The organism is Oceanibacterium hippocampi (assembly GCF_900172325.1).
GTDB classification, from domain to species: domain Bacteria; phylum Pseudomonadota; class Alphaproteobacteria; order Sneathiellales; family Sneathiellaceae; genus Oceanibacterium; species Oceanibacterium hippocampi.
In genome coordinates this window covers 1-230,120 of the sequence record NZ_FWFR01000004.1, presented here as the reverse complement: position 1 = coordinate 230,120, position 230,120 = coordinate 1, and the positions used below count along the sequence as shown (strand labels likewise).

General features: G+C 65.7%; 199 protein-coding genes (1 of these 199 running past the window's edge). 78 read left to right on the top strand and 121 right to left on the bottom strand.

Going from position 1 to position 230,120, the window contains the following annotated elements:
* The 14 genes from guaD to OCH7691_RS19825 all read right to left on the bottom strand — a co-directional run.
* Window positions 1-104, bottom strand: partial view of a guanine deaminase gene (gene guaD / locus OCH7691_RS19890; protein WP_085885349.1) — the 5' portion only. The gene continues 1,207 nt to the left of window position 1, outside the view; only the first 104 of its 1,311 coding nucleotides appear in the window; the start codon lies at window positions 102-104; the stop codon falls past the left edge of the window.
* 89 nt (window positions 105-193) lie between these two features.
* Window positions 194-1,276 (bottom strand): BMP family ABC transporter substrate-binding protein, encoded by a 1,083-nt coding sequence (locus OCH7691_RS19885; RefSeq protein ID WP_085885348.1) that lies wholly within the window; start codon window positions 1,274-1,276, stop codon window positions 194-196.
* Window positions 1,277-1,338: 62 nt separating this feature from the next.
* Window positions 1,339-2,259 (bottom strand): ABC transporter permease, encoded by a 921-nt coding sequence (locus OCH7691_RS19880; protein WP_085885347.1) that lies wholly within the window; start codon window positions 2,257-2,259, stop codon window positions 1,339-1,341.
* A 10-nt stretch (window positions 2,260-2,269) separates the two neighbouring features.
* Window positions 2,270-3,349, bottom strand: coding sequence for an ABC transporter permease (locus tag OCH7691_RS19875; RefSeq protein ID WP_085885346.1), 1,080 nt, complete (start codon window positions 3,347-3,349; stop codon window positions 2,270-2,272).
* Window positions 3,342-4,886, bottom strand: coding sequence for an ABC transporter ATP-binding protein (locus tag OCH7691_RS19870; protein WP_217808163.1), 1,545 nt, complete (start codon window positions 4,884-4,886; stop codon window positions 3,342-3,344). Before OCH7691_RS19870 ends, OCH7691_RS19875 begins: the two co-directional genes overlap by 8 nt.
* 51 nt (window positions 4,887-4,937) lie before the next feature.
* A complete protein-coding gene (xdhC, locus tag OCH7691_RS19865) occupies window positions 4,938-5,987 on the bottom strand; it encodes a xanthine dehydrogenase accessory protein XdhC (protein WP_085885345.1) in 1,050 nt (349 codons plus the stop codon).
* The gene (gene xdhB, locus OCH7691_RS19860; protein ID WP_085885344.1) at window positions 5,984-8,341 is read right to left on the bottom strand and encodes a xanthine dehydrogenase molybdopterin binding subunit; all 2,358 of its coding nucleotides are present in this window, start codon (window positions 8,339-8,341) and stop codon (window positions 5,984-5,986) included. Before xdhB ends, xdhC begins: the two co-directional genes overlap by 4 nt.
* Window positions 8,338-9,801 carry a xanthine dehydrogenase small subunit gene (xdhA, locus tag OCH7691_RS19855; protein WP_085885343.1) on the bottom strand — a complete coding sequence of 488 codons (1,464 nt, stop codon included), beginning with the start codon at window positions 9,799-9,801 and terminating at the stop codon, window positions 8,338-8,340. Before xdhA ends, xdhB begins: the two co-directional genes overlap by 4 nt.
* Window positions 9,802-9,810: 9 nt before the next feature.
* On the bottom strand, window positions 9,811-10,164 hold the full coding sequence (uraH, locus tag OCH7691_RS19850; protein WP_085885342.1) for a hydroxyisourate hydrolase: 354 nt from the start codon (window positions 10,162-10,164) through the stop codon (window positions 9,811-9,813).
* 164 nt (window positions 10,165-10,328) lie between these two features.
* Entirely contained in the window at window positions 10,329-11,483 is a 1,155-nt protein-coding gene (gene nagA, locus OCH7691_RS19845) for an N-acetylglucosamine-6-phosphate deacetylase (RefSeq protein WP_370853128.1), read from the bottom strand.
* 46 nt (window positions 11,484-11,529) lie between these two features.
* On the bottom strand, window positions 11,530-12,432 hold the full coding sequence (locus OCH7691_RS19840) for a polysaccharide deacetylase family protein (RefSeq protein ID WP_085885340.1): 903 nt from the start codon (window positions 12,430-12,432) through the stop codon (window positions 11,530-11,532).
* Between the two features lie 166 nt (window positions 12,433-12,598).
* Window positions 12,599-13,516, bottom strand: coding sequence for a sigma-70 family RNA polymerase sigma factor (locus OCH7691_RS19835; RefSeq protein ID WP_085885339.1), 918 nt, complete (start codon window positions 13,514-13,516; stop codon window positions 12,599-12,601).
* 4 nt (window positions 13,517-13,520) lie between these two features.
* Complete coding sequence (locus tag OCH7691_RS19830; RefSeq protein ID WP_370853129.1) at window positions 13,521-13,976, bottom strand: carboxymuconolactone decarboxylase family protein; 456 nt, start codon at window positions 13,974-13,976, stop codon at window positions 13,521-13,523.
* A gap of 90 nt (window positions 13,977-14,066) precedes the next feature.
* Window positions 14,067-14,561, bottom strand: a complete 495-nt coding sequence (locus tag OCH7691_RS19825; RefSeq protein WP_085885337.1) for a GNAT family N-acetyltransferase — start codon at window positions 14,559-14,561, stop codon at window positions 14,067-14,069.
* 295 nt (window positions 14,562-14,856) lie between these two features.
* Here OCH7691_RS19825 and OCH7691_RS19820 point away from each other — a divergent pair, with 295 nt between their 5' ends.
* The 3 genes from OCH7691_RS19820 (at window position 14,857) to OCH7691_RS19810 (ending at window position 16,961) form a co-directional block, all read left to right on the top strand.
* Window positions 14,857-15,246 carry a YciI family protein gene (locus OCH7691_RS19820; RefSeq protein ID WP_085885336.1) on the top strand — a complete coding sequence of 130 codons (390 nt, stop codon included), beginning with the start codon at window positions 14,857-14,859 and terminating at the stop codon, window positions 15,244-15,246.
* Window positions 15,243-16,484 (top strand): RNA polymerase sigma factor, encoded by a 1,242-nt coding sequence (locus OCH7691_RS19815; RefSeq protein ID WP_085885335.1) that lies wholly within the window; start codon window positions 15,243-15,245, stop codon window positions 16,482-16,484. Before OCH7691_RS19820 ends, OCH7691_RS19815 begins: the two co-directional genes overlap by 4 nt.
* Window positions 16,485-16,574: 90 nt before the next feature.
* A complete protein-coding gene (locus tag OCH7691_RS19810) occupies window positions 16,575-16,961 on the top strand; it encodes a VOC family protein (protein WP_085885334.1) in 387 nt (128 codons plus the stop codon).
* Window positions 16,962-17,007: 46 nt separating this feature from the next.
* Here the strand turns inward: OCH7691_RS19810 and OCH7691_RS19805 are convergent, their stop codons facing one another.
* The 3 genes from OCH7691_RS19805 to OCH7691_RS19795 form a co-directional block, all read right to left on the bottom strand.
* Window positions 17,008-17,634 carry a trimeric intracellular cation channel family protein gene (locus OCH7691_RS19805; protein ID WP_085885333.1) on the bottom strand — a complete coding sequence of 209 codons (627 nt, stop codon included), beginning with the start codon at window positions 17,632-17,634 and terminating at the stop codon, window positions 17,008-17,010.
* Window positions 17,631-19,265: a GMC family oxidoreductase gene (locus OCH7691_RS19800; RefSeq protein ID WP_085885332.1), complete on the bottom strand. Its 1,635-nt coding sequence runs from the start codon at window positions 19,263-19,265 to the stop codon at window positions 17,631-17,633. The genes OCH7691_RS19805 and OCH7691_RS19800 overlap by 4 nt, the downstream gene beginning before the upstream one ends.
* Window positions 19,266-19,379: 114 nt before the next feature.
* Window positions 19,380-20,495, bottom strand: a complete 1,116-nt coding sequence (locus tag OCH7691_RS19795) for a ferritin-like domain-containing protein (RefSeq protein WP_085885331.1) — start codon at window positions 20,493-20,495, stop codon at window positions 19,380-19,382.
* Between the two features lie 242 nt (window positions 20,496-20,737).
* On the opposite strand from OCH7691_RS19795, the gene OCH7691_RS19790 reads away from it, so the two are divergent.
* From OCH7691_RS19790 to OCH7691_RS19765, 6 genes are all read left to right on the top strand, one after another.
* Complete coding sequence (locus OCH7691_RS19790; RefSeq protein ID WP_085885452.1) at window positions 20,738-22,192, top strand: amidase; 1,455 nt, start codon at window positions 20,738-20,740, stop codon at window positions 22,190-22,192.
* Window positions 22,193-22,202: 10 nt separating this feature from the next.
* Window positions 22,203-23,012 carry an SDR family NAD(P)-dependent oxidoreductase gene (locus tag OCH7691_RS19785; RefSeq protein ID WP_217808162.1) on the top strand — a complete coding sequence of 270 codons (810 nt, stop codon included), beginning with the start codon at window positions 22,203-22,205 and terminating at the stop codon, window positions 23,010-23,012.
* Between the two features lie 165 nt (window positions 23,013-23,177).
* Window positions 23,178-23,687 (top strand): TRAP transporter small permease subunit, encoded by a 510-nt coding sequence (locus tag OCH7691_RS19780; RefSeq protein WP_085885329.1) that lies wholly within the window; start codon window positions 23,178-23,180, stop codon window positions 23,685-23,687.
* Complete coding sequence (locus OCH7691_RS19775; RefSeq protein WP_085885328.1) at window positions 23,684-25,006, top strand: TRAP transporter large permease; 1,323 nt, start codon at window positions 23,684-23,686, stop codon at window positions 25,004-25,006. Before OCH7691_RS19780 ends, OCH7691_RS19775 begins: the two co-directional genes overlap by 4 nt.
* Window positions 25,007-25,124: 118 nt before the next feature.
* Window positions 25,125-26,177, top strand: a complete 1,053-nt coding sequence (locus OCH7691_RS19770) for a TRAP transporter substrate-binding protein (RefSeq protein WP_085885327.1) — start codon at window positions 25,125-25,127, stop codon at window positions 26,175-26,177.
* 100 nt (window positions 26,178-26,277) lie between these two features.
* Window positions 26,278-27,645 carry a glutamine synthetase family protein gene (locus OCH7691_RS19765; protein WP_085885326.1) on the top strand — a complete coding sequence of 456 codons (1,368 nt, stop codon included), beginning with the start codon at window positions 26,278-26,280 and terminating at the stop codon, window positions 27,643-27,645.
* 30 nt (window positions 27,646-27,675) lie between these two features.
* On the opposite strand, the gene OCH7691_RS19760 is transcribed toward OCH7691_RS19765, so the two are convergent.
* Both OCH7691_RS19760 and OCH7691_RS19755 read right to left on the bottom strand, forming a co-directional pair.
* Entirely contained in the window at window positions 27,676-28,158 is a 483-nt protein-coding gene (locus tag OCH7691_RS19760) for a hypothetical protein (RefSeq protein WP_085885325.1), read from the bottom strand.
* 4 nt (window positions 28,159-28,162) lie between these two features.
* Entirely contained in the window at window positions 28,163-28,534 is a 372-nt protein-coding gene (locus OCH7691_RS19755) for a DUF6152 family protein (protein WP_085885324.1), read from the bottom strand.
* Between the two features lie 247 nt (window positions 28,535-28,781).
* Between OCH7691_RS19755 and OCH7691_RS19750 the strand changes: the two genes are divergently transcribed.
* The 5 genes from OCH7691_RS19750 (at window position 28,782) to asnB (ending at window position 35,453) form a co-directional block, all read left to right on the top strand.
* Window positions 28,782-30,053: an imelysin family protein gene (locus OCH7691_RS19750; RefSeq protein ID WP_085885451.1), complete on the top strand. Its 1,272-nt coding sequence runs from the start codon at window positions 28,782-28,784 to the stop codon at window positions 30,051-30,053.
* 35 nt (window positions 30,054-30,088) lie between these two features.
* Window positions 30,089-31,600 carry a di-heme oxidoreductase family protein gene (locus tag OCH7691_RS19745; protein ID WP_085885323.1) on the top strand — a complete coding sequence of 504 codons (1,512 nt, stop codon included), beginning with the start codon at window positions 30,089-30,091 and terminating at the stop codon, window positions 31,598-31,600.
* A gap of 13 nt (window positions 31,601-31,613) precedes the next feature.
* Window positions 31,614-32,735, top strand: a complete 1,122-nt coding sequence (locus OCH7691_RS19740; protein ID WP_085885322.1) for an imelysin family protein — start codon at window positions 31,614-31,616, stop codon at window positions 32,733-32,735.
* Window positions 32,716-33,849 carry a DUF1513 domain-containing protein gene (locus OCH7691_RS19735; RefSeq protein WP_085885321.1) on the top strand — a complete coding sequence of 378 codons (1,134 nt, stop codon included), beginning with the start codon at window positions 32,716-32,718 and terminating at the stop codon, window positions 33,847-33,849. The genes OCH7691_RS19740 and OCH7691_RS19735 overlap by 20 nt, the downstream gene beginning before the upstream one ends.
* 104 nt (window positions 33,850-33,953) lie before the next feature.
* Window positions 33,954-35,453, top strand: a complete 1,500-nt coding sequence (gene asnB, locus OCH7691_RS19730) for an asparagine synthase (glutamine-hydrolyzing) (RefSeq protein WP_085885320.1) — start codon at window positions 33,954-33,956, stop codon at window positions 35,451-35,453.
* Window positions 35,454-35,474: 21 nt separating this feature from the next.
* On the opposite strand, the gene OCH7691_RS19725 is transcribed toward asnB, so the two are convergent.
* From OCH7691_RS19725 to OCH7691_RS19685, 9 genes are all read right to left on the bottom strand, one after another.
* A complete protein-coding gene (locus OCH7691_RS19725; RefSeq protein WP_085885319.1) occupies window positions 35,475-36,719 on the bottom strand; it encodes a Gfo/Idh/MocA family protein in 1,245 nt (414 codons plus the stop codon).
* Window positions 36,716-37,762 carry a LacI family DNA-binding transcriptional regulator gene (locus tag OCH7691_RS19720; RefSeq protein WP_085885318.1) on the bottom strand — a complete coding sequence of 349 codons (1,047 nt, stop codon included), beginning with the start codon at window positions 37,760-37,762 and terminating at the stop codon, window positions 36,716-36,718. Before OCH7691_RS19720 ends, OCH7691_RS19725 begins: the two co-directional genes overlap by 4 nt.
* A complete protein-coding gene (locus tag OCH7691_RS19715; protein ID WP_085885317.1) occupies window positions 37,759-38,751 on the bottom strand; it encodes an ABC transporter permease in 993 nt (330 codons plus the stop codon). The genes OCH7691_RS19720 and OCH7691_RS19715 overlap by 4 nt, the downstream gene beginning before the upstream one ends.
* Window positions 38,748-39,737, bottom strand: coding sequence for an ABC transporter permease (locus tag OCH7691_RS19710; RefSeq protein WP_085885316.1), 990 nt, complete (start codon window positions 39,735-39,737; stop codon window positions 38,748-38,750). The genes OCH7691_RS19715 and OCH7691_RS19710 overlap by 4 nt, the downstream gene beginning before the upstream one ends.
* The gene (locus OCH7691_RS19705) at window positions 39,737-41,257 is read right to left on the bottom strand and encodes a sugar ABC transporter ATP-binding protein (protein WP_085885315.1); all 1,521 of its coding nucleotides are present in this window, start codon (window positions 41,255-41,257) and stop codon (window positions 39,737-39,739) included. Before OCH7691_RS19705 ends, OCH7691_RS19710 begins: the two co-directional genes overlap by 1 nt.
* 73 nt (window positions 41,258-41,330) lie before the next feature.
* Complete coding sequence (locus OCH7691_RS19700) at window positions 41,331-42,356, bottom strand: ABC transporter substrate-binding protein (protein WP_085885314.1); 1,026 nt, start codon at window positions 42,354-42,356, stop codon at window positions 41,331-41,333.
* Window positions 42,357-42,434: 78 nt separating this feature from the next.
* Window positions 42,435-43,361 carry a DMT family transporter gene (locus tag OCH7691_RS19695; protein WP_217808161.1) on the bottom strand — a complete coding sequence of 309 codons (927 nt, stop codon included), beginning with the start codon at window positions 43,359-43,361 and terminating at the stop codon, window positions 42,435-42,437.
* A 7-nt stretch (window positions 43,362-43,368) separates the two neighbouring features.
* On the bottom strand, window positions 43,369-44,361 hold the full coding sequence (locus OCH7691_RS19690; protein ID WP_085885313.1) for an ROK family protein: 993 nt from the start codon (window positions 44,359-44,361) through the stop codon (window positions 43,369-43,371).
* Entirely contained in the window at window positions 44,358-45,359 is a 1,002-nt protein-coding gene (locus tag OCH7691_RS19685) for an SIS domain-containing protein (protein ID WP_085885312.1), read from the bottom strand. The genes OCH7691_RS19690 and OCH7691_RS19685 overlap by 4 nt, the downstream gene beginning before the upstream one ends.
* Window positions 45,360-45,494: 135 nt before the next feature.
* On the opposite strand from OCH7691_RS19685, the gene OCH7691_RS19680 reads away from it, so the two are divergent.
* Window positions 45,495-46,715 carry an ROK family transcriptional regulator gene (locus tag OCH7691_RS19680; RefSeq protein WP_085885311.1) on the top strand — a complete coding sequence of 407 codons (1,221 nt, stop codon included), beginning with the start codon at window positions 45,495-45,497 and terminating at the stop codon, window positions 46,713-46,715.
* Between the two features lie 23 nt (window positions 46,716-46,738).
* Here the strand turns inward: OCH7691_RS19680 and OCH7691_RS19675 are convergent, their stop codons facing one another.
* The 5 genes from OCH7691_RS19675 to OCH7691_RS19655 form a co-directional block, all read right to left on the bottom strand.
* On the bottom strand, window positions 46,739-47,509 hold the full coding sequence (locus OCH7691_RS19675) for an ABC transporter ATP-binding protein (RefSeq protein ID WP_085885310.1): 771 nt from the start codon (window positions 47,507-47,509) through the stop codon (window positions 46,739-46,741).
* A complete protein-coding gene (locus OCH7691_RS19670) occupies window positions 47,506-48,261 on the bottom strand; it encodes an ABC transporter ATP-binding protein (RefSeq protein WP_085885309.1) in 756 nt (251 codons plus the stop codon). Before OCH7691_RS19670 ends, OCH7691_RS19675 begins: the two co-directional genes overlap by 4 nt.
* Window positions 48,262-48,270: 9 nt before the next feature.
* Window positions 48,271-49,416 carry a branched-chain amino acid ABC transporter permease gene (locus OCH7691_RS19665; RefSeq protein ID WP_085885449.1) on the bottom strand — a complete coding sequence of 382 codons (1,146 nt, stop codon included), beginning with the start codon at window positions 49,414-49,416 and terminating at the stop codon, window positions 48,271-48,273.
* Window positions 49,417-49,458: 42 nt separating this feature from the next.
* A complete protein-coding gene (locus OCH7691_RS19660) occupies window positions 49,459-50,487 on the bottom strand; it encodes a branched-chain amino acid ABC transporter permease (RefSeq protein WP_085885308.1) in 1,029 nt (342 codons plus the stop codon).
* 100 nt (window positions 50,488-50,587) lie between these two features.
* Window positions 50,588-51,931, bottom strand: a complete 1,344-nt coding sequence (locus tag OCH7691_RS19655; protein WP_085885307.1) for a substrate-binding protein — start codon at window positions 51,929-51,931, stop codon at window positions 50,588-50,590.
* 233 nt (window positions 51,932-52,164) lie between these two features.
* Here OCH7691_RS19655 and OCH7691_RS19650 point away from each other — a divergent pair, with 233 nt between their 5' ends.
* The 8 genes from OCH7691_RS19650 (at window position 52,165) to OCH7691_RS19615 (ending at window position 59,704) form a co-directional block, all read left to right on the top strand.
* Window positions 52,165-53,607, top strand: a complete 1,443-nt coding sequence (locus OCH7691_RS19650) for an XRE family transcriptional regulator (RefSeq protein WP_085885306.1) — start codon at window positions 52,165-52,167, stop codon at window positions 53,605-53,607.
* A 106-nt stretch (window positions 53,608-53,713) separates the two neighbouring features.
* The gene (locus OCH7691_RS19645) at window positions 53,714-54,079 is read left to right on the top strand and encodes a response regulator transcription factor (protein ID WP_085885305.1); all 366 of its coding nucleotides are present in this window, start codon (window positions 53,714-53,716) and stop codon (window positions 54,077-54,079) included.
* Window positions 54,076-54,333 (top strand): hypothetical protein, encoded by a 258-nt coding sequence (locus tag OCH7691_RS19640; protein WP_085885304.1) that lies wholly within the window; start codon window positions 54,076-54,078, stop codon window positions 54,331-54,333. The genes OCH7691_RS19645 and OCH7691_RS19640 overlap by 4 nt, the downstream gene beginning before the upstream one ends.
* Entirely contained in the window at window positions 54,330-57,023 is a 2,694-nt protein-coding gene (locus OCH7691_RS19635) for a sensor histidine kinase (protein WP_085885303.1), read from the top strand. Before OCH7691_RS19640 ends, OCH7691_RS19635 begins: the two co-directional genes overlap by 4 nt.
* Window positions 57,020-57,451, top strand: a complete 432-nt coding sequence (locus OCH7691_RS19630; protein ID WP_085885302.1) for a DUF1810 domain-containing protein — start codon at window positions 57,020-57,022, stop codon at window positions 57,449-57,451. Before OCH7691_RS19635 ends, OCH7691_RS19630 begins: the two co-directional genes overlap by 4 nt.
* Window positions 57,452-57,692: 241 nt before the next feature.
* Complete coding sequence (locus OCH7691_RS19625) at window positions 57,693-58,127, top strand: histidine kinase dimerization/phospho-acceptor domain-containing protein (RefSeq protein ID WP_085885301.1); 435 nt, start codon at window positions 57,693-57,695, stop codon at window positions 58,125-58,127.
* A 79-nt stretch (window positions 58,128-58,206) separates the two neighbouring features.
* Window positions 58,207-58,773, top strand: coding sequence for a GNAT family N-acetyltransferase (locus tag OCH7691_RS19620; protein ID WP_176245172.1), 567 nt, complete (start codon window positions 58,207-58,209; stop codon window positions 58,771-58,773).
* A gap of 169 nt (window positions 58,774-58,942) precedes the next feature.
* The gene (locus OCH7691_RS19615; RefSeq protein WP_085885299.1) at window positions 58,943-59,704 is read left to right on the top strand and encodes a methyltransferase family protein; all 762 of its coding nucleotides are present in this window, start codon (window positions 58,943-58,945) and stop codon (window positions 59,702-59,704) included.
* 95 nt (window positions 59,705-59,799) lie between these two features.
* Here the strand turns inward: OCH7691_RS19615 and OCH7691_RS19610 are convergent, their stop codons facing one another.
* Both OCH7691_RS19610 and OCH7691_RS19605 read right to left on the bottom strand, forming a co-directional pair.
* Complete coding sequence (locus OCH7691_RS19610) at window positions 59,800-60,207, bottom strand: DUF2852 domain-containing protein (protein WP_085885298.1); 408 nt, start codon at window positions 60,205-60,207, stop codon at window positions 59,800-59,802.
* Window positions 60,208-60,337: 130 nt separating this feature from the next.
* The gene (locus OCH7691_RS19605) at window positions 60,338-60,988 is read right to left on the bottom strand and encodes a TetR/AcrR family transcriptional regulator (protein ID WP_085885297.1); all 651 of its coding nucleotides are present in this window, start codon (window positions 60,986-60,988) and stop codon (window positions 60,338-60,340) included.
* Window positions 60,989-61,167: 179 nt separating this feature from the next.
* Between OCH7691_RS19605 and OCH7691_RS19600 the strand changes: the two genes are divergently transcribed.
* Window positions 61,168-62,250 (top strand): zinc-binding metallopeptidase family protein, encoded by a 1,083-nt coding sequence (locus OCH7691_RS19600; RefSeq protein ID WP_085885296.1) that lies wholly within the window; start codon window positions 61,168-61,170, stop codon window positions 62,248-62,250.
* A gap of 34 nt (window positions 62,251-62,284) precedes the next feature.
* Here OCH7691_RS19600 and OCH7691_RS19595 read toward each other — a convergent pair whose 3' ends face one another.
* From OCH7691_RS19595 to OCH7691_RS19580, 4 genes are all read right to left on the bottom strand, one after another.
* On the bottom strand, window positions 62,285-62,581 hold the full coding sequence (locus OCH7691_RS19595; protein WP_085885295.1) for an FYDLN acid domain-containing protein: 297 nt from the start codon (window positions 62,579-62,581) through the stop codon (window positions 62,285-62,287).
* A 150-nt stretch (window positions 62,582-62,731) separates the two neighbouring features.
* Window positions 62,732-63,271, bottom strand: a complete 540-nt coding sequence (locus OCH7691_RS19590; protein WP_085885294.1) for a superoxide dismutase family protein — start codon at window positions 63,269-63,271, stop codon at window positions 62,732-62,734.
* Window positions 63,272-63,352: 81 nt separating this feature from the next.
* The gene (gene cydB / locus OCH7691_RS19585; RefSeq protein ID WP_085885448.1) at window positions 63,353-64,357 is read right to left on the bottom strand and encodes a cytochrome d ubiquinol oxidase subunit II; all 1,005 of its coding nucleotides are present in this window, start codon (window positions 64,355-64,357) and stop codon (window positions 63,353-63,355) included.
* Between the two features lie 2 nt (window positions 64,358-64,359).
* The gene (locus tag OCH7691_RS19580) at window positions 64,360-65,694 is read right to left on the bottom strand and encodes a cytochrome ubiquinol oxidase subunit I (protein ID WP_085885293.1); all 1,335 of its coding nucleotides are present in this window, start codon (window positions 65,692-65,694) and stop codon (window positions 64,360-64,362) included.
* 239 nt (window positions 65,695-65,933) lie between these two features.
* On the opposite strand from OCH7691_RS19580, the gene OCH7691_RS19575 reads away from it, so the two are divergent.
* From OCH7691_RS19575 to OCH7691_RS19565, 3 genes are all read left to right on the top strand, one after another.
* A complete protein-coding gene (locus tag OCH7691_RS19575; RefSeq protein ID WP_085885292.1) occupies window positions 65,934-67,049 on the top strand; it encodes a DUF481 domain-containing protein in 1,116 nt (371 codons plus the stop codon).
* Between the two features lie 137 nt (window positions 67,050-67,186).
* Window positions 67,187-67,951, top strand: coding sequence for an SDR family oxidoreductase (locus OCH7691_RS19570; RefSeq protein WP_085885291.1), 765 nt, complete (start codon window positions 67,187-67,189; stop codon window positions 67,949-67,951).
* A gap of 94 nt (window positions 67,952-68,045) precedes the next feature.
* Complete coding sequence (locus tag OCH7691_RS19565) at window positions 68,046-68,855, top strand: DODA-type extradiol aromatic ring-opening family dioxygenase (RefSeq protein ID WP_085885447.1); 810 nt, start codon at window positions 68,046-68,048, stop codon at window positions 68,853-68,855.
* A gap of 16 nt (window positions 68,856-68,871) precedes the next feature.
* On the opposite strand, the gene corA is transcribed toward OCH7691_RS19565, so the two are convergent.
* On the bottom strand, window positions 68,872-70,011 hold the full coding sequence (corA, locus tag OCH7691_RS19560) for a magnesium/cobalt transporter CorA (RefSeq protein ID WP_085885290.1): 1,140 nt from the start codon (window positions 70,009-70,011) through the stop codon (window positions 68,872-68,874).
* Window positions 70,012-70,336: 325 nt separating this feature from the next.
* Here corA and OCH7691_RS19555 point away from each other — a divergent pair, with 325 nt between their 5' ends.
* Both OCH7691_RS19555 and OCH7691_RS19550 read left to right on the top strand, forming a co-directional pair.
* Window positions 70,337-71,773, top strand: a complete 1,437-nt coding sequence (locus OCH7691_RS19555) for an NAD-dependent succinate-semialdehyde dehydrogenase (RefSeq protein WP_085885446.1) — start codon at window positions 70,337-70,339, stop codon at window positions 71,771-71,773.
* Window positions 71,774-72,024: 251 nt separating this feature from the next.
* Window positions 72,025-73,221 (top strand): NnrS family protein, encoded by a 1,197-nt coding sequence (locus OCH7691_RS19550; RefSeq protein WP_085885289.1) that lies wholly within the window; start codon window positions 72,025-72,027, stop codon window positions 73,219-73,221.
* Here the strand turns inward: OCH7691_RS19550 and OCH7691_RS19545 are convergent.
* Genes OCH7691_RS19545 through OCH7691_RS19535 form a run of 3 tightly spaced genes read right to left on the bottom strand, consistent with a single transcriptional unit; the run spans window position 73,218 to window position 76,423 of the window.
* Window positions 73,218-74,210 carry a PhnD/SsuA/transferrin family substrate-binding protein gene (locus OCH7691_RS19545; RefSeq protein WP_085885288.1) on the bottom strand — a complete coding sequence of 331 codons (993 nt, stop codon included), beginning with the start codon at window positions 74,208-74,210 and terminating at the stop codon, window positions 73,218-73,220. The genes OCH7691_RS19550 and OCH7691_RS19545 overlap by 4 nt on opposite strands.
* A 1-nt stretch (window position 74,211) precedes the next feature.
* On the bottom strand, window positions 74,212-75,459 hold the full coding sequence (locus tag OCH7691_RS19540; RefSeq protein WP_217808160.1) for a Gfo/Idh/MocA family protein: 1,248 nt from the start codon (window positions 75,457-75,459) through the stop codon (window positions 74,212-74,214).
* A complete protein-coding gene (locus OCH7691_RS19535; RefSeq protein WP_085885287.1) occupies window positions 75,443-76,423 on the bottom strand; it encodes a PDR/VanB family oxidoreductase in 981 nt (326 codons plus the stop codon). Before OCH7691_RS19535 ends, OCH7691_RS19540 begins: the two co-directional genes overlap by 17 nt.
* Before the next feature lie 100 nt (window positions 76,424-76,523).
* Between OCH7691_RS19535 and OCH7691_RS19530 the strand changes: the two genes are divergently transcribed.
* On the top strand, window positions 76,524-77,828 hold the full coding sequence (locus OCH7691_RS19530; RefSeq protein ID WP_085885286.1) for a Rieske 2Fe-2S domain-containing protein: 1,305 nt from the start codon (window positions 76,524-76,526) through the stop codon (window positions 77,826-77,828).
* Window positions 77,829-77,834: 6 nt separating this feature from the next.
* Here OCH7691_RS19530 and OCH7691_RS19525 read toward each other — a convergent pair whose 3' ends face one another.
* From OCH7691_RS19525 to OCH7691_RS19485, 9 genes are all read right to left on the bottom strand, one after another.
* A complete protein-coding gene (locus OCH7691_RS19525; RefSeq protein ID WP_085885285.1) occupies window positions 77,835-78,404 on the bottom strand; it encodes a MarR family winged helix-turn-helix transcriptional regulator in 570 nt (189 codons plus the stop codon).
* Between the two features lie 125 nt (window positions 78,405-78,529).
* Window positions 78,530-79,318, bottom strand: a complete 789-nt coding sequence (locus OCH7691_RS19520) for an SDR family NAD(P)-dependent oxidoreductase (protein ID WP_085885284.1) — start codon at window positions 79,316-79,318, stop codon at window positions 78,530-78,532.
* On the bottom strand, window positions 79,315-80,592 hold the full coding sequence (locus OCH7691_RS19515) for an alpha/beta fold hydrolase (protein ID WP_217808159.1): 1,278 nt from the start codon (window positions 80,590-80,592) through the stop codon (window positions 79,315-79,317). Before OCH7691_RS19515 ends, OCH7691_RS19520 begins: the two co-directional genes overlap by 4 nt.
* 53 nt (window positions 80,593-80,645) lie before the next feature.
* Complete coding sequence (locus tag OCH7691_RS19510) at window positions 80,646-81,989, bottom strand: TRAP transporter large permease (protein ID WP_085885282.1); 1,344 nt, start codon at window positions 81,987-81,989, stop codon at window positions 80,646-80,648.
* Window positions 81,989-82,558 carry a TRAP transporter small permease gene (locus OCH7691_RS19505; RefSeq protein WP_085885281.1) on the bottom strand — a complete coding sequence of 190 codons (570 nt, stop codon included), beginning with the start codon at window positions 82,556-82,558 and terminating at the stop codon, window positions 81,989-81,991. The genes OCH7691_RS19510 and OCH7691_RS19505 overlap by 1 nt, the downstream gene beginning before the upstream one ends.
* Entirely contained in the window at window positions 82,546-83,628 is a 1,083-nt protein-coding gene (locus tag OCH7691_RS19500; RefSeq protein ID WP_085885280.1) for a C4-dicarboxylate TRAP transporter substrate-binding protein, read from the bottom strand. The genes OCH7691_RS19505 and OCH7691_RS19500 overlap by 13 nt, the downstream gene beginning before the upstream one ends.
* A 222-nt stretch (window positions 83,629-83,850) precedes the next feature.
* A complete protein-coding gene (locus tag OCH7691_RS19495; RefSeq protein ID WP_217808158.1) occupies window positions 83,851-85,020 on the bottom strand; it encodes an acyl-CoA dehydrogenase family protein in 1,170 nt (389 codons plus the stop codon).
* A gap of 76 nt (window positions 85,021-85,096) precedes the next feature.
* A complete protein-coding gene (locus OCH7691_RS19490) occupies window positions 85,097-86,323 on the bottom strand; it encodes a CaiB/BaiF CoA transferase family protein (RefSeq protein WP_085885443.1) in 1,227 nt (408 codons plus the stop codon).
* 14 nt (window positions 86,324-86,337) lie between these two features.
* The gene (locus OCH7691_RS19485; protein ID WP_085885279.1) at window positions 86,338-87,111 is read right to left on the bottom strand and encodes an enoyl-CoA hydratase/isomerase family protein; all 774 of its coding nucleotides are present in this window, start codon (window positions 87,109-87,111) and stop codon (window positions 86,338-86,340) included.
* A gap of 183 nt (window positions 87,112-87,294) precedes the next feature.
* Between OCH7691_RS19485 and OCH7691_RS19480 the strand changes: the two genes are divergently transcribed.
* Window positions 87,295-88,806: an AMP-binding protein gene (locus OCH7691_RS19480; protein WP_085885278.1), complete on the top strand. Its 1,512-nt coding sequence runs from the start codon at window positions 87,295-87,297 to the stop codon at window positions 88,804-88,806.
* A gap of 26 nt (window positions 88,807-88,832) precedes the next feature.
* Here OCH7691_RS19480 and OCH7691_RS19475 read toward each other — a convergent pair whose 3' ends face one another.
* Window positions 88,833-90,452 (bottom strand): caspase family protein, encoded by a 1,620-nt coding sequence (locus tag OCH7691_RS19475; RefSeq protein ID WP_217808157.1) that lies wholly within the window; start codon window positions 90,450-90,452, stop codon window positions 88,833-88,835.
* A gap of 270 nt (window positions 90,453-90,722) precedes the next feature.
* On the opposite strand from OCH7691_RS19475, the gene OCH7691_RS19470 reads away from it, so the two are divergent.
* Both OCH7691_RS19470 and OCH7691_RS19465 read left to right on the top strand, forming a co-directional pair.
* Window positions 90,723-91,787, top strand: coding sequence for an OmpA family protein (locus OCH7691_RS19470; RefSeq protein WP_085885276.1), 1,065 nt, complete (start codon window positions 90,723-90,725; stop codon window positions 91,785-91,787).
* Window positions 91,788-91,874: 87 nt separating this feature from the next.
* Window positions 91,875-93,422: a caspase family protein gene (locus OCH7691_RS19465; protein ID WP_085885275.1), complete on the top strand. Its 1,548-nt coding sequence runs from the start codon at window positions 91,875-91,877 to the stop codon at window positions 93,420-93,422.
* A 28-nt stretch (window positions 93,423-93,450) separates the two neighbouring features.
* On the opposite strand, the gene OCH7691_RS19460 is transcribed toward OCH7691_RS19465, so the two are convergent.
* Both OCH7691_RS19460 and OCH7691_RS19455 read right to left on the bottom strand, forming a co-directional pair.
* Window positions 93,451-95,484: a CHASE2 domain-containing protein gene (locus tag OCH7691_RS19460; RefSeq protein WP_085885274.1), complete on the bottom strand. Its 2,034-nt coding sequence runs from the start codon at window positions 95,482-95,484 to the stop codon at window positions 93,451-93,453.
* A gap of 9 nt (window positions 95,485-95,493) precedes the next feature.
* Window positions 95,494-96,207 carry a hypothetical protein gene (locus tag OCH7691_RS19455; RefSeq protein WP_139839809.1) on the bottom strand — a complete coding sequence of 238 codons (714 nt, stop codon included), beginning with the start codon at window positions 96,205-96,207 and terminating at the stop codon, window positions 95,494-95,496.
* Between the two features lie 458 nt (window positions 96,208-96,665).
* Between OCH7691_RS19455 and OCH7691_RS19450 the strand changes: the two genes are divergently transcribed.
* Genes OCH7691_RS19450 through OCH7691_RS19440 form a run of 3 tightly spaced genes read left to right on the top strand, consistent with a single transcriptional unit; the run spans window position 96,666 to window position 101,611 of the window.
* Window positions 96,666-98,822 (top strand): sensor histidine kinase, encoded by a 2,157-nt coding sequence (locus OCH7691_RS19450; protein WP_217808156.1) that lies wholly within the window; start codon window positions 96,666-96,668, stop codon window positions 98,820-98,822.
* 9 nt (window positions 98,823-98,831) lie between these two features.
* On the top strand, window positions 98,832-99,278 hold the full coding sequence (locus OCH7691_RS19445; RefSeq protein ID WP_085885272.1) for a response regulator: 447 nt from the start codon (window positions 98,832-98,834) through the stop codon (window positions 99,276-99,278).
* Entirely contained in the window at window positions 99,275-101,611 is a 2,337-nt protein-coding gene (locus tag OCH7691_RS19440; RefSeq protein ID WP_085885271.1) for a PAS domain-containing hybrid sensor histidine kinase/response regulator, read from the top strand. The genes OCH7691_RS19445 and OCH7691_RS19440 overlap by 4 nt, the downstream gene beginning before the upstream one ends.
* Before the next feature lie 48 nt (window positions 101,612-101,659).
* Here OCH7691_RS19440 and OCH7691_RS19435 read toward each other — a convergent pair whose 3' ends face one another.
* From OCH7691_RS19435 to OCH7691_RS19400, 8 genes are all read right to left on the bottom strand, one after another.
* Window positions 101,660-105,181: a YhaN family protein gene (locus tag OCH7691_RS19435; RefSeq protein WP_085885270.1), complete on the bottom strand. Its 3,522-nt coding sequence runs from the start codon at window positions 105,179-105,181 to the stop codon at window positions 101,660-101,662.
* On the bottom strand, window positions 105,182-106,450 hold the full coding sequence (locus OCH7691_RS19430) for a metallophosphoesterase family protein (RefSeq protein ID WP_085885269.1): 1,269 nt from the start codon (window positions 106,448-106,450) through the stop codon (window positions 105,182-105,184).
* Between the two features lie 447 nt (window positions 106,451-106,897).
* The gene (locus OCH7691_RS19425; RefSeq protein WP_085885268.1) at window positions 106,898-108,535 is read right to left on the bottom strand and encodes a class I adenylate-forming enzyme family protein; all 1,638 of its coding nucleotides are present in this window, start codon (window positions 108,533-108,535) and stop codon (window positions 106,898-106,900) included.
* 35 nt (window positions 108,536-108,570) lie between these two features.
* A complete protein-coding gene (locus tag OCH7691_RS19420; protein WP_085885267.1) occupies window positions 108,571-109,371 on the bottom strand; it encodes an enoyl-CoA hydratase/isomerase family protein in 801 nt (266 codons plus the stop codon).
* Window positions 109,372-109,408: 37 nt separating this feature from the next.
* Entirely contained in the window at window positions 109,409-110,212 is an 804-nt protein-coding gene (locus tag OCH7691_RS19415; RefSeq protein WP_217808155.1) for an ABC transporter permease, read from the bottom strand.
* An 8-nt stretch (window positions 110,213-110,220) separates the two neighbouring features.
* Window positions 110,221-111,045: an ABC transporter permease gene (locus OCH7691_RS19410; RefSeq protein ID WP_085885266.1), complete on the bottom strand. Its 825-nt coding sequence runs from the start codon at window positions 111,043-111,045 to the stop codon at window positions 110,221-110,223.
* Between the two features lie 101 nt (window positions 111,046-111,146).
* Window positions 111,147-112,211: an ABC transporter substrate-binding protein gene (locus OCH7691_RS19405; RefSeq protein ID WP_085885265.1), complete on the bottom strand. Its 1,065-nt coding sequence runs from the start codon at window positions 112,209-112,211 to the stop codon at window positions 111,147-111,149.
* A gap of 26 nt (window positions 112,212-112,237) precedes the next feature.
* Complete coding sequence (locus OCH7691_RS19400) at window positions 112,238-113,326, bottom strand: ABC transporter ATP-binding protein (protein WP_085885264.1); 1,089 nt, start codon at window positions 113,324-113,326, stop codon at window positions 112,238-112,240.
* Window positions 113,327-113,461: 135 nt separating this feature from the next.
* On the opposite strand from OCH7691_RS19400, the gene OCH7691_RS19395 reads away from it, so the two are divergent.
* Complete coding sequence (locus tag OCH7691_RS19395) at window positions 113,462-114,211, top strand: TetR/AcrR family transcriptional regulator (protein WP_139839808.1); 750 nt, start codon at window positions 113,462-113,464, stop codon at window positions 114,209-114,211.
* Window positions 114,212-114,236: 25 nt separating this feature from the next.
* Here OCH7691_RS19395 and OCH7691_RS19390 read toward each other — a convergent pair whose 3' ends face one another.
* From OCH7691_RS19390 to OCH7691_RS19345, 10 genes are all read right to left on the bottom strand, one after another.
* Window positions 114,237-114,632, bottom strand: coding sequence for a PPC domain-containing DNA-binding protein (locus OCH7691_RS19390; RefSeq protein WP_085885262.1), 396 nt, complete (start codon window positions 114,630-114,632; stop codon window positions 114,237-114,239).
* On the bottom strand, window positions 114,625-115,179 hold the full coding sequence (locus OCH7691_RS19385) for a PPC domain-containing DNA-binding protein (RefSeq protein ID WP_085885261.1): 555 nt from the start codon (window positions 115,177-115,179) through the stop codon (window positions 114,625-114,627). The genes OCH7691_RS19390 and OCH7691_RS19385 overlap by 8 nt, the downstream gene beginning before the upstream one ends.
* Window positions 115,176-116,783: an acyl-CoA synthetase gene (locus OCH7691_RS19380; protein ID WP_085885260.1), complete on the bottom strand. Its 1,608-nt coding sequence runs from the start codon at window positions 116,781-116,783 to the stop codon at window positions 115,176-115,178. Before OCH7691_RS19380 ends, OCH7691_RS19385 begins: the two co-directional genes overlap by 4 nt.
* Complete coding sequence (locus OCH7691_RS19375; protein ID WP_085885259.1) at window positions 116,780-117,946, bottom strand: acetyl-CoA acetyltransferase; 1,167 nt, start codon at window positions 117,944-117,946, stop codon at window positions 116,780-116,782. Before OCH7691_RS19375 ends, OCH7691_RS19380 begins: the two co-directional genes overlap by 4 nt.
* Before the next feature lie 97 nt (window positions 117,947-118,043).
* Complete coding sequence (locus OCH7691_RS19370) at window positions 118,044-119,192, bottom strand: alanine racemase (RefSeq protein WP_085885258.1); 1,149 nt, start codon at window positions 119,190-119,192, stop codon at window positions 118,044-118,046.
* Window positions 119,189-120,928: a hydantoinase B/oxoprolinase family protein gene (locus OCH7691_RS19365; protein WP_085885257.1), complete on the bottom strand. Its 1,740-nt coding sequence runs from the start codon at window positions 120,926-120,928 to the stop codon at window positions 119,189-119,191. Before OCH7691_RS19365 ends, OCH7691_RS19370 begins: the two co-directional genes overlap by 4 nt.
* Window positions 120,925-123,000, bottom strand: coding sequence for a hydantoinase/oxoprolinase family protein (locus OCH7691_RS19360; RefSeq protein WP_085885256.1), 2,076 nt, complete (start codon window positions 122,998-123,000; stop codon window positions 120,925-120,927). The genes OCH7691_RS19365 and OCH7691_RS19360 overlap by 4 nt, the downstream gene beginning before the upstream one ends.
* 82 nt (window positions 123,001-123,082) lie before the next feature.
* The gene (locus OCH7691_RS19355; protein ID WP_085885255.1) at window positions 123,083-124,366 is read right to left on the bottom strand and encodes a TRAP transporter large permease; all 1,284 of its coding nucleotides are present in this window, start codon (window positions 124,364-124,366) and stop codon (window positions 123,083-123,085) included.
* On the bottom strand, window positions 124,363-124,992 hold the full coding sequence (locus OCH7691_RS19350; RefSeq protein ID WP_085885254.1) for a TRAP transporter small permease subunit: 630 nt from the start codon (window positions 124,990-124,992) through the stop codon (window positions 124,363-124,365). The genes OCH7691_RS19355 and OCH7691_RS19350 overlap by 4 nt, the downstream gene beginning before the upstream one ends.
* A 2-nt stretch (window positions 124,993-124,994) precedes the next feature.
* Window positions 124,995-126,050, bottom strand: a complete 1,056-nt coding sequence (locus OCH7691_RS19345) for a TRAP transporter substrate-binding protein (RefSeq protein WP_085885253.1) — start codon at window positions 126,048-126,050, stop codon at window positions 124,995-124,997.
* 116 nt (window positions 126,051-126,166) lie between these two features.
* On the opposite strand from OCH7691_RS19345, the gene OCH7691_RS19340 reads away from it, so the two are divergent.
* Window positions 126,167-127,060 carry a LysR family transcriptional regulator gene (locus OCH7691_RS19340; protein WP_085885252.1) on the top strand — a complete coding sequence of 298 codons (894 nt, stop codon included), beginning with the start codon at window positions 126,167-126,169 and terminating at the stop codon, window positions 127,058-127,060.
* A gap of 188 nt (window positions 127,061-127,248) precedes the next feature.
* Window positions 127,249-127,992, top strand: a complete 744-nt coding sequence (locus OCH7691_RS19335; RefSeq protein ID WP_085885251.1) for a GntR family transcriptional regulator — start codon at window positions 127,249-127,251, stop codon at window positions 127,990-127,992.
* Between the two features lie 15 nt (window positions 127,993-128,007).
* Here the strand turns inward: OCH7691_RS19335 and OCH7691_RS19330 are convergent, their stop codons facing one another.
* Window positions 128,008-128,898, bottom strand: a complete 891-nt coding sequence (locus tag OCH7691_RS19330; protein ID WP_085885250.1) for an SMP-30/gluconolactonase/LRE family protein — start codon at window positions 128,896-128,898, stop codon at window positions 128,008-128,010.
* A gap of 205 nt (window positions 128,899-129,103) precedes the next feature.
* Here OCH7691_RS19330 and OCH7691_RS19325 point away from each other — a divergent pair, with 205 nt between their 5' ends.
* The gene (locus OCH7691_RS19325; RefSeq protein ID WP_217808154.1) at window positions 129,104-130,081 is read left to right on the top strand and encodes a TAXI family TRAP transporter solute-binding subunit; all 978 of its coding nucleotides are present in this window, start codon (window positions 129,104-129,106) and stop codon (window positions 130,079-130,081) included.
* 67 nt (window positions 130,082-130,148) lie between these two features.
* Entirely contained in the window at window positions 130,149-132,071 is a 1,923-nt protein-coding gene (locus OCH7691_RS19320) for a TRAP transporter permease (protein ID WP_085885248.1), read from the top strand.
* Between the two features lie 25 nt (window positions 132,072-132,096).
* Here the strand turns inward: OCH7691_RS19320 and OCH7691_RS19315 are convergent, their stop codons facing one another.
* The 4 genes from OCH7691_RS19315 to OCH7691_RS19300 all read right to left on the bottom strand — a co-directional run bounded on the left by OCH7691_RS19315 (window position 132,097) and on the right by OCH7691_RS19300 (window position 135,933).
* On the bottom strand, window positions 132,097-132,993 hold the full coding sequence (locus tag OCH7691_RS19315; RefSeq protein WP_085885247.1) for an amidohydrolase family protein: 897 nt from the start codon (window positions 132,991-132,993) through the stop codon (window positions 132,097-132,099).
* A 68-nt stretch (window positions 132,994-133,061) separates the two neighbouring features.
* Window positions 133,062-134,105, bottom strand: coding sequence for a TRAP transporter substrate-binding protein (locus tag OCH7691_RS19310; protein ID WP_085885246.1), 1,044 nt, complete (start codon window positions 134,103-134,105; stop codon window positions 133,062-133,064).
* Between the two features lie 18 nt (window positions 134,106-134,123).
* The gene (locus tag OCH7691_RS19305) at window positions 134,124-134,636 is read right to left on the bottom strand and encodes a TRAP transporter small permease (RefSeq protein ID WP_085885245.1); all 513 of its coding nucleotides are present in this window, start codon (window positions 134,634-134,636) and stop codon (window positions 134,124-134,126) included.
* A 10-nt stretch (window positions 134,637-134,646) separates the two neighbouring features.
* Window positions 134,647-135,933, bottom strand: coding sequence for a TRAP transporter large permease (locus OCH7691_RS19300; RefSeq protein WP_085885244.1), 1,287 nt, complete (start codon window positions 135,931-135,933; stop codon window positions 134,647-134,649).
* A 484-nt stretch (window positions 135,934-136,417) separates the two neighbouring features.
* Here OCH7691_RS19300 and OCH7691_RS19295 point away from each other — a divergent pair, with 484 nt between their 5' ends.
* The 8 genes from OCH7691_RS19295 (at window position 136,418) to OCH7691_RS19260 (ending at window position 147,432) form a co-directional block, all read left to right on the top strand.
* Entirely contained in the window at window positions 136,418-137,590 is a 1,173-nt protein-coding gene (locus OCH7691_RS19295; RefSeq protein WP_085885243.1) for an efflux RND transporter periplasmic adaptor subunit, read from the top strand.
* 31 nt (window positions 137,591-137,621) lie between these two features.
* A complete protein-coding gene (locus OCH7691_RS19290) occupies window positions 137,622-140,738 on the top strand; it encodes an efflux RND transporter permease subunit (protein ID WP_085885242.1) in 3,117 nt (1,038 codons plus the stop codon).
* Between the two features lie 75 nt (window positions 140,739-140,813).
* Window positions 140,814-141,368 carry a cyclin-dependent kinase inhibitor 3 family protein gene (locus OCH7691_RS19285; protein ID WP_085885241.1) on the top strand — a complete coding sequence of 185 codons (555 nt, stop codon included), beginning with the start codon at window positions 140,814-140,816 and terminating at the stop codon, window positions 141,366-141,368.
* Between the two features lie 15 nt (window positions 141,369-141,383).
* Window positions 141,384-142,397 (top strand): hypothetical protein, encoded by a 1,014-nt coding sequence (locus OCH7691_RS19280; protein WP_085885240.1) that lies wholly within the window; start codon window positions 141,384-141,386, stop codon window positions 142,395-142,397.
* 292 nt (window positions 142,398-142,689) lie between these two features.
* The gene (locus OCH7691_RS19275) at window positions 142,690-144,282 is read left to right on the top strand and encodes an ABC transporter substrate-binding protein (protein ID WP_176245169.1); all 1,593 of its coding nucleotides are present in this window, start codon (window positions 142,690-142,692) and stop codon (window positions 144,280-144,282) included.
* 47 nt (window positions 144,283-144,329) lie between these two features.
* Window positions 144,330-145,274 carry an ABC transporter permease gene (locus OCH7691_RS19270; RefSeq protein ID WP_085885238.1) on the top strand — a complete coding sequence of 315 codons (945 nt, stop codon included), beginning with the start codon at window positions 144,330-144,332 and terminating at the stop codon, window positions 145,272-145,274.
* Window positions 145,271-146,143: an ABC transporter permease gene (locus tag OCH7691_RS19265; RefSeq protein WP_085885237.1), complete on the top strand. Its 873-nt coding sequence runs from the start codon at window positions 145,271-145,273 to the stop codon at window positions 146,141-146,143. Before OCH7691_RS19270 ends, OCH7691_RS19265 begins: the two co-directional genes overlap by 4 nt.
* A gap of 26 nt (window positions 146,144-146,169) precedes the next feature.
* A complete protein-coding gene (locus OCH7691_RS19260) occupies window positions 146,170-147,432 on the top strand; it encodes a metal-dependent hydrolase family protein (protein WP_085885236.1) in 1,263 nt (420 codons plus the stop codon).
* A 17-nt stretch (window positions 147,433-147,449) separates the two neighbouring features.
* On the opposite strand, the gene OCH7691_RS19255 is transcribed toward OCH7691_RS19260, so the two are convergent.
* Entirely contained in the window at window positions 147,450-147,932 is a 483-nt protein-coding gene (locus OCH7691_RS19255; protein WP_085885235.1) for an Lrp/AsnC family transcriptional regulator, read from the bottom strand.
* A 144-nt stretch (window positions 147,933-148,076) separates the two neighbouring features.
* Between OCH7691_RS19255 and OCH7691_RS19250 the strand changes: the two genes are divergently transcribed.
* Genes OCH7691_RS19250 through OCH7691_RS19235 form a run of 4 tightly spaced genes read left to right on the top strand, consistent with a single transcriptional unit; the run spans window position 148,077 to window position 153,244 of the window.
* Window positions 148,077-149,108 (top strand): threonine ammonia-lyase, encoded by a 1,032-nt coding sequence (locus OCH7691_RS19250; protein ID WP_085885234.1) that lies wholly within the window; start codon window positions 148,077-148,079, stop codon window positions 149,106-149,108.
* 32 nt (window positions 149,109-149,140) lie between these two features.
* Window positions 149,141-150,304: an acetylornithine deacetylase gene (gene argE / locus OCH7691_RS19245; protein WP_085885233.1), complete on the top strand. Its 1,164-nt coding sequence runs from the start codon at window positions 149,141-149,143 to the stop codon at window positions 150,302-150,304.
* 19 nt (window positions 150,305-150,323) lie between these two features.
* Window positions 150,324-152,234: an ABC transporter ATP-binding protein gene (locus OCH7691_RS19240; RefSeq protein ID WP_085885232.1), complete on the top strand. Its 1,911-nt coding sequence runs from the start codon at window positions 150,324-150,326 to the stop codon at window positions 152,232-152,234.
* Window positions 152,231-153,244, top strand: coding sequence for a CobW family GTP-binding protein (locus tag OCH7691_RS19235; RefSeq protein ID WP_085885231.1), 1,014 nt, complete (start codon window positions 152,231-152,233; stop codon window positions 153,242-153,244). The genes OCH7691_RS19240 and OCH7691_RS19235 overlap by 4 nt, the downstream gene beginning before the upstream one ends.
* A gap of 19 nt (window positions 153,245-153,263) precedes the next feature.
* Here OCH7691_RS19235 and OCH7691_RS19230 read toward each other — a convergent pair whose 3' ends face one another.
* Entirely contained in the window at window positions 153,264-154,049 is a 786-nt protein-coding gene (locus tag OCH7691_RS19230; protein WP_176245168.1) for an AraC family transcriptional regulator, read from the bottom strand.
* Between the two features lie 165 nt (window positions 154,050-154,214).
* Between OCH7691_RS19230 and OCH7691_RS19225 the strand changes: the two genes are divergently transcribed.
* The 3 genes from OCH7691_RS19225 (at window position 154,215) to OCH7691_RS19215 (ending at window position 157,237) form a co-directional block, all read left to right on the top strand.
* Window positions 154,215-155,270, top strand: a complete 1,056-nt coding sequence (locus tag OCH7691_RS19225) for a TRAP transporter substrate-binding protein (protein WP_176245167.1) — start codon at window positions 154,215-154,217, stop codon at window positions 155,268-155,270.
* Window positions 155,271-155,411: 141 nt separating this feature from the next.
* Window positions 155,412-155,951 (top strand): TRAP transporter small permease, encoded by a 540-nt coding sequence (locus OCH7691_RS19220; RefSeq protein ID WP_085885228.1) that lies wholly within the window; start codon window positions 155,412-155,414, stop codon window positions 155,949-155,951.
* Window positions 155,948-157,237: a TRAP transporter large permease gene (locus OCH7691_RS19215; protein WP_085885227.1), complete on the top strand. Its 1,290-nt coding sequence runs from the start codon at window positions 155,948-155,950 to the stop codon at window positions 157,235-157,237. The genes OCH7691_RS19220 and OCH7691_RS19215 overlap by 4 nt, the downstream gene beginning before the upstream one ends.
* A 158-nt stretch (window positions 157,238-157,395) precedes the next feature.
* Here the strand turns inward: OCH7691_RS19215 and OCH7691_RS19210 are convergent, their stop codons facing one another.
* The 12 genes from OCH7691_RS19210 to OCH7691_RS19155 all read right to left on the bottom strand — a co-directional run bounded on the left by OCH7691_RS19210 (window position 157,396) and on the right by OCH7691_RS19155 (window position 171,197).
* Window positions 157,396-158,097 carry a glutathione S-transferase N-terminal domain-containing protein gene (locus tag OCH7691_RS19210; protein WP_085885226.1) on the bottom strand — a complete coding sequence of 234 codons (702 nt, stop codon included), beginning with the start codon at window positions 158,095-158,097 and terminating at the stop codon, window positions 157,396-157,398.
* 11 nt (window positions 158,098-158,108) lie between these two features.
* Window positions 158,109-159,143 carry a glutathione S-transferase N-terminal domain-containing protein gene (locus OCH7691_RS19205; RefSeq protein ID WP_085885225.1) on the bottom strand — a complete coding sequence of 345 codons (1,035 nt, stop codon included), beginning with the start codon at window positions 159,141-159,143 and terminating at the stop codon, window positions 158,109-158,111.
* Window positions 159,144-159,194: 51 nt separating this feature from the next.
* Window positions 159,195-160,748, bottom strand: coding sequence for an AMP-binding protein (locus OCH7691_RS19200; RefSeq protein ID WP_085885224.1), 1,554 nt, complete (start codon window positions 160,746-160,748; stop codon window positions 159,195-159,197).
* Window positions 160,749-160,976: 228 nt separating this feature from the next.
* Window positions 160,977-162,125, bottom strand: a complete 1,149-nt coding sequence (locus OCH7691_RS19195; protein ID WP_085885223.1) for a CaiB/BaiF CoA transferase family protein — start codon at window positions 162,123-162,125, stop codon at window positions 160,977-160,979.
* Between the two features lie 43 nt (window positions 162,126-162,168).
* Entirely contained in the window at window positions 162,169-163,011 is an 843-nt protein-coding gene (locus OCH7691_RS19190) for a p-hydroxycinnamoyl CoA hydratase/lyase (RefSeq protein ID WP_085885222.1), read from the bottom strand.
* A 58-nt stretch (window positions 163,012-163,069) separates the two neighbouring features.
* Window positions 163,070-163,825, bottom strand: a complete 756-nt coding sequence (locus OCH7691_RS19185) for an ABC transporter permease (protein WP_217808152.1) — start codon at window positions 163,823-163,825, stop codon at window positions 163,070-163,072.
* Window positions 163,807-164,559: an ABC transporter permease gene (locus tag OCH7691_RS19180; RefSeq protein WP_085885220.1), complete on the bottom strand. Its 753-nt coding sequence runs from the start codon at window positions 164,557-164,559 to the stop codon at window positions 163,807-163,809. The genes OCH7691_RS19185 and OCH7691_RS19180 overlap by 19 nt, the downstream gene beginning before the upstream one ends.
* Window positions 164,556-165,443, bottom strand: a complete 888-nt coding sequence (locus OCH7691_RS19175; RefSeq protein WP_085885219.1) for an ABC transporter ATP-binding protein — start codon at window positions 165,441-165,443, stop codon at window positions 164,556-164,558. The genes OCH7691_RS19180 and OCH7691_RS19175 overlap by 4 nt, the downstream gene beginning before the upstream one ends.
* Before the next feature lie 21 nt (window positions 165,444-165,464).
* On the bottom strand, window positions 165,465-166,493 hold the full coding sequence (locus OCH7691_RS19170; protein ID WP_085885218.1) for an ABC transporter substrate-binding protein: 1,029 nt from the start codon (window positions 166,491-166,493) through the stop codon (window positions 165,465-165,467).
* 312 nt (window positions 166,494-166,805) lie between these two features.
* Window positions 166,806-168,311: an aldehyde dehydrogenase family protein gene (locus OCH7691_RS19165; protein ID WP_085885217.1), complete on the bottom strand. Its 1,506-nt coding sequence runs from the start codon at window positions 168,309-168,311 to the stop codon at window positions 166,806-166,808.
* A 49-nt stretch (window positions 168,312-168,360) separates the two neighbouring features.
* On the bottom strand, window positions 168,361-170,151 hold the full coding sequence (locus OCH7691_RS19160; RefSeq protein WP_085885216.1) for an acyl-CoA dehydrogenase: 1,791 nt from the start codon (window positions 170,149-170,151) through the stop codon (window positions 168,361-168,363).
* A 50-nt stretch (window positions 170,152-170,201) separates the two neighbouring features.
* On the bottom strand, window positions 170,202-171,197 hold the full coding sequence (locus OCH7691_RS19155) for an isopenicillin N synthase family dioxygenase (RefSeq protein WP_085885215.1): 996 nt from the start codon (window positions 171,195-171,197) through the stop codon (window positions 170,202-170,204).
* A 197-nt stretch (window positions 171,198-171,394) separates the two neighbouring features.
* On the opposite strand from OCH7691_RS19155, the gene OCH7691_RS19150 reads away from it, so the two are divergent.
* Window positions 171,395-172,081, top strand: a complete 687-nt coding sequence (locus tag OCH7691_RS19150) for a GntR family transcriptional regulator (RefSeq protein WP_085885214.1) — start codon at window positions 171,395-171,397, stop codon at window positions 172,079-172,081.
* A 38-nt stretch (window positions 172,082-172,119) separates the two neighbouring features.
* Here the strand turns inward: OCH7691_RS19150 and OCH7691_RS19145 are convergent, their stop codons facing one another.
* From OCH7691_RS19145 to OCH7691_RS19120, 7 genes are all read right to left on the bottom strand, one after another.
* Window positions 172,120-173,361 (bottom strand): Zn-dependent hydrolase, encoded by a 1,242-nt coding sequence (locus tag OCH7691_RS19145; protein WP_085885213.1) that lies wholly within the window; start codon window positions 173,359-173,361, stop codon window positions 172,120-172,122.
* Window positions 173,358-174,239, bottom strand: coding sequence for an alpha/beta fold hydrolase (locus tag OCH7691_RS19140; RefSeq protein ID WP_085885212.1), 882 nt, complete (start codon window positions 174,237-174,239; stop codon window positions 173,358-173,360). The genes OCH7691_RS19145 and OCH7691_RS19140 overlap by 4 nt, the downstream gene beginning before the upstream one ends.
* 28 nt (window positions 174,240-174,267) lie before the next feature.
* On the bottom strand, window positions 174,268-175,401 hold the full coding sequence (locus OCH7691_RS19135) for a pyridoxal phosphate-dependent aminotransferase (protein WP_085885211.1): 1,134 nt from the start codon (window positions 175,399-175,401) through the stop codon (window positions 174,268-174,270).
* Window positions 175,402-175,417: 16 nt separating this feature from the next.
* Window positions 175,418-176,200, bottom strand: a complete 783-nt coding sequence (locus tag OCH7691_RS19130) for an SDR family oxidoreductase (RefSeq protein ID WP_085885210.1) — start codon at window positions 176,198-176,200, stop codon at window positions 175,418-175,420.
* Between the two features lie 217 nt (window positions 176,201-176,417).
* Complete coding sequence (locus OCH7691_RS23830; protein WP_139839804.1) at window positions 176,418-176,525, bottom strand: DUF2474 family protein; 108 nt, start codon at window positions 176,523-176,525, stop codon at window positions 176,418-176,420.
* Window positions 176,522-177,526 carry a cytochrome d ubiquinol oxidase subunit II gene (gene cydB / locus OCH7691_RS19125; protein ID WP_085885209.1) on the bottom strand — a complete coding sequence of 335 codons (1,005 nt, stop codon included), beginning with the start codon at window positions 177,524-177,526 and terminating at the stop codon, window positions 176,522-176,524. Before cydB (OCH7691_RS19125) ends, OCH7691_RS23830 begins: the two co-directional genes overlap by 4 nt.
* A 13-nt stretch (window positions 177,527-177,539) precedes the next feature.
* Window positions 177,540-178,949: a cytochrome ubiquinol oxidase subunit I gene (locus OCH7691_RS19120; RefSeq protein WP_085885440.1), complete on the bottom strand. Its 1,410-nt coding sequence runs from the start codon at window positions 178,947-178,949 to the stop codon at window positions 177,540-177,542.
* 461 nt (window positions 178,950-179,410) lie between these two features.
* Between OCH7691_RS19120 and OCH7691_RS19115 the strand changes: the two genes are divergently transcribed.
* The 4 genes from OCH7691_RS19115 (at window position 179,411) to betA (ending at window position 185,612) form a co-directional block, all read left to right on the top strand.
* On the top strand, window positions 179,411-180,622 hold the full coding sequence (locus OCH7691_RS19115) for a hypothetical protein (protein WP_139839803.1): 1,212 nt from the start codon (window positions 179,411-179,413) through the stop codon (window positions 180,620-180,622).
* 36 nt (window positions 180,623-180,658) lie between these two features.
* Window positions 180,659-181,474: a mechanosensitive ion channel family protein gene (locus tag OCH7691_RS19110; protein ID WP_085885207.1), complete on the top strand. Its 816-nt coding sequence runs from the start codon at window positions 180,659-180,661 to the stop codon at window positions 181,472-181,474.
* 334 nt (window positions 181,475-181,808) lie between these two features.
* On the top strand, window positions 181,809-183,875 hold the full coding sequence (gene betT, locus OCH7691_RS19105) for a choline BCCT transporter BetT (protein ID WP_085885206.1): 2,067 nt from the start codon (window positions 181,809-181,811) through the stop codon (window positions 183,873-183,875).
* Window positions 183,876-183,911: 36 nt separating this feature from the next.
* Window positions 183,912-185,612, top strand: a complete 1,701-nt coding sequence (gene betA, locus OCH7691_RS19100; protein WP_085885205.1) for a choline dehydrogenase — start codon at window positions 183,912-183,914, stop codon at window positions 185,610-185,612.
* Window positions 185,613-185,754: 142 nt separating this feature from the next.
* Here the strand turns inward: betA and OCH7691_RS19095 are convergent, their stop codons facing one another.
* Window positions 185,755-186,768 carry a zinc-binding alcohol dehydrogenase family protein gene (locus tag OCH7691_RS19095; protein WP_085885204.1) on the bottom strand — a complete coding sequence of 338 codons (1,014 nt, stop codon included), beginning with the start codon at window positions 186,766-186,768 and terminating at the stop codon, window positions 185,755-185,757.
* 104 nt (window positions 186,769-186,872) lie between these two features.
* Between OCH7691_RS19095 and OCH7691_RS19090 the strand changes: the two genes are divergently transcribed.
* Window positions 186,873-187,253, top strand: coding sequence for a winged helix-turn-helix transcriptional regulator (locus OCH7691_RS19090; protein ID WP_085885203.1), 381 nt, complete (start codon window positions 186,873-186,875; stop codon window positions 187,251-187,253).
* Between the two features lie 184 nt (window positions 187,254-187,437).
* Entirely contained in the window at window positions 187,438-188,784 is a 1,347-nt protein-coding gene (locus OCH7691_RS19085) for a dihydrolipoyl dehydrogenase family protein (protein ID WP_085885202.1), read from the top strand.
* 16 nt (window positions 188,785-188,800) lie between these two features.
* On the opposite strand, the gene OCH7691_RS19080 is transcribed toward OCH7691_RS19085, so the two are convergent.
* Together OCH7691_RS19080 and OCH7691_RS19075 are read right to left on the bottom strand one after the other, a co-directional pair.
* Window positions 188,801-189,406 carry a GAF domain-containing protein gene (locus tag OCH7691_RS19080; protein WP_085885201.1) on the bottom strand — a complete coding sequence of 202 codons (606 nt, stop codon included), beginning with the start codon at window positions 189,404-189,406 and terminating at the stop codon, window positions 188,801-188,803.
* A 69-nt stretch (window positions 189,407-189,475) separates the two neighbouring features.
* Window positions 189,476-190,483, bottom strand: a complete 1,008-nt coding sequence (locus OCH7691_RS19075; RefSeq protein ID WP_085885200.1) for a TRAP transporter substrate-binding protein — start codon at window positions 190,481-190,483, stop codon at window positions 189,476-189,478.
* Window positions 190,484-190,571: 88 nt separating this feature from the next.
* Here OCH7691_RS19075 and OCH7691_RS19070 point away from each other — a divergent pair, with 88 nt between their 5' ends.
* The gene (locus tag OCH7691_RS19070) at window positions 190,572-192,611 is read left to right on the top strand and encodes a TRAP transporter large permease subunit (RefSeq protein WP_085885199.1); all 2,040 of its coding nucleotides are present in this window, start codon (window positions 190,572-190,574) and stop codon (window positions 192,609-192,611) included.
* Between the two features lie 30 nt (window positions 192,612-192,641).
* Here OCH7691_RS19070 and OCH7691_RS19065 read toward each other — a convergent pair whose 3' ends face one another.
* The gene (locus OCH7691_RS19065) at window positions 192,642-193,445 is read right to left on the bottom strand and encodes an enoyl-CoA hydratase-related protein (RefSeq protein WP_217808151.1); all 804 of its coding nucleotides are present in this window, start codon (window positions 193,443-193,445) and stop codon (window positions 192,642-192,644) included.
* Between the two features lie 235 nt (window positions 193,446-193,680).
* On the opposite strand from OCH7691_RS19065, the gene OCH7691_RS19060 reads away from it, so the two are divergent.
* The 7 genes from OCH7691_RS19060 (at window position 193,681) to OCH7691_RS19030 (ending at window position 200,968) form a co-directional block, all read left to right on the top strand.
* On the top strand, window positions 193,681-194,571 hold the full coding sequence (locus OCH7691_RS19060) for a polysaccharide deacetylase family protein (protein WP_085885198.1): 891 nt from the start codon (window positions 193,681-193,683) through the stop codon (window positions 194,569-194,571).
* Entirely contained in the window at window positions 194,564-195,961 is a 1,398-nt protein-coding gene (locus OCH7691_RS19055) for an MmgE/PrpD family protein (protein WP_085885197.1), read from the top strand. The genes OCH7691_RS19060 and OCH7691_RS19055 overlap by 8 nt, the downstream gene beginning before the upstream one ends.
* Window positions 195,962-196,026: 65 nt before the next feature.
* The gene (locus OCH7691_RS19050; protein ID WP_217808150.1) at window positions 196,027-196,872 is read left to right on the top strand and encodes an HpcH/HpaI aldolase/citrate lyase family protein; all 846 of its coding nucleotides are present in this window, start codon (window positions 196,027-196,029) and stop codon (window positions 196,870-196,872) included.
* An 8-nt stretch (window positions 196,873-196,880) separates the two neighbouring features.
* Window positions 196,881-197,399, top strand: coding sequence for a MaoC family dehydratase (locus tag OCH7691_RS19045; RefSeq protein WP_085885196.1), 519 nt, complete (start codon window positions 196,881-196,883; stop codon window positions 197,397-197,399).
* Window positions 197,400-197,423: 24 nt separating this feature from the next.
* On the top strand, window positions 197,424-198,596 hold the full coding sequence (locus OCH7691_RS19040; protein ID WP_085885437.1) for an acyl-CoA dehydrogenase family protein: 1,173 nt from the start codon (window positions 197,424-197,426) through the stop codon (window positions 198,594-198,596).
* Window positions 198,596-199,831, top strand: coding sequence for a CaiB/BaiF CoA transferase family protein (locus tag OCH7691_RS19035; protein ID WP_085885195.1), 1,236 nt, complete (start codon window positions 198,596-198,598; stop codon window positions 199,829-199,831). Before OCH7691_RS19040 ends, OCH7691_RS19035 begins: the two co-directional genes overlap by 1 nt.
* 12 nt (window positions 199,832-199,843) lie before the next feature.
* Complete coding sequence (locus OCH7691_RS19030; RefSeq protein ID WP_085885194.1) at window positions 199,844-200,968, top strand: CaiB/BaiF CoA transferase family protein; 1,125 nt, start codon at window positions 199,844-199,846, stop codon at window positions 200,966-200,968.
* Window positions 200,969-200,981: 13 nt separating this feature from the next.
* Here OCH7691_RS19030 and OCH7691_RS19025 read toward each other — a convergent pair whose 3' ends face one another.
* Both OCH7691_RS19025 and OCH7691_RS19020 read right to left on the bottom strand, forming a co-directional pair.
* On the bottom strand, window positions 200,982-201,755 hold the full coding sequence (locus tag OCH7691_RS19025; protein WP_085885193.1) for a GntR family transcriptional regulator: 774 nt from the start codon (window positions 201,753-201,755) through the stop codon (window positions 200,982-200,984).
* Window positions 201,756-201,797: 42 nt separating this feature from the next.
* The gene (locus OCH7691_RS19020; RefSeq protein ID WP_085885192.1) at window positions 201,798-203,036 is read right to left on the bottom strand and encodes an acetyl-CoA hydrolase/transferase family protein; all 1,239 of its coding nucleotides are present in this window, start codon (window positions 203,034-203,036) and stop codon (window positions 201,798-201,800) included.
* Window positions 203,037-203,145: 109 nt separating this feature from the next.
* Here OCH7691_RS19020 and OCH7691_RS19015 point away from each other — a divergent pair, with 109 nt between their 5' ends.
* The 3 genes from OCH7691_RS19015 to OCH7691_RS19005 are packed head-to-tail and all read left to right on the top strand — an operon-like array spanning window position 203,146 to window position 207,298.
* Window positions 203,146-204,507, top strand: coding sequence for an MmgE/PrpD family protein (locus OCH7691_RS19015; RefSeq protein WP_176245166.1), 1,362 nt, complete (start codon window positions 203,146-203,148; stop codon window positions 204,505-204,507).
* A 38-nt stretch (window positions 204,508-204,545) separates the two neighbouring features.
* Window positions 204,546-205,943, top strand: coding sequence for a phenylacetate--CoA ligase family protein (locus tag OCH7691_RS19010; RefSeq protein WP_085885191.1), 1,398 nt, complete (start codon window positions 204,546-204,548; stop codon window positions 205,941-205,943).
* A complete protein-coding gene (locus OCH7691_RS19005) occupies window positions 205,940-207,298 on the top strand; it encodes an amidase (protein ID WP_085885190.1) in 1,359 nt (452 codons plus the stop codon). Before OCH7691_RS19010 ends, OCH7691_RS19005 begins: the two co-directional genes overlap by 4 nt.
* Window positions 207,299-207,383: 85 nt before the next feature.
* On the opposite strand, the gene OCH7691_RS19000 is transcribed toward OCH7691_RS19005, so the two are convergent.
* The 7 genes from OCH7691_RS19000 to OCH7691_RS18970 all read right to left on the bottom strand — a co-directional run bounded on the left by OCH7691_RS19000 (window position 207,384) and on the right by OCH7691_RS18970 (window position 214,113).
* A complete protein-coding gene (locus tag OCH7691_RS19000) occupies window positions 207,384-208,424 on the bottom strand; it encodes a TRAP transporter substrate-binding protein (protein ID WP_085885189.1) in 1,041 nt (346 codons plus the stop codon).
* 43 nt (window positions 208,425-208,467) lie between these two features.
* Window positions 208,468-209,757 carry a TRAP transporter large permease gene (locus OCH7691_RS18995; protein WP_085885188.1) on the bottom strand — a complete coding sequence of 430 codons (1,290 nt, stop codon included), beginning with the start codon at window positions 209,755-209,757 and terminating at the stop codon, window positions 208,468-208,470.
* A complete protein-coding gene (locus tag OCH7691_RS18990) occupies window positions 209,757-210,350 on the bottom strand; it encodes a TRAP transporter small permease subunit (protein WP_085885187.1) in 594 nt (197 codons plus the stop codon). Before OCH7691_RS18990 ends, OCH7691_RS18995 begins: the two co-directional genes overlap by 1 nt.
* A 128-nt stretch (window positions 210,351-210,478) precedes the next feature.
* Window positions 210,479-211,249, bottom strand: coding sequence for a maleate cis-trans isomerase family protein (locus OCH7691_RS18985; RefSeq protein WP_085885186.1), 771 nt, complete (start codon window positions 211,247-211,249; stop codon window positions 210,479-210,481).
* A gap of 76 nt (window positions 211,250-211,325) precedes the next feature.
* On the bottom strand, window positions 211,326-212,600 hold the full coding sequence (locus OCH7691_RS18980) for a TRAP transporter large permease (protein ID WP_085885185.1): 1,275 nt from the start codon (window positions 212,598-212,600) through the stop codon (window positions 211,326-211,328).
* Window positions 212,597-213,034 carry a TRAP transporter small permease gene (locus OCH7691_RS18975; protein WP_245826621.1) on the bottom strand — a complete coding sequence of 146 codons (438 nt, stop codon included), beginning with the start codon at window positions 213,032-213,034 and terminating at the stop codon, window positions 212,597-212,599. Before OCH7691_RS18975 ends, OCH7691_RS18980 begins: the two co-directional genes overlap by 4 nt.
* An 83-nt stretch (window positions 213,035-213,117) precedes the next feature.
* Window positions 213,118-214,113: a TRAP transporter substrate-binding protein gene (locus OCH7691_RS18970; protein ID WP_085885183.1), complete on the bottom strand. Its 996-nt coding sequence runs from the start codon at window positions 214,111-214,113 to the stop codon at window positions 213,118-213,120.
* 312 nt (window positions 214,114-214,425) lie between these two features.
* On the opposite strand from OCH7691_RS18970, the gene OCH7691_RS18965 reads away from it, so the two are divergent.
* Window positions 214,426-215,124 carry a haloacid dehalogenase type II gene (locus OCH7691_RS18965; RefSeq protein ID WP_085885182.1) on the top strand — a complete coding sequence of 233 codons (699 nt, stop codon included), beginning with the start codon at window positions 214,426-214,428 and terminating at the stop codon, window positions 215,122-215,124.
* A gap of 51 nt (window positions 215,125-215,175) precedes the next feature.
* On the opposite strand, the gene OCH7691_RS18960 is transcribed toward OCH7691_RS18965, so the two are convergent.
* From OCH7691_RS18960 to OCH7691_RS18945, 4 genes are all read right to left on the bottom strand, one after another.
* Window positions 215,176-215,925 carry an amino acid ABC transporter ATP-binding protein gene (locus OCH7691_RS18960; protein WP_217808149.1) on the bottom strand — a complete coding sequence of 250 codons (750 nt, stop codon included), beginning with the start codon at window positions 215,923-215,925 and terminating at the stop codon, window positions 215,176-215,178.
* Window positions 215,925-216,593 (bottom strand): amino acid ABC transporter permease, encoded by a 669-nt coding sequence (locus OCH7691_RS18955; protein ID WP_085885180.1) that lies wholly within the window; start codon window positions 216,591-216,593, stop codon window positions 215,925-215,927. Before OCH7691_RS18955 ends, OCH7691_RS18960 begins: the two co-directional genes overlap by 1 nt.
* Window positions 216,594-216,682: 89 nt before the next feature.
* Entirely contained in the window at window positions 216,683-217,480 is a 798-nt protein-coding gene (locus OCH7691_RS18950; protein ID WP_085885179.1) for a transporter substrate-binding domain-containing protein, read from the bottom strand.
* A gap of 39 nt (window positions 217,481-217,519) precedes the next feature.
* Window positions 217,520-219,247 (bottom strand): thiamine pyrophosphate-binding protein, encoded by a 1,728-nt coding sequence (locus OCH7691_RS18945; protein WP_176245165.1) that lies wholly within the window; start codon window positions 219,245-219,247, stop codon window positions 217,520-217,522.
* Window positions 219,248-219,382: 135 nt separating this feature from the next.
* Here OCH7691_RS18945 and OCH7691_RS18940 point away from each other — a divergent pair, with 135 nt between their 5' ends.
* From OCH7691_RS18940 to OCH7691_RS18930, 3 genes are all read left to right on the top strand, one after another.
* On the top strand, window positions 219,383-220,153 hold the full coding sequence (locus OCH7691_RS18940) for an IclR family transcriptional regulator (RefSeq protein WP_085885177.1): 771 nt from the start codon (window positions 219,383-219,385) through the stop codon (window positions 220,151-220,153).
* 171 nt (window positions 220,154-220,324) lie between these two features.
* The gene (locus tag OCH7691_RS18935; RefSeq protein ID WP_085885176.1) at window positions 220,325-220,948 is read left to right on the top strand and encodes a sulfotransferase family protein; all 624 of its coding nucleotides are present in this window, start codon (window positions 220,325-220,327) and stop codon (window positions 220,946-220,948) included.
* Window positions 220,949-221,050: 102 nt separating this feature from the next.
* Window positions 221,051-222,826 (top strand): adenylate/guanylate cyclase domain-containing protein, encoded by a 1,776-nt coding sequence (locus tag OCH7691_RS18930; protein WP_085885175.1) that lies wholly within the window; start codon window positions 221,051-221,053, stop codon window positions 222,824-222,826.
* Window positions 222,827-222,941: 115 nt separating this feature from the next.
* Here the strand turns inward: OCH7691_RS18930 and OCH7691_RS18925 are convergent, their stop codons facing one another.
* The 5 genes from OCH7691_RS18925 to OCH7691_RS18905 all read right to left on the bottom strand — a co-directional run bounded on the left by OCH7691_RS18925 (window position 222,942) and on the right by OCH7691_RS18905 (window position 230,035).
* Window positions 222,942-224,033 (bottom strand): endonuclease/exonuclease/phosphatase family protein, encoded by a 1,092-nt coding sequence (locus OCH7691_RS18925; RefSeq protein ID WP_085885174.1) that lies wholly within the window; start codon window positions 224,031-224,033, stop codon window positions 222,942-222,944.
* 516 nt (window positions 224,034-224,549) lie between these two features.
* The gene (locus OCH7691_RS18920; RefSeq protein WP_085885173.1) at window positions 224,550-225,545 is read right to left on the bottom strand and encodes an asparaginase; all 996 of its coding nucleotides are present in this window, start codon (window positions 225,543-225,545) and stop codon (window positions 224,550-224,552) included.
* Window positions 225,546-225,605: 60 nt separating this feature from the next.
* Window positions 225,606-226,538 (bottom strand): polysaccharide deacetylase family protein, encoded by a 933-nt coding sequence (locus OCH7691_RS18915; RefSeq protein ID WP_085885172.1) that lies wholly within the window; start codon window positions 226,536-226,538, stop codon window positions 225,606-225,608.
* Window positions 226,539-226,557: 19 nt separating this feature from the next.
* Window positions 226,558-228,654 carry an ABC transporter permease gene (locus OCH7691_RS18910; protein ID WP_176245164.1) on the bottom strand — a complete coding sequence of 699 codons (2,097 nt, stop codon included), beginning with the start codon at window positions 228,652-228,654 and terminating at the stop codon, window positions 226,558-226,560.
* The gene (locus tag OCH7691_RS18905; RefSeq protein WP_281251944.1) at window positions 228,638-230,035 is read right to left on the bottom strand and encodes a sugar ABC transporter ATP-binding protein; all 1,398 of its coding nucleotides are present in this window, start codon (window positions 230,033-230,035) and stop codon (window positions 228,638-228,640) included. The genes OCH7691_RS18910 and OCH7691_RS18905 overlap by 17 nt, the downstream gene beginning before the upstream one ends.
* Window positions 230,036-230,120: the final 85 nt, after the last annotated feature.

The following is a 230,120-nucleotide window of genomic DNA, read 5'->3' as shown; positions in this document are numbered from 1 at the left end:
ACGGCGCCGTGGCTCTCGTGAACGATTGATTCCGCCGGGGCTACCCGGAACGGGTCGTCGCGGAACGACAGGGTCTGGCCCTTGAGGATGCGCGCATCCGGCATCGCGACCTTCCGTGCGTTCGGACCTGGAGGGACCGGGAACGACGGGTGCCGGCAAATCCGATGCCGGCACCCACCGAGATCCGGGAAGCTTACTTGGGCAGGCTGCCCTCGACGCCCTCGACATAGAAGTTCATGCCGAGCAGATCGCCGTCGGGCGCGGTTTCGCCGGCCTTCAGCCAGACGCTGCCGTCCTGCTTGTTGATCGGGCCGGTAAAGGGATGGAGCGTGCCGGCCTTGATCGCGTCATGCGCCTTCTCGGCCATCTCACGGACATCGGCCGGGATCTTGTCGGAATAATCCGACAGCAGGACCATGCCGCTGTCAAAACCACCCCAAGTGTCGGTCGACTCCCACGTGCCGTCCATCACCGCCTTGACGCGCGAAATGTAATAGGGCGACCAGGCATCGACGATCGAGGTGAGCTGGGCATTCGGGCCGAAACGGTGCATGTCCGAGGCTTGGCCGAAGGCGAAGATGCCCGCCTCCTCGGCAATCTTCATCGCCGCCGGCGAATCGGTATGCTGCATCAGGATGTCCGCGCCCTGGTCGATGAGCGCCTTGGCGGCGTCGGCTTCCTTGCCCGGATCGAACCAGGTGGAAACCCAGACGACCTTGAACTTGATGTCCGGATTGACGCTCTTGGCCGCCAGATAGGCGGCGTTGATGCCGCGGACAACTTCCGGAATCGGGAACGAGGCGATGTAGCCGATGGTGTTCGTCTTGGTCATCTTGCCGGCGATCAGGCCGATGACATGGCGACCCTCGTAGAAGCGCGAGGAATAGGTCGAGACATTGGCATCGCGCTTGAAGCCGGTCGCATGCTCGAACTTCACTTTCGGGAAGCGCTTGGCGACCTTGATCGTCGGGTTCATGAAGCCGAACGAGGTGGTGAAGATGATGTCAGATCCACCTTGCGCGAGGCGCTGTATGACGCGCTCGGCGTCCGGGCCCTCGGAGACATTCTCGACATAGGTCGTCTCGACCTTGTCGCCGAATTCCTTCTCGATCGCGAGACGGCCCTGGTTGTGTTCGTAGGACCAGCCGTGATCGCCGATCGGCCCGACGAAGATGAAGCCGACCTTGACCTTATCGGCCGCGCCGGCTGTCCCGGCCGCGGCCAGCAGGCCGACGGCCGCGACCATCGCGACCAGGGCATTCGAAAGACGTCGCATGAATTACCTCCTGTTATCCGACATTTCTGATCCTTCTCCCGTCGCGGCGCGCCCGGCGCCGTTCAGGACGATGCGTAGAACGGCTTGCCGAGACAGGCCGGCGCATTGAGGCTGACGCGCGCCTTGTCCCGGGAAATGATGACCAGCACGACCACCGTCGTGACATAGGGCAGCATCGAAAGATACTGCGCATCGATGCCGACGCCAAATCCCTGGGCATGAAGCTGCAGGACCGTGACGCCGCCGAACAGGTAGGCCCCGGCGAAAGCCCTGCCCGGCTTCCAGGTCGCGAAGACGACGATGGCAAGCGCGATCCAGCCGCGCCCGGCGGTCATGTCCTCGACCCAGAGCGGCGTCTGGACGAGCGACAGGTAGGCCCCGCCGAGGCCCGCGCAGGCACCGCCGAACAGCAGCGCGAGAAAGCGCACCTTGACCACCGGATAGCCGATCGCATGGGCGGAACTGTGGCTTTCGCCGACGGCGCGGAGAATCAGTCCGGCCCGGGTCCGGTTGAGGAACCAGGCGACGCCGACGACCAGCGCGACCGAGAGATAGACCAGGATATCGTGGCTGAACAGCAGCGGCCCGACGATCGGCAGGTCGGAGATAACCGGGATATGGAGCCTCGCCAGCGGCGCCGTCGACTGGCCGGAATAACCCTGCCCCCAGAGTGCGGAGACGCCGAGCCCGAAGATCGTGAGCGCGAGGCCAGTCGCCACCTGGTTCGACATCAGGAACTGGGTCAGCACGGCGAAGATCGCCGCCGTCGCTGCCCCGGCGGTCGCCGCCGCGACCAGCCCGAGGAGATGCGAGCCGCTTTCGATGGTCATCGCGAACCCGGCGATGGCGCCGACGATCATCATGCCCTCGACACCGAGATTGAGAACGCCGGATTTCTCCACGACGAGTTCGCCGATGGCCGCGAACAGCAGCGGCGTCGCGGCGACGATGATGCCCTGCAGGATCAGGATTGTGAGGTCCATGGCCGCCCCCTCAGCTCTTTGCCGCGACCGCGGACGGGCGCCGCGACTTGATCTGGTAATGCACCAGCACGTCGATCCCGAGCAGGAAGAACAGCAGCATCCCCTGGAAGACCCCGGTCACCGCGCTCGGCAGGCCGAGCTCGATCTGCGCCGCTTCGCCGCCGATATAGGTGACCGCCATGACCAGTCCGGCAGCGACGATGCCGATCGGGTTGAGACGCCCGAGAAAGGCGACGATGATCGCCGTGAAGCCGTAACCGACGGGCAGCATGGGAACCAGCTGGCCGACAGAACCCGCCGCCTCGAACAGGCCCGCCATGCCGGCAAGACCGCCCGAGATCATCAGGCAGAGCCAGACGATCCGGGATTCGAGGAAGCCGGAAAAACGAGCGGCGAGCGGCGCCTCGCCCATGACCCGGACCTGGAAGCCGATGACATGGCGGGCCATGACGATCCAGGCGGTGATCGCGACCAGGATCGCCACCACGAAGCCGATATTGGCGCGGGTCCCGGCGATCAGGATCGGCAAGGTCGCGGAATCGTGGAACATCCGGCTTTCCGGGAAATTCAGTCCCTCCGGGTCGCGCAGCGGGCCATGCACGAGAACGCTCAGCAGCAGGATCGCCACGTAGGTGAGCATCAGGCTGACGAGGATCTCGTTGGCATTGTAGCGGGTTCGCAGGAAGGCGGGGATCGCCGCCCAGGCCATGCCGCCGAGGACGCCGGCGATCGTCATCATCGGCAGCAGCCAGATGCCGGGGACATTGTAGAAGATCAGCGCGACCACGCCGCCGGTCAGAGCGCCGACGGTGAACTGGCCCTCGGCGCCGATATTCCAGACCCCGGCGCGGAAGCCGAAGGAGAGCCCGACCGCGATCAGGATCAGCGGCGAGGCCTTCACCATCAGTTCGGTGATGCTGAACAGGTCCGAGAGCGGGGAAATGAAGAAGACGTGGAGCGCCTCGACCGGATCCTTGCCCATGAGGGCGAACATGATCCCGCCAGCGAGGATGGTCAGCAGGACCGCCAGCACCGGCGTCGCGTAGCGCATCGCGCGCGACGGCTCCTTGCGCAGTTCGAGCCTAAGCATGGGCGGCCTCCGAGGCCGGCACGGCATCCGAATGCACGCCGCCCATCAGCAGGCCGATCTCCTCGATCGAGACCTCGCCGACCGGGCGTGGCGTCGAAAGCCGGCCGTTGGCAATGACCGCGAAGCGGGTCGAGATCGCCATCAGCTCGTCGAGATCCTGCGAGATCACCAGGATCGCCGTTCCCTTCTTCATCAGGTCGTGCAGGGCCTGGTGGATGTCGGCGGCGGCGCCGGCATCGACGCCCCATGTCGGCTGCGCCGCGATCAGCACGCCGGGCGCCTGCAGCACCTCGCGGCCGACGATGAATTTCTGCAGGTTGCCGCCGGACAGGCTGGCCGCGCTGTGCTCGATACCCGAGGTCTTGACCTTGAACGCGGCAACGACCTGGGTCGCGAAGGCCTGGGCCGAGCCGTTCTTCAGGAAGCCGTTGATCGAGAGGCCCATCCGCGTGCGCGCCGATACCAGGGTATTCTCCCAGAGCGACATGTCGGGAACGGCGCCATGGCCAAGCCGTTCCTCCGGCACAAAGCACATGCCCTGCGCGCGCCGCACGGTCGGGCCGTCGCAGCCGACCGGGGTGCCGTCGACGACGATGGTCGCGGCCTGCTCGCTGCGGCTTTCGCCGATCAGGGCCGCCATCAGCTCTTCCTGGCCGTTCCCCGCGACCCCGGCGATGCCGAGAATCTCGCCGGCGCGGACCTCGAAGCCGATGTCCTTGAGATCGACGCCGAACGGATCGTCGCTCGCCCGCGTCAGGCCGTTCACGGCGAGGCGGACCTCGCCCGGCACGGTATCGCGCGCCGGTGGTGCTGCAAGCTCGCTGCCGATCATCATCTCGGCCAGGCTCTTCGCGGTCTCGTTGCGCGGATCGCAGGTGGCGACCACCCGGCCGCCGCGCAGCACGGTCGCGGATTCGCAGAGCGCCCGGATTTCCTCGAGCTTGTGCGAGATATAGAGGATCGAGCAGCCCTCCCGCGCGAGCGCCCGCAAGGTGTCGAACAGCAGCTCGGTTTCCTGCGGGGTCAGGACCGAGGTCGGCTCGTCCATGATCAGGAGCCGCGGATTCTGCAGCAGGCAGCGCACGATCTCGACCCGCTGGCGCTCGCCCACCGAGAGCGCGCCGACATAGCGCGTCGGATCGAGCGGCAATCCGTAAGCCTTCGAGATGTCGATGATCTTCTGGTTGAGATCGCCGGAGGCGGCCTCCCGCTCCATGCCGAGGGCGACATTCTCGGCGACCGTCAAAGCCTCGAACAGCGAGAAATGCTGGAACACCATGCCGACGCCATGACTCCGGGCCTCCGACGGCCGGGCCGGCGCGTAATGGGCGCCACCCAGCATCATGTCGCCCTCGTCGGGTCGCATGACGCCGTAGATCATCTTCACCAGCGTCGACTTGCCGGCCCCGTTCTCGCCCAGCAGCGCATGGATCTCGCCATGGCCGACCGAGAAGGTGACGGCGTCGTTCGCCAGGACTCCCGGAAACCGCTTGCTGATTCCCCGAAGCTCGAGCAGAGCGACCGCGTTGTTCTCCAAAACTCAAACCCCCTGTTATCGCGTCCCGATTCTGCTCCGGGATCTTCGATATTACAGACTATTTTTCCGTGCCGTGCATGTGCTATCGCGCGCCGCGGCGATCTGCAGGATCTGGGCGACGAAACCGACGGCGATCACCGCCGGCTCCTTTCCGGCGATGCCGGCAATTCCGATCGGACAGGTCATCCGGGCGATCGTCGCGTCGGCGATGCCGAGTTCGGAAAGCCGGCGAACGAAACGCGTCTTCTTGGTCGCCGAGCCGATCAGTCCGAGATAGCCGAACACGCCCCGCGCCAGCACCGCGTGACAGATCGAGAGATCGAGCGGATGGGAATAGGTCATCACCGCGTGAAATGCGCCGGCCGGCGCACCGGCCGCGACCGTCTCGGGCTGCGCCGCAACGAGCCGCGTCACATCCTCGGGCACGTCGTCCGGAAATCGCTCGGCGGCGGTATCGACCCAGATGATCCGGAACGGCAATCCCCGCATGACCGCAACGATGGCGCGCCCGACATGGCCGGCGCCGTAGAGATATAGCGGGATCGCGCCCGGAGCGAGCGGCTCGACGAACCAGTCGGGCCGGCCCTTGCCTCCGGGGACGAGCGCGGCCTCGCGCCGCCGGGCGCCTGACAGCATGTCCTTGACCGCGCGGCTGAGCGACAGCGGCCAGTCGCGCCCGATCTGCTTCCGGTCGCGCAGGATGATCGGCGGGGTGCCGCCGTCGAGCGGGCGAACGATCAGCCCGCCGTCCAGGTCGTCTTGGCCCGAAGCGTCGTCCAGCGCCAGTGCGTCGGTGCCCGCGTAGCGTTCGAACAGCAGCCGGACCGAACCGCCGCAGCATTGCCCGAGGCGTGGTCCGAGCGGGTAGGTCCGGACGGCGCGCGGCCAGGCGCCCTCGCCCGCCGCGCCGATCTTGCGCGCCTCGGCGATTGCATCGAATTCGAGCGCGCCACCGCCGACCGTGCCGTCGAGCCCCGTCGCCGTCACTGTCATCCCGGCGCCCGGCCCGCGCGGGGCCGAGCCCTCGGCCCGGATCACGGTCACGCGGACCGCCCAGCCGCCCGCGGCTGCCTTCGCGATTTCCTGGAAGAGCCGGCTCAACGAGCCGCCCGTTTCAGGCGCTCGGCCGTCATCAGCAGACGTTCCGGCGTCGCCGGTGCATCGAGCGCCGGATAGGCCCCGCCCTCGGTCTCGAGCGCGTTCGAAAGCGCCATCAGGACGGAAATGCCGAGCATCAGCGGCGGTTCGCCGACCGCCTTGGAACGATAGATCGTGTCTTCCCGGTTGTCGCCCCCGTCCCAGATGGCCATGCGCATGTCGGGCGCCCGGTCACCGCACGTCGGGATCTTGTAGGTCGACGGCGCATGCGTGCGCAGCCTGCCGGCGTCGTCCCAGAACAGTTCCTCCATGGTCAGCCAGCCGGCGCCCTGGACGAAGCCGCCTTCGATCTGGCCGAGATCGATGACTGGATTCAGCGAGCGGCCGACATCGTGCAGGATATCGACACGGAGGATCCGGTTCTCGCCGGTCAGCGTATCGACCGCCACTTCCGAGACCGCCGCGCCATAGGCGAAATAGAGGAAAGGCCGGCCGCGCGCCGCGACCCGATCCCAGTGGATCTTGGGCGTCGCGTAGAAGCCGGTCGCCGACAGCGACACCCGCGCCAGCCAGGCCTCGTGGATCAGGCTGTCGAAGGCGATCTCCTCGCCGCCGACCCGGACCCGGCCGGGCAGGAAAGCGACCTCGTCCGGGGTCGTCTGCCAGCGTTCGGCGGCAAAGGCGACAAGGCGCTCGCGGATCGTCCGGCAGGCGTTGCGTGCCGCCATCCCGTTCATGTCCGAGCCCGACGATGCCGCCGTCGCCGAGGTGTTCGGCACCTTCGCGGTATCGGTCGCGGTGATCCGGACGCGGCCGATATCGACCTGGAATTCCTCGGCAACCACTTGGGCGACCTTGGTGAACAGGCCCTGTCCCATCTCGGTGCCGCCGTGATTGAGACGGATCGAGCCGTCATTGTAGATATGGACCAGCGCGCCGGCCTGGTTGAGATGGGACGTGGTGAAGGAAATGCCGAATTTCACCGGCATCAGCGCGATGCCGCGCCTGATGATCGGGTTCGCGCGATTCCACTCGCGGATCTCGGCTCGGCGCGCCTCGTAGTCGGCGCTGTCGACAAGCGCGTCCACGATCGGCTGGATCACGCAATCCTCGACCGTCATGTGATAGGGCGTGACGGTGCGATCGGACCGGGCGCCCGCCGGTGCGTAGAAGTTGGCGCGACGAACGGCCAGCGGATCGCGGCCAAGGCTGTGTGCGATCTCGTCGATCACCCGCTCGATCCCGACCATTCCCTGCGGCCCGCCGAACCCCCGGAAGGCGGTGTTCGAGACGGTGTGCGTCTTGCAGCGGTATGAGGTGATGCGGGCGTTCGGCAGATAATAGCAATTGTCGGCATGGAACATGGCCCGGTCGGCGATCGCACCGGACAGGTCGTGCGACATGCCGCAGCGCACTGCCTGATCGAAGGCGATGCCGAGAATTCGTCCCTCGTCGTCGAAGCCGACCCGGTAGTCGATCCGGAAATCGTGCCGCTTGCCGGTGATCGTCATGTCGACGTCACGGTCGTAGCGGACCTTGGCCGGACGCCCGGTCATGCGGGCGACAAGCGCCGCCGCCGCCGCCGGCAGGTTGCCCTGGCTCTCCTTGCCGCCGAAACCGCCGCCCATGCGCCGGACCTCGGCCGTGACATCGTGATTGGCAAGGTCGAGCACGCGGGCCACCACATGCTGGATCTCGGTCGGATGCTGGCTCGAACACTGGACGAACATCTCGTGATCCTCGCCCGGCCGCGCCAGCGCCACCTGCCCTTCCAGATAGAAATGCTCCTGCCCGCCGACGCGGACCCGGCCCGACAACCGGCGCGGTGCCTTCTCGATCGCCGCCTCGGCATCGCCCCGGGCCATGGTATAGGGCGGCTCCAGCAGCGCGTTCGCCTCCATCGCCTGATCGACGGTGATCAGCGCCGGCAGTTCCTCGTATTCGATGACGGCGAGCGACGCCGCGGCCCGCGCCGTCGCGATATCGGCGGCGGCGACGGCGAACAGCGACTGCCCGGCATACTCGACCAGCCCGGTGCCGGGACCCGACCCGACCGCAAACATCGGATCGTCACCGGCGACGGGGCTGACATCGTTGACGCCCGGAATATCGTCGGCCGTGACCACGAGCACCACACCCGGCGCGGCGCGCACCGCCGAGAGATCGGCGCGGAGAATGCGCGCATGGGCCTTCTCGCTCTGCGCGATATGCACCGCAAGGCAGTTGGCCGGAACCGGAATGTCGTCGACATAGACGGCCTCGCCCGTCACATGCTTGTGGCCGCTGTCGTGGCGGAGCGCGGTCGAGACGCCGCCCTCGATCCTCTCCGCGTTTCCCGGCTTGGCGATCGGTTTCATGCGACGGCCGCTCCCCGTCCGACGAGTCGTGTCTCGGCGAGCGGCGCGTGGCTCTCGTGCCAGCAGCGGCGCAGCATGTTCTTCGCCGCCAGCAGCCGGTATCCGGCGGTCGCCCGCATGTCGCTGATCGGGCTGAAATCCCGGTCGTATGCAGCGACCGCAGCCTCGATGGTGGCCTCGTTCCAGGCCGCGCCCTCCAGCGCCGCCTCGACCGCGCGGGCCCGCTTGGGGACCGCCGCGACGCCGCCATAGGCGATCCGGGCCGAGGTCACCCGGCCGTCGACAATGGCGATATTGAAGCAGCCGCATACCGCCGAGATGTCCTGGTCGAAGCGCTTCGAGAGCTTGTAGCAGCGCAGCCGCTCGCCCGCCCCGTCCAGCGGCACACGGATCCGTTCGACGAACTCGCCCGGTGCCCGGTCCTGCTTGCCGTAATCGATGAAGAAGGACTCGAGTGGTATCTCGCGGCGCGCCGCGCCCTTCCGCAGGACCAGCGTCGCCCCCAGCGCGATCAGCGCCGGCGGGCTGTCGCCGATCGGCGAACCGTTGGCGATATTGCCGCCGATCGTGCCCGCTTCCCGTACCTGGCGGGCGCCGAGGCGGCGTATCAGTTCGCCGAAATCGGGAAAGTGCTCGGCGAGAACCGCGTGGGCGTCCGCGTAGGTGACGCCGGCGCCGATCTCGAGGCGGCCGTCACGGACGGAAATGTCCTTCAGTTCCCGGACCCGGCCGAGATAGAGCACGGTCTCCAGCCGGCGATGCAGCTTGGTGACCCAGAGCCCCACGTCGGTCGCCCCGGCGACGATCACCGCCTCCGGATGCTCGCCATAGAGCCGCGCCAGTTCGTCGGCGCTGGCCGGGGCGAAGAAGCGGCCCTCGGGCGCCTCGGTGGCCAGTGTCTGGTCATCCGCCATCGCTTCAAGCGCGGCCTTCTCGGCCGCCGCCCGCTCCGCCTCGCCGGCCGGCGCGGGGCGCCCCCGCATCTCGAGCGCCGCGTCGATGATCGGGCCGTAGCCGGTGCAGCGGCAGAGATTGCCGGCAAGCAGGTCGTTGACCGCGGCCCGGTCGGCGACCCCGCCCTGGCGGTAGGCCGTATAAAGTGACATCACGAAGCCCGGCGTGCAGAAGCCGCATTGCGAGCCGTGTCGCTCGACCAGCGCGGCCTGCGCAGGATGCAGCGCGCCATCGGCGGCACGGACGCCTTCGACCGTGGTCACCGACTTGCCGTCGAGGGCGCCGATGAACAGGATGCAGGCATTCAGCGCGCGGTATTGCACGGCGCCGTCGACCAGCTCGCCAACGGTGACGGTGCAGGCTCCGCAATCGCCCTCGGCGCAGCCTTCCTTGGTGCCGACGAGTCCTTCGTGCTCGCGCAGATATTGCAACAGTGTCAGTGTCGGCGGCGCCGCCTCGAGCTCCCGCGCCTCGCCGTTCAGATGGAACCGGATATGACGGCGCATGGGTCCCTCTTAGCTGCCGCGATAGGTCGAATAGCCGAACGGCGAGAGCAGCAGCGGCACATGGTAATGCGCCGCCGGGTCCGCGATCCCGAAGCGGATCGGCACGATGTCGAGGAACTTGGGTGTCGGAAGGTCAACCCCGAGGCCGTCGAAATAGGCGCCGGCATGGAACAGGAGCTCGTAATCCCCGACGCGGAATGAGTCGTCCGAGAGCAAGGGAGCGTCGCAGCGCCCGTCAGCGTTGGTGACAGCCGCGCCGAGCGCGTGCCGCAGAGCGCCGTCGAGTCCGAACAGCTCGATCCGCAGGCCGGCCGCGGGCATGCCGCGCGCGGTATCGAGGACATGCGTCGTGAGGCGACCCATTTGCCGCTCAACCCCCTCGTAAAGTGTCCGAACCTCCCCAGGAACGGTGGTTTCGACCCCGTTCTTATCGTCATGATATTCGAGAAAACCATCCCGACTATATCAATGAATTTGACAATGCCTCAATTTTTGGGCGGTGGGCGCGGACGCCCGCGCATGGCGCTTCAGGGAACTGCGGGCGCCCGTCCGCCGATTCTCACGGCCCGCACGACAAGCCCTTCGTCGAGGGCGATGAAATCGGCCCGCACGCCGGCAACGAGCCGTCCCCGGTCGCCGAGGCCAAGCAATCGGGCCGGATAGAGCGAGGCCATGCGGAGCGCCTCGTCCCGCGGCCGGTCGAGTTGCTCGACCGCGAAACGGACGGCCGCCGCCATGTCGAGGTCGGAGCCCGCGAGCGTCCCGTTATCGAGACGGAGCGCCCCCTCGATCCGTCTGACCTCGCGCCCGCCGAGGCGGAAGCGGTCGGCGGCCGTGCCGACCGTCGCCATCGCATCGGTAACCAGTGTGGCGCGCCCCGGGCCGAGCGCGCGGAGCGCGGTCCGCAGGGTTGCCGGATGGACGTGATGGCCGTCGGCGATCAGGCCACAGACGATATCGGGGCAATCGATCGCGGCGCCGGGCAGGCCCGGTTGCCGGTGACCGAAGGGCGACATGGCGTTGAACAGATGGGTGACGGCGCGGGCCCCGGCGCCGAACGCTGTCATCGCCTGTTCCGCCGAAGCGTCGCTGTGACCCAGGCTCACGACGACGCCGGCGGCGGCAAGCGCCGCAATGTCGTCGGGCGAGACGATTTCCGGCGCCACGGTGACCACGACCCGCCCGAGACCGGCGCGGCCATAGAGCGCACGGTCGGCGGCATCCATCGGCCGCAACGCCGCTGTCGGATGGGCGCCGGCGCGGCGCGGATTCAGATGCGGGCCCTCGAAATGGATGCCGGCGATCCCCGGCAGCCCTTCGGCGAGCGCCGCGCCGACCGCGTCGGCGGCATCTTTCGTCGTTTCCGGGTCGGTGCTGATCAGGGTCGGGAGAAGGCTGGTCGTGCCGAAGGCCGCATGGGCGGCGGCGATCCGTCGGAGCGTGTCGACGGTCGGCGCGTCGTTGAACAGAACGCCGCCGCCGCCATTGACCTGCCAGTCGATGAACCCCGGGGCGATCAGCCGGGTTCCGAGATCGATCCGTTCGGCCGCCGACGGAATGCCGAACAGCGGGACGACCCCCTCGACCCGGCCGTCGACCACCAGAAGGGCCGCGTCGCGCAGGAAACGTTCGCCGTCGAAGATCTCCGCGGCTGGATAGGCGACAAGGCTCGACGTCATCACATGTACCGGTCGCGGCCCCGGCCGCAGCGTTTCGGATCGAGAGGCGCTATTTCCGCACTGTGCCGAGCACCCGGTCAAGGGTCCCGCCGTAGCGGTCCCAGAGAATGCGGTCGAGCGGACGCCGCCCCTCGCCGGGCAGCCGGCGAACGAACTCGCCGCTCCAGCGCGTCACCTGCCAGGGGGAATCGCCCGGCCGGTTGAAGGCGCGGCCCGCCATCACGCCCCACCAGGCGGCGCGATAGCCGCAATCGGCGACGATGCGCAGCCCCTCCTCGGTGCCCTTGTAGCAGGGGAAGGCGAGATGCAGGACGGTCTTGTCCAGCTTCTCCTCGAGGATCGCCCGGGCTCTGGCGAATTCATCCCGGACCGAGGTCTCGGGCAGTTCGACCAGTTCGATCCAGTCGTCAGAGACACCGAGCAGGGTCGCCTGCTCCGGCCAGTCGGGGACCGGCGCATGGCGAAGGCCGTGCGACTGGAAGTCGATGACGCCGTCCCGGTGCATCTCGCGCATCTGCACCCAGTCTAGCGGCGGCACGATGCCCGCATGGCCGTTGATGATCGCCGCCTGCTCGCCCGGTTCCTTGTGCAGGCCGGCGCAGACGAAGGCGACACCGACCATGCCGCGCTGCTTCAGCGCCGGGTAGACAACCTCGTAAAGGTTGCGGGCGCCGTCGTCGAAGGTGAGCACGACGGATCGCGCGGGCGCCGGTTCCTCGCCCATCATGTGGCTGAGCAGACCGTCGGCGGACATCGTCCGGTAGCCGTTCGCGGCGAGAAAGTCGAGATCGGCCACAAAGGCCTCCCGCTCGACGGTGTGATAGCAGAAGACCGGGACATTGTTGCCGATGTCCTGCGGCTTCCGCATGAACAGGAAACCGGGCGCGCCACCACGCAATGCGGCGCCTACCTCGGGCCAGTTCTTTTCCCACATGCTCAGTCTGAGTGCCATGACCGATGCCTCTCACACGACGCCACGGACCGTTCGCGGGCAGCGCGAACCCTGCACCCACCACAACGTACGATAGTATGCGTCCGCCTCGCCCGATTATCCAGCGATCACTGCCGGGAACATTATCCGGGCAAAGATTAAGAATGGCTCACAGGGCCTCGGGCCGTCAGGCGCGCGCGCCGGGCATGTCGATATGGGCCAGCTTGTCCGGATTGCGGATCACGTAGATCGCGACGATTCTCCCCTCCTCTATAACCAGCGCGGTTGCCTGGAGGGTTTCGCCATGTTCCATCGTGACGAGGCCCGGCAACCCGTCGACCGGGCCGAGATGAAGCAGGCGCGACGGCGTTCTGCCCTGCTTGCGCGCGATCCCCTGCTTGAATCGCAGCACCCGATCACGCCCGCGGATCGGGTTCAGGGCCGCCGGCTTGCGGCCGCCGCCATCGTGAACCATGACCGCATGTTCGGCGAGCAGGCTTTCCAGCGATGCGATATCGCCATCCCGGCTGGCCCGGAAATAGGCTTCCGCGATCGCACGACCTTCCGCCGCAGGGACCGGGAAGCGCGGCCGGGATTCGCGCACATGGCGGCGTGCCCGCAGGGCGAGCTGGCGGCAGGCCGCCTCGTCCCGGCCGATCGACCGGGCGACCTCGGTAAAGCTCATGTCGAAGATGTCGTGCAGCAGGAAGGCCGCGCGTTCAAGCGGCGACAGCCGCTCCAGGGCCAGCATCAGAGCATAGCCGAACTCGACGCTGGCATCGGGCCCATCGGCGTCGTCGGCGGAGTCGATCAGCGGCTCGGGCAACCACGCCCCGACATATTGCTCGCGCCGGACCCGGGCCGATCCCAGGTGATCCAGGCAGAGCCGGGTCACGACGCTCGAAAGATAGCCCTTCTCGTTCCGGACCGCCTCGCGGTCGGCGTGATGCCAGCGCAGGTAGGCATCCTGCAGGACGTCCTCCGCATCGGCCAGCGATCCGAGCATGCGATAGGCCACGTGCCGCAGATAGCCGCGATGCCGTTCGAACGCGGCAAGCGCGGGGGAATCGGGTCGCAGCGCCTCGCCCTGTGCCGCCTCGCCCATCCGCTCAGGCCGCCCGCTGGTCGACCGGATGGATCACGCGGAAGCCGACGCAGATCCGGTTCCAGACATTGATCGCGCCGATCAGGAAGCCGAGGTCAACCTGCTCCTTCGGCGAGAAACGGCGGGCCAGTTCGGCATAGTCCTCGTCGCTCGGCGCCCCGTCCGCCACACGGGTGAGCGCCTCCGTCCAGGCGAGTGCGGCCCGTTCCCGCGCCGAGTAAAGCGGCGATTCCCGCCAGGCCGACAGCAGGTAGAGACGTTCCTCGGTCTCCCCGGCGGCGCGGGCGTCACGGGTATGCATGTGCACGCAGAAGGCACAGCCGTTGATCTGCGAGGCCCGCGTCTTGACCAGTTCCATCAGGCTGTGTTCGAGGCCGCATCCCCGGACATAGCCTTCAAGGGCAAGCATTGCCTCGACCGCCTTCGGATTCTCCTCGCGATAATTCAAACGCGATTCCAACGTCATCTCTCATCTCCATGCGACTGTGACATCAAGACGGAACGGCACTGATCTGGCGTGACATCGCGGAGGCATCTTTTTCGCGGCCGGTCATTCCAGGTCTGCGAACGCGGGTGCGTAGTCGACCTGTCCGGTCGTCGCCGGCAGCGATCCGTTCAGCGCCAGCGCCATCAGCCACGACCCCGCATGCTGCGAGGTGAAGCCCGCCGCGGTCTCGGGCCGGAAACCGAAGCGCTGGTAATATTCCGGTTCGCCGAGCACGAAGATGCCGGCCCATCCGGCGGCGGCGGCGCGCGCGATGCCGGCACGGATCAGTTGGCCGCCGATACCGGAACGCTGGCATTCCGGCAGGACCGCAACGGGGGCGAGGCCAAGCGCCCTGAAGGGCGCCGTCATCGGCGAGAACAGGACATGGCCGACAATGCGGCCGGCCCGGTCGAACGCGACCAACGCGATCTCGACATCGCCGTCGGCGCGCAACCGCTCGACCAGGTCCGCTTCCGCCGGCCGCCCGAATGCCTGGGTCACCACCGACCGGACCGCTGCCCGGTCGGCCGTCGCTTCGTCGCGAATGTCTACTCGCATACCTGTCCGCCCTTGCGGTCGTGAATGATGTACCGTCTGCCACCTCGCCCACGGTTCGACGCGTTCGCACGTCCGAATCGACAGGTTACCGCATTGTAGTGCGCCGGAGATCGTTCTGACAGCGGCCACGCGCAACGCGCGCATGACGGCGACAAGTCCAACCGATCGAACAGGCTTGCGTCGCGAAAATTCCCTGAAATGGCTTGCCGGGCGGTATTCTCTTGTCGGGATGTCGGATGACGACGACCTGCCGCGTCCTCTGTCATGACGGCAACCAAGCGGGGGAGACACGTCGATGCTCTATTCCATTCTGATTTACGCCGCCGAGGCGGAACTAGACCAGCTCGACCAGAAGGCCGAAGAAGCGATCCTGGCCCGCCACGGTGTCCTGCAGAGTCACATGCGGGCTTCGGGCGGGCTCGGCCCCTTTGCCCGGCTGATGTCGACAAGCGCGGCCGTGACGATCAAGCCGGGAGAAGGCAAGCCCCTGGTGATCGACGGGCCTTTCGCCGAGACGAAGGAACAGCTGCTCGGGCTCTACCTGATCGAATGCGACAACCTCGACGAGGCCGTGGCGGCGGCCAGCCTGCTGCCCACAGACATCGGCTCCATCGAGATCCGGCCGATCCGCTATTTCGGTACCGGCGACCTCGCCGGCGCCAAGGCCGCCGAACAGAGCGGATGACGGGAAGACTCTGCCGTGAAGACCGTTTCGCCGCCGTTCTCGGCTCGGCCCGGCCCAGGGTCGTCGGCGCGCTGACCCGCTATTTCCGCGATCTCGACCGCGCCGAAGACGCGTTCCAGACGGCCTCGCTCCGCGCGTTGGGGTCCTGGCCGGAACGTGGCCTGCCCGACGATCCGGTCGCCTGGCTGATCCTCGCCGGGCGCAATGCGGGGATCGACGCGATACGCCGCAACCGGCGCACGGTTCCACTCGACACCGACCAGATCAGCGACGGCCTGGACAGCGAGGAAGCCGCCCTGGAGCGCATCGAACTCGACGATTATCGCGACGACATTCTTCGCCTGCTGTTCATCTGCTGTCATCCGGCGATCCCGCAGTCCGACCAGATGGCGCTGGCGCTCAAGGTCGTTGCCGGGCTCTCCGTGCGCGAGATCGCACGCGCCTTCCTGGTCACCCGGAAGGCGATGGAACAACGGATCACCCGGGCCAAGCGGAAGGTCGCGGACGCGGGTATTCCCTTCGCCACGCCCTCGCTCGCCGAACGGGCGGAGCGGCTCGGCACCGTGTCGGGCCATCTCTACCTGATGTTCAACGAAGGCTACGCCTCGGCCGGCGAGGGCGCGCATATCCGCGCGCCGCTCTGCGAGGAGGCGATCCGCCTGATCCGCCTGCTGCTCAGGCTCTTTCCCGCCCAGAGCGAGATCATGGGCCTGCTCGCGCTTTGCCTGTTCCAGCATTCCCGGGCCCGGGCCCGACTCGATCCGGACGGCAACATCATCCTGCTGGACGAACAGGACCGCGGCCTCTGGAACCGGACGCTGATCGACGAAGGCCGGGTCCTGCTGGAGAAGGCACTCCGCAAGCACCGCCCCGGCCCGTACCAGGTCCAGGCCGCCATCGCCGCCGTCCATTGCGCCGCGCCATGCGCCGCCGACACCGACTGGGCCGAGATCGACCGGCTTTACGGCGCCCTGGAGAGCCTTCAGCCGTCGCCGGTGGTGACCCTCAACCGGGCGGTCGCGCGGGCAAAGGTGGCGGGTCCGGAAGCCGCCCTCGCGCTTGTCGACGGTCTCGGCGACGCGCTCCAGGGCTATCTCTATTACCATGGGGTCCGGGGCGCGCTGCTTGCCGAGATCGGCGACCTGAAAGCGGCGCGGGAGGCGATCACCTGCGCCCTCGGACTCGCCGCGACCGCCGCCGAACGGCAGCATCTCGAGGCCCGTCTCGCCGCCCTCTGAGTTTTTTTCCCTGCCCTGTCGGTTCGCTCGGCGCTGGCGCGTCCTCTGTTCAACCGCATCAAGCGGCGAAACGCGACAGGAGGACGAGACATGAGCAGCGAACCGATGATGACGCACGGCGCACCGAGCTGGATCGAGCATCACGCGAAGGACGGCGCCGCCGCCCGCGCCTTCTACGAGAAGGTGCTCGGCTGGAAGATCGCCGAACTGCCGATGCAGGATGGCGCCACCTATTACGGGATCATGGTCGGCGAGCACCCGATCGGCGGCTTCTCGCCGATGCCGGCGGACCGGGGCAGCTGGGTCAGCTACATCACGGTCGACGACGTGGATGCCCGCTTCAAGAAGGCGGTCGCCGCGGGGGCGAAGCCACTGATGGAGCCGTTCTCCGTGCCCGGCGTCGGACGGATGGCACATTTCGCCGATCCGGCGGGCGCGGTCCTGGCACTGATCACCTACGAGTCCCAGTCCGCCTGACCGGGCATGCACCGGGGCCGCGATCGGCCCCGGTGTCGCCCGCTCCTCAGTATTCCCGACCCTCGCGCGGCCGGTAGCGGGGCAGCGACCAGTGCCAGATGATGCCGCCGGCGCGGACCGCGAAGCCACCGGCGAAGCCGATGGCGGCGGCCGGGACCGCCTCGAGGCCGAGTTCCCGGGCGCCCACGAACAGGCCGGCGGCAACCAGCGCCGCGGTCGCATAGACCTCGGTCTTCAGGATCAGCGGCAGTTCGCGGCTGACCACGTCGCGCAACAGGCCGCCGAAGGTCGCCGTCATCATGCCGAGCGCAATGGCCGGCAGTACCCCGGCCCCCGCCGAGCGCGCGATATGGGCGCCGAGCACGCCATAGGCGGCGAGCCCGATCGCGTCGGCCCAGAGCAGCACGATGTAGCGCCGGCCGATCAGGTGGGCGAGGAAGAAACTCGCCAGCGCGATGGCAACGCAGACCGCGAGGTAGCTCTGGTCGAGCAGCCAGAAGACCGGCCGGTCGATGATCAGGTCGCGGACCGTGCCGCCGCCGATCCCGGTCAGGGTGGCGAGCAACGCGAAGCCGATCACGTCCATTTTCTTGCGGCTGGCGACCAGGGCGCCCGAGGCGGCAAAGACCGCCACGCCGACGAGGTCGAGCAGGTGAACGAGAACCGGGTTCATGCCGCCCTGCGGCGCTTCGCATCCTCGCGGATCATGTCGGCGGCCTTCTCGGCGATCATGATGACTGGCGAATTCGTGTTGCCCGAGGTGATCGTCGGCATGACAGAAGCGTCGGCGATGCGCAGGCCCTCCAGTCCGCGGAAGCGGAGCCGGATGTCGACGACCGCCTGATCGTCCGGACCCATCCGCGCGGTGCCGACCGGATGGAAGATCGTCGTCGCGATGTCGCCGGCGGCATGCGCCAGTTCCTCGTCGCTCGCGATCTCCGGACCCGGCTTGATCTCGACGGGGCGGAATTCCTGCATCCTTCCGGTCGCCATCAGCGAACGGGCATGGCGGATCGACTGCGCCGCGACGAGCCGGTCCCGGTCGGTCGAGAGATAGTTCGGGCGGATGATCGGCTTGGCGCCTGGATCGCTGCCGGAAATCGTCACCTCGCCGCGGCTTTCCGGGCGCAGGTTGCAGACCGACACGGTGATCGCCGGAAAATCGTGCAGCGGTTCGCCGAAGCGGTCGAGCGACAGCGGTTGCACGTGATACTCGATGTTGGCGGTCTCGTATGACGGGTCCGAACGGGTGAAGATGCCGAGCTGGCTCGGCGCCATCGCCATGGGCCCGGACCGGTTCAGCAGGTATTCGAGGCCGATCCCGGCCTTGCCGAGCAGGGAATTCGCCCGCTCGTTCAGCGTCCGGGTTCCCGACACGCGGAAGATCGTGCGGATCTGGAGATGATCCTGGAGGTTCGCGCCGACCCCTGGTTGATCCAGTTCGACCGCAATGCCGTGCCGGCCGAGCAGCGCACCCGGCCCGACGCCGGACAGCTGAAGGAGTTGCGGCGTGCCGATCGCCCCCGCCGCCAGCACCACTTCGCCGCCGGCGCGCGCCCGCCAGCCGGCCTCGCCGACCCGGTAGTCGATGCCGCGCACGCGCCGCCCGTCGATCACCAGGCGTTCGGCGTGGGCCCCGGTCACGACGGTCAGGTTGGGACGCGACAGGGCCGGGCGGAGGAAGGCCTTGGCGGTGCTCCAGCGCACGCCGCCGCGCTGGTTAACCTGGAAATAGCCGACCCCCTCGTTGTCGCCGTCATTGAAATCGGCGACCCGGGGAATGCCGAGTTCGGCGGCCGCCTCGCAGATCGCGTCGAGGATCGGCCAGGACAGCCGCTGCTTCTCGACCCGCCATTCGCCGCCCTGGCCATGGCTGTCGTCGTCGCGTTCGTAATGGTCCTCGGAGCGCCGGAAGTAGGGCAGCACGTCGTCCCAGCCCCAGCCCGTATTGCCGAGCTGCCGCCACTGGTCGTAGTCGCGGGCCTGGCCGCGCATGTAGATCATGCCGTTGATCGAGGAGCAGCCGCCGAGCACCTTGCCGCGCGGATAATCGAGCGCGCGGCCGTTCAGGCCGGGCTCCGCCACCGTCCTGAAGCACCAGTCGGTGCGCGGATTGCCCATGCAGTAGAGATAGCCGACGGGAATATGGATCCACGGATAGGTATCGCGCCCGCCCGCTTCCAGCAGCAGCACACGAACCGCCGGATCGGCGCTCAGCCGGTTGGCAAGCACGCAGCCGGCCGAGCCCGCCCCGACGATCACGTAATCGAACTCGCCGCCATCCCGTCGTTCACCGGAGGGCATGTTTGCCTCGCCGCTCGCTGATTTCCATCCCGTTGACGGTCAGTCTTCTCCATCGTCGGGCGGAATTCAATCGGCGTTACGCCATGCGGCAGAGGACCGGCGGGGAGGCTGCCGTCAGGCGGCGGTCGGCTTCTGGCCGATCACCCGCCGGCGGGCGTTGATCTCGCGGAGCGTTTCGATGCCCTCGGCGGCAACCGCGTCGCCGACCATGAAGTCGCCCTCGCCCTGCAGCTCCTCCATGTCGACCCAGGCGGCATAGACATGGCGGGTCCGGTCGGTGATGATGCCGGCCTGCAGCAGGGTCTTGATGAGCACGCGAAAGATGTTGGTCTGCTGGGTCAGCGAATTGCGCCGCTCGGTTTCACCGTAGACTTCCCGGCAGGCGTCCCGGACCCATTCCCAGTCGAGCCCGAACGCCTCGTAGATATGGTGGCGCTGCCGGATGTTGGAGAGATTGAAGAGCAGGATCTCGAAGCAGCGCGCGGCCCATTCCTCGACCCGGCGATGTTCGTCGGCGCTCAGCTTGCCGATCGTCCGGTCGGCCCAGATCTTGCCGAACTTGTGATGAAACGCCTCGTCCGTCATGACCAGCTGGACGAGCCGCTTCAGAACCGGATCGCTGGTATGGCGGTGCAGGTTGGCGAAGGCGCCCATGGCCAGCCCCTCGACCAGCATCTGCATGCCGACAAGCTTCTTGTAGACCTCGGGCGCGAGCACGAGTTCCTCGAGCAGGTCGCCGAGGCATTCCCCGACCGGCAGCGGCGTCTTCCAGCGCAGGCCGATATAGCGGCTGAAGGCGCTAACGTGTCGGGCCTCTTCGCGCGCCTGATTGCCGGCATATTCCTGCGCGCCCGGGTCCTTCAGGATATGGCAGAGGCTGGCGCTGAGCGAGAGCGCACCCTGTTCGCCGTGCAGGATCGAGGACAGGCTCCAGCGCATGATCTCGTTGCCGAGCCGGATCTGCTGGCCCTCGTCAAGCCGGTCCGCGACGGCCGAATTCAACTCGACGATCTGCTCGACCGGCATGATGAGCTGACTGTTGACGTCGAACGGCATCGAGAAATCGATATAGGCGTTGTCGAGCGGATCCCAGAAATGATCGTGTGTCGCGGAGATGATGCCGTCGAAGGCATCGGTGCGGTCGCCGTAGCGATCGACCTCGATCATCGCGCGGAAATCGACGCGGTCGACGGTCTGGTAAACCTGATCGCTGGTAATGTGGTCCGCCATCGGGACAACCTCCCCTTGCCAAGAGCCCAGGGTACCGTATCAGGCGCGAAGCGTACTTGACGTTAACGTAAACGTCAATCTCGGCCAGAGTTCCGCGAGCCGCGAACGGGACGCCAATCGAACGTTGCCGGACCGGCGAGAGATGTTGCGCGCGCCGTGCCGGCGCTGACATGATGCGCCATTCGCGGACGCCGCCCGCGACGATGCCGGAGCGGACGCCGAGCCAGGGACGGAATCCGATCATGACCGAGTTGCATTATGCCCCCGCCCACGAACTGGTTGCCCGGATCAAGGCGAAGAAGATCGGCGCGCGCGAGTTGCTGGATCATTTCCTGAACCGTATCGAGACCCACAACCCGGCGCTCAATGCGGTCATCTGGAGCGATCCGGCCGCCGCCCGCGCACGCGCCGAAGCGGCCGACGCGGCGCTCGCCCGGGGCGAGGACTGGGGACCGCTGCACGGCCTGCCGATGACGGTGAAGGAATCCTACGACCTGGCCGGCAGCCCCACCACCTGGGGCGATCCGGCACTGAAGGACAACATCCGGGACACCGATTCGACGGTCGTCGAACGCCTGAAGAAGGCCGGCGCCATCGTCTTCGGCAAGACCAACGTGCCGCTCGACCTGGCCGACTGGCAATCCTTCAACGCGGTCTACGGCACCACCAACAACCCCTGGAACCACGCGCTGACGCCGGGCGGCTCGTCCGGTGGCTCGGCGGCGGCGCTGGCCGCCGGCCTGACCGGGCTCGAAGCCGGCAGCGATATCGGCGCCTCGATCCGCAACCCGGCCCATTATTGCGGCGTCTTCGGGCACAAGCCGACCTACGGCATCGTGCCGCCGCGTGGCCAGGCGCGCCCGGGCGTGCTGGCGGCGGCCGATATATCCGTGGTCGGCCCAATGGCGAGAAGCGCCGAGGACCTCTCGCTCGCCCTCGACGTCATGGCCGGGCCGGACGCGATCGCGGCGGCCGCCTGGAAGCTCGACCTGCCGGCGCCGCGCCATAAAGCGCTCCGCGATTTCCGCGTCGCCGTCATGCTCGACGACCCGGTCGCCGAGATCGACGGCCCCTATCGCGACCGCCTGCAGGCGGTCGTCGACGCGCTCGCCCGTGCCGGCGCGACGGTCAGCGATCGCGCCCGCCCCGGGATCGACAGCGGCCGGGCGATGGAACTTTACGTACTGATGCTCAGGGCCGCGACCTCCGGCCGGATGACGGATGAGCGGATCGCCCTGATGGGCGACGTCGCCGCACGCCTGGACCCGTCCGACGGCAGCTACCTGGCGCGCATGGCACGGGCCAGCATCATGCGCCATCGCGACTGGCTACGGCTCAACAACGAACGCGAAGGCATGCGCCTCGCCTGGGCACGCTTCTTCGAGGACTGGGACATCCTGCTCTGCCCGGCGGCGGCCTCGGCTGCCTGGCCGCACGACCAGTCGGGCGAGCGTCACGACCGGACGATCACCGTCAACGGCCGCGAGCAGCCGACCACCGACCAGCTTTTCTGGGCCGGTTATTCCGGCGTCGTCTATCTGCCGTCGACGGTTTCCCCGGCCGGCCTTACCGATGCCGGCCTGCCGGTCGGCCTGCAGGCGGTCGCGGCCCATGGCGAGGACCGCACCTCGATCGAATTCTGTCGGCTTCTCGCGGCGGAGATCGGGGGCTTCGTCCCGCCCCCGGGCTACGCGTGAGGGCCGGGCGGTGAGCGGCCGCCTGGATGGAAAGGTCGCGGTGGTCACCGGCGGCGGCGCCGGGATCGGCCGCGCGACGGTGCTTCGGCTGGCCGGCGACGGCGCGCGAGTGCTCGCCGTCGATCGCAATGTCGACGACCTCGCCGGCCTTGGCGAGGAAGCCCGGGCGGGCGGTCTCGCGGTCGAGACACTGGTCCGCGACGTGACCGACGACGACGCGCCAGCGGATATCGTCAAGACGGCGCGCCAGACCTTTTCCGGCTTCGACATCCTGGTCAACAACGCCGGAATCGGCGGCGCCCACACGGCGGAATCCACCAGCGACGAGGAATGGGACCATTTCCTCGACGTCAATCTGCGCAGCCTGTTCCGGCTGTCCCGCGAAGCGGTGCGGGCGATGAAGGCGACCGGCGGGCGCATCGTCAACACCGCCTCGATCTTCGGGCTTCGCGGCTTTCCGGGTACCGCCGCCTATTCGACCTCTAAGGCCGCCGTGATCGGCCTCACCCGGCAAATGGCCTCCGATTGCGGTATCCACGGGATCACCGTGAACGCCGTCGCACCCGGCATCATCACCACGGCGATGACGGCCGAGCATCTGGAACGGAGCGAATGGTTCCGCGACCAGATGGTGCGGGCCACGCCGGCCGGACGGGCCGGGACGCCGGACGATGTCGCGCGGGCCATCGCCTTCCTCGTCTCCGACGACGCGGCCTATATCTCGGGCCAGATCCTCGCCGTCGACGGTGGCTGGAGCGCCTCGCATTACCGGCCTTTCCCGCCGCGCGACGGCAGGCGACCCGGCGACGACAGGCTCTGACGCGGGCGCCTCCGAAAAGCAGATTGCCAGCCCGGTCGTCCCATGCGAGCCTTTGCGACTGCGGCAGGTGCTCCCGCAAACGGCCATCGAGGATGCGCCGTCGGTGGCGATCCGCCTCTGCCACGCCATCGCGAGCGGGACGCCAGACCGGGCCGATCAGGACAGATGCCGAAGCCGATCCGAGTGTTCGTGAAATATGTCGACGCCGTGAACCGGGTGGTCGGCCATTTCGCCATGTACCTGATCTTCCTGCTGATCGGCGTGCTGTTCTACTCGACGATCTCGAAGACCTTCTTCGATCCGTCGCTCTGGACCCTCGAGATGGCGCAATTCGGGATGGCCGCCTACTACCTGCTCGGCGGCGGCTACTCGATGCAGACCGATTCCCACGTCCGAATGGATTTGCTTTACGGCCGCTGGTCGAAACGCACCCAGGCGACGGTCGACGCGGTCACGATCCTGTTCCTGATCTTCTACATCGGGCTGCTGCTGTTCGGCGGGATCTCCAGCACCCAGTACGCGCTTCAGTATGGTGAGGAGAGCTATTCGGCGTGGGCGCCGAAGATGGCGCCGATCAAGATCGTCATGTGCATCGGGATCATGCTGATGCTGCTGCAGGTGCTCGCGACCTTTTTCCGCAACCTCGCCGAAGCGCTCGGGAAACCGATCGAATGAGCTACGAACTCATCGCGATCCTGATGTTCTCGACAATGATGCTGATGCTGCTGACCGGGCAGCGCGTGTTCGGCGCCATCGGCTTCGTGGCGGTCATCTTCGCCCTCTTCCTGTGGGGCGACGGCGGCGCCGAGATGGCCTTCTCGGCCTCGATGAAGCTGATGAAATGGTATCCGCTTCTGACCCTGCCGCTGTTCATCTACATGGGCTACATGCTGTCGGAATCGGGGATCGCCGACGATCTTTACCGGATGTTCCATGTCTGGATGGGATCGCTGCATGGCGGGCTCGCGATCGGCACCATCGGCCTGATGGTCGCGATTTCGGCGATGAACGGGCTGAGCGTCGCCGGCATGGCGATCGGGGCGACCATCGCCTTGCCGGAACTGCTGCGCCGCGGCTACGACAAGATCATGGTGACCGGCGTCATCCAGGCCGGCAGTTCGCTCGGCATCCTCGTGCCGCCGAGCGTCGTCCTCGTGCTCTACGGCATGATCGCCCGCCAGCCGATCGGCCAGCTCTGGCTCGCCGGGGTCTTTCCCGGACTGATGATGGCCGCGTTGTTCATCCTCTATATCGTCGTCCGCTGCCGGCTACAGCCCAAGCTCGGCCCGCCGCTCGCCAAGGAAGAGCGCCAGGTGAGCTGGGCGGTCAAGTTCCGCCTCCTGCAAGCCGGCATCCTGCCCCTGCTGATCTTCTTCTTCATGACCGGGCTGTTCCTGATGGGCATCACCAGCCTGGTCGAGAGCTCGGCCGTCGGCGCCGTATCGGCGACCCTCGCCGCCCTCCTGCGGCGGCGCCTGACGCGCAGGGTCATCCACGACACGGTCCGCAAGACGCTCGGCGTGTCCTGCATGTTCATGTGGATCATTCTCGCGGCGCTTGCCTTCGGCGCCGTCTTCGACGGTCTCGGCGCGGTCCGGGCGATCGAGAATTTCTTCGTCGGCCGGCTCGGACTCGGGCCGTGGGAAATCCTCATCATGATGCAGCTTTCCTACATCCTGATGGGCATGTTCCTCGACGATACCGCGATGCTGGTGATCGTCGCGCCGCTCTATGTGCCGCTGGTCGGCGCGCTCGGCTTCGACCTGGTCTGGTACGGCGTGCTCTACACGATCACCTGCCAGATCGCCTACATGACACCGCCGTTCGGCTACAACCTGTTCCTGATGCGGGCGATGGCGCCACCCGAGATATCGCTCGGCGACATCTATCGATCGATCATTCCCTTCGTCCTGGTGATGGTGTTCGGGCTTGGCCTGGTCACCGCCTTCCCGGAGATTGCCCTGTGGTTGCCCAACCTTCACTACGGCCGCTGAAGGTGCGGTTTCTTCGAGTATCCGGCCGGCGGGGTGGAGGCCCCGAAACACGACCCCACGAGCGGGAGGCAAGAGCGTAACGAGAACCCGGATAAACGCATGAAAACGGAGAGGTAGCATGACCAAGAGACGCGATTTTCTGAAGACGGCGGGCCTGGTGACGGCCGGCGCGGCGACCGCGGCGGCGTTCCCGGCGCCCTATGTGAAGGCACAGTCGCAGATCAAATGGCGGCTGCAGACCTATGCCGGCGCGGCGCTGGCCGAGCACGTGATCAAGCCCTCGATCGACGCCTTCAATAAGGTGGCGAACGGGCAGATGGTGATCGAACTCTATTACGCTGACCAGCTGGTGCCGACCGGTGAGCTCTTCCGCGCCATGCAGCGCGGCACCATCGACGCGGTGCAGAGCGACGACGATTCGATCGCCGCGCCGGTCGACGTCTCGGTCTTCGGCGGTTATTTCCCGTTCGGCACCCGGTACTCGCTGGACGTGCCGGTGCTGTTCAACCAGTACGGCCTGAAGGAGATCTGGGAAGAAGCCTATGGCGAGGTCGAGAACGTGACCTGGCTGAGCGCCGGCGCCTGGGATCCCTGCCACTTCAACACCGTCGAACCGATCCGCAGCCTGGAGGATTTGAAGGGCAAGCGGGTCTTCACCTTCCCGACCGCCGGCAAGTTCCTGAGCCGCTTCGGCGTCGTGCCGGTGACGCTGCCGTGGGAGGACATCGAGGTGGCGGTGCAGACCGGCGAGCTTGACGGCATCGCCTGGTCGGGTATCACCGAGGATTACACGGTCGGCTGGGCGGATGTGACCAACTATTTCCTCACCAACAATATCTCGGGTGCCTGGTGCGGCTCCTATTTCGCCAACTCGGAACGCTGGAACGAACTGCCCGACCACCTCAAGGAACTCTTCAGGCTCTGCATGGACAGCTCGCACTATTACCGCCAGCACTGGTACTGGGGCGGCGAGGCGCATCTCCGGACCCAGGGCACCAAGCTCGAGCTCACCTCGATCCCGGAAGAGGAATGGAAGACGGTCGAGGACGAGGCGCTGAAATTCTGGGACGAGATCGCCGCCCAGAGCCCGCGGAGCGCCAAGGTCGTCAAGATCCTGAAGGAATACAACGCGGTCATGAAGAAGGCGGGCCCGCCTTACCGTTACAGCTGACCCGCAACAGTCCGATGCCGGCGGGGGCATGGCCCCCGCCGGCCCAGTCCCGAGCGCGCGTATCGCCATCGGAATATCAATCAGTTCAAGGGGAAACCGGATGACTCCGGACCAGGTCAAGACCGCCGCCGATGCGCGCAAGATCGTCGAACAGCGCGGCCTCCAGAACGTCAAGGTCGGGCTTTTCGACGCCGACGGCGTGATGCGCGGCAAATACATGAGCCGCGACAAGTTCCTGAGTGCGCTCGACGGCGGCTTCGGCTTCTGCGACGTCGTGCTCGGCTGGGATTCGAACGACCAGCTTTACGACAACGTTACCTATACCGGCTGGCATACCGGCTATCCGGACGCGATGGCCCGGATCCTGCCGGGGACATGCCGCGAGATCCCCTTCGAGAACGGCATGCTGCTCTTTCTCGCCGAGTTCACCGGTCGCGCCGAGGAGATCTGCCCGCGCGGCGTTCTGCGCCGGGTCGTCGACAAGGCCGCCGCGATGGGCTTCTCGGTCAAGGCGGCCTGCGAGTTCGAATTCTTCCTGTTCGAGGAATCGCCGCACTCGGTGCGCGACAAGAACTACCAGGACCTGCGCACGATCACGCCCGGCTTCTTCGGCTACTCGATGCTGCGGAATTCGGTGCATGCCGATTTCTACGAGGACCTGCTGTCGATGTGCCGCGAGATGCGGATGGACATCGAGGGCCTGCATACCGAAACCGGCCCGGGCGTGCTCGAGGCGGCGATCGCCGTCGACGAGATCGTCGAGGCCGCCGACCGGGCGGCCCTGTTCAAGACCTATACCAAGATCCTTGCGCAGCGCCGCGACTGGATGGCGACCTTCATGGCGAAATGGTCGCCTGACTGGCCGGGGCAGAGCGGGCACATCCATCTCTCGCTCGGCAACAGGGACGGCACGTCGGCCTTCCACGACCCGTCCGCCGAGCACAACATCAGCCGCACGATGCGGCATTTCATCGGTGGCCAGCTCGTTCTCATGCCCGAGATCCTCGCCATGATCGCAAGCACGGTGAATTCCTATTCCAGGCTCATCCCCGGCTTCTGGGCGCCGACTTCGGCGAACTGGGGGATCGAGAACCGGACCACCGCGCTTCGGGCGATTCCGGGCGGGCCGAAGTCGCAGCGGGTCGAATACCGGGTCGCCGCCGCCGACATCAATCCCTATATCGCGCTCGCCGCCGCCCTCGGTTCCGGCCTCTGGGGCATCGAGAACGAGATCGAGCCCGACGCGCCGATCACCGGCAATGCCTACGACCGGACCTACCCGGTGAGGCGCCGCTTCCCGGCGACCCTTTTCGAGGCGGCCGGCCGGCTCCGGAAATCGAAGGCGGCGCGCGGGCTGTTCTCGGACGCCTTCGTGGAACATTTCGCGGGATCCCGGGAATGGGAGGAACGGGAGTTCCGGCGCGCCATCACCGACTGGGAACTGCAGCGCTATTTCGAGATCATCTGAGGCATCGCCCGCACCCCGATTCCACTCGTTTCAATCGCGAACGAAGGCGATCATCCGCCCGGCGACGAGCGCACCGCCCCAGCAGAGCAGCGAAAGCAATCCGGCGAGACGCAGCATGCCGGGTGCTGCGTCCGCGCCGGGGCGGCGGAGCGTCCGGCCGACTGACCGATGGAGTGCGAGCGCCGATCCGGCACCGGTCACGATCAGCGCGATCTTCGCCTGGAAGAGCCACAGCGCGGCATATTCCGGTGCCCTTGTCGAGAAGAGCAGGAAGCCGGCAATCACCGCGATCGTCAGACCGCCCGCCGCGACCGGCGCGAGAACGCGATAGAGCATGTCGCCCGGTACCGTTCGCCAGCATCCCATCAGCCGGAGGTCGAGCGGCGCGATCGCGCCGACGAGGAGCGCAATGCCCGCAACGTGAAGCGTGTTGACCGCCGCGTAGAGCCAGCGCGACTGACGGACCGCACCCGCGAACCCGGTTTCGGCAAGCCCCGCGAGAAGCGCTTCCACCGGGTCAGTCGCGGCCTGGATAGAGGATGAATTCCCGCCCGCCCAGGTAGATCCGTTCCGCCTTCATCCGCCTCTCGGCCGGATCGGCCGCGGGCTCCCCGATGATCCGAACCTCGACGCCCTCGGCGAGGTCGCCATCCTTCAGCCCCGCGCGTTCGTTCCGCCAGGGCTGGCCGACCTCGACCTCCCAAATCTCGCCTTCGGCATCGACCTGCAGCACGCCATGCGGCATGCCGAGGCTCGCCTTCACGATGACGCCGGTCAGGTCGATGTTGCCGCCGGTCGTCCAACTCCAGCCGTGATGGCCAAATCCGGTCCCGGGAAGGGTGACCAGGAAGACCAGGAACGCGGCGGCGGCGATAAGCGTCTGTTTCATGTCAGCCTCCGTTTCGTCGATAACGGGGATCGACGACAGGATACTCCGCCAACGGGGGTCGTTGGACAGTCACATTTCAGCGACATCCGACCGCGCCTTCGCGTGCGCATCTTCACGCAAGATTCCTGTTGCGAACGCTTCTCAGTCTCATTTATGGTCACGTCATGTTGCGACTTATTCGCAATAGCCGATGCGGGACGCCCGGCATCGCGGATAGGAAAGCCAAAAGACAATGGAGAACAAAGCGATGATACGCGCAATCCTGGCCGTCGCCGGTGGGGCCATGCTGCTGTCGACGGCAACCGCCGCCGCCGGTGTCGACAAGCGGGCCGTGCTCTCGCACTACGCCGACATTGCACAGGCGGGCTACGAGGATTCGCTGATCGCGGCACGCGGGCTGCAGGAACGGATCGACGCGCTTCTCGCCGCGCCGTCGGCGGCGACGCTCGACGCCGCGCGCAAGGCCTGGATCGCGGCACGCGTTCCCTACATGCAGACCGAGGCCTTCCGCTTCGGCAACGCGATCGTCGACGACTGGGAAGGCAAGGTGAATGCCTGGCCCCTCGACGAGGGACTGATCGACTATGTCGATACGTCCTATGGCAACAGCTCGGACGAGAATCCGGGCTATACCGCGAATGTCATCGCCGAAGTCTCCCTCAGGTTCGGCGCCGAGGTGATCGACGCCACCACCATCAGCCGCGAATTGCTCGCCGATGTCCTGCAGGAGCTGGGCGGCGTCGAAGCCAATGTCGCGACCGGCTATCACGCCATCGAATTCCTGCTCTGGGGCCAGGACCTGAACGGTACCGGCCCGGGCGCCGGCGACCGCCCCTGGACCGACTTCGCCAGCGGCGAGGCCTGCAGCAACGGGAACTGTGACCGCCGCGCCGCCTATCTGAAGACGGCGACGGCGCTTCTGATCGACGATCTGGACTGGATGACCGCGCAGTGGGCGGCGGGCGGCGCTGCCCGCAGGGAATTGACCGACGGCGACCACGACAACGGGCTCGCGGTCATCCTCACCGGTCTGGGCAGCCTGTCCTACGGCGAACTTGCCGGCGAGCGGATCAAGCTCGGCCTGATGCTGCACGACCCGGAGGAGGAACATGACTGCTTCTCCGACAATACCCACAACAGCCATTATTTCGACACCGTGGGCATCGCCAACGTCTATACGGGCAGCTACACCCGGATCGACGGACGCAGGCTCTTCGGACCGGCGATCCGCGATCTGGTGGCCGAAACCGCGCCGGCGCTGAACGACGAGATGCTGTCGAAGCTCGCGGCCACCGTTGCGGCGGCCGGCGCGATGAAGCAGCGCGCCGAGACGGTCGAGGCCTACGACCAGATGATTGGCGCGGACAACCCGGAAGGAAACGCGGCCGTCCAGGCGACCGTCGATGCCCTGACCGCGCAGACGAAGACGCTGGAGCGGATCGTGGCAACGCTCAAGCTCCGGCCCATCGCGTTCGAGGGTTCCGACAGCCTCGACAAGCCGGAAGCGGTCTTCCAGTAGGGAATGTTGCGGCCGAAAGGCGCCATGGTGTGCGAATGCGCGTAACCAACCGAACCCTGACGATCGTCCTGATCGCGGCGGCGGCGCTTGCCGCCGTCGGGGCCGGGGCCGGCAGCGCCGCCGACAAGCCGACGGCCGAACAGGCGCGGATCGCCGCGGTAACCCGGCCGACGACGGATTTCAGCAAGGCCGAGCCCTTCGAAGCCCGCCCGGGCGGTGCCGCCACCGTCTTCACGGAAATCAACCGCGATATCTTCTCGCAGTCCTCCGCGAACATGTCGTTCGAGCGCGAGCTCGACTTCAAGGTCGGCAACGGCATCTTCCGCAAGGTCTGGGTTTCCTCGCCCTCGTCGACCGTGTCGTCGGACGGTCTCGGCCCCTTCTACAATGCGCGCGCCTGCCAGCTCTGCCACGTGAAGGACGGTCGCGGCCGCACGCCCGCGGCGGACGAGGATGGCGTCTCGCTGTTTCTCCGGCTGTCGGTTCCTCCCGCGACCGAGGCCGAACGCGCGGCGCTCGCGAGCCACCAGCGGAACGTGATCCCCGAACCGACCTATGGCGGGCAACTGCAGAATTATTCCGTGCAGGGCCTGAAGGCGGAAGGCCGTATGACCCTCCGGTACGAGGAACGCCCGGTGACGCTCGCCGACGGCACGGTCGTTTCCCTGCGGAAGCCGGTTTACGGCGTCGCCGACCTCGCTTACGGTCCGATGCATCCCGACACCATGATCTCGCCCCGGATCGCACCGCCGATGATCGGCGCCGGCCTGCTGGAAGCAATTCCGGAAGCCGACCTCCTCGCCGCCAGCGATCCGGACGACCGGGACGGCGACGGCATCTCTGGCCGGCCAAACCTGGTCTGGAGCGACGAACACGGCGAGGTCAGGATCGGCCGCTTCGGCTGGAAGGCCGGCACGCCGACCGTGGCCCAGCAGTCGTCCGACGCCTTCCGGGGCGACATGGGGCTTTCGACGCCGCTCTATCGCGACCCGGCCGGCGACTGTTCCGCTCGCCAGGCCGACTGCCGGAGCGCGCCGCACGGCGAGGACCCGGTTGAGGGCAGCGAGGTCACGGCCTCGATGATGGATGCGCTCGTCTTCTACAGCCGCAATCTCGGCGTCCCGGCCCGCCGCGACGTCGACGATCCGGCCGTGCTCGCCGGCAAGCAACTGTTCTACGAGGCCGGCTGCATCGCCTGCCATCGCCCCAAATTCGTGACGCGGCGGGATTCCATCGGGCCTGAACAATCCTTCCAGCTCATCTGGCCCTACAGCGATCTTCTGCTGCATGACATGGGCGAGGGCCTTGCCGACAACCGCCCGGAAGGCGTCGCGAGCGGGCGCGAATGGAAAACCCCGCCGCTCTGGGGGCTCGGCCTGACCCGCACGGTCAATGACCGGGAGGAACTTCTGCATGACGGCCGCGCGCGTGGCCCGCTGGAGGCGATCCTCTGGCATGGTGGCGAGGCAGAAGCGTCGAAGGATCGGGTCGTCGCCATGACCCGCGAGGAGCGCGACGCCCTGCTCGCCTTCCTTGCCACGCTGTAGGGAGTTCGCCCCCATGCGCCGCCTCGCCCTGCTCGCCTCGCTCGCCGTCACCGCGCTGATCCTGCGAACGGGACCCGCCGTGATGGCAAGCGAGGCATCGCCGGTACCGGAGAGCGCCTACACGACGGTGACCGGAAACCTGATCGAGCATCACGTCCTGCCAGGCTACCGACGGCTCGCCGACACCGCGGCCGGCTTCGCCGATGACGCCATGGCCTACTGCGGCGGCAAGCCGGCCGCAATCGAGGCCGCCAGACGCTCCTTCGACGCGACCATGGATGCCTGGATGCGGGCGGAGCATCTCCGGTTCGGCCCGATCGAGTTGCTGATGCGCGGTTACCGCTTCCATTTCTGGCCGGAAGGGCGCGGCAAGCTGAAGGCGGCACTCGCCGAACTGCTTGAAGACGGCGACTTGGAGGCGCTTTCGGCGGAGAATTTCCCGAACGCGAGCATCGTCGTGCAGGGCCTGCCGGCAGCGGAACTGCTGCTGTTCGGTGACGAACCGGCAGACCCGGCCACCGATTTGGGAAAACGCGGCTGCGCCGTGCTGGTCGCGATTGCCGGCAACCTGCGCGACATGGCGGCGAACGTGCTCGCCGCCTGGCAGGATGGCGAGCAGGGCTTTGCCCGAACCATGACCCGGCCGGGCGAGGACAACCCCTATTACGAGACCGATCGGGACGCGATCCTGATGTTCTTCAAGAGCCTCGATCGGGCGCTACAGCTCATCGCCGACGTGAAGCTCAACCCGGTACTGGGTCCGACGATCGACAGGGCCCGCCCGGGCTACGCGGAATCGCAGCCGAGCGGCCGCGCAATGGCGAATATCGCGGCCGGGCTCGCGGCGGCGGAGGGCCTCTATCTGGGCGATGGCGGGGCCGGGTTCAGCAGCCTCGCCACCAGATACGGCAACGACGCAAAGCTCGATCCGCTGCTCCGCAAGGCTTTCGGGGTGACGCGGCAGACCGCCGCATCGATTGCCCTTCCGCTGGAACAGGCGGTCCTCGACCCGGTCGAGCGGGCGAAGCTTGAAACGCTTCTGGCGCAGGTCCGGGCACTCCGCCAGATCGTCCGGACCCGTCTCGCCCCGGCCATCGACATCGCGGCAGGCTTCAATGCACTCGACGGCGATTGACCGGCGCCGGCTGCTGGCCGGGCTCGCCGGCGCGGCGGCGCTGCCGATCCTGCCCCGCCCGCTCGCCGCGGCTTCGCGGGGACCGCTTTATCTGGGCGGCCGGCTCGACGACCAGGGGCAGTATCGGGTGAGCGGCTTCCGCGCCGACGGCGACACCGCGTTCGACCTGCAGCTCCCCGCCCGGGGCCACGCGCTCGCCAGTGCGCCGGGCGGCGCGGTCGCGGTGATCTTCGCCCGCCGCCCGGGAACCTTCGCGCTCGTGCTCGATCTCCATGCGGGCACGGTGTCGCACGAAATCGCCAGCCCCGACGGGCGGCATTTCTTCGGCCACGGCGTATTCGATCCGGACGGCAGACTGCTCTACGCGACAGAGAACGATCATGAGGCCGGTCGCGGAGTGCTCGGGATCTACGACCGCGAACAGGGCTATCGCCGGATCGGCGAAATACCGACATACGGTATCGGCCCGCATGAACTCCGCCTGCTCGCCGACGGCACCACCCTCGTCGTCGCCAACGGCGGCATCCTGACCGATCCGGCGCTGCCCCGGGTCAAGCTCAACCTGCCGACGATGACGCCGTCGCTGGTCTATCTCGACCGCCGCGACGGGCGAAAGCTCGGCGAGTTCCGGCTTCCCGCCGAGCTGCACCAGCTCTCGATCCGCCATATCGCGGTCGGCCGCGACGCCCGCGTCGGTATCGCCATGCAGTACCAGGGGCCGGCCGGCGACCCGGTGCCGCTGATCGCCACCCATCGGGGTTCGGCCGAGATCCGCCCGATAGAGGCACCGGCACGCCTGCTGAAGGGCATGAAGCATTATTGTGGCTCGGCCGCCTTCGACCGCACCGGCCGGATCCTCGCGATCTCGGCGCCGCGCGGCAATCTGCTGAGCTTCTGGGACGCGGAGGACGGCCGGCTGCTCTCCAGCGCCACGATCCCCGATGGCTGCGGCGTCACTGCGACCGCGCGCGCCGGGGAATTCCTCGCCAGCAGCGGACAGGGTGGCGTTGCGCGCATCGACGCATTGACCGGCACGGTCACGCCGATACGGGCCGTCGGCCTCGACACCGTTCTCGACACGGGCCACTGGGACAATCACCTGGCCACCGCCTGAGCGCCGCCCCTGTTCGCCTATCCGTCGCGACTGGACATGCCGCACCCCTGCCCGTCGATGCAGGCTGCCCCTGACAAGTTGCCGACTGCCGGGACGGAACGACCATGTGCGGCCTCGTATGCCTCTGGAACATCGATGACGCGGCGCTCGCACGCCGGATGATCGACCGGATCGCCCATCGTGGCCCGGACGAAACCGGCATCCATTCCCTGCCTGGCATCCCGGCGGTGATGGCCCACTGCCGGCTCTCGATCATCGGCACGGAGAATGGCAGCCAGCCGATCCCGGGCGAAGGCGCGCTGCTGGCCGTGAACGGCGAGATCTACAATCATCGCGCACTCCGCGCGGCACTCGGCCCTGCCCGCTTCGCGACCGACAGCGACAGCGAGGTCATCCTGCATCTCTTCGCCGACGGCGCGCCGACCTGGATCGCCGAGCCGGACGGCATGTTCGCCTTCGTCCTGGCGACCCCGGAACGGGTGGTCGCAGGCCGCGACCCGCTCGGTATCAAGCCGCTGTTCATGGCGCGGATCGGCGACGGTCTCGCCTTCGCCTCCGAGCTCAAGGCCTTCGACGGGCTCGGCCTCGACACCATCGCCGCGATCGAGCCCGGCACGCTGTTCGACAGCCGGCACGGCGTTCGCCGCTGGTTCCGGATGCCGCAGGGCGCCGCCGACCTGCGCGGCGACGAAGACCCGGAGCCGCTCTGGCGCGAGCTTCGGCTGGTCCTCGAGGCAGCGGTGCGGAAATGGCTGGTCGCCGACGTCGAGGTCGGATCGTTCCTCTCCGGCGGTCTCGATTCCTCGATCGTCGCCGCGATCGCCGCGCAATCGCTCGACCGGCCGCTCAAGACCTTCTCGGTCGGCATGGCGGACAGTCCCGACCTCGTCGCCGCACGCGCCGTCGCCCGTCATATCGGCGCCGAGCATCACGAGCTGGTCTTCACGGCCGAGGACCTGGCCGAAATCCTGCCGCATGTCATCTATCACCTGGAAAGCGCCGACACAGACCTGGTGCGAAGCGCGCTCCCGACCCATTTCGCGACCACGCTGGCGCGCCGCCACGTCAAGGCGGTGCTGACCGGCGAAGGCGCCGACGAACTGTTTGCCGGCTACAGCTACCACCATGCCTACCGAAACAGGCATCGCCAGCTTGCCGACGAGATCACCCGCTCGCTCGGCACCATGCACAACATCAACCTGCAGCGCGTCGACCGGATCACCATGGCCCAGGGACTGGAGGCGCGCACGCCCTTCCTCGACCGGGACCTGATCGCCTTCGCCCAGTCGATCCCGGCGAGCCTGAAAATGAAGGCCGACAGCGAGGCGGACGGCGGATCCACCGAGAAATGGATCCTTCGCAAGGCCTGCGAGGATTTGCTGCCGCCGGCCCTCCTGTGGCGCAAGAAGGCGCAGTTCGACGAAGGCAGCGGGACCGTCGAGGCGCTGCAGACCGCGCTCTCCGGCCTGCTCGGCACGGCCCCGCCGGTCGACCGCAATTCGGAGGGCCGGCTCTACGAAAGGATCCTGCGCGAGCGATTCGAGGAGCCGGACTTCATTCTCGCCAATGCCGGGGTCTGGACGGGCGGCCGGGTCGCCGTCTGAGCGACGCCGCGGCTGGCGCGATCAGCGACGCGGACGGGCCACCAGCGGCACGTAGTCGTCCAGTTCCGGCGCCGGGAAAGTCACTGTCTGGCCGATCTCGGCGGACCGGTAGAGCCCCATCAGCATCTCGACCACGGCAACGCCATCCTCGAAGTTCTCCAGCGGCCGCCTTGCGGTTCGGAAGCATTCGACCATGTGGCGATTCTCGTCGGTGTAGCCATAGACGCCCGCCTCGTCATCCAGCACCGGCATCAGGCCCTGCTCGGCATTCTGCTTCTCGACCAGGTCCTCGCCCTCGGCACCGGTAACCGCGCGCGACATGAAGATCTTGAGCCCGGTGTTCAGCGAGTTGAATTCCATCGCGTATTCCGGGCCGAGAAGTTCGAGCTGGATGCGCAATCCGGCGCCCACATAGGCCCAGCTCGTCGTCGCCTCGATGACCAGTTCGTTGCCCTCCTCGTCCTCGAGCAGGATGTTGCCGCGGGCGAAATCCTCCGAAGGGCGATTGCCGTAGTCGACCTCGTTGCCGAACCGCTGCCGGAGCTGGTCGGCATAGTGCGGCCGGGTCCATTTGAGGTTGGCCACCGTGCCGTTCACCGATTTCACACGCAGCGAGTTCCGCGGCGCATCCGGCGCGGTCAGCAGATGACGGGCGACCTCGACGCTGTGGCACATCATGTCGGACAGCACGCCGCCGCCCTGCCGGTCGCCCTGCCAGAACCAGGGCTCGTGCGGGCCGGAATGCTCCTCCGCCGCGCGCGCCAGATAGGGCCGGCCGGTGGTCGATGCGGCGCGCCGCCATATGATCTCCTTGCCGCGGATGACCGGCGTGCAGAAGACCTGGTTCTCCAGGTAGCCGTGATTGAGCCTGGCGTCCTCGGCAAGCCGGAGCATCTCGCGCGCCTCGCCGATGGTCCGGGCGAGCGGCTTCTCGCAGGCGACCGCGAAGACCTTCGAGCGGCCCGCCGTCACCTCGCCGTGGATGACCTGCATGACGCCGAGCCGGGTGTCGTTCGGCGAGAGGATCCAGATCGCGTCGACATCGTCGGCCTGAACCAGCTCTTCCAGGCTTTCATGGCTCCGGCAGGGTCCGAGGCCGAGCTCGCCGGCGAGCCGGCAGATGCGTTCCCGGTTCGCGGCGCTGCGGCTGTAGACACCGGTGACATCGACATTGCGCACGCCGATCATGGCCCGGAGATGGAACTCGGCGATGAAGCCCGTGCCGACGAAACCGACGCGCAGACGTTCTCTCGGAAAACCGGTCATGGATGATGTCCTCTACTGCTTCGTAATTGTGGTCTGTACGGGGCGGTCGAGCCGCGGATGCGGAGCGACGTCGGAATGACCATCGGCGCGGTCGGGCGCCCGCCGCCGCCAAGCATCCGCAGCAGGATTCCCATGGCGGCGCGGCCGATCTCCTGGCGCGGCTGGCAGACGGTGGTGAGTGGCGGAAAGAACGCCTTCGACAGATAAAGATCGTCGAAGCCGACGATCGAGACGTCGGCCGGCACGTCGAGACCGAGCCGGCGAAGCTCGTGAATCGCGCCGAACGCCATTTCATCGTTGGCGACGAAGATCGCGGAGGGTGGCTCGGGCAGTTCGAACAGCGCCCGGCAGGCGCGCTGCCCGGACTCGAGCTGATAGTCGCCTCGTTGCTCGTAGCCGGCCGGGATCTCCAGTTCCGCCTCCACCATCGCTTCCCGATAGCCCCGGTGGCGCAGAACGCTCATCATTTCCGGCTCCGGACCGGAAATATGGGCGACCCGCCGGTGGCCAAGTCCGATCAGATGGCGCACCGCCGTGCGGGCCGCCGCCGCGTTGTCGATCTGGACGTGGGGAAAAGGGCAATCCTCGATCAGTTCGAGGGCGACGACGACGGGCAGGGCGGCCGGCAATGTCTCGGCCTGCGCGCCCCGCGACGGCAGCTTGCCGGTCATCAGGATCATGCCATCCGCATGACCGTCGCGCAGCATGTCGAAATACTCCGCCTCCCGGTCCGGATCGTTCTCGGTATTGCCCATCAGGATCGAATAGCCGGCTTCACGCGCGGTCGCCTCGACACCCTTCAGGATGTCGAGATAGAACGGGTTGCCGACATCGCGGACGACCAGAAGCGCCGCCATCGATTTCCGCGTCCGCAGGTTCCGCGCCCGCACGTCGGGGCGGTAGTTGAGCGCCTGGGCGGCATCGCGGACCCGGCTCCGGGTCGCCTCGGCGACCAGGTCGTTGTCGGCGAGCGCGCGCGAGACGGTCGCGGCCGAGAGCCCGAGCTTGAGCGCGATATCCTTGATACGGGGTCGCCCGGTCATGCGCGCATCGCCCGCCCACGGCCGTAGAACAACAGCAGGACCAGCAACGTCATGCCGAAGACGATCTGCCGGCCGGACTCGTCGATGTTCACGGTCGTGAGGATGCTTTGCAGGATCACCAGCAGGATCGCGCCCGCCATCGTCCCGGTATAGCCGCCCTTGCCGCCCGACAGCGGCGTGCCGCCGAACACGACGGCGATGATCGAGGGCAGCATGTATTGCTCGCCGACGTTGGCGAAGGAGGATCCGGAATAGCCGAGCAGGCAGATACCGGCAACCGACGCGAACGCGCCCGACAGCATGAACAGCGCGATCCGCATGCGCCGAACCGGCACGCCGGCCATGTAGGCCGCCTGTTCGTTGGCCCCGATCGCGTAGATCCTGTGCCCGAACACCGTGCGCTTCAGCATGAAGGCCATCACGAGGCCGATCGCGACCCAGAGCCAGATGATCCCGGGCAGGCCGAACAGGAACGGCCGGGTCACGAACTCGCTCAGCGCCGGGGCCGCGAGACCGGACGGTATGCCCTGGCGGATCACGACCAGAAGGCCCTGCAGCACCCCCAGCATGCCGAGCGTCATGACCAGCGGCGGAATGCGCAGCAGGGTGACGCCGATCCCGTTCAGCAGGCCGAAGAAGGCGCCGGTCGCGAGGCAGGCGAGGATCGCCGGGACGATGCCGCCGTCCTGGCCGTTCATCAGGTTGCCCGCGACGATGGCGCTCAGCGAGACGACCCCGCCGACCGACAGGTCGATGCCCTCGCGCCCGCCGAGAATGACCAGGTTCTGACCCGCCGCGACGATCCCGAGCAGGGCCGCGACGATCAGCAGTCGGAGGATCTGTTGCGCGGATGCGAAACCCGGCGATATCGCCTCGCCGAGCACCAGCAGGCCGACGATCAGCAGCGTGGCGACGACAAGCGGTTGGGTCACGATCGCCAGCACCCGGCCACCCGGTCCCGCGCCGCCCTGCAGGTCGACGGCGCTCATGATCGCGCCCAGCGGGTGACCAGCACGCCGGCCATCAGCGCGACGATGATCGCCAGCCCCTGCACCAGGTTCTGCCATTCCGACGGCGTGCCGACGAAATAGACCAGCGAATTGATCAGGCCGATGATGACGGCCGCGAGCACCGAGCCGGTCACCGTGCCGACGCCCCCCGACAGCGCACAGCCGCCGAGGACGACGGCGGCGACGCTCGATAGCGTCATCTTCGCGCCGACCAGCGGATCGCCGCTTGCCGTGTCACCGGTCACGCAGAAGGCGGCAAGCGCGGCGAAGACCCCGCACAGCGCATAGCCCCTGATCCGGATCCGGGTGACCGGCAGGCCGCTCTGATAGGCCCGCACGGCATCGTCGCCGACGGCGAGAAGCTGGGTCGTGAGCCGGGTCCGGGCGAGGATCGCGAGCACGAGGGCCAGCGCCGCGACCGCCCAGAAGACGAACGGGATCTCCAGGATACGGCCGCCGTAGGTGCGCCAGACCGCGGCCGGCGCCGGGGTGCCCGCGACCGGCATGATCCAGAGCGCGAGCCCGGTGAACAGGATGCTGGTTGCAAAGGTCGCGACGATCGCCTGCAGGCGCAGCCAGGCGACGACCAGGCCGTTGACGATGCCGCAGGCGAGACCGACGGCAAGGCCGATCCCGAGCACGGCAAGGACCGTGAGGCCGCCACCGCCCATCTGCTGGAGCAGCGCGACGATCGCGACATTGACCAGCGAGACGATGGCGCCGACCGAGAGGTCGATATCGCCGGCGTAGACGACATAGGTCTGGGCGACGGCGAGCATCATCAGCGCCAGGTAGGTGCTGACGATCCCGGTCAGCGAACGAAAGCTCAGGCTGCGCGGCTCGAAGATCCCGTTCAGGGCGAGCAGCACGATCAGGATGCAGAGCGCCGGCAGGAACGGAAAACGGACGAGGAACTGTCTCAGTCCGGCCGGCCCGGCGGCCGCTGCGGTGGGAGCGCCCTTCATCAGGCCGCCTCGTAGGCGGCGCGGTAGAGATTGTGCCGGGTCCGCTCGGCGCCGGACAGCACCCGGGTCACCCGGCCGCCGTTGAAAACCAGGATGCGGTCGGCATTGGCAAGCAGTTCCGCGTCCTCCGACGAATAGAGCACGATCCCGATCCCCTCGTCGGCCAGGTCGCGGATCAGCGCGAACAGATCGGCCTTGGCCGACAGGTCGATGCCCTTGGTCGGATCGTCGAGCAGGATCACCGCCGGCCGGTCGATCAGCCAGCGGGCAATGACGACCTTCTGCTGGTTCCCGCCCGACAGCGAACTGACCGGGTGGCCGAAGCCCGCGAACTTGGTCTTCAACGCCTCCAGCGCCGGCGCCGCCTTGTCGCGGAGCCGCGCGGGATGTGCCAGCCCGAGGCGGTTCCGCAGGAAATGGATCGGCGTCACGTTCTCAAGGATCGGACGCTCGTGAATCACCCCGTCCCGGCTCCGGTCGCCGGAGATATAGGCGCAGCCCCGGGCAATCGTGGCGCGCGGCCCGGTCGGCTGCAACGCATCGCCGTTCAGGCGGATCTCGCCCGATGCGCCCGGCAGGGCGCCGAATATTGCCCGCAGTACGGCGGACTGGCCCTGACCGTGCAGACCGCCGAAGCCGAGGATCTCGCCCGGTGCGACGGCAAAGCCGATATCGCGGAAGCCCGGCCCGGAGAAGCCCCGGACCGCGAGCACGGCCTGCGCCGCTGACTGGCTCGCCCGCCCGTCCTCCCCGCCCGTGTCCGGTGGCGCGTCCGCCGACGCCGCCTCGTGGCGACCGACCATCAGGTTGATGACGGCGGTCGGATCGGTGTCCTCGATACGGGCAGTGCCGACCGTTTCGCCGTCGCGGATCACCGTCACCCGGTCGGCGATGGCGAAGATCTCGTCCATGCGGTGCGAGATGAAGATGATGCCCACCCCCGCCCGCTTCCGCTCGCGCAGGATCTCGAAGAAACGTTCGGCCTGCGCCCGGTCGAGCGCCGAGGTCGGTTCGTCGAAGATCAGGATCGCTGCCTCGCTCGCCAGCGTCTTCATGATCTCGACAAGCTGCGCCTGGTCGGGGCGCAGCCGTTCGACCGGAACGTCGGCGCCGAAGCCGGCGCCGGCCACGCCCGCGAACAGCGCGATATGGCGATCCGCGATCGCCGCCATCGCTGCGCGATCGACGAAGATGCCGCCCTTTCGCGGCAACCTGGGCAGCGAGATATTCTCCGCTACCGTGCGGTGCCGGGCCAGACTGAGTTCCTGGTAGAAGATCCCGATGCCAAGGGCCCCCGTCGCCTCCGGCCCTCTGACCGTGACCGCGCGACCGTCGATCAGCACCTCGCCCCGGTCGGGCCGGACGCTGCCGGCGACGATCTTGCAGAGTGTCGACTTGCCGGAGCCATTGGCGCCGATCAGCGCGTGCACCTCGCCCGCCTCGATCTCCAGGTCGCCCTGCCGCAGCGCCACAGTCGCGCCATAGGCCTTGCCGACCCCTCGCAGCTCGAGTTTCGCCATCGTTCCTTCCCGAAATCGAACGACGCATCCGGGGAGCGCGACCGCAGGCCGCGCCCCCGGGCCGCGAAGGACCTTACTTGAACAGCGCCTCGGCCTGCTCGATCGAGAGCGAACTCGTGTAGGAATAGTAGCCGGGCTCGCCGCCGAGCTTGTCGTGGATCGCCGCGACATTGTCGCCGTCGATGAAGGGAATCGGCAGATAAAGCGCGTTGCCGTAGACACCGTCCTTGGCCGGGGTCTTGAGTTCACGCCCTTCCAGCATGGGGACCGCGACGTTCAGCGCGCTCGCCATCACGCCCGGAGGATTGACCGAGGCGCCCGACTTGAAGCTGTTCTTGACCCAGAGATCGAGAAAATCCTTGCGGATCTCGCCGGTCGCCGCGATGTCGCCGGTCTTGCCGGCGTCGATGATCGAGCGCCAGGCGCCCGCCGCCATGCCGTCCTGCACCCAGACGCCGTTGATGTCCGGATAGGTGGCGAGCAGGTTCTGCATCGCCTGCTGGCCCTGCGCCTGGTCCCAGTTGGCGTTGACCTCGTTGACGATCTCGATGCCCGGATACTTGGCGAAGACCTCGCGATAGCCGGCGACGCGCATCTCGTTGGCCGGATGGCCGGCGAAGCCGTTGATCGCCACGACCTTGCCCTTGCCTCCGAGCGCCTCGGCCAGCCACTTCGCGCTCGCCTCGGCCCAGCCCTTCTGGTCGATGCCGACATAGAGCGCGTCGGGCGAGGAGACCTCGGCATCGGTCGAGATCACCAGGATTCCCGCATCCTTGGCCTGGGCGAAGACTGGATCGAAGGCGGTCGGGCTGTTCGGGTTGATGATGATCGCGTCGACGCCCTCGCTGATGAAGTTGCGGACATGGGCGATCTGGCCGGGAACGTCGACATTGGCGCTCTGGACCACGACCTCGACGTTGACGCCGCGATCCTTCCACTTGGCGGCGGCGGCTTCGGCCTCGGCAATCATCTGGGTACGCCACTCGCTACCGACCCAGCCGTTGGACAGGCCGATCTTGTAATCGGCGGCATTGGCGACAAGGGCCGAGCCGACGAGTGTCGCGGCGGCGGTCAGCGCCATTAATGACAATTTTTTCATGTGTTCCTCCCGTGCAGAATGTAATCGATTGTATTCAACATCGAAAAAATTTCCAATCCTCTCGTTTTCCCTGTTAATTCAATATCTTGACCGAATCTCGGCGAGAAATATGCCGCCGAGCACAAGGGCCAGCGCTGCAACGTGGAAGCCGGCCATCGTCTCGCCGAGGATGACGACCGCGAGCAGTGCGCCGAAAACCGGAACGAGGTTGATGAAGAGACCGGCGCGACCGGGGCCGATCAGCCCGATGCCGCGGATGAAGAAGACCTGGCCGATGGCCGAGGGGAAGATGGTGACGAAGGCGAGCAGGGCCCAGCCGGTCGGGCTCGGCCAGCGAGCGAGGCCGGACTGGATCTCGAGCGCGAGCAGCGGCGCGGAGGAAACGAAGCCGGCCGCCGCCATGACGAAGAACAGCACCATGGGATCGAGCCCGGACTTGCGCCGGAGCGAAAGCGTGTAGCCGGCATGGACGACGCAGGCGGCGAGCATCAGCAGGTCGCCGGTGTTGAAACGGAGCGAGAGCAGTGCGCCGAGATCCCCCCGGGTCGCGATCAGCACGACGCCGACGGTGGTGATCGCCATGCCGACCGCCTGCAGGAAGGAGATCGCCGTACCCTGGAGGAACCGCGCGCCGAGCAGGACCAGCACCGGAATCGCACCCTGCAGGATCAGGATGTTCATCGCGCTCGTATAATGCGCGGCATAATAGAAGAGCGCCGTGAAGAGCGTGAAGCCGCTGGTCCCCATCAGGCTGATGCGCAGCCAGTCGCGACGGATGACCGGCCATGCCGCGCGCAGCGGCCGCCGCAGCCAGATCGCGAAGCAGAGGATGATCACGCCCCAGCGCACGCAGGTCAGCGTCATCGGCGAGACCTCGCCGACCGCCAGGCGGCCGGAGATCGCATTGCCGGCCCAGAACAGCGCCGTCAATCCGAGCAGCATGTAGGCGAGCAACCGGGCCCCGGGGTCCTGCGCCGGATCGGCCGGTTTCGCGATGGGCGTCACTGCCGGGTCACGGGATGATCGCCTCGCCGGCGGCATCTCGCCGGTGACCCGACGCGCTGTCATGCACGATGCCATCGCGCGCTCGCGCCGCCCGCCCGAGCATCGCTGCGGCATGAACCGCTGCCCCGACGATGCCGGCCTCGTTCCGCTTCTCCGCCAGGCAGATCTCGCACCTGGCCAGCGACCTCGGCCAGGTGAAGTCCGGCAGATGCCGGCGCACCGCGTCGAGCAGCGGCTCGCCCGCGTTCGACACGCCGCCACCGAGAACGCAGGCCTCGAGGTTGAGGGTGTTGATCAGGATTCCGCAAGCCTGCGCGATCCGCCGGCAGACCGCATCGATCGCCGCCGCCGCCGCGGCCTCGCCGGCTGCGGCGCGGCCGAAGATTTCTTTCGCCGGCAGATCCGATTGCCCACCATAAGCCCGGTTGAGCCCGGGAACCGCGGCGAACGCTTCCAGCGTGCCGGCAATGCCGCTGTAATTCATCGGTCCCTCGGCATCGAGAACCATGGCACCGAATTCCGGCGGCTCGCCACGCGCGCCGATGACCAGCCGCCCGTCGAGCACGAGGCCGCCACCGATCCCGGTGCCGATGGTGAGCATCAGGAAATTCTCGAACGCGCGGCCGGCGCCGAAGAGACGCTCGCCAAGTGTCGCGGCGACGCCGTCATTCTGGGCGAAGGCGGGGAGGCCGAACCGCTGTTCGAGGGCGGCCGGGAGCGAGCGGCCCCGGAGTATCGGGACGTTGTCGGTCCCGTCGAGGGAGATTCCGGTGTCCGGATCGACGTAACCGGGCAGCGCGACGCCGATCGCGCAGACGGGCTCTCCGGCTTCCCGGCGGCAGTCCGTTGCGACCGCGGCCAGGCGATCCACGAAGGTGTCGAAATCCAGACCCGGCTCGAAACGGAGTTCCCGCCGCGCCCGCACGGAACCGTCGATGGCGACAAGGCCGAGCTTGACGGCACTGCCCCCTATGTCGATCCCGAGCACCGGAGCCTTCATTGGCTGTCATCCACCTTGATCGCGAGCCTGCGGGTCAGCCCGGGATAGCGCATGAGGTCCGGCTCACGCCCACGCCGAAGTGCGAGTTCGACCGCCATATACTGGAAAAGGAAGGTCGAGGCGAGCGTGCACCAAGGCGTCGGCAGCGCGTCCGTCGGACCGGCAGCGACCGTCTCGACGGCGATGCCGTGCGGCGCCAGTGCCTCGCGCACCGTCGACGCCTCGGTCCGGCCGACCTCGTCGGCCGCGATCGCCAGAACCAGGCTCCGCTCCGACAATCCATGCAACCGCCCGTGCAATGCCTCTTCGATCGTATAGGCGGCGGTCGGGATACCGGCGATCTCGGCGATCTTCAGCGATCCTTCCAGCGCGGTTCCGAAATCCGCCCCATCGCCCGCTACGAGGATCGTGTCCACCTTGTCGAGTGCGGGGGCAAGCGCCTTCGCGCGCGTCTCGGCAGCGGCAAGCGCCGCCTCGAGGTTCGGGGCTAGTTCCGCCGGGTCGGCGATGTCCGCCCCGAAACGGGCGGCGATCGCCTGCAAGGCGGCGACGGAAGCGACATAGCCCTTGGTCTTGGGGCCGATCGTCTCGTCGCCGGCCGGCATCAGCACGAGCGGCAGGCCAAGCGCCGCCGCCGCGCTTTCGGCATTGGCCGTGAGCACCAGGGTGGCACAGCCCATCGCGGCGGCCCTGCGCGCCACTTCGAGGCTGGTGGCGCTCGCACCGCTCTGGCTCACCACGACAGCCAGCGTCCCGCGCACCGGCACCGTGTCGGGACGGCGAAGGAAATCCTGCGGGCCGACGACCGACACCTCGCCCGCGAAGGCGGCGCGCATCGACGGCAGGGCGACGGTGCCTGCATTGAACGAGGAACCCGATCCGATCAGGAGAACACGGCCGATCGGCCCCGGCGCGTAGGTTTCCAGTGTCCGTGCGGCAGATCTGTAGCTCTCGACGATGGTCGTCGGCTGCTCGGCGATATGTCGGGCAATCTGCATGGCGTCTCCTCTGATCACGATCCGGACGGAATCGCCGGTTCATCCGGTGCAACTCTGACCATCCCGCTGGATACTTCAATCAATTTGATTTAATCATATCGTTCGCGAGCGCAACAGGGGAGTTCCCGGCGGGTCATGACGCGGAGCGGTACCAATCTGGAGCATGCACGGGGCTACAACCGCCGTCTCGTCCTCGAGATCGTTCGCCTGCAGGGGCCGCTCGGGCGGACCGAGATCGCGCGCCGCACCGGACTTTCCGTGCAGGCGATCCACAATATCGTCGGCGATCTGGTCGAGGCCGGTCTGGTGCGGCGCCGCAGGGCGGAAGCGGGCGGCAGAGGGCAACCGGCCGCCGAGATCCTGATCGACCCGGCCGGCGCCTACACCGTCGGCATCTCGTTCGATCATCGCCGGCTGGTCACGGTATTGGTCGATCTGGCCGGCAGCCAGCTCGGCCTCGAGGAGCATTCCCTCGCCCGGCCCGATCCGGAAAGCGTTCTCGGCCTGATCGGGGGATCGGTCGGCCGGCTGGTCCGGGGCTACCCCGTTCAGCGCATCTGGGGTGCAGGGGTCGTCATCCCGGCATTGATCGAACAGGCCCGTCCGGTTTCCTTCGGACCGAGTTCATTGCCCGAATGGGACGGCTTTCCGCTCGCCGAAACACTCGGCCGGCGGATTGGCCTGCCGGTCTACATGGAGAACGACGCGACCGCGGCTGCCGTCGGCGAGCATCTCCACGGCGTTGGTCAACGCCTCCGGGACTTCTTCTATATCTATATCGGCGTCGGCATCGGTGCCGGCCTGATCGTCGGCGGCGAGCCCTATCGCGGCGCTTCGGGCCATGCCGGCGAGTTCGGCCATTTGCCAGTGGTCCCGGATGGCCTGCCCTGCCAGTGCGGCAATCGTGGCTGCCTCGAACGCTATGTCTCGCTGTCGGCAGCGCAGGCCCGGCTGACCGGCGCGCCGGAGGGGTCGGAAGCGGTCGTTCCGGAACGGCTGGCCGAAGCATTCGCCGCCGGCGATCCGACACTTGACGCCTGGATCAGTGACGCGGCGGGCCATCTCCGCCGCGCCGTGACGATGGTGGAGAATCTTTTCGATCCGGAGCGGGTCGTGATCGGCGGCATCCTGCCGGAACCGATCCTCGACGCGCTGCTCGCCCGCATGCGGCCGCTGGCACCATCGGTGCGCGGTCCGCGCGACGACAGCGCGATCCGGCTGTCGAAGGCAGAGGTCGGGCTCGAAACCCCGGCGCTTGGCGCAGCCGCGCTGCCGCTTCACGACGGCCTGACGCCAAGCTTCCGGCTGATCGCCCAGCCGACGCCGTCCGCGCCCGCCGTGCTCCGGGTCTCCTGACTCTCGATCCGGGGACCGACCCGTCAGATCGCCAGATATTCCTGACGCAGTTCGGCGTTATCGAGGACTTCCTGCGCCGTGCCGTCGAAAGCAACCCGCCCGGTATCGAGGATGATCGCCCGGTCGGCAAGGCGGAGCGCGGCGATCGCGTTCTGTTCGACGATCACGGTCGTGATGCCGATCGCCTTGATCTGCTCAAGCGTGCGCTCGATCTCCTGCACGATGACCGGCGCCAGCCCCTCGTAGGGCTCGTCGAGCAACAGCAGCTTGATGTCGCGCGCCAGCGTGCGGCCGATCGCCAGCATCTGCTGCTCGCCGCCCGACAGCGTGGTGCCCTCCTGGTTGCGCCGCTCTCCGAGCCGGGGAAAGAGCTCGTAGATGCGCTCGATCGACCATCCGACCGGCGGCGCGATCTGTGCGAGCTGCAGGTTCTCCGCCACGGTCAGGCCCTGGATGATGCGCCGGTCCTCGGGCACCAGGCCGACGCCCTCGCCCGCCGCCTCGTAGGCTTTCATGGTATGAAGCGGCCTGCCGTCGAGCCAGATCTCGCCCTGCCGGAGTTCCGGCACATCGGTCCGCGCGATGGTCCTGAGGGTCGAGGTCTTGCCGGCGCCGTTCCGGCCCAGGAGGGCAACGATCTCGCCCTCGGCAATATCGAAATCGACGCCTTGTACGATATAGCTCTCGCCGTAATAGGAATGGACGTCCTTGCACGAGAAATAGGCGCTGCCGGCCGGCCGTCGGGCACGCGGATCGACGGCCGCGGAACCCGCCACATCGCTGCTCGCAGTCATGAATGCGTCCCCCCGAGATAGGCTTCCTGGACCTTCGGGTGGCCCTTGATCTTCGCCGGCTCGTCCTCGGCGATGACCGTTCCCTGGGCGAGCACGGTGATCCGCTCGGCCAGGGAGAAGACCACATGCATGTCATGCTCGATGATGACCATCGTCAGGCCGGTCGCCGAGATTTCCTTCAGCAACGCGATCGTCGCGTTGGTGTCGGCGCGCGCCATGCCTGCCGTCGGCTCGTCGAGCAGCAGCAGCTTCGGCTCCTGCACGAGACCCATCGCCAGTTCGAGACGGCGTTTGTCGCCGCGGCTGAGCGTGTTGGCGATCATCCCCGCCTTGTCCGCCATCTTGACGTCGGCGAGCGCGGCCATCGCGCGTTCGCGGATCTTGCTTTCGCCGCGAAGCGGGGCCCAGAGATTCTGCCGGTAAGACCCGTCGCGCTTGGCGAAGGCCGGGATCATGACATTCTCCAGCAGCGACAGGTCGCCGAAGATTTCCGGGGTCTGGAAGACCCGGCTGACGCCGGCCTGGTTGATCTCGTGTGGCTTCAGGCCGATCAGGGAAATCCCGTCGAAATCGACGACGCCGGTATCGGGCGTCAGGCGCCCGACGAAGCAGTTCAGCAGGGTCGACTTGCCGGCCCCGTTCGGCCCGATGATCGCGTGCACAGTCCCCTGGCGCACGTCCAGATTGACGTTGTTCAGGGCCTGCAGGCCGCCGAAATGCATGTTGATGCTGCTGACGTTGAGTATGCCCATGATGTCCCCTCAGGCCGCCGACTTGACGCGGGCGGAGCGTTCTTCCATTCCGCCGCCCGGTGGACGGTTGAACAGGGACAGGATTCGGCGCACGCCCTCGAGCAGACCGCCCGGCAGGAAGATCACGATCAGCATGAACAGCACGCCGAGGGTGAGCTGCCAGCCTTCGCCGACGAAGGTGGAGGCGACAGACACCACCGCTTCCCGCAGTCCGTCCGGCAGGAACGAGAAGACCGCGTTCAGTTCGCTTTCGTTGAAGGCCGAGAAGATATTCTCGAAATACTTGATCGCGCCGGCGCCGATGATCGGTCCGAGCAGTGTTCCGGCGCCCCCCAGGATGGTCATCAGCACGACTTCGCCCGAGGCCGTCCACTGCATCCGTTCCGCCCCGGCCAGCGGGTCGGTGCAGGCGAGCAGGCCGCCGGCGAGCCCGGCATAGATGCCGGAAATCACGAAGGCGGTAAGCGTGTAGGGTCGGGTGTTGACGCCGGTGTAGTTCAGGCGGTTCTGGTTGGACTTGATCGCCTTCAACATCATGCCAAGCGGCGAGCGGAAGATCCGCATGGCGAAGTAGAAGGCCACCAGCAGGATCACGCCGCAGAGATAGTAGCCGGCATTGAAATAGAGCGTCATGCCCAGGAACGAGGTTTCGTAGGTCGAGTTCATCTGCAGCCCGAACAGGTTGGCGAGCGGCAGGTCGCCGCTGGCCAGCGGCGCGTCGAGAATGCGCGGATCATCGAGCAGGAGTTGCAAACCGGTTTCGCCGTTGGTGATCGGTGTCAGCACCGAATAGGCGAGGTTGTAGCTCATCTGGGCGAAGGCGAGCGTGAGGATCGCGAAGTAGATCCCCGACCGCCGGAGCGTGATGAAGCCGATCACCAGCGCGAACAGGCCGGAGATCAGGATCGCGAGGATCAGCGCCGGAATCACGTTCATCGAGAGCAGCTTGAACATCCAGACCGCGGAATAGGAGCCCACGCCGAGGAACGCCGCGTGACCGAAGGACAGATATCCGGTCAGACCGAAGAGGATGTTGAAACCGATTGCGAAGATCCCGTAGATCGCGAATTTCTGCATGAGATCCGGGTAGCCGGCGCCGAATGGCGCGAGGATGATCGGCCCGAACACGATGGCGACGATCATGCCCAGCATCATCAGCATGTCGCCGCGCGGTGAGCTGCTACTGACTGTCATCGGTCAAGTCTCCATCACGCCCTTGCGACCCATCAGGCCACGAGGACGGGTCAACAGGATCACCACCGCCACCAGATAGATGATGATCTGGTCGATGCCGGGAAGCAGGGATTTCACCTCGTTCATCGAGGCGAAGCTTTGCAGGATGCCGAGCAGGAAGCCGGCCGCAACGGCACCGGGAAGGCTGCCCATGCCGCCCACGACAACGACAACGAAGGAGAGGACGAGGAAGTCCATGCCGAGGTGATAATCGGGCGAAAGGATCGGCGTATACATGACCCCGGCAAGCCCGGCGATCGCCGCCGCGGCGCCGAAGGTTATGGTGAAGCGGCGATCGATGTTGATGCCGAGCAGCCCGACCGTCTCGCGGTCGGCCATCCCGGCCCGCACGACCATGCCGAAGGTGGTGTAGCGGAGAAAGGCGAAGACGATGCCGATCACCCCCATGGCGAACAGGAAATAGATGAAGCGCCAGGCGGGATAGACGACATTGCCGGCCTCCAGCCCGATGGCCGCGCCGAAATCGATCATGCCGCGCAGCGCTTCGGGCGCCGGCTGCGGGATCGGGTTGGCGCCGAACCAGGACTTGATGATCTCCTGGAGGACGATCGCAAGGCCGAAGGTGACGAGAATCTGCTCGGCATGCGGGCGCTTGTAGAAATGGCGAATTAGGCCGCGTTCCATCAACACGCCGAACAGCAGCATGAAGGGGATCGCGACCAGGATCGAGACCGGCACGGACCAGTCGATCAGCCAGGTCCCGAAGTCGCCGAACCAGGCCTCCGCATAGGGCGTGCGGATCTCCATCGGCGTGCCCCAGGCGGTCTTTTCAGTCGCCGACAGCGTCACGATGTCGAGCGACAGCAGCCGGTGAACGGTCACCGCGCAGAAGGCGCCCAGCATGAACAGCGCGCCGTGGGCGAAATTGACGACACCGAGCGTGCCGAAAATCAGGGTCAGACCGAGCGCGATCATCGCGTAGGCGCTGCTCTTGTCGAGCCCGTTCAGGATTTGCAGTAGAATTGCGTCCATCAGATCCGCTTCTCGTCACGCGATACGGGACATGGCCGTCCGGACGACGATGCCGGCCGTCCCCGGAGGGGCGGCCGGCAATCGCGTACCGATGACGGTATCAGGCGCCCGAATTGCAGGTGCCAAGTTCGCCGCCGGCGAACATCGGATGGTCCGGGGCATACATGACCTGCTCCGCCGGCACTTCGTCGACCACTTCGAGAAGATCGAACTTCGATTCCGGGTTTTCCTTACCCTTCACGACCAGGACTTTCTTGAAGCACTGGTGATCCTCGGCGCGGTAGAGCGTCGGGCCGTTGCCGAGACCGTCGAATTCGAAGCCCTCGAGGGCCTTGACGATGCCGCAGGGATCGAAGGTCCCGGCGCGCTCGGCGGCATCCGCATAAAGCAGGGCCTGGGCGTAGCAGGTCTGCGCGGCCTGGCTCGGCGGGAAGCCGTACTTCTGGCCGAACGACTTCACGAAAGCCTTCGACGCCTCGTCCTGGAGCGTCCAGTGCCAGTTGGTCGAACCGAAGATGCCCTTCACGGCCTCGCCGGCGCCCTGGGCCATCAGTCGGCTATAGAGCGGCACGACGACCTCGAACTTCTTGCCGTTGACCATCTTGTCGCGCAGGCCGAACTGCACCGCCTGGGTCAGCGAGTTGACCATGTCGCGGCCGTAGTGGTTGAGGATGAGCACGTCGGCGCCGGAATTCAGGACCGGCGTGATGTACTGGGAAAAGTCGCCGGCGCCGAGCGGCGTGCGGACCTTCTTGACGGTGGTCCAGCCGATCGCCTCGGTCGAGGCGGCGATCGATTCTTCCTGCGTCCAGCCCCAGGTGTAGTCGGCCGTCAGGTGATAGGCCTTGCGGTCGGTGCCGTAATTGGCCTTGAGCACCGGCGCGAGCGCCGCACCCGACATGTAGGCGTTGAAGAAGTGGCGGAAGCCGTTCGCCCGCTTGTCCTTGCCTGTGGTGTCGTTGGAATGGGTCAGGCCGGCCATGAAGATGACGCCCATGTCCTGGCAGAGGCTCTGCACGGCGACCGCGACACCCGACGACGAACCGCCGGTCACCATGACCGCGCCGTCCTTCTCGATCATCCGCTTGGCCGAGGCACGCGCCGCGTCCGACTTGGTCTGCGTGTCGCCGGTCACGTAGGCGACCTTCTTGCCGAGCACGCCGTTGCCCTTGAGCGCCTTCGAGGAGAAGGTGTTCAGCAGGCCGCCGTCGCCCTCACCGTTCAGGTGCTCGACCGCGAGCTGATAGGCACGAAGCTCGTCCGCGCCCTCGTCGGCATAGGCGCCGCTCTGCGGCACGTTGAAGCCGAGCGTGACGGTCCCGCCCTTCGGCTCGTTGGTATAGGCATTGGCGCCGCGAATGAAGAAAGCGGGCGCGGCAAGGCCCGCACTCATGGCGACGCTGCTCTTCAGCAGTGTGCGGCGATTGACGGTAAATCGATTCATCGATTCCCTCCCTAATTCCCCGGTTTATGCGTTTGCTGTCGGATCGGAATATCCGACCGGCAATGGGTTCGCTCCATATGCACTGTCGACACATTCGCGCAGGGCGGGTCAAGCACACAATAGCTTATTGATTTAATTCAATAATTTTGTCAATTTATTGCATCGCATTGCAGCAAAGTGTAAAATTTTTACACATCGGGGCGAATTCTCGCTCTGTCTCAAGGGGTTACGCGATGGCGCGGACGATCACCGGGATGATGATCCGGGAACGGCGACGGGAACTCGGCATCAAACAGGTTGAACTGGCCCGCCGGGTCGGCATTTCCGCGTCCTATCTGAACCTCATAGAACGGAACAAGCGGGGCATCGGCGGTGCCCTGCTCGGCGCCATCGGCCGCGAACTGTCGCTGACCGTCGACCAGCTCGACGGGTCGGCGGAACGACGCCTCCGGGCCTCGCTGCTCGAACTGGCCAACGACCCGGAACTCGGCGACCCCGAGATGGACCCGGCGGCGGTCGACGAATTCATTGCCCGTTTCCCGGGCTGGGCGCGCGGCGCGACACGCGCCCACCAGCGCTATGCGGAAGCGGCGGCCGACGCCGAATCGCTCAGCGACCGCCTCGCCCACGACCCGGCGCTCGCCGAGGCGATCCACGAAATGCTGACCGAGATCACCGCGCTCCGCTCGACCGCCGAGATCCTTGCCACGACGGCCGATATCGATCCCGCGCAACGGCACCGGTTCGAATACAACATGATGGACCAGTCGACGCGACTGTCGGTTACCGGCTCTTCGCTGGCCCGGTATTTCGATCGCATCGCCGGGGACCGCCGACGCCGCAATCCGCAGGGCGACGCGGAAGACCTGCTCGACCGACGGGGCGACATCTCGCTTTCACTCGACGCGGCCGCCGAGCGGCTCCGGGCGACCCTGATCGAGGACGGCGGCGATCTCGAGGCAGCGCTCCGCGCTGCCCTGCCCCGCGCGCTCCGGCCGAACATCGATGTCCAGGCGGCCCGCAACGAACGCGTCGCCATGCTGACCAACGCCCTGGTCGCCGAGCGCATGCCGCCGGAAATCGGCGCTATCCTCGATTCCACCGATGCCGCCACCGACAGCCCGATGTACGCCATCGTCCGCAACGAACTGGTCGGGCGCGTCGCCGACGCGATCCGTTTGCCGGCAGCCGGGTTCCTCGAGCTCGGTCGCCGGGTCCACTGGAACTTCGAGGATCTCATCCGCGCCGCCGACGACGACAGCGCGCTGGTCTTCCGGCGCACCGCGGCCCTGTTCGCACGCGGGGCGCCACGTGCCACGCATCTGGTGGTCGACGCGTCGGGCCGGGTACTGCGTCGCCGCGGCGCCCTCGACCTGATGCCCCGGGCCCGGGACATCGACTGCCCGAACTGGCCTGTTCACCATGTCGGGCCGTTCGGCAGCCGGCTGCTGATCACCATCGTGATGCTCTCGGGCAGCGAGCGACGACTGGCGATCGCCGGCAGCCGGCGGCGCGGCATGGCCGCCGACATGCTGATCCTCGATCAGGCGAGTTCGGCCGATACGGTTTACGCCGTCCACTGGCAGGAAACGCCGGCGCCGGTCGGCTCGACTTGCCGTATCTGCATTCACCAGGACTGCGACTCCCGTCGGGAGGCTTCCGTCATCACCCATTGAATGAAGACTTTTCCATTCCTTCGATTCTGGGTTCTAATGCGTTTCGGAATGAGACAAGCGGGCCAGAGAGTCCGCGATTCCGAATGCGATTGAGGGAGGGGCATTGATGCCCGGGCGAGTGCTTATCGTCGAAGACGAGCCCAACATAGTTGAATCGCTGACCTTCCTGCTGTCCCGGGAAGGCTTCGACGTCACGTCGCACGGCAACGGCGTGACGGCCTTCGACGCGCTGCTGGTCGACCCACCCGATGTCCTGGTCCTCGACGTCATGCTGCCGGGACTGAACGGCTTCGACCTGTTGCGACGACTGCGCGGCAATCCGGCACTCGCTTCCCTGCCGGTGCTCATGCTGACCGCGAAGGGACAGAAGCGCGATCGCGAGGTGGCGGAAGCCTGCGGGGCCAACCTGTTCATGATCAAGCCCTTCTCGAACGCCGACGTGGTCGCCGCCGTCAAGCGATTGGCCGGGTGAGAAGGAAAGGCACGCCGCCGGCGCCCGACCCGGGCGAGCAGGCGCTTGCCGCGCGCAGGCTTCGCGAGATCGCCTTCGTCCTGCCCTTTGTCGGGCTGGCACTGATCACCCCGCCAATCATCCATATCTTCGCCGATTCACGGACGGTCTTCGGCATCCCGATCATCATCCTCTATATCTTCGGCGTCTGGGCGGCACTGGTGCTCTCGGCTTTCCGGCTCGCCCGGCGGCTGAGAGAGGAAGGCGACCGTTGACGCACAGCGCCAACCTCATACTCGCCGTCTCGCTGATCTATGTTGCGCTGCTGTTCTGTCTCGCCTGGTTCGTCGACCGGCGGGCAGCGCGAGGGCGCGAACGCTGGCTGCATTCGCCGGTCGTCTACACGCTCTCGCTATCGGTCTATTGCACCGCCTGGACCTTTTACGGCGCGGTCGGATCGGCGGCCCGCAGCGGCCTCGAATTCGCGACCATCTATCTCGGCCCGACCCTGGTCTTCGTCGGCTGGTGGTGGCTGATCCGCAAGATCGTCCGCATTGGCCGAACCCACCGGATCACCTCGATAGCCGACATGATCTCGTCGCGTTACGGCAAGTCGGGCGCGCTCGCGGCGATCGCCACGCTTGTCGCGGTCATGGCCGCAACCCCCTATATCGCCCTGCAACTGCAATCGGTGACGCTGAGCTTCGAGGTCATCATCGGCGGCGGCGCCGAGCATGACGCGCGGATCGCCTTCTGGACGGCGGTCGGCATGGCCGTCTTCACGATCCTCTTCGGCACGCGGACCCTCGACGAGAACGAGCGACACTACGGCGTGGTCGCCGCGATCGCGGCCGAGGCGATCGTCAAGCTGACCGCGCTGATCGCCGTCGGCATGTTCGCGATCTTCGGAATCTCGGGCGGCCTGCCGGAGTCGCTCTCGACCACGCTGACCGCGGCCAATTTCGATGAATCGGTGTTCGGGTCGCGCTGGGTGACGCTGCTCTTCCTGTCGGCAGCGGCCATCATCTGCCTGCCCCGACAGTTCCAGGTGACGGTCGTCGAGAATACCAGCGAACGCCAGCTCGTGACTGCCTCCTGGATGTTTCCGTTCTATCTCCTGCTGACCTCGGCCTTCGTCCTGCCGATCGCCGGCGCGGGCCTGGCGACGATGCCCAGCGACGCCAATCCGGATCTCTTCGTGCTCACGCTGCCGCTGTCGGCGGGAAAGCAGGAACTCGCCATCCTCGCCTTCATCGGCGGCTTCTCCTCGGCGACCTCGATGGTCATCGTCTCGACCATCGCGCTCTCGACCATGGTCTCGAACCACATCATCGCGCCGATCTCGATGTGGCTGCTGTCGCTGCGGCGCGAGGAACAGAGCGGCGACGTGATGCGCGTGCTGCTGATGACCCGGCGCTTCGCCATCGTCGCGGTGCTCGGGCTCGGCTATCTCTATTTCATCCTGACCGGCGGCTCGGGTGCGCTTGCCTCGATCGGCCTGATCGCCTTCTGCGGCGTCGCCCAGTTCCTGCCCAGCCTGATCGCCGGGATATTCTGGCGCGGCGCAACCAAGGCCGGCGCGATGTCGGGCCTGCTGACCGGCTTCGTGCTCTGGACCTACACGCTATTCCTGCCGAGCTTCGACGGCACCTTCATCCTGTCGGCCGAGACCATCCGTGACGGGCTGTTCGGCATCGGGATGCTTCGGCCCCATGCCCTTGCCGGGTTCACCGGCGCCGATCCGCTCGTCCACGCGACCTTCTGGAGCGTCGGCGCGAACGCGGCCGTCCTCATCCTGGTCTCGCTGTTCACCCGGCTGAGCCCGCTCGAGCGGCTGCAGGGGACGCTGTTCGTCGACGTCTTCCGGTCCGAACCGGGCCAGACGCTCGGCGTCGTGCGCCGCTCGGCGGCGACCGAGGACCTGTTCATCCTGGCGCAGCGGATCCTCGGCCGCGATGCCGCCGCCGCGCTGTTCGCCTCGGCCGCGCGCGCCCAGGGCAAGACCAGCGGTCTGCCCGACCCCTCGCCCGCTTTCATTTCGCGGTTCGAACGCGAACTCGCCGGCTCGGTCGGCGCCGCTTCGGCGCATGCCATGGTCAACCGGTCCGCCGGCGGCGAGACCATATCGCTGACCGACCTCATGGATATCGCCGACGAGGCGGCAAAACTGATGCGAACCAGCCAGGCGCTGGCGGCGAAGAGCCGGGAAGCGGAGCATACCGCCGCCCAGCTTCGCGCCGCCAACGAGCGGCTCAGGTCGCTCGACATGCAGAAGGACGAATTCCTCTCGCAGGTCAGCCACGAACTCCGGACGCCCATGACCTCGGTTCGTTCCTTCGCCGAAATCCTCGAACAGAGCCCCGACCTCGATGCCGACACCCGACGGCGCTTCGCGGCGATCATCCAGAAGGAAAGCATCCGGCTGACCAGCCTGCTCGACGAGATCCGCGACATGAGTTTCCTGCACGAGGACGCCGACAGCGTCCCGCTGGACGACATCGATGGCGAGAAGGTGCTTGACGTCGCGGTCGAGGTCGCGCTCGCTGCGTCCGGCGGACGCAGGGTGGCTTTCAACTGGGGGCAACGTGCCGGCCCGGTGCTGGTCAGGGCGCATGCCGACCGGCTGTCGCAGGTCTTCATCAACCTGATCTCCAACGCGATCAAGCACAACAACGGCCCCGATCCCGCCATCCGGATCGACAGCCGGGTCGTCGACGGCGCCTACGAGGTCGCGATCGAGGACAACGGACCGGGCATCCCGGAAGGCCTGCGCGAGCGCGTCTTCGAACGTTTCTTCCGCCATTCCGCGGCGGGAGGCGCGGGCCTCGGGCTGCCGATCTCGCTGCGCATCATGCAGACGTTCGGCGGTTCGATCGGCCTCGAGCCCGGCCGGTCCAGCGGGGCGCGATTCATCATCCGCACGCCGCTCGCGTCGGCCGGCATCCCGCCCCCGGAAAGCCCGTGACCGATCCCGACCTCAGCCGCTTCGTCGAGGCCCAGGCAGCGGTCTTCGACACGGTCATCGCCGAACTCACGGCAGGGCGGAAGCAAAGTCACTGGATGTGGTTCGTCTTCCCCCAGATCGGCGGGCTCGGCCATCGCCCGACCGCGCGCCATTTCGCGATCTCGGACCTCGACCAGGCCCGGCGCTATCTCGCCGACCCGCTGCTCGGCGCCCGGCTGCGTTCCTGCGCCCGGCTGATGCTCCGTCATGCGGGCCGGACGGCCGGCGACATACTCGGCACGCCGGACGACCTGAAACTCCGCTCGTCCGCGACATTGTTTCGCGAGGCGGCCTGTGATCCGGCCGACATCGCGCTCTTCCAGTCGCTGCTGGACGGCTTTTTCGACGGCATGCCGGACAACCGCAGCCTCGAGCGCCTGGCCTGCTGATCGGTCGCCGGGCGGGCCGCGGTCGTCGTTTCGGCCCCAGTGACGGTCGTGGTCTGCCGTTCTTCTAAGCTGCCCCTGCCCACGATTCCGGCATTCGGCACACTTATTGTGCAATGCAATATACTACTTGAATAGTCCCCCTAACCCACTCATATTTCGTGGGTGCAATGCAATAAGCGACCGGCAAATCAGGTGTCGTACCAGGGAGGAAGACAGTCTCTTTGATCGAAGGAGGTCTTCCATGTGGGCAAAGCCCGAGACTCACGAGAATCCCCACGCCGACACCGTCGGTAACTATGAAATCTTCGAGCGGCCGGACCTGAGCGCGGAAAATCTCGCGCATTACATCAGGCTTGGGCAAACCATGCGCTCCCAAGCCATGCGCGATTTCATGACCCGGGTCGGGATGGCGCTCCGGAACCGCTTCGGGCGCAAGCCCGTTCTGGGCGCCGAGGCCCCCGTTCTCTCCGATATCGCCGATCGGCTCGCCGGGCCGCTGACCTCGATCCGCTCGTCCGCCGAGATTCTGCGCGACCATCCGGATATCGCTGCCAGCGAGCGCGGCCGCTTCGTCGACATCGTGCTCGCCGAGGAAGCCCGTATCGAAACCCTGGTCGCTGAATTGCTCGGCAATCCCGGGAACGGCAATGCGCGTCCCTCCGAACGGGCCGCCTGAGAGCCTTCACCGACAAGATATCCCGACCGACCGCCGGATCCCTCCGGCGTCGGACAGTATCGAATGTCAGGAACCGATAATGTCTATCAGTAAACTCGAGCCACGGAATCGCGACGAGATCCGCGATCATCTGCTCCGGCTCGACCTTGCGGATCGCCGGCTGCGCTTCTTCGGCGCCGTGGGCGACGGTTTCATCCGGTCGTTCTGCAATCGGATCGACTGGGGCCGCACGGTGATGATCGGCTATCGATCCGGGAACGTTCTGCGCGGGCTCGCCCAACTCAGCATGGCCGGCGGCACGGAACCCGCGACCGCCGAGTTCGCGGCAAGCGTCGAGAAGCCCTTCCAGAACCGTGGCATAGGCACCGACCTGCTGCGGAAGTCGATCGCGCTCGCGCGGAACCGCTTCATTCGCGATCTCCATATGGCCTGTCTGCCGGAGAACCTGGGCATGCAGCGCATGGCTCAGAAATGCGGCGCTTCTCTCGCGTTCCGGGATCAGGAGATGGCGGGCCGGATTCGTTCGCCCTGGCCGAGTCCCCTGACATTGCTCGAGGAGGCGGAAATCGAGGCCGCAGCGTTCTACCCGGGCGACCAGGACAATTCCCTCGGCACGATCGGGACGGCCGACACGAGGGCCGCGTAACAGGCGGCCCGGCTGGTCGCGGTCGGCCGGAAAGCGGGACAAGGACCTGCGACGATCGGGGCAATTGTCGCGGGACGCCCGATCTGCGACGGTCCGGGAGCGTGAGACGCGGCCCGCTGGCCGCGGCACGCCGACGGCACCTGCGAAACTGCTAGAGGGAACCGGCCCGATGCGTATCGTCCGACGTCTGGAGCAGGATGGCGGCTTCCTGTTTCGCTGGCGGAGCTACCTGCCGCTGGTCATCGTTCCGGTCGGCCTGCCGGCGCTCTACCAGGCGGCGCAGTTCGAGGCACTTTGGGGCGAGCGGGCCGAAGACATCTGGATGCTGGCCTGCATCCTGCTCTCGATCGGCGGCCTTGCCATCCGCTGGCTGACCGTCGGTTTCGTGCCGGCCGGCACTTCCGGGCGGAACACCCATGAGCAGCGCGCCAGCTTTCTCAACACGACCGGACTCTATTCGGTCGTGCGGAACCCGCTCTATCTCGGCAATTTCGTTGTCATTCTCGGTATCGCGCTCGCCACCAAGAGCTGGTGGTTCGTCCTGATCGTGGCGCTTGCCTACTGGCTCTACATCGAGCGCATCATCGCCGCCGAGGAACGCTTCCTCGCCGCGAAATTCGGCGCCGGCTATCTCGACTGGCTGGGCGTGACCCCGGCCTTCCTGCCTGCCTTCCGGCTCTGGAAGCGGCCGGCCGAACGCTTTTCGCTGCGCACCGTCCTGCGTCGGGAATACAACGGCGTGCTGTCGGTCGGCCTTGCCTATTACGGCCTCGAGGCGATCACCGATCTCGCGATCGAAGGCGAATCGCTCCGCACCTGGTTCCAAGAAGACGGGATCTGGAGCTGGTCGCTGGCGGCGGCGCTCATGCTTTTCCTCACATTGCGGACGATCAAGAAGAACACCCGCCTGCTGCATGTCGACGGCCGCTGACGTGTAGGCCTGCGAGGCTCACCCAAAGCAGAACGCCGGGCCCTGCGGGGCCCGGCGCGTCGTTCGGTATTGCGATCGTTCGGTGTGTTACCGGGTCAGGCCTGCGGCTGCGGCTCCGGCCCCGACTGGCTGCCGCCGCCCTGGCGACGGTCGGCCATGAACTGGTCGAACTCCGCCTTGTCCTTGGCCTGGCGCAGGCGCTCGAGGAACGCGAAGAACTCCTTCTGCTCCTCCTCCAGCCGCTGCAGCGTTTCGTTGCGGTATTCGTCGAACGCGCTGTTGCCGGTCGATTCGGCGTGACGGCCGTTCTGCGGGCCATGCCAGCGGCCGCGTGCCCGGCCCATTCCGTTCATTCCGTTCCGTTTCCAGCAACCCATGCGTCCGCTCCATATCAGATAACCGAGGATGGCCAGTCCGACCGGCCAGAAGACGATGAAGCCCAGGACCATCACAGCGATCCAGGCGGGCTTCCCCATGTCGTCGAGTTTTGCAGTGACGTCCATTCGATTTGCCTCATGTCATGTGAATGTTAATGACATTAACATAGGTAAGCAGCGCCATTTCGCCTGTCAAGATCGCCCGAACAGAAAAACGCACTTCCCGATCCGGCTTCCCCGGAATCGGCGCGGGAGGTCAGCCGGCCGCCGCCATCCCGTCGAATCCGAGCCCCTGCAGATAGATCAGGAACTCCGCCTCCAGCAGTTCCTCCGGCGTCATCGGCAGCTTGCGCCGGGCCTCGTCGCCACGGGCGAACAGCGAGGCGATGCCGTGCGACATCGACCAGATATGGAGCGCCATCATCAGCGCCGGCGGCCGCTTCGCCCGGGGCATCGTCTCGGCCAGTGTCTCGGCAGCGGCCCGCACGATGGCGAAAGCCCGGTCGCCGGCCTTGCGCAGTTCCGGGTGGTCCTCCAGCGGCACGCCCACCTCGAACATCGCCGAATAATAGGCCGGCTCGGTCCGCGCGAAGGCGAGATAGGCTTTGCCGAGATTGCCGAAAGCCGTGAAGCTGTCCGGGCGGCCATCGTTCCAGGCGATCGACAGGATGCCTTCGAAGCGTTCGAAGCCCTGGCGGGCGACGTCCGCAAGCAGGGCATCGCGGTCCCGGAAATGGCGGTAAGGCGCGGCCGCGCTGACGCCCGCCGTGCGCGCCGCCTCGGCAAAGGTGAAGCCCGCCGGCCCCTTCGCCGCGATAAGGTCAAGGGCCGCCTGGATCAGCGCCTCGCGCAGATTGCCATGATGATAGCCGCGCCGGCCCGACTTGCCATCTCGTGTCCAACTCATGTGAATAGCTCTTACATCAAGTGCCGCGACCCTGCAGCCCGATTGTTCGCCCAATGGACCGTTGGGAACCGTCCTTTTTCATGCGACGTTGGTTTCCCGGGCCGTGCCATTGCCGGCGCGGAGCACAAACAGGTGGCATCCATGAAGACGGCAGTCGCTTCCGGCCGGCGGAGCCGGTCATGAAACCGTTCGAATGCCGGCAATGCGGCCAGTTACTCTATTTCGGGAATACCCGCTGCGAAAGCTGCGGCCATGTCCTCGGCTTCCAGCCCGAAACGGCCAGACTGGAGACTCTTAACCCCGGCCCGGACGGAGTCTGGCACCCGATCGGCCACCCCGGCGGCACCTATCGCTTCTGCCGGAATGCCGGATACGATGCCTGCAACTGGCTGGTACCGGCAACCGGGGACGAGGTCTTCTGCCGGGCCTGTCGGCTCAACCGCACGATCCCCGACCTCAGCATCGCCAGCAATCTGGCGCTCTGGCAGCGCATAGAGGCGGCCAAGCACCGCCTCGTCTATGGCCTGCTGCGGCTCGGCCTGCCGGTCGTCAGCAAGCTCGAGGACCCGGAACGGGGGGTCGCCTTCGACTTCCTCGCCGACACCGCGCCGACCTTCGCGGAAGGCCCGCAGATCATGACCGGCCACGAGGAAGGCACGATCACGATCAATCTCGCCGAGGCCGACGACGCCGAGCGCGAGCGGATGCGCCAGGAGATGGCCGAACCCTATCGGACCCTGCTCGGCCATTTCCGGCACGAGATCGGCCATCATTACTGGGAACGGCTCGCCCGGCATGGCGGCTGGCTGGACAGTTGTCGCGCCACCTTCGGCGACGAGCGACGTGACTATGCCGAGGCACTGGCGACGCATTACGCCCAGCCGATCGCGAACTGGCAGGAGAATCACGTCAGCAGCTACGCAAGCGCCCACCCGTGGGAGGATTTCGCCGAGACCTGGGCGCATTACATGCACATCGTCGACACCCTCGAAACGGCAAACGGGTTCGGGCTGGGCATTGCGCCGAGGGCGGGCAAGGACCCGACCCTCACGACCCGCATCGACTTCGACGCCTGCCAGGAACGCAGTTTCGACGTCCTGCTCGCGGCCTGGCTACCGCTCACTTACGCCGTCAACAGCCTGAACGAGAGCATGGGGCAGCCCGACCTCTATCCGTTCGTGCTGTCGCCAACAGTGATCGACAAGCTCCGCCTCGTGCATGACATGATCCGCCAGGCGGGCGGCACCCGGTCGGGCGGGTAGCCGGCAACCGGCCAACCGCATGGCCCGCCAGGGATCAGCTCTGACGGCTGAACACCGGTCGGGCGGTCTTGCGTGGCGGCCCCGACGACTTCTTGAGGCGCGGCGGCGGCGGCTTGTCGCCACAACCCGGACAGGTGGCATCGGCCTTGCCCATATCGAAGAACTTCATCCCGCAGCCCGCGCAGGTATGCTTCTCGCCCCTCTCGGCCCGGCTCACGTCCGCATCGCCAGGGCGCGCGCGAAAGACGCCGAGATTGCCGTGAAATGATTCTTGTGGAGCATGGACAACGCTTTCATGAGATGCAGCGAAAACATATTCGCCGCCCCCCATGAAATGGTCATTCCGCCGAATTTTGCAAATAATGCCGATGATCCGTGGCCTCGCCCGACCCGATCCGGAGGACGAAACCGGCTCGGGCAGGCGAGCGATCCACGACCGCCCGGAATGATTTCCCGGACAATGTTCAGCCGATTTGCAGCTTTACTTCGTGATGACACCGCAAGCGATTCGCGGCCCTGCCGCACCGGCGGGATAGGACTTGTAGTCGTCACCGCCTTCATGGATGACGATCGCCGCGCCGTCATCGTCGAACAGCTTGTCATCGATCGCGAGCCAGCTGTTGAAGATCTCGACATTGAGCGTGCCGGCCGATCCGACATGGATATTCGGCATGTCGCCGGCATGGGGACCCGCCGCCGACATCAGGCCATGGGCCGCGCCGGACGGATTGAAATGGCCCCCGGCCGACTTGAAGGGCGGCTCGCACGCACCGACTGCATGGACATGGAAGGCGTGCGTTCCTTCCGGCAACCCGTGCAGATCGGCATGCAGCAGGACGCCGTGCGGCGTCTCCTCCAGCATGACCTGGCCGAGATCGGCGCCCTCGGCGCTCTTCATCGCCACGCTCGCCTTGTCGCCCGGCGCGGCGAAGGCGACGGGCACCGCGACCGCGCAGGCCCCGGCGATCGCGAGCGCGCGGGCCGCGAGCCTGTTCCATGCTGGGTTCGAATGATCGGGCATGTCGTCCTCCGTTTCTGATGCGATGGTATTCCTGCCGTGCAGTACCTGGCCAACGGCCGGGCGACAGCGAGGGTTCCGCGCTCAATGATAACCGTTGTCGCGTCGAACCTTGCCCCGAAAAATCCAGTACGACCAAGCGGTGTAGGTGAGGATCACCGGCAGCAGCGCCAGCGTGCCCGCAAGCAGGAAGCCCTGCGTGCTTTCCGACGAAGCCGCCTCGGTCAGGGTGTAGTGGTGCGGGACGATCATCGGCCAGAGGCTGATGGCGATCCCCGCATACGCGAGCACGAACAGGCCGACCGCGCCGACGAAGGGCCAATGCTCTGATGTCCCGCCGAGCGCCCGCCACACACCGAGCGCCAGCAGCGCGGTCGCCACGGGCACTGGCGAGAGATACAGGATATTCGGCCACGAGAACCAGCGCGCCGCGACCTCGGCGCTGACATGGGGCGTCCAGAGGCTCACCATCGCGATCGCCAGCAGCACGCCGATCAGGCAATAACGTCCCTGCCGGCGGGCGCGCGCCTGAATGGCTCCGGTCGTCTTCATGATCAACCAGCCGGCGCCCAGCAGGCCGTAGCCGGCCATCAGCCCGAACCCCGACAGCACCGAGAAGGGCGTGAGAAAATCCAGGCTGCCGCCGACGAAATGCCGACCCTCGACCTCGAAGCCCTCGATGAAGGTGCCCAGCATCACGCCCTGGGCAAAGCTCGCGAGGATCGAGCCGACGCAGAATCCGTAGTCCCAGAAGCCCCGGTGCGCCTCGTCCTCGACGCGGAATTCAAAGGCAACACCCCGGAAGACGAGTGCGAGCAGCATCAGCAGCATGGGCAAATAGAGCGCCGGAACGATGATCGCGAAGGCCAGCGGGAATGCGGCGAGCAGGCTGAGCCCGCCGAACACCAGCCAGGTTTCGTTGCCGTCCCAGATCGGCGCGATGGAACTCATCAGGACCTCGCGGCTGTCGCGGTCAGGTGCCAGTCCATAGAGCATGCCGACGCCGAGATCGAAGCCGTCCAGCAGCACGTACAGGAAGATCCCGCCGGCCAGAATGACGGTCCAGATGATGACGAAATCGAAGCCGATGCTCATTCGTCACCCTTTTCCGGCAAGGCCGCCGGACCGTCCCGGAGGAATCGCGCCATGACAAGGAAACCGGTTGGAAAGACGACCAGATAGACCGCCATATAGGCGAGAAGCGAGGTCAGCGCCTCGCCGCCGGTCAGTGCCGGCGGCACTGAATCGACGGTCCGCATCAGGCCGTAGACCGTCCATGGCTGGCGCCCGACTTCTGTGGTCGTCCAGCCGGCCAGCACGGCGACGAAGCCGAGCGGGATGAAGCCGATCGCGGCGCGCAGGAACCACGGGCTTTCGTATAGCCGGCCGCGTGCGCGGAGCCACCAGCTCGCGCCGATCAGGACCAGCATCAGGACGCCGATTCCGACCATTATCCTGAAGGCGAAGAAGGGAACCGCGACCGGCGGGCGGTCCTCTTTCGGCCATTCCCTCAGCCCCTTGATCGTGCCGTCGCCACGATGGGTCAGGATCAGGCTGCCGAGCCGGGGAACATCGACGGCATATCGGTTGTTCTCACTCTCCTCGTCCGGAATCGCGAAGAGGGTGAGCGGGAACGCCGCCTCGGTCTCCCAGCGCCCCTCGATCGCCGCGACCTTGGCCGGCTGATGTGCAAGCGTATTGAGACCGTGCAGGTCGCCGAGCAGGATCTGCAGCGGCACCAGAAGGCTCAGCAGCCAGAGCGTCATCGAAAGCATCACCTTGGCATCGTCGCGCGCCCGACCCTTCCGGATCAGCCAGGCAGCGACGCCGGTGACGACGAACCCTGTCGTCACGTAGAACGCCACGACGGTATGGGCGAACCGATAGGGAAAGGACGGATTGAAGACGATCTCGAACCAGTCTGTCGGCAGGAAGCGGCCGTCGACGATCTCGAAACCGGCCGGGGTCTGCATCCAGCTGTTGGCGGCGATGATCCAGAAGGACGAGAACAGCGTGCCGGCGGCGATGATCACCGCCGAGGCGAAATGCACCCATTGCGGCACCAGCTTGCGGCCGAACAGCAGGATTCCGAGGAACGACGCCTCGAGGAAGAATGCGCTCAGCGCCTCGTAGGCGAAGAGCGGGCCCAGCACGTCCGCGGTCGCATCCGCGAAGCGGCTCCAGTTGGTACCGAACTGGAACGGCAGGATGACCCCGGACACCACGCCGATTCCGAAGGCGACGGCAAACACCTTGATCCAGTATGTCGAGATCCGCAGGTAGCGCGCCCGGCCGGTCACCAGGTAGGCGCCTTCCAGCAGCGCGATATAGGAGGCGAGTCCGACGGTCAGCGCCGGCATCAGGATATGCCAGCCGATCAGCCAGGCGAACTGCAGCCGGGAGAGCAGGACCGGGTCGAGTTCCATCAGCCGTCCCCCGAACGCAGCCCGGCGACGCCGGCCGGATCAGCCGGACCGACGATAATCGCCGCCAGCACACGAAGACTTAACCGGTTCCGGCGAAGCTTGCATCGGGTGGCGCCCTTTCGGCAATATGGCATGGTAAACGACGTCATGTCGTCGTCCGGGTGCCGACAGGCAGGCGAAATGCCGCCGCGAAGTACCGTCGTCTTGTGAAGTGTAGTGGTCGCGTGTCGGGATTTTTCATGGGGACAGCAGGGAAATCTGACAACCGGGGGGCCAGGATCTTCCCGCGCTCCCCCGTCGCGTTGATCAACGCGCTGGCGGTCCTGTCGGTTCCATTCTGGGTTGCCGCGCCGATGGTCGCCCTTGCCGCCTCGGACGCGAGCGGCCTCGATCCCCGCGAGGAAACGGCCCTGGTTCGCGCCGCCCGGGAAAACAACGACGTGGCGCTGAACGCCATTGTCATCGCGGCCATCGCCCGCGACATGGACAACGCATCCGACATCATCGCCGACCTCCATCGACTGGCGCCCGCGGAAGCGCCGGACGTGGTCGCCCGGGCCGCGGCGATCTTTCCGGACATCCAGTTGGACATGGCGGCGGACGACGGCGCCCCGACGGCTGCGGATGAAACCGATACGGTCGCCTCCGACAGCGGCCCCACAGAGACGCCGTCCACGCTCTACGGCGAGATGTCAGTCGGCGGCAGCTATCTGTCCGGTGTCTCCAGCGCGGTCAACGGTTCGCTTGCCGGACGGGTCGTCTCGCGAAGCGTGGACTGGACGCATTCGCTGCGCGGCAACTTCGACTATGGCCGCGCGGACGGTACAACGAATACGCGGCGACATGCGGTGCGCGCCCGCTCGCAATACGATTTCTCCGACCGCTTCTACGGCTTCGGAATCGCGACCTATCATGACGACCGTTTCAGCGGATATGACTATCAGGTCACGGAAGGCGGCGGGATCGGCTACCGCCTGTTCGACGGGCCGGATTTCACCTTCGACTTCGAGGCCGGACCGGCGTTGCGGCAGAGCAAGAAGAGCGACGACGGCGATCTCGCCAACGAGTTGCTGGGCCGTCTCGGCATCGCCATCGACTGGGCGATATCCGACAACGCGCAGCTGTCCAACGAAACCAGCCTGTTCGTCGGGCGCAGCGAAGTCACCGTCGTCAGCAGCGGCACCGCCAGCATCGAGGAGCAGGCCCAGGCGCGGAATCTGACCGCCCTCGACCTGCAGGTGGTCGAGGACCTTTCGGCCAGGCTGTCCTACGAATTCCGCTATCTGAGCAACCCGCCGCCCGCCGGCACTGCGACCACGAGCCTTGTCAGCTTCGCGCTCGTGCACGACTTCTGAGCACGAAATCCCGATCCGGGGGCTACCATCGCCGGCCCGCGCCCGTTATGCGTAGACGATGATCGCGTGCGATCCGTCCCGAGCCTTCGGCCGGGGAACGGGCGGGCACGCCGCAAACAGGGAAGCAGGAGCGAGGAATGCAGGAATTGCGTGGCCAGGCGGCCATCATCACCGGCGCCAGCCGGGGCATCGGCGCGGCGACGGCGCGTCTGTTCGGCGAAGCCGGGGTCGCGGTACTGCTGGCCGCGCGCTCGACCGGCGAGATCGAGGCGATCGCCGCCGAGATTCGCGGCAAGGGCGGCAAGGCCGAGGCCGTGGCATGCGACGTCGCCGATTACACCCCTGTTGCGGGTCTCGTGGATCGCTGCCGGGACACGTTCGGCCGGCTCGATATTCTTGTCAACAATGCCGGCGTCATCGAACCGATCGCCCGGTTGGGCGCGTCCGACCCGGCGGAATGGGACCGGGTCGTCGACATCAACTACAAGGGCGTCTATCACGGCCTCCGGGCGGCGATCCCGGTGATGGAGGCGCAGGGTTCCGGCGTCATCGTCAACCTCTCCTCGGGCGCGGCGACCGGCGCGCTCGAAGGCTGGAGCCACTATTGCTCGACCAAGGCGGCGGTGCTCTCCCTGACGCGCTGCGCCGACAAGGAATATCGCGAGAAGGGGATCCGCGTCTGCGGCCTGAGCCCGGGCACCGTCGCGACCGAAATGCAAGTCCTGATCAAGGCCTCCGGCATCAATCCGGTGAGCCAGCTCGACCCGTCCGTGCATATTCCCGCGGAATGGGTGGCGAAGGCGATCGCCTGGCTCTGCACCAAGGACGCCAGTGATATCGCGGGCGAGGACCTGGTGCTTCGCGAGCCGGAATCGCGACGGCGGATCGGCTTGCCGGTCTGACGGACAGTCTGTTTCCCGATCGGTGGTTTTCCGGACCGGCGCCGCGATTTATCTCTCCCGGTTAATCGTGGCGCCCCTGCCGCAGGAGAAAACCATGACCGTCACACGCCAGCCTGCCCTGTATATCTCGCACGGCGGCGGTCCCTGCTTCTGGATCGACTTCCCGCCGCCTTTCGGGCCCGGCGCCTTCGACGGCCTTGAGGCATACCTGGCCGGTATCGTCGAACGGCTGCCCGCCCGGCCCGAGGCATTCCTCGTGATATCCGCCCATTGGGAGGGCGCGATGCCGACCGTCGGCACAGCCCCGGCGCCGGGTATGCTGTTCGACTATTACGGCTTCCCGAAGATCACCTACGAACTCGATTACCCGGCGCCCGGCGCGCCGGCGATCGCGGCCGAGGCGCGGCGGCTGCTCGACGAGGCCGGCATTCGCAGCGCCGCCGACGGCGAGCGCGGTTTCGATCACGGCGTCTTCGTACCGTTCCTGATCATCGACCCCGACGCCGCCATTCCGGTCGTCACGCTCTCGCTGCGGCAGGATCTCGACCCGGCCGCCCATATCGCCATCGGCAGGGCGCTTGCGCCGCTTCGCGACCAGGGCGTTGCCATCGTCGGAAGCGGCAACAGCTACCACAATCTGCGCCTGTTCCATGACGGCGATGGCCGCCAGTCCCGCGCCTTCGACGACTGGCTGACGGCCACGGCAACCGCCGCGCCGCAGGCCCGGAACGCGGGGCTTACCGAGTGGGAGCGGGCGCCCTCTGCCCGCGTCTGCCATCCGCGCGAGGAGCATCTGCTGCCGCTCATGGTCGTGGCCGGAGCCGCGGGCGACGATATCGGCCGCCGCAGCTATGGCGAGCCGATCGGCGGCAAGCACATATCGTGCTTCGAATTCGGTTTCTGACGGTCGGGCGAATGCCTCAGCCCTGGCTTTTCGTGTCGTGCCCTGTTTTCGGCTCGCGGGTGCGCTTGCGGCGGGAGCCGAGCCAGCCGCGCCGGCGGAAGTAGTAGAGCAGCCCGCCCGCCGTCGCGAGCATCAGCAACAGGGACGCCGGATAGCCGTAGCGCCAGCCAAGCTCCGGCATGTTCCAGAGCGAGACAGTGCGATCGAAGTTCATGCCGTACAGGCTGGCAATGAAGCCGAGCGGGATGAAGATGGTGGCGATGATCGTCAGCACCTTCATGATGTCGTTGAGCCGGGTGCTCATGCTCGAGAGATAGACGTCGACAAGGCCCGAGGCGATCTCCCGATAGGTCTCGACGATATCCATCAACTGGACCGTGTGGTCATAGCAGTCGCGGAGATAGATCCGGGTCTGGTCGGTGATCAGCGGCGTCTCGTCGCGGATCAGGGTGTTGAGCATTTCCCGATGCGGCCAGATCGCCCGGCGGAGGTTCAGGAGGTCGCGTTTCATGTCGTGAAGGCGTTCGATCATGCCCGGTTCGGGCCGGGTAACCACCTCATCCTCCATCATCTCGAGCCGTTCGCCGAAATCCTCGAGCACCGGAAAGAAGGCGTCGATCACCGCATCGATCAGGGCATAGGCGAGATAGTCGCTGCCGGACTGGCGTATGCGGCCCCTGTGCTGGCGAATCCGCGCCCGTACCGGGTCGAGGCAGTCGCCCGGCCGCTCCTGGAAGGTGAGCACGAAATCGGCGCCGATGAAGATCGACACCTGCTCGGTTCTTGGCCGCGGCTCGGCGGCAACCATGCGCGTCGCAACGAAGATGTGATCCTCGTACTGATCCGCCTTGGGCCGCTGGTGCAGGTTGACGACATCCTCGAGCGCCAGGTCGTGCAGACCGAAAAGCTCACCGAGCGCCTTGATGAGCGCGATATCGGCGAGCCCGTCGACATTGACCCAGAGATTCGGCACCGTGCCCTTGAGCGCCTCGATGTCGGCGAGGCTGACATTGTCCCGCTCGATCAGGCGATCGTCGCCATATCCGAACAGGCTGACCTGCGAGCGGACCGCCTGCGGGTCGGCGATCAGGACGCCCGGCGAACTTCCGGGCGGGGCGCGGCGTCGACTCCTGAGCCCATTCCGCCGGCTGCTCACGGCCGTCTCCGCGTCGGAAGCCTGAAATTCCCGCCTTGTTGCCGCACGCTGCTACCGCTCCGCGCAATCGCCAGATATGAGCGCAATCCCGCCATCGGATTGCCCCGGGGCGGTCGCGACTCCCCTGCAACCTATCCCGCCGGCCACGGGGCGACAACTCGTTCGCCGGTTCGTTCCATGACAAGCCCCGCGTTCCCGCGAAAGTGGTTTCCGTTTCCGGGACTCGACCCGGCACCCTACATTTCGCTAGAAGAAGGCACCCCGGCAGGGCCGGAATCCGAATTCAATCAGCGTCGCCCCGGCGACAGAGAAGCGAGTGAACCCGATGCAAACCTATCCCAACGTACAGCTGCACATCGACGGCCAGTGGCGCGACGGTGTTGAGGGCAAGACGATCCCCGTCCTCGATCCGGCAACCGAAGAAGTTATCGGCCAGGTCGCGCATGCCACGCGGGACGATCTCGATGCCGCACTGGCCGCCGCCGACAAGGGCTTCCGCATCTGGCGTGAGACCTCGGCCCATGACCGCGCCAAGATCATGCGCAAGGCCGCCGGCCTGCTGCGCGAGCGGAAGGAGGCGATCGGCTGGATGATGACCCGCGAGCAGGGCAAGCCGCTCAACCAGGCGATCGGCGAGGTGCTCGGCGGTGTCGAGGTCATCGAGTGGTTCGCCGAGGAGGCCCGCCGCACCTATGGCCGGATCATCCCGGCGCGTGGCCGCGGCGTCACCCAGATGACGGTCAAGGTCCCGGTCGGCCCGGTCGCCGCCTTCACGCCGTGGAACTTCCCGATCAACCAGGTCGTGCGCAAGCTTTCCGCGGCGATCGCGACGGGCTGCTCGATCATCGTCAAGGCCCCGGAAGAGACCCCGGCCTCGCCGGCGGAACTGATCCGCGCCTTTGTCGATGCGGGCGTGCCCGACGGCGTCATCAACCTCGTCTACGGCGTTCCGGCGGAGATTTCCGAGTATCTGATCCCGCATCCGGTGATCCGGAAGATCTCCTTCACCGGCTCGACCCCGGTCGGCAAGCAGCTTGCCGCGCTCGCCGGCCAGCACATGAAGCGGGCGACGATGGAACTCGGCGGCCACGCGCCGGTGATGATCTTCGACGACGCCGATGTCGACAAGGCGATCAAGGTGATGGCCGCGACCAAGTTCCGCAATGCCGGCCAGGTCTGCGTCTCGCCGACCCGTTTCCTGGTCCAGGACGCGGTCGCCGACCGCTTCACCGAGGGCTTCGTCGCCGCCGCCAGCAAGACCCGCGTCGGCAACGGCCTCGACAAGGAAACCCAGATGGGTCCGCTCGCCAACGAGCGCCGCATCCCGGCCCTGCAGGGCTTCATCGCCGATGCGGTGCAGCAGGGCGGCGAACTCGCCTGCGGCGGTGAGCGGATCGGCAACAAGGGCTATTTCTTCCAGCCCACCGTGCTCGCCAATGTGCCCGTCGACGCGCGCGTGATGAACGAGGAGCCGTTCGGCCCGCTCGCCATCGTCAACCGCTTCACCGATTTCGACGAGGCGATCGCCGAGGCCAACCGGCTGCCCTTCGGTCTTGCGGCCTATGCCTTTACCGGCTCGGCCAAGACCCAGGAGGCGCTCGGCGCCAGTGTCGAGGCCGGCATGCTGACCATCAATCACGTCGGCCTGGCGCTGGCCGAGGTCCCGTTCGGCGGCGTGAAGGATTCCGGCTACGGCACCGAAGGCGGCGCCGACGCACTGGAGGCCTATCTCGACACCCGCTTCGTCACCCAGACCGGCTGACTGGCTGCAGCATGCGGCTTGCGAAAGGGCGTCCCTCGGGGCGCCCTTTTTTCTTTCGCAAGCCCGCCGGATTTGCGCTGACGCAATTCGCAGTTCGCGCGGTCGGACTATCCTTTTGCCGCGACACGACAATATTACCGGTTGAATTGCCGCTGGATGGCGCGCTCGGGCGTTCGCCGCCTGACCGGCGCCCGTTGCGGCTTCAGGATGAAGTCTTGGAGAAAGTCGATGTACACCACGGAAAGACGGCCATGAGCGCGGAATCAACGGCCGGACTGCGCCGGAGCCACGTCGCCGCGCCGGCGATCCTGACCCAGGGCTTCCGCCCCTTCTTCCTCGGCGCCGGGCTCTGGGCGATCCTCGCGATCGGGCTCTGGCTTGCCATGCTCGATGGTGCCGACCCGGCCGCTTCGGCCTTCCCGCCGCTTTCCTGGCATGCGCACGAGATGCTCTACGGTTATGCGACCGCCGTGCTTGCCGGATTCCTGCTGACCGCGATCCCGAACTGGACCGGCCGCCTGCCGCTCAGCGGGCTGCCGCTGTTCGGCCTTGTGTTCCTCTGGCTCGCCGGTCGCGTCGTCTTCCAGATCTCCGACTGGCTCGGCGCCGGTCCGACGGCGCTTGTCGACCTCGCCTTCCCGGTCGCCCTCGTACTTGTCGTCGGGCGCGAGATCCTGGCCGGGCGGAACTGGCGGAACCTGCCGATGGTCGTGGCCCTGCTGGTCCTGCTGATCGGCAACCTCGCCATGCATCTGGAGGCGGCCGGCGTCATGGATCTGGAGGGCGCCGGCTGGCGCCTCGGCCTCGCGGTCTTCACCCTGCTGATCGCCCTTGTCGGCGGCCGGATCGTGCCGAGTTTCACCCGCAACTGGCTCGCCAAGCGGGCTGGTTCGGCGCTTCCCGCGCCGTTCGGGATCGTCGACAAGGCGGCGTTGGCGACGACGATCCTCGCCATGGCCCTGTTCGTCGCGATCCCCGGCAGCCCCGTCTTCGGCTGGCTGGCCATCGTCGCGGCGCTCGCGCAGGTGGCCCGCGTCGCCCGCTGGCAGGGTAAGGCGACCGGGCCGGAAGCGCTGCTCTGGGTGCTCCATGTGGGCTATCTCTGGATCCCCGTCGGCCTGTTGCTGCTCGGTCTCGCCGCGATCCTGTCCGCCGTCCCGCAGAGCGCCGGCCTGCACGCGCTGGCCGTCGGCGCCGTCGGCACCATGACGCTCGCGGTGATGACCCGTGCGACGCTCGGCCACAGCGGGCGGCCACTGACCGCCGGGCGCGGCACGATCGTCGTCTATGTGGCAATCCTGCTCGCCGCCGTTACCCGCGTCGGCGCGGCATTGCTGCCCGACGCCTACGACCTCCTTCTGGCGGTCGCGGGCTGCGCCTGGATCGTTGCCTTTCTCGGCTTCGTCGTGCTCTACGGACCGCTCTTCGTGACCCGCCGCAAGGCCTAGAGGCTGTAGCTTTCCCTGACCCGTGCGGGGAACAGTTCGTCGAGCGCGATCCGGCGCGACGACAGGCCCTGCCGGTGATGGTGATCGAGGAACGCCTTGATGGTCTTCTCGTTGCCGGCGACGCCGTATGACCAGAAGTCCCGCCCCATGAGCCGCCTGGCCTCGGCCAGATGGTCCTCGACGAACGGCATCGTCACCTTGGTCGCCGAGGTATCGGACAGCATCTCCTCGGCAAACTGCTTCGACCGGGTGAAAGCCTTCATCAGCGCCCCGCCGAGGAAGGGATGGGCCTCGAACAGCTCCCGCCTGACGCCGAGCAGATGCATGATCGGAAAGATCCCGGTCTTTCGCCAGTAGGCGCTCGCCACCTCGACGCCGTTGCCGAACAGGCGGGCTACCTTCGGGTGGCCGTCGTCGAAGCACCTGAGCGAACGCGGCCCGATGAAGCCGTCGATCTCGCCGGCCGACAGGAGATCGTCGAGCGAGCGGTCGTCCGGGGCGTTGTCGATCCGGATCTCTGGCGGCAGTTCGACCTTGAGCTTCTCGGGACGGCCGGCGGTGTTCATTCCCCCGCGCACCCAGCGGATCTCGGCGGGGCGAACGCCGTACTCGTCCTCGAGCAGCGCACGGGCCCAGACATTCGCGCTGAGCTGGTACTCGGCGATGCCGATCGAACGGCCACGCAGATCGGCCGGGCTCTCGATCCCCTTGTCGGTGCGGATATAGATCGAGCTGTGCCGGAAGGCCCGCGACAGGAAGATCGGCAGAGCCTGATACTGCGAACGGTCCTGCGCCATGCTGACGAGCTGGCTCGCGAAAGAGACCTCGCTGATGTCGAAATCCTGGTGACGGAAAGCGCGGAAGAACATTTCCTCCGGCGACAACGCCATGAAGATCGGATCGACGCCGTCGATCTGCACCCGGCCGTCCAGCAGGGCGCGATTGCGGTCATAGTCGCCGATCGCGATCGAAAGCCTGAGCTTGCTCACATCATGTCTCCGTCTCGGGTTGGTCGAGGTTGGGATGATCGGGAACCGCGACCTGGTCGGCGAGCGGCAGCCAGCGGTCGGTGGCGGCGGCCTCAGGAATGCCGACGCAAACTGCCAGCGTCGCGTGCCCCCAGGCCGCGTCCTGGATCGCGGGCGGTCCGCCGCGCGCCATGTTCCACACCGCGTCGAGAACGGGCCAGCGCGGGCCCGCGCCTTCGGGCAGCGGCAGCGGCATCGTCGTCAGTCTCTCATCGTCATAAATCGTCAGTCCGCGCGGCGTAACAGCTATATCGGCGCCGTCCAGGCTGACGATCACCTGGCCGAAATGCTCGTTTTCCGGGGCCGCGTCGGGGATCGGCGCGAAGCCGAAGGTGCGGGCATTCTTGAGCGCAAGCTCGTCGGTCGATGCCAGCCCCTGGCGCAGTCGGTGGCGGGCGCCGAATGCCTGCTCCGGCGCCCGCGGCCAGCCAAGCTCGTCGATCCAGTCATGCAGCTCGTTGCTGTTGTAATGACCGTGTCCGGAATAGGTCAGGCTGGCGCTGGCGCCGCCACGGAAACGGAGGAGCGCGCTGTAGGCGGTCTCGCCCGGCCGCTCGGGATCCCAGTTTCCGGCGTTGGCCGAGACTGCCTGCGTCAGTCCGCCCGCCAGCAGCCGCACGATATCGACCTGATGCGCCCCCTGGCTGAAGACGACGCCGCCACCCCGGGCGCTGTCGAGTTCCTCCGGTCGTCGCGGGCGGTGCATGAAATCGGTATAGGTCGTCATCTGGACCAGTCGCACCTTGCCGAAGCGACCGCTGCGGATGAGATCGAGGCAGGCAAGCACCGGTGCATCGAAACTGTGCGCCGGGCCGACGATCACCCGCCCGCCCGTGCGGCACGCGGTCGCGACGATCCGGCGGCTTGCCTCGAGGCTCTCGGCGATCGGTTTCTCGAGCAGGACCTGCTTGCCGGCCTCGAGCGCGGCGCAGGCCTGGTCCGCGTGCAATTCGTGCGGACTGGCGACGTAGACGACCTCGACGGCGGGATCGGCGAGCATCGCGTCCAGGCTGTCATGACCGCCGCCGCCGAACGCATCCGTGAAAGCCCGCATGGCCTCTTCGCGGGGGTCGAACCCCCCGGCTAGGCGGAACCGCGCGTCCTTCAGCAGCGACGGCAGGGTCAGCATGAAGGCGCGGCCGAGCCCGGCGACGCCGATGCCGACCGGGCCAGCGCCGGACCCGCGCGGGCCGTCAGAGGTCGAGGACAAGCTTGCCCCCGCGCGCCCGTGAAACGCAGATCATCATCGAATTCTTGCGTTCCTGATCGGTCAGGACAAGATCGCGATGTTCCGGTTCGCCGGATACCACGCGCGTCCGACAGGTCCCGCAGGTCCCGCTCTCGCACGACGAACGGAGATCGAGCCCGGCGTCACGCAGCGTTTCGAGTACGCTCCGGTCCGCCGGGATGGTGATGACACGGCCCGACCGGGACAGCTCGACAGTGAATTCCCGATCGCCCTCGCGAACCGCGACCACGGGCAGGAAATCCTCGAAATGGACCTGGTGCACCGGCCAGTGTCCGCTCATGTCGCGTATGTCCTCCAGCATCGGCTTCGGGCCGCAGCAGTAGACATGGCGATCGTCGGCGGTCTCCAGCTCGGGCCAGAAGTCGTATATCGCGGCCGGATCGCCGCGATCATGATGCAGCAGGGTGCGCTCCGCCAGCCAGTTCTCCCCGACAACGTCGAGAAAGGCCGTCTCGGCCGGGCTGCGGGTGCAGTAGATCAGCCGGAACTCGACATCCCCGCGGCGCCGCAGCGACCGGCACATCGACATGATCGGCGTGATCCCGATACCGCCGGCGATGAACAGATAGCGCCCCGCCGGAACCAGTTCGAAATCGTTGCGCGGGGCGCCGATCTCCAGCATGTCGCCGGCGTCGAGCTTCTCGGCCATCGACAGCGATCCGCCTCGCCCCTCGCGCTCGATCTTCACACCGATCTCGTAATGGTCCCGTTCGGCCGGATCGTTGGCGAGCGAGTAGGTCCGCATCGCCCCGGACGGTGTGCGTACCGGGATATGAGCGCCCGGCGTGAAGGGGAGCATCGGCGGACCATTCGGCAATGCGAGCCGCATGACGCAGACATCGTTCGCCGCGATCCGCTTCTCCGTCACCAGAACCGGGGTGAGTTCCCCGCCTGCCGGCGCCGCCATGCCGTCCGTCTCGTTCATCCGTGGTATCTGCCGACCGTTCAATCTCCCGCAACACTGGACAACAGCGCCGCTTATGTCTAGAAATAATTAGATATCTAATTCATGTTAGAGGGCCGACATGCTGACGCCGCAGGAAAACGCTCTGCTATGCGAAGTCGAAGGCGACGCGCCGATGGGCGCCCTGATGCGTCGACACTGGATTCCGGCGTTGCTGTCGGAGGAGCTGGAAGTCGACGGCAAGCCCAGGCGGGTCCGCCTTCTCGGTGAGGATCTGGTCGCCTTCCGCGACAGCGACGGGAAGGTCGGCCTGATCGACGAGTTCTGCCCGCACCGGGGTCCATCGCTGGCCTATGCGCGGAACGAGAATTGCGGGTTGCGCTGCCTTTATCACGGCTGGAAGTTCGACGTCGCGGGCCGGATCGTCGAGATGCCGTCCGAGCCCGAGGGCAGCCCGCTGAAGGAGAAGACCCGGATCAAGGCCTATCCGGTCGAGGAATGCGGCGGCTTCGTCTGGGCCTACATGGGACCGCCGGAAAGCCGGCCCGCGTTCCAGCGCCCGCCATTCTCGCCGGTCGAGGGCACCCCGGTGTCGATCCTGAAGATCCGGATCCCCTGCAACTGGGCGCAGATCCAGGAGGGGCAGATCGATTCCGCCCATTCCTCGAACCTGCATTCCTCCGACATGGTGCCGGCCCGGGTCGCCGGCGCCGGCGCAACGGAAACCAACTGGACCCGCCCGTCGACCGACAAGTCACCGCGTATGCTGAGCCGCGAGACGCCCTACGGCTTCCGCTATGTCGCGTTGCGCCGGCCGATCCAGAATGCCCGCACGCACGACTATGCAAGGGTGACGGTCTATGTCGCGCCCTTCATTTCGCTGATCCCGCCGAACTCGTCCTACAACGTGGCAAGCATCAACGTGCCGGCCGACAATACCAGCACCTGGTTCTATTTCCTCGCGTGGGGCGGCGAGGACTGCGTCGATCAGGACACCTGGCGGGCCTTCAACCACGCCGTTCCGGGCGTCGACCTGAACGACGACTTCACGCCGCGACGGACTCTCGAGAACGACTTCATGCAGGATCGCGAGGCGATGCGGGCCGGCAACTTCACCGGAATCGACGGCATCCCCAACCAGGACATGTCGATGTGGGTGAGCATGGGCCCGATCACCGACCGCAGCACCGACCGGCTCGGCGGCAGCGATATTGCCGTCGTCGAGTTCCGGCGCCTGATGGTCGATGCCGTCCGCCGGTTCGCCGAGGGCAACGCGCCGGCGATCGGCACGACCGAACCCGGCATTCCCCACCGGGAGATCTCCTCGTTCGAAGGAATCGTCGAGAAGGGCCGCGACTGGCTCGAATTCGGCACCACCGAGGCGGAACGGGCGATACTTTCGGCGACGGCGCAGCGGGCCTCCTGAGGCGCCTCAGACGCGCTGGCCGAGGCTTCGCGTCGACGGCAGGCTCCGACCGGCGGCGAGCGCTGCCGCCTCGTCCTCGGCCAGATTCTTCACCATGCGCAGCAGACCGGTCCGGATGACCGCCATCGCGTCCGCGTCGACGCCGTCGGCGGCAATCCTGTTCACCTCCTCGGCAAGCGGGACAAGCTTCTCCTCGAGCGCCTTGCCCTCGTCGGTCAGGTAGATGAAATGCTTCCGCCGGTTGCCGTCCTTGCGCCGGCGGACGACATAGCCGAGTTCCTCCATCCGGATCAGCGCGGTATGGGTCGTCGGCTCCATCAGGCCGACCGTGATGGACAATTCGCGTTGCGTCACGCCGTCCTTCTTCCAGAGCGCGCGCAGGAACATCCAGTGCCCGAAGGAAACGTCGAAGTCCGCAAGCCGCAATTGCAGCGCGCGCGTGAAGCATCGCGACAGATCGCGAACCAGATGCGCGAGCCGGTCGCCGGGTCTGTCCCGCTCCCAATGCTCGAGGATCGCCAGTGTCGTGTTGTAGGCAGCCGCCGACTTGCCCGGCGGCGCGGGCCGTTCCGCCATCTTGCGCTCTCTATTCTCAGATGCCGCGCCACCCGGGCGCGATGCCGAACCAGTCGATCAACCGGCTCCAGGATTCACGTCCTAGCCATACAACCAGCCTGCGGCGGATGCCAGCAGGAAGGCGATCATCGGGCGGCGTAGCCGCCGTCGAGAGCCAGTTCGCTGCCGGTCATGAAGGCCGATTCATCGCTCGCAAGAAACAGCGCCCCGTTGGCGATCTCGTCCGGTTGCGCCATCCGGCCGAGCGGATTGCGGGTTCTTGCCGCCTCGCGATGCTGTTCACGGGTGAGGCCACGGGCAGCCAGGATATCATCGAACATGCCGGTTTCGGTGCCGCCCGGATGCAGCGAATTGCAGCGCACCGGATAGCCGAACTCCGCCGCCTCGACCGCGACCGCCTTCGAGAACAGCCGGACCCCGCCCTTGGTCATGGTGTAGATTCCGGACCGGGCGGTACCGACGAATCCGGCCGTCGACGAGACGTTGATCAGGGACGCCCACGGCAGGTTCGCCGGCCGCGACTTCATGTGCCGGATCGCCTCCCGGCAACCGAGGAAGACGCCCTTCAGATTGACCGCGACGACCCGCTCGAAGGCCGCGACGGTTGCATCCTCGAGCGCCTCGCCGTCGAACAGTCCAGCACAGTTCATCAGCACATCGACGCGTCCGAAGCGCGCCGCCCCGGCGGCAAAGGCATCCCGCCAGGCATCCTCGTCGCAAACGTCGAACGGGTGCGCGATCGCCGATCCGCCGGCCGATGCGATCGCCGCAGCGGTCTCCCGGCAGGCGTTCCCGTCGATATCGCAGGCGATGACATTCGCGCCCTCGGCCGCGAACAGGCGGGCGGAGGCGGCCCCGATGCCGCTACCCGCGCCGGTGATCAGGGCCGTCCGGTCCGCAAGCCTGCCGCTCATACCGGGAACCGTTCAGCCGTCCATTCGGTCAGCCGGGCCATCACGCCGTCCAGCGTCCGGTTGCCCTCGTCCGGCGTGGCCGGATCGAAATAGTGGAGCGCGTCGGGAATATCCCAGAGCGCCTTGTCGGACGCGCCGAGCGCCTCGTAGATCGTGCGGGAATGGGTAATCGGATAGATATCCAGATCGCGTGCGGCATGGATCACCAGCGCCGGCACGGTTACCGAGCCCGCTGTCTTCGGCACGCTCGCGTTCGACGACAGGCCGGACCACGTGGACAGCCAGCCGTCCGGCGACATGACGCGGGCGAAGCCGAAGCGCTGGAAATTCGCGAGATCCGGACGCGGACTGATCAGCGACCCGTAGCCGCGCGGCGACGGATCGAGGGAGTTGTCGGTATAGTGCAGGTTGGCCAACGTACGGTGAATCACCATGATCGGCTGATGGAGTTCGCGGCGCACGAAATGACGCTGCATGTCGGCGGACAGGTTCGCGAAGTCCGGCCCGGTGCAGACCGCGCCGGCGGCCTCGCCATCGTTCAGCATGTCATGCGCGATCGCGTCGAGCCGGCGGACGCGAGCGAGCTGCGCAGCCCGGAACCGGGTCACGAACTCGGGCGAGTAGCGGCTCCATTCCGGCGGCGGCGCGAAGCCGTTCCGGGGATCGTACATGTCGAGTTCGGGATCGGTCTTCAGCGGATCCTGTTCGTCGACCACCGACGGATCGATCACCTCGTTGATGATCAGCCCCTGGCCGATATGGGCCGCCATGTAGATCAGCGCGTCGCCCGGCGGCATCTCGGTCTTTTCGAGATAGGTGCGCTTCCCCCCCGGCGTCAGCGTGATGCGGCGCGACGGCGGCAGCACGGCCTGCTGCTGGTAGAAGGAGAACAACGAGCCGCCGCCGGAATTCCCGAGCAGGATGATCTTCTCGACCCCCTGCTGCTTCAGCCAGACCATGTAGGTCGCGATGTCCACGAGGATCTTCTCGTGGATGCAGTCCAAGTCGTTGTTCACGTAGCGGGGATTGGCGCCCAGGCAGGCATAGCCGGCCTTCAGGTAGCCGGGAAAGGCGTGGTGCTCCGAGAAGTCGACCCGCGGGTGCGAGGCGATCACCGCGACCTTCGGCGACGGGTTCGATTTCGGGGTCCAGTAGATACCCCGGAGCCGCGCCGTATCCGGGGCGTTGAGCGCGACCGGCCGGCCGACGGCGTAGCCGTCGACGCTCTCGCGCAGGCAGATCTTGGTGCCGCGCCAGTAGGATTTCGAAAACATTCCCTTGTCCGACACTGTCGTTCCCCGTTCCAGTCGTGCCTCGCCGCTGGCGATCAGTTCATGCTATTCGGCAGTATCAGCGATATTGCCGGGAAGACCAGCAGCAGCACCAGAATGACGAACTCGGCGACGAGGAATCGTGAGATTCCCGCGAAGATCGTGTGCACCTTGATGTCGCGGCTGGTTACCGCCTTGATGACGAAGGCGTTGAGCCCGACAGGTGGCGTGATCAGGCCGATTTCCAGCAGCTTGACGACGATCACGCCGAACCAGATCAGGTCGAGGCCCATATGCTCGACCAGCGGCACGGTGACCGGCAGGGTCAGCAGCAGGATGCCGATCGGGTCGAGAAACATGCCGAGCACGAGAAACACCAGGCAGAGGATCGCGATGACCGTCCAGTCTGACAGGCTGGAGGCCTGGACCAGCGCGATCAGCCACGGCGACACACCGGTCAGCGAAATGAACGAGACGAAGATCTTCGCGCCGAAGGCGATCAGGAAGATCATTGCCGTCTGGTAGGCGGTCTCGCGAAGCGAGAGCAGGATGGCTGCCATGCTCAGGCGGCGCATCGCGATGCCCATGACCAGCGCGGTCGCGGCACTGACCGCCGCCGCCTCCGTGGTCGTGAACACCCCGCCGTAGATCCCGACGATGATGATGAGGAACAGCAGGACCGCCGGCCAGGCGCGCATTGCCGCCCGCCTGCGGTCGCCGCGCTTGAGCACCTCGTTCGAGAGCGGCGCTTCCTTCGGGTTCACCTTGACCCAGACCATGATCACGATGATGTAGCCGACGATCGAGATCAGGCCGGGCAGGATGCCGGCGAGGAAAAGCTTGCTGATCGAGGTTTCGGTGAAGATGCCGTACAGGATGAACGGGACACTCGGCGGGATGAGCGAGCCGAGCGTGCCGCCGACGGCGACCGAGGAGGTCGCGAGCCTAGGCCCGTAACCGTAGCGCAGCATCTCGGGCGTGCAGATCTTGCCCATCGCCGCGGCGCAGGCAACGCTCGAGCCTGTGATTGCCGAGAAGCCGCCGCAGCCGAGAATGGAGGCGATTGCCAGGCCGCCCGGCACGCGGGACAGCCAGATCCGCGCCGAATGATAGATGTCGGTCGTGATCCGCGCATGGAACGCGACCTGGCTGAGCAGGATGAACAGCGGCACCATCGTGAGTTCAAAGGAATGCACGAAGTCGAAGCTGTTCGAGGTCAGGATCGTCGTCGCCGAGCGCCAGCCGCCGGCCATGTCGAAGGCCCCGTCCACCGGCCAGGCGTAGAACAGGAAGGTGCAGACGACGGCAACCGATCCCAGACAGAAAGCGATCGGGACGCGGAGCATCAGCAGCAGAATGACCACGGAAAATCCGCAGGTCCCGAGCAGGAACGGATCCATCAGAAATAGACCTCGTCATGACCGTCGGGGCCACGGCGCAAGCGCCCGACATCGCCGACGAGAATGAACAGCAATCGCACCAGCATCAGGGCGAAACCGATGAAGAAGGTCAGCCGCCCGGGCCATTCGGGCAGATACAGCACGCCATCGAAATAGCTGCCGAAATCCCAGGCCTGCCAAAGCGCGACACCGGTCGCCCAGGTCAGCGGTGCGACCATGACGAGGCCGACGATCACCGCCAGCAGTTCAAGCCAGACCTGCGCGCCGCGCGACATCCAGTCGGTGAAGACCTCGACGGCGACATGGCCCCTGTCGGCCGTCACATAGGCCCAGGGAAGGGCAACAAGCGTCACCATCAATTCACCGGATATGACGATGTCGTCCGGGATCATCTTGCCGAAGAAGGTGCGTCCCAGAACCGATACGGTGATGATCACGCCCAGCACGATGATCGCGAGTGCCGACACATCGACACCGGTCTTCTCGATCCAGGCGAGCGGCGCCGGACCCGGCCGGACCCGTTCGTCGGGCCCGGCCTCGTCCGCGTCCCCGTTCCCTAACGGGTCCACGGATAGCCTTGGGTATCGCGGATCTTCTCGTACTTGGCGACAAGCGCCATGTAGGCGTCGAAGATATCCTGCCCCGGCAGTCCGGCTTCATTGGCACGATCGACCCAGGCGTGAACGGCTTCCATGCCCTTAGCCTTGAGCTTCTCCATCTCGCCCGGATCCATCGTCCGGACCTCGATCGGCGAGTCGCCGGTCGTCATGCGCTCGAGTGCCTTCTCGTTGGCTTCCTGGATCCGCCGCGAGAACTGATCGACGAAATCGGAGGCGACTTCATGCAGGACCTTGCGGTTCTCCGCCGACAGTTCCTCGTGCGCCTCGCGATTCATCACGATGCCGAAGGCGAGATGCTGGCCCCAGTCGAGTTTCGTCAGCTTCTTGGCGATCTCGTACTGCTTGAAGACCTCGATCGAGTACATGTAGTTCTGGTTGCACTCGACGATGCCGGAATCGAGGGCGCTGTAGACCTTGGCCTGGCTCAGCCGGACGACGTCGGCGCCCAGTTCCTCGAACACACGGCCATAGGGTCCGACCGCCCGGATCTTCGTGCCCTTGAAGTCGTCGAGCGAGGTGATGAACTTGTCCTTGCAGAGGATCTCGATGGCGCTGGTCGTGAGATTGGAGAGATAGACCAGGTTGAGATCGGCGAACATCTTCTGCAACACCGGATGGGTGTTGGCGAGCTCGTACATGGCGCGCATGCCGACCCAGACGTCGGAATTCGCCAGCGGCACGTCACCGATGCTGTAGGCGACCAGTTCCTTCGGCGTATAGGCCGCGATGATCGTCGCGACATCGGCCGAGCGTCCGCCGACGCCCTTCACGGCCGACTTCGACGGGAACAGCGCAGCGCCCCAATGAAACTCGAACTTGAGATCGCCAGCCGTACGCTTCTCGACCTCGTCGGCCATCCACTGCAAGGTTTCCGAACTCACGCCGCGGTTTGGCTGGCCGTCCGACCAGCGCAGCGTCGTCGCGGCATTGGCCGCGCCCGACAAGACCACCGTCGCGGCGAGCGCGCCTATCGCACCCGCGACGAGTCGCTTTCCGAATTTCTGTCCGAACTTCTGCATTTCGTTCCTCCCAGATCGCCTGGTTATTGCGGCCGACTCCAGATCGGTCCTGCTTCTTCGCGTTGGCCGCGAGATTTGACGTTTTGCCGTGTAACCGTCTTCCGCCTCGACACCACTTCCGTCATGTTCGTATCCAAGCGCCTCAAAAAGTTATTAGATTTCTAAGTATTGTCAAGCCACTCCTGCCGGGCCGCCTGGCAGGAACTCGAAACCCCACCCGTTTCAGTAGGATTTCGGCAGCCCCAGAACCTTCTCTCCGATGAAATTCAGGATCATTTCGCGACTTACCGGCGCGATTCTGGCGAGGAAAATCTCCCGGAAATAGCGTTCGACGTGATACTCCTTGGCATAGCCCATGCCGCCATGGGTCAGCACCGCCCGCTCGCAGGCCGTGAACCCCGCCTCGGCCGCCAGGTATTTCGCCGCGTTGGCCTCGGCCCCGCAGGGCTTGCCGCTGTCGAACAGCCGCGCTGCCTGGTAGCACATCAGGTTCGCTGCCTCGAGCTGCGCCCAGGAATCGGCGAGCGGATGCTGAATGCCCTGGTTCATGCCGATCGGCCGGCCGAAGACGACCCGTTCCTTGGCATACTGAACGGCGCGGCGCAGGGCGGCGCGACCGAACCCCACGGTCTCGGCCCCGATCAGGATCCGCTCCGCGTTCATGCCATGCAGGATATACTTGAACCCCTGCCCCTCCTCGCCGATCAGGTCCTCCTTCGGGATCGGCAGACCGTCGATGAAGACGGCATTCGAATCCACCGCCTTGCGGCCCATCTTGTCGATCCGTTTGACGTCCACGTATTTCCGGTCAAGGTCGGTATAGAAGAGCGACATGCCGCCCGTCGGCTTCGCCGCCTTGTCCCGGGGGGTGGTTCGCGCCAGCAGCAGGATCTTGTTGGCGACCTGGGCCGTCGAGGTCCAGATCTTCCGGCCGTCGACGATATAGCGGTCGCCGTCCCGGACCGCCCTTGTCTCGATCGACGAGGTATCGAGGCCGGCATTGGGTTCGGTCACGCCGAAACACGCCCTGTCCTCGCCGCGGATCAGCGGCGGCAGCATGCGCGCCTTCTGTTCCGGCGTGCCGAAGGCGACAACCGGGCTGAGTCCGAAGATATTGATGTGGATACCGCCGCCGCCGGAGAATCCGGCGCCGGATTCGGTGATCGCCTGCATCATCACGCACGCCTCGGTCAGGCCGAGGCCGGAACCGCCATATTCCTCGGGCATGGCGATCCCGAGCCAGCCGTCGGCGGCGAAATCGCGGACGAACTCATCGGGGAAACGTCCGTCGTTGTCGCGCGCGAGCCAGTAGCTTTCGTCATACTTCCGGCATTTCTTCTCGATCGCGTCGCGAATGGCGAGCTGGTCTTCGGTCAATCCCAGATCGATCATGGTTCGGTTCCTTCCAGGGGCGGGGCATTGTGGACAGCGGGCGACGGTGCACGGACCGGGGTCGGTACGGCCCCCGCTACTTGACGATGCCGGCGGCGGTCAGGTCGGCGATCTCGCTGTCGGCAAAGCCGAACTCGCACAGGATCTCGCGGCTGTGCTCGCCATGGGCAGGAGCCCGCGAAGCCGGCCGCTTGTTCACGCCGTCGATCCAGAGCGGGCTGTTCACCGTCATCAGGTCGCCGTCCCCGACTCCGCCGAGTGGTGTCAGGGCATCGCTTTCGCGCATCTGCACATCGTCCGGAATATCGCGGAGCCGCATGACGGGGCCGCAGGTGATCCCGGCGGCGTCGAAGGCGGCGATCCAGTGGTCGAGGTCGTGGCGCGAGAAGATCCCGTCGAGCGCGGCAATCAGGTCGCGCGCGTTGCGGTGCCGGTCGGCGGTGGTCGCGAAGCGGGGATCGACGGCGAGGTCGGGACGTTCGAGGGCGACGGTGAGATCCGCCCAGCGCTTCTCTTCCGGTATCGCGATCAGGTGGAACCAGCGCCCGTCGCCCGACTGGTAGAGATTGTGCAACGGGTTGCCGGCATTCTCGCGGCCCGGCCGGTAGGCATATTCGGCACCGAACAGCATCGCCTGCGCCTGCACCGCGTTGGCCCAGAGGCCGTTGGCCATCAGGTTTGTCGCCACCATGGCGCCCTTCCCCGTCCGTTCCCGGCGGAACAGCGCGGCCATGATCGCGGCGAACAGGGTCATGCCCGACGCATGGTCGCCCATTCCGGTGGCGGCGCGCGCCGGTGGCGAGTCCGGCGCCGGCCGGACCGTGTCCATCAGGCCGGAACGCGCCCACAGCGCGGTATGGTCGAAGCCGGCCTTGTGCGCCTCCGGCCCGCTTTCGCCGTAGGCGGTGAACGAGGCGTAGATCAGTCGCGGATTGAGCGGCTCCAGTGCCTCGAAGGTGAGGCCGAGGCGGGGCCGGGCCTTCAGCGGCGCGTTGACAATCGCCACATCGGTGTGCGCGATCATGCGATGGAGCGTCGCCTGGCCCGCCGCGCTCGTCAGGTCCAGTGCAAGCGCACGCTTGTTCCGGTTATCGACCTGCCAGCCGTAGTCCAGTTCGCATGGCGGATTGCCGGGCGACGACTGGAAATAGCGATAGGCATCGCCCATCTTCGGCGATTCGACCTTGATCACGTCGGCCCCGTAGTCCGCCATGATCGTCGCTGCGGCCGGGCCGGCGATGAAGTTGGAGATGTCGAGGACCCGGATTCCGGTGAGCAGGTTGCCTTTGGTCGGATCGGACATCGCCGGCGATCCGCTCAGCGGCCCTTCCATACCGGCGCCCGCTTCTCGGCGAACGCCCGCGGCCCCTCCCGTCCGTCCTCGCTCTCCCAGTCGACGCGAATGCGCTTTTCGTGCATGTGATCGTAAAGCTCGCGCCACGCGTAACGGAGGTCGAAGGCGCGCTGGAATGCCTCCTTCTGCAGCCGTACCGCCAGCGGCGCCTGCTTCGCGATGGTCTTCGCGATCTTCATCGCGTGATCGCGAAGCTCGGCGGCCGGCACCACCTCGGTGACGATGCCGAGCGTCAGCGCCCGATCCGCATCCATCCGCTCGGCCGTGCCCATGTAAGCCATCCGCCGGATCGGCCCCTGCGGGACGCGAACCGCCATGCCGAGCATCTCGCGCAACGGCACCCATCCGATGCTCACGTGCGGTTCGAGGAAGCTCGCGTTTTCCGATGCGATGGCGAAATCGGCCTGCCACATGAAATGCCATCCGCCGCCGGCGACGACGCCGTTCACGGCACAGATCACGGGCTTGAAGAAATCCTCGGGGATATCGGGCCAGTGATCGAACCCGGCATTGTCCGATTGCGAGGCCCGTTTCACGTCGGCGCCGGTGCAGAAATGCCGGGTACCGGCGCCGATCAGCACAACGACATGGACGTCGTCATCCTTGGCAAGCACCTTCCACAGGTCGATCAGCGCGGTTGCGAGTTCGGCATTGCAGGCATTGCCGGCGTCGGGGCGATTCAACTGGACGAGAGCGACCCCATCCTCTTTTTCCACAAGCACGGGCTCGCTGGTCATCGGTGCCTCCCTGTCTTTTTGTCCGGCTTCGGAGCGCCCGATCCGGTCATTCCCTGACGGTTCGGCATCGCTCCGTTGCCGAGGTTCATTGCAAGTTATTAGATTTCTAAGTATTGTCAAGCGAGGGCGATGGCGGCATCCTTCCGGCATTCGGCCACGACCGTGCGAGCATGGAGTAAAGTCATGACGGGATGCGTCATTACCGGCGAAAGCCGGCGCGAGCTGGCGGCATTGCGAGCCAATGGCGCCCGCGCTGCGCGCGGTCTCGCGGAGGCGGGCATCGGCCCTGGCGACCGCATCGCGACCTTGTTGCGAAACGATTTCGCCTGTTTCGAGGTCGCCTTCGCCGCCGGCCTACTCGGCGCCTACGTGGTGCCAATCAACTGGCACAACAGGGGTCCCGAAGTCGCCCATGTGCTCGCCGATTCCGGCGCCCGGGCCCTGATCGCCCACGACGACCTGCTGGCTGCCGTGCGGGACAGCGTGCCCGACGGTCTCCTGGTCCTCGGCGAGCCCTCGCGCTCCGCTCCGGCGGACGCAGCCGTGACCCCGGACACGCCGCGCTGGCGCGACTGGTTCGAAGGCTTCGCGCCGTGGGATGGCGCGCCGCCGCCGCCGGTCGGAACGATGGTCTATACCTCGGGTACCACGGGGCTGCCGAAAGGCGTCCGCCGGATGGCGCCCAAGGCGGAGAACATGCCGGCGATTACGCGGATCGTGCACCAGCTTTTCGGCCTAGACCAGCCGGGCCCGGTGCGCACGGTGGTGACCGGGCCGATGTATCACTCGGCGCCTTACAACTGGGCGCTCACCTCGGCGCGTGCCGACGCCATGATCGTGTTGCAGGATCGCTTCGACCCCGAGGAACTGCTGGCCCTGGTCGAGCGCCACAGGATCACCCACCTGCAGATGGTGCCGACGATGTTCTGGCGCCTGCTGAAGCTGCCTGAAGACGTGCGGAACCGCTACGACCTGTCATCGCTCCGCTTTGCCGTTCACGCGGCAGCGCCCTGCCCGCCCGAGGTCAAGGCCGCGATGCTCGACTGGTGGGGCCCGGTTATCCACGAATATTATGGCGCCTCCGAGGTCGGCCCGATCACCTTCTCGACCCCGGCGGATGCTCGCCGCAAGCCGGGCAGCATCGGCCGCCTGGTCGAGGGCGCGCGGCTCGATATCCTGGACGGCGCCGGCAATCGATTGCCAGCCGGCGAAGTCGGCGAGTTCTACATGCGCCAGCTGCTCTGGCCGGATTTCGAATATCACGGCAAGCCAGAGGCCCGGGCGGCGCTGGAACGCGACGGTCTGGTGACGGTCGGCGACGTCGGCTACATCGACGCGGACGGCTATGTCTTCATCGTCGACCGGGTCAAGGACATGGTGATTTCCGGCGGGGTGAACATCTTCCCGGCCGAGATCGAGGCCGTCCTGATCACCCACCCGGCGGTATCGGATTGCGCCGTCATCGGCCTGCCCGATCCCGAGTTCGGCGAAACCCTGGCCGCCTTCATCGAGGCCGCCCCCGGCGCCGAGATCAGCGACGAGGCGCTCGGCGCTTGGCTCCGCGAACGGGTCGCAGGCTACAAGGTGCCGCGCAAGATCTTCCGTCGCGACAGGCTGCCTCGGGAGGATTCGGGCAAGATCTTCAAGAACCGCCTGCGCCAGGAGTTCTGGGACGGGCAGAACCGCCGGATCTGAGCCTTGCGGCCGGGTCCCGGCCGGGTCTACTCCTTGGCCTGTGCCTTCTCGGTCCCGCCGTCAACGACACAGCCGTCGTTCGCCCAGGCGAGCAGGGCTCTCTTGAAATCGCCCCCGAACGGATGCGGAATGCGACCCAGGGTCTCCGGGTCCTTTTCCTGGTAGAACTTGCCCTGCGTGCAGAGGTTCTCCGGCGACCAGTTGTGGCAATTGCTGCAGCTCTGCTCTTTCCAGTACTTCGGGCTCAGCCCCTTGACCGGCGGATATTCCGGCGAGCTATGCGCGAGTTCGCGCAGCGAATGACCGACAATTGCCGCCGACCCCGCGAGCAGCGGCTGATCGAAGGTCAGGATGGAGGGCGTCTTCGGTGTCTCGGGCTCGGTTGCCGGGACGCTCGCCACGGCCGTTCCCTTGGCGAGATAGGCGATCTCCGCCCGGGCAAGATCCGCGAAAACGCCGTTGGGGTAGGCCGCCAGATAGGCCTGGTAATCCTCCAGCGCGCCCGACCTCTGGGCAAAGGCAATGCTTTCATGCTCGGAGAGCGGCTCGGCCGGCTTGGCCGGAGCCTCAGCCTCGACCTTCTCAGGGACCGTCGTGTCGGCGGATCGATCTTCAAAGTTGCCGTTGCCGGCGGAGGCCACGACCTGGGCTTTCTCAGGTGTCTTGGCGTTCGCTTCGCCGGACGTGATGACGGCCGCCATGTTGTCCGCCAGTGCCTTGGACATCAGCGCCTGCGCTTCCGCGGCATGCCGGCTGTTCGGGAAGATCTGCAGGAAAAGCGCCAGTCGCCCCGGATCCGCACTCTGCGAAACCGATTGCCACAGGCTCTGCTCGACCGGGTTGGCGTCCGCCGGCTCCGCGACGGCGGCTGGCGGCGGCGCAATGGCGACCGCGGCGGGCATGGCGGTGAAATAGAAATCCTCGACGAGCGAGGAACTGTCCCAAGGCGTCTGGCGGCCGTTCGTCGCGCGCAGCACGTCGATCCGAACCTGCTTGAACATCTGCTCGATCGGCAGGCCAGGGGTCTGCATGGCATTCGCCAGCGCCAGCGTGAAGGGGCTGTTGGCGCCATCGCCATCGACCGCCGTCTGGCCCGGCGCGGTCGCGTAGGCGATGAAACTGCCGGTCGGTGCGTCGATCCGCGCCAGCCCGCGCTGCACGCTTCGATCGGTCGCCTCCAGCGGATTGTTCCGGCAGGCGTCGAGGATGACGATATTCGTCTGGTTGCCCGCGGTCTCCATCTGCCGCAGCACCCAGTTCGCCTCTACGCCCATCAGGTCGAGGTCGGCCTGATCGGTCGGGGCCGCCTCGATCGGGATGAGATAATTCCGGCCCTGCGACTGGATGCCATGCCCGGCGTAGTAGAACAGGCCGATCGCATCCCGGCCGGCGCGACGCAGTTCCCGGCCGAAGTCGACGATCGCGCGCTTCATGTCCATCTGGTTGGAATCGAGCAGCAGCGTGGTCTCGAACTGCAACGCCTTCAACCGCGATGCCACGAGCATCGCATCCGCCGATGGATTGGCGAGCGCGCCGATCGATTGATAGCCGCCATTGCCGATCACGAGCGCCAGGCGCTTCTCGGCAGCGGCGTCGTCCACGCGCACGAAAATCGCCACGATGCCGAACAGGAATAGCAGGCCCAATCGGTACGCGGCCCTTGAGCCCAGGATCAGCATTGAGAACGCCCTATTTCTTTCCACTGACAGACTGTAGCATGTAGAGACATATTAATACGAATCTAACAACGCCGCATTAAAATCGGCTTAAAGGACCCTCAGGGAGGGAAATTTCAGTAACGCGTTGCTCGTGACAGGCTAACAGGAGCAATACCCTGGCGTTTTTAGTGTTGTTGGGGATGATGCTCCTGTATCGCCGGGGCAACGCGCCTAAGTAGGGGGAGGAAGGACAAGGACATGCGTCGACTATTGTTCATCACGCGCTGCGTGCTCGCTTTTCTGGTCATCGTTCAATTCACGGGGAGCGATCCGGCGGAGGCCCAGACGTCGCCGTTCGAGCCGGGCTGGGTCCTCGACCAGACCGCCTCGCGCCTGGCCTTTCAGTCGATCAAGAACAACTCGATCGTCGAGACGAGCGGCTTCGCGACCTATTCCGGCACGATCGATTCCACGGGTCTGGCCACGATCAGGATCGAGCTGAACTCGGTCGACACCAAGATCGACCTGCGCAACGTGCGCATGCGGTTCCTGTTCTTCGAGACATTCAAGTACCCGGAGGCAACCATCTCCGCGGTGATCGACCAGACCGCGATCACCGAACTGGCCCAGCGCCGGCGCATGCAGTTCCCGGTCGACTACGTCCTCAACCTGCACGGGGTCGAGCAGAAGCTGCAGGCGGAAACCGTCGTCACGCTGATCTCGGACGACATCGTTTCGGTCGCCTCGGCATCACCGATCTCGATTCCCGTGAAAATGTTCGGCCTGGAAGAAGGTATTACCAAGCTGGAGGAGGCCGCCAAGGTCAAGATCGTTCCCTCGGGCTCCGTCACCTTCGATTTTCTCTTCCGCCGCGCCGCCGCCACTGCCGCGGTCGCTCCGCCGCCGGCGCCGAAGGCCGAGAAGGCCGCCCTGGAAACCGCCGGCAACTTCTCGGCCGAGGAGTGCGCAGGGCGCTTCGAGATCCTGTCGCGCACCGGTGCGATCTACTTCAAGTCCGGCAGCGCCGAACTCGACGACAACAGCGGCCCGATGCTGTCCACCGTCGTTGACATCGTGAACCGGTGCCCGTCGGCGCATCTGGTCGTCGAGGGACACACGGATTCGCGGGGCAGCGACGAGGTGAACCAGCGTCTCTCGGAGGAGCGGGCCAGAAGCGTCATGGCCTACCTGATCGCCTCCGGCATCGAGCCGTCCCGCCTCGCGAGCGTCGGCTATGGCGAGATGCGGCCAATCGCCCCCAACGATACGGCACGCGATCGCAGCCGCAACCGGCGGATCCAGTTTTCCGTCGCGGCGCAGTAGGTGACGATCCGACGACAAGCTTCATCGTGGCGCCGCCTGACCGGCAGTGTCGCCTTCGCCGGCCTGCTCGCTGGAGTCGGCTTGTCCATGTCGCCGGCCTGGCCGGGCTTCGGGGCACGGGCGGCTGTCTACGCGGTCGTCGTCGGGATCGATGACTATGAACGCATGCCGAAGCTCACCGGGGCGGCGAACGATGCCCGCGATCTCGCCGCCTCGCTCGGCAACCTCGGGGCCGATGTCAGCCTCATCCTGAATCGCGAAGCGACGCGGCAACACGTGATCGAGGCCTTCGAGCGTCAGGCCGGGCGTGCCGGCCCCGGCGACATGTTCGTGTTCACCTACGCCGGGCACGGAATGCAGGAGCCGGAATCGATTCCCGGCGACGAGGCGGACGGCATGGACGAAACCCTCGTCTTCGCCGGTTTCGACCGCTCTGGAAAGCGCGCCGGCGAACGCCTGCGGGACAACGAACTCGGCATGCTGATCGCCCGGCTGAACCCCGAGGCACAGGCGCTGATCCTGATCGACAGCTGCCACAGCGGCACGATGACCCGCGATATTGACGTGCGCGGGCGCCCGCCCGTCACCCGGTTCGCCGGGATCGGCCGGATCAGCTCCGACCCCCTGCCGCAGATGCAGCCGTCCGCCCGGGGCCTCGACCTGGCGAGCGGCGCCAACGTCGTGTTCGTCGCGGCGGCCCGCGATGCGGAGCAGATTCCGGAAGTCGAGATCGACGGGGTCATGCATGGCGCGGTCAGCTGGACGGTTGCCCGCGCGTTGCAGGGGAACACCGAATTCGGCGGGCCGAACATGGCGCTCAGCGAATTCCGCACGCTGGTTCCGGCCCAGGCGCGCGCGCTCTCGGCCGCCCGCCAGTCGCCGTCCGTCAATATCGCACCGCTGATCGCCACCGACAGCCCGGTGATCCCGGCGAGCGCGCTCGCCGGTGCCCTGCCGGCCTCGGCGCCACAGGCGCTCGCCGCCCCGTCCGAAGATCGCGTGCCGCTGATCCATGCCATCGGCGCCTCTCCCGCCCCCCTGCCGGCCGATGTCGGTCGCCTGACCCCGGATACCGACGACGCCGACCTGATCTGGGACATGCAGAAGGGCGAAGTCATCGACCGTGCCGGCGCCGATCTCGTCGCCGAGGCCTGGGACGAGGAGCAGTTGGCCGGCGTGCTGACGAAATGGCGCGCGGCGCGGCAGTTGCGCGACTGGGCGTTGCGCCGTCACATGACCTTCCGGATCCTTCCGGGCGACAGCCGCCATCGCCTCGGCGAGACCGTCAGCCTGTCGGTCCAGCGGCCGGAGGACGGGCCCGCCTATCTGACGATCGTCAACCTGGCCTCGACCGGGGAAGTCCAGTTCATCTATCCCGCCCCGGCGGTGAGCGAAAGCGGCACGGATTTCATCAAGCCCGGCAAGGACGAGGTATCGATGGGCGAGTTCAAGGTCGCCGATCCGGTCGGCGCGGACCATGTGGTCGCGATCTTCTCGCCGCAGCGCGCGACCGCGCTGCATCGCTGGCTGGAAACCGGCAATCCGGACGCCGTGAGTTTCGTCGCCAGGCTCCGCAGCCTCGCCCATGACGGCGGCTACCGCATCGGCGTCAACCCGATCTTCACGACGCGCTGAGAGCGCGGTCGCGCCGGCCGCGAACCACCTACTTGGTTTTCATCACCAGGAACCCGGCCCAGGACTCGTCCAGCGTCTCCTCCGCGGCGAGATCGGCGAAATCCACCATCACCGCCGCGATCGCGGCGCCGCTCCAGTCGCGTGCCGAGAGCGCGCGCCAGCCGTCCGCGGCCTTGTCGAACGCCCGGTTGCGGTAGGCCTGGAGAGCCGCCGCGTAGGCCGGAAGATGCAGGCGAGCCGCTTCGTCGAGCGGCGCATATACTGCCACCGGTTCCTTCCGCCCCTTCACCTGGATCGAAGCGATCTCGAGCATCGCGAAATCCGCAGCCGCGGCGCGGGCACATGCCTCGCCGACGACCACGGGCGTGGCGAAGACGGCCGGCAGTCCCTCCATGCGCGCCGCGATATTCACCGCGTCGCCGACCGCGGTGTAGTTCAGCCGCTTCTCCGATCCGACATTGCCGACAATCGCATGGCCGGAATTCACGCCGACCTTGATCGAGAAGGCCGGCAGGCCGCGCGCCCGGTCCCGTTCGGCGGCGGCGGCGACGGCGTCGCGGATGCCGACAGCGGCGGCGACGGCGACCCGTTCGTGGTCGTCGTGGTCCGCCGGCGCATTCCACATCGCCATGACCGCGTCGCCGATGAACTTGTCGACGTAGCCGCCCGACCGTTCGACCTCGCCGGCGATGATGCCGAGATAGGCATTGACCGTCGCCGTCAGGGTCTTGCCGTCGACCCGCTCCGACAAGGCGGTGAAGCCTGACAGGTCTGCGAACATGATCGTCACATAGCGTTGCTCGCCCTCCAGCTCGGGCAGCTTTTCCTGCGCGAGTATCCGGTCGACGAGCTCCGGCGCGACATAGCGGCCGAAACTGGCGCGCAATGCGCGCGAGCGGCGGTCGAGGAACAGGAGCCGTCCGGCCCAGCCCGCGACGAAGCCGATCAGGGCGGCACCCGCGGGGCGGGCGGCGGGGAACAGGATCCCGGCATCCTGCGCCCAGGCCGCCCCGGCAAAGCCGATCAGCCCGAGGGCGACGACGGTCGTTGCCGCAAGCACCGGGGCGATCGTCAGGCCGGCAAGTCCGGCGAGGGCCGCCGCGAGTGCCGCGACCAGCCCGACTGTCAGCAATGACGCCGGCCGCAGCGCCCAGCCGGAGAGCCGGGCGTCGATCGCCGCGGCATGCACGAAGACCCCGGGCACGTCGGCGCCCTGCGCCGTGATCGCCGGCCGCGGGAAATCGCAGGGGCCGGTCCCGCTCGTGACCGGGCTGCGGCGCATGAACCGGTCCGGCGCGGTGATGCGGTCCTCGCCCGGCAGGCCGCTGCCGACGAGCACCGCCCGCCCGTTGAAGAGCCCGGCCAGCGCCGAGGGCTCGTCACAGGCCAGCACGTCGATCACGCTGACCGCCGGCAGGTCGGTCAGCGGCGCCGGCGGCGTGATCTGGATGTCCGCGGTCTCGCCGTCTTTCAACAGGGCGCCCGAAAGCGAAGGCGATACATTCCCTTCGGCGACCGAGAAGAACGGATGAATGCGGCGGACGACGCCGTCCGGATCCGCGGTGACATCGACAAACGCCATGCCCCGGTCGCGCGCAATGCCTGCGAAGCGACGAGCCGGGACGATATCCCGGCTCCGGCCGATAAAGAGATTGCCCGCCCGGGTCTCGCGGAGCAGCACCCGCAGGAACGGCGTGTCGTAATTCTTCAACGGCCGCGCGTCGCCGATCCTGAGATCGCCGCCATCGAACGCCAGGATGAAATCGAAGCCGACGCCGGTCGCGCCGTTGGCCAGCGCCTTTTCGGTCAGTGCCGCCCAGACCGGGCTCATCAGCGTTCGCGGCATGGCATCGAGCGGCTCGGCGTTAACGCTCTTCTCGTCGAGTAACAGGACGACGACACCGGCCTCCGCTAGGTCGACGCGGGGATCGATGGCGACCCGCGTCGCCGTGGCGGCGTCGTTCGCCACGCCGTCGATCAATGTGAACGGGGTAAGCACGGCCATCGCGGTCGACAGGGCCGTTGCCGCGACAAGAACCTGCAGGACCACCGCGGCGCGCATCAGGGTCGATCAGTCTTGCGGCTGAACGATCGTCACTCCGGCATCACCCGCGACGCTGGCCGCCGCGGTCTGCGTTGCCTTGCCGCCAATGAAGGCGATTTCATAGCCGGCCCCCACGGACAGTGGCGCCGTGCCCTCCGGCCATCGGGCGAAACGGTTGGCAACCTCAAGCGTCCCGACCGCCAGGCCTTCGCGGCGGATCTCGATCCGCTCGATACCCTCGGCGAGGAAGATGAAGACCGGCCGCGCGTTGACGACGGTGACGGATTCGCCGCCTCTCAGGACAACCGACGCAACCTTGTTCGCCCCTTCGGCAAGCATCACCTTGCGCGGGCATTCGACGGACGTCTCGCTCACGCTCTCGCCGGTCGTCTCGATGCCAAGGGCGCCGATCGTGACCTCTCCGCCGCGATAATGGCTCTCCACGCAGGCAGCGTAGTGCATGATGATGATCTCGCCATCGTCCGCGAGCGTCAGTCGATCGCCCTCGGCAAGTTCGGAAAAGGGTTCCACTTCCGGCGACACCGAACCCTGCAGATCGACCACCAGGGCGGCCGGTTCCGCCGCCAACGCTGGGCCCGGCCCGGCAATGCCGGCAAGAAACAGGAACGCCAGGGAAACAGTCAGGAAATATCGCGCGGCGACCGAACGGGGCGTAGCGTGGTGGCAGATGGGATATATGACCATAGACTGAAGATATCTCCCGCTGGCCCGGCGCGGCAAGCGGAAACGGGTCTCATCATGCAGCGGTGATATGCATCGGGATCAGAGCAAGCCACGCGCTTGTCGACAGGCCCCAAGGCGACAACTGCAGAAGCTGTCCCGCAAGGCCCCTGTCGTGATGGAGCACAAAGAGTTACCCAACGCGTCATATGACGTTGTGATTAATCAAACCGTGACTATAATTGTTCTACAGTCAACGGCATTGTCTTCAGTGCGCAGGTAATTGGTGTAGTCTCACTGTAAAGATCCAATGCCTAATCGAGCGAACCTTCATTTGCATTAGTCTGGCATCTTTACAACCGAAATCGCAATCAAGGCCGCCTTCCCGGGCGCCGTGGACATTGACATTGGCTGTTCAAGACATATGAAATGCACGTGACGGGCGTAGTCCGCGCTGAGAGTGGCCAGGAACCAGCATGATAGAACGGTCTGCGACAGGCGGCGCCGTAGCGCAGCGTATGCTCCTCGTTTTCGTGCCGTTGGCCGTCGCGACCGCAGCCATCCTCTACATGGTGTTTTACGTCCAGTCGGGGGCAATTGAATCCGTTACCCGTTCCAACCAGGAAAAGGCCGTGGAGATCGGCCGGCAACGGCTGGAAGGGGGGTTGGCCTCGGTGTCTTCCGACGTCCGTTACCTCGCCCGACAACAAGCCCTCCAGCGCTGGCTCGTCACCCGCGATCCGGGCGCGCGACAGGAACTGGTAAGGGAATATCTGGCCTTCGCGGCCGAGAAAAAAGCCTATGACCAGATCCGCGTGCTCGATCTGGACGGGCGCGAGATGGTGCGCATCAACTGGAATGCCGGCGACCCGACCTTCGCGCAGGACGATCAACTGCAGAACAAGGTCAGGCGCTACTACGTCGACGAGACCCTGAAACTCGGCCCGGGGCAGGTCTACATGTCGCCCTTCGACCTCAATGTCGAGCATGGCGTCGTCGAGACCCCGGTCAAGCCGACCCTTCGTTTCGGCGCGGCGATCTTCGACGCCGATGGGCAAAAGCGCGGCATCATCATTCTGAACTATCTCGGCCAGAGGCTGCTCGACCGACTCGAGGCGAACGCGGTCCGGGCACCTGGCCAGCTCTGGCTCCTGAATGCGGACGGATACTGGATGCTCGGCCCGAGCGCCGAGGACGAATGGGCTTTCATGTACGAGGACCGGCACGACCGGTCGTTCGCCGGCGATTATCCGGATGCCTGGGCGCAGATGGGCGACGCGGCAGAGGCCGGACAGTTGATCGCTGACGGAGAACTTTTCACCTACGCACGCGTCGCGCCGATTTCAGAAGCGGAGGAACCGGACGCGACCGGCGGATCCGGGCCGAACCTATCCACGTCTGATGGCTGGATTCTGATCACTCATCTGCCGACCACCGCGCTTGAGCGGCAGCGTAGCGCCCTCGCCCGCAACCTTGTCTATGCCGCCGTCGCGCTGGCGCTTCTGCTCGCCATGGTGTCGTTCGTTATCGCCCGGCACGGGGCACGCCGGCGCGAGGACGAACTGCGGATTCGCGACAGCGAGGCGCGGTTCCGGACCTTGCTTGAGGCCGCCCCCGACTCGGTGGTCATCATCGATCCGGACGGGAGGATAGAACTCGTCAATGCCCAGACGGAGCGGCTCTTCGGCCATCCGCGGGACCGGTTGATCGGTGAGCCCGTGGAAATGCTGGTCCCCGATCGCTTCCGTGACCGCCATATCGGCCATCGCGGCACCTACCTGACCGAGCCGCGCGCCCGGCCGATGGGCGCCGCTCTGGAGCTCTTCGGGTTGCGCTCCGACGGCACCGAATTTCCGGTCGCGATCAGCCTCAGTCCCGTCCAGACGGCGGACGGCACGTTGATCGTTGCCGACATCCGGGACGTGACCGAGCAGCGCCAGGCCGAACTCAGGATCAAGGAACTCAACGAGAGGCTGTTCCGGGACAATGCCGAAATCGCGGCGGTCAACAAGGAACTGGAAGCGTTCAGTTACTCGGTTTCCCATGATCTGCGGGCCCCGCTGCGCGCCATCGACGGCTTCAGCCAGGCGCTCCTGGAGGATTGCGCGGACGGACTCGATGATACCGGCCGAAGCCATCTGAACCGGGTCCGGCAGGCGGCCCAGCGCATGGGACAGCTCATCGACGACCTGCTCAAGCTCTCCCGGGTGACGCGGTCGGACCTGAGCGAGGAAGAACTCGACCTCAGTGCGCTGGCGCGAACGGTCGCGGACACCCTCCGCACGGCGCATCCGGTAGATGAGGCGGAAATCGGGATCGCCGACGGGCTGTCCGCGGTCGGCGATCCGCGCCTGCTCAGGATCGCGCTTGAGAATCTGTTCGGCAATGCGTGGAAGTTCACCGCCGGCCGGGCGCCCCGGAAGATCGAATTCGGCCGCGCCGAACATGCCGGTGAGCCGGTCTATTTCATCCGCGACAACGGCGTCGGCTTCGACATGACCTACGCCGACCAGCTCTTTCGTGCTTTCCAGCGGCTGCATGACGCCCGCAGCTTTGCCGGTACGGGGATCGGGCTGGCGACCGTCCAGCGCATCATCCACAAGCATGGCGGGCGTATCTGGGCGGAAGCGGAAGTCGACAAGGGTGCCACTTTTTATTTCACGCTGCAGGCGTAAGGAGAACCAATGTCCGAAAATGTCATTCTTCTGGTCGAGGACAATCCCGACGACGAGGCTCTCACCCTGCGCGCGCTGTCAAAGAGCAACATCAGCAACGAAGTCGTCGTGGCCCGCGACGGGGCCGAAGCCCTGGCTTATCTGTTCGGCACGGGCGCCTATGAAGGCCGGGATGTCATGGACCAGCCGCAGGTGGTGCTGCTCGATCTCAAGCTGCCGAAGATCGACGGCCTCGAGGTCCTGCGGCGCATTCGCGCGGACGATCGCACCGTGTCGCTTCCGGTCGTCATTCTGACCTCGTCGAAGGAGGAACAGGACCTGATCGACGGATACCGGCTCGGCGCCAACAGCTATGTCGGCAAACCGGTCAACTTCGACGAATTCGTCGAAGCCGCCCGACAACTCGGGCTTTACTGGCTGCTGCTCAACGAGAAAGCACCGAGGCGACGAACATGACGAAGGAAAAGAACGCCCGGGGCGTGCCGCTCCGCGTTCTGATCGTCGAGGATTCGGAGGTCGACACGGAACTGCTCGTGCGCGAACTCCGCCGCGGCGGCTACGAGCCCGGCTACCGGCGGGTCGCCCAGTCCGAGACCTTCAATGAAGCGCTCGACAACCAGGACTGGGACATCATCCTCTGCGACTACACGATGCCGGGATTCAGCGGTACGGAGGCGCTGTCGCTTCTGCGCGATCGCGGCCTGGACATTCCGTTCATCTTCGTGTCCGGCACGATCGGCGAGGAAACCGCCGTTGCCGCCATGCGGGCGGGAGCGCAGGACTATGTCGTCAAGGATAACCTCAAGCGACTTTTCCCGGCGATCGAGCGCGAACTCCGTGAAGCCGAGATGCGTCGACAGCGCATGCAAGCGGAGAGCGAGCGCCGGGCTGTCGAACTGAAGTTCCGCGAGGTCCTGGCGATGGCGCCGGACGCGATCGTGGCGGCCGACGAAAACCAGAGAATCACGATCTTCAACCGGGCCGCCGAGGCGTTGTTCGGCTACGACGCGGCGGAAGTGTCCGGACAGCCGATCGCCATTCTCAGGCCCCGCCATTCCGCCGGGACCGATCAGACCGACCCAGTGGCCTTTGACGGGCAACCGGACACCAGGGGTCTGTCCGGGGGACCCGTCGAGACGATCTGGCAACGCAAGAACGGCGAGGAATTTCCCGCCGAAGCCTCGCTTTCCCGCCTGGTCGACAACGGCAACACGACCTTCATGGCGGTGATCCGCGACATCAGCGGGCGCAAGCGCGACGAGGCAACCTTGCGGAAGCTGTCGCGCGCCGTCCACCACAGCGCGAGCCTGATCGTGATCACCGACCATGCCGGTGTCATCGAGTATGCCAACCCGAGCCTGCTCAGGACGATGGGCTTTGCCGCGGACGAGGTCATCGGCCGGAAGCCGTCGCTCTGGAAATCAGGGGCGGCAGCCGAATCCCACTATGCCGCGCTCTGGGAAACCGTGCTGGCCGGCCGGGACTGGCATGGCGAGTTCCAGAACCGGTGCAAGGACGGCAGCCTGATCTCGGTTTTCGCGACGATCTCCCCGATCAAGGACCCGGGCGGCCAGATCACCCATTTCATCAGCATCCAGGAAGATATCACGCAGCGCAAGGCGCTGGAGAGCCAGCTTCAGCAGGCCCAGAAGATGGAGGCCGTCGGACAGCTCACGGGCGGTATGGCACATGATTTCAACAACCTGCTGACCGTTGTCATCGGCAACCTCGACCTGCTGCGGGACGAATTCGAGACACGGCCGACGGCCCAGAGGATGGCGCAGCTGGCGTTGGACGCGAGCCTCCGCGGCGCCGACCTGACGCGGAAGCTGCTGGCCTTCTCGCGGCGCCAGCCGCTCGAGACGAAAGCGTTCGACCTCAACGCACTGGTTGCCGCCACGACCGAACTTCTGCGCCGGACGATCGGGGAGCAGATCAGCATCGAGCTCGATCTGGCCGCGGATCTCTGGCCCGCCCTCGCCGACCCGGCGCAACTCGAGGCGGCACTCACCAATCTTGCGATCAACGCCCGCGATGCGATGCCGGACGGCGGCACGCTCACGATCGCGACCGCGAATGCCGAGATCAACCAGCAGTTCGCCGACAGGAATGTCGAGGTCACGGTCGGCAACTACGTCACCCTCGCCGTTTCCGACACCGGCACCGGCATGCCGCAGGCGATCCTCGACAAGGTTTTCGAGCCCTTCTTCACGACCAAGGAGGAGGGCAAGGGAACCGGGTTGGGACTGAGCATGATCTACGGCTTCGTGAAGCAGTCCGGCGGCCATGTGTGGATCGACAGCGAGGTCGGGCGGGGGACAAAGGTGCTGCTCTATCTGCCGAAGGCAGGCGGCGATCCGGAAACCGTGGCGGGCGCCAACGGAGACGAGCCGGAGAAAGCCCGCCACGATGCCACGGTCCTGGTCGTCGAGGACAATGCCGAGGTCCGGGATGTCGCGGTCAGCCAGCTGCGGACATTCGGCTATCAGGTTGTCGAGGCCGAGGACGGCCCCGCCGCCATGGCTCTCCTCGAGCAGGGCCTGCCGGTCGACCTGCTGTTCACCGACGTGGTGATGCCGGGCGGGATGTCGGGCCTTGATCTGGCACGCAACGCGCGCCGGTTGCGGCCGGAACTGAAGGTGCTGTTCACGACCGGATTCGCGGCGATGGCACCGACCGGCGACGCCATGAACGGCGACAACGGCAACGTCCTGCGCAAGCCCTATCGGAAAGAGGAACTGGCGCGAAAGATCGGCGAGGCCCTCGGCGGCCGGGAACCAGGGACGTGAAATGCCGGTGATCGCCTAACGGCTGGACCGGGGCCGGACACTCTTCGGTCAGAGCGTGACGACATTGACCTTTGCGCCCAGCGTCGCGCGCGCGATGTCGACCAGGTGCCGGTGATGGGTGAAGAACAGGACTTGCGTGTCCGAGGCGAGTTCGTGCAGCATCCGGAAACCGGCGACCGCGCGGGCATCATCGAAATTGATGAACAGGTCGTCGGCGATAAAGGGCAGCGCCTGCGTGCGTGACAGGTAATCGCTGATCGCCGCGATACGGAGCGCCAGGTAAAGCTGGTCCGCCGTTCCGGTGCTCATGCCCGAGATCGGCACCACCGAGCCGTCTTCCCGCACGCCTGAAAGCTGCGCGTTGTCCCTGTCGTCGTAATCGACACGGAGACTCGCGAAGCTGCCGCCTGTCACGATCCCGAACAGGCGGCCGGCATTGTTCAGCAGCGGCGACGTCTGTTCCCGCATGTAGCGGTCGGTCGCCCATTTCAGCAGCACCGCCGATGAGCGCACCCGCACGTAGCGTTCGGCCACGTCGCGGAGATCGGCAATGGCCGCCTCCCGATCGGCCGCGGCGCGCGCGGCGGCATCGCCGCCACCGATCGCCTCGAACGCGGTGCGCGCGGCGAAGCGTGCCTCGGTCGCCTGTTGGAGCCGCCGCTTGAGGTCGTCGCTCTCCTGTTCCAGAGAGGCTTCACGGGCGATGACGTCGTCGATATCGACATCGGCGCATTCCGCCGCGAGCGCCGCCGGATCCATGCCGTCGCCCTCGCGTTCGAGGGTCGCGACGATCTCGGCCAGTGCGTCGTCCTGCGCGCGCAGCCGGTCGGAACGCGCGATTGCGTCGGCCAGTTCGTCGCGGCTTTCGACGCCGGCCAGCGCCTTCAGGCGATCCAGCCGCTGCTCCGCCGCCCGCATTTCTTCGCCGAGCGCGGCGATCCTTTCGTCCAGTTCCGCGAGCTGGTCCCGCTTGGAGGCCTGCCGTTCGCGCTGCTTCTCCGCCGCGTCAAGGCGACCGGTAAGCTCCAGCATGGCGGCGTCGGCGGGTTTCCCGACAAGATCCCCGGCAATCCCGGCGACAAGCTCCGCGACGTCGCGTTCGAAATCGGCGATATCGGCCCTGATCTTGTCGATCCGGTCGTGCCGCAGGTTTCGCATCGCCTCGGCCTTGCCGCGGATTTGTTCGATGATCTCGATCCGTGTGCCGAGTTCCGCCGGCGCGGTATCGGCCGGCAGGCCGAGATGGTCGAGCGCCACCGCCCACTGTCGTTGCCATTCGGCGAGATCGTCGCGTGCGCTCGCCAGGTCCCGTTGCAAGCGCTCGATCTCGGCCGTGACATCGCGCATGGCCTCGGTGAGACGAACCTTGTCGGTGGCGACCGCCCGATGGGCTTCCAGCGCGTCCATGGCCCTGCGCAGGACCATGCCGATCCCGTCACTGCCGCCGATTGCCGCAACATCTGCCAGGCCGGCGAGTTCTGCCACCAGCAGATCCTTCGCCGCGCTCGCCGCCTGTGCGGCGGCGTCGCGTTGCGCCATTGTCTCGTCGCGACGGGCCAGCGCCTGGCCCAAACGCTCCCGCCGCACCAGCCAGTCGAGCATTTCCGAATGGCCGCGCGGTTCCAGCCCGCTGTCCCGCCAGCAAGCCGCCCAGGCCCGGGCCAGCTCATCGCCCTCCGTCGCCAGGGCCTCGAGCCGCCGTCGGGACCAGGCCATTTCCTCTTGCTGCCGTTCCGCGCTGCCGACAAGGGCTGCAAGCGCCGCCGCGGCTTCCGCGTTGTCGAAGCGGCGGTCGGCAAGTCTGTCCGCCGCCGTCCGGGCCTCGTCGAACGCCGCGAGCGGATCGCCGGAAAGATCGCCGGCCGCGGCGCGCTCCGCCTCGCTCGGCTCCCGTTTCTCGACATGCAGCGCCCTCACCAGCGCCCAAACCGCCTCGCGATGCGCCCGCGCCGATGCGACATCGCCAGCCGCCACGACATCTTCGCGACGCGCCAATCGCTCGATATCGCGCTCGATCCGGTCGACTTCGTCCTCGATCGTCGCGAGACGCTGCTGCTCCTCCCGCAGGCGGGTTTCCCACGCCGTGGTCCGGTCGCGATGCTCCTGGATCGCGTCCCGGCTCGGCACCGTGAGCGTGACCGCCGCGCGCGCGTCGGCGACCTCAGGACGCAGCCCCGCCCGCAGCCGCTCAACTTCCGCATCGGCCGCCGCATGCGCCTGCCCGGCTTCCCTCAACCGACCGGCCAGATCGCCCTGGTCCCGCACCGCGCTGATCGCCGATGCCAGTCGCGAGACGTCAGCTGCCTCGCCGCAGGACACCATCCGCTCACGCAGGCGCGCCTGTTTCGCCTCGGCCTCTTCCAGCGCCCGCGTCCGGCCGGCGACGTCCGCCGCCAGTGCCCCGTGCCCGTTCATCAGGTGACGTACCGTGCTGATCCGGGGACGCGGCGGCAGGCGATCCGCGATCGTGGCCGCATCGCCTTCTTTCCAGCCGAGTTCGCCAGCCAGCTTCACGACATCGATCGCGGTCGCGGTCAGCTCGGCCTCCCGCTTGGGCAGGTCCCGGCGCTCCTGCCCGATCTCGATACGCCGTTCGTCCAGGCGCCGCACATCATCGGCACGCCTGACCAGTTTCTCGTCGAACGCGAGCGATTCCAAAGCACCCGCCGCCTCGTCGCGCTGCGCGGCAAGGGTTTCGATCCGCGTCGCGGCCTCGCCGATATCCCGGATCGCGCGCTCCAGGTCCGCGGCAGCATCAGCGGGCAGGCGCACCGTTTCACTTTCGGCTGCAATCGCCGTCTCGATCGCCGCCTTGCGCCGGACATGCCCGTGAACCCGCCGAATCCGGCTCAGGCGATTGCGTTCGGCCATGGCCGCGCGCTGCTCTGCGTCGATGGTCTCGCAGGCCTCCTCCGCGGCCTCGCGGGCCTTCTGCAGATCCTCCCACCTCTTCGCCGACAGAGTATGCTCGCGAAGTGCCCGCTCCGCCTCCTCCAGCCGCTCCCTGACCCGGTAGAACTCCCGCTTCTCCGCCTTCCGCGGGCCCCACAGACCGTCCGCCTCCTGGTCGAGGGTTTGCTGGATCCGCCGCAGGCCGGAAATTCCTGAGCCCGCCGAGAACATCACCTGGCCGACCTCGTCGTCCTTCGCCTCCAGAATCGCCCGGCCGCCCTCTTCCAGCCGGCCGTGATCGAGGCTGAACATGCGCTCGAAGAATGCCCGGTCGGTGCCGAGCAGGAAGGCCGCGAGCGCCGTTTCGCCCGCCGGCCAGGCAAGGCCGTCATCGCCCAGCAGCGTGTCCTTGTTGCCCTTGCGTCGGGCGAACGACAGGATGTCGCCATTCTGCTCGAGCGTGGCGGCGATCCGCATGTCCTTATTGGCATGCAGGAAATTGAACGGGGAGTTCTTCGGGATGCCGAACAGGAGATCCCCGATCGCCGCGAGCGAGGTCGATTTGCCCGCCTCGTTCGGCCCGAAGACGACATGCAGATCGACTTCGCCACGGGGAAATTCCAGCAGGCGGTCGGTGAAATGGCCGTAGCGGAGGAGATCGAGCCGGGCGATCCGCATTCAGCCCTCGCCTTCGGCAAGGCGCGCCGCCAGGTAGGGACCGATCTCGCGGATCAGGGCGCCGGGATCGTCATCGAGGATCGCCCTAAGGACGGGATCCTCGGTCCCGGCCCGAAGGTCGTGCGGCAAGGCGCGCATGAAATCGCGCAGATCGTCGCCGAGAAGGGTCGGCAACTCGCCGCTCGCGACACCGGCCTCCAGCATCGAGCGGAGCTCGCCGATGGCGTCGGCGCGCTCGACGGGCGCCTGCACGGTCGCCGTTTCGATCATCACTTTCTCGACCCAGGCGACCTCGTTGCCGAGGCCGAGCGCCAGCGCCTGTGCCTCGGTCAGCAGCTTCTCGCCGGCAACGATCAGTTCCGGATGCGCCTCCGTCCGGCCGCCGAGCACCACGCGGCAGGCGAGGAGCCGGCCGTCAGCCGCCGCGCGCACCGCCTCGTCGAGCGCCCGGCCGATCCGGTCGAGAACCGCGCCGAAGCTGCTCGCGCCGTCGACGGCGACCGGCACGAGGGCCCAGCGAACCGTGTCGCACGGCACCGTTTCGAGACTGCTGACCTCGCCATCCTCGACGCTGACCAGCATCGCGCCCTTGGGCCCGGTCTCGCGGATATGGCGGCCCTGCAGGTTGCCCGGAAAAACCACATGCGGCTTCTCGCGCAGCACCGCGGCCTGATGCACATGGCCGAGCGCCCAGTAGTCGTAGCCCCTGTTCTCGAGGTCCTGAATCGCGCAGGGCGCGTAATTCGCATGGCCGCCCATCCCGCCAAGACCGGTATGGAGAACGCCGATATTGAACAGCCCGGCGTCGGGGGCGGGATAGTCGAGCGCCAGGTTGTCGGTGACGTCGCGGGTCGCGAAGCTCTGGCCGTGCAGCGCAACGTCAAGCCCGCCATGGCGAAAGCTCTGCGGCCGGCGGGTGTCGAAGACATGGACGTTGGCCGGCAGCGTGAGCTGTCGGGTGATCTGGCTTTCCGCATCGTGGTTGCCGTGCAGCAGATAGACGGCGATACCCGCCTCGTTCAGCCGGCCCATTTCGGCCGCGAAGAAAAGCCCCGTCCTGAAGTCCCGCCAGTCGCCGTCATAGAGATCGCCGGCAATCACCACGAAGGCGACCGCTTCCTCGATCGCGATCGACACCATTCGCGACAGGGCCGCCCGGGTCGCCGTGCGGATGCGCTCGACCGCGATACCCTCGAGCCGGGACAGCCCGCGCAACGGGCTGTCCAGATGCACATCGGCGGCATGGAGAAAGCGGAACGACCCACCCATGAGGCTAGTACCCCCTCCCGGTCACGACGACAGAAGCCGGACCGGACGAGATCATGCGGCCACGCGACCCCGACCAACGGAAAAGGCGGCTACGAGGTTCCGGCAAGAAGGATAAAGCGGCGCGTTCGAACATAGGACCAGATCATACAGCGGACCGGCGACAAGTTTCAGCCGCCGAAAACTCCGCCCAGCCGCAAGCGTGCGCCGGGACCGGCAGAGACATGCGTGCATATGGACAGCCGGTCACAACTTTATCGACATGGCGTCGCCGAAGGGAAGGATCGAATTGCAGTTTGGCCGCCCGACTGCTTTGCAAATCCGACGGCTTGCGTCATGGAGACACGAACGCCGGGCAGCGTGACAGAGCAGCAGGGGAAGACCCTCCTGCTCCGTCATGCTGTTGCGGGTCGGTGTACCGGCGGCGCAGCGGGCCGCCCCGGGGAACCGTCAGTGCCAGGTGCCGTCCTGCCGGTCCCAGGCGCCGGCGCGCAGGTCGTCGGACGCCGCGATCAGGTGCCGTTTCTGGATTTTGCGGCTTGGAGTGCGCGGGAAGTCCGTCACATAGGTCACGAAGCGCGGGATCTTGAAGGCCGCGAGCCGCTTCTCGCAGTGGGCAATGACCTTTTCCGGCGGCACGTCATCCTTCGTCACGCCCTCGCGCAGCAGGAGGTAGGCCTTGACCTCCTCCTTCCGCATCGGGTCGGGAACCGGGATGACGGCCGCTTCCTCGATCTCGTCCATCGCCCGCAAGGCCGCCTCGACCTCGGCGGCGGCGATATTCTCGCCGGCCCGCTTGATCATGTCCTTGATACGGCCGACGATGTAGTAGTAGCCGTCCTCGTCGCGGCGGAAGACATCGCCGGTGCGGAACCAGCGTCCGCGGAAGGAATCCTTGTTGGCTTCCGGGCGCTTGTAGTAGCCGAGCAGGATCGATCGGCCGGCAACCCAGAGTTCGCCGGTTTCCCCGTCGGGGACGTCGTTGCCTTCCTCGTCGACGATGCGAAGCTCCCGGAACGGCCCGGGAAGGCCACAGGTCGGGATCAGCGCCTTCTCCGTCGCCGCGGTCGGGACGATGGTCGCGCCGCCGATCTCGGTCATGCCGTAGCCTTCGCGCGCGACCACGCTGAAGCGCCGCTGGACCTCCTCGCGGGCCTCGCGCCGCCAGCCGTAGATGCTGACATATTTCAGGAACAGCTCGCCGTCGGCCGGCGACGGCTCACGCGCCTTGAGCGCCGGCTCCGGGAAGATGCAATAGTTGATCCGGTAGTCCTTCAGCCAGTCGTAGAAGCGGGTCAGGCTGATCCGCCGCGCGACATGGGCCGTCGCCCCGAGCTTCATGGTCATCAGGAACTGCCACATGGGATCCATGTAGAAGAACGGCGCCCAGATCAGCGTGTGCTTGATGTCACCCCGGTTGTTGTCCCTGAAACGCGCTGCGTAATGACCGATCAGCATCCAGTAGTCATGGGTCAGCATGCAGCCCTTCGGGAACCCGGTCGTGCCCGAGGTGTACTGGATATTGAGCAGGTCGCTGCGCATCACCGGGGTCGGCGGCGTGAACGGTGCCGCCCCCGCATCACGCAGCGCCTGCCAATGGGTGTGGCCCTCGACCGGCTTGCCATGCACGATCACGCGCGGATCCTCGACCAGCGGCGGGCGCTCGTCCATGCCGAGGAAGGTTTCCAGATATTCCTCGCCTATCACCAGGAACTGGCTGTCGGAGTCGGACAGCACGAAATGCAGTTCCTCGCCGGTATAGGCCGTGTTGACCGGGATCATGATCGCCCCGATCCGGCCGAGCGCGACCCAGGTAATCGGAAATGCCGGCACGTTCGGCAGCATCACCGCGACATGGGTGCCCTTGCGGACACCCTGCAGAAGCAGGCTGGAGGCGAGCCGGTCGGCCGCCTCGTCGAGCTGGCGATAGGTAAACGTTTCGCCCTCGTCGAACCAGATGCCGAGAGTGGCATGGCCCATTGCATCGGCGCGTTCGCGAACGAAGGCGCCGAGGCTTTCGGGCAGGGTCAGGGCTTCCATCTCCTCCCGCATGGGAATTATTTCCGTAACGCCGGGATCGTTGGCCATGATGTCGGAATCCTGTGATCGGATGGCTGACGGGTTTACTCGAAGGTCGGCTTGCCGCCGAGCGGGGTCGCCGAGGTGCCGGGCTTGGCCAGGTAGGCGGCCCGCTGCAGCCGGTACATGTGGCTGGTGAAGGCGACCGCATCCCGCCGCGGCAGCTCCATCGAGCGCTTGAACACTTCCATCTCGACACGGATGGCGAGCGGCGGATGGGCGGCGATCTTCTCGGCCACCTCCATGGCGCGTTCCATCAGATTCTCCGGCTCCACGATCTCGTTGATCATGTCATGACGGAGCGCGTCCTGGGCCGACAGCGGGTCGCCGGTCAGCAGCATCCAGTAGGCGACCGCCTGCGGCAGATGCCGGGCGAGCTGGGTGGAACCGCCGGCGCCGCCCATGCCGTAGGCGATCTCCGGAAAGCCGAGACGGGCATTCGGCACGGCGATGCGGATGTCGGTGTGGCAGAGCAGGTAGATCAGGCCCATGCCCATCGCCGGGCCGTTGATGGCGCCGATGATCGGCTTGAAACGCTCGATCTCCTTCAGCTCGCGCTCCCAGCCCGGACGGAGTTCCGGATGCTCCGGATCCGACGGCCAGAAATGCGCGTTCAGGTTCTCTTCCATCGACGGGTAGCCCCAGTCGTTCTTGATGTCGTCGCCGCCGCAGAAGGCCCGATCGCCGGCGCCGGTCAGGATGCCGACATGAACCGACTGGTCGGCCATGAAGGCCTTCATCTGGTCATGGAATTGCTGGTGCATCGCCGGGGTCAGCTGGTTCACCGGCGCGTTCTCGATGGTGAAGACGGCGATCTTGCCGTTGCGCTCGTAGCGGATGGTCATCGGGGTTCACTCCTTGATACGGGTTCGTTTGATGGGTTCAGTCGCCGCGCACGCCCGCCGCACGGCGGCGGAGAAGCTCGGCGCCGACCATGGCAATGGTGGTGACGACAATGAGAAGGCTGGATACCGCCGCGACCGTCGGGCTGACCTCCAGCTTGAGATCGGCCCAGATGCGCATGGGCAGCGTCTCCTTCCCGCTCAGCATGAACTGGGCGATGATCAGTTCGTCGAAGGAGACGAAGAAAGCGAACACCCCGGCCGCGACGATCGCCGGCAGCAGGCTCGGGAAGGTCGCCGAGAAGAAGGCCCGCACCGGCCCGGCGCCGAGGACGCGGGCCGCGCGTTCGATGGTCGGATCCATCTGCCGCATCGCGGCGCCGACGATCAGCACGACGAAGGGCATGGCGATCGTCGCATGCGCGCCGGCAAGCGCGATCTCGCTGTCCGCGAAACCGAAACGGATCGCCAGGATGAACACGCCGAGGGCGATGAAGATGTGCGGAATGATGATCGGCGCGGTGATCAGGTAGGTCAGCATCTGCCGGGTTCGCGCCGCGCCGCGGTCGAGGGAAATCACGGCCATCGTGCCGACGATCGTCGCGACCAGGCTGGCCAGCAGGGCGACCTTGAAGGACAGGATCGTCGCCGAGACCCAGACGGCATCGTTGAAGTAGGTCTCGTACCAGCGGATGCCGAGATCCTGCGGCGGAAAGCGCAGGAACTGGCTGTTGCTGAACGAGATCGGGATGATCACGAAGATCGGGAAGGCGAGGAAGGCGATCACGCCCCAGAAATAGGCGCTGAGAGCGAAGCGGGAGAAACCTGTGCGTTGCATGTCCATCAGAGGCCTCACGCGATCCGGCGGGTGATGAGATTGCCGAGCCGGCGGATGACGATCACCGTCAGCACCGTGCCGAGCAGCAGAAGGATCGCGAGCGCCGAGGCGAAACTCCAGTTCAGGCGCTCGACCTGGAACTCGATCAGGTTGGCGAGCATCATGTCCTGCCGTCCGCCGACCAGCGCGGGGGTGATGAAGAAGCCCATCGACAGCATGAAGACGATGATCGCGCCGGTGATGGTGCCGTCGAGGCTGAGCGGGATAAAGACCCGGCGCAGCGCCTGCCAGGGCCTGGCGCCGAGCACCCGGGCGGCGCGCATCAGGTCCATGTCGATCTCGGTCATCGCGCTGTAGGCGGTGACGATCTGTACCGGCAGCAGGATCTGCAGCATGGCAAAATAGACCGCGCCGCTGGTGAAGAGCAGCCGCACCGGCTCCTCGGTCAGGCCGAGTCCGAGCAGCGCCGTGTTGATGATGCCGTCGCGCCCGAGCACGATCATCCACGCATAGGAGCGGATCAGCACGCTCATCCAGAGCGGGATGAAGATCAGGAAGATCAGCAGGAACTGGGTCTTGCGCGGCTGCAGATTGATGAAATAGGCGATCGGGTAGCCGACCAGGGCGGCCAGGAAAGCGACAATCAGAGAGACCTGCAGGGTTCGCCAGAACACCGCCAAGTAGACCTTGCGATCGGCGATCCGCTCGAAATGCTCCAGCGTGAAATCGGGGTTCATCACGCTCGCCTGGATGAGGTCCAGGCTGGGCACGAGAAAGAACACGAGCAGCAGACCGATGGCGGGCCAGAGAAGCCAGGTACGGCGGATGAACGCGAGCATCGGGAAGCCTTGTGCTGTCTTGGGCGAGGTCGGCACGGGCCGGGGCAGGCGGAACCGGGGCGCGCCTCGAACGGCGCGCCCCGCCGCGTCTTGCTAGTGGACTATTCGAGCAGCCATTCGTTCCAGCGCTCGTTGATCCAGTCGATGTTGTCAGCCCAGAACTCCTCGTTCGCACTGAACTGCATCTCGGCATTCGCCGGATAGGTCGGCATCTGTTTCGCCTGCGCCTCGTCGAGTTGGTCGAACAGACCGGGCGCGAAGTTCGGATAGGGCAGGACCTTCAGATACTCGAGCTCGAGATCCGGGCGCGTGGTGCGGATGCGGATATAGTCGTGCGCCTTCTCGATATGCTTACTGCCCTTGACGATGCTGACGTGGGACACGTGCAGCGCGCCGCCGTTCCAGATGATCTCGGCCGGGATGCCGCTTTCCTGCAGCTTGCCGACCCGGCCGTTGTAGGTGGTCGAGTAGAACACCTCGCCGTCCGAGAGAAGCTGCACCGACTGGGCGCCCGAGGTCCACCAGACCGGGATATGCTCCTTGATCTCGTCGAGCTTGGCGAAGGCGCGCTCGACGCCTTCCTTGGTCGAGAGGATCTTGTAGAGATCTTCCTTGGCCACCCCTTCAGCGAGGAGGGCGAACTCCAGATTGTATTCCGGACGGCCGCGCAGTGAACGCGGACCCGGGAAGGTTTCGACGTCCCAGAAATCCGCCCAGGATTCCATCTTCTTGCCGTCGGGATTCTTGTCGAGGCGCTGGACCAGCACGGTCGAATAGCTCGCCGCCACGACGCCGAACTCCTTGCGGGCCATTTCCGGCAGCTTGTTGTCCGGATCGACCAGCGCGTAGTCGATCGGCTCCAGAAGCCCCTTCTTCACCGCAAGCGGGTAATCGGACGCGGAAATTTCCGAAACGTCCCATACCGTGTTGCCGGCCCGCACCATGGCTTCGATTTCGGCCATCCGCTTGGCTTCGGCACCGACCTGCTTGATCGTCCAGCCGGTGTCTTCGGTAAAGGCCGGGAAGAAGTATTTCTCGTTCACCTCGGCGACCACGCCGCCCGAACCGCTGACCGCGATTTCGTCGGCAACGGCGGTACCGAGCGTGGCAAGGCCGAGGACCGCGCCGGTGAGCACGGCACTGAAGATGTGTCTGCGTCTCGTCATGTAGACCTCCCGTTAGTATCCCTGTCTCAGGCGCCGACCGCAGTCGCCGCCGCTTCCCTGCCGGAGACCGGCAAGGCGTCGCTCAGCAGAAAGCCGAGTTCGATGGTGTCGCCGCGGGCAAGCACGGTTGCCCCCGGCCCGCGATGTTCCTGGAAGAGAAGCGCCCCCCCGCCAGGCAGCACGGCGCTGTAGTGAACGAGGTCGCCGAGAAACAGCACCTCGTCGATGCGGGCGGTGAAGTCGATCAGCCCCTCGCGGCGACCGGCCGCGCGCTCGATCTTCTCCGGCCGCACGCTGATCATCCGCGCCTCGGCCAACGCACCCTGGGCGGGCACGTCGCAGCCGAGTTCGACGATGCGGACGGCACCGGCATTGCCCGGTTCCAGCGTCAGGATGTTGGTCTTGCCGATGAACTCGGCCACGTAGCGGCTCTTCGGATAGTCATAGATCCGGTCGGGCGTATCGACCTGGGCGATCCGCCCCTCGCCCATCACGGCAATCCGGTCGGAGAGCGCCAGCGCCTCTCCCTGGTCGTGCGTGACGAAAACGATCGTGCACCCCAGTTGCGCGTGATAGCGCTTGATCTCGAGTTGCATGGCCTGCCGGAGCTTCAGGTCGAGCGCGCCCAGCGGCTCGTCCATCAGCAGGACCGGCGGCTCGAACACCACGGCGCGGGCAAAGGCCACGCGCTGACGCTGGCCGCCCGACAGCTCCTTCGGCATCCGCCCGCCAAGATCGGCCAGCCGTACCATGTCCAGCGATTCGCCGACGCGGCGCGCCACCTCCGCCTTCGCCACACCGCGCAGGCGCAGCGGGAAAGCGACATTCTCGAAAACGTTCATGTGCGGGAAGAGCGAGTAGCTCTGGAAGACCATGCCGACGTTGCGCTGTTCCGGCGGCAGCCCGCCGACCGAGCGTCCGTCGATCATGACCTCGCCGGCGGTCGCATGGGTGAAGCCGGCGAGAACATTGAGCGCGGTTGTCTTGCCCGAGCCACTCGGCCCGAGGAAAGTCATGAACTCGCCCGGCTTGACCTCGAGATCGAAGTCGGCGAGCGCGTCCACCGGGCCGTAGCGCTTGCTCACACCGCGAAAACTGACGGCTGCTCCAGACATCCTTCCCCCATTCCTACTGACCTCGTCGCGATCGAGACACCCGGCGCCGTTCTTTACGGTTGCACTTTTATTATTTATGACGCTGATGTCAGTTATGATGTTGACGTCATTTTTGACGCATGTCAACATCCTGTGGTGACGAAGATCCAGCGTTCCGACATTCCGGTTTTCTATCTGCCTGACCTGTTGCGGGAGCGGGCCGACAATGCGCGTTCGCTACCCAAGCGTGCGCGCACGCGGCTCGGGCTGATCGCCGCGACCGCGGCGGAGATGGACCGGGTCGGCTACGAAAAGCTGACAATCGAGAAAATCGTCGAGCATGCCCGGGTGGCCCGTGGCACCTTCTATCTGTATTTTCCGAACCGGTCGGACGCGGCAATCGCGGTGAGCCGTGCCTTCACCGCGCTGATGCGGCGATACCGCCCGCGCGCGCGGCCCGGAGACAGCGCCTTTCAGACGATCTACCGCATGAATCGATTCTACGTGGCCTGCTACGCGCGCAACGCCCGCATCCGGGTCGGGCACGAGGCGCTGATGCACGAGCGGCCGGAACTCTCCCGCTCGATGGATTTTCTCAACCATCGCTGGGCAAAGGTCGTCCTGCGGGATCTGTCGCGCCGGATCGATGCGCCGCCGGCTCTCCTCGACAAGCCGCAGTCGATCCTCGCGGTGCGCGCAATCATCGGCATGGCCGACGAACTGCTGCGCGAGATATTCGTCAGGGCGAGTCCGCGCCTGGTGAATGTGGCGCGGGACGAGGAAAATGTCGCGGAAGTGCTGACCACCCTCTGGTTCCGCGCGCTTTACGGCGCGCAACCGCCGGAGGCCAAGGAGATCCTCCCCTCGGCGTTGCCGGGCAACCGAGTTCGCCGCTCGAAGCCCTAGGCGCTTCGCCGCGGATGCCGCGGGATCAATCGCCGGCTGGCAGCCACTCCTCCAGCGTCACCTCGAGCGTCATGCAGATCGCGTTCGAGCCGGCGACGAACAGCCCGCCATAGATCTCGCCCTGGGGATCGGCGACCACCCCGGACAGGGCGGCCTTGATCGCGCCATCCTCGTCCGACCGCACCTCGCCCGCGAGGCTGACGATCTCTACCGCGGGACCCTTGACCTCGATGAACTTGTCGTCGTTCGCACCCAGGCAGGCATCGACCAGGCTGCCGAGCGCGCCGCGCACGAAGGCGTTCCTGAAACCGTGCGCCAGGCAAAGTTTCTCGACGCCGATCACCAGGTCCTCGTTGGGCGCGATCCGCGCATAGGCAACGCGACCCATCGTGCCGTTGGTCACCGACGTCATCTCAGTCATGGTCCCGCTCCTCGAATGGCTGCAGAAGAAGGATGTTCGTCTCCGGATCGAAGGCGAGCCGAAGCTCGAAATTGTCGAGCGAGGTGACAAGCACGCAGACCGGTTCGGGCCCGACGATGCATCTTTCGGTCAGGATATGCCCGCCCTTGACCCGCCCGTCCTCGCGCCGGAAGGCGGCATGGCAATGGACGAGCGGTTTTCTGTCGGCGTCCCGGCCCAGCGTCGCGTTGCCGAAGATCATGTAACTGCGGCCGGCGTCGATCGGATCGCCATAGGCGATCACCGCCTGTCTCGTCGGGTCGGGCGGCGCCACGCAATAGTGAATACTGTCGAAAGCGCCGCCCAGTATCGTCGTCGAGGCATTGTGGATGCCGATCTCGGCAAGCGGCCCGACTAGTCCGTCGAACAGGCTCAAGCCCGGCATCAGCGCCAGCCGGACATGCCGCGCGGTATCGGAATAGAGGCTCTGGATACGGACCGGATTGAACTTTCCCGGATGAACGAGTGTCCTCCGGCGGGAGTGGCTGGTCGAGCGGGTGATCGTCATGACCCTGCCCGTCTCGCATCGAGCGCCTCTTTCACCAGTTTCTTGGTGATCTTTCCGTAGCCCGACTTCGGAAGCTCGTCGAAGATCTCGACATGGGAAGGCATCTTGTAGGCGGCGATCTGCCCCTTGAGCCAGTCCTTCAATTCGTCGCCGGTCAAGGCGCATCCGTCGTTGAGCACGATCGCGGCGGCGCCCGCCTCGCCCCATTTCTCATGCGGAACGCCGACGACCGCGACCTCACGGATCGCGGGATGCATGAGAATCTTTTCCTCGATCTCACGCGGATAGATGTTCGAGCCGCCCGAGATGTACATGTCGCTGTTGCGGCCAGTGATGTAGAGAAATCCTTCGGCATCCATCCGACCGAGATCCCCGGTGCGGAACCAGCCGTTGCGGAAGGCCTGCGCGTTCGCTTCGGGATTATCGTAATACCCAGCGAAGACCGCCGGCCCGATCACGCAGATCTCGCCGGTTTCGCCAGGCGCGACTTCGCGACCGTCGGCATCCTGAATGGAGACCGACATGCCGACCCGCTCCAGGCCGCAGGTTCCGGGCCTCAGGTCCCGGCTGTCGTCTGCCGCATGCATCGACGCCGGAAAGACCGTGATGTTCCCGGTCACTTCGCCGAGCCCGTAATACTGCACGATGACCGGTCCCAGAACCTCGAGAATGCGCTTCTGGTCGGCGCGATACATCGGCGCCCCGGCATAGATCACGTAACGCAGCGACGACCTATCGGCGTGCGAGACGGAGGGATCCTCGACCAGCATCTTCAGGATGGTGGGGACGGTGAACATGTTGGAGACCCGCCACCGCTCGACCAGCGCCCAGGCGGCCGGGACGTCGAGCTTCTCGGTCGGCAGGAGAACGGTCTTGGCTCCTTTCGCCACCTGCACGAGCTGGTGGATGCCCGCGCCGTGCGAGAGCGGCGCGACGACCAGCGACGCATCACGGTTCGTCGTGCCGGGCATCAGGTCGCAGAGATGGTTGGTGACGACGAAGGCCATTTGCCCGTGCGTCAGGACCGCCGCCTTGGGCCGGCCGGTGGTCCCCGAGGTGTAGAAGAACCAGCACGGATCGTCCCGGTCGACGGGTGCGGCCGCGACCGGCTGGCCGCGATGGCTATCGACGAGCGCGTCGTAGCTCTCGCCGAACGCCGAAGGCTCGATCGAGACCAGGAAGCGGAGCGCGTTCGACTGCCGGCGCGCGGCCGCCGCATGATCCGGAAAGGCCGCGTTGCAGATCATCCCGACCGCGCCGCTCGACTGGGCCAGATAGGCGACCTCGTCCGGCGTCTGGCGGAAATTGGCCGGGACCCAGACGGCGCCCAGGCGGAAGCAGGCGAACATGGATTCGAAGAGCTGGTTGCAATTCTGGGACTGCACCAGGATCCGGTCGCCCTTGACGACACCGAACCTCTCCCTGAGCGCCGCAGCCATCGCCTCGACGCGGGCCTCGAGGTCCGCCCATGACCATGTCCGGTCGCGCCAGACGAGAGCGATCTCATCGCCATGGCGGCGCGACGCCTGCGTGAGGAAGCTGGCGAGATTCATCACGCGCGTCGAGCGGAGCGCAATACCGCCCGCGGGGTTCCGGCCGGTCATTTTACGCGCTCGAGGATCGATACGAAGTTCGCGACCGCCGCCCCGCCCATGTTGAAGATCCCGGCCAGCCGGGCGTCGGGCACCTGCATGTCACCCGCCTCCCCGGCGAGTTGCATCGCCGCCATCACATGCTGCGACACGCCGGTGGCTCCGACCGGGTGACCCTTGGACTTGAGCCCGCCGGACGGATTGACCGGCAGCCGGCCGTCCTTCTCGGTCCAGCCCTCATCGATGGCGCGGAATCCCTGGCCCGATTCCGTCAGTCCCATCGCCTCGTATTCCATGAGTTCGGCGATGGTGAAGCAGTCGTGGGTCTCGACGAGCGAAAGATCGTCCAGGCCGATCCGGGCATCGGCCAGCGCCCGCGTCCAGGCCATCTCCGCGCCCGCGAAATGGGTCTTGCTGCGCCGGCTGAGCGGCAGCCAGTCGTTGACCTGCACGGCCGAACGGAACGCGACGGCACGCGGAAAAGCCAACGCATGCGCCGCTTCCGACAGCACGGCCGCCGCCGCCCCGTCGGAAATCAGCGAACAGTCGGTCCGCCGGAGCGGCCCCGCCACGGTCGGATTCTTCTCCGAAACCGTGTTGCAGAAATCGAAGTCGAAATCCTTTCGCATATGCGCGAAGGGATTGGCGAGCCCGTTCCGGTGATTCTTGGCGGCGATACGCGCCATGCTTTCACGCTTGTCGCCGAATGCCTGGAAGTAGGATTCCGCAATGGAGGCGAACACCCCGGCGAAGCCGCCTTCGATGTCGGCCTCCTCCTTCCGGTAGCTCGCACCGAGAAGCAGGTCGCCCGCCGTCTCGGTCGAGACCGCCGTCATCTTCTCGACGCCGACGACCAGCACGTTCCGCGCCTTGCGCGCTTCGATCGCGTTGATTCCGGCGTGAATGGCGGCCGAACCGGTGGCGCAGGCATTCTCCACCCGCGTGGCCGGCACGTAACGCAACGCGCTCGACGTCAGGCCCGGGAGCGATGCCTGGAAATCCTGCTTCTGGAACCCGTTGTTCATCGTTCCCAGGTAGATCGCGTCGATATCGGCCGGGTCGATTGCGGCGTGGGCCAGGGCGGCCTCCACCACTTCGGCGATCAGGATTTCCGAATCCTTCTTCGGCCATTTTCCGAATTTCCCGTGAGCCCATCCCGTTATACAAACCGACATTCAGCGACACTCCCTTGTCTGGCGGTAATCGGTACCGGATCGTTCGGTCTATCCTCTCGCGGGCCGGACTGTCCGGGCGGTGATGCAGGGTACTGGTTCAGTCCGACAGGCCACGGCCCTCGATCGGCCAGATCGCTTCCAGCACATCGTCGCGCACCAGGTGAATGACATCGTGGAGGTTGGCCGTCGGGTCACAATGGGGGACCGTGCATTCCAGGCGGCTCCCGGCCGGCGGCGGCGTGTGACCGGGATGGGTCTTCAGGCGACCGAACTCGTCGCCGGCCCAGACGATCTGGCCGATCTCGATACCGTTCAGGAAGGCGCGCGGCGGCGGGCCATCGACCGCGAAACTCTTGGTTCCGCCGTCGGTGATCGCCTCGCCGTTGGCACTGTGCGCGATGACGGTGACAGCGACGAACAGCGAGAAGTGGAAGACCTCCTGCCCGGCGCCGTGCATGTCGACGGGCCGGTAGCCCTCGTCCATGAACACGTAAGACCCGGCCTGGACCTCGGTCAGCAGATCTGCCTCGAAATCGAGCCGATGGCTGCCCGAGCCGCCACCGCTGATGATTTCCGCGGGCAAGCCGGCGGCCTTCAGCGCCTCGAGCGCCGACCGCAGGCGGTCATTCGCCGCCTGGTTCGCCGCACGCCGCTCGCCGTGCCCGAAGACATGCTGGACGTTGCCCGCATAGGCCTGGACGCCGGCATAGGCGAGGCCCTGCTCGGCATCGATCGCCCGGGCGAGGGCGACCGCGTCCTCGGGCGTGACGACGCCGGTGCGTCCGAGCCCGGTATCGATGTCGACGAGGACCGCCACCGTCGTCCCGGCCGCCCGTGCCGCGGTGGCATACGCGGCGACAAGATCGGCGCGGTCGACCACGACGGTCAGCTCGGCACCCCTGGCCGCGGCTTCGACCAGCCGATCGATCTTGCGCCGGCTCGCGACCGGGGCGGTCAGCATCAGCGGCGTGACGCCGGCCTCGAACAGGGCCAGCAGTTCCCCCGGCTTCGCACAGGCGATGCCGAGTGCGCCGGCGGCCAGTTGGGCCTTCGCGATGGCCGCGCATTTGTGGGTCTTGGCATGTGGGCGCAATCCCATGCCGCTCGCCCGGGCCATCTCGGCGAGGGCGGCGACATTCGCCTCGAACGCGGTCGCATCGAGCAGCAGGGCCGGTGTCTCAAGCCGCGCCCGCCCCCCTTGCACGGCAACGAGCGGTTCGTTCAGTTCGGCTACTCCGCCGGTCATATCACGGCCTCCTTCGCACTGGACTCGCGCAGCATACGCGTCGCGTCATGATCGACGCACAGGGTCTCGGCATCGATCACGACGCCATAATCGCGCGCCGCGCCCTCGACCGTCACCTTCTCTTCCATGACGTCGGCCAGCACCCGCGCCGGCTCGCGTTCCAGCGCGTTCCCGAAGCCGCCGCCGCCGGCGCCGACCAGGCGGAAGATCTCGCCCGCCCTGGCGGTGAAATTGTGCATCGGCATGGCGGGCAACAGCCGTTCCGAGCCGTCGCGCGCTATCAGGACATGCCCTGACGGCGCGCCGGCGCCGCCGCCCTCGATGCCGTAGGGCGGATGATCACGCCGGTCGCCGCGCAGCGTGAAAGTGGCGTCCTGGTGGAACAGGAACTCGCGAACGAAGGCGAGGCCGCCGCGATTGCGCCCGGCCCCGCCTGAATCCGGCACGAAACCGTAGCGCACCACCTCGATCGGCATTTCCGCCTCGATCATCTCGATCGGCTGGTTGGAGATGTTGGCGGCCGGGTTCGATATGCCCTCGATGCCGTCGCGATCGGCCCGCGCGCCCCAGGTCCCGACGAGCATCTCGTTGAGCACGAACTGCCGGCCCTGGTAGGTACCGCCGGCGGCCAGCAGGAACGGCCCGCCTTCCGAGCCGCCGATGGCACGGGCCGGAATGACCTTGGCGAGCGCCTGCATGATGGTGTCGAAGACGCGATAGCCGACGACCCCGCGCGCGCCGCAGGCGGCCGGGAACAGGGGATTGAGCAGGCAGCCTTCCGGCGCCCGCACGGTAATCGGCTTGAGATAGCCATCACAGTTCGGGATATCGCGATGCGACAGGCAGCGAATGGCGGTGAAGGCGGCCGATTCCGGCAACGAGATAGGACAGTTGATACTGGCCGCGACCTGTCCGGACGTGCCGGAGAAGTCGATGTCGATCGTGTCGTCCGCGATGGTGACGGTGGCGCGTATCTTGATCGCCTCCGGATGGTCGCCGAGGCCGTCGAGATAGTCCTCGCCAACGAAAACGCCGTTCGGCAGTTCGCGGATGGTTTCGCGCATCATCGCCTCGGCATAGTCGTGCAGGGCGTCGATATAGGTTCCGAAGTCCTCGGCGCCGTAGCGTTCGACCAGCGACAACAAGCCCTTCTCCGCCGTCCGGCAGGCCGCGATCTGGGCCCGGAGATCGCCCAGCACCTCGACGGGCTGGCGGGTGTTGGCCTCGATCAGTTCGAACAGCGCCCGGTTGGGCTTACCCGCCTCGTACATCTTCATCAGCGGGATGCGCAGCCCCTCCTGCTGGATCTCGGTCGCGTAGATCGCCACGCTGCCCGGCACGATGCCGCCCAGATCGGTGTGATGCGCGACCGTCGCGGCGTAGCCGGCCAGGCGGGCCCCCTGGAAAATCGGCTTGAGCACGTAGATGTCGGGAAGATGCTGGCCGCCCGACCCGTAGGGGTCGTTGGTGATGAAGACATCGCCCGGCGCCATGTCGTTGCCGAAGCGTTTCCGGATGAAACGCATGACGCGCGGGAATGAGCAGAGCTGGATCGGCAGGGTCAGGCCCTGGGCAATGATCCGGCCCTCGGTGTCGCAGAGCCCGGTCGAGTAGTCCATGATGTCGCGGACAACCGGCGAATAGGCGCTGCGCATGAGGATGAGCGCCATTTCGTCGGCGATCGACGAAAGCCCGTTTCGAATGACTTCAAGCGTAATCGGATCGACGCGGTTCATGCCGGGGTTACCTCAATCTCGATGTTGCCAAGGGCATCCAGCCGCGCCGAGGCATTGGGTGGCACCACGCAGGTGCAGTCATAATCCTCGATGATGAACGGGCCGGGGCGGTAGCTGGACTTGAGCGCCTCACGGCCGACAACCGCCGTCATGACCGGGCCCTCGCCGAAATTGACCGGCCGGTCGGTCCGTTCGAAGCGCGGGGCCGGGGCGAAGCGCGCGATCTTCGAGGCCATCGGGACCGTCACGGAAAGCCGCGCGTTGACCAGTTGCACGGGATCGGTGGTCGAGCGATGGCCGTTCGTCCGCTCGTGCTCGCAATGGAAACCCTCTTCCAGCGCACCGATATCGCCGCCGTTCATGTCACCGGGGATGTTGAGTTCGTAGGCCTGGCCGAAATACCGCAGGTCGGCACTGAAATGATAATCCGCGAGCCCGGTGTCGTATCCGTCGGCCCTGAGCGCATCCATCGCGCGGTCGCGCAACCTGGCCTTGATGCCCGGCAGCATGTCCGCCGGCATCTGCTTGGTATCGACCAGGAGCGGCTGCACGAATTCCTGCTCGACGTCGGAGCGCAGCAGGCCGAAGCCCGAAAACACGCCTGCCGCCAGCGGCACGATGATGTGCTGGATCCCGAGCGCCGAGGCGATATCGGCCGCGACCACCGGGCCGTTGCCGCCGAAGGCGATGAGCGAGAAATCGCGCGGATCGCGGCCGCGATAGGTGGAGACCGCCTTGACCGCCCGGGTCATGGTCGAGACCGCGAGCATGAGGATGCCGCGGGCGGCGACCGCGAGATCCTGTCCCAGCGGGTCGGATATCTGTTGCCGCAGGGCGGCGCGGCCGGCTTCGGCATCGACCTCGATCGAGCCGCCGGCCAGCGTCACGTCGTTGATGTAGCCGAGCGTGACGAACACGTCGGTCAGCGTCGCCTGCGTACCGCCGCGGCCGTAGCAGACCGGCCCAGGCATCGAGCCCGCGCTTTCCGGCCCGACCGCGACCCGCCCGAGGCTGTCCAGCGACACGATGCTGCCGCCGCCGGCACCGATCTCGGAAACGTCGATGAACGGCATCTTGATCGGGTAGCCGCCGCCCTTGACCAGCTTGCTCGACAGGTTGATGCCGGCGCCGACCTCGTACTCGTCGGTCCGGGCCGCCGCGCCATTCTCGATCAGCGCCGCCTTGGCGGTCGTGCCACCCATGTCGAAGGAAATGATGTTGGCGCCCCGGCCCTCACCGCGCACGAGGCGGGCGCAGGCGATGACGCCGGCGGCGGGCCCGGATTCGACCAGCGCGGCGGCGCGCCTGACCGATGCCGCGAGGCGCATGATGCCGCCGCCGGAATGCATCATCTCGATCGGCGCGTCGATGCCGATTTCCGCCAGCCGCCCGGCCAGCGCGTCGGCGTAATTCCGGATCACCGGGCCGACATAGGCATTCACGACCGCCGTCGAGGTCCGTTCGTATTCCCGGATCTCGGGCAGGATCTCCGCGCCACGGCAGATATAGACCCCGTCTCCAAGCGCATCGCGGAGAATCTCCTCGGTCCGTATCTCGTGCGCCTGGTTGGCGTAGGCGTGCAGATAGCTGATCGCGACCGCCTCGACCTTCTCCCGGCGGAAAACCTCCGCCGCGCGCGCGACATCGTCTTCGTTGAGCGGGGTCTTGACGCTGCCGTCGGGACGGAGCCGTTCGCGGGCCTCGAGCCGCAGGCGCCGCGGCACCAGCGGTTGCGGCTTGTCGTACTGCAGGTCGTAGAGAACGGGGATCCGCAGCCGGCGGATCTCGAGAACATCGCGGAAGCCCGCGGTCGTAATCAGGCCGGTCACCGCGCCCTTGAATTCCAGGATGGTATTCGTGGCCACCGTCGTCGCATGGACGATGCCGGCGACGCGCCCCGGATCGATCCCGAAATCATCGATGATCGCCTTCAGGCCGAGTGCAATGCCTCGGCTGTAGTCGTCCGGCGTCGAGGCAACTTTCCGGATCTCCACGGTACCCTCGTCGTCGACGAGCGCAATGTCGGTGAAGGTCCCGCCGATATCGATGCCGATGCGATAGGTCTTACTCATTTCATGGTCTCTCAACGTCACGAAGCCGGGGCAAGCAGCGTCGGCTGCTACCGAAGACGAAATACGACCCGTCCGAAGCGCTTCACCTCAGAAGCGACGGCAGGAACAGTGCTATTTCAGGAAAGGCCATGAGCAGGCCAAGCAGGGCGAAAATCGCGAGCAGGAACGGCAGGGTGCCGTACGCCACGTCGCTTATTCCGCCCCTGGCACGCATGCCTTGAATGACAAACAGGTTGATGCCGACCGGCGGGGTAATCATCGCCGCCTCCATGAGCACCACGACGACGACACCGAACCAGACGCTGTCGAAACCGGCGGCGAACACGACCGGCGCGACGATCGGGATCGTCGCGATCATCATCGCCATGGTCTCCATGAAACAACCGAGGACGAGATAGAAAACGATCACCGCGAGCATCAGCCCGGCGGACGACAGTTCCAGCGTCGTGACCAGGTTGACGACCTTCGTGGTCAGGCCCTGCGCGGTCATGACGAAATTCAGGAAGAACGCCGCCACCACGATCAGCATGATCATGCCGGTCGTCCGCATGGTGTTCTCGACGGCGGAGCGGAACATCGCGATGGTGAACCGCCCCTTGAGAACGGTCAGCAGGGTTGCCGCCCCGACCCCGAGCGCCGCCGATTCCGTCGCCGTCGCCCAGCCGAGATAAATCGAGCCGATGACCACGACGAAGATGAAGGTCGGCGGGATGAATTCGCCGAGCAGCGCCAGCCGTTCGTTCCAGCCGACATCGACCTTCCGGCCACCGAGGCTCGGCCAGATCGTGCAGGCGATCGCGACGATCGTCATGAACAGCAGCATCAGGAGCAGCCCCGGCACGATGCCGGCCAGGTACAGCTGCGGGATTGAGGCGTTGGTGATCAGACCGTAGACGATCAGGTTGATCGAGGGCGGGATGAGGATGCCGAGCGTGCCGCCGGCAGCGAGCGTGCCGAGGAACAGTTTCGGGCTGTAGCCGTATTTCTCCATCTGCGGCATGGCGGTGGTGCCGATGGTCGCCGCGGTCGCTACGCTCGACCCGGACATCGCCGCGAACAGTCCGCTCGATCCGACATTGGCATGCATCAGGCCGCCGGGCATCCAGGACAGCCACGCCGCGACGGCCGAGTACATCCGGTCCGCGATCCCGGCGCGCAACAGGATCTCGCCGAGAAGAACGAAGAGCGGCACGCTGACCATGAGGAACCCGGTCGACGAGGACCAGGCCACTTCGCCGATCGCCCGCACCAGCGGCAGCGTGCTGAAGAATTCCGAAAGGCCGATACCGAGCAGCCCCAGAGCCACCGCGACCGGCACACCGAGTGCCAGAAGCAGGGCCATCGCGGAGACAGCAAAGCCGATCATTTCCCTGTCTCCCGCTGCAGGTCGCCGAGGCGACTTCCCGAATCTTCCAGTTCCGCCCGGATCTCGTCGTTCAGACCACGGGTCCCGGCAATCTGGCCGACCTCGCGCCAGTTCCGCTTGCGTACCGCGTTGAGGCTCGCGACCAGCAACGCCAGGGTCACAACGAGGAACCAGGCCAGGCCGCCAAGCCAGAGCGCCTGGGGCAGGGCGACCGGTATGGCCAGCGAACTCTGCGATGTCGCTCCGAAGCGCATGCTGGACTGCACGACCTCGACGGCAAAGATCAGGAGCGTGCCGGCAAAGATCGCCGTGCCGACGAGACCGACGATGTCGAAGAGGGCGCGGTTACGCTCGCCCATCCGGCGATAGAGCGTATCGATGCGGACATGCGCCTTGTCGAACAGGACGGAACCGAAGCTCCAGGACGTCCCGACCGCAAGGGCGAAGCCGGCCAGCTCGTCGACACCGCCCAGCGACGCGTTGAACATCTGACGCATCGCGATCTCGACGATGATCGCCACTGTCGCCACGACCATCAGCAGGCCGCCGGCGAGCAGCAGAGCCGACGAAACGGCGCGCAGCACATCAAGTACCGGACGTGCTGCCTGTGTGCTGCGCTCCGTCATCGTCAGTTGGCCTTGGCTTCGAAGCCGAGCGTCTTGCCGACCGTCGCATTCCAGTCGGCAGCACAGGCCTCGCCGCAGCGTTCGGCCCAGCGCGGCAGGATGGTCTCGGTTACCATGCCGGCCAGCAGGGCGCGGTCCGCCTCCGATACCTCTACGAGCTTCATGTTCGCCTTGATGCCGGTCTTGCACTCGCCGACGCCGATGTTGCAGTTGACGGCCTCCGTCGCAATGTCGTCGACCAGGGCCCAGAGATCGTCCTCGAGCTTGGCGAAGGCGTCGGTCAGGAATGCCTTCGTGGGCTCGTCGAGGCTGTTCCAGGTGTCGTTGTTCATGGCGCTGAACCAGGGCGCCCAGCCGAGCACGAGGGGATACAGATGGTCGGTCACTTCCCACCATTTGGCGGTGTTGCCCGAGCCCGTGCCGGTGATGCCGCAATCGGCCGTGCCGCGCTGCAGCGCCGGAACCACTTCGGCGAACGAGATGTTGACCGGCGTCCCGCCGACCGCCTCAACGAAGTCCGACAGCGTCTGGTTGAAGGTGCGGATCTTCTTGCCGGCGAGGTCGGCAACGCCCTTGATCTCGCCCTTGCAGAACAGGACCTGCGGCGGCGACGGCCACATCATGAGGAGATGCGCCTTGAAGTTCTCCTGCATGTTCTTCTCGATCACCGGGCGATAGGCGTTCGCAGCCTTTCGCATCGTGCCGATGTCGAGGATCGCGCCCGACAGGTCGAGGCCGTCATAGAGCTTGAAATCACCGGCGACGAAGCTCACCGGCCCCGTCACCACGTCGGCGATCTTGAGGCTGAGCAGCCGCAGCGTCTCGTTACCCTTGAGCCCCAGCGTGTCGAGGCTGTTGAAATCCGCTGTGATCTTGCCCCCTGACATTTCAGGCAGTCGCTTTTCCCAGAACGGCTGTTCCAGGGCAGTCGTCATCGCGACATTGGTCCAGCCGCCGATGACCTTCAATTGAAGCCTCTGAAGCTCTTCGGCGCCCACCGGATTCGCGGCAGCCGCCACGAACGCTAGTGACATCAGTGCCGGAACGATTTTTTTCATGGTTCTGCTTCCCCTGTTGATTCCACTGCCGACGACAGCGGCACTGAAACGCTACACGGCGGCTCATGATCGTATCTAATTGATTTTTTCGCCTCGCCTGATAGGTTTTTCCTATCATGAGACTGACGCTGGCCCAGATAGAGACCTTCTACTGGATCGCACGGCTGGGCTCGTTCCACGCCGCCGCGCGGCAACTTTGCGTCACCCAGCCCTCTGTCTCGGGCCGCATACGCGAGATGGAACGCGACCTCGGCTATCCCCTGTTCGACCGCTCGGGCGCGAAGGTCCGCCTGACCGAATCCGGCAAGGCGATCCAGGCCCAGGCGGAACAGATGCTGACGCTCGCCCGGGAGATCCAGAACGAGGGCAGCAGCGACAAGCTGCGCGGGCTGCTCCGTCTCGGCGTGGTCGAAACCGTCGCTCACCTCGCGCTCCCCGGCCTGATCCGGGAACTCAATCGGAACCGGCCCCGGTTGCGGGTCGAACTGGCGGTCGACGTCGGCGCGGAACTGCTGCGACAGCTTGACGACCGGCAGCTCGACGTCGCGATCACCACGGGCGCCGTCGCCTCGGCCGGTATCGTCATCCGGCCGCTTGGCGACGTCGATCTCGCCTGGATGGGTCCGGTCTCCCACCCGCTTGCCGGGCAGACCCTGACCCCGGCCAAGCTGGTCGACCAGGCGATCTTCGCCCAATCGGATCGATCGACCATCGGCAGCGCGATCCGGGAATGGTTCGATACCGGCGGACTGGTGCCGAATTCCCTGAACTGCTGCAATTCGCTTCTGGTCACCAGCGAACTGGTCGCCGCCGGCCTGGGATTCGCCGTCATCACTCCGTCGATCATTCGCCCGGACATGGTGAATCTTATCCGTCGCTTCGACGCGGACCCGCCGATACAATCGCGCCTGATGGCGATCGCCGCGCTGAAGGAAACATGGTCCGAGGAAGTCGAGTTCATCGGAAACTTCGTGGCCGGCAAGTTCCGCGAGCTCCGTGCCCTGCAATAGCAGCAGATCGGTTATCCCCTCGCCCCCCGCCCCAGAACGGCATCGTTCGGCTTCGGACAAACTCCTGGATACCGAAGAAAATGGCCCGCCAGGAGGCGACAACTTTTAGTCGCATACGGCATTTTGACGTTGACCAAGTCATTTCTATGCTGACCTTTGCAAGACAGGGTCAAATAACAGGATAAAAGATGGCTAATATGTCGACGCGCACGACCAAGTCGATCAGCGCCATTCGCCCGGCGATATCCGGCAGCGAGGCGCTGTCACTCTCCGAACAGATCGCTGCGCAACTCGCCGAGTCCATTGTCCATGGGGAGTACGAACCGGGGGATCGCATCCACGAGATCGCCGTCTCCGAACGGTTTCAGGTCAGCCGCGGCCCGGTACGCGAGGCCTTGCGCATCCTCGAGAAGGAGGGGCTGGTCCGCATCCAGCCGCGTCGGGGCGCCATCGTCACGAAACTGACCGTGCAGGAGGTCGAGGATGTCTTCGAGATCCGGTCCATGCTGCTCGGCCTCGCCGGGCGCCGCGCCGCGCTGAAGGGCGACAAGGCACTCGTCGAAGAGTTGTGGGCCGGGCTGCGACATCTGAGCAGCCTGCTGGAGAAGGACGAAACCGAGGACGTCACCGACAGCTACCTGGCGGAAGTGCAGGAACTCAACCTTCTGCTCTGCGCGCGCACAGGGAGCGAGCGGCTGACCTCCATCATCCTGTCCCTGCTGCACCAGACCTTGCGCTATTCCCGTCTCGGCCTCTCGACCAACGAACGCAGGCGGCAATCGGTCCAGAACTGGACCCGACTTCTCAAGCTGATCGAGAAGGGCGACGGCGACGGCGCCGAAGCGGCCGTTCACACGCTGGTCGAGCGATCCAAGAACATGGCCATCAAGCTTCTGAAGGAAGAGAACCGCAGGAACGGGACGCCCGACTGACCCCGCCCCTCAGCGTCAGCCGATCCGCCAGTGCACCGGGGGCGGGCCGGCGACCGGTGCGCGGAAATGCGCCAGCCGGTCCATCTTCAACGAACCCACGTAGGCATCGCGCAGTTCGGGCCCACCGAAGGTGATCGATGTGGGGAAATGCATCGGACCGCTCGTCGGATCCTCGACCGCGATGACCGGATCGCCTTCGGGCGGCGCGACGATCAGCGCGTTCCGGCTGATCTCGGTGATCCAGAGCGCGCCGTCCGCATCGACGGTCACGCCGTCCACCAGCGCCCCGGAAAAGAAACCGTCCGGCCCGTGAATGCGGCGGTTCGACAGGTTGCCCGCGCCGTCGATGTCGAAGGCGGTCACGCGCCCGCGCGTGGTCTCGGCAACGTAGAGAATCTTCTCGTCCAGGCTCAGGCGCACCTCGTTGGTGAAATAGAAGCCGTCGGCGACGATCCTGGCGACACCCCGGTCGATCAGCATCACGTAGCCGTCCGGCCGCGGATCGGTGATCGCCTCCCGGCGCGGAACGGTGCGGGTCGAAACCGAAACCCAGAGGCGCCAGGCGCTGTCGAAGATCGCGAAATTGACCGCGCCGAGCGGCGTGCCGTCGAGTTCCAACAGCATGATCTCGCTTGACCCGTCACGGTTCAGCCGCTGCAGGGTCCCGTGTTCGATGTTCGCGACGACGAAAGACCCGTCGCGGTCCATGGCGATGCCGTTCGGCGCCCCGCCGAGCTCGCCGATCCGCTCCTGCGTTCCGTCGGGCGACAGCTTCACGACGCCGCTCTTGTCGTCGGAAATCCAGAGTACGCCGTTCTGCTGCGCGAGAATGCATTCGGGCCGGCTGAGGCCCTGCCCCACATGGTCAAGCCGCCCGAGCGGAACCTTGTAATCGATCGTCGCCATCGCCTGGATTTCCCCTTCTCCGCAGTTCACGGCACTGGACACCGTATCCCTGCCAATCCATAATTAAGATTGTCGGCAATCAGTATGTCAACGTCGGGCGACAGAAATTCCGGCGACATAATATAGGCCCCTGCCCGTGGCGGGGGCCGGGTGACACAACGGGAGGATTCCTATGCAGATAACCGCGCGCGCCTTGGTGCGAAAAATGGCCACGCTCACGCTGGCCGGCCTGTCACTGATCGCGGTGACAGGGGGCAGCGCCGCCCAGACGACGGTCGATCACCTGACCGCGCCGGCGGGAATCGGCGAATACGAATGGGCTCTCGGCATCGGGCGCATTCTTGAGAAGAATTCCGAGATCCTGCGCAGCAAGCCACAGCCCACCCAGGGCTATGTCTACAACCTGCGTTTCGCGATCGGCGCCGATCAGCGTCAGAACCTGGTCTTCAACACCGATCCGATCAGCCCGTGGCTCGCCTCCACGAAGCAGTCGCCGTTCAAGGACGGGCTTGGTACGCTGGAAATCAGGGCGCTGATGAACGCCACCTGGCCGATCTGGATGCTCGCCACCGCCGATCCGGACATCAACACGCCGGAAGACCTCGTCGGTCACACCGTGGCGCTCGGCCCGAAGGCCGGTACCGCGACCGTCATGGCCGAGGAAACCTTGAAGGCGCTCGGCATCTTCGACAAGGTGAACCTGCAGTATCTCTCGTTCGGCGATATTTTCTCGGGCCTGCAGGACGGCACCATCGACGTCGGACTGGTGCTGAGCTGGTACAATGCCGCCGACAAGAAGGTCGGCGTCGTGCCGGGCATCCTCAATCTCGAACAGACCGGCCGCAACTTCCACATCGTCCCCTGGACCGAGGAAGCGCTGCGCAAGACTCATGACGAACGCGGCGTGCCCTATCACATCCTCAAGATTCCGGCCGGAACGCTGCCGATTCAGGACGGCGACGTGACGCTTTACGCGAACCCGGACTTCGTCGCGGTCGACGCCACGTTCCCCGAAGACCTGGCCTACGAGTTCGTTCGCCAGACCCTGGCGCATCTCAAGGAGATCAACGCAGCCGGCGGGCTCGGCGTGCTGTTCACGCCGGCCTTCCTGCCGTACGGGCTGACGGAGAAGCTGCATCCGGGCGCGGCGCGCGCCTATCGGGAAGCAGGCCTGATTCAGTAAGTCAGTAGGACGCGGAGACCCCGTCGCCAACCGGCGGCGGGGTTCTCGCGTGTCCCCAGGAGACACCATGCGCAGCTTTGCGGCCCGCCTGCTCTCGGTTCTCGCGCTTGCCATGACGCTGTATCAGCTCACGGCGACGCAGACGCCGCTCCAGCCATCCGTCCTCGTTCAGAATACCCATCTCGGACTGGCCATGCTGCTTGTCCTGCTCGGCGCCGCGATCGAGACGCCGAGCGCGCTGCGCCGGACATGGCTTGTGCTGCTCGCCGCGCTGTCGCTCTTCTGCTCGCTCTACGTCCAGTTCTATTACGACGACCTGATCGTCAGCCAGGGTTTCCCCGAACAGTTCGACGTCTGGGTCGGCGTGGCGATGATGCTGCTGGTGCTGGAGGCGACCCGCCAGCATTGGGGGCCGGCGCTGCCGATCATCGCGCTTATCGCGGTGATCTACAATTTCTGGGGCTACATGCTGCCCACCGAGGCGGCCGCCAGCCGCATCCCGTTCGATACCGTCGTTTCGAACCTGTCGATCGGCCTCTACAGCGGGCTGTACGGACAGTTCATGGCGATCTCCGCCAACTTCATATTCCTGTTCATGGTGTTCGGCGCGCTGTTGCAGTCGATGGACGGCAACCGCGCCTTCATCGAGATCGGCAAGGCGATCAGTCGGGCTTTCCCGGGCGGCGCCGGGCTGAGCGCGGTCGTCAGCTCCAGCCTCATGGGCACGGTGACCGGAGCCGCGGTCGCCAATGTCGCGATCACCGGCAGCTACACCATCCCGATCATGAAGCGCGAGGGCTATCCCCCCGCCATCGCCGGCGCCATCGAGGCCGCCGCCTCGACAGGCGGACAGCTCGTCCCGCCGATCATGGGTTCGGTCGCCTTCATCATGGCGGCGGTCCTCTCGGTCGGCTATCTCGAGGTCGCGGCAGCGGCCGTGATCCCGGCCGCGCTGTTCTATATCGCGCTGCTCGCGAGCGTCTATTTCAAGTCGCGCCGGCTCAACATCCAGCGCCAGGAAATCGCGCCGGACCTGCGCATCCTGATCCGTTTCCTGCCCGTCTTCGTGATCCCGACCGGCGCGCTCGTCTATTTCCTGATCAACCTCTACTCGGTTTCCTTCGCCGGTTTCTGGGCGATCGTCACGCTGGTCGCGACCCGCCTGGCAATGATCCCGATCGACCTGATGCTGGCCCGGCCGGACCGGCCGCTCGCCACGCTGGCGACCGAGCTGCGTGACTTCGTGGTGAAGCTTTTCCAGGGCCTCGTCGCCGGTGCCAAGATGGGGGCGACGATCGCCGTCGTCATCGGCACCATCGGCCTGCTCGCGGAATCGGTTACCGCGACCGGGGCGGCGGTGCCGCTCGGCTCCGCCATCGACTTCCTGTCCGGCGGATCGATGGTCCTGGTCCTCGTCATGACGGCCGTGATGTGCGTCATCCTCGGCGCCGGGATCCCGACTGTCGGCGCCTATATCCTGGTCAGCGCGATCGCCGGCCCCATCCTCGTCGAGAGCGGGGTCGACCTGTTCGCGGCGAATTTCTTCATCCTCTATTTCGCCGTCATGTCCGCCGTCACGCCGCCGGTTGCGGCGGCCGCACTTGCGGCGAGCGCGATCGCCGGATGCGGCTATTTCCGCACTGCGTGGGAGGCGACGCGACTGTCGATCATGCTCTATATCCTGCCCTTCCTTTTCGTCTATCAGGGTGCCTTGCTGCTGCGCGGCGGATCGGCATCGGATTCGGCCATGGCCGCGGTCCTGAGCACCGGCGCGGCGGTCCTGGCGGCCTCGGCGACGCAAGGTTTCTGGCTCGTCCAGACCCGCACGACGGAACGCCTGCTGCTCGGCGGCGCCGGCATCGCGCTGCTCGCTACGGTGATCGGCTTCGGACCAATCTGGACAGCCGCCGGCGTCGCCGTGACGGCGCTGGTCACGGCGATCCAGATTCCGCGGAAGCGGCGCGAAGCCGTTCTGCAGGCCCAGAGCTGACGGCGACCGCCGACAGCAGACGGCGTCAGATGCGGTAAATGCGCTCGGCCGTTCCCCGGAACATCTCGCGACGTTCGTCGTCGGAGAAGTCCTCGGTGAGGGAGTCGAACGCCTCCCAGAGCCGCCGATACCCGCTCATCAGCTTGTCGACCGGGAAGTTGGAGGCGAACATCGAGCGTGACGGCCCGAAGCAGTCGATGCAGTGGAGGACGAAGGGCCGGATGCTGTCAGGCGTCCAGGTGAGATCGACCATGCCGAAGCCACTCAGCTTGACGACCACGTTCGGCGCCTCGGCGAGGCGCGCCATCGCCTGCCGCCAGCCCTCCAGGTTCTCCGGGTCTCGCTCCGCCGGCATGCCGGCGTGGTCGAGGACGATGGCGAGGTCAGGGTAACGCCGGGCAAGTTCCGCGAGATCCTTCATCTGATGATGATAGACCTGCGCATCGAAGGACAGGCCGCGCCCGGCCAGCAGGCCGAGATTGTCGCGCCAGCGCGGATCACCCAGGAAGTCCCGCGGTGCACGGTTCAGCTTCGGATCGGGATGGCGGTTCAGCACCTGTCTGATGCCGCGCACCCGTGGCCATTCCAGATGGGCGTCGAGCGTCCGGGCCGCGTCGGGCGCGGACAGGTCGGCGAAGGCGACGATGCCATGGGGGATACCGCGAGCGGCCGGGTCGGCGGCGATTTCGTGCAGCCAGCGCGTTTCCCCGACCGGGTCGGACGGATCGTAGTTGGCCTGGACGTGGACGGATTTGACCAGTTCGAGACCGTCCGCGTCGGCCATGAAGTCGGCGGCGAGATAGTTGCGCCTGAGCGCCGACCAGTCGCCCCAGCCGCGGTCGTGATCGACGTCCTGCAGCCAGGGATAACGGTTGCGCTCCACGTCCCACAGATGGTGGTGGGGGTCGACGAACGGGATCATGCTGCTCACCTTCGGTGGTTGACGCGATGCCGGGCCGAAGGACGCGCCTCCGGCCCGGCCCGGCGACGTCAGAGCGCGCCGGCAGCTTCCAGGTCGGCGATCAGCTTGTCCTGTCCCTGTTCGGCCAGGATGCGCCGAGCCAGCGCGGGGTCATAGGCTCCCTTGACGGCAACCCAGGCATCGCGAGCCCCGGCCCGCCAGAGATCCATCTCCGCCTCGGTCGGATCATAGACGGCGACCTTGCCCTCCATGGCTTTCACCACCGTGTCCTGCCAGTCGATATCGTAACGGAAAGCCTCGCGCTGGACATCCGCCCCGGCCTTGTCGATCGCCTCCCGCGCCCAGTCGGGCAACGCCTCGTAGCGTTTCTGGCTCATCAGGATCGGGTGTGCGCTCCAGGCCGCGCTGACCGTGGTGATATTGCTCACCACCTCGTAGAACTTGCCGGCGGCGGTGAAGGTATTCTGCAGGTACATCCCCTGCACGACGCCGGATTGCAGGCCCTCGTAGAGCGACGACCAGTCATAGGGCACCGGCGCCGCCCCCCAGGCCTTCACCAGGTTGAACTCGGTCGGGCTCTTGGTGACGCGGATCTTCAGGCCGGCCAGGTCGGCGGGTACGCGAACCTCGCGCTGGGTATTGACGATCTGGCGGAAGCCGCCAACCGGGACGAGGGCGATGAGATGCATCTTCATCTCCTTCACCGTCCGCTTCCCGAGTTCCTCGGCGAGCCAGCCGTTGAGAATGTCGCTCGCCGCGTCCTGGTCCTTGAACACGAAGGGCAGGTTGATGAGGTCGAAAGTGGTTCCGAAGGCCCCGACATTGCCGCTGGAAACGGTCGCGATGTCGATCTGGCCGAGACCGAGCTGCTCGACGCAGGCATGTTCGCTGCAGAGCGAGCCGCCGTTATGGACCACGATGTCGATCCGGCCGTCCGAATATTCCGCGACCTTGGGTTTCAGCACCTGGTCGATCACCTGCCCGAGCGACCACGCCGGGGCCGACGCGGTGCCGAGCTGCAAGGTGATCTTTTCCTGCGCGGACGCCGGCGCGGAGCCGAGGTTGATCGCCGCCGCGAGCGCCAGCAGGCCTGTCAGCATACGTAAGTTCATCGCACTACCTCCCCGTTTTCAGTTTTGCTTTTGTGGATCGTCGCCTTGGCCGCGTCTTTCGAGCACGCCGACATGTTCGGCGATGGTGAGGCTCGCGGCCAGAAAGATAAGCAAGCCGGCTATCGGCAGGATCATCATCGGGTAGGACTTCGGCATGTTGCCGAGTTCCCAGAAAGCGCCAAGAATGCGATCCGCGGCCTGGTAGCCGAAAATCGCCATGATCGCGCCGACCGCGGCGAACAGCACCAGCCAGAGCAGGCGCAGCACCCTCGTGAAACGAGCCGGCAGGATCCCGTAGACCGACTCGATCGCGATGTTCGTCTCGGTACGCACCGCCATCGCGAAGGCCAGCATCACCAGCCAGACATTGGCGAAGAGGGTCAGCGTATCGCCCCAGAACGGCGGATCGAGGAAGACCGTCCGCATCACGACCGTGTAGACGGTGAAGCCGACCATGACCGCGAGCAGCAGACCGCAGACGGTGGAAATTCCCCGCGTCAGGATCCAGTCGAACAGTCGGAGCAGCCGCACGACAGCCCTCTTAGATGAAGCCGAGCACCCTGGGCAGTGCCAGGGTGAACGGCGCGATCGCCAGCATGAGAATCAGGACCAGCAGTTCGATCGCGAGAAACGGAACAAGCTGGATCGCCACCCGTTCCAGCGGAGCGCCGGCGATGGCACTGGCGGTAAAATAGCAGACGCCGACCGGCGGCGTGACGATTCCGAGCAGGAACCCGACGACGACCACCATCGCCGCTTGCACTGGCTCGAAACCGGCGGCCTCGCTCGTCGCCACCAGCATGGGCCCGAGAACGATGATGTTGGCGGTGGCGTCCATCAACATGCCGGCAACGAGGATCAGGCCGAGCAGCGCCATGGCGAAGATCAGCGGGCTGCCGGCCAGCGAGGTGAGCCAGCTTTCGAGCTGCGCCAGCGTGCCGATCCGCGTCAGCAGCCAGGTGAAGGGGCCGGCGGCGGCGATGATGACGAAGACAGAGGCGCTCATCCGGAGCGTCCTGTCGAACGCGCCGAACAGGCCACGCAGCGAGATCGAACGATAGACCAGGCAGCCGACGGCGAGCGCCACGGCGGCGGTAATCGCGCCGGCCTCGACCGAGCTGAACCAGCCGCCCAGGATGCCGGCCACCAATACCAGCGGAACGATCAGGGCGAAGACGGCATCCTTCAATGCCTTGAGGAGGCCCGCGATCGAGAAGGCCTCCTCGCCCCGCTCGTAGCCGCGGATCCGGGCGATGAACCAGCAGGCGAGCATGAGCAGCCCGCCGATCGCCAGGCCGGGCAGGACACCGCCGGCAAACAGCGCGCCGACCGACAGATTGGCGCCGCTCGCCAGGATGATCATTGCGATGCTGGGCGGGATGATGCCGCCGATCGTCGAGCCGATCGCGGTGATCGCCGCGGCGAAGTCGGCACCGTAGCCGCGGCGCTTCATCTGCGGGATCATGATCGTGCCGATGGTCGCGGTATCGGCGACAGCCGAGCCGTTCATGCCGGCAAAGAACATGCTCGCCACGACATTGACCTGTGCCAGCCCGCCGCGCATGCGGCCGACGATGGCGCTGCTGAGGCGAAGGATGCGCTCGGTCACGGTGGAACTGTTCATCAGTTCCCCGGTCAGCATGAAGAAGGGAATGGCGACCAGCGGAAACTTGGCCAGCGCCTCGTACATCTGGTGCGGTACCGTCAGCAACGGCGCGGCGTCGGTGATGAGAATGTAGATCGTTGGCAGGATGATCATGGCGAGCGCGATCGGCGCACCGGCAAGGATCAGCCCGATCAACCCCGCTAGGAGAAGAATGCTGTCCATGGCCCCGTTCGATTCAGAAACCCGGGCCGGGACGCGAGAAGTGCCCGGCGGCTACTGTCGGCAAACTGCGCCATGCGAAGACCGAACCTCCTGGTCGTTATCCGCCTGCGTTGCGGCGGGTCGCCGGGACAGCATGGTTGCTCCATGCGCCGGTCTGTGCCAATTCCCTGTTTCAGGCCGAGGCGTGAACCTGTCGCGAAAAGGAATGCTGCCATCATCCTTTTAGGAATGTCAACAGTACGAACTTGACCGGCATGGATGCCGGCGCCCACCCCCGGAATCCGGCAGCTGCAGGCGAACGCCCGAGGCTCTTGCCGATGCGTCCCTCTTCTGCTTTGCTGCCACGCCTGCCATCGCCTTGTTGCATCGCAACATGACTAACCGGAACATCGTTCGGGCGGCGATCGGCGAGCCCGGGCGGATACCACGAGGCGGGCTCCGGTCCGTGCGACGCCGGACCCCGGCGAACCGAGAAGGTCAGAGCATGAGTTATCTGGGCATCAAGTTCCGACGCGTAGTTCTGGCGGGCGCAATGCTGCTCATGGCGATGCCGGTCGCCTTCGCCCAATCGGCAGCGCCGGGCGAAAGGCCGCCGCAGGCGGTGACCGTCGTGACCCTCGCCGAGCAGGACATCACGCTGACCGCGACCTTGCCGGGCAGGATCGTCGCCTCGGCGCTCGCCGAGGTCCGGCCGCAGGTGAACGGTATCATCATCCGGCGCACGTTCGAGGAAGGAGCGAACGTCGCCCTGGGCGACCCGATGTATCGCATCGATCCCGACAGCTATGAGGCACGCGTCGCGGCGGCCAGGGCGCAGGTCGCGCAGGCCGAGGCGAAGTACACCGCCTCGAGGAAGGAGGCCGAGCGGGCCGCCGAGCTGATCGGTCGCGGTGTCTCGACCGAACAGCGTCTCGAGAACGCCGCGGCTGTCCGCGATGCCGACGCGGCGGCGCTGAAGGTCGCCAAGGCGGATCTGCAGTCTGCCGAGATCGACCTGAAACGGACCACCATCCGGGCGCCCCTTGCCGGCGTGGTCGGACGCTCGCTGACGACCCAGGGCGCGCTGGTGACGGCCGGTCAGGCAACGCCGCTCGCGGTCATCCGGACGCTCGACCCGGTACATGTCGATGTCACCCAGTCGGCTGCCGAGCTTCTGGAATGGCGCCGTGGCCGCACCCGGGAGAAGCTCGGCGACGGCAGCACGGAAGTCACGCTGATCCTCGCCGACGGCGAAGTCTTCCCCCACACGGGCGAAATGACGGCGGCCGAGCCGCATGTCGATGAGCTGACCGGTGTGGTGACGCTGCGCATGGAATTCGCCAATCCTGAACATCTCCTGCTGCCGGGCATGTACGTCCAGGTGAAGATGCCCCAGCGGGTTCTGAAGAACGTGGTCCTGGCCCCGCAGCAGGGCGTGTCGCGCGACCGCCGCGGCCGGCCGATCGCCTTCGTCGCCAACGCCGACGACGTGGTCGAGCAACGCGAGCTGACCATCGCGCAGGCGCAGGGATCGCACTGGGTCATCACGGACGGATTGAAGGCGGGCGACCGGCTGATCATCGAGGGACTGCAGAAAATCGGCCCGCAGATGAAGGTCGCGCCCGAGGAACGCAAACCGCCGGAAACGACCGCGACGACCGCGCCGTCCAGCAACTGAGCCTAGCCGCGGCCGCGGCCGGAGTAGCACCATGCCACGCTTCTTCATCGACAGACCCGTCTTCGCATGGGTGATCTCGATCGTGATCATGGGGATCGGCATCCTCGCGATCCTTATCCTGCCGGTCGCGCAATACCCGCAGATCGCACCGCCCGCGGTCGTGGTGACGGCGACCTATCCCGGCGCCTCGGCCGAGACCATCGCCAACACCGTGACACAGGTGATCGAACAGCAGCTGACCGGCCTCGACGGGATGCGCTACATCGCCTCCAACTCGACCTCGGCCGGGCGGGCCGAAATCAACATCACCTTCGAGACCGGCACGGACCCGGACATCGCCCAGGTCCAGGTGCAGAACAAGCTGGCCCAGGCGACGCCGCTGTTGCCGGAACCGGTGCAGCGCCAGGGCGTGACGGTCCGCAAGACCTCGGCCGGATTCCTGATGGTGGTCGGGCTGATTTCCGAGGACGGCTCGCTCAACCAGGTCGACCTGGCCGACTATCTGACCTCGAACATGGTCGACGAGCTCAGCCGTATCGAAGGCGTCGGCGAGGTCCAGGTCTTCGGTTCGCAATATGCGATGCGGATCTGGCTCGACCCGTCGAAACTCGCCGCCTTCGAGATTTCACCGCGCGAGGTCGTCGCCGCCGTATCGTCGGAGAACGCGCAGATCTCGGCCGGCGCCTTCGGCGATCTGCCGGCGGTCGCGAACCAGCAGCTCAACGCGACCATCACCGCCCAGTCGCTGCTGCAGACGCCGGAGGATTTCGAGCAGATCGTGCTCCGGGCCGAAACCGACGGCGGGCTGGTCCTGCTGAAGGATGTCGCCCGGATCGAGATAGGCGCCCAGGCCTACCAGACCATCGGCCGCTACAACCGGCAGCCGGCGGCCGGCATGGCGATCCGCCTCGCGACCGGGGCGAACGCGCTCGACACCGCCGATATGGTCCGCGCCCGCGTCGACGAGCTCTCCGCCTTCTTCCCGGAAGGCGTCGCCTATGTCATTCCCTACGACACGACGCCGTTCGTGCGGATCTCGATCGAGGAGGTCGTCCAGACACTGATCGAGGCGATCGTCCTCGTCTTCCTAGTGATGCTGCTGTTCCTGCAGAATATCCGCGCGACGCTGATCCCGACGCTCGCCGTGCCGATCGTCCTCCTCGGCACCTTCGGCGTGCTCGCAGCCGCGGGGTTCACGATCAACACCCTCACCATGCTGGCGATGGTGCTGGCGATCGGCCTGCTTGTCGACGATGCCATCGTCGTGGTCGAGAATGTCGAGCGGATCATGGCCGAGGAAGGCCTGTCTCCGGCAGAGGCGACGCGGAAATCGATGGGGCAGATCACCGGGGCCCTGATCGGCATCGCCCTCGTGCTCTCCGCCGTGTTCGTGCCGATGGCCTTCTTCGGCGGCTCGACCGGCGTGATCTACCGCCAGTTCGCCGTCGCCATCGTCTCGGCCATGACGCTCTCGGTCGTGGTCGCCCTCACCCTCACCCCGGCGCTCTGCGCGACCCTTCTCAAGAAGCAGGACGCGCACGGCGCCCGGCGCGGCCCGTTCGGCTGGTTCAACCGGCTCTTCGAATCGAGCCTGCGCGGCTATTCCGGCGGCGTTGGCGGGATGGTCCGCCGGCCGGTCCGGGTCGGCCTCGTCTTCCTGCTCCTGACCGCCGGCATGGGCTGGCTCTTCGTCCAGACGCCGACCGGTTTCCTGCCGAACGAGGACCAGGGGATCCTGTTCACCTTCGCGCAGGCGCCGACCGGCGCCACCGCCGGTCGGACACTCGAATCCATGAAGAAGGTCGAGGATTATTTCCTCGACACCGAGAAAGACAACGTCGCCTCGATGTTCTCCGTCGTCGGTTTTTCCTTCGCCGGATCCGGGCAGAACATGGGTCTTGCCTTCGTCCGCCTGAAGGACTGGAGCGAGCGCGAGGACCCCGGTCAAAGCGTCCAGGCGCTGGCAGGAAGGGCTTTCGGCGCGCTCAGCCGGATCCGCGATGCCATGGTCTTCCCGATCGTGCCGCCGGCGGTGATCGAGCTCGGCAATGTCAGCGGTTTCGATTTCTTTCTGCAGGCGCGTGGCGGCCAGACTCACGAGCAGCTGCTCGAGGCGCGTAACCAGCTTCTCGGCATGGCAGCGCAAAGCCCGCTGATCGGCTCCGCCCGGCCGAACGGGCTGGAGGACGCCGCCCAGTACAATCTCGATATCGACTGGCGCGCGGCCGGCGCCATGGGGGTCAGCGCCGCCGATGTCGACAGCCTGCTCTCGGTCGCCTGGGCCGGCTCCTACGTGAACGACTTCATCAATCGCGGCCGGATCAAGCGGGTCTATGTCCAGGGTGAACCGTCGGCGCGATCGACGCCGGAGGATATCGAGCGCTGGCGGGTCAAGAACGCGAGCGGCGGCCTGGTCCCCTTCTCCAATTTCGCCAAGGGCGAATGGCGCTTCGGTCCCCAGGGCCTGCGGCGTTACAACGGCGTGCCGGCGATGCAGATCCAGGGCACGCCCGCCGCCGGCGTGACGACCGGCGAGGCGATGGCCGAGATCGAGCGGCTGGCGGCCCAGCTCCCCGTCGGCTTCGACGTCGCCTGGACCGGGCTGTCGCTGGAGGAGCGCCAGTCGGGCGACCAGGCGCCGCTGCTCTACGCGCTCTCACTTGCCGCGGTCTTCCTCAGTCTCGCCGCGCTCTACGAAAGCTGGGCCATACCATTTGCCGTCATGCTGGCGATGCCGATCGGCGCACTGGGCGCGCTGCTCGGGGCGATGCTCGGCGGCTTCGACAACGGGGTTTTCTTCCAGGTCGCCCTGCTCACGGTCATCGGCCTGACCGGCAAGAACGCCATCCTGATCGTCGAGTTCGCGCGTGACCGGGAAGAGGGCGGCGAGCCGCTGCTGACCGCCGCCCGCGAGGCGGCACGGCTCCGTTTCCGGCCGATCATCATGACCTCCATGGCTTTCTCGCTCGGCGTCCTGCCGCTCGCGCTCAGTTCCGGCGCGGGCTCGGCCGGGCGCAACGCGATCGGCTACGGCGTGCTCGGAGGCACGCTCTCGGCGACGATTCTCGGCATCTTCTTCGTGCCGGCCTTCTACGTCATCGTCCGCCGGCTCTCGCCGAAGCGCAAGCCAAGGGAAAAGACGGCCTAGGCGGTGGCGATACGCCGGCGACATCCTGCGAATAATCCCGCTGACGCACAACCATCGCGGTGCTAGAAATTGGGGATGAGGAAAACGTCAGAGACCCATCCCCTGGAGATCGCCGCGGTTTCGGCTGGCCTCACCTGCGGGCGGGTCGGTATCACCTTCTGCCCGGGAAAATGCGACCCGCGAGCGATGAGCGGCCACTGGGATCGCGATATCGCCCTCGACCTAGACGCCGTCCGCGCCTGGGGTGCCGCCGCCGTCGTGACTCTGCTCGAGCAGAAGGAACTGAGCCTGCTACGGGTCGAGCGGATGGGCGATGAAGTGCGCCGCCGGCACATGCTGTGGTTTCATCTGCCGATCGTCGATGTATCCACACCGGACAAGGACTTCGAGCGGCACTGGCAGGGCGCTGGCGAACAGCTGCGCGGGCTGCTCCGGGACGGGCGCGATGTCCTCGTCCACTGTCGCGGCGGGTTGGGGCGGGCCGGCACGATCGCTGCCCGCCTGCTGATCGAAATGGGCACGGAGCCGGCGACAGCAATCCGGCAAGTCCGCCAGGTACGCCCGGGCGCGATCGAGACCCGCAGGCAGGAACAGTATGTCCTCGGGCTTGCCGGCCCGATCGGAGTCTGAATCGAGGAGACGGCCATGGACTGGTTCGAGAAGCTCACCGGGTTCAGGGAAACCGGCTACGAGGAGACCCGCTCCCGGCTCGAGGTCGAGGGCGGTTGGCTTCGCTCGCGGGTCAACGGCGCGCGTTACTGGATCGGCGACCTCGAACTGGCATCGCTGCAGACGCTGCGCGAGCGGACAGGATCGCCCGCCCTGCTGCCCGGCCGGCTTCGGGCCAGCGTCGTGAGCGGCGATGTCCGCTCCTTGCATCGCCTGCCCGAGAATGCCGGCGCGCTCTTCCAGGTCGCCTCACAATTCAACCTGCTCGAAATGACGGGCCCCGGCGTGACCCCGGAGCAGGGCGTCACGATTTACAAGGACGACCATACGCAAGGCCCGGCCTGTGCCATCGCCGCCGGCGCGGCGACCATCTACCGGAACTATTTCGCGCCCGTCGGCGACAGCTCGGGCCAGACCGCGACGCGACAGCTCGATGGCCTTGCCGAGCTCGGCGACGCCCTGGCAAAGGGCACGGGTCGGCCGGTCGCCGATCTCTGGACGATGCGTAACGGCTACGCATTGGCGACCCTGCCGGGACTGCGGGCGATCGCCGGATATCTGGAGACCTTGACGCCGGCCCGGATCGACGAGTTACGGGGACAGCTCCGCATCGGGCTCCACCGCGATGTCGAGGTCACCGATGCGATTGGACCGGATCGGCCACGGGTTTCGCAGGCATTCTGCTCGGCGCTGCCGGTCGCCTATGGCAAGCACCCGGTCGCCGAGTGGGCGCCGTTCGCGAAACTGGTCCTCGAAGCCGCCTACGAGGCGACGCTGCGCGCGGCACTGCTGAACGCGCAAGGCGGCGGATCCAATGTCGTGTTCCTGACTCTGCTTGGCGGCGGCGCCTTCGGCAACGAGATCGACTGGATTCACGGGGCGATGCGGCGCGCGCTCGGGATTATGGCGGACCGCGATCTCGACGTGTGCCTCGTGAGCCGCGGCATGCCGGGCGCGGAAACGCAGGCCGTCATCGACGCGTTCCGCTGACCTTTTCGCCGTCGCCAGGCTCCCGATACGTCACGCGTCTACCCATGAAACCGGCCCCGTCATTGTGGCGGCGGCAGGCAGCGACGGCAGGCTCAAAACGCCGCGGCGAAAATTAGTCACTTCTCCATCAAAATTGACTGATTTTACCCCTTCCAGCGTTTGAAACGGCCTCAACAATCGCTCCAGGGGGCCTATAGTGGTGCCGTGCGATCAACAACAACGAGGCCGACACAGGGAGGCCTCGGCGCCGGACGCCGGTGCCCCAACTGTGTATCTCGGGGAGGAGATGAAGATGTTGAAGTTGCCCCTATCCAGGCGAGCTTTTCTGGCCAGCACCACGGCGCTCGTGGCCGCGAACATGGTCGGGTTCTCACCCGACCTCATGGCGGCCACGCCGAAATCCGGGGGCACGCTGCGCCTTGCGGTCAACGAGACGATCGACACCTTCGATCCATTCACGACGAACGCGACCATCGTTCGCACGATGCACAGCCACATCTTCGAATCGCTCTATACCTATGACGGCAAGTACGGCCTGATCCCCGAACTGGCGGCCGGTCATTCGGTCAGCGACGACGGCAAGGTCTGGACCTTCACCATCATCGAGGGCGCCCGTTTCCACGACGGCAGCGTGCTCGAGGCCGAGGACGTCGCCGCAACCTGGGCGCGCTTCATGAAGATCTCGCCACGCGCGGCGACGCTGGGCGGCAACGTGACGTCGGTAAAGGCGGCCGGCAAGGATTCGGTGGTCTTCGAATTCTCGTCCGATCCGGGCCCCTTCCTCGAGAAGATCAGCACGCCTCATTCGGCCTTCAAGATCCTGCCGCGGGCAATCGCCCAGGCGGCGATGGACCGGCCGCTCGAGGACGGCGAAATAATCGGTACCGGCCCCTTCCTGCTGAAGGCATGGAAACGCGGCGAGAGCCTGACCATGGGCCGCTTCGACGACTATCGCGTCGATGAGCGCTACACCGGCGCCGACGGTCTCGGCGGGCGGCGCACGGCCCATGTCGACGAGGTCGTCTGGACCTTCATCTCGGAAGCCGGCGCACAGGAGGCGGGTCTGAAGACCGATCGCTTCGACTTCGCCGACAATGTGCCGATCGAGATGCGCGGCAGCCTGGAATCGACGGCGGGCTACTCCGGCACGGTGGTCAAGCCACTCAACTGGCTGAACATGATGGTGAACCATCACAATCCGCCGCTCGACGACGTCCGGATCCGGCGCGCCATCCAGATCGGCATCGACCAGGCACTGGTGATGGTCGGCACCATCGGCGATCCCGACCTGATCCGCCTGTCACCCGGCCTCGCCTTCGAGGAGCAGGTCTGGTTCTCCCGGGCCGGCGATCAGTACTACAACAAGAACGCCAAGGACGAGGCGCGCAAGCTCATCAGCGACGCGGGTTACGCCAATCAGGAGATCGTCCTGATGACGACGCGGACGATCAGCAATCTCTACAAGAGCGCGGTGATCATCCAGCAGGAACTGCAGGGCCTCGGCCTCAATGTCCGGCTCGAGGTTCTCGACTGGGGCGCGCTGCTCGCCCATGTCAGCAAGGACGAACTGCGGCCAAAATGGCACCTGTCCAGCATGGAGCACAGCATCCGGCATGACCCTTACGGCTGGGACCTGAACTTCCGTACCGACAAGTGGACGCCCTATGCCAATCCGGCCATGGACGCCGCCCTCGACAAGATCGCCAGGCTGCGCGATTTCGGGCAACGGAAAGAGGCCTTCGAAACCGTCCAGACGATCTTCCACGAGGATGTCGTCAACATCAAATGCGGCGACTATTTCGCCTGGCATGCCCATCGCAGCCACGTGAAGGGATACAAGAACTTCAACGGCTACGTCTTCTGGGACGTCTGGCTGGACGCATAGTCGACAGCGGCGGACAGTGAAGCGAATCCACCGAGGGTGACCGGTCGATGCTGAAGTTCATCTTCTATCGGGTCGTTTCGCTGACGCCACTCTGCGTGCTGATCGTCCTGATCGCGTTCGCGCTCCTGCAACTGATCCCCGGCGATCCCGCCGTGGTCATGCTGGGCGTGGACGCGACGCCGGAGCGGCTGGTGGCGATGCGCGAGCGGCTCGGCCTCGACCGTCCGCTGATCGAGCAGTTTCTCGCCTATCTGGCCGGGGTCGCGACCGGCGACCTCGGCCGCTCCACTTTCCTCAACCAGGATGTGCTGTCGGCGATCGGCGCGAGACTGCCGGTCAGCCTGCTGCTCGCGGCCATGAGCCTGTTCTGGGCGGTCCTGCTCGGGATCCCGGCCGGCGTCTGGGCAGCCGCCCGTCGGGGCAGCCTGATCGACCGTACGGTCATGCTGAGCTCACTGATCGGGATGTCCATCCCGAGCTTCTGGCTCGGCCTGATCATGATCATGATGATCGGGGTCTGGCTGGGGCTGCTGCCGACCGGCGGCTATGTCTCGCCATTCGACAACCCCTGGGAAGCCTTCACCCACCTGCTGCTTCCCTCGCTCAGCCTCGGCTTCATCCAGATGGCCCAGGTCGCGCGAATGACGCGCTCGGCCATGCTCGAGGTGCTGCGCCAGGACTATATCCTCGTTGCCCACGCCAAGGGTGTCTCCGAATTCACGATCCTGTTCAGCCATGCGCTGCGCAACGGCATGACCGGCATCCTCACGGTCATCGCGCTGATCTTCGCCGAGATCCTGGGCGGCGCGCTGGTGACGGAGCAGATCTTCAGCCTGCCCGGCCTCGGGCAACTCATCATCACCGCCGTCGGCTACCGGGACTACCCGGTGATCCAGGGCTCCCTGGTCGTGCTCGGCATTTCCTACGTGATCATCAACGCCCTCACCGATGTCGGCTATGGCGTGATCGACCCGCGGGTGAGAGAGAAATGAGCGGCGGGCGCACGACCGGGCGCAAGGGACGGCTGCATGCGTTCGGCCGCCTGGTCGCCGGGAATCCCCAGATCCTGTTCGGCGTCGTGGTCCTCGTCATGCTGGTCGCCGCCGCCCTTTTCGCGCCGCTCATCGCCCCCTACGGTCCGGCCGAGACGAACATTATGAACCGGCTAAAGCCGCCGAGCTGGGCCCACCTGTTCGGCACCGACGCGTTCGGCCGCGACGTCTTCAGCCGGGTCGTGCATGGTGCCCGCTACTCGGTCATCATCGGCGCGCTGACGATGCTGACCACGACCTTCTTCGGCACCGCGCTCGGCATCGTCTCGGGCTACCTGGGCGGCCTCCTCGACATGATCCTGATGCGGCTGACGGAAGCCTTCATGGCGATCCCGGCGATCCTGCTCGCCATCGCCCTGATCGCGATCCTCGGCAACAATCTCGGTAACCTGGTCATCGCCCTGACGGTCGCCTACGTGCCGCGGCTGGCCCGCATCGTTCGCAGCCTGATGCTGAGCCTGCGCGAGGAGCTCTACGTGGAATCGGGCCGCTCGATCGGCGCCCGGCCGCTCCGTATCGTCATTCACTACATGCTGCCGCAGCTTCTGCCGGCAATCCTGGTGCAGTCGAGCTTCATCATCGCCTATGCGGTGATCGCCGAGGCCGGCCTCAGCTTCCTCGGGGTCGGCGTGCAGCCGCCCGCGCCGTCCTGGGGCGGCATGCTCAGCGACGGCCGGACCTACATGGCGATCGCGCCGTGGATAACGATCTTCCCCGGGCTCGGCATCATGCTGATCGTGCTCAGCCTCAACCAACTGGGCGACGGCCTGCGCGACGCGCTCGACCCGCGCCTCAGAAACGTCACCTGACCCTGCAGCCTGGAGTTCTCGCCGACATGACCCTGATCCTTCGCGGTGGAAAAATCATCGACGGAACCGGCGCCGCGCCCTTTCTCGGCGACCTCGTGATCACCGAAGACCGCATTTCGGCCGTCGGCCCGTCCGCCGAGACCCCGCCGGGGGCCACCGTCGTCGATGCCACCGGCCACACCGTCCTGCCGGGACTGATCGATCCCCATGTCCATATCACCTGGGGCGAGACCATCACCAACCCACGCTCCTGGACCGCTTTCTCGACGTTGACGACCGAGCAGGAGGCGGGCTTTCTCGACGTCACCTCGAAGGCCGCCCGGCAATTCGCCGAGGGCGCCTATATCGGGCGCGAAACGCTGCGCGCCGGGTTCACCACGGTGCGAGACGTGGGCGTCGCCGCAGGCTACAGCGACGTGGTCCTGCGCGAGGCGGTGAAGAACGGTTTCCTGGGCGGGCCGCGCATTCTTGCCTCGGGTGGCGGCATCGCGATGACCGGCGGCCATGGCTGGGATCTCGGCGTCGTCGAGGCCGACGGTGTCGAGGCCGTGCGCCTGGCCGCCCGCACGCAGCTCAAGGCCGGCGCCGACGTGATCAAGATCTTCGCGACCCGCGCCGGGCTTGCCGGCGAGGTCCCGGGCGGACCGGAATTCTCCATCGAGGAGATGAAGGTGATCTGCGACGAGGTCCGCCAGCGCGGAAAGCACACGGCCGCCCACGCGGTCGGCGCCGAGGGGATCAAGCGCGCCGTATTGGCCGGCGTCGATACCATCGAGCATGGCTGCTACATCGACGAGGAAGCCGCCGAGCTGATGGCCGAGCGCGGCACCTGGCTGATCTCCACGCTGCATCCCTACGACCGGCAGGCGACACGGGCGACAGCGCTCGGCTATCCGCCCTATGCGGCGGCCCGTTCGGCCGAGATCATGGAGGTCTATCCGCGCAACCTGCGCATGGCGATCGACCGCGGCGTGAAGACCGCGCTCGGCTCCGACAGCGGCATCCCGGGCCTGACACCCCATGGCGAGAACGCCCGCGAGATCGTCCTGTTCTCCCGGCTTCTCGGCGTATCGCCCGTGGAGGCGATCCATCGGGCGACCGGCGCGGCCGCTGAATCGATCCGGATCGGCGGAACGGTCGGCACCCTCGTACCCGGGAAACTGGCCGACGTGCTGATGGTCCGGGCCGACCTGGAGACGGATATCGAGGCCGTGCTGGACCTGGACAACATCCGCTACGTGATCAAGGAGGGCGCCACCGTCATCGCCAACGGCGAGTGGAAGATTTGACCGGCCGGAACGCGCGGTCAGCTGTCGACGAAGCGGCGGATCGGGAAGCGGGTCGAGTTCTTGACCCGCCGGATCGCGACCAGGGTCTTGAACTGCTTGATGTTGCCGTTGTCGTGGAACAGCCGCGAGATGATCTCGTCATATTCCTCCATGTCCGCGACATGGACGAAGAGGACGAAGTCGGCGTCCCCGGTGACGTAGTAGCAATGGGAGATCTGGTCGCATTTCAGGACCGATTTCTTGAAGAGCTCGATCAGGTCCGCCCGCTCGCGTTCGATATTGACCTCGACGATAACGGTCATCGTGCGGCCGAGCGCGGCCGGATCGATGATCGAGACGTCGGCGATGATGACCTTCTCCTCCCGCAGCCGCCTGACCCGGCGAATGCAGGTTGCAGGCGAAGAGTTCACGCGTTCCGCCAGTTCGGCCATCGAGAGCTGGTTGTTCTGCTGCAACTCGCCGAGAAGGCGCAGGTCAAGCTCGTCCAGTTTCGCCGCCATGCCGCCTTCGCTCCTCCGGTTGCGCAATTCTGTCCGTGATCAGAATCGCAGAATATTTCACGATCTTGAATTGCGCGATCAAACTCTCCGCCCAATCAGATCCATGAACACCAGAATCACAAGAAAAATGATGGATATCGCATTATGACGAACGAGCATGGATCAGCGGGCGCGATCGGAACCGGCGAAAAGTTGGCTTCGCCGCCGGCGCCGACTTACGCGGGCGTCCTCGCCGCGCGCGATCGGATCAGCCGGCATCTCAACACGACGCCCCTGGTCCGCTCTGCCGCGCTCTCGGCCCTGCTCGGTGCGGATGTCTGGATCAAGGCGGAATCGGTTTCGCCGATCGCGAGTTTCAAGGCGCGCGGCGCGCTCAATCACATTCTGCAGGCCCGCGAATCCGGTGACTGCGAGACCGCCGTCACCTCGTCGACCGGCAACCACGGCCAGGGGGTCGCCTATGCCTCGGCGCTGGTCGGATTGCGCGCCGACATCTTCCTGCCGCTCGGCAGCGTCGCGATCAAGCAGCACATGATCAAGCTCTTCGGCGGTACGGTGCACGAGATCGGCCATGACATCGACGCCGCCAAGGACCATGCCCGACGCTTTGCCGGCGAACACAAGGCGACCTTCGTCGATGACGGCGAATCCATTGCCGTCGTCGAGGGCGCGGGAACCGTCGGGTTGGAGATCGCCGAGGCCCTGCCGGACATCGATCGCGTCTACACACCGATGGGAAGCGGCACGCTGGCGACCGGCATCGGCCTCTCGGTGCGAACGGTACAGCCGTCGGCGGAGGTGATCGCCGTGCAGTCGGAAGGTTCGCCCGCGATGGTCGAAAGCTACCGGGCCCGTGCCGCGATCGAGCGGCCGATCGACACCTTCGCCGACTGCATCGTCTGCCGCGTGCCCGCAGACCTGGCATTGCGCGGGATCATCGAATGGATCAACGATTGCCGGCTGGTGACCGACGACCAGTTGCTTTCCGCCATGCACACGATGCTGATCTGGGGGCATCTGCTGGTCGAGCCCGGCGCCGCCTCGCCGCTCGCCCGGGCCTACGTGGACCGGGACGAGATCCGCGGCAAGCGGGTCGTCCTCGTCGCCTCCGGCGCGAATGTCGGCAGCGAGATGATCGGGCGCGCGCTTGCCGCGCCAGCCTTCGGCATGGCCTGACCGGACGACGAACCGGGATTGGGAGCGTGACAATGGACAGCATCGGCATTCTCGAGCGACTGGTCGGTTTCAACACCGTGTCGAGCGAGAGCAACATGGCCCTGATCGACTGGTCGGCGGACTTCCTGTCCGGGGCCGGGGCCCGGGTCTCGGTATTGCGGGCCCCGGACCAGCCGAAGGCGAACCTGTTCGCCACGCTCGGGCCGGACGAGACGGGCGGGATCATGCTGTCCGGCCATACCGACGTCGTGCCGGCGGATACCGGCGAATGGACGAGCGATCCGTTCCGCCTCGTCCGCCGCGACGACCGGCTCTACGGCCGGGGTTCAGCCGACATGAAGGGTTTCATCGCCTGCGTTCTCGACTGGATGAGCAGGCTCGACGCCCGGACCCTGCCGGTTCCGGTGCATGTCGCGCTCTCTTATGACGAGGAACTGGGTTGCCTCGGCATCCCCGGCATGATCGCCGAGTTCGGCCGCACCTTGCCGACACCGCGGCTCGCCATCGTCGGCGAACCGACCGGGATGCAGCCGATCGTCGGGCACAAGGGCTACCGAACCTTCGTGACAACCTTCGAGGGCGAGCCGGCCCATTCAAGCCGGCCGGCACAGGGCGTGAGCGCGATCCGGCTGGCCGGTGCCTTCATCCAGGCGCTCGAGCGGCTGGCCGGCGAGCTATCGGTCCGGCGCATCGACAGCGACGGCATCGATCCGCCTTACACGACGCTGAATATCGGACGCATCGCCGGCGGCGAGGCCGTCAATGTCGTGCCGGCGCGTGGCCGCATCGAGTGGGAAGCGCGCCCCGCGGCCGGTACCGACGTGGCGGCCCTGCTCGTCCGCCTCGATGAACTGCTCGCCGAGGTCATGCCGCCCGATCTGGCCGACAAGGCAGGGCACGGGCGGATCACCACGAAAGCGGTCGCGGCGGAGCCTGTCTTCTCGGCCCCGGCAAGCGCCGCCGCCCGACTGGTCGCGGAACTGACCGGCATCAACCACGGCGGCCATTGCCCGTTCGGAACGGAAGCCGGCTTCTTCCAGGAAACCGGGATCCCGACCGTGGTCTTCGGACCCGGCAGCGCCGAACAGGCGCATATTGTCGACGAGTTCATCGAGGTCAGCCAGATGACCGCCCAACTCGCCTTTCTCGACGCGCTGGAGGGTCGGCTCCGGCGGCGTGGGCTCGACGACCTGTGACAGCTGAAGGACCGGGACTATGACGGGGCACGACGGCCGGCCGGTCATCTCTGACGGCGCGAAGGATTCCGGGGCGCAGCCGCTACTGCGCGTCGACGACCTCGCGGTCGCCTTCGGCCGCGGCAAGTCCGCCGTCGAGGTCGTGAACGGACTCTCCTTCTCGATCAACGAGGGGGAGACGCTCGCCCTCGTCGGCGAATCCGGATCCGGCAAATCGGTCTCGGCGCTCGCCGCCGTCGGTCTCATCGAGGCGCGCGGCGGCCGGGTCGCGACCGGCAGCGCGCATTACAGCGCGACGTCAGGCGAGAGCGTCGATTTCGCGCGCGGCACGGACAGCAGGCTGCGCCGCCTGCGCGGCCTGGAGATCGGCATGATCTTCCAGGATCCGATGACGTCGCTGAACCCGCTGTTCCGGATCGGCGACCAGATATCGGAAGCGGCCCGCCTTCATCAGGGGCTTACCCGGCGGCAGGGCCGGGCGCTCGCGATCGAGATGCTGAAACGGGTCCGCATTCCCGACGCCGAACGCCGGCTCGACCAGTATCCGCACGAACTGTCCGGCGGCATGCGCCAGCGGGTGATGATCGCGACGGCCCTGTCCTGCAATCCGCGTCTCCTGATCGCCGACGAGCCGACGACCGCGCTCGACGTCACCGTCCAGGCGGAGATACTCCTTCTGATCAAGCAGTTGCAGCAGGAGACCGGGACCGCCGTCCTGTTCATTTCCCACGACCTGAGCGTGGTCAGCGAGATCAGCGACAAGATCATCATCATGCGGAACGGCCGCAAGGTCGAGGAAGGGACGACCGAAGAGGTCCTTCTGCGGCCGCACGAGCCCTATACGCAGATGCTTTTGAGCGCCGTGCCGCGGCTTGGCGAGACCGCCGGAAAGACCGGCCCCGTCCGTATCGCGGTGACCGGGGGGGTACCGACGGCGTCACGTCCCGCCAATGATGCGACCGACCGCTCCGACGTGCCGGGGTCGGCCGCGCCGGGGCAGCCCCTGCTGCGCGTCGAGAACCTGACCAAGCGCTTCGAGATCCGGCGCGGGCCGTTCCGGCAGCTCGCAGCCGTCACCCACGCGGTCGAATCCGTCAGCTTCGAGATCGCCGCCGGCGAGACACTCAGCCTCGTCGGCGAGAGCGGCAGCGGGAAATCGACGACCGGGCGCTGCATCCTCCGCCTGATCGAACCGGATTCAGGTCGGGTCACGATGGGCGGAACCGACATCCTGGCGCTCTCCGGCAGGGAGATGACGGCCCGGCGCCGGGACATGCAGATCGTCTTCCAGGATCCCTATGCGTCGCTCAACCCGCGCAAGACGGCAGCTGACCTGGTCGGCGAGCCTTTGCTGATCCACCAGGGCGCGAGCGGCAGCCTGCTCGACGACCAGGTCGAAAGCCTGTTCCGCCGGGTCGGCCTGCTGCCCGAACACCGGGACCGCTACCCGCATGAATTCTCCGGCGGCCAGCGCCAGCGCATCGGCATTGCGCGCGCCATCGCGCTCAAGCCGAAACTGATCGTCGGCGACGAGCCGGTTTCGGCCCTTGACGTGTCGATACGGGCGCAGATCGTCAACCTGATGATCGACCTGCAGGAGGAGTTCGGCATCTCCTATCTCTTCATCTCGCACGACATGGCCGTGGTCGAACGGATGAGCCACCGGATCGCGGTCATGCGGGCCGGGCAGATCGTCGAGATCGGTGCGCGCGGGAATGTCCTTGCCGACCCGAAGCATGCCTACACGCGAAGCCTGATGGCCGCGGTCCCGACGATCGACCCGGGGCGGCGCAACCATCATGCCGCGCTTTCGGTCGAGGTACCCCGGTCGGCGATGCGGCCACCGGGCTGGAACCCGCCGCCCCTGCATTTCGAGAGCGCCGGCGACGACCATGCCTACGCCGTCGAAGAACCCGAGCGGAACGCGTGAGCATACCCGACACCGACCCCCGCATTCCCGTCCTCGTCCTGACCGGCTTTCTCGGCAGCGGCAAGTCGACGCTGCTCAGGCCGCTCCTCCAGGCGCCGCAGTTTGCCGGCGCCGCGGTCATCGTCAACGAGATGGGCGAGATCCCGATCGATCACCTGCTGATCGATTATCCGGGCGAGGACATCGTGCTGCTCGACAACGGCTGCCTTTGCTGCGCGTTGCGGAGCGACCTGTCGGAAGCGCTGGAGCGGCTCTACCGGACCGCCGCGCGGGACAACCGGACGATCCCCTCGGTACTGGTCGAAACCACAGGGCTCGCCTCACCGGCACCGATCGTCAGGACCTTCGCGACCGAGCGCAATGTCAAGGCGCGCTTCCGCCTGGCGAGCCTCGCCGCCGCCGTCGATGCCGAGTTCGGCGAGGCAACCCTGAAAGCGCATCAGGAAGCGGTACACCAGGTTGTCTTCGCCGACGAACTCGTGATCACCAAGGCCGACAAGGCCGAGCCGTCACGATTACAGGCGCTTTCCGACGAGATCCGCCGCCTGAACCCGCATGCCCCGATCCGGACTTCGGGCAAGGACCCCGAGCGTCCCGCCGACCTGCTGTGGGAGCGCATTCCGAGCGCGCTGCCGGCGGAGCGCTGGGCGCGCCTGCTGACCGGACCCCAGGCAGCCCATCACCACGCGCACGGCGTCGAAACCTGCGCGTTCGAGGTGACGGAACCGTTCGACTGGCCGCGCCTCGCCGATTTCCTCGGACGGATCGTCGACGAGCTGGCGCCGGCCCTGCTCCGCTGCAAGGGCGTGATCAACATCGCAGGAGTGGAGAAGCCAGTGGTCATCCACGGCGTTCACCACATCTTCTACCCGCCGGAAACGCTCGAGGAATGGCCGGATGCGAGCCGCCGTTCCAGGCTCGTCTTCATCCTCGACGGCGCGAACCGGAGGAGCCTGCTCGACATCTTCGCCGCCGCCGGGATCGCCATCATGGAGTCCCGCGCCGCGTGACCTCGGACCAGGTAGGCGGCTAGCAGAAATACCGGGCGGGTGTTTCGCCGAAGGTCTTCTTGAACGCCTCGATGAAGGCACTCGTGCTTTCGTACCCGACGTCCAGCGCCACATTCGTGACCGACTCTCCCTGGCCCAGCAAGGCGAGGGATTCGATCAGCCGCAACTGGCGGCGCCACATGGCGAACGACATCCCCGTCTCGCGCATGAACATCCGGGCCAACGTCCGGGAGCTGACTGCGGCGACCGAGGCCCAATATTCCAGTGGCCGAACGTCCGCCGGATTTTCCATCAACGCCTCACAGACCCGCTGCATGCGCTCGGACGTCGGCTGGGGCAAAAAAACCGGACCGTCGGAGAAATCGCGCAGCTCTTCGAACAGCAATGTGTTGATCGCCTGACGCTGTGTGTCGGTGGCAATCTGCTCTGGTTCTTCCGCAAGACGGATGATCAATTCGCGCAACAGGCCGCTAACTCGGAGCGCGCTGCATGTCGTCGGCAAGCTCCCTGAAATCGAGTCCGAAATCAGCAGGTTGCGAAGCGAAACCGATGTCAGAGTGACCAGGCGATGTTCGATCGGAGCCGGGATCCACATCGCGCGCTGCGGCGGTAACACCCATTTTCCGTGGCCAACATCGACGGCCATCACGCCACTGCTGGAGAATACCAGCTGCCCGTTATCGTGCCGGTGCAATTCGACCGAAGTGCGCGCCGGCAGGTCCATCGCCACGCCCGAGACGGGCACCGGGACCTTTCTGCGTTCGAGATCGGCGATAGCTTCCGCGGAAATTGTCCTGTTCGACATATCAGTTGGCAATCCCAACGCAGATTCACGGGGCACAAGTTTAGCACAATTGAGTATATCAGGAAGGCGTCGATTGACGACCTGATGCGCAAATAACATCGGCAAAGGAATGTCGAGAATGCGGCACCGCAACATTCACGGTGCCTACAAATGTGGGAGGAAACGATGCTTAATAGTATTCCAAAATGCATTACTATCTTCATCTTGCCGCTGGTTCTGATTTTTTCGGCAATCACTCTCAGTTCAACGCGCGCTGCCGAGTTCGATTGGCGTTTCCAGAACAACTGGGTGGAGACCCGCTGGGAATCCAAAATGCTCAACGAGTTCGCGGAGAGAGTTCACGAGAAATCCAATGGTCGACTGAAGATCGCCGTGTTCAGCGGCGGCTCGCTTGGCATCAAGCCGGCCGACCATTTGCAGGCGCTGCGGAGCGGCGCCGTCCAGATGGCCGTGCTCTATCCGGGATACCTGGCCCGCGACGTGCCCGAGGTCGCCAACGCCTTGCCAAACGGTGCGGTCTACAGCGACAGCGAGGCCGTCGCCCTCAATCCGGTCCTGATGGACATTTATCGCAAGGGTTATGAGCGCTGGAACGCCGTCACGGTCGGCTGGCTCAACACCCCGCCCTACAGGCTTTCGATCTTCTGTAACGAACCGATCCGGAGCCTCGCCGGGCTGTCCGGCAAGAAGCTACGGGTCTGGGTCAAGGACGTCATCGAACCGTTCAACGCATTGGGCATTCGCGCACAGCTCATGCCCCAGGACGAGCTGTACGTGGCGATCCAGACGGGTGTCGTTGATTGCGCGATTCACAGCCTGGCGATCGCGTCGACGTTGTCGCTTCAGGAAGTTACCAACTACGCGGCGCCCATGTTCACCCTGTCCGGCCTCTCCGCGGTTGCCGTGAGCAAGCGTCACTGGGAGTCCTTGCCCGCCGACCTGCAGGCAGTCGTCAATGAGGCTGGCGAGTGGCTCTACGCCAAGACCGAAACCGCCGGACTGGAAGTCTCCCGGGATCTCGAAACGAAGGCCGTCGAGACGTTCAATGAAACCGGAGAAATTAAGGTCCTCGACGACTTCTCCACCGAGGACAAGAACGCCTTCTACAACGAAGTCGTGAAAACCTGGCTCGAGAATACGAGCAAGGCCGGCGATGAACAGGTCGCGAACCGCAACAACATCATGACCTCGCTGAAGGAAATACGTGCGAGGATCAACTGAGATCGGACGCGATCCTGCGGTCGGGATGCGGCAAGGCGTGGGAGCCCCACGCCTTGCCCGCCGCCGTACAGCGAAGGACCCGCGAGATGACGCCCGGTCTTCAGGCCGGCCACAGCAACAATCGGGACGCGGAGTTATCCAATGTCTGACGACGGAACCGGCCGGGGGGCAACATTGCGCGAAGCCCCGAGCCAAATCTTTCTGATTCTGGCAACGGTAGCCTTCTCGGCCATGGCGATCTTTGTTGTGGCAAGCGCGGCGGCCAGATACATCGCTGGCGCCCCCTTTCATTTCACCGAGGAGCTTGTCGGCCTGTTGTTCCTGATCGGAACATTTCTGACATTCCCCCATGCGGCGACCAGCCGCGACCAGATCCGCATGACGCTGTTCGTGGAGATGCTGCCTCGACGGGCGGGAATGTTCTCCGGGCTATTCAGTTCGCTGATCGTCAGCATTTTCTCCGGCTGGTTCTGCTACGCACTGGGCAAATATGCCTACACGGCCTTCCAGTTCAACACACGGACCGAGCAGGCCGAAATCCTCATCTGGCCCTGGATGTTGCTCCTCGTCGTCCTGATCGCCAGCGGCGGACTGATCGCGCTCGTCAATTTCGTGCATCTGGCATCCGGTCGACGCGCCGATGATCCGGACAACCGGAACAACGAGGCGCCGACGCCATGATCTGGTGGATCCTTTCGGTCGGCGTCTTCGGATCGATCGGCGCCGGAGCGGCCGTCGGCGCGGCACTCGGTATCGTCGGCATGATCATCCTGCAGGTCTATGTTGGCGGGGCCACCGACCTTGCCGTTCTCGCCGTTCAGAACACGCTCGGGAATTTTACTCTGAGTGCCCTGCCGATGTTCATCATTATGGGTGAAATTCTCGTCGCCAGCGGCCTCAGCCAGCGTATCTACACGGCGCTTGCACCGCTCTTCTCCCGGGTCCCGGGCAGGCTGCTGCACACGAATATCGCCGTTTGCACCGCCTTTGGCTCGGTCAGCGGGTCCAGCGTCGCGACGGCGGCTGCAGTTTGCGCGGTCTCCTACCCGGAACTCTCGAAGCGCGGCTACGACAAGTCTGCCATCTTGGGCAGCATCGCCGGCGCAAGCACACTCGGGCTGCTCATTCCGCCGAGCCTGTCACTCCTGCTCTACGGCGCCTGGCAGGAGGTTTCGATCGGCCAGCTCTTCCTCGCCGGCATCGTTCCCGGGTTGGTGCTGAGCCTTCTATTCATGATCTATGTGGTGGTCGCCTCGCATCGCAAGGCCATCGTCCCTCTCACCGAAGTGGCGCGGGAGAGCGACGGCAATCCCCTCAGGCACCTGGTCAAGCTCTGGCCACTGGTCATCCTTGCGATCGGCGTGCTCGGGACGATCTATCTCGGCGTGGCGACCCCAACCGAGGCGGCAGGCCTTGGTGTAATCCTGTCGATCCTGCTCGGCGTATCGATCGGCGATCTCACCGTTTCCAAGCTTGCGCAGGCGCTGCACCGGGCGACCGTCAGCATCAGCGCGATCGCCTTCGTCCTGATCGGCGCGGTCATCCTCGGCCAGTCGATCAGCATTCTCGGCCTACCGCGACAGGTCATCGAACTCGCCACCGGCCTGGGTCTGGGCCCCTACCAGATGATCACCTTTGTCGCCCTGTTCTACCTGATACTGGGTTGCTTCTTCGACGGTATCACCCTGATGCTGCTGAGCCTGCCGTTCCTGTTTCCACTCGTCGTATCGCTCGGCTTCGACCCGGTGTGGTTCGGGGTCTTCGTGACCATCATGATCGAGATCGGCCTCATCACGCCGCCAATCGGCATGAATCTGTACGTGATCGCGGCCCTCACGAAGCGGGAAGTATCGGTCGAGGCGATCGCCCTGGCGGCGCTCCCCTACTGGCTAATCCTGCTGTTCGGTGCCGGCCTTCTGGTCGCATTCCCGAGCATCGCCCTGTTCCTCCCGCGCCTGGTCTACTGACCGGCGAGTGGTGGTCGAGACACGCTCGTCGCATCCGAAATCCGGGCCGAAAGCCGGCCCAGTCAGGTCGCGACAGACCCGGCCTTTCGCTCAGTGCGGACATCGATGATCATGGATCGAGTTCAGGCGGATCTAGTCGGATGGAAAATTCTTAGGCGCTACTCAGGGCGGGCAACAGCACGCTGGCCCAGCAGGATCTTCTTCGCCTCTTCCGTCATGGTTGGCTTGCCGCCCTTCAATTCGGTGCCGAGACGAAACCCCCGGTTCAGCGCCGGCCGGGCGGCCAGAGCGTCCAGCCATCGCTGGACATTCGGAAATTCGGCGATCCGGATGCCTTCCTGACGGTGCAGCCGGAACCATGGCCAGCAGGCCATGTCCGCAATCGAATAGTCGCCGGCGATATGGCTTTCCCCCGCGAGGGCATGATCGAGAACGCCGTAGAGGCGGTGCAGTTCATTGGTGAAACGCTCGGTAGCATAGGCGATGCGCTCGGGTGCGTAGTCGGTGAAATGATGGACCTGGCCCGCGGTCGGACCGACAGCGCCGACCTGCCAGAATACCCACTGGAGCACCCGGAATTTCCCCTCGACATCCGCCGGGAGGAACCGACCGTGCTTCTCCGCCAGGTAGGTCAGGATCGCGCCCGACTCGAAGATCGCGAGAGGCGCGCCGGAGCCGGCCGGGTCGTGATCAACGATCGCCGGTATCTTGTTGTTCGGACTGATCTTGAGAAACTCGGGCGCGAACTGTTTGCCCTCGCCGATACTAACCGGCTTCAAACGATAGGGGACGCCGAGTTCCTCAAGCAGGATCGATACCTTCCAGGCATTGGGTGTCGGCCAGTAATAGAGATCGATCATGAGCCCTGCCCCTACACCAGGTAGTTCAGGCAGCCCGTATCCTTGAGCACCTCCTCGATACTAGCCCGATCATCCGCCGAGAGCCCGGCGAACTCGCTGCGCAGCCACTCCAGGCATTTCCGCTGATAGCGGAATACGCCCTGCGTGTAGGGCCGGCCATAGGCACTGAAGGTGAAGGTCTTCCGCCCTTCGTCGAGCGCCGCCGCATTGGCGGCCAGGAACGGTAGATAGACGTCGCCGACCATACCCAGGAGTTCGACCACGCTCTCCGGGAGCGGATCCTCCGGGTCATACCAGTCGCCGGAGACGCCAGACGCCTCGTCCAGCCGCTGCAACCAGTAGATCGTCCCCGGCGCCCGTTCGGTCATGATCCGTCCCGGCGACGGGTCGTTCCAGCAGGTGAACAGGGCTCCGTACCATCCGAAGTCGGCAAGCGACGGTCTGCTTCCGAACAGGAACGACTGGCGCTCGTTCATCCGGTTGGTGATATCCAGAACCCGGTCGTAGGTCTCGATAACCAGCGGCCCGTTTTCCGGCGTCACGCCGACCAGATCCATACGATGCACCTGCCGCTCACGGAACTGCTTCGCCGCCTCGCCGAGAAGTTGATCGGGGACGCCGCCGCCCATGATCTCGGCCATGATGAAGCGGCTTCTGAATTCGCCGTCGGCCTCGTTGCTCCAGCGATACCAGAAGGCCATCTTCATGCCCCACTCGTCCGCCATGTCTTCGAGCAAATGAGACAGGAACGCTCTCGCCGCGCCGTCGGGGATGACGGACCGGTGGCCGGGATGCAGGTCTTCCAGCTGATAGGCCAGGACCGTTGAGTCGGTCCGATAGCTGCCGTCGTGCGGAAACCGCAGGACCGGGATAACCGGCGGCTTCACGTCGCGCAGTTCGTCGCGGACCTCGACATAATCGGGTGCCCAGTCATAGCCCGCCCCGATCCAGTCGAACGGCAGATGCCGATAACGCAGCAGGGCGCGAACCTTGGCGGCATAGGGGGACCCCAGAACACCGTATAGGCGATATCGATCAGCGTGCATGTCTGCTCCTGATTAAAATTGTTTCAAGGAACGGTCGAAAGCAGCGCCAGTTCAACCGACGCGGCGGGACTGGCCCTGCCAGTAACGTTCCCTCAGCACCTTCTTGTCGGGTTTTCCGAGCGGCGTGAGCGGCAATTCGTCCACGAAATCCACCGATTTCGGCGCCGCGACCGAACCTTTCTTCTGCTTGACGAGGTCGGTGAGAGCCTGCCCGGTCACAATGCCACCGGGCCTGCGCACGACGATTGCCTTCACCGCTTCGCCCCATTTCGGGTCGGGAATGCCAATCACGGCTGCCGCCAGGACTGCCTCGTGCGCTGTCAGGACATCCTCGATCTCGCGCGGATAGACATTGAATCCGCCGGAAACGATCATGTCCTTGCGCCGGTCGACGATATAGATGAAGCCGGCTTCGTCCTGATGCGCGAGGTCTCCGGTGTGAAGCCATCCATCCTTGAGCGCTTCCGACGATTCCCCGGGCCTCTTCCAGTAATGCTGCATGATCGACGGGCCGCGGAAACAGATCTCGCCGATCTCGCCCTGCCGGACCGGAACACCGTCCTCGTCAAGAAGCCGGACGGTGATCCCGGCCAGCGGACGGCCGCACGAGGCAAGGCGGGCGAGGTCGCCGGCAACATGTTCGCCTCGGCGCATCGCGCAGGCGAAATTCGGCGCCTCCGACTGCGAATAGATCTGCATGAAGATCGGCCCGAAGCGCCGAAGCGCCTCGTCGAGCCGGCTGGGTGAGATCGCCGAGCCGCCGTAGATCACGAGTTCCAGGTCGGGCAGCGTCCGGTCGCTGGCCTGATCGAGCAACAGGTAGATCATTGTCGGCACGAGGAACGTCGCGGTAATCCGATGCCGCCGCGCATCTTCGTAAAATTTCTCCGCGTCGAAACCAGCGTGCAGATAAACCGTGCCGCCGCGCAGGAGGATCGGCACGATCATGCATCCGGAGGCGTGCGTAATCGGCGTCGCGCACAGGAAGCGGATGTCCGCCGGCCATTCCCATTCCGACAGGCAAAGCATGGCGTTGAGAACCATGCACCGGTTCGTCAGGACCACGCCCTTGGGTTTTCCGGTGGTCCCGCCGGTATAGAGCATCGTGACTACATGTTCGGGTTCCGGGATGTTGGGGGGCACCACCTCTGACTCTTCGTCGGCGTCGTTCGCCAGTTCGAAGATGTCGGAAAGGCTCAGTACCTTGGAGAGACCCTCGACATGGCTCCGCAGATAGTCCGCATTGGCGGAATAGCGCCCCGCCTGGAAGACGAGAATCCTCGCCTCGGAATCCTGCAGGATATAGGCATGGTCGTCTTCCGCCCCCAGCGGGTGGAGTGGAATGAAGCGGAAACCTCGAGCATAGGCCGCCAACTGGAGAACGACTGCGTCGATCGAGTTCTGCGAGAGCTGCGCGACTGCCTCACCCCTGCGTAGTCCCAGACGCTCAAGTGCCGACCCGGCTGCCAAAATCCGTTGGCCAAGCTCGCGATAGGATAATTGACGGTCGCCTTCGACCAACGCCACGCGTTCGGGAAAGCGGGCCAGCGCGGTCCGGACAAGATCGCCGTAGCCGGGCCAGTCGTGCAGGGTCGGAAATTCCATGAGATGCCAGTCCATTGCCAGTACGGGAACCAGCCTACCTCCCGACCTCGGGACGCATCTCGCGGGGCAGCGCCAATCGATATCGCCCGTCGGCCAAACTGGTTTCAGCCCTAAATCGCGAGCACGCGACACCAGCGATCAACCCGCACTTCCTTCAAACAAAGGAAAGGCCGCCCCTTGAGGCGGCCTTTGTGTCGACAAGTCGGGCGGTAGTCCGGGCCCGGACCGCTAGTCGCCAGTCTCGAGCCCGCACTCGCGCAGCACCTCGGCGGTATGTTCGCCGAGTGTCGGCGGCGCCACGGTCGGCTGGTCGGCGCGCGATCCGTCGAACGTGACGGGACGGCGCAGGGCGGTGAGGTCGCCCTTCTCCCGGTGCGACAGCGTCATGAAACTCGACAGATGCTGCACCTGCGGATCCTCGAAAACCTCGGGGATCGAGTTCACCGGCGTGAAGGGAATGTCGAACTGCTCGAGCCGCTGTATCCAGTGGAGACGGGGATGCTCGGCGAAGATTCCGCCGGCGATATCGAGCAACGCCTCGTAGTTTTCGACCCGTCCGACAAGGGTCGCGAATCTCGGGTCGTCAACGAGGTCGGGCCGGCCGATCGCCTCGGAGAACTGCATCCAGAACTTCTGCTGCGACGCCATGTGCGTGGCGAGCATCTTGCCGTCAGCGCATCGGAAGGCATAGGCCTGCGAATTCTTGATCCGCAGATAGGCGTCAGCGACCTCGCCGTTCTGGGTGTAATAGGCGAACGGCTCGGGCATGAAGGCCATCGTCGCGTCGAGCATGTTGACGTCGACGCTGCGCGCGACGCCGGTCCGCTCGCGCTCCAGCAACGCGGCCATGATGCCGTAGCAGGCATATTGCCCGGTCACGTTGTCGGAGATCGTCGTGCCCGCCAGGCGCGGCTTGTCGGGATCGAGGAACTGGCTCGACATGCCGCTCAGGCCCTGCGCGATGGCGTCGTAACAGGGCCGGGACGAGTAGGGTCCGCCCCGACCGAAGCCGGTGATCGAGCAGCGGATCAGGCGCGGGTTGAGCGCCCGCAGGCGCTCGTCCCCGAATCCCAGCCGCTCCATCACCCCGGGGCGGAAATTCTCGATCAGGACATCGCTGCCGGTCACGAGTTTCTCCAGAAGCCGGCGCCCCGTTTCCGATTTCAGCGAGATGGCAACGCTCCGCTTGTTCCGGTTGTAGGAACAGAACTGCGCGCTGTACTCGCCGCCCCCGTAACTGCGGAACGGATCGCCGCCTTCCGGATTCTCGATCTTGATGACGTCCGCGCCCATGTCGGCCAGAAGCATGCCGGTCAACGGACCCGTTATCATCGTCGACAACTCAACCACACGAAATCCCGCCAATGGCCCCGGCATCGCGCTTCTCCCCCGCATCAGGCTCGATTCAGGACGGTCTGTCTCAGCCCTTCTCGCGCTCGTCGCGCTTCTTGAACGGGGCGTAGACCGGCTTGTAGCTCTTCTCGTCGATGAACTGTTGCAGCCCCGTGTTGTAAGAGTTCTCGGGGTCGGAAACGCGAATGGCGTCCTTCTTGACCTGCATGTAATCGGCCGCCTGACCGAAATCCATCTGCCGGACCTGGCGGATGACCTGCTTCGTCGCACGCAGCGCGGCAGGGCTCTTCGACATCAGCTTGTGCGCCAGCTTGGTCACTTCCTCGCGGATCAGTTCCTTCGGAACGGCGTAGGTGATGAGGCCGATGCGGGCCGCTTCCTTGCCGTCGAAGGGATCGCCGAGGCAGGCATAGTAGAGCGCCTGGCGCAGCGGCACCGCGTCGGCCAGCGCCTTGCTGACCATGCCACCCGGCAGAATGCCCCAGTTCACCTCGGACAACGAGAAGGTGGTGTCCTCGCAGGCAATGGCGAAGTCGGTCGCCAGCATGTGCGTGAAGGCGCCGCCGACGCAGAAGCCCTCGACCATCGCGATCGTCGGCTTGTCGAACATGTAAAGCCGATCCCACTGCCAGCGGTTGGAAATACCCCGGATGCGCTTGGCCTCGGCAGGGTTCTCGTCGAGATCGCGGAAATATTCCTTGAGATCCTGGCCGGCGGAGAACACGCCGTCCGCGCCGGCAATGACGACGACCTTGGTTTCCGGATCCGCTTCCAGCTCGTCGAGCGTCGCGTGCATCTCCAGATGCAAGCCGGGGCTCATGGCGTTCTTCTTGTGCGGCCGGTTCAGATAGGTCCAGGCAATGCCGTCCTGCTTCTCGACCTTCACAAATTCACGCTTCGGTGCACTCATCGGATTTAGCTCCCAGACTGAAAAAGGTTGGCCGTTGCGGCCGGTTTCGGTACGCGGTCTATTTCCACCAGACCAGACGGCGATCGATGACGACGAGTATGCCGTAGGCGATCATGCTCGCCGTGGAGGCCACGATGATCGCGGCCCACAGGGTCAGGAACTCGATCTGCTGGGTGGATTCGTAGATGATTCGGCCGAGGCCTTCGTAAGCGCCCAGCATCTCGGCCACGATGGCGATGATCATGCTGCGCACGACGGCGACCCGGAGGCCGGTGATGATCGCCGGCAGTGCCGCCGGCAAGCGGAGCATCCAGGCGATCCGGAACGGCCCGGCGCCGAAGCTTCGCAGCAGATTGACGCCCGCCGCATCGACGGACTGCAGCCCCTGAAGGGCGTTGACGAACACGGTGAAGCCGGCCGCGAGGATGACCATCGCGATCTTCGAGGCCGGGCCCATGCCGAACCAAACAAGGCAGAGCGGTGCGTAGGCGACGACGGGAACCGAGTTGATCGCCACGATGACGGGCTTCACGACGCGCTCGATCGTCGGGACCAGGACCATCGAAAGGGCGAGCAGGATGGCGGCGACGGCGCCCACGGCGTAGCCGGCACCGGCGACCGTGAGCGTCGCCCGAAGCCCGCGCATCAGGAACGGGAACTCGCTCCAGATCGCGCCACCGATGCTGGCCAGCGGCGGCAGGATGAACGGCGGCAGTGCGAATATCGCGATCGCCGCTTCCCAGAGGCAGCCGATGATGAAAATCCCGAGAGCGAGGTAGCCGGCCCGTGCCACGATCAGTACTCCGTTCCCCACCAGACATACCGCCGGGCGAACCAGGCGACGATGCCGTAGAGCCCGGTTCCGAGAAGCCCGCAGAAGACGATAATCGACCAGAGCCGCACCATGTCCTCGGCATACATCGCCTGCACGAGCAGGATCCCGAGGCCGACGGTATCACCGAACCACTCGCCGACGATGGCGCCGATCAGGCTGAGGCTGACGCCCAGCAGCAGCGATGCCATGATGCTCGGCAGCGCCGCGGGCAGCCGCAGGCTCCAGAAGATCTTCCAGGACGAGGCACCGAAGGCTCGCAGGAGATCGACCCGCTGCTGATCGACGGACAGCAGGCCGCGATGGGTGTTCACCGTCACCGGGAAGAAGGTGAGGTAGAAGGCGATCACCACTTTCGACATGATGCCGTTTCCGAACCACATGACGACGAGCGCGCCGAAGGCGATCACCGGCACGGTCTGCGACACCACGAACAGCGGAAAGAACATCTTCTCGAATATCCGAACCTGCGCGAAGACAGCCCCGGCCACGAAACCGAAGGCAGCGCCGAACACGAGGCCAAGCAGGGTCTCGGTCAGCGTTCTTCGGACGCCCCTGAGAAGGATTTCGAGATTCGCCCAGATGTCCGCCAGAACCGCGGTAATCGGCGGCAGCAGCATGTTCGGCGAGGCATTGGCCCGGGCCAGCAGCTCCCACGCGATCAGAACGATGACAATCGCGGCGACCGGCGTCGCCTGATTCCGCCAGGACGTCATCCCCGCTCGTCCTGGGACATGAACGACTTCATGCTCTCTTCCTCGATCGCTTCCATGAGGTCGGCCTTGATCGCGAGGAACTCCGGCGTCGTCGTCACATGCGGATCGCGCGGACGCGGCAGGTCGATTTCCCGGCTGAGCTTTATCCGGCCCGGACGGGCAGTCATGACGACAACTCGGTCGCCGAGGAAGATCGCCTCGTCCACGTCATGGGTGATGAACAGGATCGATCGCCGGTGCCGTTGCCAGATCCCGAGCAGCCAGCGCTGCATCATGACACGGGTCAGCGCGTCCAGCGCGCCGAACGGCTCGTCCAGCAGCATCAGGTCGCGTTCGAACAGGAAGGTACGCATCAGGGCGACGCGCTGGCGCATGCCGCCGGACAGCTGGTGTGGATAATGCCGCTCGAATCCGGCGAGGCCGAATTCCTGGAACATCACCTGCGCCTTCTCGCGCGCCTCCTTCCGGCGCATGCCTTCGACCTCGAGCGCGATCACGGCATTGTCGATGACCCGGCGCCAGGGCAGCAGCAGGTCGCGCTGCGGCATGAACGACACCGTTCCGAGCAACTCCTTTCCCTGGCGTTCCTCGCCCTTGAAATGGATCTTGCCGCCGGTGTCCGCGTCGAGCAGCCCTGAAACGATATTGAACAGCGTGCTCTTGCCGCAGCCGCTCGGCCCGACGAGGGTGACGAACTCACCCGGCCGGACCGCGAGATCGACCCCCTCGATAGCGACGACCTTCTGGCCGCTGCTATCGAAGGTTTTCGTGAGCTGCGCCAGCTCGATGATGGGCGAACCGGCCGATGCTTCGGCTTTGCCCGTCACGGCAAGGGCCTCGTAAGGCTTGTCGGTCTCAACACGGTCCAGCGCGCTCCCAGCCATTTTGATATTCGGTCCAGATGCTTACGGCTTCTTGTAGGCATCCGGGACGGCAGCCCAGAAGCTCGTATTCATCGCATCGTCGAGCTTCACCGTTTCGGGCAGTTCACCCTTTTCGATCAGGTAGGCGCGCACACCTTCCAGTTTCTCCCGGTCGAGGACAGCGATCCCCTCGGACGTACCCTTGTCGGCAACCATCAGCTTGCTGACCCCCTCGAGCATGGCGGCCTGATGCGCCCGATCGAGGCTCGGCGCCGCTTCCATGAGAATGTCGATCGTCTCCTCGGGATTCTCATGGGCGTATTTCCAACCGCGGATCGAGGCATTGAGGAAGCCCTGAACGACCTTCGGCTTGTCCTTGATCATCGTTTCGTTGGTGATGATCGTGTCGCTCGGGAAGCTGACGCCATACTCTTCCGCCTCGAACACCGTGATGTCGACGCCGCGATTCTTCAGGACGATCAGTTCGTTGAACATCATCACCGTTGCGACATCGACCTGCCGGTCGACGAACGGGGCAAGCGAGACCGCCTGCGGGACGACCTTGACGTCATCCGCTGCGACGCCCTCCTTCGAGAGCACCGCGTAAAGCGTGTTGTGGGCGCCGGTAAAGAAGGTGGAAACGGTCTTGCCCTTGAAATCCTGCGGCGACTTGATGCCCGAATCCGCATGCGCGATATAGGCGGACGGGGTCCGCTGCAGCATCATGCCAATGCCCACGTTCGGCAATCCCTTGGCGCGGCTCTTCAGCATGTTCTCGGCGCCGCCAGCGACCGCGAAGTTCTCCGCGCCCGACGCGACGAGCGACTCGCCGTTCAGGTTCGGTCCGCCGGGATTGATCGTGAGGTCGAGACCTTCTTCCTCGTAGAATCCCTTCGCCTTGGCCACATAGAAGCCGACGAACTGGGCCTGCGTCAGCCATTTCAGCCGCATCGAGACTTTCTCGAGCGCCATCGCGCTGCTGATTCCCGACACCATGACCGCCGCCGTGGCAACTCCCCCCAGAACGGTCATCATGAACCGCCTGGATATCTTCCGCTCCGATACTCGCATCACCCTGTCTCCCTGGTTAGGACAGCCCCGGATCTGCCTTCTCCGACCGCCAGTTTCCTGTCGGCCAGGATCGACCGATGCGTCCGGATCCTGTCGCATCGCTTGCCTGTTCGGCCCCCTGCAGGCCGCTTCTGTCTTTTGCCGTGTCGGGCCGGGAATATTTTTCGTTTCCGGCTTTTCCGAGACAGGCTTGCCTGCTTAAACAAAAGCTTACGCGGTCATCGTGTTCAGAACAATTCTTTTGATGCACAATTTTGAAAGAATTGCATACAAACTGAGGTCGAACAGATACCCGCAATAGATCCTCCCCGGTCAGCCATAGCGCGCGCCACCGGCGAACCAGTCGTCGAACCGGGACGCGGTGCGGATGACCACGCTCCGCTTCCGCATCCGGCTCCTGAGGGCGTCCCAGCCGTTTTCCTTGCCATAGCCGCTTTCGCCGAAGCCGCCCCAGATCGACCGCGGGTCGTTCTTGTGATGATCGTTGATCCAGATCACGCCGGCGCGGACCGTTGCCGCGAGGCGATGGGCCCGGCCGATATCACGGGTCCAGATGCTGGCGCCGAGTCCGAACGGGCTGTCGTTCGCGAGCCGGATCGCGTCATCCTCATCGTCGAAGGGCGTCACCGCGATCACCGGCCCGAAGATTTCCTCGCGGAACAGCCTGTGCGCCGGATCGACATCCGCGAACACCGTGGGCGGGACGAAATGACCCGCGTCGAACGGCGCCGGCAGTGACGGCTTCGCGCCACCGGCGACGAGCCGGGCGCCGTCTGCCTTCGCGCTTTCGATATAGGCGAAGCATCGTTCCGCCGAGGCCGCCGAGATGACCGGCCCCATGTCGGTTGCCGGATCGGCGGGATCGCCGACGCGGAGTGCGTCGGCCCGGGCCTTCAGAGCCGCGACGAAAGCGTCGTGGATGCTCCGCTTGACGAGAAAGCGGGAGCCCGAGACGCAGGTCTGACCGGAGGCGACGAAGGCCGAAAAGACCGCGCCGGCAGCCGCTTCCTCGACCGGGACGTCGTCCCAGACGATCACCGGCGCCTTGCCGCCGAGTTCCAGCGTGCAGGGGATCAGGCGTTCCGCCGCGACCGCCGCGACCTTGCGACCGGTCGCCGTCCCGCCGGTCAGGTCGACCATGCCGACTTCCCTGGCAGCGCAGACGGCCGCGCCGGCTCGGCCGTCGCCGGTCACCACGTTGACGACGCCGTCCGGAAGGCCCGCCTCGACGCACCATTCGGCGATGAGGAGCGGCGACAGCGGCGCGAGCTCGGACGGCTTGACCAGGCAGGCATTGCCCGCGGCAAGTGCAACCGAGAGCTTCTTGACGAGGATCAGGGCCGGGTGGTTCCAGGATGTGAGCAGGCCGACCACGCCCAGCGGCTCGTACTGCGTCAGCGTCACGAGACCGCCCTTGACGCGGTTGGCTTCACCCTCCAGGCCCTGGGCAATGGCCGCGAAATACTCCAGCCATTCGGGGATCCGGGACATTTGTGCCCGCATCTCCCGGATTGCCCGCCCGGTCACCAGCGATTCGAGCTCGGCGAGATCCTGCATCCGCTCCCGCATGATCGCCGCGAGCGCGTTCATGTGCCGCGCGCGCTCGGCCGTATCGAGCGCCGACCAGGCCTCGAAGCCTGTCTGCGCCGCGGCCGCGGCCCGGGCGACATCCTCGTCGTCGGCCAGCGCGATGGTGGCGATCGGCTCGCCCGTCGCCGGGCTGCGCACCGCGAGCCGTCCGCTCCCCGAGGGTGCCTGCCAGCGGCCGCCATAATGCAGCCGGTTCTCCGGGATCTGGTTCAGTATCGATGCCGACATGGGCCGCAAAGCCTCCCTTTCCCGATGACTTTCATCGGGTACACGCTGTTCAGAAATCTTCGGCAGCGAGCGCCATGAGGTCCGCCGCCCCCATCGTTGCTCGCCGTTTGAGCATGTCCGTCTCGGGAAGCATGCGGAGAATGTAGAAACGCCCGGTCATCTGCTTGGCCCGCATGGTGCGGTCGCCCTCCGGGCGCCGGGCCGAACGCCGCTCGGTGATCACGAGAACCCGCAACCAGGTCCAGCCCATCGCCAGCAGACCGAAGAGGCGAAGGAAATCGGTCGCGCCGCCGGCCGGATCAAGGAGGCCTTCGGGCAACCTTCCACGCATCCAGTCGGCCGCTTCTTGCGCGTCGGAAAGCGCGCGGGCAACCGCGGCCGCCTCGCTTTCCAGTGCCGGGATCGCGCGGGCCGCAGCGATATCGTCGGCCACCAGCGCGAGGAATTCCGCGAGCGCCGCGCCGTCATCGAGGGTCAGCTTGCGGCGCACGAGATCGAGCGCCTGGATGCCGTTGGTGCCTTCGTAGATGCGCGTGATCCGGACGTCGCGCAGGAACTGCTCGATCCCCGTCTCGCGAATATAGCCGTAGCCGCCGAAACACTGGATCGCGAGATCGGCGACCTCGAATCCGCCGTCGGTGAAATGCGCCTTGATGACCGGCGTGAGCAGCGCGACCAGGCGGTCGGCCCGGGCGCGCTCCGCCGGGTCGGCAGCCCGCTTCGACAGATCGATCTGCAACGCCACCCAGAGGCCCAGCGCCCGTGCGCCCTCGGTAAAGGACCGCATGACGAGCAGCATGCGGCGCACGTCCGGGTGATCGACGATCGGAACGGCGTCACGATTGCCGCCGGGCACGCCCGCGACCGGACGGCCCTGAAGGCGCTCCTTCGCGTAGGCGGCGGCGTTCTGGTAGGCCGCTTCGGCGATGCTCAGGCCCTGCAGGGCGACACCGAGCCGGGCGTCGTTGACCATCACGAACATCGCGGCGAGACCCCGGTTCGGCTCGCCAACAAGGAAGCCCGTCGCACCGTCGTAGGCGATGACCCCGGTGGGCGCCGCCCGCAGTCCCATCTTGTGTTCGATCGAGAGGCAGCGGACGGCGTTACGTTCGCCGGGCTCGTCGTTCTCGTCCGGCAGATACTTGGGAACGATGAAGAGGCTGAGCCCGCCGCCGCCATCCGGCGCGCCCGAAATGCGCGCGAGGACCAGATTGACGATGTTGGGCGCCAGGTCATGCTCCGCGTTGGTGATGAACGTCTTGCTGCCGGTGATCCGGTAGGTGCCGTCGGCCTGCGGCTCGGCCCGGGTCCGCACGAGACGGAGGTCGGAACCCGCCTGCGGTTCGGTCAGGTGCATGGCCCCCGTCCACTCGCCGCCTGACAGCTTACCGAGATAGAGGCGCTTCTGCTCCTCGCTGCCGGCGGCGTGGATGGCGGTAAAGACCGCCTCGCTCAACTCGATGTAGCCGCTGAAGGCCATGTTGGCGCCTGACAGCACCTCGTAGACGGCTTCCGAGAGAACGCCGGGGAGCCCTTTTCCACCGTAGCGGGAGTCGAGGGCGAGGCCGATCCAGCCGCCCTCGGCGAAGGCGCGATAGGCCTCGCGGAAACCCGGCGGCGTCGTGACCTCGCCATCGCGGAAACGGCAGCCTACCTCGTCCCCGACCCGGTTGAGGGGTTGCGCGACGCCTTCGCAGATCCGCGCCGCGCCTTCGAGCAGCGCGGCGATGTCATCCGCGTCGAGACCGTCGAAGCCTTGCAGAGCCGCGTAGCGGCTGACCTCGAGATACTCCTCGAGAACAAAGCGGATGTCTGCGATCGGCGCCTTATACTCGGGCATGACGAACTCGCCTCTGGAAACAGGGGGCCTTGGGGAACCGGTCGCGGCGCTCAGGACGCATCCGAACCCCCGTCGGGCTCCGCATCGCGGCGGCTGTAATTGGCGTCCAGACGCTCAGCGAAATAATCGACGAAACGGATCGGCTGGTAACGCGCCTCACCACCCTGAAATGCCGGCAGGCATTCAATGAACGTGTCGAGATTGGGGTCGAAGAAATAGGCGATCGAGTAACGGTCCCTGCCACCCGCCGGCGTGACGACCCGATGCCGGGTCGAATTGAAGACATCGTTGGTCCAGCGCGCGAAGATGTCGCCGATGTTGACCACGAACGCCCCCTCGCGACAGGGCACCGGATGCCACGAGCCGTCCGTCGTCTCGATCTCGAGGCCACCGATTGCGTCCTGCGCCAGCAGCGTCAGGAAGCCGTAGTCGGTATGCGGATGGCTGCCGAATACGTCATCCTCCGGCGTCGGCTCGGCCGGCGGATAATGGTTGAGGCGCAGCGCGGTCGACGGCGGAGCGAAATGCCGAGCGAGAAACCCCGCCTCTTCTCCGATGGCCAGCGAGAGGACCGGCAACAGCCGCATGCCAAGCCGGCGGAGCGCCTTATCGTAAGCCGACACCGCTTCCTTGAAGAATGCATCGTCGGGCCACTGATTGGGTCCCTGCAGGGGCTTGCCGGAGCGGAAATCAGGATCGTCCTCCTCGACCTCGTGGCGGACAAAGAAGGATTCCAGCCGATTGGCCTGGCGGGCAGGCGCGTACCGCGCCGAGGATTTCAGCTTGGCGTCGCCGAACCCGAGATAGCCGCGATGCCACCGGTTCGAAGCCACGGCCTGCTTGCGCGCCATCGGCAGGGCATGGAACCGGCGGTTTGCCTCGAACGCGTCGGCGATGATCCGCGCGTCCACGCCATGACCGTCTAGATAGAAGAAACCTGCCGTCTCGCAGGCGGACCGGATCGCGCGCGCGATGTCGGACGTGCTGCCTCCGCCACCGTCCAACCGGCCGAGATCGACAACGGGCAGGCCAAGGTGTCGTGTCATTGCCCCCTCTCCCGGTCTCGCACTGCGTCGATCGCCGGCGGAAAGCCCGAAAGGCTTCTATTCACCGGTCTCCGTGCTATAGGCTGGAACAACATGCTGGCGCCCGGGATTGCCTCGTCATATTTTATATACAAAAATTCGTATTTTGTATACTTGATAGAACTCATCCTTGCGGAACCAAAGCGCGGTAGGAAACGATGAAGGGACGGGCAACGGCCACTAGGGCAGACGACCTCCGGCGGGCGCTGGAGCGGGAGATCCTGTCGGGCGAACTTGCGCCCGGCATGCGCCTGGACGAACAGACGCTGGCGATACGCCACAAAGTGTCTCGCACGCCGGTCCGCGAAGCGCTGCGGCAGCTTGCTTCTTCCGGCCTGGTCGAGATGCGTTCGCGTCAGACGCCGATCGTGGCGACGCTCACCATCCCCAAGCTGATCCAGATGTTCGAGGTCATGGCCGAGCTCGAAGGCCTGTGCACGCGCCTTGCGACGCGGCGCATGACCGTTCCGCAGCGCAAGGCGCTGCTGGATATTCACAAGCGGCTGATCGCCGCGCTCGAGAAGAACGAGCCGGCGAAGTTCTACGAGATCAATCGGGAATTCCACCACCTGATTTACGAGGCCGCCGAGAGCGAATTTCTCGCCGAACAGACCAACCAGATCCGGAACCGCGTCGGCCCCTATCGTCGTCACGTGACCTATCGGCCGGGCCGGATGGCCGCGACCATTCACGAGCACCAGCTTGTGATCGACGCCATTCTGGCAGGGGACGCCGAGGCCGCTGGCAAGGCGATGCGCGACCATGTCAACCTGCTGGGCGAGAACCTGACCGACTTCATCGCGTCCCTGCCGATCGAGGTCACGGCTCCGCAAAAGGTCGGCTGACCGGTCGCTGAGGGATCGCGCTGTTCCGGGCCCGTCCGTCACGGCGCGCAATCCGCCAGTCCGGCAAGCGTCTCGGTCAGCACGCGCGCGCCGTCGGCGAGTGCCGCGGGCTCGGCCCACTCGTCCTCGCGGTGACTCACGCCGTCACGACAGGGAACGAAGATCATGCCGGTCTCGCAGGCCAGGTGGAGATAGCCGGCGTCATGTCCCGCGGCGGACGGCAGATCCCGGTGCGGTATGCCGAGCGCCCCGGCGGCGGCGCGGATGCGGTCCCGCATCGAGACCGGGAAGCTTTTCGGGTCCGCTCGGCTCAGTTCCTCGACGGCGACATGACAAACACCGGCATTGGTCTCGCAAACCGTCTCGACCCGGTCGCCGAGCGACGCCAGGATACCGGCATCGTAATGTCGCAGGTCGATCGAGAACACGACCGAGCTCGGCACCACGGAGGGCGCGTTCGGTCGCACCGTGAAGGCGCCGACCGTGAATCGCACCAGACCCTCGGGATCGTCGGTCAGGCGCCGCAGGGCTGAAACAATATCCATTGCCGCGAACAGCGCGTCCCGGCGCTCGCCCCGGGGCGCGGTACCCGCGTGGGCTTCCTCCCCTGTCACCGTGACACGATAGGTGCGCTTGCCCTGGATGCCGGTGACAATCCCGACCGGGAATCCTTCGCGTTCGAGGACCGGGCCCTGTTCGATATGGGCCTCGACATAGGCATGGACCGGCCTGGGCAGATCGACCGGCGGGAACGACGGCATGCAGGCGAGCGCCGCCTCGACGGACACCCCGTCGGCGTCCCGCACGGCCAGGATATCGGCCAGGCTGCGCGCGCCCGCAAAGGCGGCGGAGCCCATCATGCCGGGCGCATAGCGCGAGCCTTCCTCGTTCATCCAGGCGACCACCTCGATGGAGCGCCTTGGGCGGAGGCCGGCCGCAAGGAGCGCCTCGACCGCCTCGAGTGCTGCGAGCACGCCGTAGGCCCCGTCGAAACGGCCGCCAGTCGGCTGGCTGTCGATATGGGAGCCTGACAGCACCGGCGAGAGGGCAGCATCCCTGCCCTTGAGCACGAGAAAGAGGTTGCCGACGGCATCCGATTTCGCGGTCAGTCCGAGCGGTCGCGCCCAGTCGACAAGCTGCAGACGTGCCGCCGCATCCTCGGGCGAAAGCGCCTGCCGGTTGACCCCGCCGCGCGCGGTCGCGCCGAAACGCGCCAGTTCCTCGTGGCGCCGCCACAGCCGGTCCTGGTCGACGAAGCGGGACGGCCGCGCCAGGCTCATGACGTCTTCATGATCTGGTCGGGTGTCGCCCGGGGGTCGCGCCTCGACCAGCGACCCGCCTCGACCTGGGCGATGAATTCCGCCAGCGCGCGATTGAAGGAATCGGGCTCCTCCAGGTTGAGCGTGTGACCCGTTTTCGGCATCACCAGCAGGCCGCAGGCAGGCAGCGTCTTCTTCAGGAACACACCCGGCTGGATGCAATGATCGTCCTCGTCGCCAACAACGACGAGCGTCGGAAGCGTCATCCGGGCGAGACCGTCGGCAAGGTCGTAGATGGACGGACGCCGGGCCTGCACGCCACGCATCGTGTTGGCGGCCCCGAGCGCGGAATGCTCGCCCAGCTGCTCCGCGAACTCGCGCCAGCCGCGCGGGTCCTTGTTCTGGAACTGCACGCGCGACGCCCCGAGCGCGTAGGTCCGGGCAAAGACTTCGCTGCCCTGAGCCTCGAAGTTGCGGGCGACTTCGAGCGACACGTCGCGGAAGTAATCCTCGAATTCCTTCTCCGCCCCGTATCCGGCCCCGGCGACGACCAGCGAGAGCGCCCGGTCCGGCTGCTCGAGCCCGAGATGGAGTGTCGCGAAACCGCCCATGGAAAGCCCGACGACATGGGCCTTGTCGACCTTCGCCGCGTCCATGACGGCGACGATGTCCTGCACCGCGCGCTTCTGGGAATAGGCCTCGACGTCCTCGGGCACATCCGACGGCGGATAGCCGCGGGCGCCGAAGGTGATACAGCGGTGCCGGCGCGAGAAATAGCGCATCTGGGGCTCCCAGCTGCGGTGATCGCCACCGAATTCGTGCACGAAGACGATCGGCGAACCGTCTCCCGCTTCCTCGAAGTAAAGGCGAACCCCGTCGTCCGTCGTCGCAAAGCTCATCGACACCTCCCGAAAGCTGGCCGGGCCGCTAGAACAGTGGCCTGGTCATGTTCATGCCGCGCGCCGTCTCGATCATCTCCGGCAGCAGGCCGCAAAACTCCTCGACCCACGACGCGGGCACGGATGTGCTGACCTTGATGAAGCGGTCACCGAAGCGCGGCGTGTGATAGCGCCCCTGGCGGATCATGATGCCGCGTTCCTGGTACGCCGCAACCAGCGCCTCTGGCGCGATGCCGAGCTCGGCGCATTCGACGACCAGGAAGTTGCCGTTCGACGGGAATACCGGCAGGGACAGGCCCGGAACGGAATCCACCACCTCGCGAATGCGATCCTGGTTGCCGCGCTGGACGCGCAACACCTCCTCCATCCAGGCACCCTTGACGGCGAGGCCGGCCAGCGCGCCGCGCTGCGCGATGACACTGCTTCCGAGGGTCGAGGGCGATATGCCGGCCAGCGTCTCGACGACATCGGGATTCGAGATCACGGCGCCGATCCGGAGACCGGCAAGGCCAAGCCATTTCGAGAAGCTGTAACTGGTCACCGTGCCTTCCGGATAGAAGGTCGCGGCGAGGGTGTGGTCGAAGGCAAAATCCCGATAGGTGCAGTCATGCAGCAGGATCGCATCGACCCCACGGGCGATCTCGCAGAAGGCCGAAATCTCGTCCCGAGTGTAACAGATTCCCAGCGGGTTGTTCGGATCGACGATATAGATGATGGCCGTATCCTGATCGACCGTCGCGCGCAGCTGCTCCGGCGACAGCCGGTAGTTCAGCGCCGGATCGTAAATCGCGATCTCGCGAACCTCGGCGCCGGCCTGCCGGGCGAACTGCATCGGCCATTTCCAGCCCGGATCGGTGGTGACGAAATTGGTGCCCGGCCGGCAGAACGCGTGGCAGACGAGGAACAGTCCGCCGACCGCGCCGTCGGTCACCAGCGCCGACGCGCCCGGGAGGTCGAGATCCGCGACGATTCCCTGGCGCAGGGCCTCGAAACCCGCGGGCGGCGCGTAGGCGTGGAAGCCCTCGTCCTCGACAGCCTGCAGGAGCGCCTGGCGGACCGAGGGATGCATCGGCATATGGTTTGTATTCTGACCGAGCCACTTGAGCCCCGGGGTCGAGAACAGCTGGTCGAAATAGGCGTTCTTCTCTTCGAACTGCCGCATGGCGCTACTCTTTTCCCTAGATGATGGAGCCGCGGGCAGCGATGCCGCCGTCGATCGTGACGATCGTTCCGCTGATATAGCCGGCCTTCGGCGAGGCGAGAAAAACCATCAGGTCCGCCACTTCCTCCGGCGTTGCCGGCCGCCCACCCGGATATTTCTCGAAGAGCTCTTCCCAGCGGCCTTCGTCGCCGTACCAGTCGACGGCGCGCCGTTTCATGAGCTTGGTCATGCGATCGGTGGCGACCGGCCCCGGGTTGACGCCGACGACCCGGATGCCGTCGTTCAGGCTGGCCCCGCCCAGTGCCTTGGTGAACGACATCAGCGCCGCGTTTCCGGTACTGCCGGCGATGTAGTTGGCGTCCCAGTTCTCGCCCGAATTCCCGATATCGTTGACGATAACCCCCGATTTCCGGGCCTTCATGTGCCTGTATAGCTCCCGCGTCAGGGTGATGTATCCGAAGACCTTGAGGTCGAACCCGCGCCGCCAGTCGTCGTCCGTGAGCGAATCGAGCGGCCCGGAGGAAATATCGCCGGCATTGTTGACGAGGATGTCCGCCGTCTCGCACTCGGCCGCCAGTTCGATCATGTTGCTGGGCGCCGACAGATCCATTGGGAAGATCGTCACCTTGACGCCCTGTTCCCGGGCAATGCCGTCACGCAGGCATTCGAGTTGCTCCCGCGAGCGCGCCGCAAGGCAGAGATCGCACCCTTCACGGGCAAACGCTTCGGCGGCAGCCCGGCCGATGCCTTTCGAAGCGCCGGTAATCATTACGGTCTTGCCCGCAAGGTCTAGATCCATCTCGTACGACTCCTCCAGTCAGTCACCCGCCGCGGTGATCGAGCCGCGATCATAATAGCTATTTCTCAAAAGTGTATTTTTTTCTTCTGTTTTTGTATACACATCGAACGAAGACGCGGAACCGGGCTCCGGACAAGCATGGTCGGCCAATCGGTGAGTTTTTCGCGCGGCCGGCGGCGGCCCGAGCGGCCGCAAAGAACGCCTCAGGTCACGGCCTTCATGCGCCGAGGGCGAGCTTTATGGCCAGGCCCACGATCGATAGCGCCAGGACACCGCCGGCCCAGAGGCCGATGAACCACAGCAGGCGCCGCGCGCCGGGTTTCAATGATAGCCCTTCGAGGGATCGACCTTGCCCCGGAAGACCCAGTAGGCATAGCCGGTGTAGGCGAGGATGACGGGGATGAGGACCGCCGCGCCGACCAACAGGAAGCGAAGGCTGGAATCCGGCGCCGCGGCCTGCCAGATCGTGACGCTCGGCGGCACCATGTAGGGGTAGAAGCTGATCCCGATACCGGCATAGCACAGCACGAACAGTCCGAGCGACGCCAGGAAGGGCTGCGCCGTGCGTTGCTCCGAGAGACCGCGAAACAGGCCCCAGGCGCAGACCGCGACAAGCGCCGGGACCACGAGGCTGAATATCATCGTCGGCCACGCGAACCAGCGTTCGAGGAACTTCGGGTTGAGGAACGGCGTGGCCAGGCTGACGGCGGCGACAAAGGCCAGGGTCGCGATGCCGCTTGCCCAGGCGAACCTGCGGGCCCGATGCTGCAGGTCGCCTTCGGATTTCATCACCAGCCAAGTCGCGCCGAGCAGCGCGTAGCCGCAAACCAGCCCGAGGCCGGTGAGCAGGCTGAAGGGCGTCAGCCAATCCCACCAGCCGCCGGCATATTGCCGGTCGACGACCTCGATCCCCTGTACCAGCGCGCCCAGCGCAATTCCCTGGGCAAAGGTGGCAAGGAACGAACCCGAGGCGAAGCCCCAGTCCCAGAGGAATCTCCCGCGCGTCGTCCGCCAACGGAACTCGAAAGAGACGCCACGGAAGATGAGCCCGATCAGCATCGCGATAATCGGCGCGTAGAGCGCCGGCAGAATGGTGGCGTAGGCCAACGGAAATACGGCGAAGAGCCCGCCGCCGCCAAGCACCAGCCAGGTCTCGTTGCCATCCCAGACCGGAGCCACCGAGTTCATCGCGACATCGCGGTCGTGTTTGCCCGGCAGGAGCGGAAACAGCACACCAATGCCGAGATCGAAGCCGTCGAGAACCACGTAGGCAAGGACGGCGAAAGCAATCAGCGCGGCCCAGATGAAGGGAAAATCGAGTTCCATGCTCTTGGGCTCCTCACTTCATGTGGCGAATGACGCGGTCCGGATCGATCGCCGGCGCAGGGGTGATACCCGCCGCTCGCGTCGGCCCGATCTCGTCGTGAATGCCGGCTTCCGGGCGCTTCGACATCAGCCTCAGGATGTAGAAGGTGCCGGAACCGAAGACGGCGAAATAGACAACGACGAAGGCAACGAGCGAGGCGCCCACGGCGGCGGCGTCGAGCGGCGACGCCGAATCGGCCGTTCTGAGCAATCCGCTGACGGTCCAGGGCTGTCGTCCGACTTCCGTCGTCACCCAGCCGGCCAACACGGCCAGGAAGCCCGACGGGGCCATTGCCACGGCGGCCCGTTGCAGCCAAACGGAGTCGTGGAGTCTGCCGCGAAACCGCACCCACGCGCTCCACAAGCCGATACCGACCATGGCCAGTCCAATGGCGACCATGACGCGGAAGCTCCAGAACAGGATCGCCGCCGGCGGGCGGTCCTCCTTCGACCAGGCCTTCAATCCCTGGACCTCGCCGTCCCAGTCATGGGTGAGGATCAGCGAGCCGAGCTTCGGAATCTCGACCGAATGGCGCGTCTCCTCCGCCTCGTCGTCGGGAAGGCCGAAAAGGATCAGGGGCGCGCCCTTGCGGGTCTCGTAATGGCCCTCCATCGCGGCAACCTTTGCCGGCTGGTGTTCGAGCGTGTTCAGCCCGTGAAAATCGCCCGCGATCACCTGCAACGGCGCCACGATCAGCGCCATCCACATCGCCATCGAGAACATGATCCGCGCGCCCCGGTCCCGCCGGTCGCGCAACAGATGCCAGGCGCCGACACCGCCGACCACGAACGCGGTGGTGAGATAGGCCGCCAGCACCATATGCACGAGGCGGTAGGGGAAGGACGGGTTGAAGACGATCGCCCACCAGTCGACCGGGACGAATTGCCCGACCTCGTTGATCGCGAAGCCTGCGGGCGTCTGCATCCAGGAATTGACAGAGAGAATCCAGAACGCGGAAATCAGTGTTCCGACGGCCACCATCAATGTGGCGAGAAAATGCAGTTTCGGGCCAACCCGGTTCAGACCGAACAGCATCACCCCGAGAAAGCCGGCCTCGAGAAAAAACGCCGAGAGCACCTCGTAGCCCATCAACGGCCCCAGGATCGGCCCGGTCCTGTCGGAGAAAACGCTCCAGTTGGTGCCGAACTGGTAGCTCATGACGATGCCCGAGACGACACCCATGCCGAAGACGACGGCGAAGATCACCTTCCAGTACTGAAAGATTTTCAAGTAGCTTTCGTCGCGGGTCCAGAGCCACAGCCCCTCCAGCACCGCGAGATAGCTCGCCAGCCCGATCGAGAATGCCGGGAAGATAATGTGCGCCGAGATGGTGAAAGCGAACTGGACTCGGGCCAGAACAACGGCGTCCGGGAATTCAGGCATCATCGCTTCCGTCCACTACTGAAACGGTGTCAGCGGCGGCGGCCCCTCTCGAGATGTCGCCTGTCGCTCTGCCTCCGATAATCGCGATTCTATTCCCGCGGGAGAATGCGTGTTTTTGACGCAACCCGAGACTGCCCGCACGTGCCGCGCACTGGCCAGGTGCCGGCCTTGCTTGGGCTGCCGCGAGAACAGCGACTCTCGGGTCGCTTTCGCTGCCCTGTAGGTGAAAGCGCCGCCGCGGTCGGTGTCGAACGGCCCGTTTGCCTTCGATCCTGCTTCCCGATAGTGATAATGTGCAACCGCGCGAGACGGTCGGCCTGACAACATTGCCGATTGGTCAGGCGGAACCTGGCGCGGCGCCGGAGCGGGACGATGCGGTTTGATCGATGGAGCCACGCTTCAGTCTGGCCTTTGCCAAAGCGGCCGATGGCGAATGCGCGGCCTGCTTCCGGAGCCTCTCGTTGAGCGAGGCCCCCGAAACCGACCCGGCAGAGTTGTGGCGCTTCGTGCCGCTTGGCGACTATGCGCGTCCCGAGCGCCCGACGGCCAGTGCCACGGCGCATGCCTGGTCCTCGCTCAAATCGACCTTCAGGATGAGCGACGGGGACGAGAACGCCCCGACCGAGCGGGAAAAATCCCTTCGTGCCCTGGCGGAAGTGAGGCTGGAGCATCTGGTCCGCCCGTTCGACTGGACCGAGGTCTCGACGGGCCTCGACACGGCGCTGACGGAAAGAGCCGCCCCGGCGCGCACGTCGTCTGCAAGCTTCGTCATCGGACAGCCACACTGCGGTCACGCGGGTATCGTCGAGGCCTGGGCATCCCGGCATGGAGCCCAGGTGATCGACCCGCCATCGCACGAGGAGATCCTGGCAGGCGACCCGGGTTGGCGACCATCCTGGCCGGAAGCCGGGCAGCTTTGGGCCATCCCCCGCCTCGAACATTGCTTCCTGCGCCATGCGAACGGCTTGGTTCTGGTGCGCCGCCTGCTCGAGGACGTGGCCTGTGGCCGGGCCGGCCGCGGACTGATCGGCTGCGACAGCTGGGCCTGGGCCTTCCTGCGCCATGTATGGCCCATACCCCAGCCCGAGGCGCTCACGCTGGAGGCTTTCGACGGCACCAGACTGGCGCGCCTCTTCTCCCTGCTGGCGGCACCTGAGGGCGGAAGGCAACTGAGTTTCAGACACGCCCGAACCGGCCGCGAAACGCTGGCCGTGCCGGCCGCCGACAACCACACGAGCGACGAGCTCATCCGCCTGGCTGCCCACTGTCGCGGCAACCCCGGCACCGCGCGCAGCTACTGGCGGGCACGTCTGAGAGCGGAACCCGAAACCGAGGCCCGTTCCGAAGACAGCGAAACCTCGCGGCCGGACGGGACCGACGATTCGGCCACCGTCGTCGTCTGGGTCTCGGCCGATCTTCCGGAACCGTCGCTCAAGCTGGACGAGGATACGATCCTCTTCCTTCACGCGTTGTTGCTGCACAACGGCCTGACGGTGGAGGCGTTGAACGAAGTCTTGCCGATGCCGCTGTTCCGAAGCAACGCCATCGCCGAACGCCTCAGGTCACTCGACCTGCTGGAACGGCGACAGGGGCGCTGGATCGTATCGGCCCTCGGTTACACGCTGACCCGCGAATGGCTGCGCACCCGCGACTTCCTGATCGACGATTTCTGACCCGAAAACCAACCTGTCCCAGAACCAGCAGGACCCATGTCCGAAGACACCCCGATAGCCGGCATTTTCAAGGCGCCCGACCTGGCCATGGCGATCGAGATTCTCGCGGTCATCGCGATTGCCGGACTGCTGATCGCCGCCGTGCAGCGGGCCCTGCCCTGGGTCGGCAACCGGCTGCAGGGCAAGCGGCGCCTGTTCGTGCTCGCCCTCGTGCCGGTCCTTCGCCTGCTCCTGATCATCGGTGCCTTCATCATCATCGTGCCGCTGCTGATCAAACCGTCACTGCAGAACATGGTGGCGCTGTTCGGCACCATCGGGCTGGCGATCGGGTTCGCGCTCAAGGATCTGGCGAGCAGCCTGATCGCCGGCATCGTTGCGGTCGGCGAGATGCCCTACCGCAACGGGGACTGGATCCGGATCGACGGTATTTATGGTGAAGTGCGCCATGTCGGCATGCGGGCGGTGCAGATCGTGACACCCAGCGACGACGTGGTGTCAATTCCCCACGCCCGCCTGTGGGATACCGCGATCGTCAATTCGAACGACGGCTCACCAAGGCTCCAATGCATCGCCGATTTCTACCTGCATCCCATGCACGACGCGGCGAAGGTCAGGGAAGCGCTCACTGACGTCGCGCTGACCAGCCCCTATCTCTATTTCGACGAGCCTATCGCGGTGATCATCCACGAGAAGCCCTGGGGGACGTGGTACCAGTTGAAGGCCTATCCGGTCGATGCACGCCAGCAGTTCCGCTTCATGACCGACCTGACCGTGCGCGGAAAGGCGGCGATCGGACGCCTCGGCGCCGCCTTCGCGACAGTCCCGATGGCGGAGATCGACCGGCCGCGATAGGGCCTCCGACCGGCAGCAGCACCGCTCTCACGCGAAAGCCCAAATATCTCGAACACAGAAGTGTCCATCGTGATAATTGATGTCACGAAGACGGATTTGGTTCCCCCGATCAACAAAAACATTTTCCTTCACTAATCAAAATCGTTCGTATCTAATTTTCAATCTGTTGGCGACGGAGTGTTCGATTTTTGACAGTGCAATTTCCCGGTCGTCCTGTTGCTGTGTTTGATTCTGAACCTGAATGCCAATCGCCCGCGTGCTTCGGCGGCATGGAACTCCTGCGAACTGATGTGTTGCTGCGCCGAATATTGCGGACTGGCAGAAGGAGCGCGACATGCCTCAACCGTCCGCGGACGCCGACAGCGGCCGTCTCAATCCGATCGTCTTCTACGGATCCACGACAGGAATCGTCGCATTTGCGCTCTGGGTGATGGTTTTCACCGAGCCGGCCAACGCCGTGATCGGCGCGGTGCTGAGCTGGGTGTCGGACAGCTTCGGATGGTTCTATTTCGTCGCCATCCTGCTGTACCTGGTTTTCGTCATCGCCATCGGGCTGTCGCGCTTTGGCAAGATAAGGCTGGGGCCGGAACATTCGAGGCCGGAATTCCCGTTGCTGACATGGGCCGCGATGCTGTTCGCGGCCGGCATCGGCATCGACCTCCTGTTCTTCTGCGTCGCCGAGCCGTTGACGCAGTATCTCGCCCCGCCGGTCGGCGAAGGCAGCACCGAGGCGGCAGCCCGGCATGCCCTTGAACTGACCCTCTTCCACTGGGGCATCTCCGGCTGGGGCGTCTATACCCTGGTCGGCATGTCGCTCGCCTATTTCAGCTATCGCCACGGCCTGCCCTTGACGATCCGCTCTGCCCTGTTCCCGATCTTCGGCCGGCGCATCGACGGATGGATCGGCCACAGCGTCGACATCGCCGCCGTGCTCGGCACGGTCTTCGGCATCGCCACCAGCCTTGGCATTGGCATCATTCAGCTGAACTTCGGTCTCGCCTACATGTTCGACGTTCCCCAGGGCGCCCTCACGCAGGCGTCACTGGCGGTCGCCATCGTCGTGGGCGCCGCGATCTCGGCGGCAACCGGCGTCGAGAAGGGAATCCGTCGGCTTTCCGAGTTCAACATGATTCTCGCCGTCGCGCTTATGCTGTTCATCCTTTTCGCAGGCGAGACCGTGTTCCTTCTCAGCGCCCTGGTGATGAATCTCGGCGACTATCTCTCCAGTTTCATCGCGCTCTCGCTCAACACATATGCTTTCGATCCGCCGACCGACTGGCTCAATGCCTGGACCGTTTTCTTCTGGGCATGGTGGATCGCCTGGGGCCCGTTCGTCGGCCTGTTCCTGGCCCGCATCTCGCGCGGGCGCACGATCGCGCAGTTTGTCGCGGGAACGCTGATCCTGCCTTTTGCCTTCATGGTGGCGTGGATGGCAATCATGGGAAACAGCGCCATCGACCTCGTGATGGGCGGCGCGATCGATTTCGGCGAGCAGGCCATGAACAGCCCGGGTTCGGCGATCTACCTGTTCCTCGAACAGATGCCCTGGACCGGAATCACCACCATCGTCGTCACCATCCTGGCGATCGTCTTCTTCATCACGTCAGGCGATTCCGGCGCGCTCGTGCTGTCGAACTTCACCTCCATCCTCGACCATCCGGACCAGGATGCCCCGGTGTGGATGCGGATCCTCTGGGCCGCCATCATCGGCGTCGTGACCGTGGCGCTGCTTTTCGCCGACGGCCTGACCGCCCTGCAGAGCACGACGGTGATCATGGGCCTGCCATTCTCGATCGTACTCATCTTCATGATGGCAGGGCTGTTCAAGGCATTGAAGGTCGAGGCCATGAAGGACGAAAGTCACAGCCGCAGCCTGTCGATTTATCTCTCAAGCCGCACCGGCGGCGGCCGGCAGGAATCATGGAGCCGCCGTCTCGCGCGAACCTTCGTCTACCCGACGCACGAAGAGGCGCTCGCTTTCCTGGCCAGGGTCGGCAGGCCGGCAATGGAAGCCATCCGCGAACACCTGGAGAAAGAGGGGCTGCCGGTCGCGATCAACGAGGGACCGGCTGAGAAACCGCACCTCTCTCTCGACATAGAATTGTCGGGCGCCCAGGATTTCACCTACCAGATGTGGCCGATGCGTTCGGTCGTGCCGAGCTTCGCCATTCGTCCGCAGCGCGCGACGCCGACCTACTACCGCGTCGAGGCGCATCTGTTCGAAGGCGGACTGGGCTACGATCTGATGGGCTATACCCGGGAGCAGCTGATCGCGGACATTCTCGACCAGTACGAACGGCATCTGCATTTCCTGCACATGCAGCAGCAGACGCCGGGAGCGACGGTCATGCCCGACGAAAGCACATCCGTCGCGGGCTCTCGCTCCGGCTCGGGCGAATGAGCAGACAATGGCCGCGACACACGGGAGGAATTGGCAGTGAACGAGACGACCTTCGATGATACCTTCGATTACATCGTGGTCGGCGCCGGTTCGGCGGGCTGCGTCCTGGCCGACCGGCTGACGGCCGATGGCAGCAACAGCGTGCTGCTGCTCGAATTCGGCGGCAAGGACAGTTCCATCTTCATCCAGATGCCGACGGCATTCTCGATCCCGCTCAACATGGAGAAGTTCGACTGGGCGCTTCACACCGAACCGGAGCCGGGTCTGGGCGGCCGTACGATCCACCAGGCGCGGGGCAAGGTCATCGGCGGCTCGTCCTCGATAAACGGGCTTGCCTATGTGCGCGGGAATGCCGGCGACTTCGCGGAGTGGGTCGACGAGGGCGCGACAGGATGGGGCTATGCCGACGTGCTGCCCTATTTCATGCGCGCGGAGGACTGCGTCTACGGCGCCGACAATTACCGTGGCGTCGACGGCCCCCTGGCGACCTGCAACGGCAACAACATGCGCAATCCGCTTTACCGGACATTCATCGAGGCCGGGCGCCAGGCCGGTTACGGCACGACGGAGGACTATAACGGCGAGCGGCAGGAAGGATTCTGCCGCATGGACATGACCGTGCGGGACGGCGTCCGCTGCTCGACGGCGAACGCCTATCTCAAGCCCGCCCTCGACCGGCCGAACCTGTCGCTGAAGATGCACGCCCTGACGACCCGGATCCTGCTCGAGGGGCGCCGCGCGATCGGGGTCGAATACCGCCTTGGCGATCGCGTGGTCCGGGCCGGGGCACGACGCGAGGTCATCCTGTCGGCAAGCAGCTTCAATTCCCCCAAGCTGCTGATGCTGTCCGGCATCGGCCCGGCGGCGCATCTGAAGGAACATGGCATCGCGGTCGCGCATGACCTGCCCGGCGTCGGCGGCAACCTCCAGGATCATCTCGAAGTATGGGTGCAGCAGGAATGCACCCGGAAGATCACGCTCAACGGATCACTGAACCCTTTCGCGCGGGCCTGGATCGGGGTCCGCTGGCTGCTGTTCAAGAATGGTCTCGGCGCCAGCAACCAGTTCGAGTCCAACGGCTATATCCGCAGCAGGGCCGGCCTTCGCTTTCCGGACATCCAGTATCATTTCCTGGCAGGCGCGATCGCCTACGACGGATCCAGCGCCGCCAAGGGGCACGGTTTCCAGGTCCACCTCGGGGCCAACAAGCCGAAAAGCCGCGGTCACGTCCGGCTGAAATCGGCAGACCCGGCCGAACCGCCCAGCCTCTTGTTCAACTACCTGAGCGAGGAAGCCGACCGGGCGGCGTACCGGGCCGGCCTGCGGCTGACCCGCGAGATATTCGCGCAGGCCGCCTTCGATCGATACCGTGGCAAGGAAATCGCCCCCGGTTCGCATGTGAAAAGCGACGACGAGATCGACGCCTGGGTCGCCGAGACGGCAGAGACCGCCTACCACCCCGCCGGCAGTTGCCGGATGGGAACCGATCCCCAGGCGGTGGTCGATCCCGAATGCCGCGTCCACGGCATCGAGGGGCTTCGCGTGGTCGATTCCTCGATCATGCCGACCTTGACCAACGGCAACATCAATGCGCCAACGATCATGATCGGCGAGAAGGCGGCCGATCACATCCTCGGGCGCGACCCGCTCCCACCGGCAAATGTGGAGACTTTCTTCGCGCCCGACTGGGAAGCCCGCCAGAGGATCGGCGAGCCGGAGCGCCGCCTCGACGGCTGACGGACCGCCCGGGCACCGGCAGCGACCGCTACCGCCCTGTCGAGTCCGGTCGCCTCGCCGACCATCCTCCATCGTGACAACCGCGACCCCGGGCTGTCAGGGGAGGAACCACCCCGACAGCCCGGGCCGCGCGATATCGGACTCAGAAGCCCTCGAGCACGATCTTGCCCCTGGCCTTACCGCTTTCGATGACCGCATGAGCCTTCCTGAGTGTCGCGGCATTGATCGGCGAAATCACCTCGGTCACCGTGGTGCGGATGACCCCCCGGTCGATCAGGCCGGCCACCTCGTTGAGCAGTTTGCCCTGCTCTTCCATGTCGGCGGTTTCGAACATGGAGCGGGTGAACATGAACTCCCAGTGAATCGAGACCGCCTTGTTCTTGAAACCCTTGATATCGAGACCGACAGGGTCGTCGATCAGGCCGAATCGGCCCTGCGGCGCAACAAGCTCGAAAATTTCCTTGATGTGCCGCTCGGTCTCGGTCGTCGAGAAGACGAAGGCCGGCGCCCCGATCCCGAGTGCCGCCACCTGCGCGGCCAGCGGCCGGCTGTGATCGACCACGTGGTGGGCGCCGAGCGTCCTGACCCAGGCCTGGGTTTCCGGCCGCGACGCGGTCGCGATCACCGTCAGGTCGGTGAGCGCGCGGACGAGCTGGATGGCGATCGAACCGACGCCGCCGGCGCCGCCGACGATCAGGACCGCATTGGCCGCTCCCGCGACCGGCTTGCGGATATCCAGGCGGTCGAACAACATTTCCCAGGCGGTGATCGCGGTCAGCGGCAAGGCCGCGGCCTCGGCATCGGACAGGGTCGAAGGCTTGCGGCCGACGATCCGCTCATCGACAAGATGGTACTCGCTGTTGGCGCCCGGCCGGGTGATCGAGCCAGCGTAGAAAACCGCGTCGCCCGGCTGAAACAGCCGGACCTCGTCCCCGACCGCTAGCACCGTGCCGACCGCGTCCCAGCCCAGCACCTTGTACTCGCCGGGTTCCGGCGCGACATTCATCCGGACCTTGGTGTCGACCGGGTTGACGGATACGGCCTTCACTTCGACCAGCAGGTCGCGGCCGGCGGGGGACGGCCTCTCGGCCTCGAAATCGATCAGGGAATCCGCCTGGTCGATGGAACGGGGATGGGTATAGCCGATGGCTTTCATGGTCGTTCTCCTGGCTGGCAGTTGCTAGGCGCCAGAAATGACCCTATAGTCGAACCTACGCAATACGCACAACGAACGCATATAGTGTCGAAAAGGATACTGTTATGGCCAAGGCGCGGCACTCCCGGTTCGACTGCAGCCCCGGCTGTTCGGTCGAAGCGGCGATCGGGCTGATCGACGGCAAGTGGAAGTCGGTCATCCTCTACCACCTCTTGTCCGGCACGCTGCGCTTCAACGAGATCCGCCGCCACATCGTGAACGTCACGCCACGCATGCTGACCAACCAGTTGCGCGAGCTGGAAGCCGACGGCCTGATCAACCGCAAGGTCTATGCGCAGGTGCCGCCGAAGGTGGAGTACAGCCTGTCCCCGCTCGGCCGCAGCATGGAATCGATCCTGCTGGCGCTGAAGGTCTGGGGTGACGAGAATATCGGTCTCTACGGAAAGCCCACGGAGACCACGCAGCGCGATCACGAGGCGGCCTGACGCACCTGACGCGTCCCCGATCCCATCGCCGGTACGCGACCCGTCTCGCCTCGCGTGATCGTTTCCGCCCCCCCGGAACGGAAATGTGATCCCGCTGCACTGTTATGGTCGGAACGCAGCGGGCTGCTCCGGGTTCATGTCGGTATCAGGAGACGCGAACCGATTGCAAACCGGGAGGAACTCCATGGTTCAGAGCTTCGACACCATCATCATCGGCGGTGGCAATGCCGGCTTCGGCGCATCCGCCATTCTGCACGAGGCCGGCAGGAACATCGCCTTCGTCGAGGAACGCGACTTCGGCGGGACCTGCCCGAACCGCGGTTGCACGCCGAAGAAGGTGCTGGTTGCCGCGGCCCAGGCGATGCACGGGATCGAGCGGGCGCCGGTGCACGGAATCGAGGTTGGCAAGGCACGGCTGGACTGGGCCCGGCTGATCGATCGAAAGCACGACCTGATCAGCGACATTCCCGGCGCCATGCTGGAAACGGCCGAGAAGCGCGGGACGGTCTTCCGTGGCAAGGCGACCTTCGCCGGCCCCGACAGGATCCGCGTCGACGGCCGGACCATCGCGGCGGACAACATCGTCATTGCCACGGGCTCTAAGCCGCGGCCGCTGCCGATTCCAGGCGCGGAGCACATGATCACGTCCGACGAGGTGCTCACGGAACGTGACCTGCCGGGCGAAGTGATCTTCATCGGCGGCGGCGTCATCGCCATGGAATTCGCCCATGTCTATGCCCGCGCCGGGGCGAAGGTCACGATCCTCGAAGCGACACCACGGTTGCTGCCGGCGATGGATGCTGACGCCGTGGCGATACTGCATCGCGAAACCGAGCGGCTCGGCGTGACGGTCGAGACCGGCGTCGAGGTGAAGGAAATCACCCGAGCGGGCGACGGACTCAGCGTCGCCTACGAGCGGGACGGCAATGAGCACGCGCTTCGGGCCGACCGGGTGGTGAACGGCGCCGGCCGCATCGCGAATGTCGGCGAGCTCGATCTGGACGCGGCCGATATCGCGCATGACGAGATCCGGATAGACGTCGACGATTTCCTTCGTTCGACCTCGAATCCGTCCGTCTGGGTCGCGGGCGACTCGCTCGTCGGCTCGGCGCAGCTGTCGCCGCTGGCGACCTATGAAGGCCGCATCGTCGGCCAGAATATCGTGCATGGGCCGGTCAGGAAGCCCGACTACACGGTCATACCGAGCGCCGTGTACACGGTGCCGGCCTTGAGCGCGGTCGGCCTGACCGAGGCGGAGGCCGGCGCCGCTGGCATCAAGGTGAAGGCCAAGACCGTCGACATGACGGACTGGCTTGCCGCCCGGACCCATGCGGAGACGGTCGCCTGGTCGAAGGTTCTGGTCGAGGAGAAGAGCGACAGGATCGTCGGCGCGCACATGATCGGCCATCACGGGGAGGACCTGATCCACCTGTTTGCACTGGCCATGCGCCACGGCATCACCGCGACGGAACTGCAGGAGACGCTGTTCGCCTTCCCGACATTCTCCGCCGATCTCAAGAGCGTGTTCTGATTCCGGGCAGCCTCGGCTATTGCAGGCCTTCCCGGTCGACGTAGAAGCCGTCGTCAGGCGGATAGCTGTGTTCGAGCCATCCGGGCCCGTCATGCGCCATCCAGAGCGCGGCGGCGAGACCGGATATCGCGACGAGCACGGCAAGATCCTCGTCCCGCATTGTGTGACGGGCCTGCGCGGCCATGATCACCTGGCCGAAGAACCGGCCCTTCCAGTTCATCGGCGCGAAGATCGCCGAGCCCATGCGCGCGGTCTTGAGATACTGCCGGAATTCCCCGTGGTCGTCGGTATTCTTCAGGATCAGCCGGCTCTTGTTGGCATAGACCCATCCCGGATGCCCGGCATCGATCGGCACGAGCAGGCGCTTCTGCTCCGGCGGAAATCCGACATTGCCGACCAGCATGTGATATTTCGCGTCCGGCGTGACCAGGAACGCGCCGGCGACGAAGAATTGCCGCTCCCCCGCCTTCAGCGCCCCCGGGCGATCAGCCGCCTCGCGGTCGCCGAGCAGGTCGAAATAGCGCGAGACGAGCGCGTGAATGGCCTCTTCCGGACCGTCCGCTGCGAGGGCAGCCTGACCGCCCTCGTCCAGCAATTTCAGGACCGCATCGCTCTGGAGCATATCTGCCTGTTCCCCCGGCAAGAAAAGCGACGCGAGGCCAACAGGCCCCGCGTCCACACCCACCACTGATTACTGCGCCTTGAGTGCCCGGATCTTTTCCACGAGGGCCCGGCCATCCGTGCCGGACTGCTCGTTCAGGCGATACCAGTTGTCATAAACCGGCTTCACGTTCTTTTCGGCGAAAACCTCGTCGAGAACCTCCTGCGGCGGCTCGTAGAGCGTCATGCCGGCCTTGACCAGCATGTCGATCTTGCCGCGGCTGAAGGATTCGTGCTGGGCGAAGTGCTCGTCCTCGATAGCGCGGAACTCGGCCTCCACGATCGGCTTCAGATCGTCGGGCAGCGCGTCCCATTTCTCCTTGTTCACGACGAATGACCACGGCACCACGGTGCCGATGCGCCACAGACCGATATGATTGGCGACTTCCGGGAAACCCATGCCGCTGGCGGTGCCGACAGAGGTCATCACCAGGTCGACCACGCCACGCTGCAACGCCGGGACGATCTCGGAGAAGTTCAGCGGCGTCGGGACAGCGCCGAGCTGGCTCATCAGGCTGGCCGCCTCGGTGTTGTGAACGCGTACCTTCTTGCCGCGAAAATCCTCGACGGTCCGCAGCGGATCACGTGAAATGATGCCCTGGGTCTCGAAGACACCGGTGGCGAGCTGGACCGAATTGTACTTGTCCGCCCAGACCGACGCCATCTCGCCACGCAACAGCGGATCGAGCATCTCATGATACTCGCCCACATCCGGGAGCAGGCCCGGGAGATGGCCGAAATTCATGTAGGGCGCCTCCGCGCTCAGCCACGGGCTGACGGCGAAGGATGCGTCGAGGCGGCCGTCGCGGACCGCGCCGGGCTGGTCGGGGCCGGGAACGAGCGTATCGTACAGCGTGATCTTCAACCGCCCGTTGGTCGCCGCGGCGATCCGGTCCGGAACGGTATCGATCGTCGCGAGGTAGCTGCTGCCGGTGGCCCTGACAAAGCCGACAGACCAATTGGCGTCTTCCGCTGCCGCCGGAAGCGCCACACTGGCCGAAAGTGCCAGCGTGGCGAGTAGTGTTTTCCAGTGTCCCATTCTCTCTCCCCTTGAATTTGTCCGGACAATTCTTCAGTGTACCGGCCACCCCGAGTCAAGGGAAAACTGATACAGGGCGGATCTCGGCATGACTGCAGCAAGCTCGTACGATGGCGAAAATGCCGGCCCGAAAAGTCTTCCGGCCCGCATGATTACTGGGGTTTCCGGGGGATTCGCGATCCTCGCCGGGCTCGGGATCACCTTCATGGCACTGGCGACCACCTATGATGTGATCGCCCGATACGGTTTCAACAGCCCGACGATCTGGGCGACCGAGTTATCAACCTACGCGCTCGCGGCGGCGGTCTTCTTCGGCGCCGCCCATACCCATCTTGCCGGCGGGCATGTCCGGGTCGACGTGGTCCTGGCCCGCCTGTCGGCCGATCATCGCCGGGTGCTGAGCCTCGTGGGCGAGTGGATCGCGCTTCTGGTGGTGGCAATCGCCGCCTGGCAGGCCTGTCTGCTGGTGATCTCCGACTTCCGGACCGGGAGCCGCCTGTTCAGCCTCCTCCTGACCCCGGCCTGGATTCCGAAACTGTCGGTCGCAACGGGGCTGCTGGCGCTGGCCGCGGCAATGCTGGTCACGATCGAACAGGCCGGCCCGCGCCGGCGCATGGCCGTGGTCTATCTGCTCTTCGCCGCGACGGCGGGATTGCTGATCGCCATGGGCCAGCGCCCGCCGCTGATTCCCGGAACCCGGTTCGATTATGGCAGCCTGGCACTGGCGGCAAGCGTCCTGACCGGCGCCGCCGTCGCCAGCGGGTTCCGCGTCTTCATCGGCGTGGCGCTGCTGGTCGCCCTCGGCTCGATCGGCCTGGTGCTGGCGCGGATGAGCGGCTTCGACTGGATGATCGCGGCCCTCGCCATTCTCATCATCGGCGCGCTGGCGCTCGGTATCCGGATCGCCTTCGCGCTCAGCTTCTGCGGCATCTGCGCGATCTATTTCGTGACCCCCGTGCCGTTCCCCGCCACGATCGCTGAGCGCGCCTGGAACTCGGTGAACAGCTTCGCGCTGACGGCCGTGCCGATGTATGTGCTCATGGGCGCCCTGCTCGTCCGCAGCGGTCTCAGTCGTGAACTCTTCGCGGTGGCGGCGCGCCTGCTCGCGCGCCTGCCGGGCGGCCTCGCCCACGCCGGCATTGCCGGATGCGCGATCTTCTCCGCCGTCTCCGGATCGAGCGTCGCAACGGCAGCGACCATGGGCAAGGTGGCCTGCCCGGAAATGACCGAGCGGGGCTACGACCCGCGGCTCGCCTACGGCACCATCGCCGCCGGCGGCACGCTCGGGATCCTCATTCCGCCGAGCGTCCCGCTGATCATCTACGGCATTACCGTCGGGGTCCCGATCACCGGGCTGTTCATGGCCGGGATCATGCCCGGGATCCTGATGGTCGGCGCCTTCTCGCTCCTGATCGCCCTGTGGGCGACGCTCGACCGCAAGGCCGCGCCGATGCTGCCGAAGAGCCGGCATTTGCCGCTGAACCGCGACAGCCTGATCGATACCGGGATCGTCATCGGGCTCGTCTTCATGATCATTTTCTCGCTCTATGGCGGTGTCGCGACGCCCAGCGAGATCGGCGCCCTGGGCGCGATCCTGGCGCTGATCGCCTGCCTGCTGCGCGGCCGCATGACGGTGACGGCGCTGCGCGAGGCAATCGCCGAGACGGTGCTCGTGACCTCGTTCATCCTGCTGATCGTGGTCGGCGCCAATATCCTGACCTTCGGCTTCGACTTCCTGAGGGTCTCGGAGCGGCTGATGTCGACCGTGCTGGATGCAGACCTCAACCGCTGGGTCGTGCTTGCGATCATCCTGGCGATCTTCCTCGTCCTCGGGATGTTTCTCGATTCGATTTCGATGCTCGTACTGACCCTGCCGGTGATCTTCCCCCTGTCGCAGCAGTTCGGCTTCGACCCGATCTGGTTCGGCATCATCCTCGTCATCATGGCCGAGATCGGGCTGATCACGCCGCCGGTCGGCATGAACCTGTTCATCCTGCAGGGGCTGGGCGGGAACGTGACCTTGCGCCAGATCGCGGTCGGCACGCTGCCCTTCATCGGCGCCATGCTGGTGACGGTGCTGTTGCTGTGCCTGCTGCCGGGAATCGCGCTCTGGCTACCCAACAGTTGAGCGCGCTGTCCGGTCAGGCGGCCCGGATCGCTAGCCGAAGACCGGGCGGCGCTTCGCCAGGAACGCCGCGTAGCCTTCCCTGAAATCGGGCCCCGAGAAGCTGTCCGAGAAAAGCGCATCCATGTCCGCAGAGGATTCGGCCTGGCGATCCGCCAGCCGGTTGATGATCGCCTTGGCCGCGCGGATCGAGGTCTGCGACAGGGCGGCCAGTCCCTCGGCATAGTCCGCAACCGTCCCGGTCAGCGCCTCCGGCGCCGCGAGCCTGTCGACAAGGCCGATGGCAAGCGCCTCCCCGGCCTCGAGAAGGCGCCCGGAGAAAAGAATGTCCTTGGCGCGTGCGGGGCCGACCTTCTCGACGAGCTGCGCGGTGTCGGCATAGCTGTAGGCCAGCCCCAGGCGGGCCGGGGTGATGCCGAAACGGGCATCGGTCGCGGCGAACCGCAGATCGCAGGCGAGTGCCAGACCGCATCCGCCGCCGACGCAGACGCCATCGACGACGGCGATCGTCGGTCGCGGCAGGTCGCGGAGCCGCGCCTGTGCGCGACGGACCCGGGCATTGTAGTCCGCCGTGCTTTCGGGCGTCGCATAGACGTCGGCGAATTCGCCGATATCGGCGCCGGCGGAAAAGGCCTTTCCGCCCGCTCCCCGGACCAGCAGGACGCGGATGGATTCGTCTGCCTCCACCCGCTCGGCCACGGCCTCGATCGCCGTCCACATTGCCAGCGAGAGCGCATTGCGCCTTTCCGGCGCGTTGATCTCGAGCAGGGCGACGCGAGAGGGCATCAGGCGCAACGCGCCATCAGCAAATGTCACCCATCCGTCCGTCGGTTCCACCGTGCGCTCCCGTGTTCGAATGCCGTCAATTTGTCCGGACAAGATCGGCGCGGGCCTCTCGAAGTCAAGCGACTTTTGTCGGCGCGGGAGTAAACTCGGGCTTGACAAACCCTCCCCGCTCCGATGAATTTGTCCGGACAAATCATATGCGGCTCGCATGATGGCGCCGGTTCCGGATGGATGTCCTTACCACGGGGCGGGCGCTCTCGATCTTGCATAAGCGGAGTGCTCACGAATGAACCGATCGTTCACCTGGCCGAATGATGCGCGCCTGGCCATGTCCTTCGTCATCAACATCGAGGAAGGCTCGGAAATGTCGACCGCGCGGGGCGACAAGGGGCCGGAACCGGTGGACGAACTCGGCGTCGCGCTCAAGGCGCCGATCCGGAACTATGTGAACGAAAGCAACTACCAGTACGGCGTGCGGGCCGGCGCCGCCCGAATTTTCGGCGCCTTCGCGAAGCATCGGATCGCGACCACGGTGACCGCGGCTGCCATGTCGCTCGAGAACGCGCCCGAACTGGCGACGATGATCACCTCGGGCGGGCACGAGACCTGCAGCCACGGCTGGCGCTGGATCCACCAGTTCTCCTACGACGAGGCACGCGAACGCGAGTTCATCGACAAGGCGGTCAAGAGCATCGAGGCAACGACCGGGACCCGGCCCTATGGCTGGCTGTCGCGCTATCTCCATACCGACCGCACCCATCGCCTGCTGGTCGAGGCCGGCTTCGAGTACCACATGGACGACCTGTCGGACGACACCCCGCGCTGGCAGCTGGTCGAGACGTCCGACGGGTTGAAGCCGCTGGTCATCGTCCCCTATGCCCTCGATACCAACGACATGAAGTTCTGGCTGGCGCCGGGCTACACGCCGGCGCAGTGGCTGGAATACGCGGTCGCCACCTTCGACCGGCTCTACGAGGAAGGCGCCGACGGTCCGAAGATGATGTCGCTCGGCCTGCATCTGCGCATCATCGGCCGGCCTGGCCGTATCGCCGCGCTCGAGCAGTTCATCCAGCATGTCGTGAGCCATCAGGACGTCTGGTGCGCGCCGCGCCTCGACATCGCCCGGCATTTCGCCGCCCAGGTCCCTGCCCCGACCTCGGAGGCCGTTCATGGCTGACGCCAATCCGCTGGACAGGGTTGCCGACCATGTCGTCTCGACCGGCTACGAAGCCCTGCCGCCGGCGGTCACGGCCCGGGTCAAGACATTCCTGCTCGATACGATCGGCGTCGGAATCGCCGGCTCGTCTGGCGCCGGTATCGCCGAACTGAAACAGGTCGCCGCCGGCTGGGGGAACAGCGACGAAGCACGCGTCTGGCTGACCGGCGAACGGCTGCCGGCCCAGGCGGCGGCAATCGTCAACGCCTACCAGACCCATTGCCTGGAATTCGACTGCGTGCACGAGGCCGCCGTCCTGCATCCGATGGCGACCATTCTGTCCGCCGTCATGGCCTGGAGCGAACGGGCCCGCGCCCGTGGCGGGAAGGTCGACGGAAAGAGCCTGATCACGGCCCTCGCACTTGGCGTCGACGTCTCGACCATGCTCGGCGTCGTCACCGATGCGCCGCTCGAATTCTTCCGCCCCGCGACGGCCGGCGGGTTTGGCGCGGTCACTGCCATCGGCAAGATCGCCGGCTTCGACCGACTCACGCTCAAAAACGCGCTCGGCGCGCAATATTCGCAGACCAGCGGCACCTTGCAGCCGCATGTCGAAGGATCGCCGCTGCTCGGCATGCAGGTTGGCTTCAATGCCCGCGCGGCCATCGTTTCGGCCGACATCGCGCAAGCCGGGTTCCGCGGCCCGCACGATATCCTGACCGGCCAGTACGGCTATTTCCGGCTCTTCGAACAGAACCGCTACGATCTCGAGCCGTTCCTGGCGCGCCTCGGCGAAGACTGGCAGATGCTGGAAATGTCGCACAAGCCGTTCCCCAGCGGACGGCTGACGCATGGGACGATCGATGCCCTGCGCCAGTTGATCGCCCGGCACGGCTTCTCCGCCGACGACGTCGCCGGGGTCACCTGCCATGTTCCGCCGCTGGTTCACAGGCTGGTCGGGCGTCCGCTGACCGACGCCCCGGAAGCGAACTATGCCAAGCTCTGCCTGCGCTTCGTCGCCGGGGTCTTTCTCGCCAGGGGCCGCGTCGACGTCCCCGATTTCATGGGACGCGCCGCACTGACCGATGCGGATGTCCACCGCTACGCCCGACTCGTCGACGTGAAGCTCGACGCCAATCCCGACGCCAACGCCATGAACCCGCAGACCGTCGAGGTGACGCTCCGGGACGGCCGGAATCTGCAGATCACGCTGCCGTTCGCCTACGGCCATCCGGCCGCGCCGCTGAGCCCGGCGGAAAATGTCGACAAGTTCCGTCGCTGCGCCGGCTACGGCAGCCGACCTCTTCCCGCGCCGAAAGTCGATGCGCTGATCGATGCCGTCGACCGGCTCGAGACCCTCGACGACGTCGCCACACTCGTCGATCTCACGCAGGCGGACGAACGGTCGTGAACAGTCACAGCCCCGCGCCCCGGTCGATCACGCACGACAACGGCAAATCCGCTTCCGGCCGCCCCGTGAGGGCACGCAGGTCCCTGCTCTTCGCGCCCGGCGACCGCGAGGAAGTCCATGCCAAGGCATTGGCGGCGGGACCCGATATCGTCTGCATCGACCTCGAGGACGCCGTCGCGCCGACCCGCAAGGCGATCGCCCGCGACATCGCCGTGCCGTTCCTCCGCGCCGACCCGCGTGTCGAGCGGGCATTGCGCATCAACTCGCCGCGCTCGGCGGAAGGTCTGCGCGATCTGCTCGCCGTGATCGCGGCCCGGCCCGACGCCGGCGTGATCTTCCTGCCCAAGGTGGCGACCGCCGACGAGGTCCGCTGGGTCGACGATCTGTTGTCGGAGTCCGGACTGTCGCTCGGCCTTGGCGTGCTGATCGAGAGCGTCGAGGGCCTCGAGAATGTCGTTCCCATCCTCTCGGCAAGCCCGCGCATCGTGTTCGCCATGTTCGGCGGCGCCGACCTCTCGGCGGAACTCGGCGTCGAGATCAGCGAGACACCGCTGCTCTATGCACGTTCGCGCGTTGTCCACGCCGCCAAGCTCGCGGGAATCGACGTCCTCGACGTTCCGAGCCTGGCCTTCCGCGACGAGGCGGTGGTCCGCGCCGACGCCCGGCATGCCAAGGCGCTGGGCTTTACCGGCAAGGGCGTGATTCACCCGTCCAACGTCGCTGTCGTGAACGCGACCTTCAGTCCGACCCCGGACGAGGTCGCCGCCGCAGAGCGGGTCATGGAAGCCTATCGCGCGAGCGAGACGGGTCTCGCGGTGGTCGACGGGAAGCTCGTTGAACGCCCGGTCATTCGCGCCATGGAGCGAATTCTCGCGCTCCACGGCATCGGTCAAACAGATGAAAAGAAGTGAAGAATCAAATGGTGAAGACCAGCAAGGAAGTTGCGCCCAACCGTTACCGTGAAAGCTTCGGACGCTTTTTCGAGGATTTCACCGTCGGGGACGTCTACGAGCACCGGCCCGGCCGGACGATCACCGAAACCGACAATACCTGGTTCACGCTTCTGACGATGAACACCCACCCCATGCATTTCGACGCCGAGTACGCCAAGCACAGCGAGTTCGGCCGCTGCATCATCTGCTCGCCCCTCACCGTGGGAATCATGGTCGGGATGAGCGTGACCGATGTCAGCCAGAAGGCGATTGCCAATCTCGGGTGGAAGGAAATCAGGATGACCTTCCCGCTGTTCGCCGGCGACACCCTGACATCCGAGTCGGAAGTTCTCGACAAGCGCGAAAGCAAGTCGCGCCCGAATGCCGGTATCGTCAGCATCAAGACGACGGGCTTCAACCAGGACGGCAAGGTCGTGTGCGAGTTCGAGCGCTCGATGCTGATCGCCAAGCGTGGCTATGACGTCGAGGAAAAGGCGGGATACTGACCCCGCCGCGGAAGGATGAATGCCATGACAGATGACAACAGCGCGACGTCCGGGCTCTCCCCGGAAGACCAGATGATCCTCGATTCGATCGACAAGTGGCTCGAACGCGAGGTGCGCCCCCATGTCCGCGCCCTCGACCACGCCGACGAATATCCCATCAAGATGGTCGAGCAGATGAAGGAACTCGGCCTGTTCGGCGCGACGATCCCGGTCGACTACGGCGGGCTCGGCCTGTCGGCGACCACTTACGCGATGATCATCGAGCGGATCGCCGCGGTCTGGATGTCGCTGTCGGGGGTCCTGAACAGCCATCTGATCATGGCCGCCTGCGTCAACCGCTCCGGCACCGAGGAGCAGCGCAGCCGCTTCCTGCCGCGCTTCGCCACCGGCGAGATCCGCGGCGGCCTCGCCCTGACCGAGCCGGACGCCGGTACCGATCTTCAGGCGATCCGGACGCGGGCGGTGCGCGACGGCGACGACTACGTGATCAATGGCACCAAGACCTGGATCACGAACGGCATCTACGGCAGCTGCTTCGCGCTGCTCGTCAAGACCGACCCCGATGCCGAGCCGCGCCACAAGGGCATGTCGATGTTCATCGCCGAGAAGCACGAGGGCTTCCGCGTTTCCCGCAAGATCGAGAAGCTCGGCTACAAGGGCGTCGACAGTGCCGAACTGATTTTCGACAATTACCGCATATCCGCCGAGAACCTGATCGGCGGCGAAGAGGGGCGCGGCATGCAGGCCGCGCTGTCCGGCCTGGAACTCGGGCGGATCAACATCGCTGCGCGCGGCTGCGGCCTCGCCTCGGCGGCCCTGATGGAAAGCCTGAAATACGCCCAGGAGCGCAAGACCTTCGGCAAGCCGATCGCGCAGCACCAGGCGATCCAGCTCAAGCTCGGCGAGATGTCGACGCGGCTGCGCGCGGCCAAGCTCCTCACCTATGACGCGGCACGTGCCTACGACCGTGGTGAGCGCTGCGACATGGAAGCGGGCATGGCGAAGTATTTCGCGTCGGAAGCGGCGGTCGCCAACTCGCTCGAGGCGATGCGTATCCACGGCGGTTACAGCTATTCGAAGGAATACAACGTCGAACGCTATTTCCGCGACGCGCCACTGATGTGTATCGGCGAAGGGACCAACGAGATCCAGCTGATGATCATCGCCAAGCAGATGCTGGAAAGGTACCCGGCGTAATGACGGGGACGTCCGCGAACGAGCCGGCCAGGGGCGCACTGCCGCTGGCCGGCATTCGTGTCATTGCCGTCGAGCAGTATGGGGCGGGCCCGTTCGGGACGCTTTACCTCGGGGACATGGGCGCCGAGATCATCAAGATCGAACCGCCGGCCACCGAGCGATCGCCCGGCGGCGACAGCGCGCGCCAGGCCGGCGCCCATTTCCTGGGCGACAACGAGAGCCAGTTCTTCCAGGCCTTCAATCTCGGCAAGAAGAGCATGCAGCTCGACATCAAGTCGGCCGAGGGACGGGCGATCTTTCACCGCCTCGTCGGCACCGCCGACGCGGTGGTCAATAACCTGCGGGGCGATCTGCCCGACAAGCTCGGCCTGACCCACGCGACGCTCGGCGACATCAAGCCCGGAATCATCTGCGCCCATCTGTCCGGTTACGGCCGCACCGGTGAACGCGCCAACTGGCCGGCGTACGACTATCTGCTCCAGGCGGAAGCCGGCTTCATGGCGCTCACCGGCGAGCCGGGCCAGGTTCCGACTCGCATGGGCCTGTCCGTCGTCGATTACCTGACCGGCATCACGACCGCCTTCGCGATGACCGCCGCGCTGCTCGGCGCCGCGCGCACGGGCAAGGGCCGCGATATCGACGTCACGCTCTACGACGTGGCCATGCATCAGCTTACCTATCCGGCGACCTGGTATCTGAACGCCGGCGAGGCAACCGGACGCCGGCCGCGCTCGGGCCACCCGTCGGCGGTCCCCTGCGAGCTGTTCCCGACCCGGGACGGCCATATCTTCATCATGTGCGTCCAGCAGAAGTTCTGGGAGCGGCTCTGCGCCATCATCGAGCGTCCTGCCTGGCTCGACGATCCGCGGTTCACCACACCGCGTGACCGCTTCGACAATCGCGATCTGCTGGTCGATCACCTGGACGCGCGTCTGGGCGAGAAGACGACGGCGGAATGGATGGCGCTGATGCAGGGTCATCTCCCTGTCGCACCGGTGCTGGACCTGGCCGGCGCGCTGGACAATCCCTATTTCCAGCAGCAAGGCGGCATCCAGACGATCGCCCATCCTCTCAAGGCGGATTTCCGCGCGGTATCGAACCCGATCCGCGTCGACGGCGAGCGGCTCGCCGCCCGGCCGGCGCCGATGCTTGGCGCCGACACGAAGGGCATCCTGAATGAACTCGGTTATGGCGACGCGGAGATCGCGGATCTCCGCGCCCGGAAGATCATCTGAGATGGAACGACCATGAAGCTGGAAGGTATCCGCGTACTCGACCTGTCGCAGTTCCTGCCGGGTCCGATGCTGACCCAGATGATGGGCGATCAGGGCGCCGAGATCATCAAGCTCGAACCGCCGGGAGAGGGCGAACCGGTCCGCCGCGTCGGCTACCGTGCCAACGGCGAGAGCGTCTGGTTCCGCAATACCCATCGCGGGAAGAAGAGCATCGTTCTCAATTTGAAGGACAAGACGGATCGCGAGGCCTTTCTGGCGCTCGCGAAGACCGCCGACGTCCTGGTCGAGGCCTTCAGGCCCGGCGTCATGGACCGGCTCGGCATCGGCTACGATGACCTTCGCGCGATCAATCCCGGCATTGTCTATGTCTCGATATCGGCCTTCGGGCAGGACGGGCCGGACGCGCAACGCCCGGCCCACGACATCGCCATCGAGGCGCTCTCGGGCGTGGTCTCGCTCAACCTGGGGGCCGACGGCAAACCGACCAACCCGCACATGCCCGTGGCGGACATGGCCGGTTCCTACACCGCGCTGGCCGGCGTCCTGATGGCCCTTATCGGGCGCCAGCGGACAGGCCAGGGCGATTATATCGACATCTCCATGCAGGATTCGACGATGGCGTGGCTGCCCAACGTGGTCGGTCCGGTCTTTGCCGAGAACCGGCCGCCGCGGGTCAAGGAGGAACGCTCCTTCGGCGGTTACGCGCTTTACAACACCTACGAAACCGCTGACGACCGATACATCGTACTGGGTGGCGTCGAGAAGAAGTTCGCGGTCAATCTCCTGACCGCCCTTGAGCGGCAGGACCTGATCGAGACTGCCTGCGGCGCGCCCGGCCCCGGCCAGGACCCGGTCAAGGAATTCCTGCGGGCGACCTTCCGTTCACGGACCCGGGATGACTGGGAAGCATGGTTCGCCGGCAAGGATATCTGCTTCGCGCCGGTCCTCGACCTGCACGAGGCGTTTCACCGCGACCATGTCCGACACCGCGAGATGCTGCTCCGTGACGAAGATGGAAATCTCCATATCGGCTGCCCGGTGAAATTCCGCAACGAACCCGCGAAGCTCGATTTCTCATTGCCGCGACTGGGCGCTGATACCGACCATTACGCGCCACGTAAGATCCCGGGAAAGTAGGGACTTCGGGCGGCTAGCTCGACCCTTTCATGCCTTCGCGGCGCAGATGCATCGTGTAGGAGAAGCGCGAGCTCGGGTGATCGCTGATCGAGACGAGGATCAGTTTTCCTTCGCTGCTGACATAGCGCCGCACCATCTGGACCGCGTATTCCCGCTGTGGCACGTCGAGTTTCTTGGCCGCCGCCTTGGTGATCGGCAAGGCCCGGATCTCCTGCTCGACATCGTCGACATTGATCTTGTAGCGGTCCTCGATCAGCGCGTAGATCGCGCTGCCGTGGGATTGCAGTTCGCCGACGATACCGTTGAAGCGGGTGTCGATGAAGACGCGCGTGAAACAGATCGGCCGCTTGCCTTCCCGGTCGGTACGGACGCCTTCCATGTACAGCCAGCTTTCCTCCGCCCGGTCGCCGAAATGGCGGGCGAGCTCGGGCGCGGGCAGGCGTTCCTCGATCAGGTCGAAACTGATCACCGTATCGGACGCATACTCGAACAGTTCGCTCAATGAGCGCATCGTGTGGGCGTAGTTGGTGTATTTCTGGGTCGCGATGATCTGCGTCCCGGAACCCTGCCGACGGGTCACCAGGCCGGCCTCGATCAGCCGGCGCAGCGCCTCCCGCACGGTATAGCGGCTGATCTCGAACTCCTCGCACAGTTCGACCTCGGTCGGCAGCAGTTCACCGAGCTTGTAGACCCCCTCCTCGATGCGCTGCATGAGGATGTTACTCACCTGATAATAGCGCCGCGACTCGCCCCGTGTGGCGGCCTGAGCAGGTGTCGTCTTACCCATCGTTGGTTTCCTTGCGCATCGAACTGTCTCTTCCGTCGGTGGTTATCGTTTTGACTGCCATTCCGCGCGAAGCCAATCTCTAAATGAGGGATTGGCGATGGAGATGAGCGCTTCCGCCCGTTCGTCTATCGATGCATGCCGGAGCCTGGCCACGCCGAATTCCGTGACCACCAGGTCGGCGTCGGCACGCGCCACCGTCACCGGCGCGCCGGCGGCGAGTGTCGGCTGGATCCGGCTGACGGTTCCGCCGCTCGCGGTCGATGGCAGCGCCAGGATCGATTTGCCGCCTTCCGACTGACGGGCGCCGCGGACGAAGTCGACGAGCCCGCCCTGGCCGCTCACCTGGCGCCGCCCCATCATCTCCGCGTTCGCCTGGCCGTACAAGTCCACCTGGAGCACGGAATTGACGGCGGTGAAGCGCGGGATGGCCGCGATCGCGGCCTGGCCATGGGTCACGCCGACCGGCCGAAAGGCGATCCGGGGATAGTCGGTGATCATGCGGTAGAAGTCCGGCGTCCCGAGGGCGACACCGGTGGTGATACCGGCGGAGAAGACACCGTTCCGCAGCGCCGCGGCGATCGGCGTCGAGATCATCCCGCCATGGAAGCCGAGTCCCCGATGGCCGTCGATCCGCTGCAGGATCGCTGCCTGCATCTTGCCCAGGCCGAGCTGCAGCGTATCCCCGGGTTCGATCAACCCGGCGACATGGGCGGCGACGGCCAGCACCGTCTCGTCGAGCGGGCCCGCATCGTAACTGGGCAGATCGGTGTTGACCGCGACGAAACCCTCGAAGCGGTCGACCGGAAGCGTCGGGCCGTCGACCGGATCGGGCATCGCGGGATTGATCAGGGCGACGAGCCGGGCGCCCGCCCGGGCGACAGAGGGAAGGAAATCGACGGTCAGTCCGAACGACACCCTCCCGTCCGGGCGCGGCGGCGGCACCTGCACGAAACCGATATCGACGAAACCCGGCTGCGCGAGAAGACGGTCCAGATCGCTGTAGTGAACGGGCAGATGTCCGACCCGCCCGCCATTCTCCGGCGCCGAGAGCGCCGGCGTCGCGAAGGTCGTCGAGACCCGCGTGCCGCGCCCCAGCGCCGCGTAGTTGCGGACGTTTACTCCCGGGATGAAGGCCCCGATAATATGCACGTCGTGCCAGAGTTCCGGATCGGCCTCGACGGCCTCGAGCACCGCGGCCGGCTCGCCGCAGCACCCGGCTAGGAAGACCGTGTCGCCCGGCTTGACCAGCCTCGCCGCTTCGATAGCCGTCATCATCCGCATAAATGCTTACTCCCCGAATTCCGGTCTTGCGGCTCGCCGCCCTTTCGGTAAATATGTCCGGACAAATTTTCGGGTCAAGTCAATTTCCTGATACAGGAGCGCCATCGCTGTGAACGTGGACGGGCAATCGGCCGGAGTGGTCGAACGGTTGGTGCAGCAGATCGGCCGCCCCGTCGCACCCGACACCCGCGCGCGCGCGGCGCTTCACCTCGTCGACTGGCTGGGCTGCGCCCTCGCCGGCCACGGGAGCGAAGCAGGGGCAATCCTGGCGGATGGGCTCGCCCCCTCGCTGTTCGCCGGGCACGGCCGCCCGCGGCTGGCCGACATGAACGCCCTGGCCTTCGGGCTCGGCGGCCTCGGCAGCATCCTCGAAATGGATGACGTGCACCGCACCGCCCTGCTTCATCCCGGCCCCGTCATCCTGCCGGCCACGCTCGCGGCATCGAACGGTAGGAATGGCATGGCCTTTCTCGACGCCGTGGTGCGGGGCTACGAGGCGATGATCCGGCTCGGCCGCGCGGTCGGACCGGACCATTACGCTTACTTCCACAACACATCAAGCTGCGGCGGGTTCGGCGCGGCGATTGCCGCCGGCAGCCTTCTCGGGCTTTCGCATGAACGACTTGTCTCGGCGGCAGGCAATGCCGTCAGCGTCAGCGGCGGGCTCTGGCAGTGCCGGCACGAACCGGTCATGACCAAGCCCTTTCATTGCGCCGAAGCCTCGCGGAACGGAGCCGCCGCAGCGGCGCTCGCGGACGCCGGCCTGACCGGCCCGCGCTTCATTCTCGAGGGACCGCAGGGCTTCTTCCGGGCGCTGTGCGGTGAAGGCGGCGATCCCGCCGCCGTGCTTGCCGAGCCTGATGCGCCCTGGCAGATCCACGACACCAGTTTCAAACCCTGGCCGGCCTGCCGTCATGCACATCCCGCCATTGACGCCGCCCTCGCACTGCGCGGGAGCACCCCGCTCGACGCCATTGCCGCCATCGAGATCGCGACCTACGGCGACGCGGTGACCTTCTGTGATCGCGCCGAACCGCATACCGAAACGGAAGCCAAGTTCAGTCTCCAGCATTCGGTCGCGGTCGCCCTTGTCGACGGCCCCCCCGCGATGGAGGCCTTCGCCCCGGACGCCCTGGGCCGTGAGCCGGTCGCGGCCCTCCGCCGCCTTGCGACCGTGCAGCGGTCGGCAGCGTTCACCGCCGCGTATCCCCGTCATTTCGGAAGCGCCGTCACCGTGGTGCTCAAGAACGGCCAACGCCTGGAACGGACCATCGACGACGCCTGGGGCGATTCCGAGAATCCGATGTCGCGCGACGCGGTGCTGCGAAAATCCCGCCAGCTGATGGCCCATTCCGGCCTCGACGCCGCGATGGGCGACCGGCTGATCGAAGCGGCGCTCGACCTCGCCGACGATGCCCCGGTTGCGCGCCTCAAGACCCTTCTCGGCGAAGCACTCCGCGCCGCCAGTTAGCCGAACAGGACCGCCCCGTACTGCAGGAAAGTTGTTCAATGTCTCGACCCAACTATTTCGACGCGATGGATTATCCGGGCATCATCCGTGACTACGGGCGACCCGAGAGCTTCGCGGAAGCCTTCCGCGCCTTGTCCCGCGATGCCTTGCGGGCCCGCCAGGAGACCCGTTTCAAGTCGGTCATGGCACGCGCCTGGAAGGTTCCCTTCTATCGCCGCCTCTGGGGCGCGGCGGGAATCGAGCCGGGCGATATCCGGTCCCTCGACGATATCGTCCGCCTGCCGACCTATTCGAAGTCCGACCTGATGCAGTCGGTCGAGGCCCATCCGCCGATCGGCGATTTCGACGGACGCGCGTCCTATGACGAGCAGCATCGCCCGCCGCTCGTTTTCCAGACCACGAGCGGGACCACCGGGAAACCGCAGCCGCTGCTCTACGGGCCGAAGAGCCGCGAGATCCAGAACCTCCTTCTGGCGCGCTTTTACGCCCTGCAGGGCATTACCGGCGATGACGTCATCCACTCGGTCTACGGGCACGGCATGGTCAATGGCGGCCACTATGTCCGCGAAGCCATCCTGCACTGGATCGGCGCTCCCCTGCTCAGTGCCGGCACCGGGGTCGAAACGCGTTCGACGAACCAGGTGACACTGATGAAGGAGTTCCGCGCCACCGCGATCATCGGCTTCGGCGATTACATCAAGCGCCTGTCGGACGTCGCCCGCGAGATGGGGCTGGAGCCGGGCAAGGATCTGCCGATCCGGACGATCTCCGGCCATCTTGGCGCGGAGAGCGCCGAGAGCATGTCGGCGGCCTGGGGCGGGGCCAAGGTGTATGACTGGTATGGCGTTGGCGATACCGGCGCGATCGCCGGCGAAGGCCCCGACCGGTCCGGTCTCTATGTGCAGGAGGACGCGCAGTTCCTCGAGATTCTCGACATCGCCACGGGCGACCCTGTTGCGGACGGCGAGACCGGCGACATGGTCTGCACCTGCCTGTTCAAGGACGATATCTTCCCCATCATCCGCTTCAATACCCATGACGTGTCGCGGTTCCAGACCGACTCGTCGCCGCTCGGGCTCAACCTGCGGCGGATCGCCGGCTTCCTCGGACGCAGCGACAACATGGTCAAGCTGCGCGGCATCAACATCTACCCGACCGGGATCGGCGCGGTCCTGACCGAAGCGCACCCGGAACTGATGAGCGAATATATCTGCGAGGTCGTGCGCCGGGACGGCCGCGACGAGATGGTCGTTCACATCGAAACCCGCGGCGATCTGAATTCCTCCACGACGGCGTTCGAGCAGCTGCTGCGGACCCGCTTCGGGGTCGATATCGGGGTTTCGCTGGCGGCGCCGGGTGCGCTCGCCCCGCTCACCCAGATCGAGATGCGGCAGAAGCCGATCCGCCTGCTCGACAAGCGGGACGCGGAGGCGTGAACGGCGGGCCGATTTCCGCCGGCGCCATGCGCCGGGCGCTGGAACAGGGCGAAACGACCTCGCTGGCGCTGACCCGGACCGCCCTCGAGAGGATCGCCGCCGAGAATCCGCGGACGGCGATCTTCATTTCGGTCCAGGGGGAAGAGGCGCTCGCCGAGGCGGCCCGCAGCGATGCCCGGCGCGAGGCCGGCACGACGCTCGGCCCCGCCGACGGCATTCCGGTCGCGATCAAGGACAACATCGACGTCGCCGGCGTTACCACCACCATGGGCGCGCGCGGCGATGCAACCGCCCCGGCCGGACAGGACGCGACCGTCGTCGCCCGGCTGCGCGCCGCCGGCGCGGTCATCCTCGGCAAGCTCAACCTGCACGAGGGCGCGCTCGGCGCGACCACCGACAACCCGTTCTGGGGCCGTTGCGAGAACCCGGCCGCCCCGGGACATACGCCCGGCGGATCGAGTGGCGGCTCGGGCGCGGCGGTTGCCGGTGGCATCGTCGCTGCGACACTCGGCACGGATACGATGGGTTCGGTGCGCATTCCCGCCGCCTATTGCGGCGTCTGGGGCTTGAAGCCAACACGTGGCCTGATCGGTACCGGCGGGCTCGCCTATCTGTCCTGGACGCTGGACAGCATCGGCCCCCTTGCCGGCAACGCCAACGACCTCGCGCTCTATACTGGTATCCTCGCCGGACCCGACCCGCGTGATGCGGCGAGCGGCACTGCGCCCGCCGGTTGGTCGATGACGCCGGACAACCGCCCGGTCCCGTCCGATATCCGCATCGGCTACCCGGATATCGCGGCGCTCGCCACCTGCGAGGATGCCGTGCTCGAGGCGTTCGAGAGCGTGCTGGAGCGGGCAAGGGAGGCCGGCTACCGGCTGCATAAGGTCTCCGTCGAGGGCTGGGAGCCGGGACGGGCCCGCCGCTACGGCCTGCTGATCAGCGAGGCCGAATGCGGCAGCCTGATACGAAGCAGGATCGAGGCCACGCCCGCCGCCTTCTCCGGGGCCTTCCTCGGCATGCTCGAATATGGTTGCAAGGCGCCAGCGGAGAAGCTTGCGCGCGCCTACTGGGAACTGGATCGACTGCGTCTCGCGGCCCTGGAAACGATGCGCGGCATCGATGTCATGGTCCTGCCGACGGCACCCCAGCGGGCCTTCCCGCACGGCACTCCGGCCCCCGCCAACCAGGCGGATTTCACGGCACTCGCCAATATCGCCGGTCTTCCCGCGGTGGCCTTTCCACTGCCGGCGCCGGACGGCGACAGGCCCTGTTCGGCCCAGCTCGTTGGCCGCCCCTACGGGGAAGCCCGCATTCTCGGCATCGCCGCCGACCTGCATCGCGGACTGCGCTGACGCCCTTCATCTTTCGCGCCGAAACGACAAGGGCTCCGGTCTCTCTCGAGCGCCGGAGCCCTGGCCGCAACAAGTCTTGCGTGCCTTACTGGATGGTCAATCCGGTGACCTCGGCAAGGTGATCGTTGAAGGCGGTCTTGCAGACATCGCCGCAGCGCGCCACCCAACCGGGCAGGACGGCGTTGACCAGCGCTTCCCGCCGCAGTTCGAAATCGGCCTCGCTCGGCTCGACGCGGGTCATGCCGGCCGGCTCACCGAGCGGGCACGGACCCTGCGTGTTGCAGTTGATGCCGATCTCGTTCTCCTTGCGATTGAGGGCCCACATCTCTTCGGAGAGCGCTTCGATCTGCTCGGTCAGGAAGCTGCGAACTGCCGGATCGAGACCGTCCCACCAGGCGGCATTGGCGACGGTCGCGCCGGAGCCGAAATTGATCGGCAAGGTGTACAGATGGCGCGCCGATTCATGCCAGCGCGCGGTATAGCCGCCGAGCGTACCGGTGATGGCGCAGTCGATCACGCCCTGCTCCAGCGCCTGCTGGACCTCGCCGAACGCGACATCGACACCGGACCCGCCGAAGTGATTGATGAAGTCGGCCTGGGAAGCGCCGGAAGAGCGGATGCGCTTGCCCTTGAGATCGGAAAGGCCGGAAATCGGATCGCGGCAATACATGATCTGGCTCTGGTAGGACTGCAGCGCGATCAGGTGCAGTCCGAGTTCCTTCCGGTAGTAATCCGAGAGCGCCGGGAAGAAGGCCACCGAAGCCGCCTTGAACTCGTCGAAGGTCTTCGACAGGCCGGCGAGATCGTTGCCGTCATTGATCGGCGCCGCGCCGGAATGATGGCCGAGCTGGGCAGTGGCGATATTCATCACCCCCTTGCCGAGGAAGCCGAATACTTCCGGCCCCTTCAGCCCCATCTCGTTCCACGGGCGGAAGTTCGCGGTCACGGCACCGTTCGACGCCTTGACGACCCCCTCCTGCCAGAACGGCGCCTCAAGGTTCCGGCTCTGGGTGGTGATGCTCAGGTTGCCGACCACGTTGACGGCCGTCTTCGGCAGATCGGCCGCCAGTAGAGGCGACGCCCCGGTAACGCTGGCGAGTATCGCGGCAGCAAGCAGTCGTTTCATGTACCCAGATCTCCTGTTCTAACTCTGTTCGGTTTTGGAGTATTCAGCCACGCACCGCGGCGGGCAGCCACGAGGCGAGTTCGGGAAAGGCGAGCAGCAATCCGATGAGGCAGAGCATCATCAGAAGGAACGGCAGTGAGCCGATGGTGACGTCGCGGAACGGGCCTTCGCTGCGAACCGACTGGACGACGAAGAGGTTGACACCGATCGGGGGCGTGATCAGGGCCGCCTCGATCAGCACCATGAACAGGACACCGAACCACAGCGGGTCGTAACCGAGCGCCACGATGATCGGCACCACGATCGGCGTCGTCGCGATCATCAGCGACAGGGTCTCCATGAAGCATCCGAGCACCAGGTATGTGGCGATCAGGATCAGCATCACGACGATCGGCTGAAGCGCGAGACTGCCCACGAAGTCGCGGATCTGGCCGGACAGGCCGATGCTCACCATGACGAAATTCACCAGCAGCGCGGCAATCACGATGAGCATCACCATGCAGGTGGTCTTCATGGTCCGCTCGAAAGCGTGCATCAGCAGCGCCACGGTCAGGCGGCGACGCATGGCGGTCAGGATGACTGCGCCGAGAAAGCCGAGCCCTGCCGCCTCGGTCGGGGTCGCGATCCCCAGGTAGATCGAGCCGACCATCAGGATGAACAGCATCAGTGGCGGCAGCAGCGCCGGCAGGCCGGCAATCCGCTCGCGCCAGCTTGTCGGGATTTCCCGGTTACCGCCGAGCCCGGGCCGGAGCGCACAGAGGACCAGCACCATCAGCGAGAACAGCGCGGCAAGCAGCAGCCCCGGAATGAGACCCGCGAGATAGAGACGGCCGATCGAGACTTCGGCTAGGACGCCGTAGATGATCATGTTGATCGACGGTGGAATCAGGATGCCGAGCGTCCCCCCGGCGGCGATCGAGCCCAGGAACAGCGGCGGATGATAGCCGCCCGCCTTCATCTGCGGGATTGCTACCGTTCCGATCGTCGCGGCAGACGCAACCGAAGAGCCCGATGTCGCGGAGAACAGCGCACTCGACGCGATATTGGTGTGCAGCAGCCCGCCCGGAACCCGCCGGACCCAACGGTCTATGGCGTCATACATGTCGTGCGCGATGCCGGACCCGAGCAGCAGTTCGCCGGTCAGGATGAAGAGCGGCACCGCGATCAGGGCAAAGTTCGTCGATCCGCCCCACAGCATCTCGCCGAGCGCCGGCAGCAACGGAAAGAAGGAATAGAAATGATCGAGCGTGAGCGCCAGCGCGGTCAACGCCACGGCGACAGGCAGCCCGAGCGCCAGCAGGCCGAACAGGACGACAATCAGTACGACAACCATCAGCCCCGCCCTTGGCCCGAGGCCTCGGCAACCTCGCTGCCCGCCTCTTCCGCCGCACTGCTGAGACCGGCGATGCGGTCGGCCTCGTCGAAGGCACGCCGCGACAAAAGCATCCCGTGCTGGACCGTCAGCAGGATGGCGCTGAGGGTAAAGGCCGTCAGCCCGAGCGCCCAGGCCATCTGCGGGATGTAGAGAGGAACGGCGAGGGCGGAATTCGACATCACCCCGCGCCCGAGATTGTCCAGCGCGAGGCTCCAGGCATGGAAGGCGAAGAACATCGCCAGCGCGGCGAGGTTCAACAGGGCGAGCGAGTCGAGAACACGACGAACGGCCACCGGAAACAGCCTGTAGATGACATCGATACGGATGTGCGCGCCGGTCAGTGCCGTATGGGCGAAGCCGAAAGTGACCGCCGCACCGAACAGATAGATGCTGATCTCGAAGGAGTTGAAGACCGTCTGATTGATCAGGTTGCGCGCCACGACGTCGCCGGACACGAGCACGGCAATCAGCACGATCAACGCGCCCCCGACGCGGGCGAACCATATCGAACAGGTCCAGGCGAGCGTCTCTATCATGGTTTTCGGTGGCATTTGGTACGTGCCTTCATCCCTGACGGTTCACGCGAGAACGATAGGGACGCGACCCGACACCGTCAATGTATTTGTCCGGACAAATTGCATCCGCACGAGGCGAATTGCGCGAGGTGCTGACAGGCGGATCACCGCTCGCCCGCACCCGGCGCGGTCCAGCCCATGAACATGTTTCGAAAGTTGTCAGCCTCGAGCAGGCCAAGCGCCTTGAGTGCGTGTCGGTACAGCACGGTGTTCGCCACCAGAACCGGAAGGCCCAGCCAGTCGCAGGCTTCACGCGCCAGACCTGCCATCGGCAGATTCGTACCCACCTGGACGATCGCCTCCGGTTTCGCATCGGCCAGCTCGTGCAGGGCCGCGATAAGTTGCCGGCGCGGCACCATCGCGGTTTCCACCGGGCTCCCGCAGCGCAGTCCGACCGTCCTGACGACGTCGAAGCCGGACTGGGTGAAGAACCCGGTTGTCCGATCGTCGCCGACCGGTTGGTAAGGCGTGAGAATGGCGATCCGTCGCAGGCCGGACTCGTGCAACAGATCGACCAGCGCGTCAGCCGCCGCACTGACGCCGACCCCGAGCGCCGCGCGCAGGCTATCGGTCGCCCGGCGGCCGGCGTCCGCCCCGTCCCAGAAGGTTTCCGTCGACAGCCCGAGAACCAGGTGGTCGGGAGCGCACGACATGACACTCTCGATGGCCGCGTCCTGCGACTTGAGCAGCGCGGCAACGAGCGCCTCGAAATCCGCGTTCGAACGCAACGGGGTATTCGCGATCGCCATCCGGGCGACGTGATTGGTCACGCCGACCGGGCGCATGTCGTCCAGTTCCGGCTGCACGACAGTATTGGTCGACGGAACGATGATGCCGATCTTGGCACGATGTCCGAGCGTATCGGATAGGTTCAACGGCTGATCTCCTGCAGCGGGAATTCGTGTATTCGGCGGGAACTCGCCCGTAGCGCGCGATCGGGGGAAAGCCGCCTCACGACAGCATGCCCGGCAGCCAGAGCGCGAGCGGCGGCAGGAACAGGCAGGCCAGCATGACGCCGTACTGGATGCCGATGAACGGCAGCAGCTCGCGCACCAGTTCCCCGATCCGCACCTCAGTCATGGCGGAAACCACGAACAGAAGCGTTCCGACCGGCGGGGTGAGCAGACCGACGACCATGTTGAGGACGAAGAGAATGGCGAAGTGAAGCGGATCGACACCGAACTCGCTGGCCAGCGGTGCCAGTACCGGGACGAGCATCACGTAGGCGGCATTGGGCTCCAGGAACATGCCGACGATCATCAGCGCGCCCATCATGAAGACCAGGAAGATCACCCGGCTGTCGGTGAAGGCGAGCGCGAAGTCGGCCAGCCGCTGGGGCAGCAGGTCGATCGTGAAAAGGTAGGTAATCGTCGCCGCGAAGGCGATGATGACACCGATGATCGCGGTGGTGATGGCCGACCGCAGCAGGCAGCCGGGCAGATCGGCGAGCTTCAACGTACGGGTCACGAACAGCCCGACGACGAGCGAGTAGACGACCGCGATCGCGCCGCCCTCCGTCGCCGTGAACATCCCGCCGACGATTCCGCCGATCACGATCACCGGGAGCAGCAGGACCGGCAGGGCCGTCCAGAAACCCCGGACGAGGCGTACCAGGGTCAGTCGGTCGCCGGTCAGAGGCAGCCCCCGGCGATGGGCGATGATCGCGATCGTGAGCATCATCAGCACGCCGATCATCAGCCCCGGTATGACGCCGGCCATGAAGAGCGAACGGACCGAGACCCCCGGCGCCAGCGTCGCATAGATGATCATCGCGGTGGACGGCGGCAGGATCGGCCCGAGATTGGCCGACGCGGCGATGACCGCCGCCGCGAAGGGACCGTTGTATTGCTTGGCGACGGGGCGATAGAGGACCGAGGTCAGCGCCGTCGCGTCGGCGATCGCCGCGCCCGAGACCGAGGCCATGCCCATACCGGCGCCAACGGTCACCTGGGCGAGGCCGCCGCGAACCCGCCCGATCAGGATGTTCGCGAAGTCGATCAGCCGGCCGATGATCCCGCCCGACACCATCAGTTCCCCGGCCAGCATGAAAAAGGGAATGGCCATGAGCGGGAAGGAATTGACCGAGAACATCGCCCGCTGGGCGAGGATGCGCAGCGGCAGGTCGGCGATGACCAGGCCGGCGAACCCGGCGATCCCGAGCGCGAAGGCGAGCGGTACGCCGAAGATGGCAATGACGAGAAAGAGCCCGATGATGATGCCGCTCATGGCGCGGGGCTTTCGACGGCGCGGGAGAGCATCGCCTCAACAGCGCCCACGGCGAGGTGGAACGCAGTCAGGACCGCGCCGATCGTGAGCGGCAGGTGGAACAGACCGGCATTGCCGGGCATGCTGTTCAAGGGCCGATGCCAGTTCGCCACCACGAACTCCCAGTTCACGACCGCCAGCAGGAGCATGAGGCTGATGCCGGCGGACCGCGTGACCAGCGCGAGGATCAGACCGGACCGGAAATGCGCTTTCAACAGATCAGGAAGCAGCCGGATGGCGACTTCCTTGCCACTCGCCGCGGCCAGCGCCAGGCCGAGAAAAACGACCCAGACGAACAGCAGCCGCGACAGCTCGCTGGCGAAAATCAGCGACGAGGCGAAGACGTATCGCATCACCACTTCGAGCGACACGACGAAGACCATGACCGCCATCATGGCGATCACGGCCCACTCGTTCGCCTGCCTCAGCCGGCGGCTCAGGACGTTGAGCCAGGCCGGCAGGGCTTGGGGCCTGGCTGTCAATTTCCCGAGGCCCGATCGATCGCGGCGAGGAACTCGTCGACATACGCTTCGCCGATCTGGGTGCGCATCTTCTGATAGACCGGGGCAACGGCCTCGCGGAACAGCGCCCGCTGCGCGTCGGTCAGTTCGGTGATCTGCATGCCGAGTTCGGCGAGATGCCGCTTGTGCTCGCCATCCTCGCTGGCGGCGATTTCCCGCTGGCGAAGCGTCGTCGCCCTGGCGGCGGCGGCAATGGCGTCCTGCACCTCCTGCGGGAAACCGGCCATGACATTCTCCGACGCGACGAAAAGAATGACGTCGAAGAAATGCGCCGTGTCGGTCACGTACTGCTGACTTTCATAGATCTTGTACAGATCGATGACGGCGTAGGGATTCTCCTGACCATCGACGACCTTCTGCTCCAGCGCGGCGAACAGTTCGCTGGCATCGAGCGCCACCGCATTGGCGCCGAGCGTCCGGAAGGTCTCCATATGGATCGGATTCGGCTGCAACCGGATCGACATCCCCTTGAGATCATCCGGCGTGGTGACCGGCTTGGCCGAATTGGTGACATGCCGGAAGCCGAGTTCCATGACCCCGAGCAAACGGAAGCCTTCCGCCTTCAGCTTCTCGGCCAGGAGATCGCGCACGCTCCCGTCGAGGACCTCGAAGGCGACTTCCCGGGAGGGAAAGGCGAAGGGAAGATTGAGCGCGCCCAGCTCGGCGACATAGGAATTGAAATAGGCCGACGAGATATAGGCGCCGAAGATGGTGCCATCGCGGGTCTGCTGGATGATCTCCTCGGCGGAGCCGAGCTGCAGGCCGGGAAAATTCTGGACCTTGAAGTCCATGCCGTCGATTTTCCCGAGGGCCGGCGTAAAGATCTCCTCGACGGCCTTGGCGCTGGAATGACCGGCCTGGAAACCCGATCCGAGACGCAGCGTTTCGGCGGACGCGGGCAGCGCCACGAGCATCGCCGCGGCAACGACCCCACTAAGACGAAAATGTCCCATCTATCGACACCCTCTGTATTTCCATGATTGTCGGATGCCGGCGGCGACCTCGTTTCTTCGGTATCAACCGCCGACAGCATTATTTGTCCGGACAAATTGTCAGCCGAAATACAACCTGTCAAGGGTGATCGCAACGCACATATTATCGGAGTGCGACGCGGGACGATGCGCGGCCACCGTAACTGCCGCATAGTCACGCTTGAGTGATCGCGCAGTTTTTCCCATGCCGCTGTCGGACGGAATACCCACCTCGGGAGGATGCCCGACGTCGACGTCCGTCGCCGTCGACGTCACCGCCAGGAGTGGATGCCAATGCCCCTTGCAAAGCCGGTTTCGATGATCGTCTTCGATGTGAACGAAACACTGCTCGACATCACCACGCTCGAGCCCCTCTTCCAGCGCGTCTTCGGCAGTGGGACAGTGCTCAGGGAATGGTTCGCGCAACTGATCCTCTATTCCCAGACCATGACCCTGTCGGGCCTCTATACGCCGTTCGGCGCACTGGCGGTCGGAACCCTTCGCATGGTCGCGGATACCCGCGGCGTATCGGTCGGCGACGACGACGTCGAGGAACTGAAGGCGCGCATGGCGGCGATGCCGGCACATGCGGACGCCGCACCCGCCCTGGACCGGTTGCGCGAGGCAGGCTTCCGGCTGGTGACGCTGACGAACTCGGCAGGCGGCGAATCGCCGACGCCGCTCGAGCGCGCCGGGCTGGGGGAGTTCTTCGAACGCTCCTTCAGCGTCGAGGCGGTCCGGAAATTCAAGCCCGCGCCCGAGACCTACCGTCTTGTCGCCGGGGAAATGGGCGTCGCGACATCGGAACTATGCCTCGTCGCCTGTCACCTTTGGGATACGATCGGCGCACAGGCCGCCGGTTGCCGCGGCGCACTCGTCACGCGGCCGCTCAATGCCGTTCTCCCCGCGGCCGACGTCCCGATGCCGGACCTTGTGGCGCCGGATCTGGGTGCGCTCGCCGGGAAGATCGCCGGCCACTGGCGACCCTCGTAAGCCGGGGCCGGCCGACACGGCGCCTGGCCCGATCGCTGCGACGCCGCAGTCTCAGGCGTTGATGATCGCCTTCAGGAATTGCTGGGTCCGGGGCGATTTCGGCGCGGTGAAGAACGATTGCGCCCGGTCGTGCTCGACGATGCGGCCCTCCTCGAGCAGCATCGCCCAATCGGCGACGTTCTTTCCGAAGCCGATCTCGTGGGTGACGACGATCATCGTCACGTTGCCCTGCTGCTTCAGATCGCCGATCACCCCCAGAACTTCTTCCTTCTTCTCGGGGTCGAGCGCGGATGTCGGCTCGTCGAACATCAGCAGGTCGGGCTTCATCGCCAGCGCCCGCGCGATCGCAACGCGCTGGCGCTGTCCGCCGGACAACTCGAACGGATAGGCGGCGCGCCGTTCGGTCAGCCCGACCAGTTCAAGCAGTTCGTCGGCCTGCCGGGTGGCCTCGGCATTGCTCATCTTCCGCACGCGCTTGGGCGCCAGGGTCAGGTTCTGCAGCACCGTCATGTGCGGGAACAGGTTGAAGTTCTGGAAGACCAGCCCGGTGCCATCCCGCGCGGTTTCCCGGACACGGGCGTTCGAAAGATCGATTTCCCTTTCGCCGATCCGCAGCGTGCCCGTCTCGACCGGCTCGAGCCCGTTCAGGCAGCGCAGCAGCGTGCTCTTGCCGCAACCACTCGGCCCGCAGATGACCATGGTCTCGCCGCGCTCGACCTCGAACGAGACGTCGCGAAGGATCCGGTCCTCGCCGTACGACTTGGACAGGTTGCGGACAGTCAGAAATGCCTCGGCCGCCATTATACGCTTTCCCATTTTCGCAGTCGTTCCAGCCGCCTCATCGCCAGCGTGAAGCTCAGGATGAGCGCCACGTAGATCACCGCCGCCCCGGTATAGAGTTCGAGGGGACGGAAGAACTGGACCGTGAGCTCCTGCGCCCGGAACATCACTTCCGGCACGGCGATGAGCACCGTGACCGTCACGTTCTTGATGATGGTGATGTGAACATTGGTGAGCGCCGGCAATGTCGAGAAGAAGCCCTGCGGGATGATCACGTAGCGCAGGATATCGAACTTCGACAGGCCAAGCGACCAGGCCGCCTGACGCTGGGTACCCGGAATCGCCTGCAGGCCGCCGCGGAACGCCTCGCAGGCGAGCGCGCTGCCATTCATCGACAACGCGAGAATGCTGCTCTCCGTCGACGATAGGGAGAGGCCGGTCAGGATCGGCAGCACATAGTGGATCCAGATCAGCAGCACGACCACAGGCAGCGTGCGGAAGACATCCACATAGGCCGCGCCGACAACCCGCAAAATCCTGACCGGCGACAGGTGCATGGCCGCGAGGATCATGCCGACGACGGTCGCAATCAGGATGCTCGGGAAGGCGATGACGATGGCGTACCAGACACCGCCCGCCAGGTAGTCCCCGTAATTGAACAGGATTCCAAAGTCGAACTTGTAGTTCATGCGCGCCCGCTCTCTCCCACGCCGCCTGTGCCAGTCAAGTCGCGGACGCAGCCAAGAAGGACGGCTGCGCCCGCGCTCGCGTCAGCGATTCAGTTGGGGCCGGTCGCCAGGGACGCCGGCATGCTCCACTTGTCGGCCAGCTGACCGTACCAGCCGCGCAGGCGCATCGCGCGGATATAGGTGTTCAGGAACAGAAGAAGATCCTGGTCCTCGTAGCGGACCGCGTGGTTCAGGCTGTTCCATTCGGTCTGATCGGCGGCAAACTCGACCAGGCGCAATTCCTCACGCTCCGCCGCCCGCTTCGTGTTCGAGATGGAATCGCCCAGATAGGCGGCCGCCGAACCGTTCATTACCTCCAGAACGGCCGCTCCGGTATCGCTGAACGAGGCCACTTCCGCCTTGTCGAACACGCGCTCCGCGAAGCGGTGGGCGCTGGTTCCGGAAACGACGGCGATCCGGTTACCCTTCTGGTTCAGGTCGTCACGGCTGTTCGCCTTGCTGTCCGCACGGACCACGGCGACATGGGACAGGAAGCCCCAGCCTTCCGTGAAGGCGACGGCCTTGGCGCGCTCCGGCGTTGCCCCCATGCCGGTCATGATGACGTCCCACTTCCCGGCTTGCAGGCCGGCGATCAGGCCGCTCCAGGTCGTGTTGACCAGTTCGACCTGGATCCCGGTCAGTTCGGACAGCATCTTGATGTCGTCGACGATCAGACCTTCGAACTCGTCCGTCGACGGATTCTTGGCGACGAAGCCGTTCCACGGCGCCACGCCCACGACCATCTTGTTCTCCGACATGATCCTGTCGAAGGTCTCGCCCGCCACTGCGGCGGTTGCGGTCGAGGCGACGCAGATCGCCATCGCCATTCCGGCCAGTTTCTTGAACATGTTGCTCCCCTTTTTCTCGTTTCGGTTGGAATCAGGAACTCAGTGCGTCTCTCCCACGACGCCGACATCGTCGAGTCCGACGATCGGTGCCATCGCCTCCGGGTCGATGACCGCGTCGATGACGTAAGGCTTTCCGGAGGCGAAGCCGCGCTCGATGGCGGCGGCGAAGTCGGCCGGGTCGCTGACCCGCTCGCCCTCGCATTTCAACGCCCTGGCCAGGGCGGCATGATCGATGTCGGACAGGTCGCATTCGCCGTACGAGCCGAACAGCTTGTTCTCGAAATGCCGCTGGAAGCCGAGCGTGGCATTGTTGAACACGATCATGACGACCGGAATGGCGTAGCGGGAGGCGGTCTCGAGCTCGTTCATGACGTAGCCGAAGGCGCCGTCACCGGCGATGCAAACGACCCGGGCATCCGGCCGCGCCAGCTTGGCGCCGAGGGCCGCTGGCAGTGACCAGCCGATGCCGCCGGTGCCGCGGGGTGACAGGATCTCGGCGCCCGCGACGACATTGTCGACATGGCTGAAGCTCCAGCCGGTGACGAAACTGGCGTCGTTGACGAGAATGGTATTCTCGTCCATCCGGTCAGAGATTTCCGCCAGCACGCGTTCGGGCCGCGCCGGCGTCGCGTTGTTGAAGGCTACCGCGCGGAACTCGGTGCGCCAGTCGGCCTTCGCCCCCGCGTAGGCCTTCGCGACACTTGCGGCGACGCCCGGCCGGTCCGTCGCCGGATGCTCGGCCAGTTCCGCCAGCGTCTCGCGCACATCGCCGATCAGCGACAGCGCCGTCGGGAAATTTCGGCCGGGCTCTTCCGGGTCGATGTCGAGATGGATGACCTTTGTCGCGGGACCCGGCTGCTGCCAGTTCATGTAGCAGATCTGGCCCGTGCGCGAGCCGCAGATCAGTACCACGTCCGCGCCCGCGACCGCCTCGTTCGCGATCCGGCCCCGGCCAAGTGTTCCGGCGGTCGATGACCCGAGCGCGCCCAGCGCCAGCGGATGGGCGTCGGGAATGGTCCCGCGCCCGGTCATCGTCGTGGCGACCGGGGCGCCCAGACGTTCGGCGAGCGCGATCACCTGCCCGGATGCGCCTGAAAGGATGCTGCCGCCGCCCGCGATAATGACCGGCCGCTCGGCGCTTGCAAGCAGCTCGGCCGCTGCGTTCAGCTCAGCACGCCCGGGCCGCTGACGGTAGGGCGGGAAGGTCGCGAACGCCGCCTCTGCGTATACCGCGGCCTCGGTCTGTTGCGTCATCACGTCAGCCGGGCACAGGACCGCGACCGGCCCGGGACGGCCACTGGTCGCCATGCGAAAGGCGCGGCGCACGATCTCGCAACAGCGCTCGGCCGTGTCGATGCGATAGACCTTCTTGGTGAAGGGCGACAGCGCGGCCACATGGTCGATCTCGCTGCTGGCGTGCCGGTCGCGCTGGCTGGCCGGGATCTCCTGGATGAAGGCGATCACAGGCACCGACGACTTCTGTGCTTCGAGAAGCCCGGTAATGAGATTGGTCGCACCGGGCCCGAACGTCGCGGCGCAGATGCCCGGACGCTTCGCCGTCTTGGCATAGCCGTGCGCCATGATCGCGCCGTGCTTCTCGTCGCGAATGGTGATCGGACGGATCCGCTCGCGGTTCAGGTGGTGATAGAGCTGGACCGGATCCTCCATGCCGAAAATGAACTCGACGCCGTAGGCTTCGAGCGTCTCGACCATAAGCGCCGCGACCTTGCCGGACTTCAGCCCGCCCTGCGCATTCCCCTCACTCACGTACACGCTCCATAATGTGAGACATCTGTTGCAAGTAGCAGGCAACGATTCTCCATTCATGTCAATAATTGTTTGAATTGCTCAGTTCGACGGGTTAGCTAATGTCCTAATGTGTTTCATATTGTGGGACATCACATGAAAACCTTCCGTAACGCGATGGTTGCTCTCGAGATGATCGCCGCCTCCGACCAGCCGGTATCGGTGGCCGAGGTGGGCAAGCGGCTCGACCTGCCGCGGAGCAGCGCGTCGCGGCTGATGGCCTCGCTTCGGTCCGGCGACCTCATCGAACAGGACCCTGCGACGCGGCGCTACACGGCCGGGCCGCTGGCCTGGCGCCTCGGTATCCGCTATCGGCCCATTGGCTACGATGCCGATCTGCTCGCCGACGCCCTGGTGGCGCTCAGCCACGCGACCGGGCTGACCTCATGGATGGCCGTTCTGAATGGCACGGAGATCGTGCTGCTGCGTCAGCATCAGGGGCAGACGCCGGTGCTGTTCTCGGTTCGCCTCGGCCAGACCCTTCCGGCGCATGCCACGGCGATCGGCAAGGCGCTGCTGAGCCGCCTGCCCGACGAGGAGATCGAGCGGCTCTACGGCGACACCCTGGCCCGGGAGACCGAGCATACGATCGCCAGCCGGGCGGAACTGATCGAGGAAGTACACGCGGTCCGCGACCGCGGCTACGCTCTGTCGCGGCAGGAAGCGTTTCCCGGCATCATCTCGATCGGCGGCGCCGTTTTCGGCTCGGTTTCGAGCTGCCCGATCGGTCTTAGCCTGTCCTTTCCGGAGAAGATGGGCGATCCGGAGCGAATCGCGGCCATACTGACGGCCACGCTCCAGCGCATCGGGACCGAGATCGGCGATCCCTTCTGGCAAGGCCGGGAAGCCATGCCCCGACCGGTATGATTGCGTGCATCAAGACTGCCACGCGAAGTCACGGGCCGGCAGTTTCTGTTCCGCCGGAACCTGTTTCCTGCCCGGATTCCGACTGGACATTAGGTAAATCTCAGATGCAGATAGAGGCAGCAAGACAATAGGCTGATCGTTATCCGCCAAGAAAATGCATAGGAGACGGACGTGCCCCTTGATGTCATCGGCGCCGGTGTCGGTCGAACCGGCACTTATTCGCTGAAGCTCGCCATCAACCAGCTTGGTCTCGGCCCGTCCCACCACATGGAGGAAGTCATCCTCAACATGCCCCGACAACTGCCGCTCTGGCAGGCGGCGGTGGCGGGCAATGCGGACTGGCAGGCGATTTATGACGGTTATCCCGCTGCCGTGGACTGGCCGACCGCGGGCTTCCACCGGGAGCTTTACGCGGCCAATCCGACGGCGCGCTTCATCCTGACCCACCGCAGCGCGGAAAGTTGGTACGAGAGTTTTTCGTCCACCATCTACAAGCTGATCTCGAACGTCGACGCCGCCCCCGAACCGATGCGGCCCTGGCTTGAGATGACGATTGCCGTGATAGCGAAAACCGGCTTTCCACTCGGCCTCGACCGTGACGGCCTGTGCGCTGCGTTCGAAGCCCATATCGCGACAGTCAAGGCAACCATTCCCGCCTCGCAGCTCCTCGTCTACCAGGTGAAGGAAGGTTGGGAACCGCTCTGTGCCTTCCTCGGCGTGCCGGTGCCGGAGGGCCCGTTCCCGCGCACCAATGACCGCAGCGAGTTCTGGGACAAGGTCTCCGCCGCCGCCTGACCGCCGGCCGGGACCTCTGCCCTGCAATCAGGGGAATCGCGAAGTACGCTTGCACGCGCGTCGGCTCTCGCGATAACTGGAAGAGGCAATCCCCGGGGTAACATGGCCGAACAGCGCAAACTCGCCGCAATTCTCGTTGCCGATGTCGTCGGCTTCAGCCGGCTGGCGGGGGCCGACGAGGACCGCACGCTGGCACGGTTGCGGGCGCTGCGCAGCGACCTGATCGATCCGACGATGTCGGTCCATAACGGCCGCATCGTGAAGCGCACGGGCGATGGCGTCCTGGTCGAGTTCCGCAGCGTCGTCGATGCCGTCCGCTGCGCCATCGAACTGCAGAATTCGATGCAGGATCGCAATGCCGGTGTCCCCCCCGATCGCCGTATCGAGTTCCGCATCGGCGTTCACCTGGGCGACGTCGTCGAGGAGGGAGACGGCGATCTGATGGGCGACGGCGTCAACATCGCGGCGCGCCTGGAAGGCATTGCAACGCCCGGCGCGATCTGCCTGTCCGAGGATGCCTATCGCCAGGTGAAGACGCGGCTCGACCTGTCGGTCAGGGACCTCGGTCCGGTGCGGTTGAAGAACATCGCGGACGCGATCAACGTCTACTCCCTGCAAGTCGCGACATCCGTCCCTTCCGAAGCGCGGACGGAACCCGTGGCCGCTGCCGCCGGGACATCCGGAAAATCCGCCATCGCGGTGCTTCCCTTCGCCAACATGACCGGCGATCCCGAGCAGGATTACTTCATCGACGGGATGGTCGAGGACATCATCACGGCGCTCGCCCGATTTCCGGATGTCGCCGTCGTCGCGCGCAACTCGACCTTCGTCTACAAGGGCCAGGCGGTCGATATCCGCAAGGTTGCGACCGTCCTAGGCGTACGCTACGTGCTGGAGGGCAGCGCCCGGAAATCCGGCAACCGGATCAGGATTACCGGCCAGCTCATCGAGGCGACGAGCGGCACCCACCTTTGGGCGGACCGTTATGACGGCGATCTCGACGACGCGTTCGACCTGCAGGACCGGATCGTTGCCAGCATCGTCGGCGCCGTCCAGCCGACCCTTCTCAATGCCGAGATCAAGCGGGTCCAGCAAAAGCCCGACGGAAGTCTCAACGCCCATGACCTCTATCTGCTGGCCCAGCCCCATGCGCTGTCACTTCACCCGGACGAGAACCTGAAAGCGATCAGCTATCTCGACCGGGCGATCGAATTGCAACCTGACTACGCGCCGGCACTGGCATTCGCGGCCTGGTGCCGGGTGCAACGGGTCAGACGCCCTACCTGGGTACCGGCCGGGCCGGACGATATCGGTGCGGCGACGGCCCTCGCCCGCCGCGCGCTTTCCGCCGGGCCGGACGACGCGGTGTCGATGGCGGTGGCGGGCTTTTCACTGGTGACCCTCAAGGTGGATTACACGACCGGGCTCGATGCCGTGCGGCATGCGGTCGACCTCAACCCGGCATCGAGCTTCGTGGTTTTCATGGCCGGCTCGGCGATGATCTGGTGCGAGGATTTCGAGCGCGGGCTGCCACTGCTGAAGCAGTCCGTGGCCTTCGGCCCGAAGGAACCAGGCTATTACCTGTGCCTGAACCTGATCGCCGCGGCGGAATTGTTGCGCGGCCGCCCCGAAGAGGCCCTGGAGGCCGCGCAACGGGCCGCGACCCTCAACCCGGGATCTGAATCGTCGTACTGGGTCCTGGCCGCCGCGCTCGCCCAGGTCGGCCGCCTGCCCGACGCGCGCGCGGCGCTGGCCAAGTTCCTGGAAGTCGCGCCGGGCGCCACGGCCGCCGGTCTTCGCGAGGCCCTGCCGATCCGCTCGCCCGATTCCCTCGAGAAGGTAATCGACAGCCTCCGCGAGGCCGGCCTGCCCGACTGAGCGTCGCGCGTGACCCACCGTCAGGCCTCGCCCAGACAGGACGCGAAGACCCGGCTGTCCGCGTGCAAGTCCGTCTTCGCTCGCCGTGCGTCATGAACGAAGCGGGCCGGAGACATCATGGTATCGTGGCCCCAGGTCGAGGCACATCGGCACCATCCACATTCTTCTCATCGGCAATCTCGTCCGCCATGGCCTGGTCGTCTGCCTCGGCTTCCAGTCCCTCTTGATCGGCACCCCGAGCCGGTGAAAACGTGAGCCGCGTCAACAATGCGAAGTGGTCGGATCCGATGTGCGGAAGGCGCGAGATCGAATGCACGGTGAAATGCTTGCTGTGGAAAAGATGGTCAAGCGGCCAGCGCATGAACGGATAGTCCGCGTGATAGGTATTGAACATGCCCCGGCCAACGCGCGGATCGAGCAACCCGCTCAGTTTGCGGAACAGTCGCGTGGTTGCCGACCAGGCGACGTCGTTCAGATCGCCAGCGACGACAACCGGGCCCGGCTCGCGCCCGGCGATGCTCCGGGCCACGATGACCAGTTCCGCGTCACGCTCGGCAGATTCCTGATTCTCCGACGGACTGGGCGGGGCGGGATGCAGGAAATGAACACGCACGCTGTCCCCGCTCCGCAAGGTCACTGACGCATGCATGGACGGAACGTCGTCCTGCACGAGGAAATCAATCGACTCCTCCGGGATCGGCAAGCGCGAATAGACATGCATGCCGTACAGGTTATCCAGTGGACATTTGATCGTGTGCGGCATGAACTTCTCGACGGCAGAGAGTTGGTCCTCCCACCATTGATCGGACTCCAGGGTGACAAGCACATCCGGCTGGTGCTCTCGGACGAGGGCGATCAATTTCCCGGCCGCTCGATTCGGCATGAGCACATTGGCGGTCAGGATGCTCAGCTGGCGGCTATCGTCGGCGTCCGCCGCCGTCTTCACCTCCGCGGGCCAGATCCGCGTGTAGGGCAGGATCCACCAGAACTGCCAGGCAAGGCAAAGAAGCGTGACGCCGATCAAGCCGATACGGAACTCGATCGCGTGGACCAGAAAGTACTGCGCACCGAGCAACAAGACCGCCGAGAATCCGAATTGCAGGCGTGGAAAATCCATGCCGCGCACCAGCCAGTGGGGATTTCGCCACAACGGCAATAGCGTGCAGATCAGAAGCAGGAGGGTTGCGGTCGTGATAGCGAGAAACATCCGACCTCACGGTGCAGCCTGGTGCGGTTCGCGGCGACACCCATACTGAACTGCCCCCCGGGTTTCATCCAGTGGAGATCAGGCGGGCCGAGGCCAATCCGACCTCGGGACTGAGCCGTTCTGCAAAATGACGAACGCCCCGCGGGTTTCCCTGCGGGGCGTTCACTGTCGATGGTTGCGGGGGCCCGCAACCAGCGAGAGTTGATACTGTGCACTCGCTTATAAAAGTCGAGGCGCGTGGAAGAGACGGGGCAACGTCCGAGCGCCGCACACGGATCATCCGCGCGCGCTCGAACAGAAGTCAGCCTGTGGCTTCCTTGGCCCGCTCCTGATAACGGTACAGGCCCAATCGTTCGGAACCTCGGCGGAGATAGCGGGAAAGGGTGTGTGCAGCCACACCGGCATCTCTACGTATGCGACATGCCACTAGGGATACGACGTATGCGGGGTCACTATCAGCGCCACCGAAAATGTTGCTGGTCGTCAATGGCACGATCGAACCAGTCCCTGACCGTATCAGCCTCCCCTGAAACATTGCAGCGATTGCCGAATTTCATCGATTGAAGCCTCCGTCGCGAGGAGCGTGACCAGTAGCAGGTGAAGCTTGCCCGTCGTAAGCCAGCCGCCCAACAATATTCCACGCCGACGGAGGTCAATCTCGGAGCCCACAAATCCATAGGTGCTTTCCAAGACATGGCTACCAACGACGCGCGTGGAAATGATCACGGGCAGTTTCCGGGACGCTGCCTGAAGCTGCTCGGCCATATCTGGATGGACATGTCCGCCGCCCATGCCTTCGACGACTGCTCCGGCAAATCCGAGCTCGGGCAGCCTCGCGGCCAACCGGCCATCGTCTCCGAGCCATGATTTCAGGACCGCCACGTCCGGCAGTGCCTTGTCGACAGATGGAGGCGCGAGTGCGGGAAGTTCGGGCCGCAGCCCGTTTACCAGGACGTCGACCGCTCCTTCTTTGACCCATCCGAGCATGCCTATGGGGGAAGAGGTGAAAGCCCGTACCGTTGCCGTGTGCTTCTTGGTTACGAACCGCGCGGCATGGACTTCACCGTCCATGACCACGACGGTGCCAAGCCCGATCAACTCCTTGCAGGACGCCGCAACGATTGCATCCCGAAAATTGGCAGCACCATCCGAGCCCGGTGCATCCGGGTGCCTCATGGCACCGGTTACCACAACCGGAATGTCCCGCGGGCCCCACAGGTCGAGAGCGAACGCGGTTTCCTCGATTGTATCCGTGCCTTGTGTGATGACTATACCCGAAACCTCGGGGGCGATTTCCCGTGCTTTGGCAGCCACTTCGACCAAGTCTGCCGGGGAAAGCTGCGCGCTAGCCAAGCTTCGAACAGAATGCACCGACGCTTCAATCTGCGTATCGGCCACGCCGAATTGCTTCAACAGATCTTCCCCGGAAAGCGTCGGCACCACGCCACCGGATTTCGACTCGGTCATGGAAATCGTCCCGCCAAGGGACAACACTGCAATCTTCGAACCCATGAAATGGCCATTTCTGAGTTTGCGGGAATGGCGGAGCGGCGCTCGCTGCCCCGTGGGTATTCAAGTATCCTGGACGGGCGGATTCGTGGACAGCCAGTGGCGAGCGATATCGATCCGCCGCGCCACCCACACGTCGTCGCCAAGTGACTTCAGGTATTCCAGAAGTTGCTGGATGGCCCAGAGCCGCCCGGGGCGTCCAACGATTCTCAAATGGAGCCCGATGTTCAACAACTTGGGGCCGCCGCGTTCGCCTTCCTCGATAAGAACTTCAACTGAACGCTTGAGATACTCAAGAAAAGCGCTGGGAGCCCCGAACGGGTCTCCGACAATGAACTTGAAATCGTTCGTGTCCAGCGAGTATGGGACGACCAGCATGGGACCGCCTCTAACGGCCCGGTAGTAGGGCAGATCGTCGTTGTATTCGTTCGAGTCGTAAACGAAGTCCATCTCTTGCAGAATGGTGCGCGTGTTCAAGCTCGGCGCCCACATGCTGTAGAAACCGCGAGGTCGTTCGCCGGTCACATTCTCGATGATCTCAGTCGCTTTTTCGATTTCTCGTTTCTCGGTCTCGTAGTCCTCGAAGCGGGCGTGGCAATACCAGCGATAGCCGTGAAGTGCCGGCTCATGGCCGCGCGCGACAATTTCCGCGGCCACCTGCGGCGTGCGCTCGACGGCACGGCCACACATATAGAACGTCACTTTTCGCTCATAGCGATCGAACAGATCCAGTATGCGCCAGACACCGGCTCGCAGCCCGTACTCGTGGAACTGCTCGATAGCCAGGTCACGTTGACCGTCCGGAAGAATCGATTGGAATTCACCCAGTTTATCATTGACTGGCTGCCCATCCTCGAACGAATCCTCAGCGCCCTCCTCGAGATTCACGACGAAGGATAGCGCGAGCTTTGCGTCGTTCGGCCATTTCGGATCCGGCCTGTTCATGCCGTATCCCAGAAAGTCACGTTCGCGTTTGTCGCCCACTTCGCCCGTCATCGGATTACCTCGTTTCCTCTCAGGATTCACTCTCGTTGAGAAACAGTATTGCGGCCAGGACAACAGCGCCCAGAACGATCTGACGAACAGCGTGGGACAAGTCTGCCCCCGTCACCAGCATACCGATAGCAGTCAACAGAAAGGCTCCACCGAATATACCGAGGTAGTGGCCTCTCCCGCCTGTCGCCAGCGTACCTCCCATAAAGACGGCAGCCAGTGCCGGCAGGAGATACGCCTCGCCCATGTTAAGGACCGCTGACCCGGTGTAGCCGATCAGAAGCAGTCCCGCTGAAGCAGAGCACAGGCCACTGACAACAAACGCCAGCGTTATGGTGCGGGCAACCGGAACCCCCGACAGTCCGGCCACTACCGGATTGCTGCCGACCGACAGGACGCGCCAGCCAAAACGGGTGCGCGAAACTAGAAACCAGCCGATGGCCAGAAGCGCGAACAAAATCATGATCGCCGGTGCGAAACCGTACCATCCACGACCGAACAGCCAACGCAGCGACTCGGGCACGGTTCCTGAGGGCACGCCGTTCGTGTAAAGGAGAGTGAAGCCGGACAGGACGCCATTTGCACCGATGGTCATGATAACGGCGGGGATGCCGAGAAACACGACACCGATGGCGTTAAGCACCCCTATCAGCGCCCCGACAGCAAGTACCACGACAAATATCAGCGGAACCATGCCCTCGATGTGCCCGAACTGGCCATAAAAGCCCGCGGCCAACACGCCGCAAAGGGTCACTGCCTGACCCACCGAAAGATCCATCCCACCCGATATCACGACGATGCCCTGCCCAAGCGCCAGCAGCGCGGTGATGAGCGTCAACAACATCAGGGAGTTGAAATAATTGACAGTCAGCACGGTCGAACCAAGAAGCAGCGCACTGGCAATAATCACGCACGCCAGAAGGACATAGACCGGCACAATCATCTTCATCTTGTCGCCGTACTGAAGCAGAAATCGCCGTATCGGCCCCCCCGCCAGTTCGTCATTGTCGGGCAGTTTCAGCGCTTCCTGGACTCTGATCTTACGCTCCATGCGAAACGACCGACGTGCTCCAAACGCTCCAGCGAGAGTCGCACGCACACCACTTAAAGTGGCCATCGCCGGACTGCCTGATAGCAGCGAGGCGATCGCGATCGCCACTAGCACGATGACACCCTGAAACAACGGGGCAATATTTGTCGACACACTCAGAACAAGCATGAGACTACTGATCTGCATTAGGATGAAGGCCGCCAGAACGGTTCCCAGGCATCCGCCTCGCCCCCCGCCAAGTCGCGTACCGCCGATAACAACAGCAGCGAATATGCTCAACAGCAACGCGTTTCCGCCCAGGGGGTCGCCGGAACCCGTGTTCGCCGACAACAGAAGCCCACCATAACCGTAGAACAGACCCGCCAAGACATATGAAAAGAATTTGGTCCGAGCTGCTCGAATTCCTCTTGCCGTGGCAGCTTCCTCGTTTCCACCCACCGAGTACAGCGCGGTGCCAAAGCGCGTCTTCTTTACTACCGCCCAGATAAGAAGGGCGACGACGACATGAACTGCGGCAGCCGGAACCACGCCCTCCACCAGATCGCCGGCAAAGAAGTTCGACGTTCCTATCGGGACGTTCCCTCCCGGGAACGGGAGTATCATGAGGTTGATTCCCGATACCATGAACATGGTCGCCAATGTGACGACGATCGGTTGAAGACGGCGATAGGCAATCAGATAGCCGTTCACAGCGCCGACGCCACCAGCCGCCAGAACCGCCAGACACGACCAAAGCATCTGATTGCCCGGTGAGTCGCCTGCTTGGCTCGCCACAATCACGTTACTCAGAGAGACTATGGCTCCGGCTGAGAGATCGAACCCACGAACGATGATAACTACGGTCTCACCCATCGCAGCGAGCGCCAGCGGCGCCATGCCCGAAGCCGCGGAACTGACTTGAAAATAGCTCAGCGAGATCCCGCCGAGTAGAACGACAGCGACGAACATCAAGATCGCCACCAGCAACACTGGCAGCACAGGCTTCACCGCGAACCAAGCAGCACGAACGGCTAGCAGCTCCGATTCCCGGCCCATTCCGGGATTGCTAATATTACGCACGGGATTCATTAGCATTTTCGCCCAGCATGCTGCGCATCAAATATTCTTCGGAGAGTTCTTCATCGAATATTGTTTCAACCGACCTTCCTTTGTACATGACAACAACTTCGCCACACATATTAATTAGTTCATTTAACTCGGTGGAATGAAAGAGAATCGCCCCACCCGAGTCAGCGAATTCGCGCATTATTGTGAAGATCTCGAGCTTCGTGCCCACATCCACGCCTCGCGTCGGGTCATTCATCAGCAGTATTGGTGGGCCTGCCAGAAGCCACTTCGCGATCACGATCTTCTGCTGATTGCCACCGCTGAATGATCCCGCGTCGCGGTAAAGCGCCCGCGGATGAATCTTGAGTTTCTCAAGATAAAGAGCGATTGCCTCGCGCAGGCGAGGCCAGTCGATGACGCCGAACTGCGCATAGTCGTCGAGAACCGGAAGCGACATATTGAGCGCGCCAGACTGCCGGACGAGCACACCCTCACGGCGCCGGTCGGAGGGAACATAGCCAATGCCTGCCCGAATGGCATCAAGAGGCGAAGTCGGCCTGAATTCCCTCTCACCGACCCTGATTTCCCCTCGAAACGCGACAGCCATGCCAAAGAGCGCTGAATAGAGTTCTCTTTGCCCCATGCCATCCAAAGCCGCGAGCCCCAGGATCTGGCCACGCCGCAGTTCCAGGCTCGTGCCATTTACAGCTGTGCCGACATGCAGGTCCCGAACAGACAGAACTGGCTGAGAGACGCCGCGCTCGGTCGCCGCTTTGAGTTTCTCCGGGAATGCACTGTCAAGCGAGCGGCCGATGACAAGCCTCACGATCTGAGCATCGCTGACGTCCTCATTGGATTCCGTCGCGACATGCCGCCCGTTCCGCAGAATGGAGATCGAGTCGCAAAAATCGCGAATCTCGGAAATTCGATGGGAAATAAAGACGACGACGACACCGTTTTCCTTCAAGCGACTGACAAGATTGTACAACCACTCGACGTCGCTCGCAGAAAGCGCAGACGTGGGCTCGTCTAGCAGTAGCAGACGTGGTGAACGTGCCGCAGCGCGCACGATTTCGATCTTCTGCCGGTCCGATAACGAAAGATCACGTATCTCTGAGTGAGGGGAGATCGAGGTCACGTCAAACGAAGCGAGAATACGCTCAGCTGCGCGGAAGGACGCGCGGCGCGAGACCAACCCTAAGCGACTGCTTGGCTCATATGGAAAAAGCAGGTTTCGGACGACCGACAGGTCCTCCACTAGCGTCAATTCCTGGAAGGCCGTCTGGATGCCCGCCGCATGGGCATCCAGCGATGAGCGGGCTGCGTACGGCCGCCCGAAGACGGTAATGGAGCCTTTGTCTGGAGTTCCCCCGGTTTCGTGGACAGTTAAGGGCTTGGGGATTCCAGTCTCGTTTGGGCGCTCCTTTCGTAGTTGATGGGTGACTGATAGCCGAGGGCGGAATGGCGCCTGGCGGGATTATACCAGC

Excerpts from the sequence above, each read along its gene's own strand:
- OCH7691_RS19790 (WP_085885452.1), top strand. The coding sequence starts at position 20,738 with ATGACCGAGTTGCATTATGCCCCCGCCCACGAACTGGTTGCCCGGATC.
- OCH7691_RS19310 (WP_085885246.1), bottom strand. The coding sequence starts at position 134,105 with ATGAACTTACGTATGCTGACAGGCCTGCTGGCGCTCGCGGCGGCGATC.
- OCH7691_RS19610 (WP_085885298.1), bottom strand. The coding sequence starts at position 60,207 with ATGGACGTCACTGCAAAACTCGACGACATGGGGAAGCCCGCCTGGATC.
- OCH7691_RS19800 (WP_085885332.1), bottom strand. The coding sequence starts at position 19,265 with ATGCCCTCCGGTGAACGACGGGATGGCGGCGAGTTCGATTACGTGATC.
- betT (WP_085885206.1), top strand. The coding sequence starts at position 181,809 with ATGCCTCAACCGTCCGCGGACGCCGACAGCGGCCGTCTCAATCCGATC.
- OCH7691_RS19710 (WP_085885316.1), bottom strand. The coding sequence starts at position 39,737 with ATGAAGGGCGCTCCCACCGCAGCGGCCGCCGGGCCGGCCGGACTGAGA.
- OCH7691_RS19625 (WP_085885301.1), top strand. The coding sequence starts at position 57,693 with ATGTGGGCAAAGCCCGAGACTCACGAGAATCCCCACGCCGACACCGTC.
- OCH7691_RS19840 (WP_085885340.1), bottom strand. The coding sequence starts at position 12,432 with ATGGCACTCAGACTGAGCATGTGGGAAAAGAACTGGCCCGAGGTAGGC.
- OCH7691_RS19275 (WP_176245169.1), top strand. The coding sequence starts at position 142,690 with ATGTTGAAGTTGCCCCTATCCAGGCGAGCTTTTCTGGCCAGCACCACG.
- OCH7691_RS19385 (WP_085885261.1), bottom strand. The coding sequence starts at position 115,179 with ATGACGATCACCCGCTCGACCAGCCACTCCCGCCGGAGGACACTCGTT.
- OCH7691_RS19060 (WP_085885198.1), top strand. The coding sequence starts at position 193,681 with ATGAACCGATCGTTCACCTGGCCGAATGATGCGCGCCTGGCCATGTCC.
- OCH7691_RS19335 (WP_085885251.1), top strand. The coding sequence starts at position 127,249 with ATGGCTAATATGTCGACGCGCACGACCAAGTCGATCAGCGCCATTCGC.
- OCH7691_RS18920 (WP_085885173.1), bottom strand. The coding sequence starts at position 225,545 with ATGGGTTCGAAGATTGCAGTGTTGTCCCTTGGCGGGACGATTTCCATG.
- OCH7691_RS19535 (WP_085885287.1), bottom strand. The coding sequence starts at position 76,423 with ATGAACGAGACGGACGGCATGGCGGCGCCGGCAGGCGGGGAACTCACC.
- OCH7691_RS19390 (WP_085885262.1), bottom strand. The coding sequence starts at position 114,632 with ATGACTGAGATGACGTCGGTGACCAACGGCACGATGGGTCGCGTTGCC.
- OCH7691_RS19780 (WP_085885329.1), top strand. The coding sequence starts at position 23,178 with ATGCCGAAGCCGATCCGAGTGTTCGTGAAATATGTCGACGCCGTGAAC.
- OCH7691_RS19080 (WP_085885201.1), bottom strand. The coding sequence starts at position 189,406 with ATGCTCCAGAGCGATGCGGTCCTGAAATTGCTGGACGAGGGCGGTCAG.
- OCH7691_RS19725 (WP_085885319.1), bottom strand. The coding sequence starts at position 36,719 with ATGACCGGTTTTCCGAGAGAACGTCTGCGCGTCGGTTTCGTCGGCACG.
- OCH7691_RS19470 (WP_085885276.1), top strand. The coding sequence starts at position 90,723 with ATGCGTCGACTATTGTTCATCACGCGCTGCGTGCTCGCTTTTCTGGTC.
- OCH7691_RS19350 (WP_085885254.1), bottom strand. The coding sequence starts at position 124,992 with ATGACGGAGCGCAGCACACAGGCAGCACGTCCGGTACTTGATGTGCTG.
- OCH7691_RS19500 (WP_085885280.1), bottom strand. The coding sequence starts at position 83,628 with ATGCAGAAGTTCGGACAGAAATTCGGAAAGCGACTCGTCGCGGGTGCG.
- OCH7691_RS19615 (WP_085885299.1), top strand. The coding sequence starts at position 58,943 with ATGCGTATCGTCCGACGTCTGGAGCAGGATGGCGGCTTCCTGTTTCGC.
- OCH7691_RS18970 (WP_085885183.1), bottom strand. The coding sequence starts at position 214,113 with ATGGGACATTTTCGTCTTAGTGGGGTCGTTGCCGCGGCGATGCTCGTG.
- OCH7691_RS19330 (WP_085885250.1), bottom strand. The coding sequence starts at position 128,898 with ATGGCGACGATCGATTACAAGGTTCCGCTCGGGCGGCTTGACCATGTG.
- OCH7691_RS19160 (WP_085885216.1), bottom strand. The coding sequence starts at position 170,151 with ATGCCCGAGTATAAGGCGCCGATCGCAGACATCCGCTTTGTTCTCGAG.
- OCH7691_RS19370 (WP_085885258.1), bottom strand. The coding sequence starts at position 119,192 with ATGACCGGCGGAGTAGCCGAACTGAACGAACCGCTCGTTGCCGTGCAA.
- OCH7691_RS19735 (WP_085885321.1), top strand. The coding sequence starts at position 32,716 with ATGCACTCGACGGCGATTGACCGGCGCCGGCTGCTGGCCGGGCTCGCC.
- OCH7691_RS19665 (WP_085885449.1), bottom strand. The coding sequence starts at position 49,416 with ATGATGCTGGGCATGATCGTCGCCATCGTGTTCGGGCCGATCATCCTC.
- OCH7691_RS19515 (WP_217808159.1), bottom strand. The coding sequence starts at position 80,592 with ATGTTTTCGAAATCCTACTGGCGCGGCACCAAGATCTGCCTGCGCGAG.
- OCH7691_RS19445 (WP_085885272.1), top strand. The coding sequence starts at position 98,832 with ATGTCCGAAAATGTCATTCTTCTGGTCGAGGACAATCCCGACGACGAG.
- OCH7691_RS19355 (WP_085885255.1), bottom strand. The coding sequence starts at position 124,366 with ATGATCGGCTTTGCTGTCTCCGCGATGGCCCTGCTTCTGGCACTCGGT.
- argE (WP_085885233.1), top strand. The coding sequence starts at position 149,141 with ATGGACAGCATCGGCATTCTCGAGCGACTGGTCGGTTTCAACACCGTG.
- OCH7691_RS19690 (WP_085885313.1), bottom strand. The coding sequence starts at position 44,361 with ATGAAGGCTCCGGTGCTCGGGATCGACATAGGGGGCAGTGCCGTCAAG.
- OCH7691_RS19555 (WP_085885446.1), top strand. The coding sequence starts at position 70,337 with ATGCAAACCTATCCCAACGTACAGCTGCACATCGACGGCCAGTGGCGC.
- OCH7691_RS18940 (WP_085885177.1), top strand. The coding sequence starts at position 219,383 with ATGAAAACCTTCCGTAACGCGATGGTTGCTCTCGAGATGATCGCCGCC.
- OCH7691_RS19075 (WP_085885200.1), bottom strand. The coding sequence starts at position 190,483 with ATGGGACACTGGAAAACACTACTCGCCACGCTGGCACTTTCGGCCAGT.
- OCH7691_RS19295 (WP_085885243.1), top strand. The coding sequence starts at position 136,418 with ATGAGTTATCTGGGCATCAAGTTCCGACGCGTAGTTCTGGCGGGCGCA.
- OCH7691_RS19290 (WP_085885242.1), top strand. The coding sequence starts at position 137,622 with ATGCCACGCTTCTTCATCGACAGACCCGTCTTCGCATGGGTGATCTCG.
- OCH7691_RS19070 (WP_085885199.1), top strand. The coding sequence starts at position 190,572 with ATGACTGCAGCAAGCTCGTACGATGGCGAAAATGCCGGCCCGAAAAGT.
- OCH7691_RS19580 (WP_085885293.1), bottom strand. The coding sequence starts at position 65,694 with ATGGAACTCGACCCGGTCCTGCTCTCCCGGCTGCAGTTCGCCTGGCTG.
- OCH7691_RS18980 (WP_085885185.1), bottom strand. The coding sequence starts at position 212,600 with ATGAGCGGCATCATCATCGGGCTCTTTCTCGTCATTGCCATCTTCGGC.
- OCH7691_RS19480 (WP_085885278.1), top strand. The coding sequence starts at position 87,295 with ATGACGGGATGCGTCATTACCGGCGAAAGCCGGCGCGAGCTGGCGGCA.
- OCH7691_RS18960 (WP_217808149.1), bottom strand. The coding sequence starts at position 215,925 with ATGGCGGCCGAGGCATTTCTGACTGTCCGCAACCTGTCCAAGTCGTAC.
- OCH7691_RS19660 (WP_085885308.1), bottom strand. The coding sequence starts at position 50,487 with ATGGACGCAATTCTACTGCAAATCCTGAACGGGCTCGACAAGAGCAGC.
- OCH7691_RS18990 (WP_085885187.1), bottom strand. The coding sequence starts at position 210,350 with ATGCCACCGAAAACCATGATAGAGACGCTCGCCTGGACCTGTTCGATA.
- OCH7691_RS19465 (WP_085885275.1), top strand. The coding sequence starts at position 91,875 with ATGTCGCCGGCCTGGCCGGGCTTCGGGGCACGGGCGGCTGTCTACGCG.
- OCH7691_RS19705 (WP_085885315.1), bottom strand. The coding sequence starts at position 41,257 with ATGGCGAAACTCGAGCTGCGAGGGGTCGGCAAGGCCTATGGCGCGACT.
- OCH7691_RS19400 (WP_085885264.1), bottom strand. The coding sequence starts at position 113,326 with ATGTCTGGAGCAGCCGTCAGTTTTCGCGGTGTGAGCAAGCGCTACGGC.
- OCH7691_RS19415 (WP_217808155.1), bottom strand. The coding sequence starts at position 110,212 with ATGGACATGCAACGCACAGGTTTCTCCCGCTTCGCTCTCAGCGCCTAT.
- OCH7691_RS19700 (WP_085885314.1), bottom strand. The coding sequence starts at position 42,356 with ATGAAAAAATTGTCATTAATGGCGCTGACCGCCGCCGCGACACTCGTC.
- OCH7691_RS19085 (WP_085885202.1), top strand. The coding sequence starts at position 187,438 with ATGGTTCAGAGCTTCGACACCATCATCATCGGCGGTGGCAATGCCGGC.
- OCH7691_RS19740 (WP_085885322.1), top strand. The coding sequence starts at position 31,614 with ATGCGCCGCCTCGCCCTGCTCGCCTCGCTCGCCGTCACCGCGCTGATC.
- OCH7691_RS19300 (WP_085885244.1), bottom strand. The coding sequence starts at position 135,933 with ATGGACAGCATTCTTCTCCTAGCGGGGTTGATCGGGCTGATCCTTGCC.
- OCH7691_RS19600 (WP_085885296.1), top strand. The coding sequence starts at position 61,168 with ATGAAACCGTTCGAATGCCGGCAATGCGGCCAGTTACTCTATTTCGGG.
- OCH7691_RS19490 (WP_085885443.1), bottom strand. The coding sequence starts at position 86,323 with ATGTCCGATCCGACCAAAGGCAACCTGCTCACCGGAATCCGGGTCCTC.
- OCH7691_RS19210 (WP_085885226.1), bottom strand. The coding sequence starts at position 158,097 with ATGATCGATCTCTATTACTGGCCGACACCCAATGCCTGGAAGGTATCG.
- OCH7691_RS19220 (WP_085885228.1), top strand. The coding sequence starts at position 155,412 with ATGTCTGACGACGGAACCGGCCGGGGGGCAACATTGCGCGAAGCCCCG.
- OCH7691_RS19430 (WP_085885269.1), bottom strand. The coding sequence starts at position 106,450 with ATGGGTGGGTCGTTCCGCTTTCTCCATGCCGCCGATGTGCATCTGGAC.
- OCH7691_RS19550 (WP_085885289.1), top strand. The coding sequence starts at position 72,025 with ATGAGCGCGGAATCAACGGCCGGACTGCGCCGGAGCCACGTCGCCGCG.
- OCH7691_RS19880 (WP_085885347.1), bottom strand. The coding sequence starts at position 2,259 with ATGGACCTCACAATCCTGATCCTGCAGGGCATCATCGTCGCCGCGACG.
- OCH7691_RS19095 (WP_085885204.1), bottom strand. The coding sequence starts at position 186,768 with ATGAAAGCCATCGGCTATACCCATCCCCGTTCCATCGACCAGGCGGAT.
- OCH7691_RS19675 (WP_085885310.1), bottom strand. The coding sequence starts at position 47,509 with ATGACTGCGAGCAGCGATGTGGCGGGTTCCGCGGCCGTCGATCCGCGT.
- OCH7691_RS19090 (WP_085885203.1), top strand. The coding sequence starts at position 186,873 with ATGGCCAAGGCGCGGCACTCCCGGTTCGACTGCAGCCCCGGCTGTTCG.
- OCH7691_RS19590 (WP_085885294.1), bottom strand. The coding sequence starts at position 63,271 with ATGCCCGATCATTCGAACCCAGCATGGAACAGGCTCGCGGCCCGCGCG.
- OCH7691_RS19645 (WP_085885305.1), top strand. The coding sequence starts at position 53,714 with ATGCCCGGGCGAGTGCTTATCGTCGAAGACGAGCCCAACATAGTTGAA.
- OCH7691_RS19040 (WP_085885437.1), top strand. The coding sequence starts at position 197,424 with ATGACAGATGACAACAGCGCGACGTCCGGGCTCTCCCCGGAAGACCAG.
- OCH7691_RS19365 (WP_085885257.1), bottom strand. The coding sequence starts at position 120,928 with ATGAACCGCGTCGATCCGATTACGCTTGAAGTCATTCGAAACGGGCTT.
- OCH7691_RS19375 (WP_085885259.1), bottom strand. The coding sequence starts at position 117,946 with ATGTCGGTTTGTATAACGGGATGGGCTCACGGGAAATTCGGAAAATGG.
- OCH7691_RS19405 (WP_085885265.1), bottom strand. The coding sequence starts at position 112,211 with ATGACGAGACGCAGACACATCTTCAGTGCCGTGCTCACCGGCGCGGTC.
- OCH7691_RS19680 (WP_085885311.1), top strand. The coding sequence starts at position 45,495 with ATGACGCGGAGCGGTACCAATCTGGAGCATGCACGGGGCTACAACCGC.
- OCH7691_RS19450 (WP_217808156.1), top strand. The coding sequence starts at position 96,666 with ATGCTCCTCGTTTTCGTGCCGTTGGCCGTCGCGACCGCAGCCATCCTC.
- OCH7691_RS19420 (WP_085885267.1), bottom strand. The coding sequence starts at position 109,371 with ATGACCATCCGCTACGAGCGCAACGGCAAGATCGCCGTCTTCACCATC.
- asnB (WP_085885320.1), top strand. The coding sequence starts at position 33,954 with ATGTGCGGCCTCGTATGCCTCTGGAACATCGATGACGCGGCGCTCGCA.
- OCH7691_RS18915 (WP_085885172.1), bottom strand. The coding sequence starts at position 226,538 with ATGACGGGCGAAGTGGGCGACAAACGCGAACGTGACTTTCTGGGATAC.
- OCH7691_RS19525 (WP_085885285.1), bottom strand. The coding sequence starts at position 78,404 with ATGGCGGAACGGCCCGCGCCGCCGGGCAAGTCGGCGGCTGCCTACAAC.
- cydB (WP_085885209.1), bottom strand. The coding sequence starts at position 177,526 with ATGGAACTCGATTTTCCCTTCATCTGGGCCGCGCTGATTGCTTTCGCC.
- OCH7691_RS19770 (WP_085885327.1), top strand. The coding sequence starts at position 25,125 with ATGACCAAGAGACGCGATTTTCTGAAGACGGCGGGCCTGGTGACGGCC.
- OCH7691_RS19510 (WP_085885282.1), bottom strand. The coding sequence starts at position 81,989 with ATGGATCCGTTCCTGCTCGGGACCTGCGGATTTTCCGTGGTCATTCTG.
- OCH7691_RS19495 (WP_217808158.1), bottom strand. The coding sequence starts at position 85,020 with ATGATCGATCTGGGATTGACCGAAGACCAGCTCGCCATTCGCGACGCG.
- OCH7691_RS19110 (WP_085885207.1), top strand. The coding sequence starts at position 180,659 with ATGTCCGAAGACACCCCGATAGCCGGCATTTTCAAGGCGCCCGACCTG.
- OCH7691_RS19810 (WP_085885334.1), top strand. The coding sequence starts at position 16,575 with ATGAGCAGCGAACCGATGATGACGCACGGCGCACCGAGCTGGATCGAG.
- OCH7691_RS19530 (WP_085885286.1), top strand. The coding sequence starts at position 76,524 with ATGCTGACGCCGCAGGAAAACGCTCTGCTATGCGAAGTCGAAGGCGAC.
- OCH7691_RS18910 (WP_176245164.1), bottom strand. The coding sequence starts at position 228,654 with ATGAATCCCGTGCGTAATATTAGCAATCCCGGAATGGGCCGGGAATCG.
- OCH7691_RS19155 (WP_085885215.1), bottom strand. The coding sequence starts at position 171,197 with ATGACACGACACCTTGGCCTGCCCGTTGTCGATCTCGGCCGGTTGGAC.
- OCH7691_RS19190 (WP_085885222.1), bottom strand. The coding sequence starts at position 163,011 with ATGAGTGCACCGAAGCGTGAATTTGTGAAGGTCGAGAAGCAGGACGGC.
- OCH7691_RS19315 (WP_085885247.1), bottom strand. The coding sequence starts at position 132,993 with ATGATCCCGTTCGTCGACCCCCACCACCATCTGTGGGACGTGGAGCGC.
- OCH7691_RS19460 (WP_085885274.1), bottom strand. The coding sequence starts at position 95,484 with ATGCGCGCCGCGGTGGTCCTGCAGGTTCTTGTCGCGGCAACGGCCCTG.
- OCH7691_RS19030 (WP_085885194.1), top strand. The coding sequence starts at position 199,844 with ATGAAGCTGGAAGGTATCCGCGTACTCGACCTGTCGCAGTTCCTGCCG.
- xdhB (WP_085885344.1), bottom strand. The coding sequence starts at position 8,341 with ATGAAACCGATCGCCAAGCCGGGAAACGCGGAGAGGATCGAGGGCGGC.
- OCH7691_RS19265 (WP_085885237.1), top strand. The coding sequence starts at position 145,271 with ATGAGCGGCGGGCGCACGACCGGGCGCAAGGGACGGCTGCATGCGTTC.
- OCH7691_RS18965 (WP_085885182.1), top strand. The coding sequence starts at position 214,426 with ATGCCCCTTGCAAAGCCGGTTTCGATGATCGTCTTCGATGTGAACGAA.
- OCH7691_RS19655 (WP_085885307.1), bottom strand. The coding sequence starts at position 51,931 with ATGAATCGATTTACCGTCAATCGCCGCACACTGCTGAAGAGCAGCGTC.
- OCH7691_RS18995 (WP_085885188.1), bottom strand. The coding sequence starts at position 209,757 with ATGGTTGTCGTACTGATTGTCGTCCTGTTCGGCCTGCTGGCGCTCGGG.
- OCH7691_RS19035 (WP_085885195.1), top strand. The coding sequence starts at position 198,596 with ATGACGGGGACGTCCGCGAACGAGCCGGCCAGGGGCGCACTGCCGCTG.
- OCH7691_RS19270 (WP_085885238.1), top strand. The coding sequence starts at position 144,330 with ATGCTGAAGTTCATCTTCTATCGGGTCGTTTCGCTGACGCCACTCTGC.
- OCH7691_RS19520 (WP_085885284.1), bottom strand. The coding sequence starts at position 79,318 with ATGAGCGGCAGGCTTGCGGACCGGACGGCCCTGATCACCGGCGCGGGT.
- OCH7691_RS19605 (WP_085885297.1), bottom strand. The coding sequence starts at position 60,988 with ATGAGTTGGACACGAGATGGCAAGTCGGGCCGGCGCGGCTATCATCAT.
- OCH7691_RS19650 (WP_085885306.1), top strand. The coding sequence starts at position 52,165 with ATGGCGCGGACGATCACCGGGATGATGATCCGGGAACGGCGACGGGAA.
- OCH7691_RS19825 (WP_085885337.1), bottom strand. The coding sequence starts at position 14,561 with ATGCGAGTAGACATTCGCGACGAAGCGACGGCCGACCGGGCAGCGGTC.
- OCH7691_RS19180 (WP_085885220.1), bottom strand. The coding sequence starts at position 164,559 with ATGACGTCCTGGCGGAATCAGGCGACGCCGGTCGCCGCGATTGTCATC.
- OCH7691_RS19745 (WP_085885323.1), top strand. The coding sequence starts at position 30,089 with ATGCGCGTAACCAACCGAACCCTGACGATCGTCCTGATCGCGGCGGCG.
- OCH7691_RS18925 (WP_085885174.1), bottom strand. The coding sequence starts at position 224,033 with ATGTTTCTCGCTATCACGACCGCAACCCTCCTGCTTCTGATCTGCACG.
- OCH7691_RS19595 (WP_085885295.1), bottom strand. The coding sequence starts at position 62,581 with ATGGGGGGCGGCGAATATGTTTTCGCTGCATCTCATGAAAGCGTTGTC.
- OCH7691_RS19135 (WP_085885211.1), bottom strand. The coding sequence starts at position 175,401 with ATGCGGCAGTTCGAAGAGAAGAACGCCTATTTCGACCAGCTGTTCTCG.
- OCH7691_RS19205 (WP_085885225.1), bottom strand. The coding sequence starts at position 159,143 with ATGCACGCTGATCGATATCGCCTATACGGTGTTCTGGGGTCCCCCTAT.
- OCH7691_RS19025 (WP_085885193.1), bottom strand. The coding sequence starts at position 201,755 with ATGGGTAAGACGACACCTGCTCAGGCCGCCACACGGGGCGAGTCGCGG.
- OCH7691_RS19020 (WP_085885192.1), bottom strand. The coding sequence starts at position 203,036 with ATGCGGATGATGACGGCTATCGAAGCGGCGAGGCTGGTCAAGCCGGGC.
- OCH7691_RS19175 (WP_085885219.1), bottom strand. The coding sequence starts at position 165,443 with ATGGCTGGGAGCGCGCTGGACCGTGTTGAGACCGACAAGCCTTACGAG.
- OCH7691_RS19715 (WP_085885317.1), bottom strand. The coding sequence starts at position 38,751 with ATGAGCGCCGTCGACCTGCAGGGCGGCGCGGGACCGGGTGGCCGGGTG.
- OCH7691_RS19120 (WP_085885440.1), bottom strand. The coding sequence starts at position 178,949 with ATGCCTGAATTCCCGGACGCCGTTGTTCTGGCCCGAGTCCAGTTCGCT.
- OCH7691_RS18950 (WP_085885179.1), bottom strand. The coding sequence starts at position 217,480 with ATGTTCAAGAAACTGGCCGGAATGGCGATGGCGATCTGCGTCGCCTCG.
- OCH7691_RS19570 (WP_085885291.1), top strand. The coding sequence starts at position 67,187 with ATGCAGGAATTGCGTGGCCAGGCGGCCATCATCACCGGCGCCAGCCGG.
- OCH7691_RS19340 (WP_085885252.1), top strand. The coding sequence starts at position 126,167 with ATGAGACTGACGCTGGCCCAGATAGAGACCTTCTACTGGATCGCACGG.
- OCH7691_RS19380 (WP_085885260.1), bottom strand. The coding sequence starts at position 116,783 with ATGACCGGCCGGAACCCCGCGGGCGGTATTGCGCTCCGCTCGACGCGC.
- OCH7691_RS19410 (WP_085885266.1), bottom strand. The coding sequence starts at position 111,045 with ATGCTCGCGTTCATCCGCCGTACCTGGCTTCTCTGGCCCGCCATCGGT.
- OCH7691_RS19130 (WP_085885210.1), bottom strand. The coding sequence starts at position 176,200 with ATGGATCTAGACCTTGCGGGCAAGACCGTAATGATTACCGGCGCTTCG.
- OCH7691_RS19010 (WP_085885191.1), top strand. The coding sequence starts at position 204,546 with ATGTCTCGACCCAACTATTTCGACGCGATGGATTATCCGGGCATCATC.
- OCH7691_RS19670 (WP_085885309.1), bottom strand. The coding sequence starts at position 48,261 with ATGGGCATACTCAACGTCAGCAGCATCAACATGCATTTCGGCGGCCTG.
- OCH7691_RS19055 (WP_085885197.1), top strand. The coding sequence starts at position 194,564 with ATGGCTGACGCCAATCCGCTGGACAGGGTTGCCGACCATGTCGTCTCG.
- OCH7691_RS19260 (WP_085885236.1), top strand. The coding sequence starts at position 146,170 with ATGACCCTGATCCTTCGCGGTGGAAAAATCATCGACGGAACCGGCGCC.
- OCH7691_RS19750 (WP_085885451.1), top strand. The coding sequence starts at position 28,782 with ATGATACGCGCAATCCTGGCCGTCGCCGGTGGGGCCATGCTGCTGTCG.
- OCH7691_RS19435 (WP_085885270.1), bottom strand. The coding sequence starts at position 105,181 with ATGCGGATCGCCCGGCTCGATCTCCTCCGCTACGGCCATTTCACCGAC.
- OCH7691_RS19360 (WP_085885256.1), bottom strand. The coding sequence starts at position 123,000 with ATGAGTAAGACCTATCGCATCGGCATCGATATCGGCGGGACCTTCACC.
- OCH7691_RS19045 (WP_085885196.1), top strand. The coding sequence starts at position 196,881 with ATGGTGAAGACCAGCAAGGAAGTTGCGCCCAACCGTTACCGTGAAAGC.
- uraH (WP_085885342.1), bottom strand. The coding sequence starts at position 10,164 with ATGGGTCGCCTCACGACGCATGTCCTCGATACCGCGCGCGGCATGCCC.
- OCH7691_RS19755 (WP_085885324.1), bottom strand. The coding sequence starts at position 28,534 with ATGAAACAGACGCTTATCGCCGCCGCCGCGTTCCTGGTCTTCCTGGTC.
- OCH7691_RS19255 (WP_085885235.1), bottom strand. The coding sequence starts at position 147,932 with ATGGCGGCGAAACTGGACGAGCTTGACCTGCGCCTTCTCGGCGAGTTG.
- OCH7691_RS19150 (WP_085885214.1), top strand. The coding sequence starts at position 171,395 with ATGAAGGGACGGGCAACGGCCACTAGGGCAGACGACCTCCGGCGGGCG.
- OCH7691_RS19280 (WP_085885240.1), top strand. The coding sequence starts at position 141,384 with ATGGACTGGTTCGAGAAGCTCACCGGGTTCAGGGAAACCGGCTACGAG.
- OCH7691_RS19565 (WP_085885447.1), top strand. The coding sequence starts at position 68,046 with ATGACCGTCACACGCCAGCCTGCCCTGTATATCTCGCACGGCGGCGGT.
- OCH7691_RS19875 (WP_085885346.1), bottom strand. The coding sequence starts at position 3,349 with ATGCTTAGGCTCGAACTGCGCAAGGAGCCGTCGCGCGCGATGCGCTAC.
- OCH7691_RS19820 (WP_085885336.1), top strand. The coding sequence starts at position 14,857 with ATGCTCTATTCCATTCTGATTTACGCCGCCGAGGCGGAACTAGACCAG.
- OCH7691_RS19575 (WP_085885292.1), top strand. The coding sequence starts at position 65,934 with ATGGGGACAGCAGGGAAATCTGACAACCGGGGGGCCAGGATCTTCCCG.
- OCH7691_RS19240 (WP_085885232.1), top strand. The coding sequence starts at position 150,324 with ATGACGGGGCACGACGGCCGGCCGGTCATCTCTGACGGCGCGAAGGAT.
- OCH7691_RS19250 (WP_085885234.1), top strand. The coding sequence starts at position 148,077 with ATGACGAACGAGCATGGATCAGCGGGCGCGATCGGAACCGGCGAAAAG.
- OCH7691_RS19170 (WP_085885218.1), bottom strand. The coding sequence starts at position 166,493 with ATGCGAGTATCGGAGCGGAAGATATCCAGGCGGTTCATGATGACCGTT.
- xdhA (WP_085885343.1), bottom strand. The coding sequence starts at position 9,801 with ATGCGCCGTCATATCCGGTTCCATCTGAACGGCGAGGCGCGGGAGCTC.
- OCH7691_RS19285 (WP_085885241.1), top strand. The coding sequence starts at position 140,814 with ATGAGGAAAACGTCAGAGACCCATCCCCTGGAGATCGCCGCGGTTTCG.
- OCH7691_RS19000 (WP_085885189.1), bottom strand. The coding sequence starts at position 208,424 with ATGAAACGACTGCTTGCTGCCGCGATACTCGCCAGCGTTACCGGGGCG.
- OCH7691_RS19195 (WP_085885223.1), bottom strand. The coding sequence starts at position 162,125 with ATGCCGGGGCCATTGGCGGGATTTCGTGTGGTTGAGTTGTCGACGATG.
- OCH7691_RS19835 (WP_085885339.1), bottom strand. The coding sequence starts at position 13,516 with ATGGGCGAGGCGGCACAGGGCGAGGCGCTGCGACCCGATTCCCCCGCG.
- OCH7691_RS19440 (WP_085885271.1), top strand. The coding sequence starts at position 99,275 with ATGACGAAGGAAAAGAACGCCCGGGGCGTGCCGCTCCGCGTTCTGATC.
- OCH7691_RS19885 (WP_085885348.1), bottom strand. The coding sequence starts at position 1,276 with ATGCGACGTCTTTCGAATGCCCTGGTCGCGATGGTCGCGGCCGTCGGC.
- OCH7691_RS18955 (WP_085885180.1), bottom strand. The coding sequence starts at position 216,593 with ATGAACTACAAGTTCGACTTTGGAATCCTGTTCAATTACGGGGACTAC.
- OCH7691_RS19345 (WP_085885253.1), bottom strand. The coding sequence starts at position 126,050 with ATGAAAAAAATCGTTCCGGCACTGATGTCACTAGCGTTCGTGGCGGCT.
- OCH7691_RS19215 (WP_085885227.1), top strand. The coding sequence starts at position 155,948 with ATGATCTGGTGGATCCTTTCGGTCGGCGTCTTCGGATCGATCGGCGCC.
- OCH7691_RS19230 (WP_176245168.1), bottom strand. The coding sequence starts at position 154,049 with ATGTCGAACAGGACAATTTCCGCGGAAGCTATCGCCGATCTCGAACGC.
- OCH7691_RS19805 (WP_085885333.1), bottom strand. The coding sequence starts at position 17,634 with ATGAACCCGGTTCTCGTTCACCTGCTCGACCTCGTCGGCGTGGCGGTC.
- OCH7691_RS19685 (WP_085885312.1), bottom strand. The coding sequence starts at position 45,359 with ATGCAGATTGCCCGACATATCGCCGAGCAGCCGACGACCATCGTCGAG.
- OCH7691_RS19325 (WP_217808154.1), top strand. The coding sequence starts at position 129,104 with ATGGCCACGCTCACGCTGGCCGGCCTGTCACTGATCGCGGTGACAGGG.
- OCH7691_RS19485 (WP_085885279.1), bottom strand. The coding sequence starts at position 87,111 with ATGACCAGCGAGCCCGTGCTTGTGGAAAAAGAGGATGGGGTCGCTCTC.
- OCH7691_RS19320 (WP_085885248.1), top strand. The coding sequence starts at position 130,149 with ATGCGCAGCTTTGCGGCCCGCCTGCTCTCGGTTCTCGCGCTTGCCATG.
- OCH7691_RS19165 (WP_085885217.1), bottom strand. The coding sequence starts at position 168,311 with ATGTCGGCATCGATACTGAACCAGATCCCGGAGAACCGGCTGCATTAT.
- OCH7691_RS19720 (WP_085885318.1), bottom strand. The coding sequence starts at position 37,762 with ATGACCGGGCGACCCCGTATCAAGGATATCGCGCTCAAGCTCGGGCTC.
- OCH7691_RS19620 (WP_176245172.1), top strand. The coding sequence starts at position 58,207 with ATGTCTATCAGTAAACTCGAGCCACGGAATCGCGACGAGATCCGCGAT.
- OCH7691_RS19765 (WP_085885326.1), top strand. The coding sequence starts at position 26,278 with ATGACTCCGGACCAGGTCAAGACCGCCGCCGATGCGCGCAAGATCGTC.
- OCH7691_RS18975 (WP_245826621.1), bottom strand. The coding sequence starts at position 213,034 with ATGATGGCGGTCATGGTCTTCGTCGTGTCGCTCGAAGTGGTGATGCGA.
- OCH7691_RS19815 (WP_085885335.1), top strand. The coding sequence starts at position 15,243 with ATGACGGGAAGACTCTGCCGTGAAGACCGTTTCGCCGCCGTTCTCGGC.
- OCH7691_RS19140 (WP_085885212.1), bottom strand. The coding sequence starts at position 174,239 with ATGAGCTTTGCGACGACGGACGACGGGGTTCGCCTTTACTTCGAGGAA.
- OCH7691_RS19425 (WP_085885268.1), bottom strand. The coding sequence starts at position 108,535 with ATGGCCAACGATCCCGGCGTTACGGAAATAATTCCCATGCGGGAGGAG.
- OCH7691_RS19200 (WP_085885224.1), bottom strand. The coding sequence starts at position 160,748 with ATGGAATTTCCGACCCTGCACGACTGGCCCGGCTACGGCGATCTTGTC.
- OCH7691_RS19145 (WP_085885213.1), bottom strand. The coding sequence starts at position 173,361 with ATGAGCCTGGCGCGGCCGTCCCGCTTCGTCGACCAGGACCGGCTGTGG.
- OCH7691_RS19795 (WP_085885331.1), bottom strand. The coding sequence starts at position 20,495 with ATGGCGGACCACATTACCAGCGATCAGGTTTACCAGACCGTCGACCGC.
- OCH7691_RS19225 (WP_176245167.1), top strand. The coding sequence starts at position 154,215 with ATGCTTAATAGTATTCCAAAATGCATTACTATCTTCATCTTGCCGCTG.
- OCH7691_RS19775 (WP_085885328.1), top strand. The coding sequence starts at position 23,684 with ATGAGCTACGAACTCATCGCGATCCTGATGTTCTCGACAATGATGCTG.
- OCH7691_RS18930 (WP_085885175.1), top strand. The coding sequence starts at position 221,051 with ATGGCCGAACAGCGCAAACTCGCCGCAATTCTCGTTGCCGATGTCGTC.